Origin of the sequence: Azospirillum baldaniorum (genome assembly GCF_003119195.2) — a bacterium.
GTDB lineage: Bacteria > Pseudomonadota > Alphaproteobacteria > Azospirillales > Azospirillaceae > Azospirillum > Azospirillum baldaniorum.
In genome coordinates this window covers 82,501-311,166 of the sequence record NZ_CP022262.1, presented here as the reverse complement: position 1 = coordinate 311,166, position 228,666 = coordinate 82,501, and the positions used below count along the sequence as shown (strand labels likewise).

The following is a 228,666-nucleotide window of genomic DNA, read 5'->3' as shown; positions in this document are numbered from 1 at the left end:
GGCCGGGGCGAAGGGCGCCCAGCGCCCGCCGGGGAAGCCGTCGTGGTTCGGCCGGTGGTCGGAGGCCGCAGCCAGCGCCTCCTGGAAGCGGGCCTTGTGTCCGGCGGCCAGCGCCTCGGCCTCTTCGGGGCCAACCAGCCCGTCAGCGGCCAGCCGCTGCGCGTAGAGCGCGCGGGCCGGCGGGTGGGCGTCGATCGCCTTGTAGTCGAGCGGCTGGGTGAAGCGCGGCTCGTCGATCTCGTTGTGGCCGTTGCGGCGATAGCCGACGAGGTCGATCACCGCGTCGCGCCCGTGCGCCTGCCGGAAGGCCACGGCGAGGTCGGCGGCGCGCAGGGCGGCGTCGGGATCGTCGGCGTTGACGTGCAGGATGGGGCTGTCCACCGCCTTCCATAGGCCGGTGCAGTGGAGCGAGGTCCGCGCCTCCTCGCGCTCGGTGGTGAAGCCGATCTGGTTGTTGACGATGACGTGGATGGTGCCGGCGACGGTGAAGCCGGGGACGCCGGACAGTTGCAGCGCCTCCGTCACGCTGCCCTGGCCGATCACGCTGGCGTCGGTGTGCAGCAGCACGCAGAGCACCCGCTTGGCCTCACCGCCCTGGTCACGCTCCAGGTCCTGGCGCGCCCGCGCGCGGCCCAGCGTGACCGGGTTGATCGCCTCCAGATGCGACGGGTTGGGCGACAGGGTCAGGGCCAGCGACCGTTCGCCGAAGGAGAGGTTGCTCTCCACGCCCATGTGGTAGGGCACGTCGGCGGGAACCGGCGGATCGGCCAGGAAGGGGTGCATGCCCTTGATCCCGGCGAACAACTCGACCAGCGGCTTGCCCAGCGCGTTCGCCATCAGGCTGAGCCGGCCGCGGTGCATGGTCCCGACCTGCACCTCGGTGACGCCCGCCGCCGCCGCCGCCGCGAGGATGCGGTCGAGCAACGGGATCAGCGTCTCCATGCCCTCCGCCCCGAACCGCTTCTTGGTCGGGTAGCGGACGCCGAGCAGCCGTTCGAACTCCTCCGCCGCGGTCAGCAGCGCCAGGGCGCGGCGGCGCGCCTCGGCCGGCGGAACGGTCTCCGCCCCCTCATAGGCGTCGCGCAGCCAGGAGCGTAGCGCCGGATCGTCGATGTGCGCGGTCTCCAGCGTCAGCGTGCCCTGATAGAGCCGGCGCAGGCGCGCGGTCTGGGCGTCCTCGGACTCGGAGGATGCGGGAGGCGCGGCGCGGCCCAGCGGGTCGAGGGCGGCGGCGGCGTGGCCGCGCTGGCGGATCGCCTCCTGCCGCAGCGGAACCGTCGGATCGCCGGCCGGACCACCCACCGGTGCCCCGGCGGGAACGGCGCCCAGCTCGTCCAGGATCTGGAAGACGGCGCGCCAGCTCACGTCCACCGACGCGGGGTCCTCGCGGAAACGTTCCTGCAACGCTTCGAGATAGGCGGCTCCGGCGGCGTTGAGCGGAGAGGACGGCCTAGACATGGCGCACACCGTTCATGCGATTGAACATCCGTCGGTTTGATGGCGGTCGGAGACCAGTGGCCCCCAGCTTATCGACCCATCGCGCGGTGCGGAGCGCATGGCGTGCCTGTAACAGATATTCATTGCGGGCATAGCAAACCGTCCGCGCCCGCACCGTTTGCGGTGGGACCGCGCGGGTTTCGAGCGAAACCGTCCGTACTACTGATGGCTTGCCGCGCTTATGGCTGATATGCCGGCGAAACGCATTCCGCTGTGCGGCCGCCTGATCCACTGTCAGGGTCACCACACCCTCCCCGGCCACCCACCGGGGACCAAGCGCCTCGGACCGGCATCGCCTCGTCCGGGCAACAAAAATCTCGGCCATAAAAATCTCGGGAGGAAGATCCACATGAAGCGCCGTCAATTCTTCAAGGGTGCCGCCGTCGTTGCCGGCGCCTCCACCCTCGCCGCCCCGGCCATCGCCCAGTCGGAGCCGACGATCCGCTGGCGCTGCGTGTCCAGCTTCCCGAAGAACATTGAGGTGCTCTACGGCAGCGCCGAGGTGCTGGCGAAGAACATCGCCGAGGCCACGGACGGCAAGTTCCAGATCCAGGTCTTCGCCGCCGGCGAACTGGTCCCGGCGCTGCAGGCGCTCGACGCCGCCAGCAACGACACGGTGGAGATGGCCCACACCGCGTCCTACTATTACGTCGGCAAGGACCCGAGCTTCGCCTTCGGCTGCTGCCTGCCCTTCGGCCTGAACACCCGCCAGCAGAACGCTTGGTTCTACCATGGCGAGGGCGGCAAGCTGCTGGAGGAGTTCTACGCCGGCCACAACCTGAAGGCGCTCGCCGGCGGCAACACCGGCTCCCAGATGGGCGGCTGGTTCCGCAAGGAAATCAAGAATGCGGAAGACCTCAAGGGGCTGAAGTTCCGCATCTCCGGCCTCGGCGGCCAAATCCTGTCCAAGCTGGGCGTCGTGCCGCAGCAGGTCAGCGGCGGCGACATCTACCCGGCGCTGGAGCGCGGCACCATCGACGCCGCCGAGTTCAACGGCCCCTACGACGACGAGAAGCTCGGCCTCTACAAGATTGCGCCGAACTACTATTACCCGGGCTGGTGGGACGGCACCTCGCTCCAGCATTTCTTCATCAACACGAACCGCTGGAACAGCCTGCCCAAGCATTACCAAGCGGCGCTGACCTCGGCGGCGGCGCTCGCCAACGTCGACAGCGTGGCGCGCTACGACGTGCTGAACCCGGCGGCGCTGAAGCGCGTGGTGGAGAAGGGCGCCAAGCTGCGCGCCTTCCCCCAGGACGTGCTGCAGGCCAGCCACAAGGCGGCCATGGAGCTTTACGACGAGCTGTCGGACAAGAACCCGACCTTCAAGAAGTTCTACGAGAGCTACCGCCGCTTCCAGACGGACTCGAACCTGTGGAACCAGGCGTCGGAATACGCCTACGACAGCGCCGTCCTCCGCCTCGCCCGGCGCTGAGCCGGCACGTCCTCAACCATGACCGGGGAGCGGGGCCGCCGCTCCCCGGCCGTGGCATCGTCGCGTTCCGCGCGACCGGCTTTTTCGGGAGGGCCTGCCCACCATGCCGAGCCCCAACGCTTCCTCTTTCATGACGGCCCTGGTCGGGGCCTGCCGGCTGGTCGACGCGGTCACCGCGCGGCTGGGCAAGGCGATATCCTGGCTGATCGTGCTGGCGATCCTGGTGTCGGCCGTCAACGCGGTCGTCCGCAAGATGTTCGACATCAGCTCGAATTCGTGGCTCGAACTGCAATGGGTGCTGTTCGCCGCGGTGTTCCTGCTCTGCTCCCCCTGGACGCTGAAGGAGGACGAGCACATCCGCATCGACATCGTGAACGCGCAGCTCGGCAAGCGCGCCCGCGACACCATCGACCTGTTCGGCCATCTGACCTTCCTGCTGCCCTTCAGCTTCGTGATGCTGGTCACCTCCTGGCCCTTCGCCATCGCCTCCTACGCCATCGAGGAGCAGTCGATGAACGCCGGCGGCCTGCCGCAATGGCCGGCGAAAATGCTGATTCCGCTGGGCTTCACCGTGCTGTTCATCCAGGGCCTGTCCGAGCTGGCCAAGCGCGCCGCGATCATGTCCGGCCATCTGGAGGACGACAACCACCGGGCCGGCGGCCATCAGGCGGCGGCCGAGGCCGAGGCGGAACGGCTGCTGGCGGCCGAACGCGAGCGCACCACCCACCCCGACACCCTTCCCAGCCGGTGACCGCGCGATGAGCACGACCTCTACCTCCCCTTCGCCGCGCGCCGTCCGGCTGTCCGTCATCTCCCTGGTGCTGCTGGCGGTGGTCGCCGTGGCGCTCTACGTGCTGCCGGTGCCCGGTGCCGCGGCGCTCGCCGAACAGGACGGCTGGCGCGGCTGGTTCGGCCACAACATGGCGCCGATCATGTTCGCCACGCTGGTCGGCATGCTGCTGCTCGGCTATCCGGTGGCCTTCGCGCTGGCCGCCAACGGGCTGCTGTTCGGCCTGATCGGCATCGAGATCGGGCTGTTCCGCCCCGACCTGTTCCAGGCGCTGCCCGAGCGCGTCTACGGCACGATGAACAACGACGTGCTGCTGGCCGTGCCCTTCTTCACCTTCATGGGTCTGGTGCTGGAGCGGTCCGGCATGGCCGAGGACCTGCTCGACACCATCGGTCAGCTGTTCGGCTCGATCCGCGGCGGTCTGGCCTACGCGGTGATCTTCGTCGGCGCGCTGCTCGCCGCGACGACCGGCGTGGTGGCCGCCTCGGTGATCTCGATGGGCCTGATCTCGCTGCCGATCATGCTGCGCTACGGCTACGACCGCCGTCTGGCGTCGGGCGTCATCGCGGCGTCGGGCACGCTGGCCCAGATCATCCCGCCGTCGCTGGTGCTGATCGTCATGGCCGACCAGCTCGGCCGCTCGGTCGGCGACATGTACGAGGCCGCCTTCATCCCCGGCCTGCTGCTGGCCGGCCTCTACGCCCTCTACGTCTTCGTCGTCTCGATGATCTGGCCCAAGGCCGCCCCCGGCCTGCCGCCGGAGGCCATCGCCCACCGCGAGCCGAACGGCGCGCGCGGCGTCTGGCAGCTCGGCCTGCTGGCCCTGTTCTCGGGCGCGGTCGCCACCTGGGTGATGGGCCGCACCGACGTCAAGTCCGGCGCCGACTACGTCGTGCTGCTGCTCTCGGTGGCGGTGCTGGTCGCCTTCCTGGCGGCCGCCTTCAACCGCGGCTTCGGCGCGCAGCGCCTCGTTCTGCAGACCGTCGCCACGGCGGCGCTGACCGCGGCGGCGGCGTGGCTGACGGTCAACGAATGGACCACCCTGGCCCTGATCGGCGATTCCATCGCGGCGGGCGCGCTCTACGCCTTGGCGGTGGCGGTGGTGGAGCGGGCGACCGGCCGGCGCCTGATCTCCCGCATGGCCGAGCAGGCGACCTTCGTCATGGTGCCGCCGCTGGCGCTGATCTTCCTGGTGCTGGGCACCATCTTCATCGGCCTCGCCACCCCGACCGAGGGCGGCGCCATGGGCGCCGTCGGCGCGCTGGCGCTGGCGGCCATGAAGAAGCGCCTGAACTTCGACATGGTGCGGCAGGCCACTTACTCGACGGCCAAGCTGGCGGCTTTCGTGCTGTTCATCCTGATCGGCGCGCGGGTGTTCTCGCTGACCTTCTACGGCGTCAACGGCCACATCTGGGTCGAAGAGCTGATGGTCTCCCTGCCCGGCGGGCAGATGGGTTTCCTGATCGCGGTCAGCGTGATGGTCTTCCTGCTGGCCTTCTTCCTCGACTTCTTCGAGCTGGCCTTCATCGTCATCCCGCTGCTGGCCCCGGCGGCGGATCGTCTGGGCATCGATCTGGTATGGTTCGGCGTCATCCTGGCGGTGAACATGCAGACCAGCTTCATGCACCCGCCCTTCGGCTTCTCTCTGTTCTTCCTGCGCTCGGTGGCGCCCAAGCTGCCCTACATCGACCGCATCACCAAGAAGGAGACGGCCCCCGTCCTGACCAGCCAGATCTACTGGGGCGCGGTGCCCTTCGTGGTCATCCAGCTCGTCATGGTCGCCCTGGTGATCGCCTTCCCGCAGATGGTCATGCACTACAAGTCGACCGCCACCAAGCTCGACGACAAGCAGATCGAAGAGCAGTTCAAGGGCCTCGGCGGCGACCTGAACGACGACCTGCCGCCGCTGGAATTCAAGTGATCGAGACCGAGAGAGGGAGAGCGACATGCGCATCGCCGTCGTAGGAGCCGGGGCCGTGGGCGGCGCGCTGGCCGGGTACCTCGCCGCCACGGGCCGGCACGAGCTGTCGCTGCTGGCCCGCGGCGCCCATCTCGCGGCGATCCGCGAGGGCGGGCTGACCGTGCAGACGCCGAAGGGGACGCTGACCAGCCGGCCGCGGGCCAGCGACTCCGCCGCCGACCTCGGCCCGCAGGACGTGGTGATCGTCACGGTGAAGGGACACGGGCTGCCGGCCCTGGCCGCGTCCTTCCCGGCGCTGTGCGGGCCGGACACGCTGGTTGTGGCGGCGCAGAACGGCATTCCCTGGTGGTACCTGTACGGCGCCGGCGACGGCGTGGCGCCGGAGCCGCTGGAGGTGGTCGATCCCGGCGGCGCCATCTGGTCGGCCATCGGGCCGGAGCGGGTCGCCGCCTGCGTGATGGAGGTGCTGCCCGCCCGCATCGTCGAGCCGGGCGTCGTCGCCCACACCGCCCTGCCCGTGCTGGCCTTCGGCGCTCCCCGGCCCGGCGACCACGCGGAGAAGCTGGCGGCCCTGGCCGACTCCTTCAACGCGGCGGGCGCCACCGCCCGCCTTCCCGCTGACATCCGCGTGCCGCTGTGGAGCAAGCTGATGCTCAACATGGCGGTCGGCCCGACCAGCGTGCTGACCGGCGCCACCATGGGCGCCATGGAGCAGGCCCCCGGCATGGCCGCCGTCCAGGGCCGGCTGATGCGCGAATGCCTGAACGTCGCCCATGCCTGGGGCGTCGCCCTGCCCGACGACATCGACGAGCGGCTGAGCCGGGGCAGCGGCGTGCCCGGCCACAAGCCGTCGATGCTCCAGGATTTCGAGGCGGGGCGCAGCATGGAGATCGACCCCATCGTGACCACCGTCCTGGAGCTGGCCCGCCGCCGCCGCGTGCCGGTGCCGACCATCGAAACATTGTGGGCGCTGACCGCCCTGAAGGAGCGGGTGGCGCGCGCCGACTGAGCGCACTTGCCCCCACCCTGACCCTCCCCCGCTCACGCAGGGGAGGGAACTGCCGCCGCCTCGCGATAATCCCCCTCCCCTGCGCAGCGGGGGAGGGCCGGGGTGGGGGCAAGGACCAGCGCCACCAAAAAAACGTCCCCGGAGAAAAAACGACATGTCCCCCGCTTCCGATCGCATCACCAATTTCATCGCCGGCTCCTGGCGTCCGGGCCGTGAGCGGCTCGACATCGTCAACCCGTCGAACCTCGACGAACTGGCCGGCTCCTACTCGCTCGCCGGCGCCGACGACGTGGCGGAGGCCGTCGCCGCGGCGCGCGCCGCCCAGCCGCAATGGCGCGCCGCCACGGTGGAGCAGCGCTCGCTGGTGCTCGATGCCATCTCCCGCGCGCTGTTCGACCGCAAGGACGAGCTGGCCCGCATCGCCGCGACCGAGGGCGGCAAGACCATCCCCGACGCACTGGGCGAGATCACCCGCGCCGCCCACCTCGCCCGCTTCTTCGCCGCCGAGGCGCTGCGCGCGCCCGGCGAGACGCTGGGCTCGGTGCGGCCGGGGGTCGAGGTCGACGTGACGCGCGAGCCCGTCGGCGTCATCGGCCTCGTCACGCCATGGAATTTCCCGGTCGCCACGCCGATGTGGAAGATCGCCCCGGCGCTGGCCTTCGGCAACGCGGTGATCTGGAAGCCGTCGGAGAAGACCCCGGGCATCTCCATCGCCGTCACCCGCCTCATCGCGGAGGCGCTGGAGGCCCACGGCATGCCCGCCGCGCTGTTCAATCTGGTGATCGGCGCCGGCCCGAACATCGGCGCCGCCGTGGTCGACGCGGTGGACGCCGTATCCTTCACCGGCTCGGTCAACACCGGGCGGCGCATCGCCGTGCGTTGCGCGGAGCGGATGATCCGCGTCCAGCTCGAACTGGGCGGCCAGAACCCGCTGGTCGTGCTGGGCGACGCCGACCCGGAGCGCGCCGCCGAGATCGGCGTCAACAGCGCCTATTTCCACGCCGGCCAGCGCTGCACGGCCACCGGCCGCTTCATCGTCGAGGACTCGATCCACGACGCCTTCGTCGCCGCGATGACGGAGCGGATGGCGGCGCTGCGCGTCGGCCACGCCCTGCTGCCGGAGACGCAGATCGGCCCGGTCATCGACGAGTTCCAGCTCACCAAGAACCTGCACTACATCGACACCGGCCTGAAGGAAGGCGCGCAGCTGGCCTCCGGCGGCGGGCGGCTGGACCGGCCGACGCGCGGCTGGTTCCTCGCCCCGACGCTGTTCACCGAGACCAGCAACGCCATGACCATCAACCGGGAAGAGGTCTTCGGCCCGGTCGCCAGCGTCATCCGCGTCAAGGATTACGAAGAGGCCCTGCATGTGGCCAACGACACCGACTACGGCCTGTCGTCGGGCATCATCACCAACTCGATGAAGCACGCCCGCCACTTCCAGGCCAACATCCAGGCCGGCATGACCATGCTGAACCTGCCGACGGCCGGCGTCGACTACCACGTCCCCTTCGGCGGCAGGAAGATGTCGAGCTACGGCCCGCGCGAGCAGGGACGCTCCGCCATCGAGTTCTACACCATCATCAAGACGGCCTATCGCGCGCTGTGACGCCGAACCGAAGCCCAGGGAGAGTCTCCTTGTCCAAAGACATTTCGGGGTCCAACCACACCCCGACCGCCGGGCGGCCGGACTTCGCGACGGCCGTGCTTGCCCCTATCCGCGCCATCGTCGGCGACCGCGGGCTGATCACCGATCCCGACACCATGCAGCCCTTCATGGAATCCTGGCGCGACGGCTGGGTCGGCCGCTCGCCCGCCGTGGTTCTGCCCGACAGCACCGAGGCGCTGGCCGCGGTGGTGCGCATCTGCGCCGAGACGCGCACCCCCATCGTGCCCCAGGGCGGAAACACCGGCCTGACCGGGGCCAGCCAGCCGCACGCCGACGGGACGGAGATCGTCCTCTCGACCAACCGGCTGAACCGCATCCGCGAGATCGACATCGACAACGACACGATGACGGTGGAGGCGGGCTGCATCCTCGCCAACATCCAGAACGCGGCGCGCGACATCGGCCGGCTGTTCCCGATGAGCCTCGCCGCCGAAGGCTCGTGCCAGATCGGCGGCAACATTGCCACCAACGCCGGCGGCGTCCAGGTCGTGCGCTACGGCAACATGCGCAACCTCGTCGCCGGGCTGGAGGTGGTGCTGCCCGACGGGCGGATCTGGGACGGGCTGCGCGGGCTGCGCAAGGACAACGCCGGCTACGACATGAAGCAGATCTTCATCGGGTCGGAAGGCACGCTCGGCATCGTCACCGCCGCGGTGCTGAAGCTGTCGCCGCTGCCGCGTGCCACCGCCACGGCGCTGGTCGCGGTGTCGGCGCCCAGCGACGCCGTCGATCTGCTGACCCGCGCCAAGGGCGTGGCCGGCGACCGCATCATCACCTTCGAGCTGATCCAGCGCGACTGCATCGACGTCGCCCGCCGTCACGTGCCGGACGTGCCCGACCCGCTGCGGGACCGCTATCCGTGGTACGTGCTGGTCGAGCTGGCCGACCAGGACGGCGGCAACCGCCTGATGGAGATGCTGGAAGGCATTCTGGAGGCCGGAATGGAGGCCGGGGAGGTGCTGGACGGCGTCGTCGCCGCCTCCAAGGCCCAGGCCGATTCGCTGTGGCGCATCCGCGAAGGCATTCCGGAGGGCCAGAAGCGCGAGGGCGTGTCCTTCAAGCACGACGTGTCGGTGCCGATCTCCCGGGTGGCGCGCTTCCTCGACCGCGCCAACGCGGCGCTGGAGCGGGAATGCCCGGGAATCCGCCCCTTCGCCTTCGGCCATCTCGGCGACGGCAACATCCATTTCAACCCGATCCAGGCGGAGGGCGGCGACCCGGCCGAATGGAAGGCGAAGCTGGCGACGGTCAACGCCATCGTCCACGACATCGTCGTCGAGCTGGGCGGTTCCATTTCCGCCGAGCACGGCATCGGGCGGCTGCGCATCGACGAGATGCCGCGCTACAAGTCGGCGGTCGAGCTGGACATGATGGCGACGCTGAAGCGCGCCTTCGATCCGCACAACATCATGAATCCCGGCAAGATCCTGCGCGCCTGAGCGCCGCCCGGCCATATAAGGACCGTTTCCGATGAAGATCCTCGTCCCGGTCAAGCGGGTGGTCGATTACAACGTCAAGATCCGCGTCAAGGCGGACGGTTCCGGCGTTGAGACCGCCAACGTGAAGATGAGCATGAACCCCTTCGACGAGATCGCCGTCGAAGAGGCCGTCCGCCTCAAGGAAGCCGGCAAGGCGACCGAGGTCATCGTGGTCACCGTCGGCCCGACGGCCGCGCAGGAGACGCTGCGCACCGGCCTCGCCATGGGCGCCGACCGCGGCATCCTGGTCCAGACCGACGCCGAGACGCAGCCGCTGGCCGTCGCCAAGGTGCTCAAGGCGCTGGTCGACAAGGAAGGCCCGACTCTGGTCATCCTGGGCAAGCAGGCGATCGACGACGACTGCAACCAGACCGGCCAGATGCTCGCCGCCCTCCTGGGCTGGCCGCAGGGCACCTTCGCCTCCAAGGTCGCGCCGGGCGAGGGCTCGGTCACCGTGACCCGCGAGATCGACGGCGGCCTGGAGACGGTGCAGCTGACCCTGCCGGCGGTCGTCACCGCCGACCTGCGCCTCAACGAGCCGCGCTACGCCTCGCTGCCCAACATCATGAAGGCCAAGAAGAAGCCCATCGAGACGCTGGCCCCCGACGCGCTGGGTGTCGACGTGGCGCCGCGCCTGACCACGCTCAAGGTCGCCGAGCCGGCCAAGCGCAAGGCCGGCGTCAAGGTCGCCGACGTCGCCGCCCTGGTCGACAAGCTGAAGAACGAAGCCCGCGCGATCTGAGGGGCCAGTGCGCCTTGAAGGGAAAGTGATCTGACATGTCCATTCTCGTCATTGCCGAACACGACAACGCCGCGCTGAAGGCGGCCACGCTGAACGCGGTCAGCGCCGCCGCCAAGATTGGTGGCGACATCCACGTGCTGGTCGCCGGCCAGGGGGCCCAGGCCGTCGCCGAGGCCGCCGCCACGGTGGCCGGTGTGGCCAAGGTGCTGCTGGCCGACGACGCGGCCTACGCCCACCCGCTGCCGGAGAACGTCGCGCCGCTGGTCGTCAACCTCGCCAAGGGCTACGGCCATGTGCTGGCCGCCGCCTCGTCGGAGGGCAAGAACCTGCTGCCGCGCGTCGCCGCCCTGCTCGACGTCGCGGCGATCTCCGACATCACCGGGGTGGTCTCCGCCGACACCTTCGAGCGGCCGATCTACGCCGGCAACGCCATCGCCACGGTGAAGTCCGCCGACCCGATCAAGGTCGTCACGGTGCGCACCACCGCCTTCGAGGCGGCCGCCGCCACGGGCGGCTCGGCGACGGTCGAGAGCATCGCCGGGACGGGCGACGCCGGTTCGGCCAGGTTCGTCGGCCAGGAGCTGACCAAGTCGGAGCGTCCGGAGCTGACCCAGGCCAAGATCGTGGTGTCGGGCGGCCGCGGCATGCAGTCGGGCGAGAACTTCAAGCTTCTGGAGGCGCTGGCCGACAAGCTGGGCGCCGCGGTCGGCGCCAGCCGGGCTGCGGTCGACGCCGGCTTCGTGCCGAACGACTATCAGGTCGGCCAGACCGGCAAGATCGTGGCGCCCGAGCTGTACATCGCCGTCGGCATCTCCGGTGCCATCCAGCACCTCGCCGGCATGAAGGACAGCAAGGTCATCGTCGCGATCAACAAGGACGAGGAGGCGCCGATCTTCCAGGTCGCCGACTACGGCCTCGTCGCCGACCTCTTCAAGGCGGTGCCGGAGCTGGAGCAGGCGCTGTGACGCCATAGGCGTCGCCGGCTCCCCGGACGTCAGGCGCGACGGTCGGGGGCGTCCGGGAAACCAGCGCGGCTCCGCGCATCCACCGCGGCCACCGCCTCGGCGTGGCAGGAGGGCGGATGCCAGGCGAGACCGCGCCCGACGATCCCGTCCTCCCCCGCCGCGTGCAGGGCGGCCAGACAGACCGGGGGCACCGGGCCGCCCAGCAGCACGGCGCGGGCGTCCAGCCCGACGCGCCGCCCGTGGGCAGGATGGTCGGCGCAGAGCAGCCGGTCCGCCGCCGCGATGGCCGTCTCGGCCGCCGCCCCCAGTTCCGCCCGCAGCAGCGGCGCAGCGTCGAGGGCCAGCGCGCCGAAGCCCAGCGCGTCGATGACGGCGCTGTCCCCGATCGCCGGCAGGCGCGGGCGGGGGGCTCCGATGTCCGGCCCCTGCGGGGCGGCCACCGGCGCGCTCGCCCAGCCCTCGCCCATCATGCCCGACAGGCGCAACCCGAAGCGCACCCCGTTGCCGCCCGCCGCCGTCACCAGCGCCGCCCCCGGCACGCCATCGCCGGCCAGCATCACCGCCTTGCAGGCGGCCATCCACGGGTTGAGGAAGAACTGCCCGGCCTCCTTCAGGAAGGCGCAGACTGCGCCGGTCCCGCCCAAACGCGACACCAGCGTCTCGGTCAGCAGCGCCGAGGCCACCCCGACGCGCCCGTGCAGCTCGTCCCCCTGCTCCATCGCCTCGCATGCGATGCCACGCAGCTCCACCGGCCCGATCCCGGCCAGCGCCGGACCGACCGCGCCGTGCAGCAGGCGCAGCCGCTCCACCACCGCCCCGCTGACGATGCCGAAGCGCAGAGCGGGACCGCCGCCCTCGTTGAGCGGGCTGTAGGCGCGGGCGCCGGAGCCGCCGGCATCCACCACCACATGCAGCCACATCGACCGCGACACGACGGCGGCGAGCGGGGTGACCACGCCGAAATCCTGCGCCGGACGCAGGGTCACGGCGCCGCTGCGCACCATGGCGCGGGCCTCCTCCACGCTGTCGGCCATGCCTTCGAACAGCAGCGTCGCGGCGGCGGCGTTGAGGATCGGCGGACAGATCTCCGCCGGATCGGCAAAGGGCGGCCCGGCGTGCAGCAGCGTGTGGCGGTCCAGCCCGATCCGCTCCCCGGCGGTTCCGGTCTCCGTCCACATCGGATCGGCGGCCAGCATCCGCTCCACGGCCCGCGCGGTGGCGTCGTTCATCGCGTGTGTCCTTTGCGTGCGACCCCTCTCCCGTCCCGGGAGAGGGTGCCCGCGAGAGCGGGCGGGTGAGGGTCGTGCGAGGATCAAGGCACCGGCCCTTGGCGGCACCCTCACCCTCCCACGCTGACGCGTGGGTCCCTCCCTCTCCCGGGGCGGGAGAGGGGATGGTTCACCTCATGGCAGATGCAGGGGGGCGCGGCCGTAGCCGTTGCTGGCGTCCACCAGATGCAGCAGGTAGCGCAGGAAAACCGCCCGGTCCTCCTTCGGCAGTGGCGCGATGGTGCGGTCGTGGGCGCGCTGGGCCTTCTTGTCCATGCGACGCAGCAGCTTCCGCCCCTCCGCGGTGATGGCGGCCAGCTTCATGCGCTTGTCCACCGGGCTGGCCCGGCGCTGGATCAGCCCGCGCTCGGCCAGCCGCGCCAGCACCCCGGCGGTGGTCGTGCGGTCGATGCCGATCTGGGCGCCCAGCGTCACCTGATCCAGGTCGGGCCGGTCCACCAGAGCGGTCAGCACGCTGTACTGGACGGGGGTGATGCTGAACTCCGCGCACTCCTCCATGAACATGGCGACGTGGATCTGGTGCAGGCGGCGGATGAGGAATCCGGGACGCTCCGCCAGGACGCGGTACGCCTCTTCGATCAGGGGGTCGTCTAAGGTCATCGCGGGCGGTCCGTCGGAGCGGGTTTGGGAAAGCGGCGAACAGAGAGAGGATGGCGGCGGGCCGGAGAATCGGCAACCGGGCGGTACGTCCGTGACCTCTAGCCCATCAGCGACACATGCGCGGCAACGATCCGCCAGCCCTCCGGCATGCGGACCCAGGTGTGGCTCTGCCGCCCGACGCGCTCGGTGGAGGGGCGCGTGAACTCGGTGTTGGCGGTCGCCATGTCGCGGCCGTAGGTGGTGATGACGGTGTTGCGCAGGCTCCTGTCCAGCCCCGCCGCCGGGCGGCCCTGGCGGAAGGCGGCGATGGCGTCATAGCCGTACAGATTTTCGCCCACGCCGTAGCGCAGGGTCGCCGGGTGGTTCCAGAACAGCTCGTCCAGGACCGTCACGTCGTTGCCGGTCAGCGCGCGCTCGTAGCGCTCGAACGCGGCGGTGACCTCGGCCACCACCTCGGGGATGTTGATCTCAAGCGTCATGCGAACAGATCCTCGGCAATGGCCAGAAGCGCGGAATCGCTGCCGCGTGGGCCGATCAGCGACAGGCCGAGCGGGCAGCCCTGGAGCCGCGCCGCGGGAATGGAGAGTTGCGGCAGACCGGCCAGACCGGCGGGGCAGAGGATCGCCAGCGCCCGCCCGCGCTCCGCGTCCACCGCCGCCCCCGACGAGCCGCGCAGCGGCGCGATGCCCGGCGCGCTGGGCAGGACGATCAGCCCGTCCATGCCCAGGAGGTCGTCCATCCGCCGCCGGATGCCCTCCCGCGTCTGCGCCGCGGCGCGGGCGAGGGCGGGGTCGAGTGTGGCCGCCGCGGCGAAGCGGTCGCGCACCCCCGGCCCGAAGGTCGGTTTCGTCGCCATGATCCAGGCGCCGTGCGCCGCCCAGGCTTCGGCGGCCTGAAGCGTCTGGAAGACCGGACGCCATTGCTCCAGCCCCTCCGGGGCCAGCGTCACGCCGTCCGCCGACCCGAACCGCTCGCGCAGCCGCTCCACGGCCGTGGCGAGGGCGGCGCGGACCGCCTCCCCCGCGATGGCGAAGGCGTCCTCGGCGACCAGCAGGCGGCGGAAGGCCAGATCGGGCCCCAGGGTGGACGACGGAGGCAGCAGCACCGCCCCGACGCGGCGGAGCAGCGCCGCCTCCCACGCGAACCAGCCCACCGTGTCGAAGCTCGGCGCCAAGGGAACGGAGCCGTCCAACGGAACCGCCCCGTGGGTGGGTCGCATGCCGTAGAGGCCGCAGTAGCTCGCCGGCAGGCGGACCGACCCGCCGGTGTCCGTCCCGATGGCGAAGTCCACCGCCCCGCCCGCCACCGCGGAGGCCGACCCGCTGGAGGAACCGCCGGGAATGCGGCCGGGCGCCTTCGGGTTCTCCGGGGTGCCGTAATGGGCGTTCTCGCCGGCCAGGCTCCAGGCCAGCTCGTCGGTCAGCGTCTTGCCGGCGACGCGCCCCCCGGCGTCGAGCAGCCGCCGCACGGCGGGCGCGGTCTCCCGTGGAACCTCGTGGGTGCGCAGCCAGTCCGGGTTGCCGGCGCCGGTGGGCAGGCCGGCGATGTGGAACAGGTCCTTCACCGCGAAGCGCAGCCCGGCCAGCAGGCCGCTTACGGCTCCGGCGACCTCGGTCCGGCCGTAGGGGACGAAGGCGTTCAGGGGGTCGTTCGGCATGATGGGATGGTCAATCTTAACGTAGGTTCGAATCCCCTCTCCCCTCTGGGGAGAGGGTCAGGGTGAGGGGGTTGCGCTTTTGCCGGACGCACCGCCACGCGCATCCCCCTCACCGGCCCTTCGGGCCACCCTCTCCCCAGAGGGGAGAGGGTTGGAGAAGAGCTTGCGCAGCCAATCCTTCACCATGCTCCACAGCAGATTGCCAGCGTTCAATTCCTTGGCGGGCTCGGGGGCGGGCTTGGAGGCAGGCTCCGGGGCCGGAGCGGCCACCGCATCCGAGGACGCAGCCACCTCCGCCACCGGTGCCGTCGCGGCGAGCTTGGCTTCCAGGTTGCGGGCGAACTCGGCGGTCAGGCGGTTGGCGATCTCCTGCACGATGGCGCCGCGGCTGAACTGGGCCAGAACGCCGGTCAGCGTGAAATCGACGGTCAGGTCGATGCGCGTCCCCGACCCCTCCTCCACCACGGCGAAGGTCACGTCGGCCTTGGCTCGGGAGTTGTTCTTGGGATCCGTGCCCTGGCCGTGGATGACGCCGGTGTGGGTCGCCTCGTCCATCGTCAGCGTGCCCTCCCCCGCGAAAGCGGCGGCGATGGGGCCGAGCTTCACGCGCATCTGCCCGAAGATCCGGTCGCCCTCGCGCGGCTTGGTCAGAGAGGCGCCGGGCATGCAGGACATCACCTGCTCCACGTCGCCGAGCAGCGGCCAGACGCGGGCGCGCGGGAAGTTGACGGCAAGGGTCTGGGTCATGGTCGGCATGGGCTTACCCCGCGTTCGTGTTGCGCGCGTCGATGACGCGGCGGATGGCGTTGACGATCCCGACATAGCCGGTGCAGCGGCACAGGTTGCCGCTCATCGCCGTGCGGATCGCCGGGTTGTCGGCGTCCGGGCGGCGCAGCACCACGTCGCGCGCCGCCACCAGCATCCCCGGCGTGCAGAAGCCGCACTGGAGCCCGTGCTCGGCGGAGAAGGCCTCGCGCAGCTCCGTGGCGACGGGGTCGTCGTCCAGCCCCTCCACCGTGGTGACGGACCGCCCGTCGCAGGCCACCGCGAAGGTGATGCAGGAGCGCGCCGGCTCGCCGTCGATCAGGATGGTGCAGGCGCCGCAAACGCCGTGCTCGCAGCCCAGATGGGTGCCGGTCAGCAGCTCCCGCTCGCGCAGGAAGTCGCCCAGATGCTGGCGCGGCGGCACGCTGGCCTCGACGCGCGTGCCGTTGACGGTCAGGGAAATGGTTTTGGCGTGGGCGCTCATGACATCACCTGCGCGATGGCGCGCTTCAGCGCGACGGTGTGGGTCCGAAGGGCGATGGGGTCGTCCGCGGCGGGGCTGCCGGCGAGGTGCGCGGCCAGCGCCGCTTCCGTGCAGCCATCCGTGAACAGGGCCGGGCCGTCGATCACCACCGGCTTGCCGGAGGTCGCCCCGGCGACGCAGCGCTGGACGCCGCGGGCCGGGTCGATCAGCACCGCGCCGGTGGCGTGGGAGAACTCGCCGGTCTTGCGGCAGACCTTGTAGTAGCCCCAGCGCGCCCGCTCGGAGAGGGCGGGCACATGGATCTCCGCGACGATCTCGCCCGGCTGCAGGGCCGTCTCGAACACGCCCAGGATGAAGTCGGTCATCGGCACGCTGCGCCGCCCGCCCTGGCCAACGATCACCACGTCGGCGCCGAGCGCGGTCAGGACATTCACCCAGTCCGCCGCCGGGTCGGCGTGGGCGAGGCTGCCGCCGATGGTGCCGCGGTTGCGCACCGCGCGGTAGGCGATCACCGCCGCCACGCTGGGAAGCACACCGCGAGTCACGTCCGGGTAGTCGCCGTCCTCCAGCCGCGCGTGGGTGACGCAGGCCCCGATGACCAGCCGGTCGCCCTCCCGGCGGATCGTCCGAAGCTCGGCGATGCGGGTGATGTCCACCAGCAGCTCCGGCTGGGCCAGCCGCAGGTTCAGCATGGGGCCGAGCGACTGGGAGCCGGCCACCGGCCGCACCATCACGTCCTCGCGGGACAGAAGCTCCAGCGCCGCGTCGAGCGTCGCCGGCTGCGCGTAGTCGAAATCGACCGCCTTCATGCCGCACCCCGCTCACCCGCGATGGCCGTGAGGATCACCTCCGGCGTCATCGGCGCGTTCGTCACGATGACTCCCAGCGGCTTCAGCGCGTCGTTGATGGCGTTGCAAATCGCCGCCGGCGGGGCGATGGCGCCGCCCTCGCCGATGCCCTTCACGCCGAACTCGGTGTAGGGCGAGGGCGTCAGCATGTGGATGATCCTCACGTGGGGGACCTCGGTGAATCCGGGAATCAGGTAATCCGCGAAGGTGGAGGCGAGCGGCTGGCCCTCCGCGTCGTAGGGCATCCGCTCGTAGAGCGCGGTGCCGACGCCCTGGGCGACGCCCCCGTAGATCTGGCCGTCGACGACCATCGGGTTGACCATGGTCCCGGCGTCCTCGACCACCACGTAGTCGAGGATTTCGACCTGTCCGATCTCCGGGTCCACCGCCACCGCCACGGCGTGGGTGGCGTAGGAGAAGGTGCCGTGGTCGCTGCCCGGCTTATAGCCGGCGGTGACCTCCAGCCCGCCGCGGTCCACGTCGGCGGGAAGAAGCTGCGGCGCGCGGTACCAGGTGTGGGCGATCTCGCGGATGGTCACCGCGGCGGGTCCGGCCGTTACGGCTCCGTCCTTCAGAACCACGCCGTCCGGACCAGCCTGCATCAGGTGCGCGCCGATCTTGCGCAGCCGCTCGGCCAGCGTGCGGCAGGCGGTGGCGACGGCGCCGCCGGCCATGACCATGCTGCGCGATCCCCAGGTGCCCGTCGAATAGGGCGTCAGGCCGGTGTCGCCGTGCACCAGCTTAATCTTCTCCAGCGGGATGCCCAGCACCTCGTGGGCGACCTGGGCGAAGGTGGTCTCCATGCTCTGGCCGTGCGACTGCACGCCGACGCGCAGCTCCAGCCCGCCGTCCGGGGTGATGCGGGCCTGCGCCTGCTCGTGCCCCGGCACCATGGGGATGCCCCAGCCGTGATAGACGGCGGTGCCGTGGGCCGACTGCTCGCAATAGGTGGCGAAGCCGACGCCGATCAGACGCCCATCCGCCTCCCCGGCCTTCTGGCGGGCGCGCCAGCCCTCAAGCTCGATGGCGGCGACCGCGCGGCGGACGGATTCCGGATAGTCGCCGCTGTCGAAATGCTTCTTCGTCACGTTGTCGAAGGGCATCTTCTCCGGCGGGACGAGGTTTTCCAGCCGCACCTGCCACGGCTCCCGCCCCACGGCGTCGGCCACGGCGTCGATCATCTGCTCCATGGCGAAGCACACGCCGGTGCGCGCCACGCCGCGGTAGGGGACGATCGGCGGCTTGTTGGTGCAGACGGAGAAGGTGCGGCAGCGGTAATGCGCGAAGTCGTAGGGGCCGGGCAGGATGCTGCCGACCTGCGCGGCCTCCAGGCAGGCGGAGAAGGGATAGACGGAATAGGCGCCGGCATCGACCCAGGCGTCGGCCTCGATCCCCAGCAGCCGTCCGCGCGCGTCGGCGTAGGCGGTGATCTCGTAATGGTGCTCGCGGGCGTTCGCGGCGGCGACCAGATGCTCCCGCCGGTCCTCGGTCCAGCGGACGGGGCGGTCGAGCCGCATGGCGATCCAGGCGGCCACGATCTCCTCGGGCTGGAGCAGGCCCTTCCAGCCGAAGCCGCCGCCGACGTCCGGCGCCACCACGCGGATCAGCCCCTGGTCGAGGTCTAGGCATTCCGACAGGCCGGCGCGCACGATGTGCGGCATCTGGGTCGAGGTGGTCAGGACAAGCTGTTCGACGTGGCGGTCCCAATGGGCGACCACGCCCTTGCCTTCCAGCGGCACCATGCACTGCCGCGCCGTCCGGATGGTCCGCGACACCTTCACCGGGGCGGTGGCGGCGATCTCCGCGATGTTCCCGCCGACGTTGGTCTCTAGAAAGACGTTGTCCGGCCAGTGGTCGTGCACCTTCGGCGCTCCGGGCGCCACCGCCTCCAGCATGTCGGAGTTCACCGGCAGCTCGGCGTAATCGACGAAGACGGAGGCGGCGATGTCCTCGGCCTCGGCGCGGGTGGCGGCGACGCAGACGGCCACCGGCTCGCCGACGAAGCGCACCTTGCCGTCGGCCAGCGCCGGCTGCTCCGACACCTTGAAGCCGGGCAGGCCCGAGACGGCGCGGATCGGCTTGACGCCGCCCGCCGCCAGGTCCGCCCAGGTGAAGACGGCGCCGCGGTGCTCCTCCGGAATCTCGATGCCGGTGATGGTGGCGTGGGCGACCGGGCTGCGCACGAAGGCCAATTCCTTCATGCCGACCAGGGCGATGTCGCCGACGAAGCGGCCCCGCCCGCGCAGCAGCCGGTCGTCCTCCTTGCGGCGGACCCTGGCGCCGACGCCCGAGCCGGCGCCCGATCCAGCGGTGCTAACCTCTCCCATTCCCTGACCCTCTCTTTTTTCTTAACCGCCCAGATAGGCGCGCTGGATGTGGTCGTTGGCGAGCATGGCCTGCCCGGTGCCCTGCTCCATCACCTGCCCGCTCTCCAGCAAGTAGGCGCGGTCGCACATGTCGAGCGCGGCGTAGGCGTTCTGCTCGACCATCAGCACGGTGGTCCCTTCCCGGCGGATGTCCGACACGATCTCGAAGGTGCGCTCCACGAGGTTGGGGGCGAGGCCAAGCGACGGCTCGTCGAACAGCACGATCTTCGGGCGCGACATCAGCGCCCTTGCGATGGCCAGCATCTGCTGCTCGCCGCCCGACATGGTGCCGGCGGGCTGGTTCAGACGCTCCTTCAGGCGGGGGAAGCGGTGGAACAGCCGCTCCATGTCCTGGGCCACCGCCTGATGGTCGCGGCGCAGATAGGCGCCCATCTCCAGATTCTCGCGCACGGTCAGGTGGGGGAAGACGCGCCGCCCCTCCGGGCAGTGCGCAACACCCAGCGCCAGCACCGTGCGGGGAGCGGCGTTGCCGATCTCCCGCCCCTCGAAGGTGATGCGGCCCGAGGCCAGCGGCAGCAGGCCGCTGATGGCGCGCAGCGTGGTGGTCTTGCCGGCGCCGTTGGCGCCGATCAGGGTGACCAGCTCCCCCTCCTCCACCGTCAGCGAGACGTTGCGGAGCGCCGGGATCTGGCCGTAGCAGACGGTGATCCCCTCAACCTTTAGCATGCTTCACCCCCTGGCCCAGGTAAGCCTGGATCACGTCCGGGTTGGCGCGGATGACCTCCGGCGGGCCTTCGGCGATGATGCGCCCGTGGTTCAACACCACCACGCGGTCGGAGATGGTCATGACCATGCGCATGTCATGCTCGACCAGCAGGATGGTCACGCCGCGGTCGCGGATGCGCTGGACGACGCCCATGAAGGCCTCCGTCTCCGACGGATTCAGACCGGCGGCTGGTTCGTCCAGCAGCAGCAGCTTCGGGTCGGCGGCCAGCGCGATGGCGATGCCGAGCAGCCGCTGCTCGCCGTAGGCGAGGTTGCCGGCCAGTTCGTCGGCGCGGTGCGACAGCCCGACAAAGGCCAGGATCTCCGCCACCGCCGCCCGCATCCGCTCCGTCTCCGCCCGCACCGAGGCGAGCCGCAGCAAGGCGCCCCAGGTCTCCGCCCGGCCCTGCCGGTGCATCCCGGTCAGCACGTTGTCGAAGACGGTGCAGCCGGCGAAGATGCTGGTGCGCTGAAAGGTGCGCACGACGCCCAGACCGGCGATGCGGTTGGAGGAGAGGCGCGTCAGGTCGGTGCCGCGGAACAGCACCTTGCCGCCGGTCGGCTTCAGGAAGCCGGTGATGACGTTGAAGGCCGTCGTCTTGCCCGCCCCGTTGGGGCCGATCAGGCTGACGATCTCCCCCTCCGGCACGGCGAAGCTCATCGAGGCGATGGCGATCAGGCCGCTGAAGTGAACCGCGACCTCGCGCACCTCAAGGACTGGCCCGGCCAGGATCGGCGCGGCGGATTCGTCGAGGGCGAGGCTCATGCCGAGGTCTCCTTGCGCAGGCCCAGCGCCGTCCCGGCGACGCGCTTGCGGCGGCCGGCGAACCAGTTCTTCACCGCCGGGACGATGCCCTGCGGCAGGAAGAAGACGACCACGATCATGGCGACGCCGTAGATGATCCACTGCACCTCGGGCCGCGCCACCTCGCGCAGCACCTCGGGCAGGATGCCGAAGGCGAGGCCGCCGACGATCGGCCCGGCCAGCGTGCCCTTGCCGCCCGTCACCACCATGATGACCATGGTCACCGTGTAGATGAACATGAAGACGTCCGGGTCGACGATGCGGATGTAGTGGGTGTAGAGCCCGCCCGCGGCCCCGGCCATGCCCGCCGCGATCACCGTGGCGACGACCAGATAGCGCGTCACGTCGATCCCGACCGAGCGCGCCAGCGACTCGTTCTCGCGCAGCGCCACCAGCGCCCGGCCCACTCGCGACTGCACCAGCCGCTGGATCACCAGGAAGCAGACCACCGCGACCGCCAGAACCAGAAGGTAGTTGTATTCCTTCTTGTAGAGCGGGAGCACGCCATCCCACGGCAGCCAGACCGACAGCGGCGGGATGTTGTTCAGCGCCATCGGCCCCTCGGTCAGGTCCACCCAGTTCAGCGCGACCATGCGCATGACCTGGGCGAAGCTGATGGTGACGATGACGAAGTAGGCCCCGCGCACCCGGAAGGCGAGCTTGCCGATCAGGAAGCCGAACAGCGCCGCCACCAGGATGCCGCCGAGGAAGGCCACCCACACCGGCTGCGGCCCCAGCACGAAGGGTTCCGCACCACCCAGATCGAGGTCGAAGCCCAGCGACAGCAGCGCGCTGGTGTAGGCCCCGATGCCGAAGAAGGCGATGTGGCCGAGGCTGAGCTGCCCAGTGTAGCCGAGCAGCAGGTTCAGGCTCATCGCCCCGATGATGAAGATGCCGGTCGAGGTCAGGACGTAGAGGATGTACTGATCGCCCAGCCACAGCGGCCCGACCGCCATGAACAGGACGAACAGCCAGGGGAGGAGACGCGTCGTCATCCGATCCGCTCCTTCATGGCGAAGAGACCCTGGGGCCGTACGATCAGCACGGCGATGATCAGCAGGAAGCCCATGGCGTCGCGGTAGCCCGACGACAGGTACCCGGCGCCGAACTCCTCGGCGAGCGCCAGGACGAAGCCGCCGATGGTGGCGCCGGGGATGTTGCCCAGCCCGCCCAGGATGACGATGGCGAAGGCCTTCAGCGCCACCAGATCGCCCATGGTCGGCGTGACCACGAAGATCGGGCCGAGCAGCGCCCCCGCCGTGGCGGCGAGGCCGGAGCCGAGCGCGAAGGTCAGCGTGTACATCAGCCCGCGGTTGACGCCCATCAGCGCCGCCGTGTCCGGGTCCTGGAAGGTGGCGCGCATGGCGACACCCAGCTTGGTCCGGTTGATGAGCAGGTAGAAGCCGCCCAGCAGCAGCAGCGCCACGCCCAGGACGAACAGCCGGTTCATGCCCACCGACACCGACCCCAGCACCACCGGCTCGGTCGGGAAGGGGCTGGGCACGGACTTCGCGACACCGCCCCAGACCAGTTGCTCGCCGGCCTGCATGGCGATGCCGGCGCCGATCATCACCAGCATGGTGGTGTCGATGTCGGCGCCCTTCAGCGGGCGCAGCAGCGTGAATTCGATCAGCGCGCCCAGCGCCATGCCCAGCACAGCGGCCATCGCCAGGGACATGAAGAAGTTCAGCCCCATCATCCCGGCCAACATGTAGGCCATGTAGGCGCCGAAGGTGTAAAGCTCGCCATGGGTGAAGTTGACCACGCGCATGATGCCGAAGATCAGCGTCAGGCCGATTCCCAGCAGCGCGTAGGTCCCCCCCAGGACCACGGCGTTCAAAAGATGCTGCAGATGCGCTTCCACCGCGTGTCTCCATCCCTCGGTTTCCCCTCTCCCCTCTGGGGAGAGGGTCAGGGTGAGGGGGTTGCGCTTGTGCCGGACGCGCCGCCACGGACATCCCCCTCACCCTCCCCGCGCCAGCGGCGCGGGTCCCCTCCCTCTCCCCAGAGGGGAGAGGGCGGTGAAGCCGGTTACGGCATCGTCACCTTGCCGTCCTTCACCTGGACGACGTAGACGTTGGCCTCGTTCTGGCCGCTCTCCTTGCCCTCCGGGCCGTCCTTCTTGAAGGCGATGTCGCCGTTCACGCCGTCCAGCTTGACGGTCCACAGCGCGTCGCGGATGGCCTGCGGCTCGGCCTTGCCGGCTTTCTTGATGGCTTCCACGATGGTCATGATGCCGTCATAGCCGCGGTAGCCCTCGGTCAGGCCGGCGAAGTCGTAGCCCTTCTTGTTCCAGCCATCGACGAAGGTCTTGGCGACCGTCGGGTGGACGGCCTTCTCCGGGAACCAGGGGGCGAAGAACAGCGTGAAATAGCCGCCGTCCGCCGCGGCACCCGCCTGCGCGATGAGCTGGTCGGGGGAGGAGGAACCGCCGTTGGTGATGACCCGGTGCGGCAGGCGCAACTCGGCCGCCTGCTTCAGGATCAGGGTGATCTGCTCGACGCCGGTGGTGACGAACAGCGTGTCGCCGCCCGACTGCTTGATGCTGGAGAGCTGGGCCGACAGGTCGGTGGCCTCCGGCGCCATCGTCTCGGTGACGCCGATCTTGACGCCCTTGGCCTGGAGCATCTTGCGGAACTCGTCGGCCGAGCCGCGGCCGAAGTCGTTGTTCACTGCCAGGAAATCAGCCTTCTGGATGGCCGGCTGGAAGTGGTCCAGCTTCTCCGCGAAGGACTTGGCCTCCATGGCGGAGGTCGGGGCGATGCGGAAGACCCACGGGTTGCCCGAGGTGGTGATCTTGGTCGAGGAGGAGGTCTCCACCACCATCGGCACGCCGTACTCCACCAGCTTCGGCATCACCGCCAGGGTGAAGGTGGAGCTCCAGGCGCCCATCAGCACCGGGACCTTGTCGCGCACGATCAGCTTCTCGGCGGAGGCGACGGCCTCCTTCGGGTTGCTCTTGTTGTCCTCGATGATCAGCTGGATCTTCTTGCCGAGAACGCCGCCGTTGGCGTTCACGACCTCCTCCGCCACCCGCGCGCCGTTGGCGACGTAGTTGCCTGACGCGGCGACCGCGCCGGTCAGCGGCTGGGTCACGCCGATCTTGATCGTCTCCTGCGCAAAGGCCACGCCCGGCGCCAGCAGCGCGGCGCTCAGCAGCAACGCCGTGGTCTTCATCGTCCGCATGTCGTCTAGCCCCCTCTTTTTGATTTGAACCGTCAGTTGGCGGTGGTCACCCGGTGGCACTCACCAGGCGGCGACCGCGCCGTCGCTGCGGGGATCGGTCGCCCCCTCCAGCGTTCCGTCGGCATGGCGGACGATGGCGCCCGCATGCCCCATGGTGCTCGTGTACGGATCGAGCAGCTCGACCTCGTGCCCGGCGTCGCGCAGGGCGGCGACCAGGGCGGGGTCGAAGCGGCTTTCCAGCTTCAGCGTCACGCTGTCCTCGCCCCAGGTGCGGCCGAGCAGCCAACGCGGCGCCGTGACGGCGGCCTGCAGGCCCTGCCCGAACATCGCGTAGCGGGAGAAGACGGCGGCCTGCGTCTGCGGCTGCCCCTCCCCGCCCATGGTGCCGTAGACCATGCTGCGCCCGTCGTCGAAGCGGGCCATCGCCGGGTTCAGCGTGTGGAAGGGCTTGCGCCCCGGCGCCAGCGCGTTCCAGCCATCCTCCGCCAGACGGAAGGAGGCGCCGCGGTTCTGCCAGGTGATGCCGGTCTCCGGCAGGACGAGGCCGGAGCCGAATTCGAAATAGACGCTCTGGATCATGCTGACGGCGCGGCCCTGCCCGTCGATCACGCCCAGCCACACCGTGTCGCCGGGCTTGGCGACATGCGGCCAGGGCAGCGCGCGGGCGCGGTCGATGTTCGCCGCCAGCCCGTCCAGCACCGCGTCGTCGAGGAAGCTCTGCGCCTCACGTCCCATGTAGGCCGGGTCGCCGACCTCGCGGTCGCGGACCAGGAAGGCCTGCTTGGTCGCCTCGATCAGACCGTGGATGTGGTCGAACCCTTCGCCCTCCGTCACCCCCAGCCGGTCGAACAAAGCGAGGATCATCAGCGAGGCCAGACCCTGCGTCGGCGGCGGGTGGTTGAACAGCCGCGCCCCGCGCACGCCGACCGACAGGGCCGGGCGGCAGTGCGCCGCGTGGGCCGCGAGATCCGCCGCGTCCACCGGCGCGCCGGCGCGCTGCAGATCCGCCGCGATGGAGGCGGCGAGCGGCCCGCGGTAGAAGCTGTCCAGCCCCTCCGCCGCCAGCCGGCGCAGCGTGGCGGCGAGCGCCGGCTGCTTCAGCGTCGAGCCTTCGAGCGGCACGGCGCCGCCCGGCAGGAAGGTGTCCTTGAAGCCAGGGACATCCTTCAGCTCGTGCAGCTTCTGGCGGGTCAGCCCTTCCTGGCTGACGGTGACCGGGATGCCCTGCTCGGCATGGGCGATCGCCTCCTCCAGGATGCGGGCGAGCGGCAGCGGCTCGGCCCAGCCGGCGCTGACCGCCAGCGCCTCGCGCCAGCCGTCGATGGTGCCGGCGACCGTGTTGGCCGCCAGCGGCCCACGCCAGGGCACGGTGGCGTGGCCGTGGCGCCGGTAGAGGTCGAGCGAGACGGCCTTGCCCGCCCCGCCACAGGCGTCGATGGCGACGGGGTCGCGCCCCGGCTCGGCGATCAGCCAGAAGCCGTCGCCGCCGATGCCGGTCATGTGCGGGTAGACGACGGCCAGCGCCGCGGCGACCGCAACCGCCGCCTCGACGGCGGTGCCGCCGTCGCGCAGGATCTGGAGGCCGGCCTGGCTGGCGAGATGATGCGGGGAGGTGACCATTCCCCGGCGGCTGCGCGGCGTGTTCAGCATGGGAACCTCAGGGAAGAAGGCCGTGGATCATCCGCACCGCGGTCAGCCCGAGGAACAGGGCGAAGACGCGGCGCAGGACGCGGGTGTCGAGGCTGTGGGCGAGCCGCGCGCCGAGCGGCGCCATCGCCATGGAGGCCGGCAGGATCAGCGCAAGCCCCAGCAGGTTGACGTAGCCCAGGCTGAAATCCGGGCGGCCCGGCACGTTCCAGCCGGTCAGCACGAAGCCCACCGTTCCCGGCACACCAATGATGAAGCCCAGCGCCGCCGCCGTGCCGACCGCGCGGTGGATCGGGTAGCCGAACAGGGTCAGGATGGGGACGCTGAGCGTGCCGCCGCCGATGCCCATCATCGCCGACATCATGCCGATGCCGCCGGCCAGCCCCTGGCGCGGCGCGCCGCTCGGCAGCCCGTCGGCGATGCGCCACTCGGGCTTGCCGAACAGCATGTGCAGCGTGACCAGGACCGCCATCCCGGCGAACACCGCCGTCAGCACCGGGCCGCGCACCACGCCGGCCACCGCCGTTCCCGCCAGCACGCCGAGGAAGATCGCCGGCCCCCAGGCGCGCAGCAGGTCGCCGTCCACGGCGCCGCGCCGCCGATGGGCGCGCAGGGAGGTGAGCGAGGTGGCGATGATGGTGGCCAGCGAGGTGCCGACCGCGACGTGCATGCGCACGGCCTCGTCCACGCCCAGCACGGTGAACAGGTGATAGAGCACCGGCACGATCACGATGCCGCCGCCCACCCCCATCATGCCGGCCGCCAGCCCGGCGAAACCGCCGGCCAGCAGCAGCCCGCCGCCGAGGATGGGAAGCTGCGGCACCGACGCGATCCCCAGCCCGGTCACGGGATGCCCCGCCACATCTGCAGAAACCCTCTCATTTTTATGGATATCCGACTTTTTCCGTTGGTTTCCCATCCCTTTGCGAACGCCGTGCCAACCGGCAGAACACTGCGCATTTCGGTTTGGCGGGAGGACGGGCGCGGCGTGGCGCCAGGGCTGAAAACCGCCCTAATGTTGGGCAAGCGGATGGATGGAGGGGCCACGCGGCTGCCGGAAAACGGTCGCCATCCTCTTGAGAAACAACAAACAATCGTGACTTCCAAGCGGGCCGGCCTTCCGCTTCATTCCTGCGCAACCTCTGCCTGCTGCGCGGGCATTCATCAGTATACTGACGATATGAGAATGCTCGTGAAGAGCCCGTGCATGCCCCGGCGCGGCGACGGAGGACCGACCCCGGAGCCCCTGGAAACCCCTGATTTCCGCCTCGGCTTCTGTGTTCGTGCACAAATTGGTGGCAGGGTGCCACGCCGTGCCGCCGCGCCGTGAATCATCAGCATACTGCGGAAAATCGGGCACCGACGGGCGGCGGGCGCATGCCGTGGTATGCCGTATTGTGCGTATTTTGACCACCAAATGCCCAACGGACGGTCATTCGTCAGTATGCTGAAGTTTTGTGCGCCCCGGCGACTCCGACCCGCCCTGGCATGATGCTTGCTGAAAGGACGGGCAGATAAAAATCAGCGCAAGAAGGTGGGTTATGTCAGAGACGCACACGTTCGACCTCGTGCTCCGCGGCGGACGGATTCTCGATCCGGCCAACGGGCTGGATCTGGTCGGCGATCTGGCGGTCGCGAAGGGCCGCATCGCGGCGGTGGCGGAACGGCTGCCCGACGATGCCGCCGACACCATCCTTGATGTCTCCGGAAAGCTCGTGACGCCGGGCCTGATCGACACCCACGCGCACGTCTTCGAAAAGGTCACCGGGCGCTTCGGGCTGAACCCGGACATGGTGGGTGTGCGGTCCGGCGTGTCGACGCTGGTCGATCAAGGCGGGCCGAGCCTGATGACCTTGCCGGCCTTCCGCCGCTTCATCGCCGAGCCGGCGCGCTCGCGCACGCTGTGCTTCCTGTCGGCCTATCTGGTCGGCGGGCTGGAGGGCCACTATTACCCGCAGCTCTACCGCCCGGATTGCGTCGATGTGGACGCCACCATCCGCGTCGGGCGCGAGAACCGCGACATCGTGAAGGGCATCAAGGCCCACGCGGAGGTCGGCGGCGCCTCGCGCTGGGGCCTCGACGTCATCAAGCAGGCCAAGCGCATCGCCGACGGCATCGGCGTGCCGCTCTACGTCCATCTCGGCCAGCTCTGGCCGGAGGTCGAGGGCGGCGAAGCCGTCGATCCCGACATGCTGGTGGAGGAGCTGGTCCCGCTGCTGGATTCGCGCGACATCCTGGCCCATCCCTTCACCCGCCACCCCGGCGGCTTCATCTCCACCCGCACCGGCGAGGTGCACCCGGTCATTTACAAGGCGCTGGAGCGCGGCCTGACCGTGGACGTCGGCCACGGCTCTCACTTCAGCTTCGAGATGGCGCGGCGGACGCTGGCGGCGGGCATCCTGCCTTACACGCTGGGCGCCGACCTGCACGGCTACAACGTGAAGGCTCCGACGGCGGGCGCCGGCGGCGACCGCGAGGCCAACCCCTTCTACGGCGTCGCCCCCTTCAGCCTGACCCACGCGATGACCGAGCTGCTGACTCTCGGCATGGCGCTGGGCGACGTCCTGAAGACGGTGACCAGCAACCCCGCCGCCATGCTGGGCATGGCCGACGAGATCGGTGCGCTGACACCGGGCATGGCCGCCGACGTGGCGGTGCTGGAGGTCAAGGCGGGCCGCTGGCAGCTCAGCGACAACAGCGGCGAGCGGGTGACCGCGCCGGAGATGATCGTCCCGGCCTTCTCGCTGCGCGACGGCGTGGTGCAGGAGGTGGACAGCCCGCTGCTGCCGAAGCCGATTCCGGTGGCGGCGTAAAGGAAACGGTGCCCCCACCCTAACCCTCCCCCGCTCTCGCAGGGGAGGGGACTGCCGCCGCTTCGCAGAAATCTCCCTCCCCTGCGAAGCGGGGGAGGGCCGGGGTGGGGGCACCGTCGGCACCCGAACACCTCTCCACCCCACGAGGACTCCGCCCATGTCCGAAGCCGCGCTCGCCTTCTGGATGTTCGAGGTTCCGGCCCGCTGCCGCGACGCCGAGGGGCGGCGGCTGGGCAAGGCCCGCGCCCTGCTGCTGTCGCACCCGCGGCGCCAGCAGCAAATGATGCTGGAACTGGCGCACGACACCCCGCTCGCCACGGGAAGCCGCGTCGTCACACGGCGCGCGGCCTTCGTGGTCGAGCGGTGCGAGGGCGAGTCCGGCTTCGGCTTCCGGCGCTACGCCGTGCGCTGCGTCGGAACGCGGCCGTCCCCGTGACAAAAGCTGGGCGCGGCTGATCCACATCAAGGCGCCGGGCACTCCGATGGCGAATATTAATCGAACGATTAATAACCCGCTTCGGAGACTCCCATGACCACCCCCGCCCCCGCGCCGCATGAGGGCCTGTGCGCGAAACTCCTGCGCGGCTGGCGCGGCGCGCGGTCCCTGGACGCGCTCCAGGCACTGGCGCCGCACGACCGCGACCGCGTGCTGGCCGACGCCGGCCTGACCGACCTGACCGCCCCGGCCGTGCTGCGCGCCGGCCATGTCACCGCACTTCTCCCCGCCGCGATGGCTCTGCACGGCGTCAACGGCGCGGTGGTGGAACAGGACCGCCCCGACCTGTTGAACGACCTGCAGCGCGTCTGCGCGCTCTGCCGCAGCGCCCGCACCTGCCGCCATCTGTTGGCCGAGGGCTGCACGCAGCCGGAGCACGCGCTGCTCTGCCCCAACGCCGACACGCTCGACGCGCTCCGCTGAGGAGCGCGCCGAACACGGCGCCAAAGCACAGCCGGAAAAATCCCCAACCGTCTTCGTCGGAAAAGCGATTGACAGCGCCGCGACGCGACCGTTAGCATCCCTGGATAATTAATTGGCCGTATAATAAAACACGGGAACGGTTGCCGCATCGGACGGCACGCGTTCCCGCAACGGGCCGACGCGCCCACGCCGAGAGCGGCGGGGCGCCGACAGGGAATCGTCATTCGCCGTCATCGCGACATCACCGTCGAACGCGGAGGGAGAGATGAGAAACGTGGTACTGGGCGGCCTGCTGTTGACCGGCATCGCCGCGTCGGTTCCGGCGCAGGCGCAGGACACGGTCAGGATCGGGCTGGTCCAGCCGCTGACCGGATCGGTCGCCTACAACGGCAAGTCCGTGGTGGAAGGCGCCCGGCTCGCCGTCGAGGAGATGAACGCCGCGGGGGGCGTCCTCGGCAAGAAGATCGAACTGATCGTCGAGGACGGCCAGTGCACCCCGGCCAACTCGGTCAACGCCGTCGAAAAGCTGGTGCAGAAGGACAAGGTCGTCACGCTGGTCGGCGCCTTCTGCAGCTCCGCCACCGCGGCGATCATGCCAGTGGCCCAGAAGTACAAGCTGCCGCTGATCACCGGCGTGTCGTCGAAGGCCAGCCTGACGGAACAGGGCAACCCCTATTTCTTCCGCGCCGCCGAGACGGACGCGCTGATGGCGGAAGCCTTCGCCAAGATCCTCGCCAACGACCTGAAGCTGACCAAGGTCGCCTACATCGGCGTCAACGACGACTGGGGCCGCGGCGGGGTTGAGGAATTCTCCCGCGACCTGACGGCGCTGGGCGTCAAGACGGTGCTGACCGAGTATTTCGACCACGGCGCCACCGACTTCTTCACGCTGCTGACCAAGCTGCGCGCCGCCAAGCCGGACGGCGTGTTCGTCGCCGCGGAGACGCAGGACGGTTCCATCCTGGTCAAGCAGATCCGCGAGATGGGGCTGGACACCAAGGTGTTCGGCGTCGGCTCCTGGGCCACCGCCGACTTCATCAACCTGACCGGCGAGGCCGCGGAAGGCATCCACGCCGCCGTCCCCTACGCCTCCAGCATGGACACCCCGCGCAACCAGACCTTCGTCCAGAAATATCAGGCGAAGTACGGCATCAAGCCCGGCAAGTACGGCGCCGCCGGCTACAACGCGCTGAACATCGCCGGGCAGGCCATCGCGCGAGCCGGCGGCACCGACGCCGAGGCCATCCGGGCAGCGCTCGCCAAGACCAGCTACGAGGCGCCGAACGGCGTCTACAAGTTCACCGACAAGGGCCAGGCCTACGGCTTCGACGCGGTGCTGGTGCGGATCGAGAAGGGCGAACCGAAGGTGATCGCCTCCACCCCGGTGGACGCGCCGCACTGACCGGCGGACGCGCCGCGGGGCTGCCGTGACGGCACCGTCCCCGCGGCGCGCACCGATCCAACGCACCGTTTGTGCGGGCCTGCTTTTGTGAGAACGTCATGGATCTCTTTCCGCAGTTCCTGGCCAACGGGCTGGTGATGGGCGTGTTCTACGCGCTCTCCGCCCTCGGTCTGACGCTGATCTTCGGCCTGATGCGCGTGGTCAACTTCGCCCATGGCGAGTTCTACATGCTGGGCGGGGTCAGCGGCTGGTTCGTCACCAATTACCTGGGTCTCGATTTCTTCAGCGGCCTGATCGTGGTCGCCGCCTTCATGGCCGCCGTCGGCTGGCTGGTCGACCGTTTCCTGATCGAGCGGGTGCGCGGCCAGGGTGAGGAGCCGGGCATCCTGCTGACCATCGGCCTGTCGATCTTCCTGGTCAACGGCACGCTCCTGCTGGTCGGCCCGGCGCCCATGAAGGTGGCCGGCGCGGTGGCCGAAGGGCCGCTGTTCTTCGGCCCGATCGCGGTGACCAAGCTGCGCCTGCTGGCCGTGGCGGTGGGCATCGCGCTGATCGTCGGCGCCCATCTGCTGATCCGCCGGACCCGGCTGGGGGCGGCGATGCGCGCCACCTTCCAGGACCCGATGGCGGCCAGCCTGGCCGGCATCCGCACCGGCCACGTCTATGCCGCCACCTTCGCGCTGGGCTGCACGCTGGCCGCCCTGTCGGGGATGCTGCTGGCCTCCATCTACTCCGCCCAGGCGTCGGTCGGCGGGCTCATCAGCCTGAAGAGCTTCGTCGTGGTGATCCTCGGCGGGATGGGCAGCTTCGCGGGTGCCATCGCCGGGGGCCTGCTGCTGGGCGTCGCCGAGGCGATGTGGGGCGGCTACGTCTCCATGGGCATGGTGGACGTGATCGGCTTCGTCCTGGTCATCCTGATCCTGCTGTTCCGGCCCCAGGGCCTGTTCTCGATCCGCACGGAAAGGGCCTGACATGACCCTGGAACGCAACATCCTGCTGGCCCTTCTGGCCGGGGCGGCGCTTCTGCCCTTCGCGGTGACGGACCAGTACATCCTGCACCTCGCTATCATGGCGCTGTTCTACGCGGTGCTGGCGAGCAGCCTCAATCTGGTGGTCGGCTATGTCGGCGAATTCTCGCTGGGCCACACCGCCTTCCTCGGCACCGGCGCCTACACGGCGGCGCTGCTGTCCACCCAGGCGGGGATGCCGATGTGGATGACGATCCCGCTGGCCGGCCTGGTGTCCGCCGTCTTCGGCTTCGCCATCGGGGCGATCACGCTGCGGCTGCAAGGCCCTTACTTCGTCATCGTCACCCTGTCCTTCGCCGAGGTGCTGCGCATCGTCGCCAACAACTGGATCGCGGTGACCAACGGCCCGATGGGTTTGGCGGGCGTCGGCCAGACTCTCTTCGGAAACGTGGCCGTCACCGACAAGGCCGGCTTTTTCCTGATCGTGCTGGGCATCGCGGCGGTGGCGCTCTACCTCTCCTACCGCTTCGTCTATTCCAACGCCGGGCGGGCGGCGGTGGCGGTGCGCGAGAACCGCTACGTCGCGCAGTCCATCGGCGTCGATCCCTTCGGCACGGCCATGCAGGCCTTCGTCCTGGGCGCCTTCCTGGCCGGCTTGGCCGGGGGCTTCTACGCCCACTACATCTCCTTCGTCGGGCCGGAGGTGTTCCGCTTCGCCTTCATGGCGACGATGATCATCATGGTGCTGCTGGGCGGCAAGGGCACGCTGATCGGCCCGCTGGCCGGTGCTGTGATCGTGACGGTGCTGGAGGAATACCTGCGCGAGGTGCAGGAACTCCGCCTCACCCTGTTCGGGCTGATCGTCATGGCCATCGTCCTGTTCCTGCCCAACGGCCTGATGGGCTTCATCGCCCTGCGCCGCGAGCAGCAGGCCGCCAAGCCGACCCTCAACGCCGCGAAGGAGCGCACCGTATGACGGCGACCACCGAGCCGACCGCCGAACCGGCCATTGACCGGCAGCCGCTGCTGCGCGCCGACGACCTGACCATGACCTTCGGCGGCATCACCGCGGTGAAGGACTTCAGCTTCCACATCGAGCCCGGCGAGATCGTCGGCCTGATCGGCCCCAACGGCGCCGGCAAGACGACCTGCTTCAACATGCTGACCGGCTTCTACGCGCCGAGCAACGGGCGGGTGCGCTTCAAGGGGCAGGACATCACCAACCGCAAGCCCCACGCCATCGCCCGGCTCGGCCTCGTCCGCAGCTTCCAGAAGACCAACGTCATGAAGCGGCTGACGGTCTTCGAGAACGTGCTGACCGGCCATTACATGGCGAGCCGGCAATCCCTTCTCGCCACCTTCTTTCCCGGCGAGGCGGTGCGCCGCGCCGAGCGCGAGGCGCGGGAGAGCGCCGCGGCCATCGTCGAGACGATGGGTTTGGCCCAGCGCATGAACGCCCCGGCGCATCTGCTGTCCTGCGGCGAGCTGCGCCTGCTGGAGGTCGCGGTGGCGCTGGCCGCCAAGCCCAGCCTGCTGATGCTCGACGAGCCCGCCGCCGGGCTGAACAGCCACGAGGCCGGGACCTTCGGCGCCGTGCTGAAGACGCTGATCGGGCGCAGCATCGACGCGCTGCTGATCGTGGAGCACAACATGGATCTGGTCATGTCGGTGTCCGACCGGATCGTCGTCCTCAACTTCGGCCGCAAGCTGGCCGAGGGCCGGCCGGCCGAGATCATTGAAAACCGGCAGGTCGCCGAAGCCTATCTCGGAAAGGCCGCCGCATGACGCTGCTCTCCGAATCCCCCTCCCCCTCCGCCATCGCGCAGGCCGCCGACGCGCCGGTCCTCGCCGTGGAAGGCTTGCACGTCGCCTACGGCTCCACCGCCGCGCTGCACGGCGTGTCACTGGACGTGCGGGCCGGCGAGACGGTGGCCCTGATCGGCGCCAACGGTGCGGGCAAGAGCACCATCCTGCGGGCCATTTCCGGCCTGCTGAAGGCGCGCTCCGGCACCATCGTCTGGAACGGCAAGTCGATCGCGAACCTGCCCGCCGACCGCATCGTCGCCGCCGGCATCGCCCACTGCCCGGAGGAACGGCACGTCTGGCCGAACATGACGGTGCAGGAGAACATCGCGCTCGGCGCCTATCTCTGCCGCTCGCGCGAGGAGGTGCAGCGGCGCATCGGCATGGCCTTCCACCGCTTCCCCCGCCTGCGCGAGCGGTCGCGCCAGATGGCCGGCACGCTCAGCGGCGGCGAGCAGCAGATGCTCGCCATCGCCCGCGCGCTGATGTCGGAGCCGCGGCTGCTGATGCTGGACGAGCCCAGCCTCGGCCTCAGCCCGAAGATGGCCGACGAGGTGTTCGACGTGGTGCGCTCCGTCAACGCCCACGGCGTCACCGTGCTGCTGGTCGAGCAGAACATCCACAACGCGCTGGGCGCCGCCAGCCGGGCCTATGTGGTCAAGACCGGCCGCATCACCGCCAGCCGCCCCTCGGCGGAGCTGCGCGGCGACCCCGACCTGCTGCGCGCCTATCTGGGCGGCTGACGGCCGCAAGCGACGGCGAAAGGCCGTGTCACAAATAATTAAACGAACGACCGAACAATTCTCGGTCGCCGTCCTTCAGGAGGCAAGAGTGCGAACCAACATGCGAATTGGCATCGTCGGCGGCGGCATCGGCGGCGTCGCGCTGGCCGGCAGCCTGCTCCAGCGCGGCTTCGAGGTCCGCCTGTTCGAGCGGGCGCCGGGCTTCGGCGAGATCGGCGCCGGCATCCAGATGACGCCGAACGCGGTGAAGGTCATCAAGTCGCTGGGGCTTCTGGACAAGATGCTGGCCGCCGGCTTCCTGCCGCAGTCGCTGGTCGGGCGCAACTGGCGCAGCGGGCGGGAGAGCTTCCGCACGCCGCTGATCGAGACCTGCCCGGTGCTCTACGACGCGCCCTTCATCCACATCCACCGGGCCGACCTGCACGCCATCCTGGCCTCGCTGGTCCCGGAGAGCGTCGCCAATTTCGGGGTTGGCTGCACCGGCGTGCGCCAGGACAAGACCACGGCGGTCGCCAGCTTCAGCGACGGCAGCGAGTTCGAGGCCGACCTGATCGTCGGCGCCGACGGCGTGCGCTCCGTCGTGCGCTCCGCCCTGTTCGGGCCGGAGGCGCCGCGCTTCACCGGCCACATGTGCTACCGCGCCGTGGTGCCGACCGGCGGGGTGGTGGACTACGTCAGCCCCGACGCTTCCTTCTGGTTCGGGCCGCACAGCCACGTCGTGACCTACTACGTGCGCGGCGGCAAGGCCGTGAACATCGTGGCGGTCGCCGAAACCAAGGAGTGGGTGGAGGAGTCCTGGAACGCTCCCAGCAGCAAGGAGGAGATGCTCGGCGCTTTCCGCGGCTGGCACCGCAACGTGGAGACACTCTTCAGCAAGGTGGATCAGGTCTACAAATGGGGCCTGTTCGACCGCGACCCGATGACGAGCTGGTCGAAGGGCCGCATTACGCTGATGGGCGACGCAGCACACCCCATGCTGCCCTTCCTCTCGCAGGGGGCGGCCATGGCGATCGAGGACGCCTATGTGCTGGCCGAATCCCTGAAGGGGCACGGCAGCGACGTGGCCTCGGCGCTGCGCGATTACGAGGCGGAGCGGCTTCCCCGCACCAGCCGCGTCCAGCTGGAGGCGCGGGAGCGTGGGCGGACCTACCACCTGCCCTCCCCGCTGGCCCAGGCGAAGCGCGACTTCATGTACTGGCTGCGCGGCCTGTTCAACCCGCAGGCCACCGGCATCCAGGCCAACTGGGTCTACCAGTACGACGCCCGCGCCTTCCGCCCGAACCTCTCCGACAAGCCGCGCCTCGTGGCGTGAGCGGACGTCGCTGGCCCCCACCCTAACCCTCCCCCGCTAACGCAGGGGAGGGGACAAAACTCCCTCCCCTGCGAAGCGGGGGAGGGCCGGGGTGGGGGCCAGCCGCCAGAAGACTTCCTCAAGGACCGACCATGACCAACAAGACCTATCGCATCGGCCAGATCGTCCCCAGCTCCAACACGACCATGGAGACGGAAATCCCGGCGATGCTGACCGCCCACGCGCTGGCGCACGGCACCCGCTTCACCTTCCATTCCAGCCGCATGCGCATGAAGACGGTCAAGAAGGAAGAACTCGCCGCCATGGACGCCGAGTCCGACCGCTGCGCGCTGGAGCTGTCGGACGCCCGCGTCGACGTGCTGGGCTACGCCTGCCTCGTCGCCATCATGAGCATGGGCAAGGGCTACCACCGCGTCTCGCAGGAGCGGCTGCACGGGCGGACCGCGGAGAATGGCGGGACGGCCCCGGTCATCACCAGCGCCGGCGCGCTCGTCGACGCGCTGCATGTGGTGGGCGCCAAGAAGATCGCGCTGGTCGCCCCCTACATGAAGCCGCTGGCCCAGCTCGTCGTCGATTACATCGAGCATGAGGGCGTGCAGGTCGCCGACTGGCGCGCGCTGGAGATCCCCGACAATCTGGAGGTCGGGCGCCACGACCCGTCCCGTCTGCCGGCGATCGTCGCAAGCATGGACACCGCCGGTGTGGACGCCGTGGTGCTGTCGGCCTGCGTCCAGATGCCGTCGCTGCCTGCCATCGCGCAAGTCGAGGCGATGACCGGCAAGCCGGTGCTGAGCGCCGCCGTCGCCACCACCTACGCCAAGCTGAAGGCGCTGGGCCTGCCGACGCGCGTTCCGGGGGCCGGCGCCCTGCTCTCCGGCGCCTACTGAGTGGGGGTTATGCCATGACCAGCAGCACCCACCGCTACGGCGCGAACGTCCGCGGCAACGGAATCCGCCAGCATTACCTGCGCTACGGCGGCGAGGGGCGTCCCGTCGTCATCGTTCCGGGCATCACCAGCCCCGCCGTCACCTGGGGCTTCGTGGCGGAGCGCTTCGGGCGCAACTTCGACACCTACGTGCTCGACGTGCGCGGGCGCGGCCTGTCGGAGGCGTCGGACGCGCTCGACTACGGGCTGGACGCCATGGCCGCCGACGTGACGGCCTTCGCCGAAGCACTGGGCCTGCGCGACTATGCGCTGGTCGGCCATTCCATGGGCGCGCGCATCGGCCTGCGCGCGGTCAGCCGCCATGGCGCCGCCCCGGCGCGGCTGGTCATGGTCGATCCGCCGGTCTCCGGGCCGGGCCGCCGCCCCTACCCGGCGCAGCTGCCCTGGTACGTGGACTCCATCCGCCTGATGCGCGAGGGCGCGGACCTGGAGGCGATGCGGCCCTTCTGCCCGACCTGGACCGACGCGCAGCTCCGCCTGCGCGCCGAATGGCTGCACACCTGCGACGAGCGGGCCATCGTCACCGCCTTCAACGACTTCCAGACCGACGACATCCACGCGGATTTCCCGCGCATCCCCTGCCCGGCCCTGCTGATCGCCGCCGGGCGCGGCGACGTGATCCGGCCGGAGGAGGAGGCGGAAATCCGCCGGCTCCAGCCCGAGCTGGCCGTCACCCGCGTCGAGGGGGCCGGCCACATGATCCCCTGGGACGACGAAGAGGGCTTCTACCGTGCCTTCGGCACCTTCCTCGGCACCGCCGTCTGACCGCCCATCCGGAAAGGGACACGCATCATGCCCGTCAGTGACGCCGATATGGTCCGCGCCTGGACCCATGTTCTGACCCTGTCGAAGCTGAAGCCGCAGGAGGTGGTCACCGTCCTGACCAGCGACGGCACCCACCCGCAGACCCTGCGCACCGCCCTGATCGCCGCCTCGAACCTGGGCGCGCGGGTCAACCGGCTGGACCTGCCGCCGGTGAACGCGGAGCACGCCCACAGCCGCGACAGCCTCGCCTATCTCGGCACCACCCCGCTGACCGGAAACCGCGCCGCCATGGCCGCGCTGAAGGAAAGCGATCTGGTGCTGGACCTGATGACCCTCCTCTTCTCGCCGGAACAGATGGAGATTCTGGAAAGCGGCACCAAGATCCTGCTTGCCGTCGAACCGCCGGAGGTGCTCGTCCGCCTGCTGCCCAGCTTGGAGGACAAGGCGACCGTCGGCGAGGCGACCGCGCTGCTGAAGGCGGCGAAGGAGATGCATGTCACCTCGCGGGCCGGCACCGACCTGCGCCTGCCCATCGGCGAGTTTCCCACGGTGCAGGAATACGGCTTCGTCGACGAGCCGGGGCGATGGGACCACTGGCCGAGCGGCTTCGGTTTCACCTTCCCCAACGAGGGGCAGGCGAGCGGGCGGATCGTGCTCGACAAGGGCGACATCCTCCTGCCGATGAAGTCCTACCTGACCTCGCCGATCGAGATGACGGTGGAGAAGGGCTACGTCACCGCCATCACCGGCGGTTTGGACGCCGACCTGCTGAACGACTACATGGACGCCTTCGCCGACCCGGAGGCCTACGCCATCTCCCACATCGGCTGGGGCACGCAGAAGCGGGCGCGCTGGTCGACGCTCGGCCTCTACGACCGCGAGCAGACGCTGGGCATGGACGCGCGGGCCTTCGCCGGGAACTTCCTCTTCTCGCTCGGCCCCAACAACGAGGCGGGCGGGTCGCGCACCACCGCCTGCCACATCGACATCCCCATGCGGAACTGCACCGTCAGCCTGGACGGGCGCGCGGTCGTCCGTGAGGGCAAGCTGCTGGCCGGAAAGGAACTGGCATGAGTGTTTCGGAACAGGCCGTCTACGAGCGGCAGGGCTTCGGCCAAGCGCTGGGCATCCAGGGCCGGATCGGTCTGCTGATCGTCGATTTTGTCAACGGCTTCGCCGACCCGGCGGTGTTCGGCGGCGGCAACATCGCGCCAGCCATCGCCCGCACGGCGCAGGTGCTGGAGAAGGCCCGGCAGCGCGGCTGGTTCGTCGCCCACAGCCGGATCGTCTACGCCGACGACGGATCGGACGGGAACGTCTTCTCCATCAAGGTGCCGGGCATGCAGACCCTGACCGAGCACGCCGCCATCAGCGCCATCGTGCCGGAGCTGACTCCGGTGCCGGGGGAGCTGGTGGTGCGCAAGACGGTTCCGTCGGCCTTTTTCGGGACCGGGCTGGCGCCGTGGTTGACACAGCGCGGCGTCGAGACTCTTTTGATCGCCGGAGCGACGACGAGCGGCTGCGTGCGGGCCAGCGTGGTGGACGCCATGTGCCACGGCTTCCGCCCGGTCGTCATGGCCGATTGCGTGGGCGACCGCGCCCTGGCGCCGCACGAGGCCAACCTGTTCGACATCGGCCAGAAATACGGCGACGTGGTTCCGGCGGAGCGCATTCTCGCCTTGTGAGACGCGGTCGGGGTTGAAAAGAGGATCAGGCGTTGCACCATGTTAGACTTTCCATCCGAAGAGTGCCGCCGGGAGTGAAATGAGCCGACCGATGAGCAAAGTCCAGGACAGCGCGCCCGTCGCCGACACCGCGCCGGAGAGCAGCACCGCGCGGGGCCGGCCCGCGCGCGGCCGCCGCGCCGGGCCGGGCCGTCCGGAGGGCACCAGCAACGTGCGCGACCAGATCCTGGACGCGGCGGAGCTGGAGTTCGCCAACCTCGGCTACGCCGGCACCAGCCTGCGCAACGTCGCCGACCGGGCCGAGGTGACCCAGGCCCTCATCAGCTACTATTTCGGGTCCAAGCACGGGCTGTTCGAGGAGGTCTTCCTGCGCCGCGGCCGGAAGATCGCCGACGAGCGTATGGAACGGCTGGAGGCGCTGCGCCGCGGCCCCGCGCCGCCGCCGGTGCGCGACATCGTCTACGCCTTCCTGATGCCGGCGCTCGCCATGCGCGAGACGGAGGGGGGCCGCACCTTCATGCGGCTTCAGGCCCGGCTGCACACCGAGCCGCCGGAGATTTCCTACAAGCTGCGCAACGAGGCCTACGACGCCTCGACCCGCATCTTCGCCGCCGCGCTGAAGGAGGCGCTGCCGCATCTGTCGGAGCGGGACGTCTACTGGCGGATGACGCTGATGATCGGCGCCTATCTCTACGCCTTCTCCGACACCCACCGGCTGGAAGAGCTGGCGCCGGGCATCTGCAACCCCGGTGACCCGGACGAGATCATCACGGAGATCAGCAGCTTCGTCAGCGCCGGGATGCTGGCCCCGGTGCCGGAACCGGCGCGGGCGCCGGGGCGGAGGAAGCGGGGGTAAAAGCGGTCGGGGTAAGTGGTTTCATCGAACCCCCACCCAACCCTCCCCCGCTTTGCAGGGGAGGGCTTTTTCTCCTCCCCCTGCGGAGCGGGGGGAGGTCGGGAGGGGGGGCACCGCCGCAACCACTCCCACCTCACCCCACCTCACCCGTCGACCCCCGCGCCACGCAGGTCCCCGACAGCACCACCTTGCGCGTCGCCCGCTCCGGGTCGTCGAGCCGCTCGAACAGCAGAGTCATCGCCGCGCGCCCGATCTCATGGACCGGCTGTTCGATCACCGTCAGGCCGGGGCCGACCAGCTCCGTCCAGGCCTCGTTGTCGAAGCCGGCCACCGCCAGATCGCCGGGGATCGCCAGCCCCAGCGTCCGCGTCGCCTTGACCACCCCCATCAGCAGCAGGCTGTTGCTGACCATCACCGCGTCCGGCATGGCGCCGGAGCGCCAGGCCTCCGCCAGCCAGCGGGCGATCTCCGTCTCCGCCGCCTCGGCGGTCGGCGGGACGAAGCGGGCCTCCGCGTGCAGGCCGTGGGCGGCCAGCGCCGCCTGATAACCGGCGTGGCGCTCCACCGCCGTGGTGCTGGTGTTGCCGAACAGGCCGGCGATGCGGCGGTAGCCCTGTCCATGCAGATGATCGACCAGAAGGGCGGCGGCCTGCGGGTTGTCCAGCACCACCGAATCGAACCGCCCGGCGGGCGCGCTGCGGTCGATCAGCACCACCGGGAAATCGAGGTCGGCCCGGTCGAGCTGGGCCAGCGTCGCGCGGGTCGGCGCGAAGATCAGGCCGGTCACCCGCTCCTCCTGCATCAGCCGCAGGTACATGGCCTCCCGCTCCGGGTTCTCGTCGGTGTTGCACAGGATCACCCGCATGCCGGCCTGGAAGGCGGCGTCCTCCACCGCGCGGCTGACCGCGGTGAAGAAGGGGTTGCGGATGTCCGAGACGATCAGCCCGATGGTCTGTGAATGCTGCGAGCGCAGCCGCCGCGCCGACAGGTTCGGGCGGTAGCCGGTGGTCCGCACCGCGTCCTCCACCCGCGCGCGCAGCGCGTCGCTGACCGGGCCGTTGCTCAGCACCCGCGACACCGTGGCGACCGAGACGCCGGCCTCGCGCGCGACGTCCTTGATACCGATGGCCTTGATGCTGATGGCTTTGACGCTGTCGCTCATGATGATGCGGCCACCGATCCGGCTTGAAACTGTTTTTGAAATCGTTTCCATCCCTTAGGGCCGTTTAACCGCCCCATACGGCACAGTGTGCCCGAAGGAGTCCGCGGATTCAATGCAAACTCCGTTGACAGAGCCCGATGTAATCGTTTTCAATAACAGCGCTGCAAGGACGACACTCAAGAACGCCCGGCGCCACACCGAACGGAGGAGACGGACCCGCCATGGCCCCCGACGCCAACACCGCCATCATGCCCACCGATCTGCTGCGGCCCGAGCTGCTGCGGCTGAGCGCCAGTCCCGCCGGCAAGGAGGAGGCGATCCGCGAGGCCGCCCAGCTCCTGATCGCCGCCGGCTGCATCGATTCGGCCTACGCCGCCAGCATGCTGCGCCGGGAAGCCGTGGCGAACACCTTCCTCGGCCATGGCGTCGCCATCCCCCACGGCATGGTGGAGGATCGCGGCATGGTCCGCCGCAGCGGCATCGCCGTCCTCCAGGTGCCGGGCGGCATCGCATGGAATCCCGGCCAGACGGCCCATCTGGTGGTCGCCATCGCCGCCCAGTCCGACGCCCACATCGCCGTGCTGCGTCGGCTGACCCGGCTGATGCAGGACGAGGCGCGGCTGACCGCCCTGTTCACCGTCACCGACCCCGCCGCCCTCGCCGCCGCCCTCGGCGAGGATGCGCCCGTTGCCGCCCCGGCCACGCCGGGCGGCGATCTGGCGGAGCGGTTCGACTGGGTGGTCGACTACCCCACCGGCCTGCACGCCCGCCCGGCCACCGCCTGGGTGGAGACGGCGCGCGCGTCGGCCGCCCGCATCCAGGTCCGCCACGGCGATCTGGTGGCCGACGCCAAGGCGCTGGTGGCGCTGCTCCAGCTCGGCCTGCGCGCCGGCGACAGCGTGGTCGTCTCGGCGGAGGGCGACGACGCCGTGGCGGCGCTGGCCCGCATGAAGGCGACCATCACCCGCCTGACCGCGCGCGAGAAGGCGGACGCCGCCGCTGCGGCGCAGAAGGCCCGCGCCCCCGTGCGCGGCTGGACGCCGCCGAACCCGTTGCCCGCCGTGCCGGGAATCGCCGCCAGCCCCGGCCTCGCCATCGGGCCGGTGCATGTGCTGCCGCGCGCCGCGGTGTCGGTGCCCGACGAGCCGGTCCCGCTGATCGAGGGCGGCGACCGCCTGCACGAGGCGCTGAGCCTGACCCGCCAAAATCTGAAGGCGCTGGCCGACGACACCGCCCGGCGGCTCGGGCCATCGGAGGCGGCGATCTTCGCCGCCCAGGCGGAGATCCTGAACGACACCGACCTCGTGACGCTGGCCTGCCAGCTCATGGTCGAGGGGCACGGCGTCGCCTGGTCCTGGCATCAGGCGGTGGAGCGCACCGCCGCCGGGCTGGCCGCCCTCGACAACCCGGTGCTGGCGGCCCGCGCCGCCGACCTGCGCGACGTCGGCCAGCGCGTGCTGGCGCGGATCGACCCGGCGCTGCGCACCGGCGGCGCGCCGGACCTGCCGGACACCCCCTGCATCCTGATCGCCGAGGATCTGTCGCCCTCCGACACGGCGGCTCTGGACATGGCGCGGGTGATCGGGCTGGCGACGGCGCAGGGCGGCCCGACCTCCCACACCGCGATCCTGGCGCGCACTCTGGGCCTGCCGGCCATGGTGGCGGGCGGCGCGGCGCTGATGGAACTGGCGAACGGCACACCGGCCATCCTCGATGGGCAGAGCGGGCGCCTGCATCTGTCCCCCGCCGCGGCCGACATTGCCGACGCCCGCGCCTGGATCGCGCGGGAGGAGGCCCGCAAGGCCGAGGAGGAGGCCCGGCGCGGCCTGCCTGCCCGCACCCGCGACGGCCACGAGGTGGAGATCGGCGCCAACGTCAACCGCCCCGATCAGGTGGCGGTCGCTCTGTCGCAGGGGGCGGAGAGCGTCGGGCTGATGCGCACCGAGTTCCTGTTCCTGGAGCGCGGCGACGCCCCCGGCGAGGACGAGCAGTACGAGACCTACCGCGGCATGCTGACCGCCCTGGAGGGCCGCCCGCTGATCGTCCGCGCGTTGGACATCGGCGGCGACAAGCAGGTGCCGCACCTCCAGCTTCCCCATGAGGAGAATCCCTTCCTCGGCGTGCGCGGCGCCCGCCTGCTGCTGCGCAGGCCCGAGCTTCTGGAGACGCAGCTCCGCGCCCTCTACCGCGCCGCCAAGGACGGCGGGGCCAAGGACGGCGGGGCCCTGTCGATCATGTTCCCGATGATCACGGCGCTGGGCGAGGTGCAGGCCCTGCGCGCCGCCTGCGAGCGCATCCGGGCGGAGCTGGACGCCCCCGCCGTGCCGCTGGGCATCATGGTCGAGGTGCCGGCGGCGGCCATCCAGGCCGACGTCCTGGCCCGCCATGTCGATTTCTTCTCCATCGGCACCAACGACCTGACGCAGTACGCGCTGGCCATCGACCGCCAGCACCCCGAACTGGCGGCGGAGGCCGACAGCCTGCACCCCGCCGTCCTGCGGCTGATCCGCCTGACGGTGGAGGGGGCGGAGCGGCACGGCCGCTGGGTCGGCGTCTGCGGCGGCATCGCCGGCGATCCCTTCGGCGCCGCCCTGCTGACCGGGCTCGGCGTGCGCGAGCTGTCGATGACGCCGCGTGACATTCCCGCGGTGAAGGACCGGCTGCGCGGCAGCGACCTGTCCGCCCTGAAGGACGCCGCGCAACGGGCGCTGGACTGCGAGACCGCCGACGCGGTGCGCGCGCTCGACGGAGGTGCTGCATGAGCACGCGCGAAGAGGACATCCGGCCCGTGGTCACGGTCACGCTGAACCCGGCCATCGACCAGACCATCACGGTGGAGACGCTGCGCCCCGGCCATGTCCACCGGGCCAGCGCCGTGCGGCGCAACGCCGGGGGCAAGGGCGTGAACGTGGCGAGCTGCCTCGCCGACTGGGGCACGCCCGTCGTCGCCACCGGCCTGCTGGGCAGCGGCAACGCCGCCGCCTTCGAGGCGCTGTTCGCCGCCAAGGGCATCGCCGACCGCTTCGTCCGGCTGCCCGGCGAGACGCGCGTCAACGTCAAGATCGCCGACCTCGCCGCCGCCGACACCACCGACCTCAACCTGCCCGGCCTGACCGCCGACGCCGACGCGCTCGATCGCGTCCGCCGCACCCTGCGCGAGCTGGTCCTGCCCGGCACGCCGGTCCTGCTGGCCGGAAGCCTGCCGGACGGACTGCCGGCGGACAGCTACGCGACGCTGACGGCGGACCTGCGCGCCCAGGGCGCCCGCGTGGTGCTGGACAGCAGCGGCCCGCCGCTGGCGGCGGCGCTGGCCGCCCCGGACCTGCCCTTCTGCATCAAGCCGAACCGGCACGAGCTGGAAGCCTGGGCCGGCGCCCCCCTGCCCGCCACCGCCGACCTGCTGGAGGCGGCGCGCGGCCTTCACCGGAACGGCGTGGCGGTCGTGGTGGTCTCTCTGGGGGCGGACGGCGCGCTGTTCGTGGCCGACGGCCCGGCGCTGCACGCCCGGCTGCCGGCGGTCAACGCGCTGAGCACGGTGGGGGCCGGCGACGCCATGGTGGCGGGGCTGATCGCCGCCTTCGGCGCGGACGCGCCGCTGGAGGGCGTCGCCCGCCTGTCCGTGGCCTTCGCCACGGCGAAGCTCGGCTGCTTCGGACCCAACCTGCCCGGGGCGGACGCGGTCCGCGCGCTGGCCGGACAGGTCGAGATATCAACGCTTTAATGAACGGGGAGCGGGCGACCGCTCGGGAGGAAACCATGGCGAACATGCTGGCCGTGATCGCGGCGGGCGATCTCAGCACCCAGGCCGTCCTGGCCGCCGAAGCGCTGCGCAAGGCCGCGGCGGCGCTCGGCCACACCATCCAGGTGGAGGTGCGCTCCAGCCTCGGCGTCCGCAACACGCTGCCCACCGGGGCGGCGCAGGGCGCGCAGGGGGTCATTCTCGTCGGCTCCGGCGATCTGGGCGAGGAGCGCTTCGCCGGGCTGAAGCGCAGCGCCGCGGCGCTCGACGCCGTGCTGCGCGACGCGCGGGCCGTGCTGGAACAGGCGTTGGCGACCGCCCCGGCCCAAGCTCCGGCGCAAACGGGCACGAAGAAGATCGTCGCCATCACCTCCTGCCCCACCGGCATCGCCCATACCTTCATGGCGGCGGAGGGCATCCAGCAGGCCGCCCAGGCGCTGGGCCACGCCGTGCGGGTCGAGACCCAGGGCTCGGTCGGCGCCCGCGACACGCTGACCGAGCAGGAAATCCGCGAGGCCGACGTGGTGCTGATCGCCGCCGACACGCAGGTCGACCTCGCCCGCTTCGCCGGCAAGCGCGTCTTCAAGAGCGGCACCAAGCCCGCCATCAACGACGGCCGCGCCCTGGTCGAACGCGCCCTGGCAGAGGCGCAGCCCCACGGCACCGCCCCGGCGCTGGCCGACGGCGTGGCGGCGGGCAAGGCCGCCAAGGCGGAGCACGCGGCGGCGCAGCGCAGCGGCCCCTACAAGCATCTGATGACCGGCGTGTCCTTCATGTTGCCCTTCGTGGTGACCGGCGGCCTGCTGATCGCCATCGCCTTTGCGCTCGGCGGCATTTACGTGTTCGAAGACAGCCAGCAGGGCACGCTGGGCAACGCGCTGTTCCAGATCGGGGCCAAGGGCGCCTTCGCGCTGATGGTTCCGGCGCTGGCCGGCTACATCGCCTTCTCCATCGCCGACCGTCCGGGCATCACGCCGGGCATGGTCGGCGGCATCCTGGCCGCCAACCTCGGCGCCGGCTTCCTCGGCGGCATCGTCGCGGGCTTCATCGCCGGCTACGCCACCAGCTTCCTCAACCGCAACATCCGGCTGCACAAGAATCTGGAGGGGCTGAAGCCGGTGCTGATCCTGCCGCTGCTCGGCTCGCTGGTCACCGGCCTCGCCATGATCTACGTGGTCGGCGCCCCGGTGGCGGAGGCCCTGGCAACGCTGAGCGCCTGGCTCAAGGGCATGCAGGGCAGCAGCGCCATCCTGCTCGGCCTGCTGATCGGCGCGATGATGGCCTTCGACATGGGCGGTCCGGTCAACAAGGCCGCCTACGCCTTCTCCACTGGCCTGATCGCCTCCCAGGTCTACACCCCGATGGCCGCCGCCATGGCCGCCGGCATGGTGCCGCCGCTGGGCTTGGCGCTCGCCACCAAGCTGTTCGCGGACCGCTTCACCCGGGAGGAGCGGGAGGCCGGCAACGCCGCGGGCATCCTGGGCATCGCCTTCATCACCGAGGGCGCCATCCCCTTCGCCGCCCGCGACCCGCTGCGCGTCATCCCGGCGCTGGTGCTGGGCGCGGCGCTGACCGGCGCCATCTCCATGGGCATCGGGGCCGAGCTGAAGGTTCCGCACGGCGGCATCTTCGTCCTGCCCATCCCCAACGCCGTAACCCATCTGGCGGGCTACGTCGTGGCTCTGGTCGCCGGGACGGTCACCACCGCGGTCGCATTGCGGTTCCTGAAGCGTCCGGTCAGTAGCGTGGTGACCGCGTAACAGCGCTGCGAAAGCGTCGCTGAGATGAAAACGTTTACATAACCCCTGGACAGAACGCCTCGTCAGCCCTATCTTTCTTTTGCTGCCTCGGCAGCACGCTCTATAGGGCGTTTCCTCCCTAGACTCAGGCCACGTGCGGTTCCCGTGCGTGGCTTTTTTTTGTCCGGCGCGTTTCGTTTGTTCGGCGTGCGGAACTGGTCCCAAATCTCTCCCTTGCCCGGATCGGGCGAACCTGAGAAGCCGGAGGCGAAAAGCACGAGGACCCGAATGCCCCGCAACAGACCGATGATCCTTGCAGCGCTGGTGGCCACCGCGGCCCTGGCCGCCGGATGCACCGATGTGAAGGAAAGCCTTCCGTCCCGGACCGCCACCGAACAGCTCCTGATCTCCAGCGCCGCGGACAACGCCGCCAACCGGCTGCGGCTGGAACTGCCGGCGGACAAGCGCGCCTTCCTCGACACCGGCAATTTCGACGGCACCGACGCCAAATACGCCGCCAGCGCGATCAAGGAATCGCTGCTGCGCCAGGGCATCCGCCTCGTCCCCGACCGGGCCGCCGCCGACACGATCATCGAGATCCGGCTGGGCGCGCTGTCGGTGAACCAGAGCAAGACGGTGCTGGGCATTCCCCCGATCACCCTGCCCGGCACGATCACCCTGCCGGAGGCGTCGGTCTACAGCTCCACCGAGAACCAGGCGGTCGCGAAATTCTCCGCCTTCGCCTACGACAACCGGAGCGGCGCCCTGGTCGCCTCGACGGAGCCGGCGTATGGCCTGTCGGGGGAGCAGAGCTACCGGGCGATGACGCTGTTCTCCTGGCGCACCTCGCCTCCCTACCCCGAAGACACCAACTGACGACACCGACCGACGCGGACATTCCTGCACGAATTTTGCGTTCAACCAAAGCCATAGCCGCATTCTCTGGCGCGGCTGGGGGTGGACGCGTACCATGCCGTGGCCCCGCGGGGTGCGGCATCAAGCGCAAAGGCGACGGCACAGTGGACGATCATGGGGCGGAGCGGGACAGCGGCGGCGTCCGACGATCGGAACGGCTGCTGCTCGCCCAGAAGACCGCCCTGGAGCGGGCGATCGGCGGCGCCGGGCTGGACGAGGTGCTGGCCCTGCTGGTCCGGGCGGGCGCCGAACAGCTCGGCGCGCGGGCGGCCATCTTCCTGGTGAACGAGGACGGCCTCACCCTGCGCTTCGGCGTGGCCGCGGGCCTGTCGGACTCCTGCGCGCGGGCAATAGACGGATCGGCGATCGGCCCGCAAGCCCCCTCCTGCGGTCAGGCCGCCCACAGCGGAAAACGGGTGGTGGTCGAGAACGTCGCGCTGGACCCGCACTGGGCGCCCCACCACGCGCTGGCACGCGAGCATGGCATCGCCGCCTGCTGGTCCACCCCGATCCGCGCGGTCGGCGGCGCGATCCTGGGCACCTTCACCATCTTCCACGCCGTCCCCTGCGTCCCCGGCCCGCCGGACCTGGAAACGGTGGATCTGCTGACGCACACCGCCGCCCTGCTGATCGAGCGGGACCGGACGGAGCGCGAGCGCCAGTCCAGCGAAGCGCTGCTGTCCTCGGTTCTGGAGCATCTGCCGGTCGGCGTCGCCGTCTACGACACGCAGGGCCGCACCACCCGCAACAATCGGCTGATGCGCGACTACACCAACGGCTCCCTGCCCTCCGCCGACGACCGGGAGGCGCCGCGTTGGCGCGCCTTCCACCCCGACGGGCGGCCGGTCGAACGCAAGGATTTCTCGGGCGCGCGCGCCCTGCGGGGCGAGATCGTGGTGCCCGGCATGGATTTCCTGCACCGCGCCGCTGACGGGACGGAGCATTGGACGCGCGTGTCGGCGGCCCCGCTGCGCGACGGCGACGGCCGGATCAACGGCGTGGTCGCCGTGGTCAGCGACATCGACGCGGAAAAGCGGGCGGCGCAAGGCTTGGCCGCGGCGCTGGACGAGGCCCGGCGCAGCGAGCTGGTGGCCCATGAGATGAGCCACCGCATCATGAACAGCTTCCAGCTTCTGCACGGGCTGGTGTCGATGCAGACCGCCACGGTCACCGACCCGGCGGCGCGCAAGGCGGTGGAGCAGGCCTTCTCACGAATCCAGGCGATGGCCCTGGTGCAGCGCCGCCTGTTCGAGGCGACGCGCAACGACCTCGCCACGCTCGACGCGGCCGACTATCTGCAACGGCTGGGGGAAAGCCTGACCGGCGCCTTCATCGATTCGGGCCGCTGCACCCTGGTCATCGACGCCGCGCACGGAATCCCGATGCCCGCCGCGCAGGCCTCGTCCATGGGGCTGATCGTGACGGAGCTGGTGCTGAACGCCCTGAAGCACGCCTTCGGCGCGCAGCAACAGGGAACGGTGACCGTGCGGTTCGAAGCCTGCGGAGACGACCGCCGGCTGACGGTGACCGACGACGGGGCCGGTCTGCCGGACGGGGCGGGCACGGTGAAGCCCGCCGGATCGGGGCAGGGCATGGGCATGACGCTGGTGCACGGTCTGGTGCGCCAGCTCGGCGGAAAGCTGGAGATCGACCGCCCCAATCAGGGCGGCCGCCCCGGAACCCGCTTCGTTCTGACTTTTCCAGCCTGACCTTTCCAACGGTTGGGCGTCGAAGCCACGGGGTTCCGGGATGGCGCGGCGTCCTGATCCTTAGGCGACGGCTTCCATCGGCTTTTCGACCTTGCCGCCGAACCCGTTCTCCAGCGCCCAGATGGCCGCCTGGGTGCGGTTGGAGGCGTTGATCTTGCGCAGCAGGCTCTTCAGGTGAACCTTCACCGTCGCTTCGGTGATGTTCAGATGATTGGCGATCATCTTGTTGCTGTCACCCTGCAGCAGGCGCTCCAGGATCTGCGTCTCACGCTGCGACAGGCCCTTGGCCGCGGTCGGGCCGTTGGCGCTGGTGTTGGCGCCGGCCTTGCCGGTGATGAGGAGGGCGGCGAGATGGGTCGGGAAGACCTTTTCGCCAATCATCACCAGACGCAGCGACTGCGCCAGCGCGGCGGGGGAGATGTCCTTCATCAGGAAGGCGTCGGCGCCGGCCTGGATGGCGTTGGCCATTTCCTGGGCGTCGAGGTGGCTGGCCAGAAGGACGAGCCGCGCGGTCGGATACTGCTCCCGCAGGACGGTGACGGCCTGGACCGTGCCGTTGGCGGAAGCCGGGTCCATCATGATCAGCTCGGGCGTGTCGCCCTCCATCATGCCCGGCGGCGGTACGTCGCTGAAACTGGCGGCCTCTTTCGTGATGCGGAACTCCCCTTCCGAGAAGAGGGCCTTCATGCCTTCGCGGAAAAGTTTGTTGGCGTCGATCAGAAAGATGGAGACCGATTGCATCGTCCAGTCACTCTCGAAGGTGATTGAGATGAGCAACCCTACCCTATCGTTGGCGGGCCGGCTACCCGTCCGTTAGTAGAATATTAACCAATGAAGTCCGAGGCCCGTCCTCCCATCGGGCATATGCCCTCCCCGGAAAGCCGGTCCAGGACGCTCCCGGATGCCTGGAAACTCCGAAAAACCACGCCTGAACAGGCCACTACCCATTTTGCGCGGGAATCGGACGCCGTCTCGTTAATATCACGGCAACCATAATCGGCCATTGGTACAGTCATCGTAATTCATCGCTTGGATGGGTGCCCGACATGCCGATGGTGTCCATGTGGAAGAAGATCAGTCCCTGTCACTTCGTGATGCAGGACTGTCACCGCCGGATCGAAATCCGTTACCACGCCACCGGCTCGCAGAGCGGTTGGGGCGTCTACGCCGACGGAACTCTGGTGCAGCAGCGCGCCGCCTTCACCGAAGCGCGCGGCATTGCCATGGGGCTGGCGACCGGTTCCTGAAACGAGCCTTGCCCGCCTGATGTCACAGCGCGGACATTGGGCGGTTAACCGGCTCTTGAGACTGTTCCGCGCAGGATGGCCTTCGTCGCAGGAGGCCGTCATGACGTTCCGCCCACTTCCCCTTGTTTGGCGCCGACTCGCGCTCTGCGCCCTTCTCGGCCTCATGGGGATCGCCTTCTGGGCCGCGCTGCAACCGCAGTTGGCGCCCAGCGGCCTTTACGGCTTCGACAAGCTGGTGCACGCCGGGGCCTTCGGGCTCCTCACCCTGCTCGGCATCCTGGCCAGCGCCAGCCGGCGCGCCGCCGTCCTGGCGGTTCTGGCGGTCTTCGCGCTCGGCGCCGCCATCGAGGTGGCGCAATCCTTCGTTCCGGGACGCGAGGCCAGCCTGTCCGATCTGGCCGGGGACGCCGTGGGAATCGCCCTGGGAATCATGACCATCCGGCTGGGACATCGCGCCATCCAACGCGCGCGCCGCGCGCGCCATGGAATAGTCACGCAGCCCGCGGCGTTTGCGTCCTTACCGGAGTGAGGGGACGCAGCGTCCGGATCGACAATCCCGAGCAGCCTCCTCCGTTTTTGGTTTTGTTCGTCTACCGAACTATGCTATGCCGAAAGGCAGGACATCTGGAGTAACGCTTATGGACTGGCATAACGAAAAGGCTAAGACCGGCGCTCGCGCCCTGGAATCCGCGTTCGGCGTGATGCTGACGGTCTGCGAGGCCACCGACGGCTGGTGGAATTGGCACGCGGAGCATGAGGGGCTGAACTGGACCCCCGACGCCCGCTGGTTCGCCACCCGCCGCGAGGCGCAGGACGCGGCGGAGGAGTGGGCCTCCACCCTGGCGCCGCAGCATCTGGGCTTCCTGCACCGCGCGGCCTGACGCCGCAAGCTTAGGCGATCGGGGCCAACGCGATCGGGGCGGTGCCGTTGACCCGCCCCGCGTCCGCTTCCACAATGGCCATTGTGCCAAGGCGACGGGAAGCGGCTGCGATCATCCCTTGGGACTGTCAATCAGGCCAAGGACGGTGACGAGATGCAGCACGAGACGCTTCTCCTTTCCGGTCTTTCGCTTCAGAAAGCCTTCCTGCCACCCGAAGCCATTCTGGTGGCGGTCGGAACAGGTGCCGGGCGTTGGACCGACGCCGCCGCGTCCGGCCGGAGATGCTTTACCCTGCCGTCCTCCCCGCCGGGACTCGACGCGTGGTGTGGTCCGGTCGGGCCGCGCCAGATCGACTGGCTGATTCTGGACGGCTGCGGCGACGCCCTGGCGGTGCTGGACGGTGCCGCCGATCTGTTGCGCCTGCGCCGCATCGACTTCCTTCAGTTCGAGGAGGCCGAGGCCGGTGGGCAACTGGCCGCGCTGTACGCGCGCCTGCAGGCCAACGGCTATTCGCTGTTCCGCTTCGCCGACCGCAATCTGGAATTCCGCGGCACGCCGCCGGAGGACGGGCGCGGCGGCACGCACATGGCGGTCGCCCCGCGGCACTGGAACCGGCTGTTCGCGCGCAGCCAGGGCATGTTCCGCTACAAGGACCTGTTTCCCCACCACGGCGTCGCGCCGCGCGGCATCATCCATGTCGGCGCCCATGAGGGGGAGGAATACGCCAACTACCGGGAGGCCGGCGCCGACCGCGTCCTGTTCGTCGAGGCGGACCCGGCGACCTTCGCCACGCTCCAGGCCCGTTTCGCCGGCCACGGCGACGTCGTCTGCCTGAACGCCGCGGTGTCCGACCGGGCCGGGCGGGCGCGCTTTTCCCGCATGTCGAGCCGCCAGTCCAGTTCCCTGCTGGAGCCGACCGGCCATTTGGCCGTCTATCCCCACATCACCGTCGACGAGGTCATCGAGGTGGAAACCCGGACCCTGCCGGACCTGCTGGCGTCCCACGGCCTCGCGCCCGAGGGGTTCAACGTGCTGGCGATCGACGCGCAGGGGTCGGAGTGCCGGATTCTCACCGGCTGCGGCGATCTGCTGGCCGGTTTCGACGCGGTGGTGACGGAGGTGAGCTACGCGGAGCTGTATGAGGGCTCGGGCCTCGCCGCCGATGTGGACGACATTCTGTTCGCCCACGGCTTCGACCGCGTCGCCGAGACCAGCCCCTATCATCACAGCTGGGGTGACGCGCTCTACGTCCGCCGTCCCCGCTGACGCCGGTCAGGGAAGCAGGACCGGGCCGTTCCAGGGATCGAAGGGCACCAGCCGGGCCCGTTCGCGGTCGGGGCGCAGGGCGGCGCGCAGCGCCGGGTTCAGCATCGCCGCCGTCACCGAGAAAGAGCTGTTGGACACGGCGACGTGGTCGGCCCGCGACAGAATCCAATGGTCGGTGAAGAACTCCGCCCCCGGCAGCGGCGCCCCCAGATCGCCGGCGAGGACGGGGTGGTAGCGGGCGAAGCGGTCCGCCAGTTCCGGCGCGTCGGTGGCGAGATAGAGCACCGGCCGGTCCAACGTCGCCCACAGATCGGCCAGCCAGTCGAGATACCAGCCCTCCGGGGCGATCCAAAAGCGGTCGTTCCGGCCGAAATCGCCGCGGCGCAGATGGATCGCCACCAGGGTCCGCCCGCGCGCCCGCAACCCGTTCAGCGCCACCGCGGCCCGCTCCGCCACCGCGCCGACCGGCGTGAAAAGGGCGCGGAACCGCGCGCGGTGCGGCGCCAGCGGCGCGGTGTCGCCACAGAAATAGCCGACCACGTCGTGACCGTCCGCGCCCGCCAGCGCCCGCCCGTCCAGCAGCGCCGGAACGCCGCAATCCTCCTCGTGCAGGCTGGGCAGCGGCGGGCCGGGGAGCGGGTCGTCCAGGCCGTAGAGATGGCGGCCGATCCACTCCGGCGTTTCCAGTTCCATCCCGTTCCGTTCCGCGCAGACGCGCAAATACCCGTATTGAAGGAGTTGGTTGCCGAACCGCCCGGCATGGCCGAGCGTGGACACCGACAGGCGCCGCTTGCCCGACGCGCGGCGCGGCGGCGGAGCATCGCCCACGGCCCGGCGCAGCAGCAGCATCGCCCGGCGGGAGAAGCCCGTGCCAAGGCCCGGTGCGGCGGCGATCGCCCGGTCGTAGAGGGCCAGCGCCTCGCGGTCGGCCCCTTGCGTCTCGCGGACCGCGCCGGCCAGCAGCAGGCCAGTGGGCAGGCCGGGGACGAGCCGCAACGCCCAACACGCGCAGCGGCCGGCCCACGCCGCATCACCCCGCCGCAGCGCGGCACGGCCGAGCGCCACCCAGGAGTCCCCGTCGTCCGGGCGCGCGGCCAGCGCCCGTTGCAGGAGCGCCGCCGCCCGTTCCACCAAGCCGGCGCGCTCGCACAGCCGGCCATGTTCGGCCAGCGCCGCCGCGTCGCCGGGACGCAGCCGGCCGGCGCGCTCCAGCGCCCGCCCGGCCGCCTCCAGGGCGTGCACCGCGTCGAGCGCGGCGCCGAGGGCGAGCTGCAGTTCCGCCGAGGCAGGGTCGAGCGACAGGCCGCGCCGCGCCGCCGCCAGCGCCGGGCGCGGCTTCTCGGCGATCTGCTGGGCGGCGGCGAGCCGGACCAGCAACCCGGTATCGGCGGGTGCGGCCAGCGCCGCGCGCCGGCCCGCCGTGACCGCCGCGCCGCGCTGCCCCAGTTCGTTGCGCAGCAGGCAGAGGCTGGCCCAACAACCGCCCTGCGCGGGGTCCAGGGCCACCGCCGGACGAAGCGCCGCGATGGCCCGTTCCGTCTGGCCGAGCGCCTGCCGTGCCTCCGCCTCGGCCATGCGGGCGCGCACCAGCGCCGGGTCGAGCCGGGCCGCGAGCCCGGCCAGCCGGGCGGCCTCCTGCAACCGTCCAAGCCCCTTGGCGGCCATCGCCGCGTCGAAGGCAGCGGACAGATTTTGCGGATCGAGGGCCAGCACCCGTTCGTAAAGCGCCGCGGCGGAGGCCAGGGCGCCGGAATCGAACGCGGTCTCGGCCAACAGGCGGAGCGCCGGGGCCAGCCGCTCCGCCGCTTCCCCATGATCCGGCTGCAGACGCAGCGTGGCGAGCCAGCTCGCCGCCGCGTCCACGGTCCGTCCGAGCGCGTCCTGAACCTTGCCGCGGTTGAGATGGTGGGTCGGCGATGCCGGATCGCCGGCCACGGCGGCGTCGAGATGGGACAGCGCCGCCGCGACCCGCCCGGTTTGGGCGAGCAGCAGTCCCATCAGATGGCTGGCGTCGGGATGGCCGGGGACCGCCTCCAGGATCCGGCCATAGAGGGTTTCCGCCTCCGCCACCCGCCCGGCGATGTGATGGTCGAGCGCGATGGACAAAGCTTCGGAGACGGTGGCCATGGGCCGGGACAATCCGCGTGGGGCCGCTTCGGGATGGCGCCACAGTGGCCGGGCCACCCCGGACTGTCAACCGCCGGAGGTTTTGTCCAAGGCCATCGCCTGCTCTATCCCCTCTCCCCAGAGGGGAGAAGGATTTTCGCCCAACCCTCAGTCCATGCGGTCCAGCCGGCGCAGATGCAGCATGTAGAGCCGGGAGAAGCGCATCACCAGATCGTGGAACGGCAGCGGCTTCACCGGGGTGAAGGGCAAGGCCAGCTCCGGCGCGCCCGTCCCCGTGGCGTGGCGCGCCAGTTCGCGGCCCACGGCGGTGCCCAACGCCATGCCGCGCCCGTTGTAGCCGACCGCCCCGGTCACGCCGGGCGCCAGCTCGTGGAAGTGGGGGCGGAAATCGGCGGTCATCGCCAGATGGCCGCTCCAGCTCCGCGCGATGGCCGGGTTGCCGATCTGGGGGAAGACGCGGCGGATGCGCTCGCGCGTGCGCTCCCGCGCCCGCCGCTCGGCGTCCGCCGACCGCACCAGCGTGCAGCCGGAGACCAGCCGGTTGTCGGCGGTCCAGCGGAAGAAATGCAGGTCGCCGCGGGTGTCGCTGCACGCCATGTCGGAGGGCAGCACGCTGGCGCGCAGGGCGGCGGGCAGCGGCTCCGTCACCATCTGGAAGTTCAGCACCGGCACGACGGAGCGGCGCAGCCCCGGCCACAGATCGTCGGTGTAGGCGTTGGTCGCCAGGACGACGCGGTCGGCGGTCACGCTGCCCCGCGGCGTGGTCAGCGTCCAGCCGGTGCCGGCGCGTCCGATGGACACCACCGGCGTGTCACTGTGGATCGCGACGCCCAGCCCGAGGGCGGCCCGCGCCATCTCGCGGGCCAGCGACAGCGGATTCACATGCCCACCGGTCAGCGCGACCATGGCGCCGTGCCAGAAGCGCGTACCGAGCGCCCGTTCCGTCTGCGCCGCGTCGAGCAGCGCGACCTCGGCCCCCAGCGCCCGCCATTGCGCGACCCGCTGCTCGGCCGCCTTCATGCGGCCGGGCCGGTGGGCCGGCTGGATCCAGCCCTTCTGCACGCCGTCGCAGCGCATCTGGTAGCGCTCGATCAGGTCGAAGACCAGCGCCGCCGAGCCGCCGACCATGCGGGCCAGCGCCGCTCCCTTGGCCTCGCCGTAGGCCGCCGTCAGGTTGGCGGGGTCGAGACGCGACAACGTCGGGATGATCTGGCCGTTGTTGCGGCCCGAGCCGCCGAAGCCGGGCTCGCGCGCCTCCAGCACCACCACGCGCACGCCCTGCTCGGCCAGATGGATCGCCGTGGACAGGCCGGTGACGCCCGCCCCGACCACCGCCACATCGACCCGGACCGCCCCGTCCAGCGGACCGGTCTCCGGACCGGCGACGGCGCTCGCCGCCCAATGGGAGTCCGGCAGCGGCGCGTCCAGCAGCGGTTTGAGAAGCGCGCTCATCGCGTCCCCTCCTCCACCAGCAGCGTCTTGGCCAGCGCCACCCAGTAGCTGGCGCCGATGGCCAGGTTGGCGTCGTTGAAGTCGTAGCCGGGGTTGTGCAGCAGGCAGCCGCCGTCCGTGGGGCCGTTGCCCAGCCAGACATAGCAGCCCGGCCGCTCCTTCAGCATGAAGGCGAAATCCTCCGCGCCCATGGAGGGCATCGGGTCGTGGTCGATGTTCTCCTCCCCGACCAGCGTGGCGGCGACGCGGGCGCACAGCGCGGTCTCGGCGGCGCTGTTGACCGTTGCCGGGTAGCGCCGCTCGTAGCGCACGCTGGCGGTGCAGCCGAAGGCGGCGGCGGTGTGCTCGGCCAAGGCGCGCAGCCGCGCCTCGACCACGTCCTGCACCCCCTCCTTGAAGGCGCGGACGGTGCCGCGCAGCGTCACTTCCGCCGGGATGACGTTCCAGGTGTCGCCGCCGGTGATCCAGGTGGTGGAGACCACGGCGCTGTCCAGCGGGTGCAGGCTGCGGCCCGGAATGGTCTGCAGGGTGGTCAGCAGATGGCCGGCGGCGGTCATCGGGTCGTGGCCGAGATGCGGCATGGCGGCGTGGCTGCCCTTGCCGTGGACCGTCACCTCGAAGATGTCGTAGCTGCCCATCATCGGCCCCGGCCGCAGCGCGATCTGGCCCAGCGGCAGGCCCGGCCAGTTGTGCATGCCGTAGACGCCGTCCACCGGGAACCGCTCGAACAGCCCCTCGGCGACCATCTCGCGGGCGCCGCCCTCGTTCTCCTCGGCCGGCTGGAAGATGACGTGCAGCGTCCCGGCGAAGTCGGGATCGTCGGCCAGGACCTTGGTGGCCCCAAGCAGCATGGTGGTGTGGCCGTCGTGGCCGCAGGCGTGCATCCGGCCGGGATTGACCGAGCGGTGGGCGAAGTCGTTGGTCTCGTGGATGTGCAGCGCATCCATGTCGGCGCGCAGCGCGATGGCCCGGCCGCCGGGGCGGCGGCCCTTCAGCGTGCCGACCAAGCCGGTGCGCCCGAGCCCCGTCGCCACCTCCAGCCCGAAGGCGCGCAGCTTGTCCGCGACGAAGGCGGCGGTCTCATGCTCCTCGAAGGCGGTTTCGGGATGGGCGTGCAGATGGTGCCGCCATTGCCGCATCTCCGGGGCCAGGGCCTCGGCGGCGGGGTGCAGGCGGACGTTCGTGGGGATGGTCATTCCGGGGACTCCTGGGGTCCGCCCGCCGGCAGGCTGTAGCGGAAGTCGCAGTGGCTGGCGCCCTGCATGATGGTCTGGGTGCGGGTGAAGCGGACGTCGGGGCGGTAGCCGCACATGAACTCGCCGTCCCGGTTGCAGGACAGGATGTCGCCGATCTCCTCCACGCCCATGGCGCGGTAGCTTTCGGCGTAGCGGCAGCGCGTGACGTTGAAGCCCAGCCGGTCGGGCGCGCTCTCGATCACCTCCAGCCGCAGGGCGTCCCCGGCGGTCCACAGGGCCAGCCGCTCGTGGAAGGTGGCGAGGTCGGCGGTGCCGCGGGTGGCGCGGTCCTCCGCCGCCATGGCGGCGCCGGCCTCGCGGGCCATCACCTCGATGGCGCGGGCGAGCACGGCGCGCGCCCGCTCCCGCCCGATCTCGGGCAGGAGCTGGTCGTAGAGCGCCTTGGCGAAGGCCGCCTCGATGCGCCGCCGCTCCAGGATGGGCAGGGAGGCGGCGGGCGTGGCGGCGGGGGTGTCGTTTCCGGTGGTCATCGCTGCGGTCCTTTCTCCGTCAACCGCCGAGATAGGCCGCCCGCACGCGCGGGTCGGCGGCCAGATCGGCGGCGCTGCCCGAGAGTGTCACCCTTCCCGCCTCCATGACATAGGCGTGATCGGCGACGCGCAGCGCGGCGCGGGCGTTCTGCTCGACCAGCAGGATCGAGGTGCCCTCGCCGCGGATCTGGACCAGCAGGTCGAAGATCTGCTTCACCACCATCGGCGCGAGGCCGAGCGAGGGCTCGTCGAGCAGCAGCAGGCGGGGCTTCGACATCAGGGCGCGGGCGATGCACAGCATCTGCTGCTCGCCGCCCGACAGCGACCCCGCCTTCTGGATCAGCCGCTCGCGCAGGCGGGGGAACAGCTCCAGCATCCGCTCCATGCGGGCGGCGCGGTCGTGGCGCAGCGTCCGCCCGCCCAGCAGCAGGTTCTCCCGCACCGTCATGGTGCCGAAGATCTGCCGCCCCTCCGGCGCCTGGGCGAGGCCGCGGCGCACCACCTCGTGGCTGGGGCTGTCGGTCATGTCCTCGCCGTCGAAGACAGTGGCGCCGCCGCTGGTGCGGTAGATGCCCGACAGAGCGCGCATCAGCGTGGTCTTGCCGACGCCGTTGGCGCCCAGCACGGCGACGATGGCCCCCTCGGCCACGTCGAGCGAGACGCCGCGCAGGATCTCCTGCGGCCCCATGCGCACCGTCAGGTCGCGGACCTCCAGGATGCGACGGGTGGCGACGGCGTGTGCGGCGTCAAGCGGCATCGTCTTCCACTCCCAGATAGGCTTCGAGGACGGCGGGGTCGCGCTGCACCGCCTCCGGCGTGCCGTCGGCGATCTTGCGGCCGGACGCCAGGACGATGACGCGGCTGCAGCTTCCCATCACCAGCCCCATGTCGTGCTCCACCAGCAGAACGGTGACGCCGCCGGCGTGCAGGCGGCGGATGAAGTCGGCCAGCTCCGCCGTCTCGGTGTCGTTCAGGCCGGCCGCTGGCTCGTCGAGGATCAGCAGGCGGGGCGCCGTCGCCAGGGCGCGGGCGATCTCCAGATACTTGCGCTTGCCGTAGGACAGGTTGGCGGCGATGTCCCCGGCCTGGGCGGTCAGGCCGACGCGCTCCAGCGCCTCCCAGCTCCGCTCGCTGACCGCACGGCTGTGGGCGCCGCCGTTGATCAGCGCCCGCCAGGGCGACTGGCCGAAGGCACCGACCGCACCCACCGACACGTTGTCGAACACCGTCATGTTGGGGAAGACGCGCAGGTTCTGGAAGGTGCGGCCCATGCCCATGCGGGCGATCTGCCAGGGCTTGCGCCCCGTGACGTCCTGCCCGTCGAAGGTCACCGTGCCGTCCGACGGCGGGGTGAAGCCGGTGATCAGGTTGAACAGGGTGGTCTTGCCGGCGCCGTTGGGGCCGATCAGCCCGACCAACTCGCCCTTGGCGATGGTGGCGCTGACGTCGCTGACCGCCAGCAGGCCGCCGAAGCGCCGGGTCAGCCCCTGGATGGAGAGAAGCGTGTTGCTCATGATCCGCCTCACTTCCAGCCGACGGGCGTGCCGCCGGCGATGGTGGCCCAGCCGCGGGAGAAGGAGCGGCGGACGAAGCCCAGCGCGGTGCCTTCGGCCAGCATGCCCTTGGGCAGCAGCAGGATGGACAGGAACATGGTCGCCCCGACGGCGATCATGCGGTAATCGCCGATGTCGCGCAGCGCCTCCGGCAGGACGATCATGAACAGGGCGCCGACGACCGCGCCGGGAAGGCTGCCCAGCCCGCCGACCACTACCATCGCCAGGATCAGGATCGATTCCATGAAGCGGAAGTTGTCCGGCGCGATGTAGGCGGAGGTGTGGGCGAGCAGCGCCCCGGCGATGCCGGCGAAGAAGGTGGCGACGACGAAGGACTCGATCTTCAGCCGCTCCACGTTGATGCCCATGCTGTCGGCGCACTGGTCGTCCTCGCGGAGCGCCCGCAGCGCGTTGCCGTAGTAGGAGTGGGTCAGCCGGTGCAGCACCCAGACGCAGGCGACGGCGATGACCGCGACCGCCAGATAGCGGGTGAGTAGCGTGTCGGCCTGCCAGCCGAACAGCTCGATCGGCGGGATGCCGCGGATGCCCATCGGGCCGCGCGTCACGTCCACCCAGTTCAGCAGGACCACGTAGATCATCTCGCCGATGCCGAGCGTGGCGACGGCGAAGTAGATGCTGACCAGCCGCATGGTCGGCAGCGCCACCAGGAAGCCGAACAGCGCGGCGATCAGCCCCGCCGCCGGCAGCGTGACGATGAAGGGCAGGCCGAGCTTCGTGGACAGCAGAGCCGCGGCGTAGGCGCCGATGCCGTAGAAGGCGGCGTGGCCGATCGACAGCAGCCCGGCGGTGCCCGTCACATGGTTCAGGCTGGCCGACAGGATCACGAAGATCATCGTCGTGATGGCGATCTGGGCGAGGTAGCTGGACCCGGTGCCGACGATCGCGGCGGGCACGGCGCCGAAGGCGACCGCCAGCAGGAGAAGGGTCCAGGCGAACCGCCGGCCTCGCCCGGAAAACGCGGCGGGCGGCGCGAGGGTGGCCGGCATCAGCCGGGCGTCAGGCACGTTCACGTCCATGTCCGAACAATCCTTGCGGGAAGAAGACCAGCGTGATGACCAGAAGGCTGTAGGTGATCAGGTCCTTCCAGCCGCTCGACAGGAACTCGGTCGCGATGCTCTCCGACACGCCGAGCAGCAGGGCGCAGGCGACCGCCCCCGGGATGCTCGACAGGCCGCCCATCACCATGGCGACGAAGGCCTTGACGCCCGGCGCGAAGCCCATGTGCGGCGAGATGGCGCCGTCGTAGAGGCCGACCAGGATTCCCGCCGTGGCGCCCAGCATCGAGCCGACCGCGAAGGTGGTGACGATGGTGCGGTCGGTGTTGATGCCGACGTAGCGGGCGCCGAGCTGGTTGTTGGACACCGCACGGATGCCGAGGCCGGTCTGGGTGCGGTAGAGCAGGAACTGCAGCGCGCCCAGCATGACCGCGGAGGTGGCGAAAATGACCAGGCTGCCGCTGGCCACCATGATCGGCCCGATGGCAACCGGCTGCTGCAGCAGGTAACCGGACGGGATGCCCTGCATGTCGCCGCCGAAGATGTGCATCATGATCTCGCGCGTCATGATCGACACGGCGAGCGAGGAGAGCAGCGTCGCCTCGCGCATGGCGCGGGACTTCTGGCTGGCCTCGTCGGTGAAGCGGCGGAAGGGGCGGAAGGCGATGCGCTCCAGCCCGACGCCGGACACCGCGCCCACCGCCAGAACCAGCGGCACCACCGCCAGCAGCGGCGGGGCCATCGCGGTGATGACCATCAGCCCGACGAAGGCGCCGATGGTGTAGACCTCGCCGTGGGCGAAGTTGACGACGTTCAGGACGCCGAAGATCAGCGTGAAGCCGATCGCCATCAGGGCGTAGACGCACCCGATGGACAGGCCGTTGATGACCTGCTGAAGGAAGAAGACATCGAAGACCATGGCGTGCTCCAGGCTTCGGGGAACGCGCCCGCCGGTCCCGGCGGAGCGCGCACCACGGCGTGTGTCCCGAAAAGCGGATCGTGTGGAAAGCCCTGGGGCGTCCTTAGACGGTACCGGTCAGGGGCCGGTCACGACCTGGAAGCGGCCGTCCTTCACCATCATCTTCGCCAGCGCCTTCGCCGGCTCGCGGGTGACGGGGTCGAAGCTGGTGGCGCCGGTCACGCCGGGATAGTTGGTGGTGGCGGCCAGCGCGTCGCGCAGGCTCTCGCGCGTCACCGACGGTCCGGCCTTGGCGACGGCGTCCAGCATGATGCCGACCGCGTCGTAGGCTTGGGCGGCGAACATGCCGGGCTCCGACTTGAAGCGCGCGGCGTATTCCTTGACGAAGGTCTGCACCGCCGGGTCGGGGTTGTCGGGCGTGAAGGTGGTGGCGAGATGCAGCCCCTCCACCGATTCACGCCCCAGCTCGATCAGCTTGGGCGAGTAGAGGGAGCTGGTGCCGTAGAGCGGGATCTTGATGCCGAGCTGCTCGCGCTGCTGGGCGAAGGCGGCCCCCTCCTCGTAGAACATGGCGAGGTAGATCACGTCGGGCTTTTGCCGGGCGACCTTGGTCAGGATGGAGCGAAAATCACGGTTGCCGGGGTTGAACGCCTCGGTGGCGGTGATCTTGCCGCCCTTGGCCTTGAAGCCGCTGACGAAGCCGTCGAGCGCCGAGATGCCCCAGTCGTTCTGGATGTAGATCACCGCCGCCGTCTTCTTGCCGGCCGCGATGATCCAGTCGGCGTTGTACGGGCCTTCGAAGGCCTGGGTGGTGATGTTGCGGAATTGCCAGGGGCTGAGCTTGGTGAAATCCGGGTGCGAGGCGGTCTGGGAGAGCTGCGGCATCTTCTCCGCCGCGTAGATCTCGCCCGCCGCCATCGACACGGTGGAGGAGAAGTCGCCGATCACCCCGACGATCTTGGTATTGTCGAGGAACTTGTGCGCGATGTTGCGCGCCTCCTTGGGATCGTCCTTGCTGTCCTCGAAGGTGATGGCGACCTTGGCGCCGGCCAGCTTGCCCGAGGCGTTGAACTCCTCCAGCTTGATCTGGGCGGCGTTGCGGAACATCTCGCCATACTGGCTGCGGTCGCCGCTGAGCGGCGCCTGATAGCCGATGACGATCTCGCGGTCGGCGGCCTGGGCAACGGTGGCGCCGGCGGTGGTGGCCAGCATGGCGCCCAGAACGGCGCCGAGAATGGCGTTCTTCCTCATGGTTCGGTTCCCCTGTCGGCGAGGCTTGACGGTCAATTCGCGGCGGCCGGCGCGGCGGCGCCCGGCGTGATCGTCAGGTGGCAGCAGGTGCTGCGGCCCGGCTTCCAGGTGTCGACCTCGATCTCGAAGCCGGCGGTCTCGAAGGTGCCCTTGTCGACCGCGCCGGCGAGTTCGCAGAGCGTCTCCACCGTCTCCGCCGGCAGGTTGGCTTCGAGCCAAGCTTCCTTCAGCGGACAGGTGTGGAAGCGGATCTCCAGCACCTCGTCGGTGCAGCGCACGACCTCCGGACCGAACTGGACCTCGGCGTCGGGGATGAACTTCAGGAAGGAGTCGCGCAGGCCGGCCAGATCGGCCGGGGCGTGCGGCGCGAAATTGTGGGCGATGGCCGCACCCCGGCGATAGATGGTGCGCGCCATGATCTCCCGGGCCTTCTCCTCGCCGATCTCCTTGCGCATCTCGTCGAAGGCCGCCTCATAGACCATCGCGCGGCTCTTCATCGCGTTGCGCAGAAGTGTGCGAAACTCGTCCATCGGTGAATGCTCCTGTTTTTCTGCCAAGTGTCTTGCGGTGGCGATTTTTGTTTTTTGAAAGCGCTTGTTCTTGCGTCAGAGGGACGGGCCGCCCTGAAGGAAGGCCTCGATCCGCGCCTCGTCGGCGGCGGTGTCGAAACCGGCCCGCGCCATCCAGGCGTCGTCGTGGTAGGTGTTGCGGTAGCGCTCGCCGGAATCGCAGATCAGCGTCACCAGCGAGCCGGCCCGCCCGGCGTCGCGCATCCGTCCGGCGATCCAGCACAGCCCGAAGAAGTTGGTCCCGGTGGACCCGCCGACCATCCGGCCGAGCCGCCGCGACAGCACCCGCATCGCCGCCAGCGAGGCCACGTCGGGCACCTTGATCATCTGGTCGACGACCTCGGGGATGAAGGACGGTTCGACGCGGGGGCGCCCGATGCCCTCGATGCGCGACCCGCGCTCGCAGGTCAGCGCGGCGTCGCGGTTGACGAAGCTCTCGTAGAAGACCGAATGCTCGGCGTCGGGAACGCACAGCCGGGTCGGCAGATGGCGGTAGCGGATGTGGCGCCCGATGGTGGCGGCGGTGCCGCCGGTGCCGGCGCTCATCACGATCCAGTCGGGCACCGGATGACGCTCGCTGCGCATCTGGCCGAAGATCGACTGGGCGATGTTGTCGGTGCGCCAGTCGGTCGCCCGCTCGGCGTAGGTGAACTGGTCGAGATAGACGCCGCCCAGCCGCACCGCCAGCGCCGCCGCCTCGGCGTAGATCGCCTTGGAGGATTCGACGAAGTGGCAGCGCCCGCCGTGCAGTTCGATGGCGGCGACCTTCTCGTCCGACGTGCCGCGCGGCATCACCGCGTGGAAGGGCAGGCCGAGCAGCCGGGCGAAATAGGCTTCCGACACCGCGGTGGAGCCCGACGACGCCTCGATCACCGGCGTGCCCTCGCCGATCCGCCCGTTGCAGATGGCGAACAGCAGCAGCGACCGGGCGACGCGGTGCTTCAGGCTGCCGGTGGGGTGGGTCGATTCGTCCTTCAGGTAGACGTCGATCCCGGACAGCTCCGGAACGTCGAGCTTCAGCAGCGGCGTGTCGGGCGACCGCGCCGCCTCGGTCTCCAGCAGCTCGATCGCGCGCCGGGTCCAGTCGCGGCAGGCAACCTCGGGCAGCGGGGTGTAGTCGAGGCGGAACGGCTGACGGATCGAACCGGCACCGGGAGAAAACGGCACGGTCTGCGCGGAAGCGGTCATGTCACCCTCAAAGCGCGATGACGGCGTCGATCTCGACTGACGCGCCGAGCGGCAGCGCCGACACCTCGACAGTCGAGCGGGCGGGGAACGGCGCCTGGAAGAAGCCGGCATAGACCTCATTCACCGCCTTGAACTGGGTGAGGTCGGTCACGTAGACGGTCATCTTCACCGCCTTCGCCAGGCTGGTGCCGGCGGCCTCGGCGATCGCCGCGATGTTGGTCAGGCTGCGCGCCGCCTGGGTGGGCGCGTCCGGGCCGGCGAAGGCCCCGGTGGCCGGGTCGATCGGCAGCTGGCCGGAGACGAACAGCAGCCCCCCGGCGACGCGGGCCTGGGCGTAGGGGCCGATGGCGGCCGGGGCTTTGTCCGTGGCGATGGTGTCGGTCATCATCCTGATCTTTCCTGTTCTGGCCCTGTGGTGGCGGCCGCCTGCTCAAAGGCTGGCCTGCTCAAAGGCCGGGCGGTCTGCCCGCGATGGCGGCATGCGGGTGCATGCAAAATCCTCAAAACGAAAAAGCTTTTCTCCTGACGGGCCAAACGAGCAAAATCATCCGTCCCAACCGCGAAGGCTCCGAGCAACCCCGATGACCATCGACGCCACCGACCGGAAGATCCTGGCCGCCCTTCAGGCCGACGCGACCCTGTCGCTCGCCGACCTCGGCAAGCAGGTCGGCCTGTCCGCCACCCCCTGCTGGCGCCGCGTGCAACGCCTTGAACAGGAAGGTTATGTCCGCCGCCGCGTGGCGTTGCTGGACCGGGCCAAGCTGAACGTCGACGTGACCGTCTTCGTGGCCGTCCGAACCAGCAAACACTCGGCGGAATGGCTCGAGGAGTTCCGCCGCGTGGTGGCCGACATACCGGAGGTTGTCGATCTCTACCGTCTGAGCGGCGAAATCGACTATCTTCTGCGGGTGGTCATTCCGGACATCAAGGCCTACGACGCCTTCTACCGAAAGCTCATCGAGCGCATCGAGCTTCAGGATGTCTCGTCAATGTTCGCCATGGAGGAAATGAAGTCGACAACGGAAGTCCCTCTTTCTTACGTAAAAACCCAGAACAGCTAGGATTTTACTTGTTGGTTTTCTTTTTAGACTCTCGCTTCGGCAATTTTCGCGAAGCCCCTGTAGTGATTCTCAATATCGCATGGTTCGTATGAGAATTTTTTACTTTTTTGGCTGTACCTACGCCATAGCGTAGAAAATTTTTCTATGTATGATATTTTCTAGACAAAATTCTTTCTGAGATTGGCGACGATCCGGTTGGGTCGGGTGTTTGTAAGCTCCGTCACGGCCTGCCCTTCCACACAGTGATCGCGCTTGGCATCAACTCCCTCTCCCCCCCCGGGAGAGGGTGCCCGCGCAGCGGGCGGGTGAGGGTGGAACCGAGGATCAAGGCGCTGATTCTCGGCAGTACCCTCGCCCTTCCCACGCTTCGCGCGGGCCCCTTCCCTCTCCCGGGACGGGAGAGGGGATATCACATGCGATTGTCTCGCCCCCCTCCGAGCCAGCGCTCAGCCCCCGTTGCTTATTGCCTGCGCAAAGCGGCCGGTCTATATGCGTCACGTCTCACTCAATGAGACGATGAAACCGCCAGGGCAGGCGAACCTTGAAAACACGCAGCACGCCGACTCCCGACGCCGCCACCGCCACCGCCACCGCCAACGTCCCCGACGACGCGGCCAAGCCGAAGGCCGCCGCCACCGACCGGACCTTCGCGATCCTGGAACTGGTCGCGTCGGCCTCCGGCCCGCTGGCCGTCAAGACCATCGGGACGACGCTTGGCCTGCCCAAACCGACCGCCCACCGCCTCGTCAACAGCCTGATCGAAAAGGGGCTTCTGGCGCGGGATCTGGAAACGCGCGACGTCATCATCGGCGTCGAGGCGGCTCGGCTGGCGGTCGGCATCCTGCGGGCCTCGCTGTCCCGCGCACCGGTCCGATCCGTTCTGCGCGCGGTCAGCGCCGAGTTGGGGGAAACCTGCAACGTCGGCGTCCTCGATGGCGGTGACGTCGTCTATCTCGACCGCGTGGAGGTCGAGCACTGGCCCCTGCGGCTCCAGTTCGGCGTCGGATCGCGGGTACCGATGCACTGCACGGCCATGGGCAAGCTGTTCCTCGCCACCCTGCCGGACGGCATGCGGAGCCGCCTGCTGGCTTCCGGCCCCTTCTCCGCGCAGACCGCCCACACCCTCACCGATCCGGACGCGCTGGCCGCCGAGCTGGAGCGCATCGCCGCGCGCGGCTACTCGCTCGACGACGAAGAGTATGTGGTGGGCGTGTTCTGCGTGGCGGTGCCGATCCTGTCCTCCACGGGCCGAACGGTGGCGGCCATCGCCGTGCAGGCCCCCAAGGTCCGGCTGTCGCACGACCGCGTCGAACAGGTCCTGCCCATCCTCCGCCGCGGCGCCGAGGCCCTGTCCGCGCAGTTCGGATAGCCTCCCTACCCCCATCGTTCTTCAAAACCTGACGTTTCATTGCCCAAGCCGCGGAATGCCGGCGGGGCATGCCCCCGTATGCATGGATAATTGGGTACACGAACTTTTGGGGCTTGCGCGACCCAGGGTCCTGTGAGTTAATGATACAAATCGTATCGCTGAATGAGACCAAGAGGCCGCGCGATACGCTTCCAGTCACGGGGAGGAACGATGACGCGGAAGATCGCCGTGGGCTCCGGTCCGTTGCGGGAGCCCCCCGAACCAACCATTGACGATGCCGCCGACACCGGCGCGGCCGACAACAACTCTGCCGACCGCCGTCCCCTCACCGACCGCGTCCTGGCGTTGCTGGACGCAGTGGCCGGGGCGGGGCAGCCGATGGCCGTCAAGGACATCGCCGAGAAGCTGGCCCTGCCGAAGCCAACCGCGCACCGGCTGATCGCCATGCTGGAGGAACGCGGCTTCCTCGCCCGCCCGATCGACGGCCGGCTGGTGACCGTCGGCCCGAAGCTGCGCACCCTGGCGCTCAACACGCTGCGCAGCTCCCTGGCCCAGGCGCCGTCGCACGCCCGGCTGCGGGCGCTCAGCCTGGAGCTGGGGGAGACCTGCAACATCGGCGTGCTGGAGGGCGGCGACGTCGTCTATCTCGACCGCGTCGAGGTGGAAAACTGGCCCCTGCGGCTGGAATTCGGCGTCGGCTCACGGGTGCCGCTTCACTGCACGGCGATGGGCAAGCTGTTCCTCGCCTTCCTGCCGGACCTGCCGCGGCGGCGCCTGCTGGAGTGCCTGCCGCTGCCCCGGATGGCGGCGGCGACGCTGTGCGACCCGGCGCTGTTCCGCGCGGAATTGGACAGCATCGCCGCCTGCGGCCATTCCTTCGACGACGAGGAATACATGCCGGGCGTCTTCTGCGCGGCGGTGCCGATCCGCGACGGCGCGGGACGGATGGTCGCCGCCCTGGCGGTGCAGGCGCCGAAGGTCCGGCTGTCGCGGGAATCGGTGGCCGACCGGCTGCCGGTCCTGCACCGCGCCGCAAGCGACATGGCCCACGCGCTGGGCATCGACGCCGCCCCGGCCGAGCCGGCCCTCTCACCCTAAGGACGACGGACGCCATGGCAAGGACGCTTGAAACGACCGCCGCCGGATGCCCGGCCCGGCTGATGGCGCGCAGCGCCGCCCTGGAGCCGGTTCCCACCGCGGTGGTCGCCGCGGGATCGCCGGTCGCGCTGGAAAGCGCGCGGCGCGCCACCGCCCTCGGCCTTATCGAGCCGGTCCTCGTCGGCGATCCCACGGCCATCGCCGACAGCGCCCGCCGGATCGGCTGGACGCTCCACGGAGCCTGCGTGGTTCCGGCCCGCGACGACGCGGCGGCGGCGCGGATCGCGGTGGCGCTCGCCCGCTCCGGCGACGTCGGCGCGCTGATGAAAGGGCACATCCACACCGACACGCTGATGCTCGCGGCCCTGCACCCGAAAAACGGGCTGCGCACCGGCCGCCGCTTCACCCACGCCTTCCATATGACGCTTCCCGGTTCGGGGCGCGAGTTGGTCATCACCGACGCGGCGATCAATGTGGCGCCGTCGCTGAACACCCGGCTGGACATCATCCGCAACGCCGTGGAACTGTGGCGGCTGGTCGGCGGCAGCGACCCGCGCGTGGCCCTGCTCTCCTGCACCGAGGAGGTGACCGAACGGGTGCCCTCCAGCATGGACGCCGACCGGCTGACCCGCCTGTGCCAACAGGAGGTGCCGGGCGCGACGGTGTTCGGGCCGCTGGCGCTCGACCTCGCGGTCTCCGCCGAGGCGGCGCGGATCAAGAACCTGACCCACCCCTGCGCCGGGGCCGCCGACATCCTGGTGGTGCCGAACATCGAGACCGGCAACGCCCTGTTCAAGGCGCTGGTGCATTTCCTGGACGCGGTCGCCGCGGGCGTCGTGCTGGGTGCGGCGGTGCCGATCGTCCTCACATCGCGCGCCGACCCGCCGGCGGCCCGCATCGCCGCCGCCGCCATCGCCCAGATCGTCGCCGGGCGCCGCCGCTCCGCCACGCCGGGCGCGCCCTACCCCACCACCGCAGCCAAGGGAGGCGCCGCACCCGGCCTGCACGCCTGACAGTCCAAAAAAAACAAACCCCGCCAAAAATAAACCCTGGGAGGGAATGCAAATGCTCCGCAACGCCTTGACGCTCACCGCGGCGGTGGCCGCGCTGCTGACACCCGTCCTGTCATCCGACCCGGCGCGCGCCGACGACTACCCGTCGCGCCCCATCGAGGTCATCGCAACCTTCGGGGCCGGCGGCGGCGCCGACCTGATGGCGCGCCAGTTCGCCCGCCTCGCCGAACCCCATCTCCGCGTCGCCATGCCCGTCGTGAACGTGTCCGGCGCGTCGGGCAACGCGGGCCTGACGCGGGTCCTGACCAACCCGGCCGACGGCTACACGGTCGGCACGCTGATCGCGCTGTCCGTCTCCTCCTGGGCGTCGGGCCTGGGCACGGCGAAGCCGGACAATTTCGTCTATGTGGCGATGATGCAGAACTCGCCATCGATGCTCTACGTCTCAAAGAACAGCCCCTTCAAGACCTACGAGGAGTTCGCCGCCCACGCCAAGGCCAACCCCGGCAAGCTGCGCGTCGCCACCTCCGGCTACGGCACGCAGGACGACATCACGCTGAAGTATCTGGGAAGCCAGGGCGTGCCAGTGACCAACGTCCCCTTCGCCCGCCCGTCGGAGCGCTACGCCTCGCCCATCGGCGGCCACACCGACGCGATCTACGAGGAGCCGGGTGACGTCGCCCAGTTCCTGAAATCCGGCGACCTGCGCCCGATCGTCGTCTTCGACAAGCAGCGCCACCCCTCCTTCCCCGACGTGCCGGCCTCGGCGGAGCTGGGGTTGGACATCGGCGACCTGCCCAACTTCCGCACGCTGGCGGTGCCCGCCAGCACGCCGCCGGAGCGCGTGCAGAAACTGCACGAGGCCGCCGCGAAGGTGCTGGCGAGCCCGGAGTGGAAGACCTTCTGCGCCGACACCTTCACCTGCGTCGACACGCTGGTGTCGCCGGACCAGGCCAAGGAGGAGGTCAAGGCCTTTTATGAAACCGTGAAGGGCTATCTGGACCGCTTCGCGACCAAGACCGTCGGCCAGACACCGGGCTGAGTCCGGTTCCAAATCCGCCCCACCCGTTTCATCGCTCCTCAGGGAGGGAACCGTGACTCCCCTGTCCCACGGTCTTCGCCGGCTGGCGACACCCGCGGCCCTGCTCTTCGGGTCGCTTCTTCTCTCGCAACACATCGTGCGCGACAGCACCATGATCGCCAGCCTGCCGGACCCGGTGGGACCGACGGGATGGCCCCGGCTGATGCTGGGCGCGGTCGGGCTGTGCGCCCTGATCTGGATCGCCAGGGAACTCCTGGCGCTGCGCCGCGCGGCCCAGCGGCACACGCCGATCGATGAGGAATACGAAGGCTACGCCTATGGCCGGGCCATGATCGGGCTGGGGCTGGTCGTCCTGTACGGCATCGCCCTGCCGCAGCTCGGCTTTCCCATCGCCACCGCGGCCTTCGTCGCCCTGTGGTGCCTGATCGGGGGCATCCGGCGCCCGCTGACGCTGGCGCTGGTCACCGGCATCGGCTGCGTGGCGCTCCTCTACATCTTCGTCCTGCTCGCCCAGATGCCGCTGAACCGCGGCCAAGGCGTCTTCGACGGCTTCACCGTCGCGCTCTACCGCCTGCTCGGCATCTACTGAGCCGGCCACCGGAGGGATCGTCCCATGGATATCCTCGCCAATCTGGCCGGTGGCTTCGCCGGCGCGCTCGATCCGTACAATTTCGTCTTCCTCGTCTCGGGCCTGATGCTCGGGGTGGTGGCCGGCGCTTTGCCGGGCATCTCCTTCGTGAACGCCATGGCCATCGCCCTGCCCTTCACCTACCTGCTGCCGCCGGTCACGGCGATGTCCTTCCTCGGCGGCATCTATGTGGGTGGCGTGTTCGGCGGCTCGATCTCCTCGATCCTCATCAACATCCCCGGCACGCCGGCCTCGCTGCCGAGTTGCTGGGACGGCTACCCGATGACGCGCAAGGGCCTGTCCTCGCGGGCCTTGAGCATCGCCATCACCGCGTCGGCCTTCGGCGGGCTGGTCAGCGCGCTGCTGCTGACCTTCGGCGCCCCGCCCTTCGCCAGCTTCGCGCTGAAGTTCGACCAGCCGGAATTCTTCGCCGCCACCATCCTGGGCCTCGTCAGCGTCATCGCCATCGCCAAGGACGCCCCGCTGATGAGCGCGCTCTCGATGTTCCTCGGCCTGCTCATCGGGACGGTCGGCGTCGATCCGATGTACGGCATGCCCCGGCTGACGCTGGGCGTCCCCGACCTGGAGAGCGGCATCAACTTCACCGTCGTGATGATTGGCCTCTTCGCCATCGGCGAAGTGGTTGACCTGATCTGCAAGCGGGCCGGCGGCGCCCGCTCCGTCGCCACAAAGCCCGGCAAGCAGGTCGGTCTGTCCGACCTGTGGCGGGTGAAGTCCTCCGTGCTGCGCGGCACCGGCGTCGGCTGCACCATCGGCGTCATCCCCGGCGCCGGGGCCACGGTGGGGGCGGTCATCGCCTACAGCGTGGAGAAGCAGGCCTGCGGCAAGGGCGACCGCTTCGGCACCGGCATGGAGGAAGGGCTGGCGGCCCCGGAGGCGGCCAAGAACGCCACCACCGGCACCGCCATGATCCCGTTGCTGACGCTGGGCATCCCCGGCAGCGCCGCCACGGCGATCATGCTGGCCGCCATGCTGATCCACGGGCTGAACCCCGGCCCGCTCCTCTTCACCTCGAACACCACGCTGGTCTACACGATCTTCGCCAGCATGCTGATCGCCAATCTGCTGATGATCGTCGCGGCGATGGGCGTGGCGCGGGTCTTCTCGACGCTGATGCGCGTGCCGCCGGCCATCCTCGGCGCCTTCATCATCGTGCTCAGCGTCGTCGGCGCCTACGGCGTGCGCAACAACCTCTTCGACGTCTATGTCTGCCTCGCCTTCGGCGTCGTCGGCTACTTCATGAAGCGCACCAACTTCCCGCCGGCCCCGTTGGTGGTGGGCGTGATCCTGGGGCCGCTGTGCGAGCGCTACTTCCTCACCTCGCTCGCCAACTACGAAGGCAACATGGCGGTGTTCTTCACCCGCCCGATCAGCGGCACGATCCTGGCGCTGTCCGCGATCTTCCTCGCCTGGTCGATGTGGCCGGTGGTGAAGCCCCTGCTCCGCCGTCCTCCCAACGATCCCACCCACGGCGATCCGGCCCCGAAGGAGCCTCCGCACCGGGTGCTCAAAGCCTGACCGTCCGAACCAACGAACGAACCTTCAGGGAGAGAGACAAGCAAATGGACAACATCATGCTCGACCGAACGCCGGCCAGCGCCGACCAGGAGGCCATCGCCGCCCTCGTCGCCCGCGCCCGCACCGCCCAGCGCGCCTTCGCCGACGCGACGCAGGAGCGGGTGGACGACGCCGTCGCCGCCCTCGCCTGGGCCATCTACGAGCCGGGCCGCGCCCGCGCCCTGGCGGAACTGGCGGTGGCCGACACCGGCCTCGGCAACGTCGCGGACAAGATCGTCAAGAACCAGCGCAAGACCTTCGGCACGCTGCGCGACCTGATGCGGGTGCGCACCGTCGGCGTGATCGAGGAGGACACCGCCAAGGGCATCGTCAAGATCGCCAAGCCGCTGGGCGTCGTCGGCGCCGTCACCCCCTCCACCAACCCGGCGGCCACCCCGGTCAACAAGGCGATGATGGCCGTCAAGGGCCGCAACGCCATCATCATCGCCCCCTCCCCCATGGGCTCCGCCGCCACCGGCCGCACGGTCGAGCTGATGCGGGCCGAACTGGCGCGCATCGGCGCGCCGGAGGATCTGGTGCAGATGATCCCCACCCCCATCACCAAGGGCCTGACCCAGGCGCTGATGGAGGCGGTCGACCTCGTCGTCGTCACCGGCTCGCAGGACAACGTGCGCCGCGCCTATTCCAGCGGCACCCCGGCCATCGGCGTCGGGGCCGGCAACGTCCCGGTCATCGTGGACGAGAGCGCCGATCTGGCCGAGGCGGCGCGCAAGATCGGCGCCTCCAAGACCTTCGACAATTCCACCTCCTGCTCGTCGGAAAACGCGCTCGTCGTCCTCGACTCCGTCTACGACGCGACCATCGCGGCGCTGGAGGAGGCCGGCGCCCACCTCTGTACCCCTGAGGAGCGGGAGCGCGTGCAGTCCCGCCTGTGGGAGAACGGCAAGCTGAACCGCAAGCTGATCGCCAAGGACCCCGCCATCCTGGCCGAGGCGTTCGAGCTGGCGCCCAAGGCGCGGGAGGCCCGCTTCTTCCTGGTCGAGGAGACGGGCGTCGGCAAGGCGCATCCCTTCTCCGGCGAGAAGCTGTCGCTGGTGCTGGCGGTCTACCGGGTGCCGGACTTCGACGCGGCGGTCGATCAGGTGCGCAAGATCCTCGACCACCAGGGGCGCGGCCATTCCTGCGGCATCCACACGCGGGACGAGGCGCACGCCAAGCGGCTGGCCGACGAGCTGGACGTGGTGCGCGTGCTGGTCAACTTCGCCCACACCTTCGGCAACGGCGGCGGCTTCGACAGCGGGCTGAACTTCACCCTCTCCATGGGCTGCGGGAGCTGGCAGAAGAACTCCATCTCCGAGAACCTGAGCTGGAAGCACTTCGTCAACATCACCCACCTCGTCCGCCCGATCCCGGAGGACAAGCCGAGCGAAGAGGCCCTGTTCGGCCCCTTCTGGTCCCGCCACGGACGCTGACGGAGGCGACGATGAACTTCGAGGAACAGGCTGGAAAATCCGTTCTCGCCCGCGCCGGGGTGAGCGTTCCGCAGGGCCGCCTCTGCGCCAGCGCGCAGGAGGCCGAAGCGGCCGCCCGCGCCATCGGGCCGGTGGTGGTCAAGGCGCAGGTGCCCACGGGCAAGCGCGGCAAGTCGGGCGGCGTCAAGCTGGCCGCCACGCCGGAGGAGGCCGCGGCATCCGCGCAGGCCATCCTGGGCATGGAGATCGGCGGCTTCCCGGTCGCCCGCGTCCTGGTCGAGGAGCAGGCGGCCATCGCCCGCGAATTCTACGCCGCGGTGCTGAACGACCCGGCCAGCCGCAGCCCGCTCGTGCTGTTCTCCACCGAGGGCGGCATGGACATCGAGGAGGTCGCGGCGACCCGCCCCGAATCCCTGCGCCGCATGGCGGTGGACATCCGCAAGGGCTTCGGCCCGGCGGACGCGCGCCGCCTGCTGCTGGGGCTGGACCTCGGCGAGGCCGCGGTGCCGGTGGCGGCGATGCTGGTCGATCTCTACCGCGTCTATCGCCAGCACGACGCCGAGCTGCTGGAGATCAACCCGCTCGCCCTGCTCGCCGACGGCCGCGTCGTGCCGCTGGACTGCAAGCTGACGGTGGACGATGCCGCCCTCTACCGGCAGGCCGACATCGCCGAACTGGGCGCCAAGGAGCCGCTGTCGGCGCTGGAGGAGCGCGGGCGGGCGCTCGACCTCAAATACATCGAGCTGGAGGGCAACGTCGGCGTCCTGGCGAACGGCGCCGGGCTGACCATGACGACCATGGACGTGGTCAGCCACGCCGGCGGTCGCCCCGCCAACTTCCTGGAGATCGGCGGCGAGGCCTACACCAAGGGGACGGAGGCGCTGGACCTCGTGCTGTCCAACCCCGGCGTCAAAAGCCTCGTCGTCAATTTCTGCGGCGCCTTCGCCCGCACCGACGTGATGGCCGGTGGCGTGATCCAGGCCTGGAAGACGCTGAACCCCACCGTCCCCGTCTTCTTCTCCATCCACGGCACCGGCGAGGACGAGGCCGTGCGCATGGTGCGGGAAGAATTGGGGATCGAACCCTACGACCGGATGGAAGACGCCATCTCGGCAGCCGTGGAGGCCGCGCGATGATCGTACGCAAGAGCGACCGGGTCCTGGTGCAGGGCATCACCGGCAAGCAGGGCACCTTCTGGACCGAGCAGATGCAGGCCTACGGCACCACCGTGGTCGGCGGCGTGAACCCGAAGAAGGCCGGGCAGAGCCATTGCGGCGTGCCCATCTTCGCCACCGCGAAGGAGGCGATGGCGAGCGGCGGCTTCGACGTGTCGGTGATGTTCATCCCGCCCGCCGCCGCCAAGGCCGCCGCCATCGACGCCATCGAGGCGGGCGCCAAGACCGTCGTCTGCCTGACCGAACACATCCCGTCGCACGACGTGATGGAGATGCACGCCGCGGCGGCGGAGCACGGCACCCGCATCATCGGGCCGAACACCGCCGGCATCGTGACGCCGGGCGAGGGCTTCGTCGGCATCATGCCGGCCTTCAACCCGCGCGTCTTCCAGCCGGGCCGGGTCGGCGTCATCTCGCGCAGCGGCAGCCTGGGCACGCTGGTCTGCCTGAACCTTGTGCGCGGCGGCCATGGGCAGTCGGCCTTCCTCGGCATCGGCGGCGACCCGATGATCGGCACGACGACCAAGGACGCGCTGGCCGCCCTGATCGACGATCCGGGCACCGACGCCATCGCGCTCGTCGGCGAGATCGGCGGCAGCATGGAGGAGGAAGCGGCGGAGCTGGTGGCGAAGACGGACAAGCCCGTCGTCTCCTTCATCGCCGGCCGCGCCTCCCCGCCGGGCAAGAAGATGGGCCACGCCGGCGCCATCGTGACCGGCGACCGCGGCAGCTATGCCTCCAAGCGCGGCGCGCTGGAACGGGCCGGGGCTGTCGTGGTGGACGTGCCCGGCGACCTGCCGGCGGCCCTCGACGCGCTGATGGCCGAGGCCGCGAAACGGTCGGGCGCGCAGCGGCTCGCGGACTGACCGCTCAGCCGCCTTTTTGAAGAACGGTACGGCAGCACTGCCCCCTTTCCCGGCCCCCTCTCCCGGCCCCCGCCGGGAGGGAACGGGGGAGGCATACCGGAAGGAACGGATCAGGATGGCGAAGATCGACGACGTCGGCGGCCAGCGTGCGCGCGGGTTCGCCTTCACCCAGGGCTTCCAGCGAAGGAGCGGGCCGGCGGCGCCCGAGGACGCGCGCGGCTGGCTCGACCGCTACCAGTCGCCGCGCGAGGAGCTGAACCCCTCGCCGACCGTCTCCGACACGGTCAAATACACCACCTGCTACATGTGCGCCTGCCGCTGCGGCATCAAAGTGCACATCAAGGACGGCCAGCTCCGCTTCATCGAGGGGAACAAGGACCATCCGGTGAATCACGGCGTGATCTGCGCCAAGGGCTCCGCCGGCATCATGACCCAGAACTCCCCGGCCAAGCTGCGCAAGCCCCTGCTGCGCACCGGGGAGCGCGGCACCGGCGAGTTCCGCGAGATCGAGTGGGACGAGGCGCTGACCATCCTGACCGAGCGCCTGTCCAAAATCCGCAACAGCGACCCCAGCAAGCTCGCCTTTTTCACCGGGCGCGACCAGAGCCAGTCGCTGACCGGCTTCTGGGCGGCGCAGTTCGGCACGCCCAATTTCGCGGCGCACGGCGGCTTCTGCTCCGTCAACATGGCGGCGGCGGGCATGTACACGCTGGGCGGCAGCTTCTGGGAGTTCGGGGAGCCGGACTGGGACCACACCCGCTATCTGCTGCTGTTCGGCGTCGCCGAGGACCATGACAGCAACCCGATCAAGATCGGCCTGTCGAAGATGAAGGCGCGCGGCGCCAAGATCGTCTCCGTCAACCCGATCAAGACCGGCTATTCCGCCATCGCCGACGAGTGGGTCGGCATCCGTCCGGGCAGCGACGGGCTGTTCGTTTTCGCCCTGATCCACGAGCTGCTGCGCGCCGACCGCATCGACGCCGAGTATCTGGTCCGCTACACCAACGCCCCCTGGCTGGTCATCCAGGACCCTGGCGCGCCGGACGACGGCCTGTTCGCCCGCGACGCCGACGGCGTCCCGCTGGCTTGGGACGCGGTGGAGCGGCGCGCCGTTCCGGCCACCGCCGCCGATATCCGCCCGGCGCTGGTCGGCGCCGTCACCCTGCCGGACGGGCGGCGGGCCGTGCCCTCCTTCCATCTGCTGGCCGAACGCTACCTCGACCCGCAGCACGCGCCGGAGGCGGTGGCCGAGCGCTGCGGCGTCCCCGCCGACACCATCCGCCGCATCGCCGCCGAGATGGCCCACCTCGCCTTCCAGGAGACGCTGACCATCGAGCAGCCCTGGACCGACTGGGCGGGGCGGCGCCACGAACGGATGGTCGGGCGGCCCATCGCCATGCACGCCATGCGCGGAATCTCCGCCCATTCCAACGGCTTCCACACCTGCCGGGCCATCCACATCCTGCAGGTCCTGCTGGGCACCATCGACGTGCCGGGGGGCTGGCGCTACAAGTCGCCCTACCCCCGCCCCGCCCCGCCGGGTCCCAAGCCCGCCGGCAAGCGCGGCGAGACCGGCCCCGGCAAAGCCGTCGCCGGGATGCCGCTCGGCTACCCCATGGGGCCGGAGGATTTGCTGGTCGGCGAGGACGGGCAGCCGCTGCGCATCGACAAGGCCTTCAGCTGGGACGCGCCGTTGTCGGTGCACGGGCTGATGCACATGGTGGTCGCCAACGCCTGGGAGGGTGATCCGTACCGCGTCGACACGCTGTTCATGTACATGGCCAACATGGCCTGGAACTCGTCGATGAACACGTCCGAGACGATGCGGATGCTGTCCGACAAGGACCCCGACAGCGGCGAGTACCGCATCCCCTTCATCGTCTATTGCGACGCCTACGCCTCGGAGATGGTGGCCTACGCCGACCTCGTGCTGGCCGACACCACCTATCTGGAGCGGTGGGACTGCATCTCGCTGCTCGACCGCCCGATCGGCAGCGCGCACGGTCCCGGCGATTCCATCCGCCAGCCGGTGCTGATCCCCGACCGCGACGTGCGGCCCTTCCAGGACGTGCTGATCGAGCTGGGCGCCCGTCTCGGCCTGCCCGCCTTCGTCCGGGAGGACGGCAGCCCGCGCTACCCCGGCGGCTATCCCGACTACATGACCAACCACCAGCGCAAGCCCGGCATCGGCCCGCTGGCCGGCTGGCGCGGCGCCGACGGCACGGCGGCCGGCAAGGGTACGCCCAACCCGGACCAGCTCGACCGCTACGTCCGCAACGGCTGCTTCTGGCATTTCGAGCTGCCGCCGGAGCAGCACTATTTCAAGCACGCCAACCAGGCCTATCTGGAGACCGCCACCCGCATGGGCTTCCTCGACAAGCCGGAGCCGGTGATCCTCCAGCTCTACGTCGAGCCGCTCCAGAAATTCCGCCTCGCCGCGCGCGGGCACGGCGCGGTGGTGCCGCCACCCGACAAGCGGCAGCGGGTGGAGACCTACTTCGACCCCCTGCCCTTCTGGTACCCGCCGCTGGAGGAGGAGGGGCTGGACGAGGGCGCCTTCCCGCTGCACGCCGTTACCCAGCGCCCGATGCCCATGTACCATTCCTGGGGATCGCAGAACGCCTGGCTGCGGCAGATCCTGGCGCGCAACAGCCTCTACATCGCCCGCCAGACAGCCGAGGCGCTCGGCCTCGCCGACGGCGACTGGGCCTGGGTGACCAGCCCGACCGGGCGCATCCGGGTGCCGGTCCGGCTGATGGACGGGGTGGAGGCCGGAACGGTGTGGACCTGGAACGCCATCGGCAAGCGCTCCGGCGCCTGGAACCTGTCCACCGACGCGCCGGAGGGGACGAAGGGCTTCCTGCTCAATCACCTGATCTCGGAACTGCTGCCGGAGCGCAACGGCTACCGCCACGCCAACGCCGACCCGGTGACCGGGCAGGCCGCTTGGTACGACCTGCGCGTCCGCGTCGAGAAGGCCCCGCCGAAGGAACGGGCCGAGACGATGCCGCGCTTCCCCGCCCAGGCCATGCCGCCGGGCGTCGAGCCGCCGCCCGCCATCCTGCGCACCGGCGCCGCCTTCCGGTCCGCGTCTCGGGGAGTCCGGTCATGACGAGCCTTCCCAACCGCGAGCCCGGCGCCCCTCGGCTGGGGCTGGTCATCGACCTCGACACCTGCGTCGGCTGCCACGCCTGCGCGGTGGCCTGCAAGCAGTGGAACGCCGGCGGCCACATGGCGCCGCTGACCGATTACGACGCCTACGGTTCCGGTCCGGACGGGGTGTGGTTCAACCGCATCCACAGCTTCGAGGCCGGAACCGGGGAGAGCGGCTGCGAGTCGCGCACCACCAACTTCCCGCGCTCCTGCCTGCATTGCGAACAGCCGGCCTGCGTGACCGTCTGCCCGACCGGCGCCTCCTACAAACGGGCCGAGGACGGCATCGTGCTGGTCAACGAGGATCTGTGCATCGGCTGCAAGCTGTGCTCCTGGGCGTGCCCCTACGGCGCGCGGGAGTTCGACCAGGACGTCGGCGTGATGAAGAAATGCACCCTGTGCATCGACCGCATCCACAACGAGACCTTGGATGAGGCGGAGCGGGTGCCGGCCTGCGTCATGGTCTGCCCGACCTCCGCCCGGCATTTCGGCGACCTTGCCGATCCCACGTCCGCCGTCTCGAAGCTGGTGGCGGAGCGCGGCGGCTACGACCTCATGCCGGAGCTTGGCTACGAGCCGACCAACAAGTACCTGCCGCCCCGGCCCCGCCCCACCCTGGCGCTCGACGAGCGCGTCACCAGGGACAGCGCCAACGACGACCTGCCACTCCACGGCCTGCTGAAATGGGCCGACCGCATCCTGGCGCGCTAAGGGAGGGTTCTTATGCATCCGGCCTTCTCCATCATCTTCTTCACGAGCGCAGCGGGCGCCGGCTACGGCCTGCTCGCCCTGCTCGGCCTGCTGGCGCCGTTCGGCCTGCTGCCGGCGAGCCCGCTGTTCGGCCTCACCGCCCTCGCCCTCGCCTTGGGTCTGGTGGTGGCCGGGCTGCTGTCCTCGCTGGCCCATCTCGGCCGGCCGGAGCGGGCGTGGCGGGCGCTGTCGCAATGGCGCAGTTCCTGGCTGTCGCGCGAAGGGGTGGCGGCGGTCGCCACCTTCCTGCCGGCGGGCGTCTTCGCCATCGCCTGGATCGTCCTGGCGACCGGCACTGACGGCGGCGGGAGCGGCGTGGCGGGCATCGCCGGCTGGATCACCGCGGCGATGGCGGCGGTCACCGTCTACTGCACGGCAATGATCTACGCTTCGCTGAAGCCGATCCGCCAGTGGGCCAACCCCTGGGTGCCGCGCACGTACTTGGCGCTGTCGCTGATGACCGGGGCGCTGCTGCTGAACGCGCTGCTCGGCGTGGCGGGGCAGGCGGCGGGCTGGTCCTCCCTGCTGGCGCTGGCGTCGGTGGCGCTGGCCTGGGCAGCGAAGGAGGGGCATTGGCGCCACTGCGCCACCGCCCGCCCCGTCAGCACGGCGGAAGCTGCCACCGGGCTGGGTCACATCGGGCGGGTCCGCCTGCTCGACGCCCCGCACAGCGAGGACAACTACCTGCTCAAGGAAATGGGCTTCCGCGTCGGGCGCCGCCACGCCGCCCGCCTGCGCTTCATCACCCGCCTCGCCGCCTTCGCCCTGCCGGCGGCGCTGAGCCTCGGCGCGCTGGTCGCCGGCCCCGGCGCCCTCTCCGGCACGCTGGCGCTGCTGGCCGCCGCCGCCGCCGCGCTGGGGGTGGTCGCCGAGCGCTGGCTCTTCTTCGCCGAGGCGAAGCACACCGTGACCCTCTTCTACGGCGCCGGGGAAGCCTGAGCCCGCCTCTTCACCCACCCACCACAGGAAAGGAACAGAGATGCCGCATGGCCATACCGATCACGGCTCCGCCCTGGCCTTCCTGATGACCCGCGCCAAGGCGATGGATGCCCGGAGCCTCTACATCTGCGGCTCGCCCTCCTGCCCCCGCGTGGGCTTCCGCTCCGGCTCCGGCATCGTCTACGAGCCGCTGTCCGCCGGCCTCGCGGGTCGCCTGATCGACCGCTTCGCGGTGGACGGCCACGGCCTCAGCCGAGGGCTGCTCGTCTGGAGCGGGCGCCATTACCGCTGGTTCAGCATGCCGATGCCGGAGGGGGACGACGGCTACGCCCCCCTGATCGCCGTGCACCGGCCCGCCATTTGTCCCGGCCCCGGCGAGCGGGCCATGCCGCGCGTGATCGCCGGCTGACCACCCCGCCCTTCCCCATCATCCCATCCATGAAACGAGGATGCGCACCATGAAAATGACCACCGAGGAAGCGTTCGTGAAGGTCCTTCAGATGCACGGCATCCGGCACGCCTTCGGGATCATCGGATCGGCCATGATGCCGGTCTCCGACCTTTTCCCCAAGGCCGGCATCCGGTTCTGGGACTGCGCGCACGAGACCAACGCCGCCCTGATCTGCGACGGCTACAGCCGCGTCACCGGCGAGATGGCCATGGCCATCGCCCAGAACGGACCCGGCGTGACCGGCTTCGTCACCTCGATCAAGACCGCTTACTGGAATCACACGCCGATGCTGCTGGTGACGCCGCAGGCCGCCAACAAGACCATCGGCCAGGGCGGTTTCCAGGAGGTCGAGCAGATGGCCATGTTCCGGGAGATGGTCTGCTACCAGGAGGAGGTACGCGACCCCAGCCGCATGGCCGAGGTGCTGAACCGCGTCATCGAGAAGGCGTGGCGCGGCTGCGCCCCGGCGCAGATCAACGTGCCGCGCGATTTCTGGACCCAGGTCATCGACGTCGAGCTGCCGCAGATCGTCCGGCTGGAGCGCCCGGCGGGCGGGCGGCAGGCCATTGCCGAGGCGGCCCGCCTGCTGTCGGAGGCGAAATTCCCGGTCATCCTCAACGGCGCCGGGGTGGTGATCGGCGGAGCCATTCCGGACAGCATGGCGCTGGCGGAGCGGCTGGACGCGCCGGTCTGCTGCGGCTATCAGCACAACGACGCCTTCCCCGGCAGCCACCCGCTGTCGGTCGGGCCGCTCGGCTACAACGGCTCCAAGGCGGCGATGGAGTTGATCGCCAAGGCCGACGTCGTGCTGGCGCTCGGCACCCGGCTCAACCCCTTCTCCACCTTGCCCGGCTACGGCATCGACTATTGGCCGAAGGGCGCGCGGATCATTCAGGTGGACATCAACCCCGACCGCATCGGCCTGACCAAGAAGGTATCGGTCGGCATCTGCGGCGACGCTAGGCAGGTTGCCCAGCAGATCCTGGCGCAACTCGCCCCCGGCGCCGGGGATGCGGGCCGGCTGGAGCGCCGCGCGCTGATCCACCAGACCAAGTCGGCGTGGCTTCAGCTGCTGTCCTCGCTCGACCATGAGGAGGACGATCCCGGAACGAGCTGGAACGCCGAGGCGCGCGAGCGCGAGTCCGACCGCATGTCGCCCCGTCAGGCGTGGCGGGCCATCCAGGCCGCCTTGCCGGCGGACGCCATCCTCTCCACCGACATCGGCAACAACTGCGCCATCGGCAACGCCTACCCCACCTTCGAGGAGGGGCGGAAGTATCTGGCGCCGGGCATGTTCGGCCCCTGCGGCTACGGCTTCCCGTCGATCGTCGGCGCGAAGATCGGCTGCCCCAGCACGCCGGTGGTCGGCTTCGCCGGTGACGGCGCCTTCGGCATCTCGATGAACGAGATGTCCTCCATCGGGCGCGAGGGATGGCCGGCGGTCACCATGGTGATCTTCCGGAACTTCCAGTGGGGGGCGGAGAAGCGCAACACGACGCTGTGGTTCGACAACAACTTCGTCGGCACGGAGCTGAACCCCAAGCTCAGCTACGCCAAGGTGGCCGAGGGTTGCGGCCTGAAGGGCGTCACCGCGCGCACCCAGGATGAGGTGACCGCCGCCCTGCGCCAGGCCATCGAGGACCAGGGGCGCGGCATCACCACCTTCGTCGAGGTGATCCTGAACCAGGAGCTGGGCGAGCCGTTCCGCCGCGACGCCATGAAGAAGCCGGTCGCGGTCGCCGGCATCGACCCGTCGGACATGCGCCCGCAACAGGCCGTGTAAGGCGAAGCGCCACGCCGTTCACGCGGTGCTTCTTTGAGATGAGTTGCAGGGGCCTTGCCCCCACCCTGACCCTCCCCCGCTCACGCAGGGGAGGGAACTTTTTTGCCCCCTCCCCTGCGCAGCGGGGGAGGGTTGGGGTGGGGGCAAGTCTGTCCAAAACCGACGCTTTGGGGTGTTCCGCGTTTCGACTTCGAAAGCACTCAAAGGTTGCAAGATTTTTTAATTTTCGCAATCTAAAGGCGCTTTCGATTTCGAAACCCTTCACTCCCCCAGCAGATCGTCGATGCGCATCCGCAGGTCCCGCAACAGCTCCCGGTGCTCCTTCTGCATCGCGTTGCTGACCGCGTCGATGGCCTTCAGCTCCTTCTCGATGCGGTTGATCGAGCGGCCCAGCACGCGCATCGGCTCCACCGAGCCCGGCGCCTTGGACGCCCGCGCCGCGCGCACCGACTGCACCGTCAGCCCGCCGGTGCGCGCCGACTGCCACAGCCGCCGCACCTCCTCTTCATCGCCGACGAAGGCCAGCTCGACCAGGGCCGAGCGGGACACCGCGTCGGGGTTCTCCCGGTACTCGCGGAGGATGTCGGTCGGCAGGTCCAGCACCTTAAGCCGCTTCGACACCTCGGCCTCCGAGCAGCCGAGCACCGCGGCGACCTCCGCCTGGGCGTAGCCATGGCTGTCGATGAGCTGGGTCAGGCCGCGGGCCAGATCGATGGCGTCCAGGTCCACGCGCTGGACGTTCTCGATCAGCGCGATCTCCTCCGCCTTGCCCTTGGTGATGATGGCGGCGATGGTCGGGCGGCCAAGCATCTGGTGGGCGCGCAGGCGGCGCTCACCGGCCACGAGGCGGTAGACGCCCTTCTCCGCCGTCTCCTGCACCAGCACCGGCTGCTGAAGCCCGTGCCGCTCGATGGAGGCGGCGAGCGAGGCGAGCGCCGTCTCGTCGAAGACGGTGCGCGGCTGGTTGGGGTCGGTGCGGATGGCGGCGACGTCGGCCTCGATCAGCCGGGGCAGGGCGCCGGTCAACCCGAACAGCCGGTTGGTCTCCAGGGCTGGGGCGGTGTTCTTGGCTTGCAGAACCGTGGCGGCGGTCTGGCGGGTCAGCTTCTTAGGCGGCATCGGACGACTCCCGGATGCGTCCGGTGGCCTTCAGAAGGGCACCGGCGATGGCGGCGTAGCTTTCCACGCCCGGCGCGCCGATGTCGGCGTCCAGCGTGATGACGTTGGCTCCGGCGGCCTGCGCGTAGATGGTCGCGCGCGGCACCGGCGGGAAGACCCGGTAATCCTCGCCCCACAGCCGGCCGATGTCGTCCAGCGAGGAGCGGTCCTGGGTCTGACGCGGGTTCAGCATGGTCGGCAGCACGCCCAGCACCCGCAGGTTCGGGTTCAGCCGCCGCTGGATCTTCGTCACGGTGTCCAGGAAGGCGTTCACGCCCAGGATGGCGTGCGGCTCCGCTTGGCAGGGGATCAGCACATAGTCCGCCGCGGTCAGCGCGTTGATGGTGACCGCCCCCAGGTTCGGCGCGCAGTCGATCAGGATGAAATCGTAATCGCCCCGCACCGCGTCCAGCATCTCCGCCATGGCGGTCTGGGCGTTGGTCAGGTTGCCGGGCAGTTCGGTGTCGGCGCTGGCGAGCGCGATGCTCGACGGCACGACGTCCAGCCCTTCCACGCTGGTCGGGCGGATGACCTCGGACAGCTTCGCCTTGCCCATCAGCGCGTGGTAGAGCACCCTGCCCTGCTCCGTCAGCGCCACCACGTCGGTCTGCGGCACGCCGACATGGACCGTGGCGTTGCCCTGCGGATCGGCGTCCACCAGCAGCACGCGGTTGCCCGACCGGGCCAGCATGAAGGCGACGTTGATCGAGGTCGCCGTCTTGGCCGTGCCGCCCTTTTGCAGGCCGATGGCGATGGTCGTGCCGGCGCGCGGCGTTGCGGTCGCCGGCTGCTCCAGGGACAGCAGCAGCAGACGGCCCAGCACGTCGCGGGGCAGGGGTTCGCGTCCCGTCTCCCACTTGCTCAGCCGCTGCTTGTCGTAGCGGCGGCCGGTCAGTTCGTTCACGAACGCGGCCATCTGTGTCTGGGTGAGGCCGCGCCTCTCGCGCAGCAGCTTCAAATCGTCGCCGGTCATTGCCCCCTCGTCGCCCCATTGTGCCGGAGTCGTCTGGGAAGCTATCAAGTCGTCCCAACCCCCGCAATGGGTGTCTACCCGCGGTGCGGAACAGCCGGCACTGGCGGAACATGGCCTCTCCGGTGCATAACTGAGGCATGCGGGGCCGGAGGCGGCGCCGGGGCTGTGGGGTTGCGCGAATGGCGGCGAACTGGTCGGTGCGGCAACTGGTGTGTCAGGCGCATGGCTGCGAATTGGCCGTGTCGTGGCGGACCGATGGGCGCTGGACCTGGACCGTCTCGGTGGCCGGGGAGCGCATCGCCGTCGGGATCGCCCAATCGCAGGAAGGCGCCCAGGACGCCGCCGCCAACGCGGCGGAACGCCACGCCCGCGCCGACGGCATCATCCAATTGACGATGTTCTGAACGCCGAAGCATGGATTCGCACTCAATCGGCGTCGAATTGGGCGTATTGCGCCGCAACATAACCGTCGATACGGGCGTAGCCCATACAATCCCCAGAAAAAGCGCTTAGCCACAGAGAATAATCCAGTGGGATTTTGCGCGAACCCATCAGGGTTTGTGTGATTTTCCCGTGCGTCTCCTATTGTTTGTGGACGATCGCAAAGACCGTAGGCCGCGCGTGAATTGTCTAAAACTTTCCGCGGAGCTTCGACCTTCGACGATGCGATGGCTCTGGCCTCCGGCCAGGGAAACGGGACGGGCGAGGTTCCACGTCCACCCCGATTGCGCCCATTCGACCAACCACGCGAGAGGCTCGACGTGACTTCGCTGGGGAAACGCCAGATTCACACCGACGCATTTGGGGGCGATTGCCTGGACGCTTCACCGGCTGTCGAAATCGACCGTATGGACCGCGGCGGCTGGTACACCGTCATGAACGGATTCGACGACGCCAACATCTTCCAGACCTGGGATTTCGGGCGCATCGCCCATCCCGGCCGCGACCTCAGCCACATCGTGCTGCGCCGGGACGGCCAGCCGGTGGCCGCGGCGCAGCTGCTGGTCCGCCGGGTGCCGGGCATCGGCGGCATCGCGCTGGTCATGTGGGGACCGTTGTGGCGCCCCAAGGGCCGTCCAGCCGATCCGGCCGACTTCCTGGCCATCATGGAAGCGATGAAGGCCGAGTACAGCGTCCGGCGCGGCCTGTTCCTGCGCGTCCTGCCGCGCGTCGAGGACGGGGCAGGGGAGGGCGCCCGCGCGCTGTCCGCCATGGAGGCGCTGGGGATGCGACACAGCGACGCCAAGGCCCCCTACCGCACTTTCATCATGGACCTGACCCGCGACGAGGCGACGATCCACAAGGACCTGTCCCGCCACTGGCGGCGCGGCCTCGCCAAAGCCGAGGGGGCAGGACTGGAGATCGTCGAGGGCTCCTCGCCGGAGATCCTCGACGCCATCGACGACCTGTTCATCCAGACGCAGCGCCGCAAGGGCTTCCGCGCCTTCGACAGCCGCACCCTGACCAAGGTCCACCGCGCCCTGCCCGACGGCATGAAGATGCACGCCGTCATGGCCTCCCACAACGGCGAGCCGGTGGCCGGCGTGGTGGTGTCGCTGCTCGGGGACACCGCGCTGATGCAGAATTCGGCCACCGCGGAGGCCGGACTGCCGCTGAACGCCGCCTTCCTCGTCCACTGGAAGGCGATGCAGTGGGTGAAGGCAAACGGCGGGAAGCGCTACGACCTGCACGGCGTCAACGCCCAGGCCAACCCCGGCGTGCATCTGTTCAAGCGCGGCTTCGCCGGCAAGGGGGAGGAGGAGCGGGTCTTCATCGGCACCTTCGAAGCGCCCGGCCCGATGCTCAGCCGGCTTCTCGTCGAAGGCGGCCAGACGGTGCGCACGCTGGCCGCGACCTGCACCGCGCAGGCGAGCCAGATGATGGCGATGGCGATGAACAAGGGACCGGCCGAGCGCGCCGACGCCACCACCCCGTCCAACCCGGTGTAAGTCCCAAAGATACGAAACGCCCGGTCCATGGTCTGGACCGGGCGTCGCGTTTGCGCGTCAACGGCCGAGCATTACTGCGGCTGAGCGTCACTGGGTGCGTGCGATCACCGGCACGCCGTCCAGATCCTTGGGAAGATCGTCGGGGATGCCCGACGCGAAATTGACCGCGATGGCGTAGTCGTCGGACAGCTTCGTGACTTCGGCGCGGGTCATACCGGGAAACCCGCTGAGGATCGCCAGATAACGGTCACGGGCGGCTTCGGCAGCCTCTTTCGGCACGGGCATACGGACCTCCCTTTCGTCATAGGATGCCATAATCATTTATGGATTGTTGGCCCCATAAACAATACCCCAATGCGACCGTTTCCCGCAAATCCCCCGCTCAGAGTCGTTGGGCGAGCCCGTGCAGGTCACCGACCACCGTCACGTCGGGCGGGAAGGGGTTCGGCAGCCCTTCCGATACCACGCCCACGAAGCCCATGCCGGCCTTGCGGGCGGCCTCCAGCTCGGTCAGGGAGTCGCCGATGGCGAGCGACCGCGCCGGGTCGTGCCCGCCCGCCGCGACGATGCGCGCGAAGACCTCCGCCTTCACATTGGGGGAGCCGGTGATGCTGCGGAAATGCCGCTCCAGCCCCTTGGCGCGCACCGTGCCCATCAGCACCTCGTGCGGCGTGCCCGAGACGAGGTGGCAGGGCGTGCCGTCCAGCCGGTCCAGCACCGTCTCAGCGCCGGCGATCAGCGCGCAGTCGGGAACGCGCGGATCGACGATCTCGGCGTAGCGGCGGGCCAGATCGTCGATCTCCGCCGGGCCGGGGTCGCGCCCGAACATCTCCCGCTCCAGGATCGCCAGCATCTTGAAACGGCTGAGGCCGCCGTTGCGCCAGATCGTCTGGCGCATCCGCTCCTCCGTCTCCGCATCGTCGATGCCGTAGAGGATGGCGAAGCCGCCGTTCTTGGTGGGCACGGAGTCGATGATGACGCCGTCGAAATCGAAGATCACGACCTCCGGGTCCAGCCGGTCGGGTGTCTGAAGCATTGCGCCGTCTCGCATCGTTGTGGTGGCCCCGCACGGAACAGGGGCGGGTGCCGGAAAAGGCGTCGGGGGATCGTACAGGAAATCCCCCGTGCCTCAACGGTTCGGGCCGAAGAAAGAGCCTTTCGGAAAAGCTGTCTCACAGTGTGGCGCAGGCCACAGCGGGGGAGGGCGGCAGGGCGTAGGGTCTGGTCATCGGACAGGCCGGGCCCCAACGCAGACGGAACCGGCAGCCAACTCCCCCAGACACCAACTCCCCAGACACCGGAAGGAAACCACACCATGCGCCGCACCACCCTGATCGCCGCCGCCGTCGCCGTCCTGTGCTCCGCCCCGGCCTTCGCCGGCGACCTGATGACCGGCGGCATCCCGCTCGGCAACGCCAGCAACCTGGGGGTCATCTCCAACACCGCCGCGGGCATCCAGAACAAGGCGCAGCAGCAGGTGATGGGCGTGCAGGCCGGCGGCGGGCTGGCCGGACCCTTCGGCACCGCCTCCAACCTGGGCAACGTCTCCAACCTTGCCGCCGGGGTCGGCAACAAGGCCAAGCAGCAGGTGGTTGGCGTGCAGGCCGGCGGGATGGGCGGTGGTGTGAAGACGCCCTTCGCTCTGGGCGGCTTCAACAGCAACGCCGGCACCGTCAGCAACAGCGCGGTCGGCATCGGCAACACCGCCCAGCAGCAGGTCAAGGCCATGCAGTTCGGCGCGCCGGGCGCCCTGTTCAACCAGAACCTCGGCACCGTCTCCAACCTCTCCGCCGGCATCGGCAACAAGGCGCAGCAGCAGGTCACCGGCATCCAGAAGTAAGGCTCCCCCGCTTCGCATCCCTCCCTCCCCGAACCTCGCGGCCGGCAGACCTCTGCCGGCCGTCTTTTTGCGGGACGCAGGAAACGGGTGGCCCTCCTTGTCGCCATCCGCGACGATCCCGGCAGCAGAACCGGGAGGGCATCATGGACGAGGAGGCGATGTGGAGCGCGGTGGCGCACCGGGACCGGGACGGTGACGGGCGCTTCGTCTACGCGGTGCGCACCACCAGCGTCTATTGCCGGCCGTCCTGCCCATCGCGACGGGCCAAGCGGGAAAACGTCGCGTTCCACCCCGATGCCGCGGCGGCGGAGGCGGCGGGCTTCCGCCCCTGCAAGCGCTGCCGCCCCAACGCGCCGCCATCCACGCTCACATGATTCCCAGCAGCCGGATCAGACCCAGCCCGCTGGCACCGAGCGCCGCCAGCGACAGCACCACCGCCGCGGTGACGCGCAGGCCCGCCCGCGACAGCATCCGCACATCCACCCCAAGCCCCAACGCGGCCATCGACAGCACCGTCAGGACGCCGGCCGCGGTCTGGCTGGCCGCCAGGGCGGCATCCGGGATGCCCCCCGCCGCCCGCAGTCCGGCCAGCGCCAAGAAGCCCAGGATGAACCAGGGCACCAGCCGGCGCAGCGGCACGCTTGCCTTAGCACCGTCTTCTCCCCCCTCCGGCTTCGCCATCAAGGCCAGCGCCACCACCACCGGCCCCAGCATCAGCACGCGCAGCAGCTTCACCAGCGTCCCGACCTGGACGCTCAGCGCACCGACCGGCGCCGTCGCCGCCAGGATCTGCGGCACCGCGTAAACGGTCAGCCCGGCGAACACGCCGTACTGCATGGGGGTGAGGCCGAGCAGCGGCACCAGCAAAGGCAGCCCCAGCACCACCAGAACACCCAGCACCGCCGTGAAGGCGATGGCCGCGGCCACGTCGTCGCCGTGCGCCCCGATCACCGGCGCCGTCGCCGCGATGGCCGAGTTGCCGCAGATCGAGTTGCCGCAGGCGACCAGCACCGCCATGCGCGGCGGCAATCCCAGCAGGCGCCCGATGCCGTAGCTGACCGCCAGGGCCAGGGCGACCACCCCGGCGATCCCCGCCACCAGCCCCGGTCCGGCGGCCAGGATCGTGTCCGGGTCGATGGAGGCGCCCAGCAGCAGCACCGCGACCTCCAGCAGCGTCTTGGCGCTGAAGTCCGTTCCCGCCTTCCAGCGCCGTCCCGGCGCCCAGACGCTGCGCAGGGCCACCCCGATCAGGATCGCCAGGACCAGCGCCTCCAGCCAGGCCTGCCCGAAGACCCGCACCTCCAGGCTTTGCAGGGCCAGCGCAGCGCCGCTCACGCCGGAGCAGAGCAGAATCCCCGGCAGCAGGGCGCCCAGGGTCCGGCGGGGCGATGGAAGAAGTTCGTTCGGCATGGCGTCCTCGAATTCCGATGCCGGGAAGCTGCGCCCTCTGGACCGTTCGTTCCAACGGATTATAGTGGACGAATCGTTCGGTAAAACCGAACGTTCGAAGGGGCAAGGGATCGGATGACTCTCGAACAGCTCCGCATCTTCGTGGCGGTCGCCACGCAGCAGCATGTGACGCGGGCTGCCGCCTCCCTGAATCTGACGCAGTCCGCGGTCAGCGCCGCCGTCTCCAGCCTGGAGGCCCGGCACGCCGTCCGCCTGTTCGACCGGGTGGGCCGCCGCATCGAGCTGACGGAGGCCGGGCGCCTGTTCCTGAACGAAGCCATCGCGGTGCTCGCCCGTGCCGAGGCGGCGGAGCGCATGCTGGCCGACCTGTCGGCGCTGAAGCGCGGGCGCATCGCCATCCACGCCAGCCAGACCATCACCGGCTACTGGCTGCCCGAACGGCTCGTGGCGTTCCACCGGCGCTATCCGGACGTCGACGTCGCGGTGAAGGCCGCCAACACCGCCCAGGTCGCCAAGGCCGTGCTGGACGGCGCCGCCGATCTGGGTCTGGTGGAAGGGGAGGTGGCCGACCCGCTGCTCGACCAGGACCTACTGGCCGGCGACCGTCTGCTGCTGCTGGTGGGGGACGGTCACCCCTGGCGCGGGCGGAGCGACCTGCCGATTGAGGAGCTGCACCGCTCCCCCTGGGTCCTGCGGGAAGCCGGGTCGGGCACCCGCTCCGAGTTCGAGGAGGCGCTGCGCGGGCAGGGGAGGGCGCCGGAGGATTTGCCGGTGACGCTGGAACTGCCCTCGAACGAAGCGGTGCTGTCGGCGGTCATGGCCGGGGCGGGGGCCACCGCCCTGTCGGATCTGGTGGCGCGCGGTGCGCTGGCGGCCGGGCATCTGCACCGCGTTCCCTTCCCGCTGCCCGAGCGCCCCTTCCGCCTGCTGCGCCACCGCGAGCGCGGGTTGAGCCACGCCGCCCGGACCTTCCGCGGCCGGTTGCTGGCGGAATAGGGCAGGGGAGGGGGGTCAGACCACCTCGTCGAACTCGACCCTGGGAATGTCGATCCAGCTCTCCGGCTCGCCGGCGTCCTTGCGCCAGAAGATCACCGGAAGGTCGGCGTTCAGCACGCGGGCGATGGAGGCGCCGCGCGCCGTCATCAGCTCCTTGTACTCCGCGGCCTCGACGATGCGCACGCCGTAGCCGGGGATGCGGTCGGCCTGGAGCACGGGGCCGAGCGCGTTTTTGAACTTGCGCAGGTCGTTGTCGGAGCCGACCCGCTTGCGCAGCGGCTCCAGCGCCATCCAGAAGGCGTTGCCATGGCCCAGATGGGCGCGGGCGATCTCGTAGAGCCGCTTCTCGATGGGCTTCAGAGCGAAGTAGTCTTCCGAATAGGTCAGCAGATTGTTGCCCAGCGCCGCGCGCACCACCCAGTTCGACAGGACCAGGGTCAGGCCGCGCACCTGCCGCTCGCCGTCCTTCTTGCCGCGGCGGTACAGCAGCTTGTAGTCGGAGATCCAGGAGAAGGCGCCACTCTCGCCCTCGCCCCCGGCCTCCAGGTTGGTCTTGATCTGGGTGCCCTGAAGCCGCTCCAGCGCCCCTTCGATCTTGTCGTAGGCGCTGCCCCCGGCGGTCTTGCCGACGATGCGCTGGAGATCGCTGGTGGTGAAGTGGAGCTTCCCCACCTCCGGCCCCATCTTGCCCTCGGCCATCTTCTCGCGCAGCAGCGAGACGGCGTAGATCAGCACCGACTTGTCCCAGATCGTCGCAACGCCGACGTCGCGCGGGGCGCGCACCTCGATCTTCACCTTGCCGTCGTCGTAGGTGGGAAGGCTTTCCACCTTGTCCTTCGACAAGCCGAACAGCGAATAGGCCATCAGGGCCCGGTCGTTGTTCACGTCGCCGCGCAGCGGCGAATCCAGCCGCAGCGCCAGCTGGACCGGGCGGTCCAGCAGTTCGGCGTTTTCCTTGTCGGTGTTGTGGTCGTCCATGCACCCAGTCTCCCCGGCCCCGCCGCTGGCGGTTACGGTATTGATTCCCGATACGCCCCGCATGTTCCACAGCGCAGGCGCAAACGTCGCCATTCTGCCGAAAGATTCCTCACCGGCCGGAAACGACGCTGTGACCGTGCGGACGAATGTCGCCGTTCTGCCAGTTCCCCCGGACGCTGTGCCCCGCTGGAGGGCTTCCCGGCCGAAAGCGTCCGCGTTCTGACGGTCCGGACTCCCGACAAGCCGCGAAATGGCGCTGAAAGGCTTGGATTCCCTGACTCTTTCCGGACTCCCCGGGGTCTGGAGGCCGCCGCGGAGGGAGCACATTGGCAGAACGGCGACACTCGGTTGCGCGAGTCGGAGTCCGATTCTCGGCCGATTCCCGGAGTCACCGAGGGGCCACAGCCCAGATTATTCGGCAGAACGGCGACATCCGGCGGACTCCGACGCTCCGCCGCTTCCCTCCGTGCGCCGGAATCTTTCGGCAGAACGGCGACGTTTTCCGCCCGGTTTCTCGGCAGAACGGCGACACCCAGACGTGGTCCGCCACCGCTCCTGGGGGCTCAACGCCTTGATTCCACTGACTCCAGCACCCCGCATCGACGCAACCGGAGCGATTCCGACGCACGCATTTGAATCGTGGACAGCCTGTTGGGGCCACGACAACATCTTGCGTAACGGGCTCACCAAAGCCCGAACCGATAGCTTTTGGACCAGGGTTTTAGGCCAGGGTTTTCAGCTGGCGGCTCCGAACAGCCGCGACACGCCGAAGGAGGCGACGATGACGTAGCGGAGGACACGACCTCCGGAAACACAAAGGGCACAGGTTTGGCGACCTGTGCCCTCGTGCACACCGAAGTGTCGAAAACCGATGGAAGACCGGGAGAACCGGACCCCGCATCAGCGGTTTGGCGACTTCATGATGCCAGGGTAGGTCCGGAAAACCAAGTGGAATCGCGGATTCCACTGACGCTCCCGCTTTGTCTTCCGCCGGGATTGAAGCGCTGGATCATGGGAAGACAATGACCCCGTACACGACCTTGTACCGGCGATGGATCGCTGCGCCCGGCGTGGGAGCCGCGGAGATCGCGGTGCTCTCCGGCCTTTACGCGCGGGCGGACGCCGCCGGTGTCTGCGCCGGCCTGGTCCAGGACGAGCTGGCCGCCGAACTCGGCAAGAGCCGTCCCTGGCTGTCCGCCGTGCTGACGAAGCTGCAAGCGCCGGACCTGTCCCTGGTGGAAGCCCGCCGCGAACGCGGCTTCCGCGGAATGGTCTATGCGCTGGTGGGGGCGCAGGACACCGACTCTTCCGGTCGGCCCGTCGACACCACCGGTCAGCCGGCTGACGGACTCCTAAGGACTGGGAATCCCCTGAATCCTGATTCTCAAAACTCCTCCTCCTTCCGGGCGGGGGGATCGGTTGGGTTTCCGGGCATCAAGAACCGGGATGCCCTGGCCGAGGACTGGCAGCCGGACGCCGCCGATCTGGCCTGGGCCGCGGAAACCCGGCCGGAGGTCGATCCCGCCACGGTGACCCGCAAATTCGTGTCCTGGTGCCGCAAGGCCAACGTCCGCAACGGCTACAGCCCGGCCGACCCGTCCGGCGCTTGGCGCAAATGGGTGGCCCGCGAACTGGTCGCCCCCACCGCGGCACCAGCCGGCGAAACGCCCGAAGGCACCGTCGTCCCCTTTGCAACCGCCTCCCGCCGCCCCTCCAACCGGAGCGACCAGAATGACCGCCAGCCTGCCGAGCTTTCCCGTGAGCCTTCCCGTCAGCGCCGCCCCGCAGACGCCGGACATGGCGTGGCTGCCCGCAACGCCGGCGTCCTCTCTGCCCTGCGCGATCGCCTCGCTCGCCCGGCTTGAGCGCGCCGACCTGCGCTTCGAGATCGCGGATCGCGCGCCGGAGGAGATCGGGGCGCTGGCCGAGCGGGTGGAAGCCGCTCTTGAGGGTGTCTGCCCGGCGATCGGTGTGGAGAATGTGCTGACCGGCATCGAGAAGCTGGCGGTGCGCTTCGGCCTGGAGCTTCCGGACGCCGATGTGCTGGAGGCCGACATTCTCGAAATGGCCGGCTGGCCCGCCGAGGAATGGATCGCCGGTTTCCGTGGCGTCTGGTCCTCCTTCCGCTCCGGCTACCGGCGCTTCCCCACGATCGGCGATTTTCGGGCCGCCGCCGGTCAGGCATCGGTGACCAGCGGAACGGCGGCCCTGCGCCGGCTGGCCATGGCCCTGCGCCAGGAACAGCAACTCCGTGCCCGCGAGATTGCTCATCGCCGCCATCAGAAGGAGAAGGAGGCGGAAACCGCCCGCCGTCAGCAGGCTGCCGCCCTGGCCGCCCCGGCGACGCCGACGGCAACGACGCGCCCGGCACCGGTTTCCCCTCCGGTCTCCGTCACTCCGGACGATGCGCAAGTGGTCCTGGCTTCCGCGCCGCCCCGGTCTCAGATGAGGCTGGTCGTTCCCAAGGTCTTGATAAGGGATCGTTCGGCCAATGATCCTCATACCACGGTATGTCAAGGATATGAGCACGTACCTTTCAATAAACGACCGCGTACGAAAAGTTCAGTCCGAGAAGCCAAGTATGCCAATGACTGTGGATCACGCCGAAGAGCTGGAGCTAAAGCTTGGCAGGCCCTTCATTATTCCAACAGGGTAACGCCTATATAAACAGTCTCATCCCATCGATTCAGATTCCGGTGGCGAAGCACGAAAGGGCGGAGCAAGATACGATAATCTGTTTGTGCCGCGAACCTTTCGGATTGTCCATCCATGCCGCTGAAGACGGTGTCCCGTCAGAAACCGATGACTCTGCGCGGGTACCTGCTGAGGCTTGTGCTCGTGACGTTGGTGCCGATGCTCCTGCTCGGCGGCATGCTCATCGGCTGGCTGGTGCAGCAGCAGCGGGACGCCGTCGAGAACAACATGTCCGACACGGCGGAGGCGTTGGCCCTGATCGTCGACCGGGAGTTGGAAGCGACCATCGAGGCATTGCGGGCGCTGTCCCGCACGGACGCTCTGGCGGCCGACGATCCCGCCGGCTTCTATGAGCGGGCGACGCTGGCGCTGACTCAGCACCCCTCCTGGACGAACATCGCGCTGATCGACCCGTCGGGGCGGCAGATCGTCAACACGGTGGTCCGGCTCGGCGTCCCGCTGCCGGATGTGCCACAGCGCGACGCGCTGCAACGGGTGACCGCGACCCGCCAGCCGGCGGTGTCCGATCTGGTCACCGCGACGGCGGCGGTGCGCCCGACAATCGCCGTCATGGTGCCGGTGCTGCGCGACGGCAGCCTGCGCTATGTCCTGTCGGCGGTGGTCGATCCGCAGACCTGGAGCGATCTGCTGGAGGGTTTCGAAACCCGGTCCGGCCTCATCGCCGCGATCATCGATGGCCAAGACCGGATCGCCGCCCGCTCGCGCGAGCATGCGGAGTATCTGGGGCGGGCGGTGCCCGACTGGTTCCTGGCGGCGCGTGGCACGGCGGAGACCGGCAACTACCGCGGCGCCACGCTGGACGGGGTGGAGATCATCGGCGCCTTCCACCGCTCGCAGCGCGCCGACTGGACCCTGGTCGCCGCGACGCCGACGGAGGCCGTGCTCAATCCCTTGAACCGCACAGTGTTGCTGGCCTTGGGGTTGGGACTGTTTCTGCTGGCCGTGTCTCTGGCGTCGGCGGGGATCTTCGCGCGGCGGCTCGCCCATCCCGTCCGCGAACTGGCCACCCACGGCGGCAGCCTGATGGAGGGGCGCGCCATCCGCTACGACGGCGGCGTGCCGGTGCGCGAGATCGACGAGTTGCACCGCGTCCTGGCCGAGGCCAGCGCCGCGCTGGTCGGCGCCAGCGAATCCGTGGCCCATGCGGAGGCCCGTTACCGCGCCATCGTCGACACGGCGGTCGACGCCATCGTGGTCATCGACCGGGCCGGCACCCTGCACAGCTTCAACCGCGCCGCCGAACGGATCTTCGGCTACGCCGCGGAGGAGGTGATCGGCCGCAACGTCAGCATGCTGATGCCCGATCCCGACCGCAGCGCCCATGACGGCTATCTGGAGCGCTACCACCGCACGGGGGAGCGGCGGATCATCGGCATCGGGCGCGAGGTGACGGGCCAGCGCAAGGACGGGTCGGTGTTCCCGTTGGAGTTGTCGGTCGCCGAATGGAAGGCCGACGGCGAGGTGCGCTTCACCGGCATTGTGCGCGACATCACCGCCCGCCGGACGGCGGCCGAGGCGTTGCTTGCCGCCAAGGAGGCGGCGGAGCAGGCGATGGAGCGCGCCCTGGCCGCGGCGGACGAGGCCCGGCGGGAGAAGACCCGCGCCGAGAAGGCGGAGCGGGCGAAGACCCAGTTCCTGGCGGCGGCCAGCCACGACCTGCGCCAGCCCGTGCAGTCGCTCTATTTCTTCGCGCAGGTGCTGGGCGACAAGCTGCACGGCCATCCCGGCCACGAGCTGGTGGCCAGCATGGGCCATTCGCTGGACGCGCTGAAGCTCCTGCTCGACGGACTTCTCGACGTGTCGCGGCTCGACGCCGGGGCTGTGGAGCCCAGCGTCACCGAATGCGCGGTCGGACCGCTGCTCGACCGGCTGGCCGCGGAATACGGTCCGCAGGCGGAAGGGCAGGGGCTGCGGCTGCGGGTCGTGCCGACCTCGCTGTGGGCGCGCACCGACCCGATGCTGCTGGAGCGTATCCTGCGCAACCTGATCGAGAACGCGCTGCGCTACACCGAGCGGGGCGGCGTCGTGGTCGGCTGCCGGCGCGGCAACGGCGTGCTGCGCATCGAGGTGGCCGACAGCGGCGTCGGCGTTCCGGAGGAGTTGCAGCAGGCCGTCTTCGAGGAGTTCTTCCAGATCGGCAACCAGGAGCGCGACCGGGCCAAGGGGCTGGGTCTCGGTCTCGCCATCGTGAAGCGGCTGGCCGGGCTGCTCGGCCACACGATCGCCCTGCGCTCGCGGCCCGGACGGGGCAGCGTCTTCTCGGTGGAACTTCCCTGCGTGCGCGCCCGCGCCATCCTGCGCCGCAACGGGCCGGACCGCGCCAACGACGACGGGCAGGGGCTGGTGGTGGTCATCGACGACGAGGCCATCGTGCTGCTCAGCCTGCGCACCCTGCTGGAGCAGTGGGGCTACGAGGTGGTGGCCGCCGTGTCGGCGGAGGAGGCGGTGGACGTCCTGCACGGGCTGGGTCGGCTGCCGGACCTCATCATCGCCGATTACCGCCTGCGCGAGGGGCGGACGGGGGTGGAGGCGATCCGCGACATCCACGGCGTCTGCGGCGTGCGCATCCCCGCCGTGGTGCTGACCGGCGACACGGCGCCCGAACGCATCACGGAAATCCGCGGCGCCGGCTTCCGCCTCGTCCACAAGCCGATCACCCCGCACATCCTGCGCGAATTGCTGAAGCCCGCGGCCTGATTCTAAAAGGTCTGGTTGCGAAAGGCCGGTTTTTGACCCTGGCTGCCCGCCGGCCGGGTCTTTAGTTTTTCCGGCTCCTTGGGGAAGAGCCTCCTTGGGCAAGAGGGAGACGGGACATGAACTGGAGCAAGGGCCTGTGGCGGGGCTGGCTGGCCGCCGCCCTGCTGTGGGGGGCGGTGATCGCCGCCTTTGCCGCCGCCGACCTGCAGGGGCGCCATCCTTTCGCCGGTCTCTACGCCTATTCGGACGCAAGGGACGCCTTTCTGCCGCAGCACTACGCCGCCGACGAGGGGGTGGTGGAGGATGGGGTGAGGCGGGGGGTCGTGGCGCGGACGGACTTCCCCGACGGCACCAGCCTCGCCGCCCCGCCGGGCCTCGGCGAGGAGCGCGTGCGGCGGATCGCCGAGCGTTTCTGGGCGGAGCGCTGGGCGCGCCGGGCGGAGGTTCTGTGGCCCTGGGGCCTGCGCGCCGCCGTCCCGCCGCTGCTTCTTCTGCTGTCCGGCGCGCTCGTCCTGTGGATCGCCCGCGGCTTCCGCAAGGTCGACATTCCCGCGGAGGCGGAAGCGCTGGAGACAACGGCAAGCGAGGACGCGCCGAAGGCGGCCTTCAACACGCGGTCCGCCGGCGGGCTGCCGCCCTTCATCCGTTCGCTGGGGCCGGACCCCAAGCGCCGCCGCGTGCTGGGGGCGGGCCGGTAAAGGTCGCGCCAGTCGAGCCCAGGCGTCGTTCGGGCCGCCGCCCAACATCGCGGTAACCCGCGGTGGCGCGCAAGCATCCCCGACGGTTGGCATTCCAAAGGCACAAAGGAACAGGAGCACCGGCATTGGGTTGATGGTGGCGGAGACGCGTCCTGCAGACGCGGATGTTCTCCGAGGCTGCGCGTTCGTCCGTCCGTCCAGGCGTTCGGGCCGTTCACCATCACGGCGGCGTGTGGCGCAAGGCGCAGCCAGCGGGCCAGACCAAGAGGAGACCTGGGTGTCGGAGCCGACCAAGACGGACAAGATCCTGACCGGAATTCCAGAATTCGACATGGTCCTGAGAGGGGGGCTGCCGCGCGCGCGGCTGCATCTTCTGGAGGGCGCGCCGGGAACCGGCAAGACGACCATCGCGCTTCAATTCCTGCTGAAGGGCCTGCGCGACGGCAAGCGGGGCCTGTATGTGACCCTATCGGAAACCGAGACGGAGTTGCGCGCCTCGGCCAAAAGCCACGGCTGGTCGCTGGACGGCATCGGCATTTTTGAACTGGTCCCGCTGGAGGCGCAGCTCGACCGCCAGCAGAGCGTGCTCTACCCGTCGGAAGTCGAGCTGGGCGAAACCATGCGCCTGATCACCGAGCGGATCGAGGCCGAGAAGCCGGACCTCGTGGTGATCGATTCCCTGTCGGAGCTGCGCCTGCTCGCCCAGGACCAGCTCCGCTACCGGCGGCAGATCCTGGCGTTGAAGCAGTTCCTGCAAGGGCGCCAGTGCACCACGCTGGCGCTGGACGACCTGACCAGCCAGACCGGTTCCATGGAGCTGCACAGTCTGATGCACGGCGTGGTCAGCCTGGAGCAGATCGAGCGTTCCTACGGCGCGGCGCGGCGGCGCCTGCGGATCGCCAAGATGCGCGGCTCCGAATACCAGAGCGGCTGGCACGATTTCGCCATCACGCCGGGCAACGTGCTGATCTTCCCGAGCCTGATCGCCGACGAGCACAAGGCGGAGTTCGAGCCGACCTCCGTGTCGAGCAGCCTGAGCGGACTGGACGAGCTGATGGGCGGCGGGTTGACGCGCGGCACGACGACCATGCTCGTCGGCCCGTCGGGCGTCGGCAAGTCGTCCATCGCCCTGCAATATGTCGCGGCGGCGGTGCGCCGTGGTGAGCACGCCGCCTATTTCTCCTTCGACGAATCCTTCGAAACGCTGTCGCTGCGCAGCACCGCGCTCGGCATCGACATCGAGGAGGCGGTGCGCAAGGGCGAACTGGGCTGGCAGCGCGCGAACCCGTCGCGCCTGTCGCCGGGCCAGTTCGTCTGGCAGGTCCGCCGCCAAGTGGAGGACCAGAAGGCGCGCGTCGTGGTGATCGACAGCCTCAATTCGTACCTCAGCACCATGCCGGAGGAAAAGGCGCTCATCCTGCAGATGCACGAGCTGCTGACCTATCTGAACAACCAGGGTGTCGTGACCATTCTGATCCTGGCCCAGCAGGGCATCGTCGGGGACATCCAGAATCCCGTGGACCTGTCCTTCATGAGCGACACCGTGGTCCTGCTGCGCTTCTTCGAGGCGGCGGGGCAGGTGCGCAAGGCGATTTCGGTGGTCAAGAAGCGCACCGGCGTCCATGAGCTGGCGATCCGCGAATTTCGGCTGTTTCCCGACGGCATGCAGATCGGCCCGCAGCTTCTGGAGTTCCAGGGGGTGCTCACCGGCGTGCCCAGCTATGACGGGTCGGCGGACCCGTTGTTGCGCGGGCGGAGCGAGACGGGCTGACCGCGGCGCATGGACGCCCCGATCCTTGTGCTCGCCCCGTATGGCCGGGACGCGGAAATTATCCGCCTCGTGCTGGACGAGGTCGGCATGACCACGCAGTTCTGCGCCGATCTGCCGGCCCTGTGCGACGGCCTGACGAGGGACGACGTCACCGCTCTGATCCTCTCTGAGGGCGCGTTGCTGGGGGCGGCGATGGAGCCTCTGGTTGCCTGTTTGGAGGCCCAGCCGCCCTGGTCGGACCTGCCAGTTCTGGTGCTCACGTCCCGCGGCAACCGGTCGGCCAGCAAGGCGCGCTGGGCACAGTTCCAGCGGCTCGGCAACGTCACGCTGCTGGACCCGCCCCTGCACGCCGAAGCGCTGCAAAGCGCTGCGCAGTCCGCGGCGCGGACCCGCCTGCGCCAATACCGCATGCGGACGCTTCTGGCCGACATCGAGCGGGCCAACGACGAGTTGGAAGGCCGGGTGGCGGAGCGCACCCGGTCCCTGCAGACCGAGATGCGGGAGCGCCGGAAGGCCGAGGAGGCGTTGCAGCAGGCCCAGAAGATGGAGGCGGTCGGCCAGCTCACCGGCGGGATCGCCCACGACTTCAACAACCTGCTGCAGGTCATGCTCGGCAACCTGCATCTGCTGCGGGGCGCGCTGTCCGCCGACGAACCGCTGCTGCGGCACGTCGCCATGTCCATCACGGCGGGCGACCGCGCCGCTGCGCTCACCCGGCACCTTTTGGCCTTCGCCCGGCGCCAGCCGCTGACGCCGCGCAGCCTGGACCTGAACGCCCTGGCCACCGCGATGAGCGGCCTGATCCAGCAATCCGTCGGCGAGTCGATCCGGGTGGAGACGGTGCTGTCCGACGGGCTCTGGCGGACCTGGGCGGACGCCAACCAGGTCGAAAGCGCCCTGCTCAACCTCGCCATCAACGCCCGCGACGCCATGCCGGACGGCGGGCTCCTGCGCGTCGAGACGAGCAACACCGTTCTGGACGAGACCATCTCGGACGCGCAGGGGGACATCCTTCCCGGCCGCTACGTCCTGCTCCGCATCACCGACACCGGAAGCGGCATGCCGCCGGACGTGCTGGAGCGGGCGTTCGAACCCTTCTTCACGACGAAGCCGATCGGCCAGGGCACCGGCCTCGGGCTGAGCCAGCTCTACGGCTTTGCGCGTCAATCGGGCGGGCACGCGGCCATCCGGTCGCAGCCCGGCCAGGGCACCACCGTCAGCCTGTACCTGCCGCAGCACGACGGTGTGGACGGCGCCGACAGCTCGGCCCCCGCTGTGGACGCGCCGTCGCAGGACCCGTCCCGCAACGATGAAACCATCCTGGTGGTCGAGGACGAGGCCCTCGTCCTGATGCTGTGGGTCGAGGCGCTGGAAGGGCAGGGATACCACGTCCTGCAGGCCGCCGAACCCGAGGCGGCGATCCGCATCCTGGAGTCGGACACGGCGATCGACCTTCTCATCACCGACGTCGGGCTGCCCGGAATGACCGGGCGGGATCTTGCGGATGTCGCGCGGGAGCTTCGCCCCGGGCTGAGGGTGCTGTTCGTGACCGGCTACGCCCATTACGCCGCCCTCGAAGCGGACAGCCTGGGAGCGGGCACGCGGATGCTCAGCAAGCCGGTCGGCGTGGACACGTTGCAGATCACCGTCCGTTGTCTGCTGGACGGGGATTCGGCCTGACGTTGCGGCGGCGGGCAAACCGGGGCGGGTGGACCGCGGCAACTCGACAAGCTCCATCCACATCGCCTACAACCGGTCATCCGTCCTGTGGGTGGAATGGAAACCGGTTTGAACGGGGCAACGTCAGCACGGCCGTCGGCCCCCCCTCTCCGTTTCGGGGAGCGGGACGGGGCGAGCGGGCATCGCGAGGAAGGCGGCGCCGCGCTTGCGGTGCGTCCGCGCCCGTCCCGCCGGCCTTCGTCCCGCTGGCGATCCCGGCTCGCCGCGACGCTGGCCGCCGTTCTTCTGCTGATCCTGGTCCAGGTCCCGGGGCAGGCGGTCGCCATGCTCTCCGCCGGTCTGGCGCAGTCCTTCTGGGCGGCGTCGATGTGCGGACCCGACGGGGCATCGGACCGGATGCCCGCCGCGCCCGGTCAGCCCAAGCACGATCTGGAGCATTGCCTGGGCTGCCAGCTCGGCTGCGCGCCTCCGGCGATGCTGACCCCGGCGGACGTTACCGTTCCGCCGCCGCGCCTGTACGGGGCGCTGCGCGCGCTTCCCCTCCGAACCCGCAAGCTCCGCCGCCGGAGCGTCCTCCGTCCGAACGCCCGTGCTCCGCCGATGATGTGTCCTGCCCTTTTCAACTGATCGTCCGATACGCCCTTTCTTGCAGGACTTCGTCATCATGAAGAAGCACGCCCTCCTTCTCGCCGCGCTGGTCGCCCTGACCGCCGTCCCCGTCCTGGCCCATGGTTTCAAGGCCGGGCCGGTCGACATCGAACATCCCTGGGCGCGCGCCACGGCGCCCTCGGCCCCGAACGGCTCGGCCTACATGGTGCTGAGCACCCACGGCCCAGACAGCGACCGCCTGCTGTCGGCCAGCACGCCCGTCGCCGACAAGGCGGAACTGCACACCCACCTGATGGACAACGGCGTCATGAAGATGCGCCAGGTCGACGCCATCGAGGTGTCGCCCGGCTCGCCGACCGCGCTACAGCCCGGCGGCCTGCACGTCATGCTGTTCGGCCTGAAGCAGCCGCTCGCTCCGGGGAAGGCGTTCCCGCTGACCCTGACCTTCGAGAAGGCCGGGCCGGTGACCGTCCAGGTGGACGTGCAGAGCGCCGGGTCCGCCGCCCCGTCCCATGGCGGTGCCGGCGGGCCGCAGGCCGGCGGCACGCAGCACAAGCACTGACGGATATGCGCCACGCCGGCCCCTTTCCAACGGCCGGCGTGGCCGCAACTGCAGGTCCGTACTGATATACCAGCATCGCATTTGACCGTCCGGCCCCAGGGGCGCAGGGTGTGGCGCGCCGGTTCGTGATGAGGACCGGCGCGCCACAGGAAGGACCGCCCGCCCATGAGCGCCGCCCGATGACCGCCACCGAAAAGGCCCTGTCCGCAGCCTCCTCCGGGCGGGCCGGCATCGCCTGGATGCTGCTGACCACGCTTCTGTTCGTGACGCAGGACGCGACCCTGCGCGTCCTGGTGCAGACCTATCCCTTCGCCGAGGTCGCCTGGGCGCGCTTCGCGGTGCATCTGGCCATCGCCTTCGCCGTGGTGGCGGTGCGTTCCCCCAGCCATTTGATCGCCAAGCGTCCGGGGATCCAGATCCTCCGCTCCGCCCTGCTGGCGGTGCTGACACTGCTGGTGGCGGTGTCCTACAAGACGCTGCCCTTCGTGGACGTGGCGGCCATCGCCAACGTGGCTCCGGTCCTGGTCACCGTCCTCTCCGTTCCGCTGCTCAAGGAGAAAGTGGGCTGGCGGCGCGGTCTGGGCGTGCTGGGCTGCTTCATCGGGGCGATGATCATCATCGGCCCGGCCAGCATCGTCTTCCAATGGGCGATCCTGCTGCCGTTGGCCGCCGCGCTGTGCAACGCGCTCTACCAGATCGTCACCCGGCTGCTGCGTGGCGGCGATTCCACCCTGACGACCTTCTTCTACACCAGCATGGCCGGTACGGTGCTCTGCGGGCTGCTGCTGCCCTTCGGCTGGGTGACGCCGGACCTGACGGGGGCGGCGCTGATGATCATGCTCGGCGTGCTGGGGGCGTGCAGCCATTACTGCCTGATCCGCGCCTATACGGTGGCGGACGCGGCGACGGTGGCGCCCTTCGGCTACACGACGCTGATCTGGGCGGTGCTCTATGGCCTGCTGGTCTTCGGGGAGTCGCCCAGCGCCTCGACCCTCGCCGGCGGTCTGGTGATCGTCGCCAGCGGCATCTACATCTTCCACCGCGAGCAGGTGCGCGCGCGCGAAGCGGCGGCCAAGGGGGCCTGAGGAGCCCTTTTTTCCCCTGAGTTCCCTATGCCGGAGGCACGTACACAGGACGTTCAGGTACCCGAAATATCACGGGCCGTACGCGTCGAACTGTAACATGCTCCGCGTACCGTACGCCGGTCGGTGAGGGCCGGCGTTTTTTCCCTTCCACAAGCAACGAGAACAGCAATGAACGGACTGCCCAAGCAGACGTGGCGCTGCCGCGTTGCCGAACTGTTGAACGATCCCGTGGTCCAGGCCGTGTTGCGCCGGGACCGCCTGACCCACGAGCAGGTTCTGGCACAGCTCACCCCCATTGCCGAGCACCTGCGCCGCAACACCTCCCCCGAACGACCCGCAAGGCGGCTTCCGCGCGAAGCCTTCTGACCTTTCCAAAGAGAAAAGGCCGCCCGGTGGAACGGGCGGCCTTCTTCTTTTACGCCGATGGGGCGGATCAGCCGGCGATCTCGAACTTGATCCCCTGGGCCAGCGGCAGAGCGCGCGAGTAGTTCACCGTCGCCGTCTGGCGGCGCATGTAGCCCTTCCAGGCGTCGGACCCGGACTCGCGCCCGCCGCCCGTCTCCTTCTCGCCGCCGAAGGCGCCGCCGATTTCCGCGCCCGACGGGCCGATGTTGACGTTGGCGATGCCGCAGTCGCTGCCCGCCGCCGACAGGAAGCTCTCGGCCTCGCGGATGTCGGTGGTGAAGATGCAGGAGGACAGGCCCTGCGGCACCGCGTTCTGCAGCGCGATGGCCTCCTCCAGCGTCTCGTAGGTCAGGACGTAGAGGATCGGGGCGAAGGTCTCGTGGCGGACGATGTCGGTCTGGCCCGGCATCTCGACGATGGCCGGCTGCACGTACCAGGCGTCCGGATACTGGTCAGCGAGCGCGCGGCCGCCGCCGGTCACGGTGCCGCCGTCGGCCTTGGCCTGCTCCAGCGCGCGCTGCATGCCGTCAAAGGCGCCCTTGTCGTTCAGCGGGCCGACCAGCACGCCGGACTCCAGCGGGTTGCCGATGGGAACGGAGGCGTAGGCGGCCTTGAGGCGCGGCAGCAGCGTGTCGCGCACGTCCTTGTGGACGATCAGGCGGCGCAGCGTGGTGCAGCGCTGGCCGCAGGTGCCCACCGCCGAGAAGACAATGGCGCGCACCGCCATGTCGAGGTCGGCCGACGGCGCCACGATCATGGCGTTGTTGCCGCCCAGCTCCAGGATCGGACGGGCGAAGCGCTCGGCCACCTTCAGCGCGACCTCGCGGCCCATGCGGGTCGAGCCGGTGGCCGACACGATGGGGACCAGCGGGCTGGCGACCAGAGCCTCGCCGACATCGCGCCCGCCGTTGACGACCTGCAGCAGGTCCGCCGGGGCGTCGCCGAAGCGGGCCACGGCGCGCTCGAAGATGCGCTGGCAGGCGAGCGCGGTCAGCGGGGTCTTCTCCGACGGCTTCCAGATCACCGGGTCGCCGCAGACCAGCGCCAGGGCGGCGTTCCAGGCCCAGACCGCGACCGGGAAGTTGAAGGCGGAGATCACCGCGCAGGGACCCATCGGGTGCCAGGTCTCGCGCATCGCGTGGCCCGGACGCTCCGACGCGATGGTCAGGCCGTAGAGCTGGCGGGACAGGCCGACCGCGAAGTCGCAGATGTCGATCATCTCCTGGACCTCGCCCAGGCCCTCCTGGAAGATCTTGCCCATCTCCAGCGTGACGAGACGGCCGAGATCCTCCTTGGCGTCGCGCAGCTCCTCGCCCAGCAGACGGACCAGTTCGCCGCGGCGCGGCGCCGGGACGGAGCGCCAGGCCTCGAAGGCGCGCTGGGCGCGGGCGGCCACCTCCGGAATCTCCGACGCCGGGGTGACCGGCGCCACGCCCAGCGCGGCGCCGTCGATGGGCGAGCGGACGGACAGGCCGGCCCCGTCGGCGGGAAGCTCAAGGCCGAGGCGGGAGAGAAGGTCGCGGTGCTGCATGGAAAAGGTCCTCGGTGTAAGGCAACCGGTGGAGGGTTAGCGCTGGCGCCCGGCGGCGCGGATGTCGGACAGGCTGCGGTTCGGCGTCAGGGCCTCGGGGTCGAGCCTGACATGCAGGATGGCCGGCCGGCCGGAGGCGCGGGCGCGCTCGAAGGCCGGGGCGAACTCCTCCGTCCGCTCCACCGTCTCGCCATGGCCGCCATAGGCGCGGGCAAGCGCGGCGAAGTCCGGATTGGTCAGGGCGGTGCCGGACACGCGGCCCGGATAGTCGCGCTCCTGGTGCATGCGGATGGTGCCGTACATGCCGTTGTCGATGACCAGCACGATGAGGTTGGCGCCCTCCTGCACGGCGGTGCCGAACTCCAGACCGGTCATCTGGAAGCAGCCGTCGCCGGCGAAGCAGACCACGTCCCGCTCCGGGTGGAGCAGCTTGGCCGCGACGGCGGCGGGCAGGCCGTAGCCCATCGAGCCGCAGACCGGTGCGGCTTGCGTGCCGAAGCGGCGGAAGCGCCAGAAGCGGTGAATCCAGGTGGCGTAATTGCCGGCGCCGTTGGTCAGGATGGCGTCGTCGGGCAGGGTGTCGCGCAGCCAGGACATGACGGCGCCCATCTGGACGGCGCCGGGGATGGTGGCCGGCGGCTCGCTCCAGGCGGTGTAGGCGGCGTGCGCGGCCTCGGCCCGACCGGCCCAGGCGGGGGAGGCCGGCGCCTCCAGCCCGGCCACGGCGTCGAGGAAGCCCCCCGGCGTGGCGTTGATGGCGAGGTCGGGGTTGTAGACGCGGCCCAGCTCCTCCGCCCCCGGATGGACGTGGATCAGGGTCTTGCCGGTCTCCGGGATGCCGAGCAGCCCGTAGCTCTGCGACGGCACCTCGGAGAAACGGCCGCCGAGCAGCAGGATCACGTCGGCGTCCTTCACCAGGGCGGTCAGCTTCGGGTTGATGCCCAGCCCGATGTCGCCCGCGTAGTTCGGGTGCGTGTGGTCGAACAGCATCTGGCGGCGGAAGGTGACGGCCACCGGCAGCGCGAAGGTCTCGGCGAAGACGTGCAGCGAGGCCACCGCGTCTTCGGTCCAGCGGGAGCCCCCGGCGATCACCAGCGGACGCTTCGCCCCGGCGAGCAGACGCCCGACCTCGGCGACCTGGGCGGGGGTGGGGGCGCTGTCCACCGGCTGGGCCGGGCGGGCGGCGGCGACGTCCGCCGTCTCCACCAGCATGTCCTCCGGCAGCACCAGGACGACCGGGCCGGGGCGGCCGGCGAGCGCGGTGTGGAAGGCGCGGCTGACCATCTCCGGCACGCGGTCGGCGCTGTCAATCTCCGCCACCCACTTGGCCATGCCGCCGAACATGAGCGTGTAGTCGACCTCCTGGAAGGCGTCGCGCCCGCGCATCCCGCGCTCGATCTGGCCGATGAACAGGATCATCGGGGTGGAGTCCTGCTGCGCCACATGGACGCCCGGCGCGGCGTTGGTGGCGCCGGGGCCGCGGGTGACGAAGCAGATGCCCGGCCGTCCGGTCAGCTTACCCTCGGCCTCCGCCATCATGGCGGCGCCGCTCTCGTGGCGGGCGTTGATCGTGCGGATCGAGGAATCGTGCAGCGCGTCAAGCACGGCGAGGTAGCTTTCGCCCGGCACGCAGAACACGCGCTCGACGCCCTGCGCCTCCAGCGCATCGACGATCAACTGGCCTCCGGTCTTCATGGCGCGCTCGTTCCTCGGCTGGGCGTTCAAATCCTCCTCAATCTGGCGGCAGGCCCGGCCCCGCGCAACCGACTTTCTTTCCCCGGGTCATGAGCTATAGTCATGACCCATGGGTCTGCAACGCCGCCTTCTCCCCTCCATGAGCGCGCTCTCCGCCTTCGAGGCGGCGGCGCGCACCGGCAGCTTCACCGCCGCGGCGCAGGAGCTGGCGCTGACCCAGGGCGCCGTCAGCCGGCAGATCAAGGCGCTGGAGGACCAGCTCGGCGTTCCGCTGTTTGTGCGCCGCGACCAGCGTGTGGCCCTGACCCCGGCCGGCGAGTCCTACGCGGCGGAGGTGCGGGAGGCGCTGCACCGGGTGGGGGCGGCGACGCTGCGGGTCATGACCGCGCCGCAGGGGGGCGTGCTGAAGCTGGCCGTTCTGCCGACCTTCGGCACGCGCTGGCTGGTGCCGCGCCTGCCCGCCTTCCAGGCGGCGCACCCGCAGGTCATCATCCATTTCATGACGAAGATGGAGCCCTTCGACTTCCGGTCGGAGGATCTGGACGCCGCCATCCATTTCGGCGCCGCCGACTGGCCGGGGGCGGTGTGCGAACGGCTGATGGAGGAGGAGGTTCTGCCGCTCTGCGCCCCGTCCTTCCTGGAGGCCCACCCGATCCGCACGGCGCCGGACCTCGTGGCGCTGCCGCTTCTGCACACCACCAGCCGTCCGGAGGCATGGCGGGACTGGTTCGCCGCCCAGGGCATCGAGCGGCACGAGGGCGCCGGCATGTTCTTCGAACAGTTCTCCACCACCGCCCAGGCGGCGATCACCGGGTTGGGGGTGGCGCTGCTGCCGACCCTGCTGGTGCAGGCCGAGATGCGGGACGGGGCGCTGGTCCCAGCGCTGGACCGGCCCTACCGGAATCCGGACCGCGCCTATCACCTCGTCCACCCCTCGTCACGGGCGCATCACCCGCCGCTGATGGCGTTCCGGGAGTGGTTGCTGGGGGCCTGCGCCTCGGCTTCCGCCGGTCGCGGCCGCTGAAGGCCCATTTCAGGATCGGCGGCTTGTCCGCCGGGCGGGTTCGTTCGGTGGTGCTCCCCCGATCCGATTCGCATCGTTGAGAGAAAATTGGGCGCTTCGGCGTGCCGGCCTCAATCTTGGTCATCATGGCGCAGGGGGAGGTCCCACTCTTGCCCGCGCGGACGTATTACAATTTGCGGTTGGCCAGGACGTAGGCGACTTTGGCTGTTATCGTGTTGTCGGCCAGCCATGTATTGAACATGCCGCCCAAGTTGTCGATCTTCGGCTTATAGGCGTTGGGGCCGTTGTTGCAGGAAGCATAGGTACCGCTGGGGCCGAGGCCGTAAGTGCCGCCACCCTCTGCTTTGATTTGACAGGGATGGTCAACAGACCACTGCTTGTAGAGCCATCCTTCGCTGTCCGTGCCAAATTCAAAAACGACACCGGGATCCGAGTTGGTGACATATTGCATCACGTAGGAAAATCGTGGGGCAATTCCAACGAAGGATTTCTCCGGCAACCCCAGTCTCGAGTAATTGCTGTTGATAAAGTCATTTGCCTGTTGGGTCGGCATGCCGCGGTACCAGAGTTTTGCCTTTTCGGCTTCAGCATCCGCGAAGGCTGCATAGTTTCTAACCAATTTCATGGCGTTGACGGTGGTGTTCTTACTGTCGAGAATCAGAATGCCTTTTTCATACATTGGGATGAGAACATCCATGTTGTTTCTTTTCAAGGTGTTGATGATATCGCTGGCGGTCATGGTGTCGGCTGCGGCGATGTTGGGCAGCAAAGCCAGGATGATGAAAAACAGGAACCTCTTCATGATTCGTCATTCCTTTCCGAAGTTGCATCGTGGGCTTCTCCGGACCCAGGCGCTTGATGCGGTGTCCGTAATGGTGTCCGTCATTCCCACAGGAAAGCAGGCGGCCTAAAGCGAACGAAAGCTTGCATTAGCGGTGGGTCCGCGGCTTTGCTGGGAGCACCCTAAGCATTGCCTTCAAAAAATGACGTCTGGATTGCGTTTTTGTGAATGGAGGCCTGCTTGTTTCTTCGCAGCAGGTCAACACACCGGCTCATTCGGAAAGCGCAGGCAATCGATCGATTTCTGGCGAGATGGTATCGATGGGCTTGGCCTACGCAAAAGGCTTGGCGTCCTTGTTGCGGGCGCGAATGAAGCGGGCAGTGGTGTCCTGTGCATCGGCAACGGATTGCAGGGTGCCGCGTGGGATGCGCCGCCCGCAGGGGCTCGCACTGCTGATCCAACCGCGCGGCGATTGTGCCAGAACAACGAAAATCGACATTATGGAGAGCGGAGATTTTAAAAGCTCGGCAGGCGAAGAATGATGTCCTTCGCCGCTGTGCCAAATCCAGAACGGACAGGTTGGCTTTGCCTGATCCGCCACCGATGGCTTGATCGGCGAAAAAAAATGGTGCCCAGGGACGGAGTCGAACCGCCGACACGGGGATTTTCAGTTGCAATCGAGCTAACTTAAGTACTTGTTTTTTATAGAATGCAACACAGCATGTGCTAAGGCTGTGCTAAGCAGCAAGTGTTATAGGACTATTTTCCTATACATCATATTGCGCGTTTGCTTGTCCCCTTATGGTGCCCCACGTTCTCAAACGGTGCAAGCGTAGTGCTTGAGCCAGAGCTATAGCTGCACCCTACAGCTCGATGATTTCCGCAAGCTGTGTATTTAGCGCTCGCGCCTTTCATCGCTCTGGCAGGCGCTTGTACCGCGGACAATGTGCCTCACTCTGAGTGAGGGCAGCGGTCTTACCACAGAGCAACCCTACACGGAATAATCCGGATGCTCATTGGCTTGCCAGTGAGCGGCGGCAAGCAGGGGTAAGAGCCACTACGTTTCCAGGACATATTGTGTTCTCGGTCAGTTCCCAAGCAGGCTCTAAGCCATAAGGCACAATCTCCCCGTCACCATGGCACAGGCTCATTATCCGCCTGATAAAATGGAATGTTGGGTATCGGAGGGATGGTTGCGGCGCAATGCGCAACGTGCATTCTCGTCCGATGTAGGGCATCAATGTATTCAGCGTCAAAACCGCTCTGCCGAAGCATATCATAATCATTTAGGAACGGAGAAATGCCATGTGGTGCGCCAATGTGGTGACGCTGCCGCATGATGTCGAATACGACATCATAAATAAATGGCTCCACGAAGCTATAAAATGTTAGTCCGCATGGCCACATTGCTATATCGTGTGCTTCCTTAAGTGCTATTGGTTTTGATACTACCCCACCAAGATCAATAACATCGGACACTGTATTCATAACGTATTCTGCTGCGTTTGCGACTTCCAAACGCCGCGCTTTAGCGCGCTCCCGCAACATGGTCTTGCGAGCAGCATCACTGACACCAATGATTTGGTCTGTAGGTGCAACAAGCAGCATATTTGCATAGACGTGTACGCCGGCTCTTAATTCCCTCAACGCAGCAGCAGTTCCTTGAGGAGTAGAGTAGAACTTTACCTGAGCTAACAGTGTTATGTACTCATTTGCAACGACAAGGTCGCTTGGGCCGTTTTTCTGAAACTCGAAATCATAGAAGCTCTCATGCCGATCAGTGCAAGCTTCTGCAATAGCGCCTTTCATTATTGCGTCTAGGTTGAAAGTCAGCGAGTGCATTTCCTCAGCGATGAAACCTGCTTTAACCGGAACGCTTTGAGAAGTCCTGGCAATCATCACAATGACGCGATGCGCGCGAGCAATCTCTTCAACAAGCTTTCGCAGCCGGTCCTCAGAATAAGCCAGCCAATTCGACCCCTCGCTATAGTTCATAAGCAAGCCCTTCTGCGCGCTTCTGGATGGCTGCCACCGCAGACGTGAGTGGCGATATCGAGTGCGAAAGCCATCAACGTATTGCCAGCGATCTTCCATTACTAACAAGAATATTCGGCCATGCTCAAGCGTGGCAATGTATGTATCGGCTAGAATGTTTAAAAATCGTGGATAGAGCTCTCCAATATGCTTTGAGCGGCGAGCGTAAAAATATGGGTCGCTTGGGCACCACAAATGAGCGAGTACAACCTCGTCAAAAGTAGTATCGTAGCCATAAAATTGAACTTCATCACATTCCAGATGATTAGAACCCGATAAGCTGTTCTTGCGCTGCCATGCTGCTGCTTAAGATGATCTGTCGCACATATCAGCGCGCATCTTGCTGACTGACGAACAGGCACTGTGTGAAGACTTTGAGCATCATTCACAAGTCGGCAGCCAAGTGGGGCAGCTTATTCAAGCCAAGGCAAAATTTGTAGAGATTGTAACAGCCAAAGGCCCTTATCATATCTACTGCTATCAATGTGCATCTTATGACCGGGACGGTACACAGCCGATGTGCCTATAGCACGCGCAGCGTTCATTGCGCTGTTAGAGTGCGTAACAAAACCGGCGTGGAGCGGTTGGGAGGGGTATGGCAGCCCCTCTTGTTTGCGACGCCCTATGGGCGATCATCGAGCCTCTGATCCCGCCGGAGCCGCCCAAGCCGAAAGGCGGCAGGCCACGCCTGGACGACCGCGCGGCGCTGACCGGCATCCTGTTTGTGCTGCGCACAGGCATTCCTTGGGAACTGCTGCCGGTGGAGATGGGGTGCGGCTCGGGCATGACCTGCTGGCGGCGGCTGCACGAGTGGCATCAGGCCGGCGTCTGGGAGCGGTTGCACCGTGTGCTGCTCGACCGGCTTGGCTACGCCAACGCCATCAACTGGGATCGCGCGGCAGTGGACAGCGCCAGCGTCCCGGCAAAAAGGGGGGCGAGGAGACCGGCCCGAACCCGACGGATCGCGGCAAGCCGGGCTCCAAGCGCCACATCCTTGTCGATGCCAACGGCATCCCCCTCGCCCTGAGGATCTCGCCGGCCAACCGGCACGACAGCAAACTCTTGGAGGCGCTGGTCGATGCCGTGCCGGCGATCCGCCAATGTGCGGGCCGGCCACGGCGCCGCCCGGCCAAGCTACACGCCGACAAGGGCTACGACTTCGCCCACTGTCGGCAGGCGCTGCGCCGGCGGGCGATCATCCCGCGCATCGCCCGGCGTGGCATCGAGAGCAGTGAGCGCCTCGGCCGACACCGATGGGTGGTCGAGCGTACGCTCGCCTGGTTCGCTCGCTTCCGTCGCCTCGCCCTACGCTACGAACGGCGCGCCGACATCTTCACAGCCTTCCACAACATCGCCGCCAGCCTCATCTGCTGGCGCTTCGTCCAGAGATGGTTCTGTTAGGCACTCTTAGCGCGATCCGCTGGATTAGCTGCTGCCGCCTTGCTGATATGGTTCCTGTCGCGAAACCTGCTGTCCAGTCCGGCCAGTTCGTTCTTCCTTCTCATCCTGCCCATAGCGGTTGCCGGGTTCCTATGGGGCTTTGGCGCTTCAACGCTAACCGCTTCTCTGGTCAATCTTGGGCTTGTCCTGCTTGTGCGTGGAGTTTTGGACACCCGCGATGTGGTCGATCTTCAGGTGTTCATGCTGGCCGCAGGAGCGACAGGCTTGCTTTTGGGGGCCTTAGGCAGCACACGCATGGAACTGCTCGGCAGGAATGCCAACTTGGTCCGCGCCATAGAGGAAGCGCCGTTGGGCATTGCCCTGCTGGAGCATCATTCTGACCGGCTGAGCGTCGCCTTCGCCAATCCGACCTTCCTTCGCTTCACCCCTGACGCCGTGCCTATTCTCCTGCGGCTTCAGCAAATCCCTGAGTTTGAGGGAGACGTGCCGTCGAGTGGACGGACGTTGCACTGGACGGTCAAGCCCGCATCAGCCTCACCACCGGGGGAGACGCTGATTGCCATTGTGCGGGACGTGACGGAGCAGCGTCGGAGGGAACACGCAGAGCAGCATCAGCGCCGCATGGTCGCCATCGGAGAAATTGCCGGCGGCATGGCGCATGAACTCAACAACCTGCTTCACCCCATCATCAATCTCAGCCAGCAAGCCCGCAAAGATGCCGTCACCAAACCAGAACGGCTCAGCAAGGCCCTCAGCATCATCGAGGACAGCGCCCGTGGGTCCGCCCGGCTGGTCCGTCAGGTACTGTCCTTTGCCCGCAATGAGGAAGAGATCGGAGGAGGCACAGAACTGGTCGCCGCTCTGCGCGACTCGATTGCGCTACTGACATCGACGCTCCCGCCCACCTTCGCAATCATGTTGACTCACGACGTGCCGGCAGCCTTGGTCAACCTGACACGGACGGAAGTCACCCAGATCGTCACGAACCTTGTGGTAAACGCGCTGGATGCGACCGACCAGAGAGGCCACGTCACCCTTCACGTCGGCCAGCCCGCAAACGGGTCCGTAACCGTGACTGTCAAGGACGATGGTCCCGGCATCTCCGCAGAGGACGCGGAGCGCATCATGGAGCCGTTCTTCACCACCAAGCCGCATGGACGCGGAACGGGCTTGGGGTTGGCGGTTGTGCGTGACCTCCTGTTGCGTCGTAATGGCTCCATCAAGCTCACCACTCAGGCTCCCCAAGGTGCATGCTTTGTGCTATCTATTCAGAGCACTGCTGAGTGAAGGCGCCATGAAGATTCTGATTGTCGATGATGCCGAGAACGTCCGCTATTCGCTACGCACCAGCCTGGAAGATGCCGGATACACTGTAGATGAAGCTGTTGATGGTGAAGAGGCGCTAAGAGCGCCTAACAGAACCATCTCTGGACGAAGCGCCAGCAGATGAGGCTGGCCGCGATATGGTGAAAGGCAGTGAAGATGTCGGCGCGCCGTTCGTAGCGGACGGCGATGCGGCGGAAGCGGGCAAACCAAGCGAGCGTACGCTCGACCACCCATCGATATCGGCCGAGACGCTCGCTGCTTTCGACGCCACGCCGGGCAATCCGCGGAATGATCGCTCGTTGGCGCAGCGCCCGCCGGCAGTGAGCGAAGTCGTAGCCCTTGTCGGCATGCAGCTTGGCCGGTCGCCGCCGGGGCCGGCCCGCACACTGGCGGATCGCCGGCACGGCATCGACCAGCGCCTCCAGCAGCTTGCTGTCGTGCCGGTTGGCTGGCGAGATCCTCAGGGCGAGCGGGATGCCGTTAGCATCGACGAGGATGTGGCGCTTGGAGCCCGGCTTGCCGCGATCCGTCGGGTTCGGGCCGGTCTCCTCACCCCCCTTTTTGCCGGGACGCTGGCGCTGTCCACCGCCGCACGATCCCAGTTGATGGCGTTGGCATAGCCGAGACGGTCGAGCAGCACACGATGCAGCCGTTCCCACACGCCAGCCCGATGCCACTCGTGCAGACGCCGCCAGCAGGTCATACCCGAGCCGCAGCCCATCTCCACCGGCAGAAGCTCCCAAGGAATACCCGTGCGCAGCACGAACAGGATGCCGGTCAGCGCAGCACGATCGCACAGCCGGGGCCGTCCGCCTTTCGGCTTGGGCGGCTCCGGCGGGATCAGAGGTTCGATGATCGCCCACAAGGCGTCGCAAACAAGAGGGGCTGCCATGCCCCTACCAACCGTTCCCAGCCGGTTTTGTTACGCACTCTAACACGGCTGCAATCTAGTGCACTGACTCATTCAGAAGGTGCAGGGAGCCGGGCGATCTTGGCGAGGATGGTGTCGGCGGGCTTGATCCAGACGAAGGGTTTGGATGCCTTGTTGTGCTCGCGGATGTAGCGGGCGATGGCGTCCTGGAGGTCGGCCACGGACTTGAAGACGCCGCGCCGAATGCGTCTGCGGGTGATGATCGAGAAGAAGCCCTCGACGGCATTGATCCAGGAGGCCGAGGTAGGCGTGAAGTGGAAGACCCAGCGCGGGTGATCAGCCAGCCATTCCAGGACCTTGGGATGCTTGTGGGTGGCGTAATTATCGACGATGGCATGGATCACCTTGCCCGCCGGGACGGCGCGCTCCACAGCGTTCAGGAACTTGATGAACTCCTTGTGGGTGTGCTTGGGCAGGCAGCGCCCGACCACCGTGCCGTCCAGCGTGTTCAGCGCGGCGAACAGCGTGGTGGTGCCGTTGCGCTTGTAGTCGTGCGTCATCGTCCCGCACTTGCCGGGCTTCAGCGGCAGGCCGGGCTGGGTGCGGTCGAGCGCCTGGATCTGGCTCTTCTCGTCGATGGACAGCACCACTGCGTGGCACGGCGGGTCCATGTAGAGCCCGACGATGTCCTCGACCTTGGCGGCAAAGGCCGGGTCGTTGGAGCGCTTGAAGGTGCGGATGCGATGGGGCTGAAGGCGATTGGCCTCCCAGATGCGCTGCACGGCGCGCAGGCTGATGCCGACCGCCTTGGCCACCGCCCGGCCGGTCCAATGCGTCACCGCGCCGGGTGGTTCCGAGCAGGTCAGCGCCAGCACCTTGGCTACCGTAGCGGTGGGCAGCGGCGCCCGCCCAGGTTTACGCGTCTTGTCGCGCAGCAGCCCGTCCACGCCCTGTTCGGCGTAGCGCACCTGCCAGCGCCAGACCGCCGGGCGGCTGACACCGGCGCGGCGCGCCACCTCCTGCACCGGTAGCCGCTCGGCCGAGAGCACGATGATGGTCGCCCGCTGCACATGCTTCTGAGGGCGGTTCCGGTCGCCGAGGATCGCGGCCAAGCGCGCGCGGTCCTCCGCTCCAACGATGATGCTGACGGTCTGGGCCATGCCGACAGAATCGCACGTCGGCCGGCCGCTGTGAATCCTATGTCTGCGTCAGTGCACTAGTGCCTTCGATCTGGTGATCGCAGACGTATGGATGCCGCGCCTGAACGGCATCGACCTTCTCCAGCGGATGCGCGCTATCCGCCCGAACACGCCCGTCTTTGTCATCACCGGGGGCGCTGCCCGCATCCCTATCGAAAGCACGGCGGCAATGGCGCGCACCTGGGGCGCTGACCATGTGTTCTATAAGCCGTTCGACAATGAAAACTTGATAGCGACTATTCGTCAGCACCGGATCGAATGACGGGCCATACCATATTTCCACTTTTCGGCTGTACGCTTCTCAGCAGAAATTGAATGTCTGCTGAGAAGCGGACGCAGAGCCTTAAGAACTGAGCTTCACAAGACCCGCATGATGCTTTGGGGCTAACGTTGCGATCATCTCCAAGAGATAGGCAGTGTTCTTTTGTGTCTCGGCGACCAATGCCGGATCAAACCCTTTGCCAGTCATATGTGAAAGATCATTAGCAAACTTGAAAATGGCAGCCTTTTTGAGAGGATCGAAGTCGATCGCGTCGAGTTTTTTGTAAAGATTGGCAGAAGAAGGCTCGTAGTATTCCAGAAATGTCTCCAAAACTTTTCGTGCGACATTGGGAATGTGATAGGCACTTTCAATTGTCCCGTCGGACTTATACGTGTAAAGCTTTTTGAAGAGGTACTGGTATTCAGAGGCATGATCCTGAAGCAGCTGATCGAGCTTGCATAGCCGTGCGTTGCGCCCGTTCTCGTTCTCCGTGCATACGACCATGTAGTATGACTTAAACCCAGCTTTCGTGGGGATTCCGTGAAACCAGTTCAGCACCAGCTTCAGGAAGTCGAAGTTGTGCGTGAGGATGATAACCTGTTTGGCATCCTTGACGGCATTCTTGAGGTAGGAGAATGCTTGGTAGATCGCTGATGAATCTAGGCTTGAGATAGGATCATCGATCACCACAACGCCTTCGGCGATATCGAAGGCCTGATCACCAAGTTGAACAAGGAAGTAGATAAAAGCGATTGCCATTTTCTCGCCTTCACTTAGGCGCTTGGCTGGCTTCCCTCTGCGGTAAACCAAGTATCCCTGGTCCGCTGAGGCAAATGAAAGCTCTGTACGCCCAAGAAAATTTTGTAACCTCCTGGTGATGTCTTCGCCAGCTTTGTGTGCATTCGCAACTTTAGCTCGCTTTTCAGTGATCGATTTTTCGAGATCTTCAAGAGTACGCGCCAAAAACGGCTCTAATGCACCGTCTTTGAGGTCCTCAATGACCTTCCTGGCTTTGGTGATCTCGTCGTCCAGTGCAATGACCTGGGGTGAAATCGATAACAGGTAGCTCATTTCAATGGCGTCGCGCGCCTTTGCCTTCTCGGCATCAAAAGCAAAGGTTTTCTGATTGTGGCGATCACACAGCGCCTCAGTTCTCGTAAGCGCTACCGATAGGCCTGAGAAATCTGTTGTCAGGCTCACCTCATAAGACCTCGTGCGCTGCGTAAGCTTTTGCATGAGCGCGGCATCAGCATCATCAACAAATTTCAGCGCGCTCGCCTTTGCGTTTTCGAGCGCGAGCGAAGTGGCTTCGGCTTCCTCCCGCAGCTCGGAATAGAATTGCGCCTTTGCTGGAATGACCAACTGATGAATGTAGTCTCGTACAACGTCGAGATGCTTCTGCTCAGCCTCGATATCGAATTTCAGGTTCTGATCTTCGTCACTGAAATGGCCTACCAACTGCTTCATGCGCGCGGTAGGCAACATCTGGTCGCAAAACTCACAACGCTCAGACTTGTGATCGCGATGGATAGCAATACCGCGCTCAACCCAATCATAGAGGTCGCCATTCTCTTCAAGGCGAGCAATCACAGCTGACTGGGCGGTGCGCGCGGTGAGAGCGCTTACATCGGAGGCAATAGCACTGAGGATCTCCAACAGATTTCGGCTGGCGCCGTCAACGCTGTTCTCAAGGGGGAGAGTCGCGCATTGAACGGCCTCAAGCTGCTCCTGATGTAAGGTCGTGCGATAGACTACAAGTTCGGCATCGGATGGCTTCTTAAAGTTTTTCAGCTTGCGGTAGGCTGCTTCGGCATCGGGCTTACGATAGCTCCGCAACGTTGCGCCGCTGGTCGCTTCGCCGATCGTCTTTGCAATAGCCGAAAATAGCTTTCCCCGATCGCTCTCCAATTTTGTGATGGCATCTGTTGCAGCCTTGATCCCCTTGAGCCGTTCTGTATAAGCGGCCTGTTCGTCAGCAACTTCCTGCGCGAGAGCCATATTATCTTCCCCAACGATTAGGATGTGAGGGATATGTCCCTCACACTGGCCGATATTTGCCTCGACATAGTCGGCGTTGAAGACCCGGACTTTCCTTGGATAGTTTTGTCCGTGCGTCAAAGCGCCCAACTGCGTAGTAATGGAGTATTTTAGATCGGGGTATTCAAGATGCCTGCCGGTCGGGAGAGTTGCGAACAGCCGCGACAGCGTCGTTTTACCCGAGCCGTTATCACCGTAAATTACGTTAAAGCGCTGAAACTCCGGCAGGTTGTTCGCGGCACTGTACTTGGAGAAAATCCCGAGATTCTCAATTACCTTGAGCGACGTCAGCATGGGTGGTCTCTATGCGAAATTATTGCATCAAAATTACCTATAAAACAAAGAATTGAGAATTGGAACCTCCACTTTAAGGGAGAGTAGCATCCATGATGAACGTCGAAGTGGCACTACAGGGACAGAAGGGGCGCAAAAAGGTTCTGGATTGCAGTATCGTCGAAGGTTTCGTTCTCCCGCTTTCCACGGCCAACTTCAGGTGCTTCAGCGATTGTGGCTTCTTCCTCAATGGCCTCGATCCGCTCTTTCACAGCCTTTTCGGCCCGTTCCACGATGGATTTCGGGATCCCTACTCGGAGAGCAAGAGCGCCCAAATAGCCCATGTAATCGTTCAGCGTGGACTCTGAATCCAGCTCTACAACGCGGTCCGATATTTCCTCAAATTCGCGAACGATGGCATGCTCCATTGCCTTCATGATGTGTGAAGAGACGCTTGTGCTGTTCTCCTCAATCGCATCGGAGATTTTCTTAAGGTCGTCCATTCCCATGTGGCCGTTGAGCATGTCGATGAGGCCGGCCTCTAGATGCCCAACCATTACCTCAACAAAAGGAGCGTCTTCGAAATTGAAGGGATCGAGCAGCTCGCACAGGAGTTCGACCATCTCCGCTCCATCCCGCCAAGGGCTAAATCCGTCTGGAGGAGTTGCCGCCAGTTCAAGCGCAAGAACCGCGAACCTGGCTTCTCCGCTAGCCGTCCACCAATCCAGAAGCAGCTTGAGCCTATCAGTGATCCCTATATCCGACACGATGTATGAACCGGGCTCGTCCAGGCTTGGGGACCATACCCTGATGATCGGAAAATTTTCAGCCACATACTGGAATGCAAGTGCTAGACTTCGCCGCTCAAGCGTGTTGAGCCTGTCTTTACTCCCAAAATCCCAGACCGCTTTGGCATAGTTGGCTTTTTGTGCAGAACGAGCGAGATCTTCCAACAGCGTGAAGTCATTTAAATACTCTGCCATATAGTCACGAATCGAAGGATTGATATAGCTGATCAACTTGCCGCTGATTTTGATGAAACTGCCTTCCAGTATTCGTATCGCCTCCTCGAAATCTTTTGGATTATGCGCAACGCCGTAGCGTGCGCACAGGGCCGTATGCAACGGATCATAGGCTTGGCGGAGCGTATCGCGTTCCACGCCGTACTCGGAGCAGAAAAACATCGCGAAAACAAGGTGGCGACACTTGTCATCGATATGGGTTCGAAACGCGTGGTCCCACAGCTGCGAAGGATTCTTAGAGTGCCTAAGAGCGCCTAACAGAACCATCTTTGGACGAAGCGCCAGCAGATGAGGCTGGCGGCGATGTGGTGAAAGGCGGTGAAGATGTCGGCGCGCCGTTCGTATCGGACGGCGATGCGGCGGAAGCGGGCGAACCATGCGAGCGTCCGCTCGACCACCCATCGGTGTCGGCCAAGACGCTCGCTGCTCTCGACGCCACGCCGGGCGATCCGCGGAATGATCGCTCGTTGGCGCAGCGCCCGCCGGCAGTGTGCAAAGTCGTAGCCCTTGTCGGCGTGCAACTTGGCCGGGCGGCGCCGTGGCCGGCCCGCACACTGGCGGATCGCCGGCACGGCATCGACCAGCGTCTCCAGCAGCTTGCTATCGTGCCGGTTGGCCGGCGAAATCTTCAGGGCGAGTGGGATGCCATTGGCATCGACGAGGATGTGACGCTTGGAGCCCGGCTTGCCGCGATCCGTCGGGTTCGGGCCAGTCTCCTCGCCCCCCTTTTTGCTGGAACGCTGGCGCTGTCCACCGCCGCCCGATCCCAGTTGATGGCGTTGGCATAGCCGAGCCGGTCGAGCAGCACGCGATGCAGTCGCTCCCATACCCCGGCCCGATGCCACTCGTGCAGACGCCGCCAGCAGGTCATCCCCGAGCCGCAGCCCATCTCCACCGGCAGAAGCTCCCAAGGGATGCCCGTGCGCAGCACGAACAGGATGCCGGTCAGCGCCGCACGATCGTCCAACCGGGGCCGTCCGCCTTTTGGCTTGGGCGGCTCCGGCGGGATCAGCGGTTCGATGATCGCCCACAAGGCGTCGGAAACAAGAGGGGCTGCCATGCCCCTACCAACCGTTCCTGGCCGGTTTTGTTACGCACTCTAACAGAACCATCTCTGGACGAAGCGCCAGCAGATGAGGCTGGCGGCGATGTTGTGGAAGGCTGTGAAGATGTCGGCGCGCCGTTCGTAGCGTAGGGCGAGGCGACGGAAGCGAGCGAACCAGGCGAGCGTACGCTCGACCACCCATCGGTGTCGGCCGAGGCGCTCACTGCTCTCGATGCCACGCCGGGCGATGCGCGGGATGATCGCCCGCCGGCGCAGCGCCTGCCGACAGTGGGCGAAGTCGTAGCCCTTGTCGGCGTGTAGCTTGGCCGGGCGGCGCCGTGGCCGGCCCGCACATTGGCGGATCGCCGGCACGGCATCGACCAGCGCCTCCAAGAGTTTGCTGTCGTGCCGGTTGGCCGGCGAGATCCTCAGGGCGAGGGGGATGCCGTTGGCATCGACAAGGATGTGGCGCTTGGAGCCCGGCTTGCCGCGATCCGTCGGGTTCGGGCCGGTCTCCTCGCCCCCCTTTTTGCCGGGACGCTGGCGCTGTCCACTGCCGCGCGATCCCAGTTGATGGCGTTGGCGTAGCCAAGCCGGTCGAGCAGCACACGGTGCAACCGCTCCCAGACGCCGGCCTGATGCCACTCGTGCAGCCGCCGCCAGCAGGTCATGCCCGAGCCGCACCCCATCTCCACCGGCAGCAGTTCCCAAGGAATGCCTGTGCGCAGCACAAACAGGATGCCGGTCAGCGCCGCGCGGTCGTCCAGGCGTGGCCTGCCGCCTTTCGGCTTGGGCGGCTCCGGCGGGATCAGAGGCTCGATGATCGCCCATAGGGCGTCGCAAACAAGAGGGGCTGCCATACCCCTCCCAACCGCTCCACGTCGGTTTTGTTACGCACTCTAAGGTCAAGGCTGTCAGCGGAAACCACGTGGTTGATTTCCAAGCGGGTTGGTCATTGACGAGATGAAATAGTGCGAGAAAGACGGGAGTGCATAGCAACACCCCTGACATATCCCCCAGCCAATAGGCGAAGTTGATGTTGTCCGTAATGGAAATGTGGCGGGCGGTGATGATCTGTATAGTCGCCGCCGAAATGACGAACAGCGCAGATACGGAAATTAAAGCTGTAGTTATAAATGTTCCAATGCCTCTCGACGTGCTGAAAAGTTCGGGTGAGAGCCAACGTCGAAAGAAAAGCCCGGTTACGCCCACAATGACGGCTTGCGGGATGATGAGCAGGCTGAAGCTGTTGACCGTGCCATAGGTGAGCAGATCAGATGGAATGAATAGGAACGGGATTGCTGCCCAACCACTGTGAATGGTGAATGCCAACATCAACCCGATGGGCGGATACCAGGCACTGGCATTAGGGGCGACATCGAACAAGCCTGCGACCCTGTAGAGCAGTGCTTTCAGCGCCAGATATACAAGGGCAGCCAGCAGCAACGAGAGCAGGCGTGAACGAGTGATCGGCACAACAGGCTCCTATTTACTGGATTGCGAATCCATTTCGGAAATATATATCTAAAGTGTTAACCTTCCGCATGCGGCATGTATGCCAGCACCTGAACAGGCGTTTCACTTTAATGGAGGGTGAATTATGCAGTTCATGGAAGTCATGAAAGAGGTTGTGAACAAGGAGAGCCATTGGGGTGATGAGGTGGCCGTCTATGGACCGCCGTTGATTATCACGGTAATATTTGGAGTGTTTGTAAAGGAACCGCAAAACGAATTTGCGTGGTATTTGCTTTGTGGCGCTGTGCTTCTCACTATGTTTCCGGCAGGCATTTGGCGGGCTCTACGTAGCAGCCATGCCCTTGCACCCATTACCAATAGCCTTCTTGGAGGGGCGGTTGGGTTTGTAACCAGTCAATCAATTGCTACGGTCTGGGCTGTCTACGGCACACCAAGCCCGAACTTCCACGGTCAGTTACTCGTTATCGGTGTCCAGATGTATGGCGCTCCAGCTATCGTAGCGCATACAATTCGGATGTGGATAAGTGCCGATTGGTTGCCCAAGGACCAAATTTTGCGGCGATCAGCAATCATGGTATTGGTTATTGCTTCTGCTTCCGTGCTTTTCCCCATGCTGGCTCTTTTGAGAGGGTAGCTTGGGCGAGTTCGATTATCCAACTCCCATAGCACGCATAGGGTCGTGGCCAGTGTCTGGGCGCGCTTTGACGCTGAGGGAGCTACTGGCATAGCAGGCGGGCGTTCAACGAGACAGGCAACGCGCTGTGGCGCGGCAGGGCATTACAAAAATGCGCGTGCTGCGCTGCCGAACCTGCTTGCCTTTATCTCGGACCACATTCGCACAATCTTCCATGCGGCACGCCTATATGTACTTGGGGTTGATGTGGCATACATACTGATTAAGTGAGCTTTCAACAAAAATTGATTGGTGAAGTCCTGTTGTGCAAGCAGCAAGCGGAGTGGCACACGGAGCTTGTGCGAAGCACAACACTTGGTCCGCAAGGACCAAGTCCTTTTTGGTAGGAAAATAGGTTGATGGGAGTGGCTGAATTTAGCCAGAGCTATCATCAAAATAACACCCGATAGCTTAGCCTTATCTATTGCATGTTGTGGAGCAGTGCGCGTTGCGCACCTGCTGTAGCACTGCGTATCCGCTCCGTTTCACTCCGCTGCACTTGTGCTACGCACTTTACTTGCTCTTATGTAATTTGCTCATTCATCTCCAATCCCCCCTATTAGAATGCGCGTTAACGCAGCAAGCGGACCTGCTTGACGCAGTTGCAATGCATGCTTTGCCTGATTGGCGTGTTGCGGTTACGTGGTACAACACAAAAGCATTTTCCGAGGCCGTAGCGGAACCTGCTGTATAAACATTGCAAACTATGCAGCAAGCTGGTGGTTGCTGGTACAGAGCCACCCCTTTTAGTGATAATAAACTTTTCACATTTTCAAGTTGCTTCCCTCTCGCTATGTTTTTGTACCGCTATGGTGCCACAGGGTTTGTGCAACCGTGTCCTATTTGTCAGGCGCGGTTTCCCTTGCCTTATACCGCCGACCGCCCTTTGGACAGAGCCAGGTTCTCTGGGTGCATCCTTTAAGGGGTTACTTTGCGGTGCCCTTCTGGTGGGCCGGCCTACACTACACTCGGCCTTCACGTGTTCCTAATGGCGAACCAGTCCTTCCACGTAGCAGATACTTCACTGCCGTTCAGTCCAGATATATGAAAATGGGCCAGGAGGTTTTCGCACTCCTCCTGGCCCCACCCGTCGCGTGTTACGCGCAACATCAAAATCTCATGTATCACTGCATCTGACGGGTAATGAAGCATCCGGTGCGAACGGCTTGCGCTTCAACTTTATTTATACAACCCGTCGAGAACTGGGGTCTATAAATTTGACCTTTTTCGTCTTTTCCCATGCTTCATAGCCCAAGCAATAAATAGATCTGCTAACCGCACAGTAGGAGGGTGAAATGCGCTGGAAGGATATAGTTGACGACTTTTTTTACGAGAACGCAGGCACGCAGATCAAGATAGCCGATATGGCAGTGAAGCGCGCACAAGCTCAAAAGAAACAGGCCGAAATAAACGATTTGAAGGATAGGCTTTCCCGAAAACAGCGCCAGTTTGTTCAGGCGAAAATGGCGGGAGGAAAGTAAGGTGAGGAATATACGCGAATTATACAGCGAGCTGAGAAGCATTGATATTATACAAAGTCAGTATGCCTCCTACGCTCTGTCTGTACGCCTTGAAATGATCGCCGACCATTTACGCGCCAGCAGAGATATTAAGTGGGCAGAACGCTTTGACGATTTGGCAAATGTCGTTGAAGGGAATGCGCGTGAAATCGCAATGAGTTCAACGCCCTATAATAGAAAAATTTGTGATATTAGTTGAAGGCGAAGCGCGATCGAATCGTAAAATCTCCTATTATCGCATCATATAAAGAGATTGATCTTAAGGGTGTGCTCGGCTCCCGTGTATAGGAAAATTATATTTCTTAATCCTATGTATAAGGCGTTGATATGGGTATTTAAGTGGAGAAAGGTTGAGTTGTTGTGTCATTTATAGTGAAGCCGTCCTTCAAATTTAGAACTGATAGCTGCCAATCCGTGCCGATAGTCTCGCTGTAGGGTTGTCCCTCCAGACGAATCTGTTCCATTTCTTGTTCAATAGCTTTTAATGCGGCGGTCCCGATTAGAAATGCCCCAGTGGGCTTAATTGCCGCAGGCCATTGACCGAATAATTCTTGACCCATCGAACGCATCATCCGTGGGAACGGAGCGCCTGCACCTGGGCGCGTATCCATAATCATAAAGGTAGCATCGCCTTCAATCTTTAATTTGGCAGCAAGTTCCTCCTTCTCATGCCCCTCAAGGATCTTGATATTGCCTTTACGGGAATATAGCTCCTGCATATTAAGTATAGCCGCTTCTGTGAGCCGTTTCCTTATTTCTCGGGTCGCGCCAATTGCCACATGATCGACTTTCCCAAAGTTGTGACCTAAATAAGAGGCGCCATCTTTGTAAGAAAAATGGTAATCAGATAAATTAAATATTTGAGAACTACGTTTATGTCGCACGCTCCCGTAGATAATTTGAGCATTATGTTCAGAAGTCCTGAATTCACTGTCTTTCAGTAAGTTCAAGTATCTTTTCGGGAGTTCATTCTGAACAGATTGATACCACCCACGGTCGGGCATTGATGTAAAAAGGTCTGATATTCCGCTGAGAAGCGCTGATAATAAAGTTTTGCTTCCGGCCATAGCGAAGAAACACTGGCGGTTCGGATTCCATACCTTTTGTACCTTATCCGCTCCGATCTCCCAATCACCATATGCGGTACGCCAAGTTACTCGGGTATCTGAAATTATCCCGATTCCATCACCGGGAGCTATGAAAGCAAAACAGAACGTCATGGGCACTCTCACTCATGGGACCGCGCTTAATGCAATCGAGCATTTAATCATACTGGGGATTTGCTCTTATACAATGCCGTATTGTTCTTAGTCTGTCCAAATAAACCATTTTTTATAAGGCTGCACCGCTACAGATGATAGTCGAGTTCGATTATCCGACTCCCACCATATCCCGATCAAATCGATAGACATATGGTCTGCCCGTGTTAGACGTTGATCAGCAACGCAAACAAATGGTGAACAACATGGGCGCGCTGGATACTTTGAAGCTGGTGAACGTGGCTCGGAAGCGGGAAGTTACCGCCGAAGGACGGATGCGTGAAAAGGTCGTTGCGTCCCTCCATCAGCAGGCGGAAATGGTCCGTGCCGAGCTGGAGGGGCGGCAGCACACCGTAATGGTCCGCCATTACGAGGAGCAGGATGGGCAGCGGGTGCTGGTTCAGCGCACCAAGCGGCCCCGGAAATGGTTCTGGAAGGGCGCCAACGGCGCCTACCTTTTCCAGATGAGCTACTGCAACACGCCCGTCGTGATCGCCAACGGTCAAAAGGTCGTGGAGGTCGGAACGTTGGATGCGCTCCCCGCCGTGATCGACACGCTGGTGCAGGCCGTGACCGCCGGCGAACTGGACGCCGCGCTGAAGGCCAACCAGAAGAACAAGCCGACCAAGAAGCCGCGCGCTGCGGTGAAGAAGTGACGGTAGGTGCAGAGCGGGCAGGGGTGGATACCTTGCCCGCCGCTGTGCGTCATACTGAAGCGTGGAGCTTCTGCCACTCCGGGCGCAAGTGGTCCTTCATCAACTCCAGCTTCACGTCCGGGAGTGTCCGGAATTTCGTGCTCGGCGGGGTTATCCTGAAGCGAAAGGAGCCCCTGCATGGCACGACGCAAAGAGCCGGTCATCCCGGACGCAATCCTCGACCAGCTGTTGGCCGGTGCTGACGCCAAGACGGCGTTCGATCCGAACGGCCTGCTCGACCAATTGAAGAAGGCGCTGACGGAGCGGGCGCTGAAGGCGGAGTTGGATCATCACCTGGCCGGTGACGAGAGTGGCAACCGGCGCAACGGCTACGGCCGCAAGACGGTGCTGACCGAGCGTGGGTCGATGGACCTGTCCATTCCACGCGACCGGACGGGCACGTTCGACCCGGCGCTGATCGCCAAGTACCAACGGCGCTTCCCCGGCTTCGACGAGAAGATCATCTCGATGTACGCGCGAGGCATGTCGACGCGGGAGATCACCGGGCATCTGCGGGAACTCTATGGCATCGAGGTCTCGGCCGACCTGATCTCCACGGTGACGGACGCGGTGATCGAGGAGGTGACGACGTGGCAGAACCGGCCCCTGGAGGCGATCTACCCGCTGGTGTTCCTGGATGCCATCCGGGTCAAGATCCGGGACGAAGGCCTGGTGCGCAACAAGGCCATCCATGTGGCCATCGGCGTGCGCGCCGACGGCGCCAAGGAGGTGCTGGGCCTGTGGATCGAGCAGAACGAAGGCGCCAAGTTCTGGCTGCGCGTGCTGAACGAGCTGAGGAACCGGGGCGTCGAGGACATCCTGCTGGCCGTGGTCGACGGGCTGAAGGGCTTTCCCGAGGCGATCGCCGCCGCCTATCCCGAAACCATCGTCCAGACCTGCATCGTCCACCTGTTGCGCCACAGCATGGAGTTCGCGTCCTGGAAGGAGCGCAAGACCATCGCCGCCGCGCTGAAGACGGTCTACGACGCCGTCGACGACAAGGCCGCCGAGGCGGCCCTGACCGCCTTCGAGGACGGACCCTGGGGTGAAAAGTACGCGGCCATCGGCAAGGCGTGGCGACGGGCGTGGCAGGAGGTCATTCCCTTCTTCGCCTTCCCCCGCGAGGTCCGGCGCATCCTCTACACCACCAATGCCATCGAGGCTTTGAACTCGAAGCTGCGCCGGGCGGTGCGCGCCAGGGGCCACTTCCCCAATGACGAGGCGGCCCTGAAGCTCCTGTTTCTCGTCTTGAACCGCGCCGAGAAAGACTGGAAGATGCCGCCGCGCGAATGGACGGCCGCCAAGGCGCAGATGGCCGTCATCTTCGGCGAGCGGTTCGCAAAGGCGATGAACGCCTGATACTCAACCCGCCCCGCCGAGCACGAAATTCCGGACACTCCCTCACGTCCGCATAGAAACGGTGGATCATGTCGCTGCTCGTGCCCGTGTTTTGCGCGAGGATGAAAACGTCCACGCCCGCCATCAACTGCTGGCTGATGTAGAAGTGGCGGAAGGAGTAGGAGGTGCGGCGGACGCCGCGGTGGTCGGTTAGCAGGTCGCATGCACTCAGCAGCTCACTGAGGCTTCTTTTCACGCTGTCCAGCCGCTTCCCCTGTGTGGTTACAAAGACGGGGTCACTGTCAATCGGCTCCCGTCCCAGGGCGTTCTTAGCAAACGTCCACAGCAGGTCGAAGGAGGGTAGCGCCGCCTCCAGTGGAATGAAGGTGCGAAACTTGCCCTTGCCACGCACACGGATGCGGATGTCGCGTTCAGCAAAGGACTTCTCACGCCCGTCACGGTAGCCCAACACGTCTCCCCAGTTCAGCCCCTTCATTTCCGTCGGGCGGCAGCCTGTGAAGGCTGCAATCATCATGTAGGCGTGCAGAATGGCACGGTCGCGTCGGACGCGGTCGTTGGACGTTTCGGAAATGCGCGCCAGGGACGTTTCCGTCAGCTTGCCGAATTCATTAGCTGTAAAGCTGGGGCGGGGCACGTCGGGCGCCTTCGTCACCTCGATCTCCGGCATTGCCGCCTGCTTGATGTAGCCTTGCTTGGCAGCGAATCGCAGCAACTGCCGCAGCAGGACGCTTTCATTCCGCTGGCGGGACAGGCTGGGGACTTCGCGCTTGGTGACGGGGCGACGGATTTGCCTGCCAGCCCGCATGTAGGGGATGAACGCGATGTCCTTGCCCGGACCTGTCGTCCAGTAGTCCTTGCGCCACTCGATGTAGGCGCTCACGTCGCGGTCGGTGATGCCGTCCACTGGGCGGTCGCCGAAATAGCCCACGAAGTAGCGCCGGATGGTGGCGGGAGCCTTCTGCCCCTGTGCCACGTTCCGTTCGCCGCGTTTCACCTCACGTTCGATCTTGGCGATGAACTCCTCCGCCACCGTGGCGAACTTGACGACGGTCGCTGTCAGCCCGTTCTCAGCCCGGTAGGAGGCTTCGTAAAACGCCTTGCGTGCCCGCTGGTGCGCTTCGTTCTGGTCGGTGGTGTCCAGGGACTTTCGGATTTGCCCTTGGCCCTTGATGCTGAAACGCACCCACCATTTGCTGCTGCCTGCACGCTGGAACAGTTGGAACGACTCGGTCATGGAGGCTCCCACGCTCTCATCACTTAAAGTAGCAGTTTACTGAGGGCTAAACTACCTGTGGAGGGGCGGCGCAGCAGCGGGGGAGACAGGCATGTGCGCGCTTTGAAGGGCGTGCTGAAAGCGTCGCCCATAGGCAATCACACCGCTCGGAGGGCTGTGCTTACGCTGTGCTATTACGCAATAACGTATAGCGCGCGGAGCGAGCAAAAACAGCAGCTTAGCAGGCGTAGGAATTTATTCTTGTGTCGCTGTGCTAGCACTGTGCTAAGCACAGTAAGCAATTAGCGCACCACTAACCCTTTGAAACAGAAGGGAGAATGGTGCCCAGGGACGGAGTCGAACCGCCGACACGGGGATTTTCAGTCCCCTGCTCTACCAACTGAGCTACCTGGGCGCCGCTGCGTGCGGGGGCGTCTTATAGGAAGAACGGGAGCGCTTGTCCAGCGCAATTTGTCACCCGTTCGAAAGAGGGTTTTCCGATTCGGCCGGGTGGGGCACGCCTGCGGATCAGGGCTGGCGCTACCCCGAAAGTGGTCATACCAGTTTTGACCTGGGTCATGGTCCCTCACCCCGCGGTGGGGGGATAGTTTCCCTGCCGCGCGGACCAGAAAGAAGCGCCGCCCGGCCATGACCGATTTTCCGTGCGTGCCCCGGATGCTGTTCCACAAGGGCTTCGACCCGTCCGTCCGCATCCGGTCTCCTTGCCCGGCCCGAAGGGGCCGGCGGCGCGCCAACCGCAGAGGCGACACGATATGCCCGTCACCACGCTTGCAGACCTCAACGACCTCGTCCTTCGCGTCCGGGAGGCGCAGAAAGTCTACGCCGGCTTCCCGCAGGAGACCGTGGACCGCATCTTCCGCAGCGCCGCCCTGGCCGCGGCCAACGCGCGCATCCCGCTGGCGAAGCTGGCGGTTGCCGAGACGCGCATGGGCGTGATGGAGGACAAGGTCGTCAAGAACCACTTCGCCTCCGAATACATCTACAACAAGTACAAGGATGAGAAGACCTGCGGCATCCTCGAGGAGGACCCGGAATACGGCATCATGACGATCGCCGAGCCGGTGGGCCTGATCTGCGCCATCGTGCCGACGACCAACCCGACCTCGACCGCCATCTTCAAGGCGCTGATCAGCCTGAAGACGCGCAACGGCATCGTCTTCTCGCCGCACCCCCGCGCCCGCAAGGCGACCTGCGAGGCCGCGCGGATCGTGCTCCAGGCCGCGGTGGAGGCCGGCGCCCCCGCGGACATCATCGGCTGGATCGACGAGCCCTCGGTGGATCTATCGAACGCGGTGATGCACCACCCCGACATCAACCTGATCCTGGCGACCGGCGGGCCGGGCATGGTCAAGGCGGCCTATTCCTCGGGCAAGCCGGCCATCGGCGTCGGCGCCGGCAACACCCCGGCGGTGATCGACGAGTTCGCCGACATCAAGCGGGCCGTCGCCTCGATCCTGATGTCCAAGACCTTCGACAACGGCGTGGTCTGCGCGTCGGAGCAGTCGGCCATCGTCGTGGACGCCGTCTATGACGCGGTGCGCGACCGCTTTGCCCACCATGGCGGCCACATCCTGTCAGGGACGGACGCCGATGCGGTGCGCAAGGTGCTGCTGAAGAACGGCGCGCTGAACGCCGACATCGTCGGCCAGTCGGCCGGCGCCATCGCCGCCATGGCCGGGGTGAGCGTTCCCGCAAACACCAAGGTGCTGATCGCCGAGGTCGAGGCGGTGACCGAGGACGAGCCCTTCGCCCACGAGAAGCTGTCGCCGACCCTGGCGCTCTACCGCGCCCGCGACTTCATGGACGCCTGCGACAAGGCGGCGGCGCTGGTCGCGCTGGGCGGCATCGGCCACACCTCCGCCCTCTACACCGACCAGGACCAGCAGCCGGAGCGCATCCGCCACTTCGGGCAGGCGATGAAGACGGCGCGCATCCTGATCAACACGCCGTCGTCGCAGGGCGGCATCGGCGACCTCTACAATTTCCGGCTGGCGCCGTCGCTGACGCTCGGCTGCGGTTCCTGGGGCGGCAACTCGATCTCCGAGAATGTCGGGCCGCAGCACCTCATCAACCGCAAGACCGTGGCGAAGCGGGCCGAGAACATGCTGTGGCACAAGCTGCCGAAATCCATCTACTTCCGCCGCGGCTGCCTGCCCTTCGCGCTGGAGGAGCTGCGCGGCAAGAAGCGCTGCCTGATCGTCACCGACCGCTTCCTGTTCGAGAACGGCCACGTCGACGAGACCGTGCGCATCCTCAAGGGTCTGGGCCTCGCGGTGGAGACCTTCTTCGAGGTCGCCGCCGACCCCACTCTGGCGGTGGTGCGGCGCGGGCTGGCGCTCGCCAACGCCTTCCAGCCGGACGTCATCCTGGCGCTGGGCGGCGGCTCGCCGATGGACGCGGCGAAGATCATGTGGGTGATGTACGAGGCGCCGGACGTCGCCTTCGAGGATCTGGCCCTGCGCTTCATGGACATCCGCAAGCGCATCTACACCTTCCCGAAACTGGGCGTGAAGGCGCAGTTCGTCGCCGTCCCGACCACGTCCGGCACCGGGTCTGAGGTGACGCCCTTCGCCGTGGTGACCGACGAGCGCACCGGCATCAAGTACCCGATCGCGGACTATGAACTGACGCCGAACATGGCGATCATCGACGCCAATCTGGTGATGGACATGCCGAAGGGCCTGACCGCCGCCGGGGGCATCGACGCGGTGACCCACGCGCTGGAGGCCTACGTCTCCGTCCTGGCGAACGAGTACACCGACGGGCAGGCGCTGCAGGCGCTGAAGCTGCTGAAGGAGCATCTGCCCTCCGCCTACGCCAACGGCGGCAAGGACCCCAAGGCACGGGAGCAGGTGCACAGCGCCGCCACGCTGGCCGGCATCGCCTTCGCCAACGCCTTCCTCGGCGTCTGCCATTCGATGGCACACAAGCTGGGGGCGGAGTTCCACCTGCCGCACGGCGTCGCCAACGCGCTGCTGATCGCCAACGTCATCCGCTACAACGCCGCCGACATCCCGACCAAGCAGACCGCCTTCAGCCAGTACGACCGGCCCAAGGGCGTCGCCCGCTACGCCGAGATCGCCCGACACCTTGGCCTCGGCGGCAGCCGCGACCATGAGCGGGTGGAGACGCTGGTGGCCTGGGTGGAGGAGTTGAAGCGGACGCTGGACATCCCGGCCTCGATCCAGGCCGCCGGGGTTCCGGAGGCGGAGTTCCTGGCCCGGTTGGACGCCATCGCCGAGGCCGCCTTCGACGATCAGTGCACCGGCGCCAACCCGCGCTTCCCGCTGGTCGCGGAAATCCGGCAGCTCCTGCTCGACAGCTACTACGGCCGCGCCTACGCCGAGGGGGCGGAGCGTGAGCCGGACGCCAAGGCCGAGCGCAAGCCGGTGGCGCTGGTCCGTTCGCGGTGATGCCTTCACGTTGATTGAGGCCTGACGGGCCGCCCGGCGCCGGGACACCGGACGCCGGGCGGCCCATTTGTTTGTCCGGAAAAAAAGCCGGTCTGCCGAAGACTTCACGCCCTGACGCCATGAAGCGTCGATTGGCTGTGAACCCATTGTCTGAAACGGCGGCAGGTGATTCCGGTCATGATTCGATCTTATCAATCCGATTACCGCCATCGCGGCTCCGCGATGCATGCATTCGTCTTCACGGTCCGGCGCGCGCGGAAGATGCTGCACGGCTTTATCAAGGAGGCGGTGCGATGACTGTGTCGGTCTGTGGCACGCTGGACGAGATCCTGCATCCGGCCTCGGCCGATTTTCGCAGTCTGCCGGACCTGATCGGCGGGCTGATGGGCCGGCTGGCCGACCGCGCGCCGCTGCGCGGCGGTGCGCTTTGGCTTCAGGACATGGGCACGCTGGTGCTCGCCCAGGACCGCGCGGGCGGGCGCCTTCGCTGGACGGAGGACGGCGACCCCAACGACGCCGCGGCCGACCCGGAGGCGGTGGTGGTGCCCATCACCTACGCCGACACGCCGGTCGGCGAGATGCGGCTGGTTCTCGACCAGGCGCCGGACGGCGTCGCGCCCGAAGCGCCCATTCTGCAGGACGTCGCCCGCCAGTGCGGCTATCTGGCCAAGCGCTACGAGGTGCGGCGCTGGGCGGAGCGGCGGTTCGGCCGGCCCCTGATGATGGTCGGCATGAGCCCGGCGCTGCGCGAGCTGGACGCTTTCCTGGAGCAGGCCGCCCACAGCGCGCTGCCCGTCCTGCTGACCGGGGAGTTCGGAACGGAGAAGGCGCCGCTCGCCGCGGCGATCCATGGTTGCGGACCGCGGCGCGACGGCCCCTTCGTCCAGATCAACGGGGCGGACCCGGCGGGGACTCCCGCCGACTGGTTCGCGCGGGCCGCCGGGGGCACCCTGTTCCTCAGCGGTGTGGACGAGATGACGCCGGCCCTGCAGGGGCAGATCGTCCAGCACATGCCGTCCCAACTCGGTCAATGGCTCGACGCGCCGGGCGGCTGGACGCACTCCGGCAATGGGGCGGGCAACGGGATGGCCAACGGAATGGGGAGCCCGCGGGTCATCGCCTCGACGACCGCCGACCTGCGGCGGCTGGCGGAGGAGGGGCGGTTCTCCCGTTCGCTGCTGGCCGAGCTGGATTTCCTGTGCGCCACCGTGCCGCCGCTGCGCGACCGGCCGGGGGACATCGAGCCGCTGGTCCTCGCCGCCCTCGACCGCCACGGCGGACGCGCCGACGAGACGCGGACCGACGAACTGATCGCCCTGTGCAAGGCCCACAGCTGGCCGGAGAACCTGTTCGAACTGGAGCGGGTGATCGCCCGGCTGGCGGTGATGACCGGGGGCCGGCCGATCCGCCATGGCGACGTGCGCCGCCACGCCCCCTGGATGGTCGGCGGCGCCATGCCGGCCCACGCGGAGTCCACCACCCAACCGGCTGAGCAATCGGTTGGCCCGTCGGGAGCCGCGCCGGTTCCTCCGCCGGCCCCGGCGCCCGCCGACCACTGGGTGCACTGCGCGCTGACCCGGGACCCGGCGGCGCTGGCCCGGCTGCACGGCGGCTTGCGCAAGGCGCTGGTGTTCCTGGGCGAGCGCTTCGCCGATCCGATCACGCTGGACGAGCTGTCCCGGCAAGCCCATGTCAGCCCGTCCCACCTCAGCTACCTGTTCCGGACGGAGCTTCGGACCTCCTTCAAGGGTCTGCTCGGCCGCATCCGCATCCACAAGGCGCAGGAACTCCTGGCCGCGGACCGCCGCCTCCCCATCACCGAAGTGGCGATGAACGTCGGCTACGGCGACCTCAGCCATTTCGAGAAAAGCTTCCGCCGCATCGTCGGACAGAGCCCTCGGGAATACCGGCGCAACCTTCCGGGAACCGCCGCGCGCGGCTGATCGGGGGAATCGTGGAAAAGAGAGGCCCGCCGGGTTTTCCCCCGGCGGGCCTGTTTGATTCATGCGTCGGTTGGCGGGACCGCGGCGGTGAGCGGATCGTGTGCCGGGTGTTGGAAGGAGCCGACGGGCTTCAGGCGCGTTGTCGGGCGGCCAGCCGTCAGATCCGCATCAGATTGGCCAAGCGCGCCACCAGACCGGGCGTGATGTCCGTGTTGGCCTCGATCACGGCCATCAGCATCCTCACGTCATCGGGGTGGTCCAGAACGATGCCAATGGCATCGACCTTGGTCCTGTTCAGCGATTCCGGTTGGACGCCGACGAGCTGTTTGATCGCGCCTCCGAAGTCCGTTTCCTTCAAATTCAACTCTGTCAGGGCATGGTCGACTTGGCCGTCGAAGGCGATCTCGACCCCGGCATTGAAAATCAAACGTTCGTAGATCGGGAAATGCCCGTTCTCGATCGCCTCGGACAGGGAATAATTGCCGGTCGCCAGCGTGAGCGGCTTGGCCTGCCTTTGCAGCGCGTTCATGACCGGGGCCGGCACGCTGTCCGAGATGATGACCGTGGAGCTGGATTTGACTTTGGCCGTCAACGTCGTCAATTGACCGGTCTTCCCTTCGGAATTGGGAATGCGGTCATTGACGAAGAGCGCGTCGCTTCGGTCCATCTGGAACGGCTTGGCGATCTTGGTCGCGCCATAGAGCCCGATGATCAGCGCCGGGCCGCCGGTCCTGGCCACATGCGCGCTGACCGCGGTGACCCAGCCCTGAACGCTGGGCACCGTGTTGGCGTAACCGATGTAGATGGCGGGGTTGCCGTCGATGAGCCGGAGAATTTCAGAGGTGGTCCGGCTGGTCTCGGCGAACGTCTTCAGCACGGCGGGCAGATCGACCGGACCGGACCGGCTTCTCGAATTGTAGAAGGCGCCGATTTCACCATGCCCCATGCCCATGAAGGCGTGATGCGGATTGTTGGCGAAGTTGACCACGTTCATCTTTGAAGCCGGCGTTGTCCCATTCTGCCTTTCCGATTGCACCAATTGGCCTCCCCGGTAATCGAGGGTGCCGTATTCATAGAGCCGCAGATTGCGGACCTCTTCCAACTTGAGATTGGTTTTGCGCATCACATCCACCTGCGTGGGCAGTGATGTGCCTTTGAGCATGACCGGATCGGACAACGGCCCCTCGATCACGAAATCCCCGGGCTTGATCTTCTCCAGCATGGTTTCCGAAGTCATGAACCGGTTGGCGTTGAAGGAGGTGCCGGGGGAGAAGGCGCTGTTTTCCTCCTTCACTCCAGTCGCTTTCAAACCGAGTCCCTGGAGCAGACCGACCGTACGCACGATGAAGGCGGTATCGCCCTGACCCATGGCGCTGAAACCCATCACGTAGAACGTCATGCCCGTGTCGGAGCGCAGAAGCGCCAGATTTTCCTCGTAGGATGAGTCATGCGCGAGACGCTCGTTCAGAGCCTGCGCCGCTTCCTTCGCCTCGGTCGTTTTGGTCGGCGGACGGTTCGGCAACAGCGCCGGCGGGCGGAACCTGCCCGGTTTGATCGCCTGGCGGCGTTTCGCCTCCAGCTTGGAGAATCCAAATTCCTCCTGGGCCTGGGTGGTGCTGTGCATGAACCCCTCCCACGCGCGGCCCGAGCCGGGGTGCTGGCCGAGGTTCTCGACCCACCGAAGCGTCGCGTTGCCCGGACCGGACCGCAGTTCCGTCAGGGCTTCGGTGGTTTGCCGGTCGGCGGACGGCGCCGCGCGTCGGAGCATCCCTTCCAACTTGCCGTCGAAGGTTTCGAAGGCGGCGTCGAGGCAAAGCTCGCCGGTTCGGGCGCTGTAGAGCGCGATCCGGGACGGGCAGCGCGACAGGCCGGGGTCGAGGGCGAGCAGATGGGCCCAGCGGCGGTCGAGCCGGCTCCACAGATCATCCGCTTCCGATCCGGACATTCTCGATCTGAACAGGGGCAGGTCGGCCAGAACCTTCGGGTCCAGGCCGATGCCCCAGACGGGATCAATGAGAACCTCCATCACCCGGCTGCGCAGCCGGGCGCGCAGCTGCTCCAGGTCGTCCGTCGTCATCGCCCCGACCTCCGTCGGGAAATCCTTCAGAACGGCCTTGTCCGCGTCGGCGAAGTCGCTCCAGGGAAGGGGCGTGCTCCGCAGAGTCCGCAGCATGGTCTCGATGCGGTCGAGCGGCGCGTCGGGACTGCCGAGCGTCTCGCCGAGCGGCTTGAGGCAGCGCAGGAGCGACACCGCGTCCCGCCCGTCGGGATCACCGGTCAGATAGGTGTTGATCTCCGCGTCCGTGGCGGTGAGGAAGCTCTTCAGATGGACTTGGCCCGTCATGCCCGTGGTCAGCGACCCGATCCGTCTCTCGATGGCCTCGTCAATAACCGTGTCGGCGGCCTTCGCGTCGTTGTCGGCGAGCGCCGGGCGGACCGACTCCCACAGGCCGCGGTCCATGACGGGTTCGGTGCCGCCGTAGATGGTGCCGATGATCCGGCCGGCTGGGGCGCACAGCGGTGCGAAGGCCGGCATCGCCGCCAACGACATCGGATAGTCCAGAATGATGGTCCGGGCATCCAGCTCCGACTGCGTCAGCGGCTTCACGATGCTGCGGACCATTTCCTCCGTCGTCCACGGCCCCGGCGACAGGCGGTCGCCGCCGCCGCTTCCCTGGTTGACGACCAGCAGCCTGAGGGTCCGGCCGGCGGACCCCTTGGCGAGGTCGGAAAGCTGGAGCGCGACCTCCGCCGGATTGGCGCCCAGCGTGATCCTTGCGGCGTCGTCGGGATAGTAGCTCCGCGGGTAATCGGCGTCGGCGCCCTGCGCCAGCTCCGCGCTGCTCAGCATTAGATGGCGGCATCGGCCCTGGCGCAGAGCCTCCAGCGACGGATCGGTGTCTTCCGGCGTTCCGGTGCGCAGGCTTGCGTCGATCAAGGCGTTCAGCGTGCCGGCCAGCCGGTTGTGCACGGCGACATCGTCCGTCAGCACCACGCTTTCGCAGACCGACCGGATCGTGTCGGACAGGGCGGTGACGGGCACTCCGGCGAGCAGCGAGAGGGGTGGCCCGCCTTCCGCGGCAGCCGTCACGGAGAGCGTGGCCCCGACCGGGGCGTAGCGGAAGGGGCCGAGATCCACCTCGGCGTTCCAGACGATGACCAGCCGCCCGCCGTCGCGCTTCAGCGCGAGGTTGCCGCCTTGGGTGACCAGCCAATCCTCGATCAGCGGGGCGGTGGCGATGAGCAGTTCGTCCGGTTGGCGCCCGGTCCCGCTGTCTTGGAGCAGGATGGCGAGGGGGGCCGCCGTCGTGGCCTTTTCTCGCCGCGGCCCGGAATGCTCCAGATGCAGAACCGCCGCCCAGGGACCTTCGATCACCGGTTGGACCCCCAGGCTTTTCAGCGCCGCGGCCAGGGTGGGCAGCGTGTCGGGGTCGTCGAAGCGGGCGCGCAGGAAGGACGCGCGTCTCTCGATATGGTCCTCCATGACCGTTGACACCCACAGGCCGAAGCCCACGGCGTTCGCGGTGGCCGCGGTCCCATCGTTCCAGGCCCCTTCGCTCTTGGCCGCCCTGATCGCCTCCGAGACCGTCTCAGGCAGGGTGGCCAGCTCCGCGTAATCGGGAAGCCGGGCGGCGAACCAGCCGTCGAAGGCCGCCGCCAGCGCCTTGTCCGTGGCAAGACCGTAGCCCTGGCAGGCCTGTTCCAGCATCACGACGAGCAGCCGCTGGACCGTGGCATCGTCGAGTCCGTCGATGGCCTTCAGCGACAGCGGGACGATGCCCTCGCGGATGCGGGCGCGGATCGCCGCGATGCCGTCCGCCGTCGTCCGATCCTGGCTGGCCAGCAGGCCGTGAAGCCGCGTGATCAGCGCCGGAGCGGCGTTCCCCGGCGGGAGCGAGGATTGGCACAGCGCATTGATCGCCTGCAGGGCCGAGGTGATCCGGTAGGCCTCTCCGGGGCGGGGCAGGCCGTCCTCAAGCCGCACGTCTCCGGTGAAGCGCCGCCACTGCTGCTGAACAGCCAGCGTGCCGTGACGCGGGATGGTCACATCGACCAGAACGGCGGCGCAGCCGTTGCGCCCGTAGTCCGAGGCACCCCGGCTTCCGATGCCCGTCACCCCGTCCTCCGTCACCCCGCTGCCTGCGTCGTCCGTTGGGAGTTCCGCGGGCGTCGCGCCGGCAAGCCGGTGCAGCAGCCCGTACAACTCCAGCTTGAGCGAGAACAGCGCCATGACAAGGATGTTGTGCAGACGCTGGAACAGGGCGAACCAGGACGGTGCCGGCAGGCTGGGGTTGATGAGCAACTGGACGGTCCAGCCGTTCGCGCCTTCGCTGCCGTCCTCCAGGACGATGAACCGGCTGTTCCCGGATGGATCGATTTCCGCCATCCGCTGCGCCAACGTCCGCAAGTGGCTGCGCAGCCACCCCGCCAGTTGCGGATAGCCGCCGTTGAGGAGGCGGGTCAGCTTGCGGTCGGCGACGGCCAGCCGGTCCGCGGGCAGCGGAAGGTCATGCCGGACCTTGAACCGGATGGCGAGCCGGAGGCGGCAGGCGGCTTCGGCGGCGTAGGACAGATGCACGCCTCCGGCGGCCTGCGTCGCGTCGCCCAGGGCATCGGTGATCCGGGCGAGGCCTGCCACGATGGCCGTCACCGCGTCCCAGCTTTGCGCCGCCGCGATGTCCTGGTCGAGGCCGAGCAGCTGTCGCCGCTCCTCCGCAAAGGGGGCGGTGCCGCCAGCCTCCTCCGGTCCGGCGAACGCGTCGATCAGCGGCATCAGGACGTCGCGGGCGTCGCGCAGCCGCCGCGAAATGGCGTCGGCCCCGATGGGCTTGCCGTCCTTCGCCTCTCCGACGACGCGCAGCGCCTGCTTCAACAGATCGAGGGCGGCGTTCAGCCGGTCATCGGGCAGGGGAAAGCACGCGCCTTCATAAACCGCTCCCGGCGCCACTCCCAGCAGCGCCGCGTTTCCATCGTCCGCCACGAACAGCCGGCCCATGGCGGCGGTCTGGACGGCGGCGGTCTGGATGGCGGCTCGCTCGCCGGGCGCCGCGATCCCCAGGACGGAATTCCGCACCATCCGCAGCCAGGCGGTCTGCAATGGCTGGAGCGGGTGGACGGCGGCGGCGGTCCAGCCATGCAGGACGTCGCGCTGGGACGCCGGCGCCACCGGCAGGCCCAGCGCCGTCGCGGCGGCGGCCACCGCGTCCATGCTCGCTTCCACTGGAATGGAGGGCGGGGTGGAGGACGGGGATTCGGACGCGACAACGATCAATCTCCGGCGCGTGCGGGACGGCATGCGGGATGTCCTTCGGCTCGGTTGGGGAGGTGTTCGGGAGTGGGCGGAAACGCGCCCGCCCCGCGCGCTCCGGCGGGACCGCGCGGTGTCGCGGTCCCGCCGGAGCGGCGGATCGTCCGGGGCCTTACAGGGCCGGGTCGCCCTTGCTGTTCATCGCCCGCGCGATCTGGGCGCTGGCCGCGGCCATGGCCTGCTGCGCCGCCTCGGTGGCCGCGGCGACGGCCTTCTGCTGCTGCTCGCTGGCCTGCTGCATCGCCTGACCGCCGGCGCCGCTGCTGGCCTGGAGGGCCTGGGACATCGCCTCCTGCGCCTGCGACATGGCGCCCTGCTCGTCTGCATGGCCGCCGGGGTGCGCGGTCAGGCCGGGGATCGCCTCCACGGCGTGGCCGGCGAGCTGGATGGCCTGCTCGACCGCGGACAGGGCCTGTTCGGCGGCGGCGTTCACGCTCTTCACCGCATGGTCGAGCAGCGCGCTGGCGATTTCGGCGGGCGTCTTGGTGCCCGTTTCGAACGGCGACGTATCGGGCGCCGTGTCGACCGCAGAATTGGCCGCAGAATTGGCCGCAGAATTGGCCGCCGCATCGGTCACCGGTGTCGTCGATGACGTCGGCGATGGCGATGGCGGCGATGGCGATGGCGGCGGTGGCGGAGCGGCGGGAGGCGGCGTGTCCGGCGGCGCCGGAGCGGCCGGCGGTTCAGGGTTCGGGCTGCTGGGGGGCTGGGAAACGCCCATCCTTCGATCTCCTTCGTCCGGTTCGGTTTTGCGGGGCGCTGGGCGGCGGGGCCGTCGGCGTCTCCGTCGGCGCCGGCGTCTCCGCCGCCGATGCGGTCGGCGTGGATGGCACAGAGGCTGGCGCAGAAGGCGGTGCACAGGGCGGTGCAGAAGGCGCCGCCCCGGTCACGGCCGGCAGGGGCGAGTCAGGCGGCGGTGGCGGTGGTGGCTGCCGTGGTGGTGGCGGGGGGATCGGGGCGAAAGCAGCGCAGGGAGATCACCCCCGCGGCCCCCATCTGGATTTCCGCCTGAATGCCCTTGCCGAAGACGGGGAAGAGACAGGACGCGCCGTCCTGGCCCATGATGCCGCGTTGCGGCGGCGTCGCCGACAGCAGGGCCTGCGCCCCGGCGAGATAGCCGGCCACCAGCACCCGCACCGCGTCGCCGGTCTCGTCCCGGAAGGCCGTGTCGCGGACGATCTGCAGCGCCCCGTCCGACAGGCGGGCAAAGCCGACCGGCCGGCCGCCCTTCTGCCAGTTGGAAACGGCCCGCGCCACGTCCGCCGGTGCGGCCAGCGGGGGGACCTGTGGGCATTCCAGAAAGCCGAACAACTGTGGGAGGATGGTTTCCAGCGCGCCGCCGGCCCGTTTCTTCCGGTCGTCCGGCGTCGCGGTCAGGGAGCCCAGCCGGTTCACGTAGATCAGATAGAACTGATAATAGTCCGCGAACTCCTGCACGGTGCGCGCCTGGTCCACCGCGAAGGCGGCCGCCTCCTTCTGCAGCTCGGGGTTCGCCGTCCCCTGGCTTTCCTTGCGGTAGAGCAGCTCCTGCACCGCCAGCTGCTCATCGAAGCCCATGAACTGGAAGACCGGAGCCCCGGAAACTCCCAGGCCGGCGAGGAAGGACGCGCTGGCGGCGAAGTCGTCCTGGGTCAGGAGATTGTGGTCGGCGAGGATGCGCTTGACCTGGGCCGACACCGTGGCGCTGGCGTCGCCGGATTCGGCGTCGGCCAGCGTGCGCAGGCTGTCCACCCCCAGCGTCATCAGCTTCACCGGGCTGACCATCAGCTTCATGGTGGGCAGAAGGGCCAGCCGCGTCGCGTGAAGACCCTGCTGGACCTGCTCCACGAGCGTGCTCTCGTCCGGGAAATCATAGCGCGGACCGGCGTTGCTGATGGCCCAGTCGAGCCACTCCGACCCGCCATCGATGAAGGCGAGCGCAAGCCGCCCCAGGTCGGTGAGCCCGGCGCGGTTCTGGATCATCTTGTTGGCGACAGAGACGGTCATGGTGGGGACACCTGCGTAAGGGTCAGCTCGACGGGAAGCTATTCAGGACCGTGGAGGCCGCGGTACCGATGCTGGTGAAGTCGTTGGCGGCGCTCGTCATCATTCCCTGGGCCTGGGTCAGGGCGGTGACGTATTTCGGGTCGCCCGTCGCCAGGAGCTGCGCCATCGCGACACCGATCGCCGTGGTGGCGATGGTCGAGACGTTGCGCAGCGTGTCCGTCGCGTCCTGCACGGCCATGGCCGTGGACTGGGCGACCGCCTGATAGGCTTTCCCCGCGCCACTGGTGGTAACGACCTGCTGGCTCATGGTCGCCGTCTGCGTCTGGTTTATGACGTCAATGATCTGCGCATTGACCTTCGTGGGCTCCGACATGAAGGCTCCTTGCTCGTTGTGGCCTGGACGGCCGGCCGCTGGGGGATGGGCGCGGGGTCAATCACGACCCGCCGCTGACGGTGCTGTTTCCGGTTCCGCCGGCGACGGTGCCGTTCCCGGTTCCACCGCTGACGGTGCTGTTCCCGGTGCCACCGGCGACGGTGCTGTTTCCGGTTCCGCCAGCGACGGTGCTGTTTCCAGAGCCGCCGACGACCGTGGAGGGCAGGGTGGTGAGCGAGGTCGTCAGCAGCGGAGTCAGCGGCTGCAGGGGAGACGCGTTGCCCCCGGAGGTGGACGAGCCCGAGGGCGGCGGCGGGGGCGTGGTGGGGAAGGGCACGGACAGCATCTTGGCGCAGGCGGCGGTGACCGCGGCGGAGTTGACCATGCCGGCGTTCTGCTGGCGGTGCACGGCGTTGTGCATCGCCATGCCGAGCGTCTCGACCATCACGGCGTCGAGCATGGCGAACGACTGCGCGGGGGACTGTCCCGTCAGAAGCGTGACGATGTCCGACGTCGCGTCGATCACCTGGGTGTTCACGGTGCCTTCGTCGCTCATGATTTTGCGGTTCCCTTGGTGATGATCAGCGTGAGGACCTGGGCGAGCGCGGCTTCGGTGATGACCTGGGCGCGCTGCTGGTTGGCGACGGCGTTCTGCATGGCCAGGCCGAGGCTGTCGGCCATGGCGACGTAGGTCATGTCCATCGCCAGGGATGGGGTCAGGCCAAGCGGTATCGCCGTGTTCGCCGCGACCGATCCGGCAAGACTGGAGGAGCCTCCATCCGGCATTCACGCACTCCTGCCTTCAGGCTCCTGCCACTGGCTTCTGCGGACACGGGCTTATGCGCGACCGGGCGCTTCAACCTGCGGCGGAGGCCGCCCCCGGTGCTCCGAGGGCGGCCCGCCGGCTCTCCTTAGGAGAGGCCCAGGATCTGGGTGGTGACGACGCCGGTCGAGGCCGTGTCGACGGAGTACAGGGTCGACAGGCCCTGCGTGGTGGCCGCCTGCATCACCACGTAGGACTGCTGCTGGTTGTTCGTGGCGTTGTGGGCCGCGTTCGACAGCGCCTGGCTGGTGGCGACGAACAGGTTGCCCATCGCGACGGCCGGGGCGTCGCCCAGGACCTTGGTGTTGACCTGGGAGACCGAGTCCGTGATCTGGTTGTTCAGGGCGGTCGGGAAAGCCATCGTGTTTGCTCCTTACATCAGATGTTGCGTTGGTTCGAGGCCAAAGCGCCGGCGGCGGTGCGGCGGACGGCGGCGGGTGCCGCGTCCGCCGACCGGTCAGCCGAGGAGCTTCGACGTGGCGGCGCCGGTGGTCGCGGTGTCGATGGAGTAGAGCATCGCGACGCCCGTCGTCGTGGCGGCCTGCGCCGTGACGTACATCTGCTGCTGCGCCAGGGTCGCGTTGTGGGCCGCGTTGGCCAGCGCCTGGGCGGTGGCCTGGTACAGGTTGCCCATGGCGATCGCCGGCGAGCTGCCAACGACCTGGACGTTGCTCTGGGCTACGGAATCGGTGATCTGGCTGTTGACTGCCGTCGGGAAAGCCATCTGACGTTATTCCTTGGCGAATGGTTCGGGATGGATGGCCGGCGGCCCGTTCCGGATGCCCGCGGGCGCCCGGTCCTGGCCGGTCGGCTCATCAGCTCCCCAGGATCGACTTGGTGGCGACGCCGGTGGAGGCGGTGTCGATCGAGTAGAGCGTCGCGACGCCCATGGTCGTGGCGGCCTGCATGGTCACGTAGGACTGCTGCTGGTTGTTGGTGGCGTTGTGGGCCGCGTTGGCCAGCGCCTGGGCCGTGGCCTGGAACAGGTTGCCCATGGCGATCGCCGGAGCGTCGCCCAGGACCTTGGTGTTGGCCTGGGTGACGGAATCGGTGATCTGGTCGTTCACGGCGGTCGGGAAAGCCATTTGTTCGTCCTCTTCGGTTGTCTGCCGCCCGCCCGCGATCCCTCATGGAAGGCGGGGTGGCGCAGGTGGTTTGAAACGTCGATGGCGGCGCGGGTCCGGCTTACGAGCCGAGGCCCTTGACGCCGGTGCTGAGGATGCTCTTCGTCGCCACGCCGGTGGAGGCGGTGTCGATCGAGTAGAGCGTGGCCACGCCCTGGGTGGTGGCGGCCTGCGCGGTCACGTAGGACTGCTGCTGGGCGTTGGTGGCGTTGTGGGCCGCGTTGGCCAGCGCCTGAGCCGTGGCCTGGAACAGGTTGCCCATGGCGATCGCCGGAGCGTCGCCCAGGACCTTGGTGTTGGCCTGGGTGACGGAATCGGTGATCTGGTCGTTCACGGCGGTCGGAAATGCCATTGTCTTTCCTCACTGGTGGGGCCGGTTTCAAAGGCGGCCGCTGGTGGCGTCGATCATTCGCGCAGCCCCATGCGACCATGGGGTGCGTGAACAGCGGACGGTGCGACTGTAGCGAGGCGGCTTGCCGCGCGATTGGTCTATCCGGCGAAAGAATCCGGCGGACCGCGTGAGTTTTGTGTGCCTGGGTTGCGCTTTGGCGATCAATGCGGGGAAAGCGTGCGGTGTTGGCGCGACCGATTCTTGCGCGGTGGGCGCAACGATGGACGCAAGGCCGTGCAATTCCGCGTCCCACCGCCCGCGCCCCCGCGCGGAAAACCCGCGCCATCCGGAGGAATCGACGGCGAGGGGAGGGGCGACGGGAACGCGAAGCGGCGTCGTACCACGGATTGCGGGGACGGCGAACGAACTTACGCCGCTCTATTCTTGGTCTGGTCTTTGATGATACTGTCGATGTGAAACGAAGTCTGGAAGGTGCCGAGCGTGCTCAAGAAAAGTGCAGTATCTATGGCCCCAAACACTGCCCTTGCAACAAATGAAACCAAACGGGCGGCGCACAGCGCATTTGATAATGCGCAGGGGCAGTTGTTCGGCATCATCATGACCGCGTTCGGGATTTCCATACTGCATGCCGCCGGATTGATCACCGGGCAGGCGGCGGGGCTGTCCTTCGTCATCGCCTACGCCACGGGGCTGGATTTCGGCCCGGTGTTCTTCGTGGTGAACCTGCCCTTCTACGCGCTGGCGCTGGCGCGCATCGGCTGGCGCTTCACCGCGAAGTCGCTTCTGGCGGTCACCAGCATCTCGGTGCTGACCACTCTGGCGCCCCACGCGATCCGCTACGACGCGCTGCATCCCTATGTGGCGGCGGTTCTGGCGGGCTTCTGCATCGGCATCGGGGTGATCGGCCTGTTCCGCCACGGCTCCAGCGGCGGCGGGGTGGGCATTCTCGCCTTCTACATCCAGGAGAAGACGGGCTTCCGCGCCGGCTGGCTCCAGGCCATGTTCGACGTGGTGATCTTCTCCATGGCGGTCTTCGTGATCGACGGGAAGGCGGTGCTGGCCTCGATGCTGGGGGCGGCGGTGTTGAACGCCTTCGTCGCCTTCAACCACCGGACGGACTGGTACGTGGCCCGCTGAAGGCCGTGCATCGGATAGGAGAGGTGCGGCCCCGCACCTCCCGGCACCTTCATCACCGTTTTGTCGGGTGCACTTGCCGCTCCTGGCGCCTCATCCGGTCAGGGAAAGCCACGGTCAAAGCACGGCCGCATCCAGCGCTTCGCGCCAATGCTGAACGCGTTTCTTCAAAGCCGCTCTCTGGGCATAAACCAGCGTTTCCTCCTCCAGACGCTCAAGGATCTCGAAACTCAGGCTGTCCGCTCCATGCTCGTTCCAGATGGCCTGGAGGTCACGGCTGGGGCTGGAGTTCTGTTTGAGCTGAAACCACAAGCGGTTCTGGATGGTGCTCAGATCGGGCGCAGCACCCACCCAGACCTTGCCGGCTGCCACGCACCGCAGCGCGTAGACACCGGCGGACACCTTCCGCTCCTTGTAGGCGGTCACGGCCGCCTTTCTGTCCTGACCAGTTGTCATTGTTCCGCTCACTCCGGCTGCGCGGTCTGAACCTCAACGTCCTGGCTTTGTCATTTACACCCGGGTAATATTGCCTTCAAGCTTTTTATCCGGGTATAAATTGCGCGCGCTTGCCCACACACATGTTATCGGAGAGCCACCGTGAACGATGCCCCGACCGAGGGACCGTCCTGCACCGCCTTCATCGGTGACGGGCTGTTTGCTGCCGGAACACCGAAGGATGTGGCGCTTGCCATCAAGCGGGCCGCCACGTCCGGCAACGATGCCGTCATCCTTGTCTTCGACGACCAGACCGGGCGCCAAATCGACTTCGATCTGAGCGGAAGTGAGGAAGAGGTCGCCGAACGTCTTCGCACCACGAAGGACGACGTGTCGCCGCAAAGGCAGAGCATGGGTGCGCCGACGCGCGGCCGGCCCAAGCTCGGTGTCGTCGCGCGGGAGGTGACCTTGCTCCCGCGCCACTGGGAGTGGCTCGCCGCGCAACCGGAGGGCGCGTCAGCGGTGATCCGCCGGTTGATCGACGCCGCCCGCAACCAAAGAAGCGGTGTCGAGCGCGCGCGTCAGGCCCAAGCTGCAGCGGACCGTTTCATGATGTCCATGCTGGGCGATCAGCAGGGGTGGGAGGAAGCCTCACGGTCACTTTATGCCGGCGATGGGAAACGCTTCCAGGAGCTGACGGAATCCTGGCCTGTGGACCTGCGAAACCATGCACGCCGATTGGCGGCGCCGGCCTTTATGACAAGTGTTGAGAATGTGCGGGATTCCGGCACCTGACATTCCGCATCGGAACAGGGCCCCCTCGGGGAAGAGGGAACGTCAAAGGTGACAGTCTCGGCCGACGCGGCCTGTTGCAATTCTCCGCGGGCTTGGTACCCTGTTCCGCATCGCCAGCCACGCTGGCCGTAAGCGTTCAACGTCAACCAACGCACTCAACGATCCTCGCCGATCGGAGTGCGTTCGCGTGTTCGGACGGACGGCCATCGGCGGGGACCAGTGTGGAGCACACCATGGGTCCCCACCAAAGGCCGGATCAAAGGCCGGCGGCGGCGCGCGATCCGGCGCAGGGCCGCCTGATCGTCCTGACCGCCGTCCTCTTCATCTCCTATCTCTGTGTCGCCCTGTCCCTTCCCGTCGTGCCGCTGTTCGTGGCCGGGGATCTCGGGATGGGCAATGTCTGGGCCGGGCTGGGCGTGGGAAGCGCCTTCCTCGCCACCATTCTCAGCCGCGGCTTTGCCGGAACCTTTTCCGACCGACGCGGCGCCAAGCGCGCGGTCGGGCGGGGGCTGGCCTTCTATGTGGCCGGCGGGCTGGTCTCGATGGCCGCCGGTCCTCTATCGTTCTCGCCATGGGCGGCCTTTTCCGTGCTGGTGGCGGGCCGCCTGCTCATCGGCGTCGGCGAAAGCCTCGTCGGGGTCGGGGTGGTCGCCTGGGGGATCGGCATCGTCGGTCCACAGCGCTCGGGCCGTGTGCTGGCGCTGATCGGGGCGGCGCTCTACGGCGCCTTCGCGGCGGGCGGACCGCTGGGGCTGGCGCTGCTCGACCGCTTCGGCTTTTCCGGCGTCATGGCGGTCAGCGCGCTGCTGCCCGCCGTCGGGCTTCTGGCGATCCGGCGCATGGAAGGGACCCCGGCCCACCCCGACGCCGAGCGCCCGCCCTTCCGCAGCGTGCTGGGGCGGATCTGGCGGCAGGGCGCCGTCGTCAGCCTCCAGGGCATCGGCTTCGCCGCCATCGGCGCCTTCTTCTCGCTGCACTTCGTCCGCGAGGGCTGGCCCCACGCCGGGCTCGGCCTGACCGCCTTCGGGCTCGGCTTCGTGCTCGTCCGCTTCGCGCTCGGCCATCTGCCCGACCGCTTCGGCGGCCTGCGCGTGGCGATGGGGTCGCTGGCGGTGGAGGCGGTCGGGCAGGCGCTGCTGTGGACCGCGGGCGACCCCGTCACGGCGCTGGCCGGCGCCTTCCTGACGGGGCTCGGCTGCTCGCTGGTCTTTCCCGCCATGGGGCGGGAGGTCGTCCATCTCGTCGAGCCGCAACTCCGCGGCACCGCGCTCGGCGCCTTCGCGGCGTTCCAGGACGTCGCCTACGGCCTGACCGGCCCGCTGGCCGGTCTGCTCGCCGACCGGGTGGGCTACGGCGGCGTCTTCCTGCTGGGGAGCGCCGCCGCCGTGCTGGGCTTCCTGACCACCGTCCAACTGCTCCGCGCGCGGCCGGTGGTGAAGACGAGCCCGACCTGAGGGGCTTCCTTATTCCCCCGCCGCGGCCTTCAGGAGGGTGATGCTGATCCGCCGGTTCTGCGGGGCCAGCGGGTTGGCGGCGTCGAGATGGTCGAGGTCGGCGCGGCCCTCCACCCGGACGATCCGCCGGGCCGGCACGCCGGCGGCGATCAGCTCGCGGCGGGCGGCGTTGGCGCGGTCGCTGGACAGTTCCCAGTTGCCGTACTTCGCCCCGTCCGCATAGCCCAGCGCGTCGGTGTGGCCGGTGATGCTGAGGCGGTTGGGCGACGACGCGACGGCGCCGGCGACCAGCCGCATCAGGCGGCGCCCCTGCTCGTTCATCTGGGCGGAGCCGACGTTGTACATCGACACCTTGGCCTGATCGGTGAGCTGCACGCGCAGGCCGACGGACGTCTGCTCAATGACGACGCTGCCGGCGAGCGCCCCCAGTTCCGGCATCGTTTCCAGCGCCGTGCGCAGGTCGCGTTCGGCCTTTTCCAACCCCTGCTGTTCGCTCAGCGCCGCGGTCTGGCGGTCGAGCAGGGCTTCCAGCTCCGCCCGCGCGTCGCGGTCCGGCTGGCTTTTGCCGCCGGGCGGGTTGGGCATGGGGTCCTTGCGGCCGGCGGGCTCGCGGTCGCTCTCGCCCAGCGAGGCGACGACGGGCGGCGCGGCCACCGGCACGCTGTGCTCCCCCGGCGCGTTGGGGGTGGACAACGCCCCCGTCTTGTCCACCGCCCGCCCGGCGAGCATGCCGTCGGCGCCCGAGTTGGACTGCGACAGGGCCACCGGGTTGAAATAGTCGGCGATGCCCTTGCGCTGCTCCACCGTGGTGATGTTCATCAGCCACATGATGAGGAAGAAGGTCATCATCGCCGTCACGAAGTCGGCGTAGGCCAGCTTCCAGGCGCTGTTGTGCTCCTCCTCCTCCTCGCCGTAGCGGCGCTTGATGATGATCGTCGGCTCGATGCGCTTGCGGGGCATGGCGGGGCCTCAGGCGGGCTGGCTCGCCTCGCGGGCCTTCGCCTGCGAGGAGAGGGTGGTGGCGACCTCGACCTCGGCAAGGCTCGGCTGCGTGTCGGCGAACAGCACCTTGCGGGCGAACTCCGCGCAGACCTGCGGGGGGCTGCCGCGCAGATAGGCGCCCAGCCCCGCGCGCACGCAGATGAACAGCGTCAGCTCCGCCTCGCGGCGATGGCGGGCGGCGGCGGCGATCGGGCCGACCAGACCGTAGGACAGCAGCACGCCGAGGAAGGTGCCGGTCAGCGCCCCGCCGATCATGTGGCCCAGCACTTCCGGCGGCTCGCTGATCGCGCTCATGGCGTTGATGACGCCCAGCACGGCGGCGACGATGCCCAGCGCCGGCAGCGCGTCGGCCAAATTCTGCAGCGCCTTCGGCACCTGGTTCAGCTCGCGCCCGATGGTCTCGATCTCCTCGTTCATCAGGGCTTCCAGGTCGTGCGGGTTGTCCTGGCCCAGCGCGATCAGGCGCATGTAGTCGCACAGGAAGGTGACGCAGCGCGGCTGGCGGAAGACCGAGGGGTACTGGGCGAAGATCGGGCTGTCGTCCGGCTTGTCGATGTCGCTCTCGATGTTCGACACGCCCTTGGACTTCGCCTGCCGCAGCAGGGCGTAGAGCAGCGAGATCAGGTCGAGATACTCGTCCTTGCTGGTGTGCCGTCCGCGCGCCACCGCGCCGATGGTGCGCACGGTGGCGCGCAACACCGCCATGGAGTTCGCGATGACATAGCCGCCGATGCCGGCGCCGACGATGATGACGATCTCCACGGGCTGCCACAGCACGCCCATCCGCCCGCCCATGGCGGCGAAGCCGCCGAGCACGCTCAGGAAGACCGCGACGATTCCGAACAGCAAACGCATGATGTGTGTCCTCCGGCTCGGCCGAAAAGAGGGATCGGGCTCAGGGAGCCGTCGTGTGGGGCGGGAGCGTTCAGGGCGTTTTCCACCGGCGCAGCATGCCGGCCAGCGCATCGGCGGCGGCCAACTGGCCGCTGACCGTGGCGCTGGACAGCGGCTTGCCCGGCGGGTCGGGCGGGACGGCCAGGGCGTCGAGCAGGCCGGCCCAGCGGGTCCCGGCCAGCGCCTTGCCGTGGCGCTCCGTGGCGGCGGTGACCGCCGCGTCGTCGCCCGCCCGGAAGGCGGCCAGCGCGTGGAAGGCGATGTCGTCCGGCAGGGGAGCATCCTGCCCGCCCAGCAGCTCAGCGTAGGCGGCGCGGGCCGCCGGCCACTCGCCGGCCCGGAACAGGCTGTCCGCCCGGATGCGCGCCGCTTCGGGGCCGGTCAGGCCACGCAGCGCGTCGAAGGCGCGCATCGCCTCGCCCTCGGTGGCGAAGGCCTCGGCGCGCAGCAGGGCGCGGCGTTCAGCCGCCTGTGCGTCCGGCGCGGGGCCGGCGGTGTGGTCCAGCACGGCCAGCGCCTCCGACCCGCGCCCGGCGTCCAGCAGCACGCGGGCCAGTTCCAGCCCGACCGCCGCGCGCTGGGCGCCGCGCGTGGCCTCGGCGACGGTGTGGAGCAGACGCGCGGCCTCCAGCGTGAAGCCGCCGCGGGCCAGCAGCCGGGCGAGACGGCGCTGCTGCGTTCCGGCATCGTCGTCGGTCAGCGCCACCGTGCGGCCGTAGCGCACCTGGAGGGACAACGCGTCGAGCGCGCTGCCCGGAGTCGTCTCCAGATGGCCGATCACCGCGTCGAGAAGCCCCCGCCCGGTGGTCAGCGCCGCGCGCCCGCGCGCCGTCGCGCCGAAGCGGCGACCCAGCAGGCCGAAGATGTCGAGCGCCGCGTCGATCCGCCCGGCGCGGGTGTAGGCGGCGCCCAGCGCGGCCAATGCGTCCGTCTCGACGTCGCCGCCGCGCCAGGCGTAGCGCAGGCTTTCCAGCTCCGCGATGGCGCCGGGATCGTCCAAAGCGCCGCTGGCCAGCCGCAGCTCGATGGAGCGGACCTGGGCGCGGTGGCCGTAGAGGTTGGGCAGGGCGGAGGCGCGCTTGTAGTGGGTCAGCGCCTCGGCCGTCTCGTTGTGCAGCTCCGCCAGACGGCCTCGGAAGAAGTCGAGCCGCCCGTCGGTGGAGCCGATGCCGTCCAGCGTGATCATCTCCAGCACGATCAGGTTCAGCGACGGGCCGTCCGCCGCCTCGCCCGCCGATTCGGCGAGCAGGGTGAGCAGGCGGCCGCGCAGGTCGGCGGGGTAGGACAGCAGCCGCTTCAGCGCGATGGGCAGGCTCGATTTGGCCGCGGTCCAGCGGCTGGGGGCCAGGGTGGCGCTGCGCCAGACATGGTGGTCGGCGGCGGCGGGGGTGGGCTGGGCGCGGACGAACTGGCTGTCGTCGGGATCGGCGGTGCCGTCCAGCGCGCGGAAGGCGTCGCGCAGCAGGCGCAGTTCGTAGCGCTGGTCCGGCCCCGGCGTCAGGCTCTCCGCGGCGTCCAGCGCGGCGCGGCCCTCCTCCGGCAGGGCGCGGGCCAGCGTGAAGCGGGCCATGGCGAGCAGCGCGTCCACCCGCGCACGGCCCTGGCTCTCGGCGATGCGCTGTTCCAGATGCTGCTTGCGCGCGGGGTAATCGTCGCCGGCCCAGGCGTCCAGGTCGAAGGCGCGGATCGGCGGGTCGGTCTGGACGGTGGGGGTGGGGGCCACGACCGGCGGCATGGCTGACGGCGGCACGGCGGCCACCGTCCGGACGGGCTCCGGCTTCGGCGGCGGGCCCTTGGCGACCGGTTGCGGCTGAACCGGTGGCGGTGCCTGGACCACGGGTTGCGCCTGGACGATCGGCTGCGCCTGGGCGCTGGCGACCGGGCTCAGCCGTTCGGCGAGGCTGACAGGCGCCGCTTGGGCGGACGCTGTTGGGGCGGGCACCGGTTCGGGAGTTGGCGGCGGCGCGATCATTGGAAACACCGACGCGCCGGGCGCCTCGGCCAGCAGGACGCCTTCGGACGCCGGGACCGGGGCGCCTGGCTTGCGCGCCGGGCGCGGCGGGTCGGCCACGTCGATGAAGGTGATCCGCCGCTCCCGGCGCACAGTGACGCGGGCGCCGCAGGGCCAGTCCATCGTCAGGCTGCGTCCCTCCTCCCCGGTCTGGAAGCCGGTCAGCCGCCGCGAGTAGGTGCCGTTCAGCGCCTCCAGCGGCCAGGGGACCGCCTGCGAAAAGGCGACGCGCCCGCCGCAGCTTCCCACATCGACCGCCGGGGCGCCCTGCGCGTTGACCAGCGCCAGACGCGAGAAGTCGGCGTGGTCGCCCGTCTGCACGGTGATGGGGGCGGGGATGGAGTCCGCGGCGCTCGCGGGCGCGGTGAGGGCGGTGGTGACCGACAGCAGGGCCAGGGAGATGGACAGGGTCCGGCAGGGATGCATCGCGACTGCCCCAAATTTTATCTAAATCGGAATCAAATCCCCCAAGACACCGGTCAGTTCCCGTCGCGGCGCCTCAGGTTGAAACCCGGCTTTAAACTGCATCACCTAGGTTAAGGCGGCGTTCAAACCGAAGGTGTCCGGCGATGGAGAATCCCCTTTACATTGGATTGTCGCGGCAAGTGGCCTTGCGCCGGCAGCTCGATGTCGTGGCGAACAACATCGCCAACATGAACACTGCGGGATTCCGCGGTGAACGCATGCTGTTCGAAGCGGCGATGGAGCGCGGCGGCATGAAGCCGTCCGACAAGATCGCCTTCACCATCGACCGCGCCACCTACACCGACTTCACCGCCGGCAGCCTGAAGCCGACCGACAACCCCTACGACGTGGCGCTGGACGGCGACGGCTGGCTCCAGGTGCAGACGCCGGACGGCCCGCGCTACACCCGCGACGGGCGGATGCGGCGCGACGTCGACGGGCAGCTCGTGAACGCCGGCGGCTTCCCCTATCTGGACGACAATCAGCAGCCCATCGTCATCCCGGCCGACCGCAGCCGGATGGAGATCGGCACCGACGGGCTGGTCTCCGCCGACAACGAGATGATCGCCCGGCTGCGCGTCGTCCGCTTCGAGAGCCCGCAGGCGCTGGCCCAGACTGGCGACGTGCTGTTCGACGCCGTGGACGCCCAGCCCCTGCCGGCCCCCGACACCCGGATCATCCAGGGCAAGGTGGAGCAGTCCAACGTCCAGTCCATCGCCGAGATGTCGCGGATGATGGAGCTGACGCGCGACTACCAGTCGGTCACCCGCATGATGGACGACGGGCAGGACCTGCTGCGCTCCGCCATCAACCGCCTCGGCAAATCCGCTTAAAACCAGGAGATTGCGTCCATGCGCGTGCTCAGCATCGCTTCGACCGGCATGATGGCCCAGCAGTTGAACGTCGAGGTCATCTCCAACAACATCGCCAACATCAACACCACCGCCTTCAAGCGCGGGCGCGCCGAGTTCCAGGACCTGATGTACCAGTCGGAACGGCGCCAGGGCAGCCAGTCCACCGACGCCGGCACCATCATCCCGACCGGCATCGAGGTCGGCCTCGGCGTGCGTCCGGGGGCGGTCAACCGCATCAACACGACCGGCAACCTGACCTCCACCGGGAACGAGCTGGACCTCGCCATCGAGGGGCGCGGCTACTTCAACATCCGCATGCCGGCGGGCGAGACCGCCTACACCCGCGCCGGCGGGTTCAAGCTGTCGCCGGAGGGCACCATCGTGACCAGCGACGGCCACCCGGTGCTGCCGGAGGTCACCGTGCCGCAGGGCACGCGGGAAATCGCGGTGAACAGCTCCGGCGAGGTGCAGGCCTTCGTCGACGGGCAGACCCGCCCGCGCGTGCTGGGCCAGCTCGTGATGACCGTGTTCGTCAACGAATCCGGTCTGGAGGCGATGGGCGACAACCTCTTCCGCGCCACCCCCGCCTCGGGCGAGCCGCAGGACGGCACCGGCGGGCAGGCGGGCTTCGGCACCATCCGGCAGAAGTATCTGGAATCCTCCAACGTCAACGTCGTCCAGGAGATCACCGAACTCATCTCCGCCCAGCGCGCCTACGAGATGAACGCGAAGGTGGTCGAGGCCGGCGACCAGATGGCCTCCACCCTGTCGAACATGCGGTGACCGCCATGCGGCGTTCCGTTCTTCATCTGGCCGGAGTCGCGGTCGCCCTGCATCTGCTCGGCGCGCCGGTTCAGGCGGCCTATCTCTCCGATGGCGAGGGAGCCGTCGAGGCGCTGCTGGCGCAGGAGCTGGCGGCCTCGCTCGGTCCGGCGGTGCCGCCGGACGCGCGGGTCTCGCTGGTGCTGACCGCGCCCTTCGCCGGCCCGGTGGAGGCGGTGCGCGACCTGTCCTACGACCCGCGCGGCGGGCTGGTCCGCGCGCTGGTCAGCAGCAACGGGCGCATCGTCGAGGTGAAGGCCAAGGCCGACATCATGGTCGAGGTGCCGGTGCCGACGCGCCGCATCCTTCCCGGCGAGGTGATCGCCGACAGCGACCTGACCACCATCCCGATGCCGCTGGAGCGGCTGAACGGCGCCGTCATCACCTCCCGCGACAGCCTCGCCGGGCTGGCCAGCCGCCGCCAGCTCTCCGCCGGGCGGCTGATCCAGACCTCGGCGGTCGGCGCCCCGCTGGTGGTCCAGCGCAACAAGCCGGTCAGCCTCGTCTACGAGGACGGGCCGCTGCAGCTGATGGCGCGCGGCCGTGCTTTGCAGGACGGCGGGGTGGGGGAGCTGGTGCGGGTGATGAACATCGCCAGCAACATCGTCGTCACCGGAACCATCACCGGCCCGCAGACCGTCACCGTCGCCGGGCCTCCGGACGCCATGCCGCCCAACGCGGCTTCCGCGAAATTCTGAGTCCAGTCACCCGAGTCCAATTTAAGGACACCACCGCCATGCGCACGCTTCCGCACCGCCGCGTCCTGCTTCCCTTCCTCGCCCTGACGGTGGCGCTCGCCGGCTGCGGGCGGCTGGCCGACGTGGGGCAGGCGCCGCGCCTGTCGGAAATCTCCAACCCCGCCATGGCGCCGGAGGCGCGGGTCATCTCCATGCCGATGCCGCGCCCCAACACCAACGAGCAGGTGCCGAGTTCGCTGTGGCGCACCGGGTCCCGCGACTTCTTCCGCGACCCGCGGGCCAAGCAGGTGGGCGATCTGCTGACCGTCATCATCAACATCGCCGATCAGGCGCAGCTGCAGAACCAGACGCAGCGCCAGCGCTCGAACGCCGAGTCGGCGGGCGTGCCGAACTTCTTCGGGCTGGAGTCGCGGCTGCCCGCGGTGCTGCCCGACGCGGTGAACCCGTCCAGCCTCGTCGATATGGACAGCTCCTCCTCCTCCTCCGGCACCGGGACGATCCAGCGCAACGAGCGCATCGCCATGCGCGCCGCGGCGGTGGTGACCGAGGTGCTGCCCAACGGCAACTTCGTGATCGCCGGCCGGCAGGAGGTGCGGGTGAACTACGAGCTGCGCGAGATGCGCATCGCCGGGGTCATCCGGCCGGAGGACATCACCAACGTGAACACCATCGACTACGACAAGATCGCCGAGGCGCGGATCACCTACGGCGGGCGCGGCCAGATCACCGACGTCCAACAGCCGCGCTACGGCCAGCAGGTCTTCGACATCATCATGCCCTTCTGAGCGGCGGGGAAACGCGACCATGGCGGACCGTCCCGGACCCAGCCGTTATTCGGTGTTCGTGCTCTGCGCCGCGCTGGCGGCCGCGGTGGGTTACGGCATCGGACGCCTGCAGCTGACGCTCGGCGCCGAGGAAAAGGCCGCGGCGGAGCAGCAGGCCGGCGCCGGCCCGGATCTGCCCACCGACGGTCCCGGCCCCTTCTATGTGGAGGTCGGGCAACTGATGGTGCCGGTGCTGGTGGAGGGCCGCACCAACGCCTTCATCCTGACCCAGATCACCCTGCAGACGGGCAGCGTCGAGCAATCCAACCTGCTGCGCCGCCATCTGCCCCACGCGCGCAACGCCCTGCTCCAGGCCCTGTTCGGCATGGCGGGGGCGGGTGCCTTCGACGGCCCGTCGGTCGATCCCGCCACCGTCGCCAAATCCCTGAAGCAGGCCGCCGCCGAGCAGCTCGGCCCCGACCTCGTGCGCGGCGTGCTGATCGACCGCCTGATGCGCCAGGAAAACACCCGGCTGTAACACGCCCAATCCCGGTTCGCTCCGTCAGCCCCTCCCTCGCGCTCAGCGGGGGAGGGGTTTTGCGTTGGCGTGCGGCAAAACGTCCAAGCAACGAAAGTACCGGTACTTAAGGACTGAGTCAGTGCCGGCACTTGACCTCGGTCAAGCCACTCATGATGCGAAAGGATGAAGCTCCGCGGCGATACCGTTCGATCAATCCATGGGATCGCCATGAACGCGCCGCCCGCCCGCACCGCTGACACCGCTGCCCCGACCCGCCGCTTCGAGGGGCTGGTCTTCTTCGCTCTCTCCATCCTGATCTGGCCGTTCCTGGCGATCGGGCTGGTCGGGGCCTACGGCTTCTCCGTCTGGATGTACCAGATCCTGTCCCTCTTCAGCGGGATGTGAGGCGGCCATGCCCGAACTGCACATTTCCAGCCTCGTCATCCAGCACGCGCCCGACCGCACCGCCGCCCTGAAGGAGGTGGTCTTGGCGCTCGACGGCGCCGACTGGCACGCGTCGGAGAACGGCAAGACCATCGTCACGCTGGAAACCGCGACGGAAGCCGAGGTCCTGGACCGCATCGCCGACATCAACGCCATGGCGGGCGTCCACACCACCACGCTGGTCTACCACCACTACGAGGATGCCGAGCGCTGCGCGGAGCCGATGCCCGCCGACACCGCTCTCGTCCCCCACGCCCATTGACGTCCGTCCAAGAAAAGACGACCCGCCCCAGGAGGCACCCCCCTATGTCCCTGACCCGCCGTGATTATCTGAAGGTCCAAGCCGCCGTGACAGCGGCGGCGGCGGCCGGTGTGAGCCTGCCGTCCGTCATCCAGCCCGCCGAGGCCGGCACCCTGACGGCCGGCGCCGACGCCAAGCTCACCTGGTCGAAGGCCCCCTGCCGCTTCTGCGGCACCGGCTGCGGCGTCATGGTCGGTGTGAAGGAGGGGCGCATCGTCGCCACCCACGGCGACGTGAAGGCCGAGGTCAACCGCGGCCTGAACTGCGTGAAGGGCTATTTCCTGTCCAAGATCATGTACGGCGAGGACCGGCTGACCCAGCCGCTGCTGCGCATGAAGGACGGCCAGTTCCACAAGGAAGGCGAATTCACCCCGATCAGTTGGGACCAGGCCTTCGACATCATGGCCACCAAGTGGAAGGAGACCCTGAAGAAGAAGGGTCCGACCGCGGTGGGCATGTTCGGCTCCGGCCAGTGGACGATCATGGAAGGCTACGCCGCCTCCAAGTTCATGAAGGCGGGCCTGCGCTCCAACAATCTGGACCCCAACGCCCGCCACTGCATGGCGTCGGCGGTGGTCGGCTTCATGCGCACCTTCGGCATGGACGAGCCAATGGGCTGCTACGACGACATGGAGCAGGCCGACGCCTTCGTGCTGTGGGGCTCCAACATGGCGGAGATGCACCCCATCCTGTGGACCCGCGTCACCGACCGCCGGCTGACCCATGAGGGCTGCAAGGTCGCCGTCCTGTCCACCTACGAGCACCGCAGCTTCGACCTCGCCGACATCGGCCTGGTCTTCACGCCGCAGTCCGATCTGGCGATCCTCAACTACATCGCCAACCACATCATCAAGACGGGCCGGGTGAACCAGGAGTTCATCGCCAAGCACGTCAACTTCAAGCGCGGCCGCGACGACATCGGCTACGGCCTGCGGCCCGAGCATCCGCTGGAGCAGAAGGCGAAGAACGTCGCCAAGGCCAACGAGTCCGACCCGATCTCCTTCGAGGAGTTCGCGAAGTTCGTCGAGCCCTACACGCTGGAGAAGGCGCACGAGCTGTCGGGCGTTCCGAAGAACCGGCTGGAGGCGCTGGCCGAGCTGTACGCCGACCCGAAGGTGAAGGTCATGTCCTTCTGGACCATGGGCTTCAACCAGCACACCCGCGGCGTCTGGGCCAACAATCTCGTCTACAACATCCATCTGCTGACCGGGAAGATCAGCCAGCCGGGCTGCGGTCCCTTCTCGCTGACCGGCCAGCCGTCGGCCTGCGGCACGGCGCGCGAGGTCGGCACCTTCTCGCACCGGTTGCCCGCCGACATGGTGGTCACCAACCCGGAACACCGCAAGCACGCCGAGGAGATCTGGAAGCTGCCCGAAGGCACGATCCCGGACAAGGTCGGCTACCACGCCGTCCAGCAGGACCGCATGCTGAAGGACGGCAAGCTCAACGCCTACTGGGTCCAGTGCAACAACAACATGCAGACGGCGCCGAACACGGCGAACGAGACCTATCTGGGCTATCGGAACCCGGAGAACTTCATCGTCGTGTCGGACGCCTATCCGACGGTGACGGCGCTGGCCGCCGACCTGATCCTGCCGACCGCCATGTGGGTGGAGAAGGAAGGCGGCTACGGCAACGCCGAACGCCGCACCCAGGTCTGGCACCAGCTCGTCGGTGCGCCCGGCGAGGCGCGTTCCGACCTCTGGCAGATCATCGAATTCTCCAAGCGCTTCGCGATTGAGGAGGTGTGGCCGGAGGAGCTGATCGCCAAGAAGCCGGAGGTCCGCGGCAAGACGCTCTACGACGTGCTGTACTGCAACGGTCAGGTCAACGCCTTCCCGCTGTCCGACTGCGACCCGGCCTATGAGAACCGGGAATCGCAGGCCTTCGGCTTCTACGTCCATAAGGGTCTGTTCGAGGAATACGCGACCTTCGGGCGCGGCCATGGCCACGACCTCGCCCCCTACGACATGTACCACCAGGAGCGCGGCCTGCGCTGGCCGGTGGTGAACGGCAAGGAGACGAAGTGGCGCTACCGCGAGGGCTTCGACCCCTACGTTCCGGCGGGCGAGGGCGTGCGCTTCTACGGCAACAAGGACGGCAAGGCGAACATCTTCGCGCTGCCCTATGAGCCGGCGGCGGAATCGCCGGACAAGGACTACCCGTTCTGGCTCTGCACCGGCCGCGTGGTCGAGCATTGGCACTCCGGCTCCATGACGCTGCGCGTCCCGGAGCTGCGCAAGGCCTTCCCCAGCGCCGTCGTCTTCATCCATCCCGACGACGCCAAGGATCTGAACCTGCGGCGCGGGCAGGAGGTGCGCATCGCCTCCCGCCGCGGCGAGGTGCGGGTGCGGGTCGAGACGCGGGGCCGCAACAAGCCGCCGCGGGGCCTCGTCTTCGTGCCCTTCTTCGACCACACGGTGCTCATCAACAAGGTGACGCTGGACGCCACCGACCCGCTGAGCAAGCAGACCGACTTCAAGAAATGCGCGGTCAAGATCATTCCTGTCGCGTGAGGAGCCCGTCCATGAAGACCCGCATCATCTTTGCCGCCCTCGCGCTGGCCGCGGCCATGCCGCTCCTGGTGTCCGGCGTGTTCGCCGCGGACGGGGCCGCCCCCGCGAAGGTTCCCTCCGGCCCGCACCCGATCACCCAGGAGATCCCCGCCGACCCGATGGCGAAGGAGATCACCGACGATCACAAGCGGGCGCGGAACTACGCCGACCAGCCGCCGCTGATCCCGCACGCGATCCGCGACTACCAGATCGACCTGAACATCAACAAATGCATGACCTGCCATGACCGCAAGAACACCGAGGGCTCGCAGGCCCCGATGATCTCGGTCACCCACTTCCAGGACCGCGACGGCCAGACGCTGGGCGCGGTCAGCCCGCGGCGCTACTTCTGCACCCAGTGCCATGTGCCGCAGACCGACGCCCAGCCGATCACCGGCAACCGCTTCCGCGACATCGACAGCATCCTGGCGGGCGGAAAGGAAGGCGCCAAATGAAGGGCCTTCTGAGCTTCGCCGGACGCTTCTGGCGCGTCTTCTCGCGGCCCAGCGTGCATTTCAGCCTGGGCTTCCTGACGCTGGGCGGCTTCCTGGCCGGCGTGATGTTCTGGGGCGGCTTCAACACCGCCCTGGAGGTCACCAACAAGGAGGCCTTCTGCATCTCCTGCCACGAGATGAAGAACAACCCCTACGAGGAGCTGAAGCAGACCATCCACTTCACCAACCGCTCCGGCGTGCGCGCCACCTGCCCGGACTGCCACGTCCCGCACGACTGGACGCACAAGATCGGGCGCAAGATGCAGGCATCGAAGGAGGTCTGGGGCAAGATCTTCGGCACCATCGACACCCGCGAGAAGTTCCTGGACAAGCGGCTGGAGTTGGCCACCCACGAATGGGACCGGCTGAAATCCAACAACTCTTTGGAATGCCGCAACTGCCACAGCGCGGAGTCCATGGACATCACCCGCCAGAACCCGCGGGCGGCCAAGATGCACGAGACCTACCTGTTCACCGGCGAGCGGACCTGCATCGACTGCCACAAGGGCATTGCCCACCGGCTTCCCGACATGAAGGGTGTCGAGCCCGGCTGGACCGGAACAGTGTCGGCGAAGTAAACCACCAAAGGTTGATTTTTGGCTCCGGCCTCCCCGTCTCGCGGCGGGGAGGCCGCAGTTGTTTCGGAGATTATCTATTCTGATAACATATCCGGCAACGCCATTTTCGATCCAAGATGCAATCCAACATTCTTATGTGCTCTCTAAGTTGTTTATCTGTCGTGATGATTTCCTATAAGAAGAAGGCCCATGGCCCGTGTGGAGGAACCTTCCTCATGGCATTGCGCCACTATCTCTAAGGTCTTGTTTTTGCGGGCATTCGCATGCGGCATGTTGTCGCGCAAGATGTTTTACTGGGATTAAATGTAGTCCCTGGTTTTGGGTGGTGCATGTCGTGTTTCTTTTTCGCTCGCGTTTTGGCATAGATGATGTTTAAAAAGTGAATATAATTACACTTTTTTAATTTTGAGATGATTTGCAAATCACTGAATGAACTAGAAGTTGATATGACATTCGCACAAAGGTAGGAGGAAAGTAGAAGAAATTTCTTTCGAACGGGGTATTCGATGTCCGAGCTGACTGGCACTTCGGGAAGCGACACGCTGACGGGCGGTAACGGCGACGACACGCTGGACGGTTACGGCGGCTACGACGTCCTGACCGGCGGTGCGGGCAACGATACCTTCCGCTTCTCCAGCTTGAGCGACATCAGCAACGACTGGATCACCGATTTCGCCCCAGGCGACCGCATCGACCTGTCAGCGTTGAACGCGACCTTCATCGGCGATGGGTTCTTCACCGGCTCCCCGCAGAACAAGGGGCCGGCGCAGATTCGCACGCGCGCCGACTTCACCGGTCCGGTTTTGGAGATCGACAGCGACGGCGACGGCCTTCCCAATCGTTCCATCTACGTCACCGGCTCCGTCGTCCTTCGGCAGGTCGATGGCTTGCCCGGCGTGCTGGAGGCCACGCCCGGCCAGTCGCTCACGGGCACCGCCGCGGCGGACACGTTGGAAGGCGCTGGCGGTCCGGACACCATCAGCGGTGGCGACGGCAACGACCTGCTGCGCGGTTTCGCCGGCAAGGACAGCCTGAGCGGCGGTGACGGCGACGACACGCTGGACGGCGGCACCGGAAACGACACGCTGACGGGTGGCCTGGGAAACGACACCTTCGTGATCTCCAAGCCCGCCACCATGGGCTACAACGAGGTGCGGATCACCGACCTCGCGCCGGGGGAACGCATCGATCTGTCGGCCTGGAACGCCACCTTCATCGGCGAGGGGGCCTTCACCGGGACGAACGCCGCCCATGGTCCGGCGCAGGTGCGCGTGCGCACCGACATGGCCAACACCACGCTGGAGATCGACAGCAACGGTGACGGCTTCAACGATTACTCCATCTACATCGCCGGTTCGCCCGGCTTGCAGGCGGTGGCCGGTTCCCCCGGCCTGTTCGAGCGGGTCCCGGACCAGTCGCTCACCGGAACCGCGGCGGGCGAGACGCTGGAGGGTGGCACCGGACGCGACACCATCGACGGTGGGGCCGGCAACGACCTGCTGCGTGGCAATGACGGCAACGACAGCCTGATGGGCGGTCTGGGCGAGGACACGCTGGACGGTGGCTCCGGCAGCGATACGCTGACCGGCGGGGCGGGTAACGACATCTTCCTCATCACTCCAGTCCCCATCGGCGGAAGCTATCAGTACACCCGTATCACCGACCTCACGCACGACGACCGCATCGATCTGCGGCCCCTGGGCGCCGCCTTCATCGGCACCGGTCCCTTCACCGGAACCTCCGCGAACAAAGGGCCGGCGCAGGTCCGCCTGAACACAACCTCCGGCAACGCTCTAGAGGTGGACAGCAACGGCGACGGTTATGCCGACCGGACCATCACCATCGATGGCTCGCCCCTGCTGCGGGAAGTGGCGTCCACCCCAGGTCTGTTGGAGCGGGTGCCGGACATGCTCATCACCGGCACGGACATGGACGACGTGCTGGAAGGCGACGGCGGCGCCGATACCATCAACGGCGGGGCCGGCAACGACCGGCTGCGCGGTCTGGGCGGCAACGACGTCCTGAATGGCGGAGCGGGCGATGACACGCTGGACGGCGGGAGCGGGTCCGACACGCTGACCGGCGGCCTGGGCAACGACACCTTCCTCTTCTCCGGAACGTCCGATTACGGCTACGTCAACATCACCGACTTTGCGCAGGGCGACCGCCTCGACCTGAGAGCGCTCGGTGCCACCTTCATCGGCGAAGCCGCCTTCACCGGCACCTACCCGAACAAGGGGCCGGCGCAGATCCGCCTGAGCACCGATCCCTACAGCACGGTCCTGCTCATCGACAGCGACGGTGATGGCAACATCGACCGCAGAATCACGCTGAACGGCGGGCCGGCGTTGCGGGAGGTGGCCAATTCGCCCGGCCTGTTCGAGCAGGTGCCGGGCCAGGCGCTCCTCGGCACGGCGGCGGGCGAGACGCTGACCGGCGACGCCGGGCGCGACACCATCGACGGCGGGGCCGGCAACGACCGGCTGCGCGGCCTTGGCGGCAACGATAGCCTGACGGGCGGCGACGGCGACGACACGCTGGAGGGCGGCGCCGGGACCGACACCCTGAAGGGCGGGCTTGGCAACGACACCTTCGTCTTCACCAGCCTGGGTGACGCCAACGGTGACGTCATCGAAGATTTCGCGGTTGGCGACCGACTCGACCTGACGGCGCTGGGAGCCACCTTCATCGGGGATGCGGCCTTCACCGGCACCCCGCAGAACAAAGGACCGGCGCAGATCCGTGTCCGCATGTACAGCAGCCAGACGGCGCTGGAGATCGACGAAGATGGCAACGGCTCCACCGACCGCATCATTTTCCTGAACGGCGCCCCTCCCCTCCAGCAGGTGGATGGCTTGCCCGGCGTGTTCGAGCGGGCGGCGGACCAGACGTTCACCGGAACGGATGCCGGGGAGACACTGAGCGGTGGGGCCGGGCGCGACACCATCAGCGGCGGGGCCGGCAACGATCTGCTGCGCGGCTTGTCCGGCAACGACAGTCTGGTGGGCGGTGAGGGCGACGACACGCTGGAAGGCGGCGCCGGGGCCGATGTGTTGACCGGTGGCCTGGGCAACGACACCTTCCGTTTCGCCATCACCGACATCGACGGCGACATCATCACCGACTTCGTTCCCGGCGACCGGTTGGAAATCACCGGATTGACCGCCGCTTTCATTGGCGAATCCGCCTTTACCGGCAGCTATGGAAGCAACGGGCCGGCGCAGATCCGCGTCCGCTACGAAGGCAGCGCGACGCTTCTGGAGATCGACACCAACGGCGACGGCCAGTCCGATCGTATCCTGTCCTTGTCCGGAGGGCCGGCGTTGCAGCCGGTGGCCGGGTCGCCGGGCGTCTTTGAGCATGTTCCCCAGCAGGTTCTGGAAGGAACGGATGCCAGCGAGACGCTGACCGGCGGCATCGGACGCGACACCATCAACGGCGGCAACGGCGACGACCTTCTGCTCGGCATGGCCGGCAACGACAGCCTGTCCGGCGGGTTCGGCGACGACACGCTGGACGGCGGGGCCGGCGGCGACAGCCTGACCGGCGGGGCCGGCAACGACGTCTTCCGCTTCTCCAGCCTGACCGACGCCGCGGGCGACATCATCACCGACTTCGCGAGCGGTGACCGCATCGACCTGACCGGTCTGGGTGCGAACTTCATCGGCGACGCCGCCTTCACCGGCACCAACGGCAACAAGGGCCCGGCGCAGGTGCGGTTCCGTCAGGACTTTAGCGTCACCGTCCTGGAAATCGACAGCAACGGTGACGGGTTCTACGACCGCACCATCACGCTGAACGGCCTGCACGGATTGCAGGCGGTGGATGGTTCGCCCGGCGTCCTTGAGCGGGCGCCCGACCGTTCCCTGACCGGAACGGCGAACGCCGACACGCTGAGCGGCGGCGCCGGGCGCGACACCATCGCCGGCGGTGCCGGCAACGACCTGCTGCTCGGCTTGGCCGGCAACGACAGCCTGTCCGGCGGCGACGGCGACGACACTCTGGACGGCGGCTCGGGCAGCGACACGTTGACCGGCGGGGCGGGCAACGACACCTTCCGTTTCGTGTCGGAGCAGGGGCCCAACAGCTACACCACCTTCAGCTCCGACATCATCACCGACTTCGCGGTGGGCGACCGCATCGACCTGACCGGGCTGAACGCCATCTACATCGGTACGGGGGCCTTCACCGGAGTTGGATCGAACCGGGGTCCGGCCCAGGTGCGCCTGCGCCAGGACAACATATCCACCACGCTGGAAATCGACTCCAACGGTGACGGCTACGCCGACCGCTACATCAACCTGTCCACCGGGGTGGCCCTGGAGCAGTTGGCGGATTCGCCGAACATCCTGGTGCGTGTGCCCGACCGGACCCTGACCGGCACGGCGGGTGACGATGCGCTGGACGGCGGTGCGGGCCGCGACACGCTGTCCGGCGGCGCCGGCAACGACACGCTGCGCGGTCTCGCCGGCAACGACAGCCTGTCCGGCGGGGCGGGCGACGATCTGCTGGAAGATGGAAACGGCTTCGACACGCTGTCCGGCGGCGCCGGCAACGACACCTTCCGCATCGTCGCCATACCGGTGGGCACCGGCGTCGTCAGCACGGTGGCGTCCAACACCACGATCACCGACTTCGCCCAGGGCGACCGCATCGACCTGACGGCGCTGAACGCCGTTTTCGTCGGCGAGGACGGCATTCCGGGGAACGGCACTGCGGCGGTCCGCCTGCGCACCGATCTCAACGGCAGCACAGTGCTGGAGATCGACAGCAACGGCGACGGCCTGTCCGACCGCACCGTCACCCTGACCGGCATCCATGCCCTGGAGGAACTGGCGAATGCGCCGGGCATCCTGGTGCGCGTGCCCGACCGGACGCTCAGCGGCACGGCGGGCGACGACGAGGTGAACGGCGGCGCCGGGCTCGACACCATCAGCGGCGGGGCAGGCAACGATCTGCTGCGCGGCATGGGCGGCGCTGACAGCCTGAACGGCGGCGACGGCGACGACACGCTGGACGGCGGCACCGGGCGCGACATCCTGACCGGCGGGGCGGGCAACGACGTCTTCCGGTTCGACGGAATCGGTGACGTCGGCAACGACGTCATCACCGACTTCGGTCCGGGCGACCAGATCGACCTGTCCGAGATGGGCGTCCGGTTCATCGGCGACCGGGCCTTCACCGGCGGCTATCCCAACTATGGCCCGGCGCAGGTGCGCTATCGGACCGACGTCGGCAGCACGGTGCTGGAGTTCGACAGCAACGGCGACGGCGTCGCCGACCACTCGATCACCCTGACCGGCGCCCACGCGCTGGAGGAGCTTGCGAACGCGCCGGGCGTGCTGGTGCGGGTCGCCGACCGTTCCCTCGTCGGGACCGAGGGGGCGGACGTGCTGACCGGCGGTCCGGGCTACGACAGCCTATGGGGCGGCGGCGGCAACGACCTGCTGAACGGGCTGGGCAGCGGCGATGTGCTGGACGGCGGGGCCGGCGACGACACGCTGGTCGGCGGCGACGGTGCCGATCTGCTGATCGGCGGCGAGGGCAACGACACCTTCCGCTTCACCGAGGCCAGCCAGCTTGCCGGCGACCGCATCACGGACTTCTCCGCCGGCGACCGCATCGACCTGTCCGCCTTGAACGTCACCTACATCGGCGAACAGCTTTTCACCGGCAATTTCCAGCAGAAGGGAGCGCCGCAGGTCCGCCTGACCATGTCGGGCGACGACACGCAGCTCGACTTCGACCTGACCGGTGACGGCATCACCGACGGCCGTATTGTCCTGTCGGGCGCGCACGCCCTGATCGTCGATCCGGGCACGCCGGGCGTGCTGATCCGGGCGCCGGAGACAATCCGGACCGGGACCGGCGGCAACGACACGCTGGAAGGCGGGGCGGGCAGCGACACGCTGTCCGGCGGGGCCGGCGACGACACGCTGGACGGCCTTGGCGGCGCCGACAGCCTGGACGGCGGGACCGGAAACGACCTGCTCCTCGGCGGGGCGGGGGCGGACCTGCTGCGCGGCGGTGCGGGCGACGACACGCTGGACGGCGGGGCCGGGTCCGACCAGCTTTTCGGCGGCGAGGGCAACGACACCTTCCGCTTCACCAACGGCAACGACCTCTACGGCGACCGTATCGCCGATTTCACGGATGGCGACCGCATTGACCTTTCGGCGCTGAACCCACTTTACATCGGTTCCGCGGAGTTCACCCCGTATCCCAACGGCGGCGGCCCGGTCCAGGTGCGCTCGGTCATCTCCGGCGGCGTGACCCGTGTCGAGGTGTCCTACAGCGGCTTCGGGTGGATCAACACCTACTTCACGATCGTCGGCGAGCATGATCTCAAGGTCGATCCAAACGCGCCGGGCGTGCTCGTCCGCATTCCGACCCAGGCGCTGACCGGCACCGACGGCAACGACAGCCTGACGGGCGGTCCCAGCCGCGACACGCTGTCGGGGGGGGCCGGCAACGACACGCTGGTGGGCCTGGGCAGCAACGACCTGCTCCAGGGCGGCACCGGCGACGACGCGCTGATCGGCGGCGATGGGGCCGACACGCTGGAAGGCGGCACGGGCAACGACCGCTTCGTCGTCGGTTCCGCGTCGGAAATGAATTACGACCGCATCCTCGACTTCGGCCCCGGCGACCAACTCGACCTGTCGGCGCTGAACGCACGCTTCCTCGGCGAGGGCGCGTTCACCGGCAGCGTGTCCAATCCGGGCGGCGCCGAACTGCGCGTCTATTACAGCGCGGACACCACGACGGTCGTCCTCGACTCCAACGGCGACGGCATCGCCGATGTGGGCATGTGGCTCAACGGCGTGGTGCCTCTGGTCGAGCTGGCGGGAACGCCAGGCGTTCTCATCACGGAATACGGCAAGGCCCTGACCGGCACGCCCGACGACGACAGCCTGACCGGCGCCTCCGGTCCGGACACGCTGATCGGCGGGGACGGCAACGACACGCTGAGCGGCGATTACGGCAACGACCTGATCATCGGCGGGGCCGGCAACGATACCCTCATCGGCGGCGACGGCATCGACACGCTGGAGGGTGGCGACGGCGACGACACGCTGAACGGCGGGCCGGGCGGCGACCTGATGACCGGCGGGGCCGGGCGGGACAGCTTCCGCTTCAACCGGGCCGGCCACATCGACGGCGACCGCATCACCGATTTCGGTCCCAACGACCGCATCGACCTGCGTGACATGAACGTCACCTTCATCGGCACCGCCGCCTTCACCGGCAGCGTCGCACAGCCCGGCCCGGCCCAGGTGAACGCCGTCATCGTCGGCAGCGGCCCGCTGGCCGAAACCCGGCTGGTCTTCGACATGAACGGCGACGGCATCGGCGAGCGGATGATCATCCTCTCCGGCACCCACACGCTGATGGCGAGGCCCGACAACGCCGCCATCCTGATCCGCGTGGACGATCTCGTCCTGACGGGCACGGACGCGGGTGAGACGCTGGAGGGCGGCGCCGGGCGCGACAGCCTGTCCGGCGGCGGCGGCAACGACAGCCTGACCGGCGGTGTCGGCAACGACACGCTGTCCGGCGGCGACGGCGACGACACGCTGGTCGGCGGTGCGGGCACCGATCGTCTGACGGGCGGTGCCGGCAACGACACCTTCGTTTTCACCGCGGACGACATTGCGGGCGACCGGATCACCGACTTCTCTGACGGCGACCGCATCGACCTGTCGGCGCTCATCAACCCGAACGGTTTTGCGATCACCTTCTCCGCGGTGGGCGAGCCGGGTTTCCGGAACACGCTGCTGGAAATCGACTTGAACGCGGACGGTGTGACCGACCGCATCATCGAGATCGCCGGAGAACATGTGTTCCAGGGCGACCCGGAGGCGCCGGGCGTCCTGGTGCGCGCCGCCAGCCAGCGCTTGGAGGGCACGGCCGCCGCTGACACGCTGATTGGCGGGCGTGGTGACGACACGCTGACCGGCGGGGCCGGCAATGACAGCCTAAATGGCGAGGAAGGTCGCGACCGGCTCGACGGCGGCGACGGCGACGACACGCTGCTGGGCGGCGACGGGGCCGACACGCTGACCGGCGGTGCCGGCAACGACACCTTCCGCGTGCTGACCGTGGGCGACGCCGCGGGTGACCGCATCACCGACTTCGCGGACGGCGACCGTCTCGACCTGTCGGCGCTCAACGCCACCTTCATCGGCGGCAACGCCTTCACCGGCTCGTCCGTCAATCTCGGCCCGGCCCAGATCCGCGTCGCGGTGACCGGTGCAGAAGGCCAGCAGCGCACCCGCGTGGAGATCGACGGCGACGGCGACGGCATCGCGGACTCCGTGATCGAACTGGCCGGCGCCCATGCCCTGCGGGAGGACGGCACGGGCGTCCTGGTCCGCGTCTCCAACAGGACCCTGACGGGCACGGCCGCCGCCGAGACGCTGACCGGTGGCGACGGCGCCGACAGCCTGTCCGGCCTGGGCGGCGACGACCGGCTGGAAGGGCTTGGCGGCGACGACCGGCTGGACGGTGGCGACGGCAACGACACGCTGGATGGTGGCGAGGGCAGCGACACGTTGACCGGCGGTGCCGGCAGCGACAGCCTGACCGGCGGTGCTGGCGGCGACACGCTGTCCGGCGGCGACGGCGACGACACGCTGGTTGGGTCGGAAGGCCGTGACGAGCTGACCGGCGGCGCCGGCAACGACACCTTCGTCTTCGCCCGCGCCACCGACATCAACGGCGATCTGATCACCGACTTCGCCACCGGCGACCGCATCGACATTTCCGGCCTGTCGGCCAGCTTCCTCGGCACCACACCGCTCTCCCAGCGCTTCGGTTCCGGCGTGGCGGTGAACTACGTCAACTCCGGCACGGGCGCCTTCGCGACCACCGATCTCCAGTTCGACATCGACGGCGACGGGGTGGCGGACCGCGTCATCCATCTGGCCGGCACCCACGCGCTGGCCGCCGATCCGTCGAACAGCGGCGTCCTGGTCCGCGTGACCGCCATCTCCTCCACCGGCGGCGACGGCGCGGACACGCTGACCGGCGGCGCGGCGTCCGACACGCTGACCGGCGGGGCCGGCGACGACCGCCTCGACGGCCTCGGCGGCGCCGACTTCCTCTATGGCGGTGCCGGTGACGACACGCTGGCCGGCGGGGCCGGCGAGGACGTGCTGAGCGGCGGCGAGGGCAACGACACCTTCCGCTACGCCAGCGTGGCGGAGGCGAACGGCGACCGCATCACCGACTTCGCGGCGGGCGACCGCATCGACCTGTCCGGTATTCCCTTCACCTTCGTCGGCAGCGGACCCTTCACCGGCACCGTGGCCCAGCCGGGCGGTGCCCAGGTCGGTTTCCGCTTCGTCACCTCCGGCGGCGCCACCACCCAGCTGCTGTTCGACGCGAACGGCGACGGCGTGGCCGACGCTACCCTGACGCTGGCCGGTTTCCACGAACTGCAGGAGGCCGAGGGCAGCGCCGGCGTCCTCGTGCGGTCCAACGGCCTCGACCTGACCGGCACCGCCGACGCCGACACGCTGAGCGGCGGCGACACGCCGGACCGGCTGATGGGTCAGGCCGGTGATGACCGGCTGTCCGGCAACGGCGGCAACGACAGCCTGTCCGGCGGTCTGGGCAACGACAGCCTGGACGGCGGTCAGGGCAACGACCTGCTGTCCGGCGACGCCGGCGACGACACGCTGAACGGCGGGGCCGGCGACGACACGCTGAACGGCGGTGACGGCAACGACCTGTTCCAGGCCAGCGGCGGCACCGACGACATCAACGGCGGCGCCGGACTCGACGCGGTGGTCTTTACCGACGCGAAGGCGAACTATGACATCGTCAACAACGGCGGCACGATCACCGTCACCCACGCCCGCGGCACCAAGGCGGACGGCGTCGCCCGCATCACCGCGGTGGAGGAATTGCGCTTCACCGACCAAACGGTCGACCTGACGCCGGCCTCCGCCATCGGGGCGCGGCTGATCGGCGGCCTGGGCGGCACCGCCGGCTTCGGCGAGAACGAGCTGGACCGCAGCAACGACGGGTCGAGCGCCTTCATCGACATCCGGTCGGTCTTTGCCGACGGCATCAACGTCTTCGGCAAGGTCTACACCGGCTTCTACATCAACACGAACGGCAGCATCTCCTTCGACGCGCCGCTGGCCGCCGGTCCGTCGGCCGGCGCGCTGTCGGCGACGGCCCCGGCGATGATCGCGCCCTTCCTGTCCGACGTGGACACGCGAGGCGGCACCGGCGCGGCGACTCCGGGGGGCACTTCCCAGGGCACCAACCGGGTCTATTACGACCTCGACCCGGTCACCGGGACCATCGTCATCACCTGGGACGACGTGGCGGCCAACGGCGGCACGGACGGGGGGCGCAACGCCTTCCAGCTCGTCCTGACCAACGCCGCCGACGCCACCGGGCGCAAAGCCGGGGACTTCGACGCAGAGTTCCGCTACGAGTCCGTCAACTGGGCGCAGACCGCTGGAAACACGGTCGCGCGGGCCGGCTACACCGCCGGCAACGGCGACACGGCGGGCCTGTTCATCCTGCCTCAGTCGGGCAGCGAGGCAGGAATGCTCGCCCTCGACACCACGGCGGGCAACACGGGCGTGAACGGCCTGTGGCGCTTCGAGATGACCGGCGGCACGGCGTCGAACGTCCTGCCGGCGGTCGTCGCCATCGAGCCGGGCCAGCTGTCGAAGGCGGAGGGCAACAGCGGAACCACCCGCTTCACCTTCACGGTCACCCGCTCCGGCGACACGACCAGCGCGGTGTCGGTCGGCTACACGGTGGCCGGCACAGGCAGCAACCCGGTGGGCGCCGGCGATCTGGCGGGCGGCTTCCTGCCCTATGACGGCACGGTCACCTTCGCGGCGGGCGAGACCAGCAAGACCATCTCGGTGGATGTGCTGGGCGACACCGTGGCGGAGGCGAACGAGACCTTCGCGGTGACGCTGGCCAACCCGGCGGACGGCTCCAACATCAAGCTGGGCAACCGCCAGGCGACCGGCACCGTCCTCAACGACGACAACCAGGCGCCGCCGCTGCCGCCGGGCTTCCGTCCGGGCGCCAACTGGGGAGACCCGCATCTGGTGACCTTCGACGGCTTCTATTACAGCTTCCAGGCGGTCGGCGAGTTCACCTACGTCAACGCGAAGTCGGGTGACGAGCGGATCGTGCAGCTCCGCACCGCGGCGCTGGGCGACGCGGTGTCGATCAACACGGCGGTGGCGACGAAGATCGGCGCGGCGCGGGTGTCCATCAATGCGAAGGACTCCGCCCACCCGCTGCGCATCGACGGGGTGGCGACCGACATTCCGGACGCCACCGGGTCGCTCGCCGTCGGCGACGGGCACATCTTCCGCTCCGGCAACGTCTACACCATCGTCTATTCGAACCAGGAGCAGCTCATCGTCACGGTCGAGGCCGACCGCGTCGACCTTCAGCTCTACCTGTCGCCGAGCCGTGCGGCGGGGTCGATCGAGGGCCTGATGGGCAACCTCGACGGCGACGCCTCCAACGATCTGGCGCTGGCCGACGGAACGGTGCTGTCGCAGCCCATCGACTATGCGGTGCTGTACGGCAGCTACGCCGACGGCTGGCGGGTGACGCAGCAAACCTCGCTCTTCGACTATGGCCAGGGCGAGACGACGGCGACCTACACCGACCGCAGCTTCCCGCGGCAGGTGCTGTCGGTGGACGCCCTGCCCGAGGCGCTGCGCCAGCGGGCGGAGGCCCTGCTGGACGCCGCCGGCATCACCGATCCGGCGTTGCGGCAGGCGGCCCTGCTCGACGTGGCGCTGACCGGCGACGCCAGCTTCCTGAAGGGGGCCACGCAGACCAACGCTCCGACGCAGCAGTCTAACACGTCGAACGCGCCGCCCGCCGCCCCGGTCATCACCATCGCGGCCCGCACCGCCACGGTGACGGAGCGCAACAGCGGCAGCACGAACGTCGTCTTCGACGTCTACCGCACGGGCGACCCCAGCGCCGATCTGGTGCTCGACTTCGCCGTGACGGGCTTCGGCACCTGGGCGGCGGACGCCGCGGACTTCGGTGGTCAGCTCCCCAGCGGGACGGTGACCCTGGCCGCCGGGCAGACCTCCGCGACGATCACCGTCGCGGTGGCCGGCGACGCGGTGGCGGAGACCGATGAGACCTTCGCCGTCACCCTGTCGCAACAGGCCGGAGCCGCCACCCAGGCGGTGATCGCGGCGCCGCGGGCGACCGTGACGATCGAGAACGACGACGGCGCGCTCACTCCCCGCCTGGACATCGCGGCGGCCTCGGCCATCGTGCAGGAAGGGGCGAACGCCAAGGCGACCTTCACCATCACCCGCAGCGACAACGCCCTCGACCCGGTCAGCGTCACCTACACGGTGGCCGGCAGCGGGCCGAACGCGGCGTCCGCGGCGGATTTCCTGGGCAACGCCTTCCCGACCGGCACCGTTAGCCTCGCGGCCGGCGAGACGACGAAGACCGTCGAGATCGCCATCGCGACGGATGCGTTGAACGAGGGGGACGAGACCTTCACGGTCACGCTCTCCAACCCGAACGGCGCCACCCTCGGCACCGCGGTGGCGACGGGGGTCATCAAGAACACGGCACCGCCGCCGCCGTCGCTGTCCATCGCGGCGGAGAACGGCAGCGCCTTGGAAGGCAACGACGGAACGACTGCGTTGATCTTCCTGGTCACCCGCACGGGCGATACCTCCGGTTTGACCACCGCGTATTACGTGGTGGCGGGCAGCGGCGGCGCCCCGACGTCCGCTAGTGATTTCGCCGGTTCCACCCTGCCGTACGGCACGGTCACCTTCGCGGCGGGCGAGCAGACCGCCCGGATCACCGTCAACGTCCAGGGCGACCGGGATGTGGAGTCCGACGAGACCTTCACGGTTACGCTGTCAAACGCCAGCGGCGGCACGATCGGGACGGCCTCGGCGACTGGCACCATCCGCAACGACGATGTGGCGACGGGTGGCAGCAACGGCAACCCAACCGGCACCCAGCCGATCGGCAGGGAAACGGTGGGACTCCTTTGGGTCGAAACGACACCGAGCGCCCCTCCCTCCGGCCTGGGCGTCGCGTTTGTCCAGACCCAGCCGTACTCAATGCTGGCGGGTGAGTTCGGAAGGGCGACCTTCACGCTCATGCAGGGAGCGGGAAGTGGCCCGCTGTTGCAGGCCCAGGTCGTGGACGGCAGCAGCGTGAATGCCTATGGCCCGCAGTCCACCGTGGAGAGTAGCCAGACGGCCGGAGTTTTCGCCGGTATGCTCGCCATGGTGCTGCCGGAAAGCCGAAGCGCCGCGATCCGGACAGAACTGGCCGGCTTTGTGGCCGGAACGTCCGAGCAGGTGATCTTGCGCACGCTGACCCCGACGGGCCCGGGACCGGTCACCATCACCGGCACCGCCACCGCCGGTGCGCCGCGTGAAGCACTCATCATCAACATGGGCAGCAACCCCGGCGGTTCGGTCGTCCTCAACCAAGTGGACTTCGCGGTGCTGGTCGGCCAGGGCACCTTCACCGGCGGGGAGGGCAACAGCCTGACCATCGGTGACGACAGCGCCCAGGTGATCAACCTCGGTCCGGGCGACGACACCACCCGCGGCGGCGGCGGCAACGACGTGGTGGCCAGCACCACCGGGCGCGACCTGCTGGCCGGCGACGCGGGCAACGACACCCTCCACGGTGGCGACGACGACGACACGCTTCTGGGCGGCGACGACGACGACGTGGTCGGCGGCGGCAACGGCAACGACCTGCTCAGCGGCGACGCCGGCAACGACTGGCTGATGGGCGAGGATGGCAACGACACCGCCATCGGCGGCGAGGGCAACGACGTTGTGTTTGGCATGAACGGCGACGACCTGCTGACCGGCGACGCGGGCAACGACACCATCGTGGGCGGGGACGGCAACGACTCCATCCTCGGCGGCATGGGCAACGACCTGATCGGCGGCGGTGCGGGCAACGACCTGATCGACGGTGGCGACGGCAACGACGCCCTGGTCGGCGAGGATGGCAACGACACGCTGTTCGGCGGAGCCGGTGACGACGTGCTCTGGGGCTTCGGCGGTGACGACTGGCTGATCGGCGGTGCGGGGAAGGACATCTTCGCCTTCACGCTCGGCGGCGGGAACGACTATGTGTTCGAGTTCAACCCGGACGAGGACATCCTGGGCTTCGCGATCGCCGGCATCAGCATCGCGGACATCAAGGCGAGCGCCCAGACCGTCGGCAAGAACACCGTCTTCACCCTGTCCGACAAGAGCACCATCACCGTGGTCGGCCTGACCGGCGTCACCGACTCCTGGTTCTCGTAAAAAGGCCGCGGGCCGGCGGGGAAACAGTCCTCCCCTGCCGGCCCGCGCGTCGCTTCCAGCGTTGCGGCCATCAGGATGCGGACAGGATGTCCGTGCCTTTCACCGTGGCGCCGCCCTTCAGAACGAACTGCGTCTCGCCGTTGACGCTGCGCACCTCCTTCACCGTGTCGGTCGTCACGGTTGCGGTGGTCAGCGACGCGCCGGTCTTGTCCTTCGCCGTCACGCGCACGAGGTAGGTGCCGTCCGCGGCGGTGGCGCCGTCGCTGCGCTTGCCGTCCCAGGTGAAGGTCTGACGGCCCGTCTTCGGGCTGCCCGGGGCGCTGTAGATCACCTGCCCGGCGTCGTTCACCACCTCGATCTTCACCGATGCGGCGGCCCCGTCGATGGCGTAGGCCATTTCCGCCTTGCCCTCCGACAGGCTGATGCGGTCCGATGCGGCTTCCACCTTGCGGCCCAGATAGGCCATATCCAGCCGCATGCCGCTGTTCTTCAGCGTGTCCAGAACCTGCCCCAGCGTCTCGTTCGTCCGCACGCCCTGCTCCACGGTGGAGAGTTGGGCGAGCTGAGTCATGAACTGGGTGGCGTCCATGGGTGACAGCGGGTCCTGGTTGCGCAGCTGCGCGGTCAGCAGCTTCAGGAACGCCTCGTAATCCACCGTCTGCTTTTTCGCGGCGGCGGAGGGGGGTGTGGTGGCCGTGTTGGTGGCCGCGGTCGTGGTCATGGCGGGTCCTTGCGGCTAGACGGAGATGTCGACGAGGCCGTCGATGGGGCGGGCGGCGCGTTCGGGCGGCAGGGCACCGGAGGAATCGGCGAGGCGGATCGCCCGTCCGGGGCCATCCTGGCGCCCTCCCGCCCCGTCGCCCTGGCCGGAGAAGGCGAAGCCGCGCGGCTCGCCGTCGCCCCGCAGCGAGAAGTTCAGGGTGCCGCCGTCCAGCTCGAACCCGGCGTCGGACAGGGCGCGCTCCAGGTGATGGATGTCCCGGCGCAGCAGGGCCAGCGTCTCCGGGCTTTCGGCCTGGACATGCAGGGCGACGCGGGCGCCGCTCAGCTCGGCGACGACGCGGACGGGGCCAAGCTCCTCCGGCTTCAGGTCGATGTGGAATTCGCCGCCGCCCGCCTCGACGACGCGCACCAACTGGCCGGCCACCTGGGCGGCGGGCAGCCGCGCCGCTGCGTTCTCGCCGGGATGCGCCGCGTAATGGGCCGCCGCGTGGGCCGCCGGCGGGGCGAGGGTGGAGGGAAATGGTGCCGTGCCGACGGGGTCCGCCGGGGAGGACAGCGCCGACAAGGCTTCCGGTCCGGTCAGATTGCCGCGGCCTTGCCCCTGTCCTTGCCCTGAATTCTGGCCGGTGCCGCCGTTGGACGCGGCGTTGCCGCCCGCCTGGGCCGCCTGCTGAAGCTGGGGGGAGGGAGCCTGCGTCGCGTCGCCCTTGGTAGGCGTCGCGGGGTCCTTGGCTTGGAACAGCGGGGCCGAGTCCAGTTTGGCGCCGGAAGCCGGCAGGGCAACGGACGGGGTGGCGGGTGCCGCGGAGTCGGTCGCGGCCTGCGGTGGCGTCCCGTCCGGTTTGGCGTCCGGGGTTGCCGCGGTGGTGGGCGCTACGGACAGCGACGCGGCTGGCGGCGGCGGAGCGGGTTGGGCCGGAGCCGGCGGCTGGGGCGTCGCGGCGGTTTCCGCCGGGGGAGCCGTGACGGGTGGCACCACCGGCAGGCCGCCGGTCGAAGGCACGAACTCCGGCAAGTCGCCGGCCGCCGCGATGCCGGGCGCCGTAGCGGGCGGCGGTGGGGACAGCAGCGGCAGGAGCGCCGCCAGGGCGGCGTCGGCGCCGGCCGGCGCGCCACCGGTCTGGGCGCCACCGGTCTGGGCGGAGGAGTCCGCTTGGTCCACGTCCGCCTCGGCGCCGCCGCGTTCCGCCGCGTCGTCCAGCAGGTCGGCGAAGGGCGTGCCGGACGCCTCGCGCTCGCCCGGCGCGCCGGAGGACGGCGCTGCCGTCGCCTCCGCGGAGCGGGCGGGGCGGGGCGGCGGGGCGGCAATGACGTCGGGAAGGCTGGGCATGATGTCTCTTGGTGAGAGAACCGCGTGTCTGGCAGCCGGGGCCGGGTTCAGTTCGTCGGCGTCTGCATCAGGCGGACGGGCAGCGGGGCGGGCGGCGGCGGGCGGTCGCCGGGCAGGGCGCGGCGTTGCAGGACGAGGCGGGTGACCTCGCGCGCCTTGCCGTCCTCCAACTCCGCGATGATCGGGGCGGAGCGGCGCTCGGCCATGCGGTCCAGCACGTCGATGATGATGTCGGTTTCCAGGTCGTTGAAGATGCGCGCGGCGTCGCGCGGCTTCATCGTCTCGTAGATCGTCACCATGCGCTTCAGATCCTCCTGCTGGAGGTTGGAGCGCTGCTGCATCAGCGCCTCCACGTCGCGCTTGATGGCGCTCAGCTTCTGGATCTGGGCGGTGGCGCGGGTCTCGGCGGCGGCCAGCACCGCTTCCGCCTCGCCGAGATGGCGGGTGCGGGCGCTCACGTCGGCCTTCTGCTCCGCTATGGCGGCGCGCAGAGCCGGGTCGGTGCAACTCGCCGCGGGCAGGGCGGCGTCCACGGGCGGGGCGGCCGGGGTCATCGGCAGCGCCGCCATTGCCGGGCCTGCCGGTGCGGGCGTCGGTGCGGCCGAGGTTTCCCCGGAGGAGGACTCCGCTCCGCCCTTCAGGTCCTTGGCCCAGGGGCGCTCATGCTTGCCGAACTCGCGGTCGAACTGCTGGGCGACCACCGGGAGCCCTTCCATCAGCGAGCCGAGCTTGAGCGGCAGCACCATCAGGATCGCCACCAGCGTGATGGGAAGTACGCGCAGCATGGCTCAGCGCTCCGGTCCGATGGCCCGCAGCCGGGCGTAGAAGGCGTTGGCGGCCTGCTGCCGCGCGCCGCCGGTGTCCACGGTGGCTTCGGCGGTCTCGATGGCGGCCTCCGGGACGGGCGACGGTTCCTCCGCCGGGCGTGCGGCGGCCCCGGCCAGCGCGGCGACGCGCATCGGGCGGAAACCGTCCTCGTCCTCCACCGCGTCGCTATCCAGTGCGGAAGCGGCGTTCGCGGGGGCCGGCACCGGTTCCATGACGGAGGCGGGGACAGTGGCGGGCGGCGGGACCGGGCGAGGCCGCGGGCGCGGCGCCGGGCCGTCCTCCAGCCGGCGGACCAGGGCGCGGGCCTCCTGCACGGACGCCTCGATGCGCTTGGACGCCCGCTCGCAGGAGCCGAGAACCAGCGCCGCCTCCTCGGTCACGCCCTTGGCGCGGTCGAGCCCGTCGGACAGCTTGGCCGAGGCCTCGGTCGCAGCGGCGACCAGCCGCTGCACCGAGGCCTCCGTCTCGTCGATGGTCTTGGAGAAGGTGCCGATCAGCGCGCCGATCTCGGCCTGGCTGGAGCGCATCACCTTCAGCCGCTTGTTGACGATCACCAGGAACACCGTGGCGGTGACGAGCATGACCGCCAGAACGGCGTCAATGAGGAATGAGACCATCGATCAGCTCCTGCTTGGTCTCCAGGTCGGTGTCGATCTTGACGGAGATGTTGCCGTTGCGCTGGCCCATGTGGCCGGCGAAGAGGGGGGTGGTCTTGCTTTGCAGCACCACCGGCGCGTCGGGGTCGATGCGCAGCTTCAGCGAGGTGCCCTTTTCCCAGTTCAGCACCTCGCCCAGCGAGACCTGCGTCTGCTGCAGCACCGCAACGAGGTCCAGCTTGGCGCGCATCAGTTCGGCCTTCAGATGGTTTTCCCACACCGTGTCGTGGCCGAACTTTTCGCCCATGAAGGTCTGCACCAGCTTGCCGCGCACCGGCTCCAGCGTGGCGTAGGGGATGACCACCTCGGCGTGGCCGACGCGGCGCTCCACCTCCACGGCGATGCGCACGCGGATCACCGCGTTGGTGGCGCGGGTGATGGTGGCGAATTGCGGGTTCGTCTCCAGCCGGTCGAAGGTGAAGTCGATGGGCGTGATCGGGTCGAAGGACTGGCTGAGATCCTGGAGGATGACCCGGATGAGCCGCTCGGTGATCTTGCGCTCGATGGAGGTGTAGGTGCGCCCGTCGATGCGCCGGGCGCGGCTGCGCCGTCCGCCCAGCAGCACGTCCATCATGCAGTAGATCAGCGCGCTGTCGACCGACACGACGATGTGGTTGTCCCACTGCTCCGCCCGCGCGACGCCGACCAGGGCCGGAAGCTCGATGGTGTCGAGGAACTCGTTGTAGCGCAGCCAGTCGATGCGCAGCAGGCTGGCCTCCACGCTGGTCGAGGAGAACTGGCGCAGCGACGTGTTCAGCAGCCGGACCATGCGGTCGAAGACCACGTCCAGCATCGGCAGGCGGTCCTTGTTGACCGTCGTCGTGCTGATCAGCCGCTCGATGGCGCGGGTCTGCCCGGCGGATTCCGTCTGCGGCCCAACGGCGAAGTTCAGCAGGCGGTCGATCTCCTCCTGGCTCAGCTCCTTGGTGTCGGCCATCAGGGCGGCGGCCTCGGACTCACCGGAGCCGGCGTCCAGGCCCCAGTCGAGATCGTCTCCGGTGCCGCCGTCATGGTCGCCGCCGCCGTCGTCCGTGTCGATGGGAGTGCTCATCCGTTCCTCTGGGTCGGCTATTGGGTGAGAAGGCTGCGCAGCAGGACGTCGGACACCGTGTCCGGGCCGAGGATCAGGTTGAAGCGGCGGCGCAATTCCTCGCGCAGCCGCAGCAGACCGGCGGAACCGCGCAGGTCGTGCTGGTCGATGTTGCGCAGGAACTCCTGCTGGGCGTTGACGAGGTGGGGCATCGCCTGCTCCACCCGGCCGCGGTCCTTGGGCGCCAAGGCCAGCGTCACCCCGATCTTCATGAAGCGCGACGGCGTGTCGGGGCGCAAGTTCACCAGCAGCTCCGGCATGTCGAGCGTCGCCTGGGCCGGCTCGGCGATGGGCGTGCCCTCGAACAGCCGCGCCACCCCGTCCGGCCCGACGGCCATCCAGTAGCCGCCGAATCCGGCCGCGGCGACGCCGCACAGGGCGGCCGCGCCCAGGGCCAGCCGGGCCAGCGGCAGCACGATGACGTACATCCGCTGCCGGCCCGGCGTTCCCGTCCTTGCCTTTCCAGCATCTGTATTCATCGCGGCCGGCGCCTCCAAAATACCGAAAATTTGAGATACTGTTTTAAACGATCAAGTTTTAGCGACTTCCTTCCGGTCGATCTTCGCGGCTTTTACTCCGCTTAAAAGTCATCCCGGTAGGTTGTGAAGGCTCACGGGGTGAACATTACGGTCCCCGCTTTTCGGAAACTTTAAAGGTGCGGGTGTCGTGACGGGACTGATCGACAATCTGCGGACGCTTGGGCGCACGCGCCTTCTGGTGCTGGCCGGCACGGGTGTCGGCATCGTCCTGGCGGTCGCCACCATGGCGGTGCTGCTGTCGCGGCCGCACATGACGCCGCTCTACACCGGGCTGGAACCGGCGGAGGCCGGGCGCATCGTCAAGGCGGTGGAGGCCATGGGCGTGCCGGTGTCGGCCGCCTTCGACGGCACCGCCGTCCAGGTGCCGGAGGCCGAGGTGCCGCGGCTGCGCATGCTGCTGGCTGAGAAGGGCCTGCCGTCGCGCGGCGGCATCGGCTACGAGCTGTTCGACACCGACAAGCCGCTGGGCATCACCAGCTTCATGCAGCGGATGAACCGGCTGCGCGCCATGGAAGGCGAGCTGGCCCGCACCATCGAGACGCTGTCGGGCATCGAGGCGGCGCGTGTCCACATCGTGCTGCCCGATCGCGAGGAGTTCTCGCGCGCCGCCCCGACCCCGACCGCCTCCATCGTGGTGCGCATGCGAGGCCGGGCGCCGCTGGAGCGGCGGCAGGCGCTGTCGATCCGCCACCTCGTCTCCGCCGCCGTGCCCAACCTGAAGCCGAGCGCCGTCACCGTGCTCGACGCCTCCGGCGAGGTGCTGCTGACCGAGGAGGACGGCGACGCCCGCTCCTCGGCGAAGGTGGACGGGCTGCGCGCCGGGCACGAGACGCGTATCTCCCGCGCCATCGAACAGATGCTGGTGGCGCGGCTGGGGCAGGGGAATGTTCGCGTTCAGGTTGCTGTCGACGTCGAAACCAAGCGGGAGGTCGTGCGCAGCCAGAGCTTCGACCCGAACAGCCAAGTGGTCCGCTCCACCCAGACGGTGCAGGAGCAGGACCGCAGCCTGGACAGCACGGGCGAGCCGCCGGTCACCGCCGAGCAGAACCTGCCGCAGCGCGAAGTCCGCGCTCAGGCCCAGAACAACCGCTCCTCCTCCGACTCCAAGCGCCAGGAGGAGACGGTCAATTACGAGATTTCCAATATCGCCCGCGAAACGGTGATCGAGCCGGGCGACATCCGCCGGGTCAGCGTCGCCGTGCTGGTCAACGGCACCTGGGCGACCGCGCAGGACGGCACCCGCAGCTACGAGGCCCGCTCGCCCGAGGAACTGCAGCGCATCACCGAGCTGGTGCGCTCCGCCATGGGCTTCAGCGAGGCGCGCGGCGACCGGGTCACCGTCGACAACCTGGAGTTCGTCAACCTCGCCCCCGAACTGGGCGCCCGCGAGCCGATGGCGGAGATCGTCGACACGCTCAGCCGCAACGTGATGACGCTGATCCAGTGGGTGATCCTGCTGGTGCTCTGCGGGCTGCTGATCGTGCTGGGGCTGCGCCCGCTGATCCGCCGTGTCTTCCCGGCGCCGGAGCCCGTGGCGGCCGAAGCCGCCGCCCCGGCGCTGGCCGCGGGAGCGGCGATGCCGCAGCTCACCGGTCCGGCCATGGGCGGCGATCCCGCCATGCAGGCGGCGCAGCTCACCGACGCGGGCGATCCGGCAACCGCGGCCCTGCCGGGCATCGAGGAGACGATGGACCAGCTCATCGAGCTGCGCACGGTGGAGGGCCGGGTGCGCGCCTCCTCCATCCGCCGGCTGGGCGACATCGTCGACCAGTACCCGGATGAGGCGATCGACATCCTGCGCTCCTGGCTCTACGAGGAGGCGGTCTGATGGGCTACCCGCGCTACCGCTTCGACCAGCGCTTCGACAGCACGGCCCAGGCTGCAGCGCAGGCGGCCGCGGAGTTCGGCGCCCCTCCCGAGCCGGACCCCGTCGATCCGCTCGACGCGATCGTCCATTCCGAACGCCATCTCCAGGCCGCCGTCTACGGCGCCGAAGTCCGCGCCTTCGCCGAGGGGGTGGAGCAGGGTCGGCGCGAGGGCGCGGCGGAGGCCGTGGCCCGCACCGACGCCGCGCTGGCGCAGGCGCTTTCCCACCTCGACGAGCAGCTTGCCGCCCTGGACGGTCGCTTCGCCGACGCCCTGCGCGGGGTCGAGGCGCAGGGGTCGGCGGTGATGCTGGCGCTCGTCCGCCGTCTCGCCCCGGCGCTGCTGGAGCGGATCGGGGCGGCGGAGACCGAACGGCTCGCCACGGATGCCCTGCGGCTGGCCGGCGGGTCGCCGCGGCTGCGGCTGCGTGTCCATCCCGATCTGGCGGAGCCCGTCCGCGCCCGGCTGGCCGACCCGGAGTCCCTTGGCTTCAAGGGCGCGCTGGAGGTCGTCGCCGACCCGTCCCTGCCGCCCGGCGGGCTCGACGCCGCTTGGGAAGCCGGGGGACTGCGCTACGACCCCGCCGCGGTGGAGCGCGCCGTCGACGGCCTGTGCGACCGCGCGCTGGCCGCCCTGTCCACCGAACATGACCTCTTCATCGACACGGAAAGCACCGCATCATGGCCCCACTGAACCTCGACGTTCTGGAAGACGACGCCAAGCCAGCCGAGAAGGACGCCGCCGGCATCCCCGCCGCGGCGATCGCCGGCGGCTCGATGAACGCCATCTACAACGTCCCGGTGGACGTCCAGGTCGTGCTCGGCCGCACCAGTATGCTGGTGGCGCAGCTCCTGAAGCTCGGCCGCGGCGCCGTGGTGGAGCTGGAGCGCAAGGTGGACGAGCCGGTGGAGGTTCTGGTGAACCACCGTCTGGTCGCCCGCGGCGAGGTGGTGATCGTCGAGGACCAGCGGCTGGGCGTGACGCTGACCGAGATCGTGCGCACCGATCTGGCGATCGATTGACCCCCCTTGTGCCGCATCCACGGGGCTCCGCCATGATCCGACGCCTGCTTCCGCCCGCCCTTGCCCTCGTTCTCGCCGTTCTGCTTCCCGCGGCGGCCTGGGCGCAGAGCAGCGGGCTGGACCTGTCCTCCATCGGCAGCGCGCTCGGCAGCGCCACGGGGGAGAGCGGGTCGCTGTCCGGGCGTGTGATCCAGGGCATCGTCCTGCTGACGGTGCTCAGCGTGGCGCCGGGCCTGCTGGTCATGGCGACCTCCTTCACCCGGATCATCGTCGTGCTGTCGCTGCTGCGCTCGGCGCTCGGGCTTCAGCAGTCGCCGCCGAACATGGTGCTGATCAGCCTCGCCATGTTCCTGACCTTCCACATCATGGGGCCGGTCTTCGACGCGGCGTGGCAGGACGGGCTGCGCCCCATGCTGAACGAGCAGGTGACCCAGGAGCAGGGGCTGGAGCGGATGGTCGAGCCCTTCCGCAACTTCATGGTCTCCCAGGTGCGGGACAAGGACCTGTCGGCCTTCGCCGGCTTCACCGGCAAGCCGGAGGCGGAGCAGCCGAAGACGGCGGCCACCGCCGACCTGCGCGTGCTGGTCCCGGCCTTCCTGCTGTCGGAGCTGCGCCGCGCCTTCGAGATCGGCTTCCTGATCTTCCTGCCCTTCCTGGTGATCGACATGGTGGTGGCGGCGGTGCTGATGGCGATGGGCATGATGATGCTGCCGCCGGTGATGATCGCGCTTCCCTTCAAGATCATCTTCTTCGTGCTGACCGACGGCTGGTTCCTGATCGCCAACAGCCTGATCCGCTCCTATGGGGGAACCTGACGCGATGACCGAGCCCCGGCTGCTGCCCGCCGTTCCCTCCGCCGGCCTGTCGGCGCCCCCCGCCGCGCCCCCCACCGGGGCGTCGGGGATGGCCGACAGCGTGACCGCCTTCGCCCGACGGCGGGGCGTCACGGTGGACGACGAGACGGCCGTCGTCACCCTCCTGAACGCGCTCGACCCCAACCCGCTGGTGCCGCACCGCATGGTGCTGGTCGCCGGCAGCGTCCTGGCGAACGCCTTCCGTCACGACCGCCTGCAGGGCGACCGCCCGCTGGAGCGGGATGACGACTCCGACCACTCCACCCTGACCGCCGACCGCTTCTTCTGAGGTGCCAGCATGGGCATGCCGATCAAGATCCGAGACAATTTCAAGAGCCTGAGCGGGTCGGAGAGGACCGCGGTGATCTTCCTGGCGCTGGGCGAGGAGCGCGGCTCCCGCCTGATGGAGAAGCTCGACGACGACGAGATCCGCATGGTCAGCCGCGCCATGGCCAGCCTGGGCAACGTCACCTCCAACCTCGTCGAGGCGCTGCTGCGCAGCTTCACGGAGCGCTTCGCCAACACCGGCTCCGTCGTCGGCTCCTACGACAGCACGGAGCGCATGCTCTCCCGCTTCCTGCCCGACGACCGCGTGTCGGAGATCATGGGCGAGATCCGCGGCCCGGCCGGCCGCACCATGTGGGAGAAGATGTCCAACGTGAACGAGGCCGTGCTCGCCACCTATCTGGCGGGCGAGTACCCGCAGACGGCGGCGGTCATCCTGTCGCGCATGCGCAGCGACCACGCCGCCAAGGTGCTGCCGCTGCTGGCTCCGGCGCTGCGGCTGGAGGTGATCGAGCGGATGATCCAGATCGAATCCGTGCAGCGCGAGGTGCTGCTGGACATCGAATCCATCCTGCACAACGAGTTCATGGCGAATTACGCCCGCACCCACGGCGCCGACACGCACGAGCGGATGGCCGACATCTTCAACCGCATCGACCGCGACACCATGGCGGACATCTTCACCGACCTGGACGCGGTGATGCCGGATTCGACCCACCGCATCCGCCAGCTCATGTTCACCTTCGAGGATCTGCTGCGGCTCGACCGCGTGTCGCTCCAGGCGGTGATCCGGCGCTGCGACACCGGCCAACTGGCCATCGCGCTGAAGGGGGCGGAGGCGCTGCAGCGCGACCATTTCCTGTCGGTCCTATCCGAGCGTGCCCGCATGATCCTCCAGGACGAGATCGAAAACATGGGGCCGGTGCGCATGCGCGACGTCAACGAGGCGCAGGCGGAGATCGTGCAGGTCGCCAAGGCGATGGCGGACGACGGGGCAATCGTCCTTCCGCAATCGGACGAAGCGGACGCCGTCGTCTATTGATGGTCGTTGTCCACTGATGGGTGTGCTGATGCCGGACGCGGTCGCCGAGGTTGGCCATCTGCTGGCGGTGGTGGAGGCGCTGGACCCGCGGGCGGCGCAGGAGCTGCGCGGCGGGCTGCCGCGCTGCGATTCCACCTTCGGCCTCGGGCTGGCCTTCTTCCTGGCGGCGACCGCCAACGGCGCGCGGGCGTGGCTGGGGCCGAAGCGCTGCCGGTTGCTGGAGCAGCTCGACGGCGGCGCCTTGCTGGACGATCTCGACTTGGCGCTGGCGCCGCGCCACCGCCGCACCGCCGACGGGCGGGAGTGGCGGGTGATGAGCATCCCGGTGATGGACGGCACGGCGTCGGGCGGCTGCTGCGGCCTGCTCTGCGCCATTTCCGACGGGGCGGACCTTCAGACAGGAAGCGCGCTGGTCCTGCAGATGCGGCTGCCGGCGCTGGGGGCGGTGCAACTCGTCGCGGCGGGGGAGGGGCGGCGGTTCGATGTGACGCTGCAGACCGGCGGCGGCCTGTCCTCCGCCGCGCTGGCCGACATGCAGGACGGGTTCGCCGGAGCCATGGGCGACGCGGGCCTGGGTGGCGACCTGACGGTGGGGCCGCTGGCCGGGGCCTGGCTGGATTTGGAAGAGGAGGCTCTCAGCGCGGACTGGTCGGGCTGAGCGTCCGTCGAAACCCGGAAGGGACGGGCTGAAGCCGTTGATCCGGCTCAGTTCAGCTCGATTTTGATCCGTACTTCGCGACAGTGCTCGTCCAGGTGCCGCACCTTGTCCGGATTTCTGGTGATGTAGATCGCGACAATTTTTCCCTGCTCGATGTGCAAGGCGGTGGTCTGCACGATCCGGCCGCCCTCGACGGAGATGAAGCCGGGAAGCCCGTCGATCATGGCATAGCGTATAAGAAGGGACGGCGACTGGTTGAACTCTTGCGCAAGCTGGACGTGCCGCGCCATCACCTCATCGATTCCGATCAATGGACGTTGCGAAGCCGGCACCCTGCCACCGCCGTCCGCGCTGGCAATGACATCATCGGCGAGAAGCAAACGCAGCCGGTCCATGTCACCGTCGCGCGACGCGGCGAAGAACGCCGCAGCGATCTCCAGCCCATGCGCTTCCGTCACGAGGAAGCGTGGGCGAGCCGCCTGGATATGCTCACGCGCCCGGCTGGCCAGTTTGCGGCATGCTGCCGCTTCACGGCCTATGGTGTTGGCGACCTCATCGAACCCCATGCCGAAAACATCGTGCAGCAGAAAGGCGGCCCGCTCCAACGGCGACAGACGCTCCAGCGCGATCATCAACGGGAGCGTGATATCGTCGATGGAATCCAATTCCCCCGCGTCAACGATGGGTTCCGGCAGCCACGGCCCGATGTAGGTCTCGCGCCTGCGCCGCGCGGATTTCAGTTCGTTCAGACAAAGGCGCGTGACGATGGTGTGCAACAAGGCCGCCGGCTGCCGGATCGTCTCGCGATCGGTCGCCAGCCAGCGGAGATAGGCATCCTGGACGACGTCCTCGGCATCCGCCACCGATCCGAGCATCCGGTATGCGAGGCGGATGAGGCGGGGGCGAATTTCAGAGAATGATGGGTCGGTGGTGATGTCGTCCATGGTCCTGCCGCCTTGCCATTCCTTCGTTATTCAGCGTGAACGGCTTCGACCGTGTAGAGGCTCGGGGTGACCGACGTCGCGAGGCCCGCGAACTGTTTGAGTTGCTCTTGCGTCTCGGGCTTCTTCATGAAGCCCTCGAAGTGCTCCTTGGATGCCCATTGGGCGTAGTTCACGATTTTCTTCCCGTCGAGGCTGCTATGGATGCAGACCGACATGAAGCCGGGCTGATGGCGAATGGTGTTTTCGGTCGATTCCGAAAGGGCCTTCGCCAAGGCGGCCTGCTTCTCCGGCTCGACCTCGTAAACGTTTATCAGCGTCAGACATGGGGACCGAGGGTCAATCGTTGCGATGTCCTTGGCCATCGTCGCCTCCTTCGAAAGTGCAGCCACGAAGGGGATGACAACGCCTGCCCGCGAAAAGTGACATGCCGGACGAAAAAGGGAAACGCGCGGCACTCAGATCGTGTCCGCCCTCACCCCGCCAGCCGCGCCTCGCCACCCCCACGCCCAAACGCCGCGTAGCCTGGCAACACCCGGCGTGCCGGCCGGGCCGGGGCAGGGTCCTCATGCTCGGGCGGGGCCTCGAACTTGTAGCCGCGGCCGTAGACGGTCTCGATGTAGCGGGCGCCGCCGGTGGCCTCGGCGATCTTCTTGCGCAGCTTGCAGATGTAGACGTCGATGACCTTGTCCAGCGGGTCGGCGCCGGACAGGCCGTAGACCTCGTCGTAGATGTGCTCCTTGGAGACGACGCGGCGGTGGTGGGCGGCCAGCACGCCGAGGATGGCGTGCTCGCGCTGGCTCAGCCGCAGCCGCTCGCCGGCGACCTCCGGGTCGCGCCCGTCGAGGAACACCGTCAGTTGCCCGACCCGCACCGCGTTGCTCAGCAAGCCGCGCGAGCGCCGCCGCGCCACCTCGATGCGCGCCCGCACCTCGGCGCTGACCACCGGCTTGACCAGCACGTCGTCGGCCCCGGCGTGCAGCAGCTCCACCGTCGTCGCCACGCAGCGCCGGTCGAGCAGGCAGAGGATCGCCGCCCCGACCTGATGCGCCCGCAGCGCCGCCACGCAGCGCGCCGGATCGTCGACGCTGCCCAGGACGATGGCGTCGTAGCCAAGTCCTTCCGCCCCCTGCTGTTGCAGAAGCTCCTCCAGCCCGGCCCAGTCCTGGCGGTCGTAGCGGATCTTCCCCATGCCGAGCTGACGGCCGAGCGCGTCGGCGATCAGGGGGTTCGGTTCAACCAGAACAGCACGCATGGGGTTCTCCGCAGCATCGGATCGACCAGGGCGATTGTTTTGCTTTTTAGGAAAAGTCTTTTTCGCGCCTGCAAACATCATTCAAAAAACCAATCGAAATCCGTACTGTCAATCGTTGGTGTTAATACCTTGGCGAGAGGCAGGAGTCGGCGTTAAGGCGGTTTTAAAACCTGTTAACAGACCTGATTTTGGAAAATTTGCCGACGAAATCCGTGAAAATGCGAGATGAATTCTCGGCAGTCTATGTGCCGGACCGTCTCCCGGCCCCGGCCTATGGAAAAAAGGTTCCTGTGCGCAGGGCGCGGGACGCGCTACTGTGGCGATGCAGGCCCGACTGTCAGGATAAGCCGCGATGACCGAGATGATGCCGCTCTCCAACGCCGAGGATACGACGCCTCCGCCCGCGGCGTCAGCCAAGCGGACCACCCGTCAGCGCGCGGCGAAGGCGCCATCGGAGGAAACCACGCAACTCCTGCGCGTCTATGGGGATCAGGTCGCCACGCTGGGCGAACAGATCGCCAAGGCGGAGGCTGCGGCGGACAGCGAACGGGCGGAGCGGCTGCGGGTGATCGCCGAGCACGCCTCCGAACGCGAACGCTGGCGCGAGGCCATTGGGCAGGTGGAGCGGGCGCGTTCCGGGGAGGTCGGGACCCTCCAGGGCGACCGCGAGGCCGAGCGCGACCGCATCAACCAGCTCGTCGAGACGCTGATCGCGGAGACCTCGGCGCGCGAGCAGGGCATGGCCCGCGCGCTTCAGGACGCGGAGGACCGTCTGTCCGCGGTGAACGCGGAGATCGCCGCCCTGCGCCTGTCCCACACGGTGGCGCTGGACCGCCTCCAGGCCGACCGCGAGGCCGAGCGCAAGCGCATCGGTGACCTCGTGGAACGGCTGATCGCCGACACGGAGGCGCGGGAGCGCGGCTTCCGCCAGCGCATCGAGTCGGCGGAGCGCCGCAGCGAGGAGGCGCAGGCGGCGCTGGAGCAGGAACGACGGACCGGCGCGGAGCTGGAGAAGCGGCTGGAGCGGCTGACCGGCACGCTGGACGGCCTGCGCCGCGACCGCGAGGCCGAGGTCGCCGCTTACGAGGCGATGCGCGACCAGTGCCGTATTCTGGTGACCGAGTTGGCGCGGCGGCAGAGCCCCTGGTGGCGCCGCCTGTTCCGGCGTTGAGCGTCCGGCGCTGAGCGTTATTCGTCCTTTTTCTCGTCGCTGCCACGGAAGGGCGCGGTCGCCACATGGGCCGTGGCCGACACCACGTCGCCCGCGACGCTGACCGCGGACCCGGCGACGCTGGCCGCCGTGTCCACGGTGGCGACCACCACGCCGCAACCGGTCAGAAGCAAGGCCGCCGGGAAGAGCAGGACGGCGGCGGACAAGCCGGAGCGGGGCAAGCCGGAGCGGGACAGGACAAGGCGGGGCATGGTCTTCGACCTTCGAAAGGGTGACGCCGCTCCACTATGCCCCGGACGCGCGATGGCGCGCCTGTGACCAAACGGCGGCGCTCATGCTGGCACGCCGCCGTATCGCCACCAAGTGGTCCGTGCTTATGGCAGCCTCTTGAAGACCATGCGCCGCATCGGCTGGTCGAAGGCGGTCATCCCCTCCGCGTCGGTCCGCCCGTTGGCGGCGAAGCGGCGGCGGACCTCGGCCTCCACCGGAGGCAGGCGCTCGCGCCGCGCCGGGTCCACGGCGGTGACGTGGCTCAGGTAATGATCGGCGTCGCGGTAGCGGACCACCGTGCCGTAGACCGTCTCGTCCACCGCCTGCAGCGGCAGCGGCGGGTGCTTCAGCGTGTCGTAGGCGGCGGCGCGCACCTCCGTCTCGTCCTCGATGGGCAGGATGACCTCGAAATAGGCGCCCTCGGCGATGGGCTCGACCACCACCAGCGTGCCGCCGGGCTTCAGCACCCGCGCCGCCTCGGCCATCGCGTCGGCCATGACCGGCAGCGGCAGGTGGTGGAAGCTGTTGGAGTAGACGATGGCGTCCACCGACGCGTCCTCCAGCGGCAGCGCCTCGCCCTTGCCGACGCGGTAGTCGGCGCCGGTTACCGGCTCCGCCTTGCGGGCGCGGGCGAGCTGCCCCTCGCTGATCTCGATGCCGATGGCCCGGGCGCCGAGGCCCGCGAAATGGCGGGTCAGCGATCCGTCGCCGCAGCCGACATCCACCACGGTCCGGTCCCGTGGGTCCAGAACCTCGGCCAGGGCGTCTTTCAAGGTCATCGTCGTCATGGTGCGTTTCCGTTTTTCTTGATGGTTGGCGGGTGTTGGGCGGCGTTCCGGCCCCGGTAAGTCAGGGCACGGCGTTCAGCGTCCGCCGGAAATAGTCGAGGACCTCGTCGTTCAGCCGCGCGTGGAAGGCGGCGCGGTCGAAGCCCGGCGGGTCCTGCACCGTCGCGCCGAAGCGGGCGGCGGCGCTGGCCGGGACCGGTGTCAGGAAGGCGTAGTGGCCGGCACTGGGAACGAGGTCGTATTCCGGCGGTCGGGGCAACAGGCCGCGCACCCGCGCCACCTGGAGGGCGCCGCTCTCGTCTCCCTTCTCCGCCTCGTACAGCCGGACCGGGACGGTGACGCGGGACAGCGCGCCGTCCGCGAACAGGGCGCCGACCGGGTCCATCAGCAGCAGCGAGCGGATGCGCGGATCGCTGGCGGCCTCCAGCCGCTTCGGCGAGACCGCGGCGGCGGTCTTGGCGCCCGCCGGACAGAGGGTCCGGTCGTCGGGGTGGGTGGCGCAGATCTGGGCCAGCCGTCCCGGATCGGCGACCCCGCCCGCCGCCGCCAGCGCCGCATGGCCCCCGGCCGCGTAGCCGAGCACGCCGATGCGCTGCCGGTCCACCCGAAAGCCCATGGGCGAGGAGTCCAGCACGGCGTCCAGCGCCGCGCGGAGCTGCAGCGGCAATTCCGGCCACAGCGGCACGGTGCCGACCCGGTCGCCCTTGCCGGCCCTGGGGTCCGCGTCCGGTTCCATGCCGCCGAGATGGGTCACGATGGCGGTCATCATCCCGCGGCGCGCCAGGAACAGGCCGACACTGACCATCGCCAGCCCGTTGCGCGCCGGCCCCTGGGTCATCATCACCAGGGGCAGGGAATCCAGCGCCGGCCCGCCTTCCGGGGCGACGTTCAGGTGATAGGGTCCCCGCCGGATCGGCTGGACATGGTCGCGCGTCGGGTAGAGCAGCAGGATCGGCACCGTCTTGCCCGTGCCCGGATCGGCGTAGGCGATCTGCGACACCGCCGCCCGGAACTGGGCCGGTGTTTCCGCCCGCGCGGGCAGGGCGGCCGGAAGCAGCCCGGTCATCAGAAGAGCCAGAACCCACCGCCGTGTTCGCCGACCCATTGCAACTCCTCCGGCATCACGTCACGAAGCCTTCCCCGCTGGGGGAGTGTGGCCGTCTTGCCGGTCGAACGGCAAGCACGGCGTTTCCTGCCTGAACAATGGGGGCCGCAAATCATGGCGCCTTGCCAAGGACTGGGCCGGCCTGTACCACGGCGGTGCGCCCCGCCAACCGCCAAGGCACAGGTCGGCCCGTCCCATGTTCGACAGCTTCCTTCTCGCCTTCACGGCGCTGTTCTCGATCGTCAACCCCATTGCCATGGCGCTGATCTTCAGCCAGGTGACGGCGGAGCGCAGCCCGAAGGAGCGGGTGCAACTCGCCGCGCGGGTCGCCGTCTATTCGGCCATCGTCATGCTGGCCGCCCTGTGGGCGGGGTCTTACGTGCTGAACTTCTTCGGCATCTCGCTGGCGGCGCTGCGGATCGCCGGCGGCTTCGTCGTGGCGGAGCGCGCCTGGGCGTTGCTGAGCGCGCCGGAGGCGCATGAGGCGCGCAAGCAGAAACAGGCCGCCCCGGCGGAGGAGGCCGGGGACTCCGATGTCGGGGAATCGGCCTTCTTCCCCCTTACCATCCCCTTCACCACCGGCCCGGGCACCATCTCCGTCGCCATCGCGCTCGGCGCCACCCGCCCCCGGGGCACCGAGGGGCTCACCGAATTCTTCATCGGGGTGTCGGCGGCGGCGCTGGCCATCGCGCTGTTGATCTGGCTGTCCTACCGGTCCGCCGACCGGCTGGTGGCGCTGCTCGGCCACACCCGCGCCCGCGTGCTGACGCGGCTGTTCGCCTTCCTGCTGTTCTGCGTCGGCGTCCAGATCCTGCTGACCGGCCTCCTGGACGCCTTCCCTGTGCTGGCCTCGGGGCGTTGAGCTGATTCAGCGGGCGCGCCCCACACGCTGGCGGGCCATGCGGTCGGCGACGGCGGCGGTCGGTTTGCGCTCCATGTCGGCGCGAGCGAAGATCTCCGTCAGCGTGTCGGCGATCCGCTCGATGTGGGTCATCACGCGGCCATGATCGTAACCGGCGCGCTCGTGGTAGACGTCGATCACCCCGCCGGCATTGATGACGTAGTCGGGGGCGTAGAGGATGCCGCGGTCGGCCAGCGTCTGCCCGTGCCGGGCCTCGGCGAGCTGGTTGTTGGCAGCACCCGCGACGACCGGACAGGTCAGCCGCGGGATCGTGCCGTCGTTGAGGACGGCGCCCAGCGCGCAGGGGGCGAAGACGTCCACCTCCAGATCGAAGATGGCGTCGGCGGACACCGGCGTGGCGCCGACGCGGTCGGCCACGCGGCGGGCCTGCGCCTCGTCGATGTCGGCCACCCACAGCTGCGCCCCGGCCTCGGCCAGATAGCGGGCGAGATGCCCGCCGACGCTGCCCACGCCCTGGATGGCGACGGTCAACCCCTCCAGGTCGGTGCGGTCCAGGCGGTGGAGCACCGCCGCGCGAAGCCCGACGAAGACGCCGTAGGCGGTTGAGGGGGAAGGGTCGCCGCTGCGCGTGCCGCCGCTCGCGGTCGCCTTCTCGACCACGCCGGAGACATGGGTGGTCTCCTGTGCCATGGTCTTGATGTCGGGAACCCCCGTGCCGGAATCCTCGGCGACGATGTAGCGTCCGCCCAGCCGTTCGACGTGGCGCCCCATGGCGCGCAGCAGCGCCTCGCTCTTGTCCGTGCGCGGGTTGCCGATGATGACCGACTTGCCGCCGCCCAGCGGCAGGCCGGCCAGGGCCGACTTGTAGGTCATGCCGCGCGACAGGCGCAGCGCATCGCGCAGGGCCTCCTCGTCGCTGGCGTAGGGCCACATGCGGCAGCCGCCCAGCGCCGGGCCGAGCGCGGTGTCGTGCACGGCGATGATGGCGCGCAGGCCGGACGCGGCATCGGAGCAGAAAACCACCTGCTCATGGTCGTCGAAATCGGGATGGTCGAACAGCGGCACGGCTTCCTCCTGATCTTTTTCTTTTTGAAAAAGCGGAAATCACCATGACGCAAAGCTCGGGCGTCGCGCGCGGCAGGGTTCCACGCGCCGTGCGATGGTTCGGTGTGTCCGCTTTTCCTTGCCCTGTGCTTCACCCCTTCTTGATCGGGCGGGGGAGCGACGGGGCGTTCTCTTGAAGGAAACTAGATGCGCATGAAATTGCTGGCAAGGCGGACGGTTGGCCGGCCTGCAAAAAGCAAGGAGATGAGCGCCGGGGCGGTCCGGAATCGGAAAAGTGTCGCGGACGGGACCACGAACGATAATTTCCGGTCCGCTCTCAAGACGGGGAGGGAGGCCGGGGACCGGCCGGGCGGTGGGGGGAGGCCGCCCGGCCGGTCCCCGCGGGGATCAGAATTCCTCGTCCCCGCCGAAACCGCCCCACGAATCCTCTTCGCTGGGGATCTCCTCGGCCACCTGATCGACGGCGCCCTGGGCCTCCTGGGCGATGGCTTCACCGCCGCCGGAGAAGGCGCTGGACAGCGCGCTGCCGATCAGCATGCCGCCGGCCACGCCCATGGCGGTCTGCATGGCGCCGGCCATGAAGCCGCCGCCGGCCCGCTGCGGCTGCTGGGCGTAGGCCGCGACGCGCGGGTCGCCATAGGCCGGGGCGGCGCCGGGCGCCTGACCCCAGGGGGAGCCGCCGGGGCGCTGCTGCGGGGCCGGGGCGGGCTTGGCGGCGGCGCCGCCACCGAACAGGCCGCCGAAGATGCCGCCGCCGCCGGCCGCCGCGGCCGGGCGCTCCTGAAGCTGGCGCTCCAGCTCCTGGTTCTGGTTCTGCGAGGCGGCGAGCGCCTGCTCCAGCATGACGATGGCCTGCGCCATCAGGTAGGGTGCGCCCGGCTGGCGGGCGATGGTGTCGCGGATGTGGGCTTCGGCCTGCGGGTCGCGCGGGCCGGACTGGGCCTCGGCCTGACGCAGCTTGGCGAAGAGGTCGTCAATGATCTGGCGTTCGGTCTGGTCCATGGCGGTGCTCGTGCTCTCGGTGGTTTGAGGGATGGTCCGGGCGTGCCCCGGCGCGTCGTCCATTGGGTGGGCGGCGGCGTCCGGAGGGGGCCGGAAGGCAGTAGGGAGTGTGGGAGAGGTCTGGGGATCGCGGGTCCATGGGAGCATTCAGTCCCTCCAAGTGCGGTCACGCCCGTCGGCGCAAGAGCAGGTGAAGAGATCCGACATCGCGACCACGTCTAAGTCGCCAGAGGGGCCCGGATCACAGGTCCCGGAGACGTGGGGAGGGCCGGGAAACCTGTCAAGAGAGGGGGGTGCCAGAAAAACAGCGGAAAAACAGCGCTGCGTTACTCCGGCCGGGTGCGCGCCTCGAAGCGGCGACGGTCGCTCTTGTCGCTGAGCACGAAGGCGAAGGGGCGCAGCGCGTCGATGTGGCTGAGCGCGATGGCGATCAGGACGGTCATCGGCACTGCCAGGACGGTCCCGGCGGCCCCCCACAGCCAGCTCCACAGCAGCAGCGAACTGACGATCACCAGGGGCGAGATGGCGAGCTGCTTGCCCTCCAGCCGCGGGCCGATGAAATTGCCCATCACCTGCTCGATCACCAGCAGCCCGCCCGCGACCATCAGGGCGGTGGACGATCCGCTCTGTGCCAGCGCCATCAGCACGGGCAGCGCGGCTGCTCCCACCGACCCGATCACCGGGATGTAGTTCAGCAGGAAGGCCAGGAAGCCCCACAGGAACAGGAAGTCGATCCCGAACAGCGACAGCCAGCCGATGTAGAGCGCCCCGGTGATCAGCCCCAGCGTCGTGCTGACCAGCAGGAAACGGCGGAACTGCTGGGCGATGGCAGTGACCGCGGTGACGGTGGTGGTGCAGCGCTCCGGCCCCAGCGTCTTGACGATCTTCTCCCGCCAGACCGGGGCCTCGACCAGCATCAGCAAGGCGAGGAACAGCACGATGACCAGCGTCGAGACGGCCTCCCGCGCCGCCGCCAGCACCGACGCGACGAGGCCGGACAGCGCCTCCGCTCCGCCGCCTCCGCCGTCGGAGTCGCCACCCGAATCGCCGAGAAACCGTTCGCGCAGCCCGTCGATCCAGCCGTTCGCCTCCCCCCAGAGCCGTTGCAGCTCCTCGGCGTGACGCGGCACCTCGCCGGCCACACGCTGGCCGATGAACCACAGGCCTCCGGCGAAGATGGCCAGCACCAGTAGCACCGTCAGCATGGCGGCAAACGGGCCGAGCAGGGCCAGCCGCGGCGGCACCCGGTCGCGCACCCAGCGCCCGACCGGAGCCACGGCGACCGCCACGAAGAAGGCGCCGGCCAGCGGGATGAGCACCGGCGAGGCGGCGCTGAGGCCCCACAGGACGGCCAAGGCGGCCAGCAGGCCGAGCAGCCAGAGGCCGAGCGTCATCCGGTCGATGGACCAGCGCCGATTCCCGTCCGCTTCCTCACGCTGTGCCAAGGCCGTCCGCTCCCCGCCCATGGTTTCGTTGCGCCGCGCTGCCGGTCGGGCAGCATGAGCTTGACGCGAAACCGGCCGCGAAGTTCCGCAACGCCCCAGTCCCGGCCGGAGCGCAGAATTGCCATCCGGGGGACGTTGCGGCGCAGCGGGGCTGCCACCAACTCACTGGGGCCGGCTCCGCCGGAGCGGGATTCAGCCTTGGGGACACACGCCATGGACCGCATCAACACGGCTTTCCTGTTCGACCTCGACGGCACGCTGATCGACAGCGTCTACCAGCATGTGCTGGCCTGGCAGGAGGCGCTGGACCATGAGGGGATCGAGCTGTCGGTCTGGCGCATCCACCGCAAGATCGGCATGAGCGGCGGCCTGTTCGCCAACATGCTGCTGCGCGAGACCGGCCTCGCCATCAGCCCGGAGCTTCTGGAGCGGCTGCGCCGCCGCCACGCCGAGGCGTTCCGCGGGCTGGCCGGGCGCGTCCGCCCGCTGCCCGGCGCGCAGGAGCTGCTGTCCCACCTGACGGCGGCGGGCATCCCCTGGGCCATTGCCACCAGCGGGCGGATCGAGACGGCGCGCTCCGGGCTGGAGGCTCTGGGCGTCGATCCGGACACGGTGCCGGTAGTGACGCGCGATCAGGTGAAATACGCCAAGCCCGACCCCGACCTGTTCCTGGCCGCGGCGGAGCGGCTCGGCGTCGCCATCGAAACGGCCATCGTGGTCGGCGACAGTGTGTGGGACATCCTGGCCGCGCGGCGCGCCCGCGCGCTCAGCATCGGGCTGCTGTCCGGCGGCTACGGGCAGGACGAGCTGGAGCGGGCGGGAGCCTTCCGCGTCTATGAGGACCCCGCCAGCCTGCTGGAGCATCTGGACGAGGTGGGAGGCCGACGCTGAGCGCCGACCGACGCCGCGCGCTGCTGATCGTCAACGGGAAGGCCCGCCAGGGGCAGCGCGCGCTCGACGACATCCGGGAGGAGGCCGCGAAGGCGGGCGTCACCCTGATCCGCGCCGAGTGCCGCGAGCGGGAGGACATCGCCGAGGCGATCCGCGACCATGCCGACTCGGTGGACATGGTCATCATCGGGGGCGGCGACGGCACGCTGAACGCCGCCGCCCCGGCGCTGGCCGACACCGGCCTGCCGCTCGCCATCCTGCCGATGGGCACGGCGAACGATCTGGCGCGCACGCTGGGAATCCCGCTGGACCTGCGGGAGGCGGCGAAGCTGGCGGTCAGCGGCCCGGTCCGCCGGATCGACTTGGGCGAGGTCAACGGCGTGGCCTTCTTCAACGTCGCCAGCATCGGGCTCAGCGTCGAGCTGGCCCGCGAACTGACGCGCGAGATGAAGCGGCGCTGGGGCGTGTTCGGCTACGCCGTGGCGGCCTTCCGCGTGGCGCGGCGCATGGCGCCCTTCCGCGCCGAGATCCGCATCAACGGGGCGCGGCACCGCGTCAAGTCGGTGCAGATCGGCGTCGGCAACGGGCGCCATTACGGCGGCGGCATGACCGTGCAGGAGAACGCCGCCCCCGATGACGGGCAGCTTGACGTCTACAGCATCGACCTGCGCGGCTGGTGGGAGTGGCCCCTGCTGTACCCGGACTTCCGGCGCGGGCGGCACGGGCATTGGAAAAATGTCCACGCCTGGTACGGGCAGGAGGTGGAGATCACCACCCGTCACCGCCGCCCGGTGAACACCGACGGCGACATCACCACCCACACCCCGGCGCGCTTCCGCGTGCGGCCCGGAGCCGTCGCGGTCATAGCACCGCCGCGGTGAGGTCTTGCCCCCTCCCTGACCCTCCCCCGCTATCGCAGGGGAGGGGACTGCCGCCGCTTCGCGATCATCTCCCTCCCCTGCGCAGCGGGGGAGGGCCGGGGTGGGGGCAAGCGCCGCGTCCTTCCCGCAACCCCTGCGCGACATTCTCCCTCACTCCCTGTGCGTTCGTGAAACAGTTCGCTGAGCGAACATAATCGCTTGCGGGCTAGTGGTATCTGGTATACCGTATCTCCAATCCAAGCCGCTTCCCTTCTCCGGGGCAACGAAACCGCGGCCCAAACCCCTTCAGCCGGGGGCCCTCCCACGCGAGGGGAAAGAAGAGTCAGGGACGGGAACAGCCATGCAGACGATGAGTTTCTCGGTCGCACCCCTGGATCAGGGGATGAGCTTCAAGGCCAAGGCCTACCAGGCGCTGCGCCAAGCCATCACCCAGATGGACATCTACGGCGGGCCGAGCGAGATCCGCCTCGACGAGCGCCAGCTCTGCGAGGCGCTGGGCGTCAGCCGCACCCCGGTGCGCGAGGCCATGGCGCTGCTGGAGCAGGAGGGCTTCATCCGCTCCATGCCCCGGCGCGGCATCTTCGTGGTGCGCAAGACCAAGGCGGAGATCATCGAGATGATCACCGTCTGCGCGGCGCTGGAGGGCATGGCCGCCCGCCTCTTCGTCGAGCGCGCCGACGAGCGCGGCATGGCCGACCTGCACGAGACCTTCGACCGCTTCGCCGAAGGCGAGCTGGCCGACCACGTGCTGGAGTATTCCGACGCCAACGTCGCCTTCCACCAGTCGATCATTCAGGCCTCGGGCTGCACGCTCATCGCCGACCTGACCGACCGCTTCTTCATCCACATGCGGGCCATCCGCCGCGTCACCATGCGCCGCGGCGGCCGGGCCGAGACGTCCATCGTCGAGCACCGCGACATCATCGACGCCCTGACCCGGCGCGACGCCGACCTGGCCGAGCGGCGGGTGCGCGAGCACACGCTGGGGCTGGCCCGCCATGTCGAACAGCACTGCGATTTTCTCGATTGACCGATCGTGAACCGAATAAGAGTCGGGGAGGAGTAACCCTTATGTCAGCCGTCACAGTCCTCAACAACCAAGCCACGGCCGCCACCGATGCGGAACCGGCGCTGACGGATGGTTTCCAGCTCGTCATCGATGCCCTCAAGCTCAACGGCATCGAGAACCTCTACGTCGTGCCGGGCATCCCGATTTCCGACCTGCTGCGCATGGCCCAGGGCGAGGGGCTGCGGGTCATCTCCTTCCGCCACGAGCAGAACGCCGGCAACGCCGCGGCGATCGCCGGCTTCCTCACCAAGAAGCCGGGCGTGTGCATGACCGTCTCGGCGCCGGGCTTCCTCAACGGCCTGACCGCGCTGGCCAACGCCACCACCAACTGCTTCCCGATGATCCTGATCTCCGGCTCGTCGGAGCGCGAGATCGTCGACCTCCAGCAGGGCGACTACGAGGAGATGGACCAGCTGGCCATCGCCAAGCCGCTGTGCAAGGCGGCCTTCCGCGTGCTGCACGCCCAGGACATCGGCATCGCCGTGGCCCGCGCGATCCGCGCCGCGGTGTCGGGCCGTCCGGGCGGCGTCTACCTCGACCTGCCGGCCAAGCTGTTCTCGCAGGTGATGGACGCCGCCGAGGGCGCCCGCTCGCTGGTCAAGGTGGTCGACGCCGCCCCGGCGCAGCTGCCCTCGCCGGACTCGGTGGCGCGCGCCCTGGAGGTGCTGAAGGGCGCCAAGCGGCCGCTGATCATCCTGGGCAAGGGCGCCGCTTATGCGCAGGCCGACGAGGCGGTGCGCGAGCTGGTCGAGAAGAGCGGCATCCCGTTCCTGCCGATGAGCATGGCCAAGGGCCTGCTGCCCGACACCCACCCGCAGTCGGCGGGGGCGGCGCGCTCGATGGTCCTGAAGGACGCCGACGTGGTGGTGCTGGTCGGCGCGCGTCTGAACTGGCTGCTGTCGCACGGCAAGGGCAAGACGTGGGGCGAGCCGGGGTCGAAGACCTTCATCCAGATCGACATCGAGCCGCGCGAGATGGACAGCAACGTGGCGATCGTGGCGCCGCTGGTCGGCGACATCGGGTCGTGCGTGTCGGCCCTGACGGCCGGGATGGCGAAGGGCTGGACGCCGCCGCCGGCGGAGTGGACGGGGGCGGTGTCGGCGCGCAAGGAGGCGAACATCGCCAAGATGGCGCCCAAGCTGATGAGCAACGCCTCGCCGATGAACTTCCACGGCGCGCTGGGCGCGCTGCGCCGGGTGGTGCAGGAACGTCCCGAGGCGCTGCTGGTGAACGAGGGGGCCAACACGCTGGACCTGGCGCGCGGGATCATCGACATGCACCAGCCGCGCAAGCGCCTGGACGTCGGGACCTGGGGCGTGATGGGCATCGGCATGGGCTTCGCGGTGGCGGCGGCTGTGGAGTCGGGCAAGCCGGTTCTGGCGGTGGAAGGCGACAGCGCCTTCGGCTTCTCGGGCATGGAGGTCGAGACGATCTGCCGCTACAACCTGCCGGTGTGCATCGTGGTGTTCAACAACAACGGCATCTACAAGGGGACGGACGTGAACCCGACGGGCGGGTCGGACCCGTCGCCGATGGTCTTCGTTCCGGACTCGCGCTACGACAAGATGATGGAGGCCTTCGGCGGCGCGGGCGTCAACGTGACGACGCCGGACGAGCTGTACCGCGCGGTCAGCGCGGCGATGGACAGCGGCCGGCCGACGCTGATCAACGCGGTGATCGACCCCAACGCCGGGTCGGAGAGCGGCAACATCGGCAGCCTCAACCCCACCAGCGCCGTTCGCAAGGGTCCCAAGACGTAACGCCTTCCTAAATTATAAAAACAAAGCCCCCCGGAAAAATCGGGGGGCGGTTCCAAACGACTGCACGACATCCCAACGTTACGAAGAATCAGCCTGAGACGAGAGGGGAGGGCGGACATGGACACGGCCATCGTCGCCAAAGACGACACGAAAAGGCGCTCCATCCATCCCGGTTCGGGGCGCCGGAACACCCGGCCCCAGCCGAAGGGCCGGCAGGTCGATCCGGCGGCCCTGGCGGAGGTGCAGGAACTTCTCGGTGACCGGTCCCGGCAGCGGGATCTGCTGATCGAGCATCTGCACCTGTTGCAGGACACCTATCACGGGCTGCACGCCCGCCATCTCGCGGCGCTCGCCCACGAGATGCGGCTGGCCCTGGTGGAGGTGTACGAGGTGGCGTCCTTCTACGCCCACTTCGACATCGTGATGGACGGGGAGGAAGCCCCTCCGCCCGTGACCGTCCGGGTCTGCGACAGCCTGTCCTGCTGCATGGCCGGCGGCGAGAAGCTGCTCGACGAGCTGAAGGCCGCCGACATGGGGCCGGACGTCCGGGTGGTGCGCGCGCCCTGCATGGGCGCCTGCCACAACGCCCCGGCGGTGGCCATCGGCCACGCCCTGCACGAGAACGCCACGGTCGAGAGCGTGGTCACCGCCGTGAAGAACGGCGAGACGCACCCGCAGCTCCCCACCTATGTCAGCCTGGAGCAGTACAAGGCGGAGGGCGGCTACCGCCTGCTCGCCGACTGTCTGACGGGCAACGTCCCGGTGGACGACATCCTCGGCAAGCTGGAAGGGGCCAACCTGCGCGGTCTCGGCGGCGCCGGCTTCCCGACCGGCCGCAAGTGGCGCTTCGTCCGCCACGAGCCCGGCCCCCGCCTGATGGCGGTGAACGGGGACGAGGGCGAGCCGGGCACCTTCAAGGACCGCTACTACCTGGAGAACGATCCGCACCGCTTCCTGGAAGGGATGCTGATCGGCGCCTGGGTGGTCGAGGCGACCGATGTCTACATCTACCTGCGCGACGAGTACCCGCACATCCGCGAGGTGCTGGAGCACGAGATCGCCGCCGTGGAGAAGGCGGGCCTCGCCGGGCACACCCGCATCCATCTGCGGCGCGGCGCCGGGGCCTACATCTGCGGCGAGGAGTCCGCGATGCTGGAGAGCATCGAGGGCAAGCGCGGCCTGCCGCGGCACAAGCCGCCCTTCCCGTCGGTGGTCGGCCTGTTCGGCCGCCCGACCCTCATCAACAACGTCGAGACGCTGTTCTGGATCAGGGACATCCTTGAGAAGGGCGCTGACTGGTGGGGCAGCCACGGGCGCAACGGCCGCAAGGGCCTGCGCAGCTACTCCGTCTCCGGTCATGTGAAGGACCCGGGCGTGAAGCTGGCCCCCGCCGGCGTCACCATCCGCGAGCTGATCGACGAGTATTGCGGCGGCATGGCCGACGGCCACACGCTCAAGGGCTACCTGCCCGGCGGCGCGTCGGGCGGCATCCTGCCCGCCAGCATGGACGACATCCCGCTGGACTTCGGCACGCTGGAGCAGCACGGCTGCTTCATCGGCTCCGCCGCGGTGGTCGTGCTGTCGGACCAGGACGACATGCGCAAGGTCGTGCGCAACCTGCTGGACTTCTTCGAGGACGAGAGCTGCGGCCAGTGCACGCCCTGCCGCGTCGGAACGGAGAAGGCGGTGGCGCTCATCAAGCAGCCGGTGTGGGACGAGCCGCTTCTGACGGAGCTCGCCCGGCTGATGGGCACGGCGTCGATCTGCGGCCTGGGTCAGGCCGCGATGAACCCACTCAAGAGTGCGCTGAAGCACTTCCGCGACGATCTGCGCGGGGAGGTCCGGTGATATGAGCGACCGCATCCTGTTCCACCTCGACGACGAGCTCGTCGAAGCCCACGCCGGCGAGACCATCTGGCAGGTCGCCAACCGCCTGGGCACCGAGATCCCGCATCTCTGCTACGCTGACGAGCCGGGCTACCGCGCGGATGGCAACTGCCGGGCCTGCATGGTCGAGATCGATGGCGAGCGCGCCATGTCGGCCTCCTGCGTGCGTCACCCGACGCCGGGCATGCGCGTCCGCTCGGCCAGCGAGAACGCCAAGTTCGCCCGCAAGATGGTCATCGAGATGCTGGTCGCCGACCAGCCGAAGCGGGAGGAGGCCCACGACCCGGACAGCAAGTTCTGGCGCTGGGCCGACCGCCTGGAGGTCTCGGACAGCCGCTTCCCCAGCCGGGAATGCGCGCCGAAGCCCGACTTCAGCCACCCGGCCATGGCGGTGCAGCTCGACGCCTGCATCCAGTGCAACCTGTGCGTCCGCGCCTGCCGCGAGGTCCAGGTCAACGACGTCATCGGCATGGCGCTGCGCGGCCACAAGGAGACGATCGTCTTCGACTTCGCCGACCCGATGGGCGACAGCACCTGCGTCGCCTGCGGCGAGTGCGTCCAGGCCTGCCCGACCGGCGCGCTGATGCCGAAGACCCAGGTGGACCTGAACAGCGGCGTCTTCGCCGCCGCCCCGGACCGCCAGGTCGACAGCGTCTGCCCCTATTGCGGCGTCGGCTGCCAGCTGACCTACAACATCAAGGACGAGAAGCTGCTGTCGGTGACGGGCCGCGACGGTCCCGCCAACAAGAACCGGCTGTGCGTCAAGGGCCGCTTCGGCTTCGACTACATCCACCACCCGCACCGCCTGACCAAGCCGCTGATCCGCAAGGAGGGCGTGTCCAAGCACGACGTGGACATCGACCCGCTCAACCCGCTGACCCACTTCCGCGAGGCAAGCTGGGAGGAGGCCCTTGAGGTCGCCACCGCCGGCCTGCGCAAGATCCGCGACGAGCGGGGCGGCTCGGCGCTCGCCGGTTTCGGTTCGGCCAAGGGCTCCAACGAGGAGGCCTACCTGTTCCAGAAGCTGGTGCGCGTCGGCTTCGGCACCAACAACGTCGACCATTGCACCCGCCTGTGCCACGCCTCCTCGGTGGCGGCGCTGATCGAGGGCATCGGGTCGGGCGCGGTGACGGCTCCCTTCATGGCGGCCAAGGACGCCGAGGTGATCGTCGTCATCGGCTCCAACCCGACGGAGAACCACCCGGTCGCCGCGACCTTCTTCAAGAACGCGGCCAAGCGGGGCGCCAAGCTGGTTATCATGGACCCGCGCGGCCAGGTGCTGAAGCGCCACGCCAGCCACATGCTCCAGTTCAAGCCGGGCCGCGACGTGCCCATGCTGAACGCCATGCTGAACGTCATCATCAGCGAGGGGCTGTACGACGCGCAGTACGTGGCCGAGCACACCCAGGACTTCGAGGAGCTGCGCGCCCACATCGCCAGCTTCACCCCGGAGGCCATGGAGCCGGTCTGCGGCATCCCGGCGGAGCAACTCCGCGAGGTCGCGCGCCTCTACGCCACCTCCAAGGGCTCGATCATCTTCTGGGGCATGGGCGTGTCGCAGCACACCCACGGGACCGACAACGTGCGCTGCCTGATCGCCCTGTCGCTGGTCACCGGCCAGATCGGGCGTCCCGGCACCGGCCTGCACCCGCTGCGCGGCCAGAACAACGTCCAGGGCGCCTCCGACGCCGGTCTGATCCCGATGATGTTCCCGGATTACCGTCCGGTGGACGATCCCGAGGTCCACGCCTTCTACGAGGATTTCTGGGACACCAAGCTCGACTCCAAGCGCGGCCTGACCGTCGTCGAGATCATGGACGCGATCCACGCCGGCTCGCTGAACGGCATGTACGTGATGGGCGAGAATCCGGCCATGTCCGACCCGGACGTGGAGCACGCCCGCGACGCGCTCGCCAAGCTCGACCATCTGGTGGTGCAGGACCTGTTCCTGACCGAGACGGCCAAGTACGCCGACGTGGTTCTGCCCGCCTCGGCCTGGCCGGAGAAGACCGGGACGGTGACCAACACCAACCGCCAGGTCCAGCTCGGCCGGCAGGCCCTGCCGCCTCCGGGCGAGGCCCGGCAGGATCTGTGGATCGTCAACGCCATGGCCCGCGGCCTGGGTCTGGACTGGAACTACGAGCATCCGCGCGATGTGTTCCGGGAGATGAAGGGGGCGATGCCGTCGCTCGACAACATCACCTGGGAGCGGCTGGAGCGCGAGCGCTCGGTGACCTACCCCAGCCTGTCCGCGGATGATCCGGGTCAGGAGATCGTGTTCGGCGACGGCTTCCCCACGGCCACCGGCCGCGGGCGTCTGGTCCCCGCCGACGTGATCCCGCCGGCCGAGGAGCCGGACGCCGAGTTCCCGATGGTCCTGACCACCGGGCGCCAGCTGGAGCATTGGCACACCGGGTCGATGACCCGGCGCGCCCAGGTTCTCGACGATCTGGAGCCGGAGGCGGTGGCCTACATGAGCCCGGCGGACCTGCGGCGGATGGGCGCCAAGGGCGGCGACCGCATGAAGGTCACCACCCGGCGCGGCACCATCGAGCTGAAGGCGCGGTCGGACTACAACGTCCCGTCCGGGCTGGTGTTCGTGCCCTTCTGCTACGCCGAGGCGGCGGCCAACGTGCTGACCAACCCGAAGCTGGACCCCTACGGGAAAATTCCCGAGTTCAAGTTCGCCGCGGCCCGCATCGAGCCGGCGGCATAGCCAACCGGCGGCCCCCGCTCCCCGCAAGGGAGAACCGGGGGCCGCCACACCCGAGGACGACAACGGCGCGATGCAACAGCGCCGGACGATTTCGAGAGGGATGGAGCGATGAAGACGCAAGCGCTGATGATGGCACCCCCGGCCCCGCGGGCCGAAGGCCGCGCGGAAACCGTGGACCGTGCGGCGAAGGGCAATCTCGTGCAGTCGCTGTCGCGGGCACTGAGCATCATGACCATCCTCGGCCAGTCGGACAGCCCGATGAGCCTGACCGCGGTGGCCGAAGCGGCGCATCTCTCGCCCTCCACGGCGCACCGTCTGCTGACCACCCTGCAGGAGGAGCGTTACGTGCGCTTCGACCAGGGAAAGCGCGGCTGGGCGGTCGGGGTGCAGGCCTACATGACCGGCACCGGCTTCCTGAAGACGCGCAGCCTGCTCGACGTCGCCCGCCCGCGGATGCGCCGGCTGATGGAGGAGACCAGCGAGGTCGTCAATCTGGCCGTCGAGGAGAACGGCGAGGCCATCTATCTGCACCGGGTCGGCGGCCCGCGCGTTGCCCAGGCGGCGCTGCCCGTCACCGACCGCACGCTGCTGCACTGTTCCGCGGTGGGCAAGGCGCTGCTCGCCGGCATGCCCGACACGCGGGTGCAGAGCATCGTGACCCAGCGCGGCATGCGCCAGTTCACCCGGACCACCGTGTCGTCGATCCCGGCCCTGCACCGGGAGCTGATCCTGACGCGCGACCGCGGCTACGCCGTGGACCAGGAGGAGCGGGTCAGCGGCTTGCACTGCGTCGCCGCGGCAATCTACGACGAGCAGGCCCGCGTCATCGGTGCCCTGTCGCTGTCCAGCACCAACCGGCGCCTGGACGACGCCCGCGTCGTGGCCTTCGGCGAGATGGTCAAGCGCACCGCCGCGGCGGTGACCGCCGAGATCGGCGGGCGTTTCCCCACCTGATCCTTGGGCCTGATCCGGGGGCCTGATCCGGAACACCCATACGGAATTCGAATTCGCGCCGGCCGGGAGGCGCGATCCGCCCCGATCCGCAAATCCTTCGGATTGGGTTGGGGCGGCTGTTACCCCGGTTTTCCTTCCTGTCACGTAGTGCTGCCCTGAAGAGACTGACCGCGCCCGCAACGGCGCGGTCTTTTTTTTGGCAAAACACTTTGTTTCCGCAATGTGGAAACTTAAGATTCCTTGTTGCGTCCAGACGAAGACTCGGGCATCATTCTTCTTACACAGGGTTCATCACCCTTTGTATCGGGCGGGTTGTTGCTCCGCATTATATGCGAGCCTCTCGGATACTGGCCGTGCTGGAAACAGCACGGCCTTTTTATTGCCGAGGCGGAGCCGGATGAGGAGGCCATGCTGCGGTGCGGCAAAACAGCGCGGATGTCACCGCGGATCGAGCAGGCGCGGGCCGGGCCCGTCCTCCGACAGCTCGTCCCAGGGATTGCGCAGCGGGCATTCGCCGAGCGACAGGCAGCCGCAGCCGATGCACCCCTCCAGCCCGTCGCGCAGCTTGGTGAGCACGGCGATGCGCTCGTCCAGGTCCGCTTTCCAGGCCGCGGACAAGCGTTTCCAGTCCTCTGCGGTGGGGGTGCGGCCGTCCGGCAGGGTCTTCAGCGCCTGCGCGATGGTGGCCAGCGGGACGCCCAGGCGCTGGGCCACCTTGATGACGGCGATGCGCCGGAGCACGTCGCGGGGGAAGCGGCGCTGGTTGCCGCTGCTCCGCCAGCTCGCGATCAGCCCCTTTGATTCGTAGAAGTGGATGGTGGACACTGCCACACCGGAGCGTTCCGCGACCTCGCCCACGGAAAGGTCCTTGTCCATGTCGGCGGGATCGAGAATCGCCATCGCCGGGCCTCCCCTGGGGTTCGGAACCTCTTGACCTCAAGTGAAGTTGAGGTCGTATCGAGAGAGAGTCAACAGCGCGCCGCATCGAGGGTAGCCGATGATTTCACCAACCTCCGTCGACTGGACTTCGCTCAACACCCTGCGCGCCACGCCGGGGCCGGAGGTGACGGCTCTGCCGGCCTCGTTCCTGACGATCACCAAGGCCGCGAACCTGAAGCCGGCCATCGTCCGCCCGGTGCTGGACGGGCTGCTGCGCCAGGGCTTCGTGCGCGAGTACGAGACCCAGTACGGCAAGGCCTACGCCCGCACGCCGGAGGGCAACCAGCGCATCCGCGAAGTGAGGGAGTGGCTGCGGTAAGGTTCGGGATTCTCGGGGGCAACGGCCCCAATCAGGGCCCAGGGTTTGTCGCAGGGGGCCGTAGCCTGACGAAGCGCTGCTCCAGAACCTCTCCCCCCCACTGCGAGCCGAGGTGCTCCTCGATGCAAGTGAAGCCGTGCGCCTCGTAGAGATGACGGGCGGCCGAGAGACCGCTGAAGGTCCACAGATGGGTTTCCGTGAAACCCTGTGCATCCACGAAGGCAAGAGCCTCCGACAGCAACCGACGCCCAACCCCGCCGCCGCGCACGCCGTCATCGATGATGAACCAGCGCAGATGTGCGATGCCCTCTCCCATATCCTCCCCGTCGATCGCGATGGAGCCGACTATGTTCCCTTCCCGGATGGCCGACCATATCGCGTTTCGTGGGTTCTCAAGGCGATCACAGAAGGCGGCCAATCCGGCGGCCACAACCGACTCGAACCGCTGCCCGAAGTTGGCGGTCCTTGCATAATAGCTTACGTGCATCTGGGTGATCCGCGCGACGATGCCCTGCCGATATCCGCAGACGATCCTGATCCCCGGGCGCACGCTGTGATCGACGCGGGAGGCCAGGGCGTCGGCATAGAGCCGCAGTCCTGTGGCAACCACTCGCCCCTCCCCGGGATCCAGGCGCTCCAACGCCTCTGACACCTGCTTGGTGGCGAAGGTGTGGATCGTGGCCACGCGCTGCCGCCCCGCTGCGCTCAGGGTCAGTCTCTTGCTGCGGCTGTCGTCCATATCCACCTGCTCCAGCACGTCTCCTGATTGGACGAGCTTCTGGAGCATGCGGCTGATGCTGGATTTTTCCAGACGGAGGACATCTCCGAGCCGACGCGCCGTGATGCCTGGACAGGCATCGATCTCGATCAAGGCGTGGACCGCCGATGGGGGCAGCTCCGTACTGGCGAAAGTGCCCCCCATGAACCCGAGTTCGCGGACAAGTCGACGGGAGGCCGAGCGGATCTGTTCGATGGTGGCAGACTGTGTGGTCACTTTAGGGCTCAACATAGTTGCATGGTACAACCATATCCGAGATGATCTCGGGCCGCTACACCTATTCGTGCGCGGCGCGTGCTTCCCGGTCAGTGATGGCTGGACACGCCAGGGAAAATCCGTGTCATCCGTGTTTGAATCCGTGCAATCCGTGAAGCCCCTGTTGCCCGGCAAAAATCCCGAACCCGCACAAAGAAAAAACGGCGCCCCTTTCGGAGCGCCGTCTTCGCGAGGTGTGCCGTCAGACTGTCGAAAAGCGATCAGACAACCTTGTTGGCGTGCAACTCGGCGATCTGCTGCGGGGTGTAGCCGAGGCTGGCCAGCACCTCGTCGGAGTGCTCGCCGAGCAGCGGCGATCCGGTCACTTCGACGGTCATGTCGGAGAACTTGATCGGGCTGCCGACGGTCAGGTACTTGCCGCGGGCCTTGTGGTCGACCTCGACGATCGTGCCGCTCTTGCGGAGCGACGGGCATTCGGCGATTTCCTTCATGGTCAGCACCGGGGCGCACGGGATGTCGAACTTGCGCAGGATGTCGACCGCCTCGTACTTCGTCTTGTCGGCCAGCCAGCCCTCGATGAAGGCAAAGATGTCGAAGATCTTGTCCTGACGGGCCTGGGCGGTGTTGTAAGCCGGATCGTCGATCCACTCCGGCTTGCCGAGAGCCTTACAAATCGGCGCCCAGGCGTGGCCCTGGATGGTGAAGTAGATGTAGGCGTTCGGATCGGTCTCGGCGCCCTTGCACTTCAGGACCCAGCCCGGCTGACCGCCGCCGCCGGCGTTGCCGCCACGCGGAACCACGTCGGAGAACTCGCCGTGCGGGTACTGCGGGTACTCTTCCAGGTAGCCGACGCGGTCGAGACGCTGCTGGTCGCGCAGCTTGACGCGGCAGAGGTTGATGACCGAGTCCTGCATCGACACGGCGACCTTCTGGCCCTTGCCGGTCTTCGAACGGCCCATGAGGGCGGTCAGGATGCCGATGGCGAGGTGCATGCCGGTGTTGCTGTCGCCGAGGGCGGCGGCGCTGACGGTCGGCGGGCCGTCCCAGAAACCGGTGGTCGACGCCGCACCGCCGGCGCACTGGGCGACGTTCTCGTAGACCTTCAGGTCCTCGTAATGGTGGCCGTCGCTGAAGCCCTTCACCGAGGCGACGATCATGCCCGGGTTCAGCTCGTTGATGCGCTCCCAGGTGAAGCCCATGCGGTCGAGCGCGCCCGGCCCGAAGTTCTCCACGAGGACGTCGGACTCCTTGATCAGCTTCTCAAGGATTTCCTTGCCCTGCGGGGTCTTGGTGTCCAGCGTCAGCGAGCGCTTGTTGCTGTTCAGCATCGTGAAGTAGAGCGCGTCCGCTTCGGGAATGTCACGGAGCTGGTTGCGGGTGACGTCGCCGGAACCCGGCCGCTCCACCTTGATGACGTCCGCGCCGTACCAGGCGAGGAGCTGCGTGCAGGCGGGGCCAGCCTGAACGTGGGTGAAGTCGATGATCTTGATTCCTTCGAGCGGCTTGCTCATGGCTCGTTTACTCCCTCTCACTTATTGCGATGCCGTTGTTGAGCACTGGACAACACGGACAAACTGGCGGGATGGGTTGTGGGTTACTGGCTTGCGGACTCCAACTCCGACAGGCGTCGGCGGAGCTTGCGCTCCTCGGCCCAGCGGCTGCTCTCGTCGCGGATGATGGCGACGATTCCGGTCACCGTGCCGTCCGGCGCGGTCAGCAGGGCGACCGTGAAGGCGATGGACAGGGCATGCCCGTCCTTGTGCAGGGCCGGGACGCGCAGCACATCGCTGCCGTAGCGCGTCTGGCCCGTGCGCATGGTGTTGGCGTAGCCGTCCCAATGGCGCTGGCGCTGGCGTTCCGGGATGATGATGTCGAGCGATTGCCCCAGCGCTTCGCCTTCCGCGAAGCCGAACATCCGCTCGGCCGCCGGATTCCACAGAGTGATGGCGCCCTGCGCGTCGGACACGACGATCGCGTCCCCGGCGGCCATGACCAGCTGTGCGAAATCGACTGTTGCGCTCATGAAAGCATTCGCTCCGACACCGGACCCGAAACCTTCCGGCACCGTCATGTTTTCTTCAAAACACGCCCGCGCCGTTGGTTTTGCACTTCGTTTCCGAAGCGCGATGGGATGTGAGATACCGTATACCAGATGCGAAATGCCTGGCAAGCTCTTTTGTGCGTTAGGCGAACTAATCGCGCTTCGGACCTTTCGCGGCAAATGCCGGAGAATGGGAGAGGGGGCGGCCCGATGCGCGCATCCCGGTCCGATCCGGCACCAGGGCTCCGCCATGAAGCCTCCGGTATAAAACCGGCACCCGCCTCGTCCTCGGCGGATGGGGGGGCCGGCGGGCGCTCGCCACCGTTGAGCCGGCGGATGATCCGTAGCCGGCAGATATGGCCGTTCGGTTTTCGGTGTGCCAAGATGGCCGACCGCCTCTGATCCGGGGCGGCGGCTCGAACAGGGTAGGGGCATGACGGGGCGTTTCAGAACCAAGATCATCATCGGCATGACCGCTGTCCTGGCCGTGGGAGCGGCGGCGGTCACCTCGGTTTCCCTGTTCCTGTCGCGCGACGCCGCGGAGCGGGCGGTCACGACCCTGGTGGCCGAAACCGCTGACCATCACGGCGCGCGGGTGGCCGCCGACATCTCCGCCGCCCTGGCTGACGCCCGCTCCGCCGCCGCGCTGGTGGAGGTGGAGCGCTCCACCGGCGCCCCGCGCCGGGAGACGGTCAACCGCTATCTCAACCGCCTGATGGCGGTCGGCCCGCTCTACGCCGGGGTGTGGGTGGACATGGCCGACGACGGGTTCGACGGGCGCGACCGCGAAGCCGCCGGGCTGGACCGCGCCGGCGAGATCCTGGGGCTGCCCGGCACCGGGCGGATGAGCCTGCTGTGGCTGCCCGGCCCGAAGGCCGACGACAGCGAGGGCTATCCCTTCTCCGATGTGAAGGAGAAGGAGTATTACCGGGCCGCCGCCGCGGCCGGGAAGCCGGTGCTGACCGAACCCTATCTGGACGATCTGACCAAGACGCTGATGACCAGCGCCGCAGCGCCGGTGAAGGACGGCGACCGGGTGATCGGCGTCGCCGGCGTCGACCTGACGCTGAGCGGACTGACCGATCTGGTCCGCCGGGTGAAGCCCTATGGCGACGGCCACGCGGCGGTGCTCACCGGCGCCGGGGTCTATGTGGCCCATCCCGACGCCAGCCGCCTGTCCCATCCCGCCGACGACCTGCCGGAGGAGGCGCGCCGCGCCATCGCCGAGGGGCGGGCCTATGACGGCGTCGTCACGCTCGGCGGTGCCCCCTATTACCTGCGCCTGTCGCCGGTGCGCTTCACCGGCGCCGACGGCGCGTGGTCGTTCCTGGTCGCCGCGCCGCAGGCCAGCGTGATGGCCGACGCCAACCGGCTGACCCTGCTGACCGTCCTGGTCGGGGTGGGCTGCATCCTTCTCGGCGGTCTGGTGGCGTGGCGGGTGGGCGACGGCATCGCCCGGCCGATCGCCGGGCTGACCGTCACCATGGACCGGCTGGCCGCCGGCGATCTGGCCGCCGCCATCCCCGGCGCCGACCGCAAGGACGAGGCGGGCGCCATGGCCCGCGCGGTCGGGGTGTTCAAGCAGGGGCTGGTGCAGGCCCGCGACCTGGGCCACCAGCAGGAGGCGGAATGGCGCGCCAGGGAGGCGCGGACCGCCACCCTGCTCGACCTGCAGCGCGGGTTCGAGGAGCGGGCGGGCGGCCTGACCGGGGCGCTGGCCTCGGCGGCGCAGCAGCTCGAATCCACCGCCCGCGCCCTCACCGGCATCGCCGAGCAGACCCATGGCCGGTCGGAGCGGATGACGCTCTCCGCCCATTCCGCCGCGGACAACGTGCAGACCGCCGCCGCCGCGACCGAGGAGCTGTCGGCCTCGGTGGAGGAGATCGGGCAGCAGGTGGGCGAGTCCGCCCGCATCGCCGAGGCGGCAGTGGCCGACGTGAAGCGCGCCGACTCGGCCGTCGTCGTGCTGGCCGACAGCGCGGAGCGGATCGGCGCCGTCGTCGGCCTGATCAACGACATCGCCGGCCAGACCAACCTGCTGGCGCTCAACGCCACCATCGAGGCGGCCCGTGCGGGCGAGGCCGGAAAGGGCTTCGCGGTGGTCGCCGGAGAGGTCAAGAGCCTGGCCAACCAGACCGCCCGCGCGACCGAGGACATCGTCGGCCAGATCAAGGGCATCCGCGACGCGACGGGCGAGGCGGTGGAGGCGGTGCGGGGCATCAGCCAGACCATCGCCCAGGTCAGCCGCATCGCGTCCGGCATCGCGGCGGCGGTGGACCAGCAGTCCGCCGCCACCCGCGACATCGCCCGCAGTGTCCTGCAGGCCGCCGACGGCGCCCGCGAGGTCAGCGGCGGCATGGGCGAGATCCGGGCCGGGGCGGGCGATACGGGCGCCGCCGCCGACCAGCTCCTCGCCGCCGCCGCCGGGGTGGCCGGTCAGTCCAAGGAACTGGCGCGCGAAATCGACCGCTTCATCGCCGGTGTCCACAAAGCATGATCCGCGGGGCGTGATCAGCAATCCCTCCCCCTTCTTGGATGGAAGGGGGAGGGATTGCTGGGCGTTACCGCGCCCGCGCGGTGGGCAGGGTGAAGGACACCGACTCCGGGCGGCCCGGCAGGGAAAGCTGGGCCTCCACCGGGGCGCAGCGGCTGACCACAGCGCCGCGGCGCAGGACGAACAGGCGGGTGGCGCGGGTGCGGATCGCCTCCACCGGGTCGGCGGCCTGGAGCACCACCAGATCGGCGTGGCAGCCCACCTCCAGCCCGTAGCCGTCGAGGTGCAGCAGCTTGGCCGGCGCCTCGGTCACCGCGCGGAAGCAGGCGAGCATCCCGTCATAGCCGGTCATCTGCCCGACATGCAGGCCCATGTGCGCGACCTCCAGCATGTCGCCGGAGCCGAGCGGGTACCAGGGGTCCATCACGCAGTCGTGACCCAGCGCCACGGTCAGGCCGGCGCCCATCAGCTCCGGCACCCGGGTCATGCCCCGGCGCTTGGGATAGGTGTCGTGGCGGCCCTGGAGCGTGATGTTGATGAGCGGGTTGGCGATGACGCCGAGGTTCGCCTCGACCATCAGCGGGATCAGCTTGGAAACGTAGTAGTTGTCCATGGAATGCATGGAGGTGAGGTGCGAGCCGGTCACCCGGCCCTGCATCCCCAGCCGCTGCGTCTCGTAGGCCAGCGTCTCGACATGGCGGGACAGCGGGTCGTCCGACTCGTCGCAATGCATGTCGACCAGCAGCCCGCGCTCCGCCGCGATCTCGCAGAGCAGCTTCACGGAGGCGGCGCCGTCGGCCATCGTCCGCTCGAAATGCGGGATGCCGCCGACCACGTCCACGCCCATGTCGAGTGCGCGCTTCAGCAGGTCCACCGCGCCGGGCGCGCGCAGGACGCCGTCCTGCGGGAAGGCGACCAGCTGCAGGTCGAGGTAGGGGGCGACCCGCCGCTTGACCTCCAGCAGCGATTCCACGGCCAGCAGGCGCGGGTCGCAGATGTCCACATGGCTGCGGATCGCCAGCAGGCCGCGCGCCACCGCCCAGTCGCAATAGGCCAGCGCCCGCTCGACGATGGCGTCCTGGACGAGCTGCGGCTTCAGCTCGCCCCACAGCGCGATGCCCTCCAGCAGCGTGCCGGAGCGGTTGACCCGCGGCAAGCCGTAGCTGAGCGTGGAATCCATGTGGAAGTGCGAATCGACAAAGGGCGGCGTGACCAGCCGGCCCGTCGCGTCGATCTCCTCCCCGGCGGGACCGGGCAGGTCCTTCTCCACCGCGGCGATGCGGCCGTCGCGGACGCCGATGTCCATGCCGGTGCGGCCGTCGGGCAGCGTGGCGCGGCGCAGGATCAGATCGAACATCAGCGTTCTCCTTTGCGGTACGGGATCATCAGCGCCCGCGGGTAGGAGGCGCGGCGCGCTACCAGCACCAGCGCCAGGATGCTCAACAGATAGGGCATCATCAGGAACAGCTGGTAGGGCAGGACGCCCCCCGCCACCTGCTGAAGCCGCAATTGCAGCGCGTCGAAGGCGGCGAACAGCACCGCGCCCAGAAGCGCCTTGCCGGGTCGCCAGGAGGCGAAGACGACCAGCGCGATGCAGATCCAGCCACGCCCGTTGACCATGTTGAAGAAGAAGGCGTTGAAGGCCGACAGGGTGAGGAAGGCCCCGGCCAGCGCCATCAGCGCGCTTCCCGCCACCACCGCGCCGATGCGCACCGCGGTGACGCTCAAGCCCTGGGCCTCCGCCGCCGCCGGATTCTCGCCGACCATGCGCACCGCCAGACCGACCGGCGTGCGGTAGAGGACGTAGGCGACCACGGCCACCAGCATCAGCGCCATGTAGGTCATCGGCGTCTGGGCCAGAGCGCCGGGCAGGTCCAGCGGCTGGAACGGCTCGATGGTCGGCGGGGTGCTCGCCTGCGGCAGGACGAGGCGGTAGACGAAGTAGGACAGGCTGGTGCCGAGCAGCGTCACGCCGATGCCCGCCACATGCTGCGACAGGCCCAGCGGCACCGTCAGGGTGGCGTGCAGCAGACCCATCAGCCCGCCGCAGAGTGCCGCCACCAGAACGCCGGTCCACAGGTCGGCCCCCTGGTAGACGGCCATCCAGCCGGCCATGGCGCCCATCGTCATGATGCCCTCGATGCCGAGGTTCAGCACGCCCGCCCGCTCGCACAGCAGCTCGCCCAGCGTGCCCAGGATGTAGGGGGTGGCGATGCGCAGCACCGCCGTCCAGAAGGCGGCGGAGACCAGGATGTCGAGGATCGTTTGGAACATCTCCATGGCGCTCACCCCCGCCGCAGCCGGTAGCGCGTCAGCAGCCCGGCGACCAGCATGCACAGCAGGCTGGTGGCGACGAGCACGTCGGCGATGTAGTTGGGCACCGGCATGGCGCGGCTCATGGCGTCGGCGCCGACGAAGATGCCGGCGATGAAGACCGCCGCCCCGACCACGCCCACCGGGTGAAGCTGCGCCAGCATGGCGACGACGATGCCGCTGTAGCCGAAGCCCGGCGACAGGTCGAGCGTCAGGTAGCCCTTGAGCCCGCAGACCTCGATCACCCCGGCCAGCCCAGCCAGCCCGCCGGACAGCAGGGCGGTGCGCAGCATGACGCGGGTCACCGGCATGCCGGCGAAGGCCGCGGCGCGCGGGTTGGCGCCGACCGCCCGGTTCTCGTAGCCCCAGATGGTCCGGGTATCGATCAGCCAGAGCAGGGCCGACAGGCCCAGCGCGACCAGCAGGCCGGTGTGCAGCCGCGTGCGCTCCACCAGCTTGGGCAGCTCCGCCGCCTCAACGACGGGGGCGGACTGCGGCCAGCCCATGCCCATGGGGTCCTTCAGCGCGCCCTCCAGCAGCATGGAGACGAGCAGCAGGACGATGAAGTTCAGCAGCAGCGTGGTCACCACCTCGTCCACGCCGAAGCGCACCTTCAGCACGGCGGGGCCGAGCAGCGTGGCGCCACCGGCGGCGGCCCCGGCGATCATCACCGTGGGCAGCAGCAGCCAGGCCGGCAGATCCAGCATCCCGCCGCCCAGCACGACGGCGGCGAGCGCGCCCATGTAGAGCTGCCCCTCCGCCCCGATGTTCCACAGCTTGGCGCGGAAGGCGACGGCGGCGGCGAGGCCGGTGAGGATCAGCGGGGTGGCGCGGGTCAGCGTCTCGGTTAGGGCGAAGCGGGAGCCGGCGGCTCCCTCCAGCAGCAGGCCGTAGGCGCGCAGCACCGGCGCGCCGGTCCAGGCGACCAGCAGCGCGCAGAGCGCCAGCGCCGCCACCACCGCCGCCACGGGCGCCAGCAGGCGGGCGGCCAGCGGGGTATGCTCTCGCGGTTCAAGCCGCATGGTTTTTTCCTTGTTCGTTTTCCCCGTGGAGGTGCTTGGGCGCTGACCTTGCCCCCACCCCGACCCTCCCCCGCTTGCGCAGGGGAGGGAGAATATGCGAAGCGGCGTCCGTCCCCTCCCCTGCGAAGCGGGGGAGGGTTAGGGAGGGGGCACCCAAAGAAAGGACTCCGTTCATGCGATGCCCTCCCCTACGATCTCCGGCAAAATCTCCCAGTGTCCGGCCATCAGCAGGCCGAGCTGGCGGACCGACACGCGGCCGTGGGGCAGAACGGGGGTGAGGCGCCCGTGATAGGCGACGGTGATGCCGTCGGCCAGCGCCAGGATCTCGTCCAGATCCTCGGAGATCACCAGCACCCCGGCCCCGGCGGCGCGGGCCTCCAGCAGCCGGCCATGGACGTAGGACACCGCGCCCACGTCGAGGCCGCGGGTCGGCTGGCTCGCCAGGATCAGGTCCGGCCCGTGGGCCAGCGTGCGGCCGAGGATCAGCTTCTGCATGTTGCCGCCGGACAGCAGCTGCGTGCGGGCGTCCGGCCCCGGACAGCGCACGTCGAACGCCGCGATCACCTCCTCGGCGTAGGCGCGGGCGGCCCCCCGGCGGATCAGGCCGAAGCGCTGGAAGGCGGGGTCGTGGTAGCGCTCGGCGATCAGGTTCTCCCACACCGCCATGGCGCCAACGAGGCCGGCGGCGTGGCGGTCCTCCGGGATGCGGGCGACGCCGCGCCGGACCATCTCCGCCGGTTCCGCGTTGCCAATGGCCTCGCCCTTCAGCGTCATGGTGCCGGAGTCGGGGTGGATCAGGCCGCTGATCAGCTCGGCCAGCGCGGTCTGCCCGTTGCCCGACACACCGGCGATGCCGACGATCTGGCGGCGGCGCACGGTCAGGTCCACGCCGTCGAGCAGCGGGCGCCCGTGGCCGGAGGCGACGGTGACGCCGGACAGCGTCAGCACCGGCTCGCCCGGCTCCAGCGGGGTCGGGGTGGGCGGCTTCAAAGCGCGGCCGACCATCAGCTCGGCCAGCTCCTCGCGGTCGGTCTCGGCGGTCTTGCGGGTGGCGACGAGGCGCCCGCCGCGCAGCACGGCGACGGTGTCGCTGGCCGCGAAGACCTCGTTCATCTTGTGGCTGATGAAGACCACCGCCAGACCGTCGGCGGTCAGGCGGCGCAGCGTGTCGAACAGGCTGGCGGATTCCTGCGGGGTCAGCACCGCGGTCGGCTCGTCCAGGATCAGGACGCGGGCGTCGCGGTAGAGCGCCTTCAGGATCTCGGCCCGCTGCCGCTCGCCCACCGACAGGTCGCCGACCAGCGCGTCGGGCCGCACCTCCAGACCGAAGCGGCGGGCGAGGTCGAGCAGCTTGGCCTTGGCGGCGGCGCGGTCGGAGCGCGGGCGCCACAGCGATTCCGTGCCCACGGCGATGTTGTCGAGCACCGACAGGTTGTCGGCGAGCGTGAAGTGCTGGTGGACCATGCCGATCCCGGCGGCCAGCGCCGCGCGGGGGGAACCGGGGGGAAGCGGCTGGCCGAACGCCTCAATGCTGCCCTCGTCGGCCACGTAATGGCCGAACAGGATGTTCATCAGAGTCGTCTTGCCGGCGCCGTTCTCGCCCAGCAGGGCCAGCACCTCGCCCTTGTGGAGCGTCAGCGAGATCGAGTCGTTGGCGACGAGCGGCCCGAACCGCTTCGTGATGCCGGAGAGGCGGAGGACGATGGGGGGTGATGTCATGGATGTCCGCGGGGTGCCGGGGAGGCAAGAAACATATTCCCTCTCCCCTCCGGGGAGAGGGTTAGGGTGAGGGGGTTGCGCGTCTCGGCACGTCCGGCAAAAGCGCAACCCCCTCACCGGCCCTTCGGGCCACCCTCTCCCCAGAGGGGAGAGGGTTCGATGGCCTCCCTCACAGGAGGGAGAAGGAAATGTGGATCACATCGTCGACTTGGGCTCGTTGTCGTTCACCTTCACGGTGAACTTGCCGTCGAGGATCTCCTGCTCGCGGGCCTTCACCTTGGCCACCACATCGGCGGGCACCTTGCCCTCGAAGGTGCCGAGCGGGGCGAGGCTGGAGCCCTTGTGGACCATCTGGCTGTAGGGGCCGTAATCCTCGGCCTTGTAGCTGCCGGCCTTCACCGCGGCGATGGCGCGGTCGACCGACGGCTCCATGTGCCACAGCGCGCTGGCGACCACGGTCTCCGGATACTGCGGCTGGGTGTTGATGACGTTGCCGATGGCCAGGACCTTGCGCTCCTTGGCGGCGTCGGACACGCCGAAGCGCTCGGCGTACATCACGTCGGCGCCGCGGTCGATCATCGCGAAGGCGGCTTCCTTGGCCTTCGGCGGGTCGAACCAGGAGCCGATGAAGCTGACCATGAACTTCACGTTCGGGTTCACCTCCTTGGCGCCCTCCATGAAGGCGTTCATCAGGCGGTTCACCTCCGGGATCGGGTAGCCGCCGACCATGCCGATGACGTTCGACTTGGACACCGCACCCGCGATCATGCCGGTCAGATAGGCCGGCTCCTGGATGTAGTTGTCGAAGACCGAGAAATTCGGCTCCTGCGGCTTGAAGCTGGAGCCCATGACGAAGGCGGTCTTGGGATAGTCCTTCGCGACGGCGCGGGCCGCGCGCTCGACGCCGAAGACCTCGCCGAAGACGAGCTGCTGGCCGCCCTCGGCGTACTGGCGCATCACGCGCTCATAATCGGTGTTGGCGACCGACTCGGCCCAGACATACTCGATCTCGCCACGGGCCTCGGCGGCCTTCAGGGCGGTGTGGATGCGGCTGACCCACTGCTGCTCGATCGGCACGGTGTAGATGCCGGCGACCTTGACCTTCGACTGGGCCCAGGCGGGCAGAGCCATCGCCGCTACGGCGACCGCCGCAGCACCGCACAGGACGGCGCGCCGCGCCACGCCCAACAGATTCCCCATTTTACAACCCCCTCCGTCTGCTTTGCTGTTTCGGCACAGATGTGCAGCAGAGGCGTTGCAACGGCAATGCCATTCCGTGCGCGTCAGCCCTGCTGCGGCTCTCACGGGTCGGCAGGGTGGCATGTGACCAAATGGGCGGCAACGATTCTCAGCGGGTGCCGTAAAGCCGGTCGCCCGCGTCGCCCAGGCCGGGCAGGATGTAGCCGTTCTCGTCCAGCCGCTCGTCCACCGCGGCGGTGAAGACCGGCACGTCGGGGTGCGCGTCGTGGAAGGTGCGCAGGCCCTCCGGGGCGGCCACTAGCACCGCCAGCTTGATGGCGGCGGCCCCCGCGTCCTTCAGCCGGTGCACCGCCGCGACCGCCGTGTGGCCGGTGGCGAGCATGGGATCGACCAGGATGACCATCCGCTCCTCGATGTCCTCCGGCACTTTGAAGAAATACTCGACGGGGGTCAGCGTCTCCTGGTCGCGGTAGAGGCCGATGTGCCCGATGCGGGCCGACGGCAGCAGCGTGCGCATGCCGTCGAGCAGCCCTTGCCCGGCCCGCAGGATGGAGACGAGGCACAGCTTCTTGCCGGTCAGCAGCGGCGCGTCGAAACTGGCCAGCGGCGTTTCCACCGGGCGGTCCTCCAGGGGAAGGTCGCGCGTCAGCTCATAGCCCATCAGCTGCGACACCTCCCGCATCACCTCGTGGAACCGGGCGGTGGGGGTCTCCCGCCGCCGCAGAAGGGTCAGCTTGTGCTGGACCAGAGGGTGGTCGATGACGGTGAGTGTCGGAATGGGCATGGGCGACCCTTCGGGTGGTTGGCGTCACATCAGAAGACGGTTCCGTCGCTGCGGATGCGGATCGGCGGGCCACCGCCGGGGCGGCGCTCGCGGGCGATCCGGCGTCCGGCGGTCCAGGTGCCGCCCTGGAGAACCTTGGCGAGCGGGAAGCTCTCCGCGGGCACGCCCAGACGGGCGCGCACCTCGTCGGCGAGGCGGTCGAGCAGGGCGACGGTCAGGGCGCGCCACTCCACCACCGCCTCGTCCCCCACCTCCAGCTCGTCGGTGAGAAGGCGCGGGTCCTTGGGCACCAGAACGCCGCTGTCCACCAGCAGCCCGCCATTGCGGTATTCCGGCAGGCCGGTCAGCCGGTCCAGCCCGGTGACGGCGATGCCGGCCCCCTCCAGCGGTTCGACCAGCGAGTAGCTGAGCCATTGCGACAGCTTGTGGAAGGGGACGAGGCCGACCGCCGAATGGCTCCAGCTGTCACCGAGATTGACACCGCCGCGCTCGATCCGGCCCGGCCAGATCGGCCCCAGCCCGCGCAGCACCGCGTCGAGGATGGCGGAGGCGGGAAGCGTCCCGTCCACGGCCTGCGCCTTCAGCGCGTCGTAGAGGGCGCCGACCCGCCCCGGCGTGCCGAACAGGTCAGGTGCGGCGGTCAGCGCGCTTCCCAGACGGCGCAGCAGGGCGGCGCGCCCCTCCAGCCCGACCAGCGGGTTGTCCGGCCCGGCCTGGAAGCCGCGGGCGAGCGCCGTCTCGGTCATGGCGGACAGGGCCGCCGCGTCGGCGCGCAGAGGGGCGTGGACCGGATCGTCGGCGAAGCCGCCGGAGCGGAACAGGTCGAAGCTGGCGATGGCCAACCCTTCGGAGCGGGCCAGTTCCACCCCCGCGGCGTCGTGGTAGCGCCAGCGGTCGCCCGCCCCGGCGTCGAGCAGAACGCTGGTCACCGCGAGGTCGAAGCGGATGCGCGCGATCTCGTCGGCGTCCGGCCTCAGCCCGGCGGCGAGCGTGGCCCAGCGGTCGTCGCCGTTCACCACGAAGTGCCGCCAGCGGCTGTGGTAGGGAACGTCGAGGTCCGGGTAGGACTCCCGCGTCACCGCGGCGACCAGGGCGGCGGCGTCACCCAGCCGGTCCGGGTGAAACGCGAAATGGGCGAGGTCGCCGCGCTCGGCCTTCGCCAGGATCGCGTGGGCGCGCTGGCGCACCGCGTCGGCGGAGAGCAGCCACCCCACGTCATCATCGCTGACGGCGCTCAATCGGTCAGCCCCCGGCCCTTGGCGACGGTCAGTTCCTCCGCGGTTGGCACGGCGGGGGTGAAGTAGCCGGCGGCCTTCTTGGCGTCCATCTCCACCTTGGCGTCGTCGGGGATCAGCTCCTCCGGGATCGGGATCTGCTCGACGATCTCAATGCCGGCGCGGCGGATGGCGTCGGACTTCATGTTGCTCATCGACACCATGCGGTCGATGCGGGTGACGCCCAGCCAGTGGAAGACGTCGGGCATCAGCTCCTGGAAGCGCATGTCCTGGACGCCGGCCACGCATTCCGTCCGCTCGAAATAGGCTTCCGCGCGGTCGCCACCGGGCTGGCGCTTGCGCGCGTTGTAGACCAGGAACTTGGTCACCTCGCCGAGCGCGCGCCCCTCCTTGCGGTTGTAGATGACCAGGCCGGCGCCGTTCTCCTGGGCGGTGCGGATGCACTCCTCGACGCCGTGGGTCAGGTAGGGGCGGCAGGTGCAGATGTCGGAGCCGAAGACGTCCGACCCGTTGCACTCGTCATGGACCCGGCAGGCGACCTTGCGCGCCGGGTCGGTCAGCGCCGCCACGTCGCCCAGGATGTAGACGGTCAGCCCGTTGATCGGCGGCAGGAAGACCTTCAGGTCGGGGCGGGTCACCAGCTCCGGGAACATGCTGCCGGTGTGCTCGAACAGGCCGCGGCGCAGCGCGCTCTCGGTGATGCCGAAGCGCTTGGCGATGCCGGGGAGGAACCACACCGGCTCGATGGCGACCTTGGTCACGCGGGCGTCGCCGCTGGGCAGCAGGATCTGGCCGTCCGCCGCCAGCCGCCCGGCCCGCATGGCGTCCACCAGCTCCGGCATCTTGATGCGCGCCTTGGTCACGGCGATGGTCGGGCGCACGTCGACGCCGCGCGCCAGATGATCGCCGAAGGCCTCGCTGACCATGTGGCCGAAGGGATCGATGGAGACGATCGTCTCCGGGTCGCCCCATTGCGGGTGCGGGCCGATGGGCTCCGCCGGGGCGGTGTTGGTCAGGTCCGGCACGTGATAGGCGCTGAGCTGCCCCGCCGCGACGGCGAGCGCCCGGTAGACCGCGTAGCTGCCGGCGTGGGCGCCAATGGCGTTGCGTTGCGCCGGATCGGAGAGGGAGGCGACGACCGGCCCGCGCTCCGCGGCGGTGGGGGCGCCCCAGTGGACCGGGGTGTAGCGCGGCTTGGCGCCGCCGGTCGGGTGCGAGGCGAGAACGATGTGACGTTGCGGCTGGTTGCGGCGGCTTTCCATACGGACGCTCCCGATGCCATTCACCATGCGACAGTGTGACACAGTTTCGGCGCCTGCGAACACCAAATCGAATGGCCGCAACCTCTGACGTTCGTTCGGTTTTCGACCCGTCATTTCCGCCGGGGGGCACCACCTTCGGGGAATAGGGGGTGCCCGAAATTTGTCCCAGGGCGGATGGTTGGAGCCAGAGCTTGGGCGCACGATCTGCTGTTAGGATCGGGGCAACCGATCGCAGAAAAAAGGATGCAGGGAATGTCCGTCCACTCAGGCGCGGGCCATTCAGGCGAAGGTGGCGTTGGCAAGCGTGGCTGGAGCGTGGTGCTGGGAAGCCTGGTGCTGACCGTCGCGATGGCCGCTCCGGCCATGGCCGACGATCACAAGCATTGGCGCAAGCACAAGCACAAGCATCACCACCGCGACCACGGCCCCGTGGTGATTTACGAACCGCCTCCGCCGGTCGTGGTGATGCGCCGTTCGCCGCCCGTCTATTACGCCCCGGCCCCGCGCGTGGTCTACGCACCGCCGCCGCCGGTCTATTACGCGCCCGCCCCGGGCCTCAGCGTCCAGATGAACATCCCGCTGCGCTGAGCGCCTTGTCCTGCGGAAGGCGGCCCGCGACCGGGCGCGCCTTTACCGCAGGACGCGGCAGGGGTCCACGATCAGCATGTCCACCGGCTCGTCCTCGCCCTTGGCGGGCATGTCTTCGTGCTTGGGGATCAGCAGGCAGCGCCCGTCCTGAAGCAGGACGGCCTTGACCCGGAACCACATCGTCTTCGGATTGCTGCCGAAGGTGATTTCAAACGAATCGCCCGCCGCGATGCGCGCCGGCACCGGCACGTTGCCGTACTCGCGGCAGGTGTGGGTGAAGACCCAGTTGCGGCACAGCTTGAAAGTGGCTGACCCGCTGGTGGTCACCAGCGACACGCTCTGCCCCATGGCGGGGACAGGAGACGCCTGAGCCGGCGCGCCGGCAAGCGCGGTTGCCAGGCCTGTCGCCAAAGCCGCCGTCCAAAGCGCCGCCACCATCCTCATGCCCGTCATCATCCACCATCCGTCGTGGCGCACAGTGTAGCACGCGCGGCTTCGCCCACGGGTTGACACTTCGGAAGGGCGGACTCCGCGCCGGCTCGCACCACGCTGTCCACACCGGGACGATGGGGGCATCCCGGATGTGAACCGGTTGGCCTCACGCCTGTGACCAGACTGGGGCACGGGTGCCGAACGGTCCTGCGCGAGGGCGGCGGCGGTGTCCCCGGCGCGTCCCCCGCAAACCCAGGGCTGGCCTGCTGTTGCGCCGCCGCATCAGGCAATGCCTGCGGCCAGCCGCTCCTATTTGCCACAAATGGTTAATTCATTTTAAAGGAATTGTTAGTATCTCATTAACCATCTGGAGCCACGGTCTAGCCATCGAAACCGCAATGGAATAGACAAATGGCGACGACCTCCACTGGTTTGACCAAGTCCAAAATCGTCGTGAATGCCTATGGCACCTCTTCGGACGCTGTGAATCCTCACTTTCGTCTGATGATCGACGGCAAGGATGTTGGTCAGGCGTCGGTGGGCTCGGCCGAGCCGAAAGCCTATACATTCGACGTTGACGTTTCCTCTGCTCAGGCACACAAAGTCCAGGTTGTTTATGACAACGACGATGTGAACGCCGGGTCGAACCGCGACCTGGGCATCAAGTCCATCGTCATCAACGGCCACACGCTGAGCCCGACCGACGCGAGCTACGAGCGGCACGACGATGCCGGCGGGACCATGGCCGGCCAGGAAGGCCTGTGGTGGAACGGGGCGCTGAGCTTCTCCACCCCGGCGTCGCTCTACGGTGCCACGCCCGATACGGCCACTTCCGGCAGCACCCCCGCCGCGCCGGAAGCCGACAGCGTAGCCACGGGCGGCAGCGACGCCTCCGCCGCCACCGGCTCCTCGACCATCACCATCAACGCCCGCGGCACCGCCGCGGCGGGCCAGAACGCGCACTTCACGGTGCTGGCGGACGGCAAGAAGATCGGCGAGGGCACGGCCGGCACCGAGTCCAAGGACTTCTCCTTCAAGACCGATCTGGCCGCCGATCAGGCGCACAAGGTCCAGGTCCAGTACGACAACGACGCCACGGTGAACGGCCAGGACCGCAACCTGCATGTCGGCAGTGTGACCATCAACGGCCACGAATACGCCCCGACCGACTCCGCGGTCAGCTACGACAAGGGCGCGCTCGACGGCAAGGACGTCATCAAGGGGCAGGCCGACCTGTGGTGGAACGGCACGCTGGTGGTGGAGGCGGACAAGGGCCTGTTCACCTCCGCCTCCGCTTCCGCGCCCTCCACGACCCCGAGCACGCCCCCGACCACGCCGACCGCCCCGGTGACCACCCCCTCCACCGACAGCGGCACCGGGTCCAGCGGCGGCTACCTGCACACCGAGGGCAGCCAGATCGTGGACAGCGCCGGCAACAACGTGAAGCTGACCGGCGTCAACTGGTTCGGCGCGGAGGGTTATGCCTTCGCCCCGCAGGGCTTGTGGCAGGACAGCTACAAGAACATCATGAACCAGATGCAGGACCAGGGGTTCAACACCATCCGCCTGCCCTGGTCGGACGCCATGCTGGACAGCGGCCGCATGCCGACCGGCATCGACTATTCGAAGAACCCGGAGCTTCAGGGCAAGACCAGCCTCGAGGTGTTCGACAAGATCATCGACTACGCCGATCAGACCGGCATGAAGATCATCCTCGACCACCACCGCTCCGGTGACGGCGCCTCGGCCAACGAGAACGGGCTCTGGTACACCAGCCAGTATCCGGAATCGAAGATGATCGAGAACTGGAAGATGCTGGCCCAGCGCTACGCCGACAACCCGTCGGTCGTCGCCGCCGATCTGCACAACGAGCCGCACGGCCAAGCCACCTGGGGCGACGGCAATCAGGCCACCGACTGGAAGGCCGCGGCGGAGCGCATCGGCAACGCCGTGCAGTCGGTCAACCCGAACTGGCTGCTGATCGTCGAGGGCGTCGAGAACTCGTCCGAGGGCACCTACTGGTGGGGCGGCAACCTGGACGGCGTGAAGACCGACCCGGTCGACTTCAACATCGACAACAAGCTGGTCTATTCCGTCCACGACTACCCGCCGTCGATGGCCGGCTTCGGCTGGTTCAACGACCCCAGCTATCCGAACAACATGAAGGACATCTGGACGGACGCCTGGGGCTGGATCGTCCAGAAGGACATCGCGCCGGTCCTGGTCGGCGAGTTCGGGACCAAGCTGGAGACCAGCCAGGACAAGCAGTGGCTTGACGCCATGGTCAAGTACATGGACGGCGACTACAACGGCGACGGCAAGTCCGATCTGGCGGCGGGCGACCAGGGCGTCAGCTTCACCTACTGGGCCTGGAGCCCCGGCTCGGGAGACACCGGCGGCATCATGACCGACGACTGGGCGGTGAACACGGCGAAGATGCACGCCATCGAGCCGGCCCTGTTCGACGGCACGATCGCCTGATCACGCGTGGTCCGTTGAGAAATCGCCCGGCATCGGAGAATCTCCGGCGCCGGGCTTCTCCCGTTTTCCAGCGCCGCCGTTACGCCGAGACCGCTCCGCGCGGGCGGAACAGCGCTTCCGCCTCGGCCCGCGGGTCGCGGAAGAGGCTGGCCGGCTGCCCCGGACGCCCGCCGCCGGCCAGGATGGCGACCGTCTCGGCCAGCCACAGATAGGGCCCGCTGCGCCCGGCTTCGGGAAGGCGCGACAGGTCGCGCAGGTAATTGCCGACCGCCTGGGTCAGCGCCTGCTCGCCCGTGGCGCCCTGCACCCGTCCGGCGGCGGCGGCGAAGCGGCGGCGCTCCTCCGCATCCGTCTTCACCCGTTCCTCCACGGCCTTCAGAAGCGCCGCCCGGGTGCGGGAACCGTTCAGCAGGTTCAGAGCCATCACGACCGGATCGACCGGCCTCGCGGGGCGCGAAGCGGAGTCCCCCACCGTACGCCGCGGCTCGGCCCCGCGGCGCGTCGAATGTCCGTTCTGCATGGAATGTCTGGCTTTCTTTCCCCGGAAGGGCCGAGCAGCCCTTCAGATGGTGTAGGTTCCCTCGAACAGGTCGCCGAGCGCGAGGCGCATCAGGGACCGGGTCCGGGTGACGCGCCGATGCTCGTCGCGCGCGGTGACCATATGACAACGCCGGCACAGCCACCGCCGTTCCATCGCCTTCTCGGCCATCGCCTTCTCGGCGGACCGTTCGATCGCCGCGGCGCGGCGGTATTGTCCGACGATGCTGCGCGAGGTCCGGACCCCGGCATACTCGACCACGTCCGGCCAGGGGGCCGGGTCGCCTTCGTCGCTGAACCAGATCCCGTCGGGCGACAGCCAGCGGCCGTCCGGCAGGCAGCGCAACGTATGGCCGTGCGGACGCCCGCAATGCTCGCACCGCGGAGCGGCAGGGCTGGGGGCGATGGAACGGTCCTGATGTTCGGCGGGACGGTCGATGAGGCGGGCCATTCTGACCAGGGATGGTGGCTGCGAACAAAACCAAAACCGAATCTAGCGCATCGCACCGTCCGTGGGAATCCCCAACGATGGCCCGCACGCGGTAATTCTTCGATCGCAGGTTATGACGAAAGCCGTGTGCATCGCCGCCTCGGCACCTTCCGCGGGACCCGGCCGCCGCTTTTGCAAGCGGACGAGCCCATGGGAGCATTTTGCCTCTGGTTCCTGTGCGCCACTGCCTATACGCTGTCAGACAAATCGGAGCTATAGGTCATGGAAAAGGTAACAGTGCCGCAGAATTCGGCTGCGTCCGTCCCCGACAATTCCACCGGCGGTGGTGTGAAACAGCGCGTGGACTTCGAACTGAATGGCGCCCGCATCGTCGCTTTCCTGGACAGCGACCAGCCCACCCAGCCCGGCGGCATCATGTGGCCGCAGGTTGCCGAATCCTACGCCGCTGAGCAGGGGATCGGCATGAGCGACGCCCGCTGGTACAGCGTGCAGCCCTACCGCTTCGCGAACGGGCGCCCCAACGTCAACGAATACCGTCCCAACGGCCAGACCTGGAAGTTCGAGACCAACCTGAACACGGCGGCGGAGATCGTCCGCCGCCTCGGCCTGGACCTCGACTCCCTGCCGCTCGACATCTGATCCCGCGTCCAGCTTGGTGATGCCGGGCGCTCACGCGCTTGTCATTGGAATACCGGGCGCTCACGCGCTTGTCATTGGAATACCGGGCGCTCACGCGCTTGTCATTGGAATACCGGGCGCTCACGCGCTTGTTATTGGAATACCGGGCGCTTACGCGCCCGGGGGCACCACGAAGCAAGCCATGCCCATGCCCGTCAGGCCGGCACAGCTCTGCGCCGCATCCTGTTGCGTCAGGCCGGTCAGCCGGGCGCGGTAGAGCGGCCCGTTCTGCGTGTCCACCGTCTGCACCACCCGCTCCGTGCGGCTCAGCGTGCCCGGCATGGAGCGGCGCGCCCGGTCGATGATGCGGGCGCTGTCGTCGGGCGACCGGAAGGCGCCGAGCTGGACGGTCCAGCCGCCCGCGGCGGCGACCTTCACCGGCAGCGGCGTGGCAGCGATGACCGGCGGGGGCAGGGGAGCGACCGGCGGAGCCGGCACCGGAGTCACCGGCACCACTGGGGCCGGAGCGGCGGAAATGGGCGGAGGCTGCGTGGCGGGCAGGCTGGCGACCTCCACCGTGCCGCCGGTGGCGCCACCCTCCAGGCGTGGCGACACCGACGCGATGTAGCGCCGCGTCTCGCCGGGCAGGCGGCGGTTGCCGGCCAGATAGTCGGCGTAGCAGCCCGGTCCGCAATTGTAGGCGCCGAGGAAGCCCGGCGACCCGAACAGGTCATACATCTCCCTGAGATAGGCGGTGCCCGCCAGGATGTTATCCCGTGGGTGGTAGGGGTCGGACCCCAGCCCGTGCTTGCGGCGCATCTCCGCATAGGTCACCGGCATCACCTGCATCAAGCCCATGGCGCCGGCATGGCTGGTGATGGGGCGCCCGTTCATCATGGTGCGCCCGCCGCTCTCCTGGCGGATGACCTCGCGAATCCACTGCTCCGGCATGCCGAAGCGGCGCGAAGCCTCCGATATATGGGCGTCGATGTTGGTGTCGCGGGAGGAGGATGACGGATCGCTGGCGCACGCCGCGAGAAGGCCGGACAGAAGGGCCGCCGTCAGGAGCGATTTTCTGAAACGCACAGTGCCGTCCACCTGTTGTGACGATCGATCGGATGACCGGTGGGTGACCGGGACGGCAAGATTGCACATTTCCCTCAAATCCTGAATGGCCCTGTCTGTGACCAATGGTTCATTGTGACGCTGGCGTTTCAGAAAAAATGCGGGTCGATGAAAAAAGGCCTTGCCGGGTTTGGCCGAGGCGCCTATAACCCGGCTCCCACG

The 228,666-nt window shown here is 68.4% G+C and carries 197 protein-coding genes, 1 tRNA gene and 3 pseudogenes (1 of these 201 only partly in view); 106 read left to right on the top strand and 95 right to left on the bottom strand.

Annotated features, from left to right (window positions below; translation table 11 throughout):
* Positions 1–1,458: the 5' portion of a 2-oxoglutarate dehydrogenase E1 component gene (locus Sp245p_RS32850; RefSeq protein ID WP_109139292.1), read on the bottom strand. It extends 1,212 nt beyond the left edge of the window; 1,458 of the gene's 2,670 nt are visible here — the first part of the coding sequence; its start codon is at positions 1,456–1,458; its stop codon lies off the left edge, out of view.
* A 388-nt stretch (positions 1,459–1,846) separates the two neighbouring features.
* Here Sp245p_RS32850 and Sp245p_RS32845 point away from each other — a divergent pair, with 388 nt between their 5' ends.
* From Sp245p_RS32845 to Sp245p_RS32805, 8 genes are all read left to right on the top strand, one after another.
* Positions 1,847–2,932 (top strand): TRAP transporter substrate-binding protein, encoded by a 1,086-nt coding sequence (locus Sp245p_RS32845; RefSeq protein WP_014199615.1) that lies wholly within the window; start codon positions 1,847–1,849, stop codon positions 2,930–2,932.
* Between the two features lie 130 nt (positions 2,933–3,062).
* Complete coding sequence (locus tag Sp245p_RS32840; RefSeq protein ID WP_014199614.1) at positions 3,063–3,683, top strand: TRAP transporter small permease subunit; 621 nt, start codon at positions 3,063–3,065, stop codon at positions 3,681–3,683.
* Between the two features lie 169 nt (positions 3,684–3,852).
* Positions 3,853–5,643: a TRAP transporter large permease gene (locus tag Sp245p_RS32835; protein ID WP_041814436.1), complete on the top strand. Its 1,791-nt coding sequence runs from the start codon at positions 3,853–3,855 to the stop codon at positions 5,641–5,643.
* 25 nt (positions 5,644–5,668) lie between these two features.
* Positions 5,669–6,652 (top strand): ketopantoate reductase family protein, encoded by a 984-nt coding sequence (locus Sp245p_RS32830; RefSeq protein WP_109139291.1) that lies wholly within the window; start codon positions 5,669–5,671, stop codon positions 6,650–6,652.
* Between the two features lie 154 nt (positions 6,653–6,806).
* Complete coding sequence (locus tag Sp245p_RS32820) at positions 6,807–8,261, top strand: aldehyde dehydrogenase family protein (protein ID WP_014199612.1); 1,455 nt, start codon at positions 6,807–6,809, stop codon at positions 8,259–8,261.
* Positions 8,262–8,290: 29 nt separating this feature from the next.
* Positions 8,291–9,760, top strand: a complete 1,470-nt coding sequence (locus Sp245p_RS32815; RefSeq protein ID WP_014199611.1) for an FAD-binding oxidoreductase — start codon at positions 8,291–8,293, stop codon at positions 9,758–9,760.
* A gap of 31 nt (positions 9,761–9,791) precedes the next feature.
* Entirely contained in the window at positions 9,792–10,541 is a 750-nt protein-coding gene (locus tag Sp245p_RS32810; RefSeq protein WP_014199610.1) for an electron transfer flavoprotein subunit beta/FixA family protein, read from the top strand.
* 35 nt (positions 10,542–10,576) lie between these two features.
* Positions 10,577–11,506: an electron transfer flavoprotein subunit alpha/FixB family protein gene (locus Sp245p_RS32805; RefSeq protein ID WP_014199609.1), complete on the top strand. Its 930-nt coding sequence runs from the start codon at positions 10,577–10,579 to the stop codon at positions 11,504–11,506.
* A 29-nt stretch (positions 11,507–11,535) separates the two neighbouring features.
* On the opposite strand, the gene Sp245p_RS32800 is transcribed toward Sp245p_RS32805, so the two are convergent.
* The 15 genes from Sp245p_RS32800 to Sp245p_RS32735 all read right to left on the bottom strand — a co-directional run bounded on the left by Sp245p_RS32800 (position 11,536) and on the right by Sp245p_RS32735 (position 26,741).
* On the bottom strand, positions 11,536–12,735 hold the full coding sequence (locus Sp245p_RS32800; protein ID WP_014199608.1) for a YlbE family protein: 1,200 nt from the start codon (positions 12,733–12,735) through the stop codon (positions 11,536–11,538).
* Positions 12,736–12,909: 174 nt separating this feature from the next.
* Positions 12,910–13,395: a MarR family winged helix-turn-helix transcriptional regulator gene (locus Sp245p_RS32795; protein WP_014199607.1), complete on the bottom strand. Its 486-nt coding sequence runs from the start codon at positions 13,393–13,395 to the stop codon at positions 12,910–12,912.
* Positions 13,396–13,493: 98 nt separating this feature from the next.
* Positions 13,494–13,874 (bottom strand): oxalurate catabolism protein HpxZ, encoded by a 381-nt coding sequence (hpxZ, locus tag Sp245p_RS32790; RefSeq protein ID WP_014199606.1) that lies wholly within the window; start codon positions 13,872–13,874, stop codon positions 13,494–13,496.
* Entirely contained in the window at positions 13,871–15,052 is a 1,182-nt protein-coding gene (locus tag Sp245p_RS32785) for an amidase (protein WP_109139290.1), read from the bottom strand. The genes hpxZ and Sp245p_RS32785 overlap by 4 nt, the downstream gene beginning before the upstream one ends.
* Positions 15,053–15,109: 57 nt before the next feature.
* A complete protein-coding gene (locus Sp245p_RS36150; protein WP_014199605.1) occupies positions 15,110–15,808 on the bottom strand; it encodes an SRPBCC family protein in 699 nt (232 codons plus the stop codon).
* A 4-nt stretch (positions 15,809–15,812) separates the two neighbouring features.
* Complete coding sequence (locus Sp245p_RS36145; protein WP_014199604.1) at positions 15,813–16,301, bottom strand: (2Fe-2S)-binding protein; 489 nt, start codon at positions 16,299–16,301, stop codon at positions 15,813–15,815.
* The gene (locus tag Sp245p_RS32775) at positions 16,298–17,110 is read right to left on the bottom strand and encodes an FAD binding domain-containing protein (protein ID WP_014199603.1); all 813 of its coding nucleotides are present in this window, start codon (positions 17,108–17,110) and stop codon (positions 16,298–16,300) included. Before Sp245p_RS32775 ends, Sp245p_RS36145 begins: the two co-directional genes overlap by 4 nt.
* A complete protein-coding gene (locus tag Sp245p_RS32770) occupies positions 17,107–19,476 on the bottom strand; it encodes a xanthine dehydrogenase family protein molybdopterin-binding subunit (protein ID WP_014199602.1) in 2,370 nt (789 codons plus the stop codon). The genes Sp245p_RS32775 and Sp245p_RS32770 overlap by 4 nt, the downstream gene beginning before the upstream one ends.
* Before the next feature lie 21 nt (positions 19,477–19,497).
* Positions 19,498–20,202: an ABC transporter ATP-binding protein gene (locus Sp245p_RS32765; RefSeq protein WP_014199601.1), complete on the bottom strand. Its 705-nt coding sequence runs from the start codon at positions 20,200–20,202 to the stop codon at positions 19,498–19,500.
* Complete coding sequence (locus Sp245p_RS32760) at positions 20,189–21,007, bottom strand: ABC transporter ATP-binding protein (RefSeq protein WP_014199600.1); 819 nt, start codon at positions 21,005–21,007, stop codon at positions 20,189–20,191. The genes Sp245p_RS32765 and Sp245p_RS32760 overlap by 14 nt, the downstream gene beginning before the upstream one ends.
* A complete protein-coding gene (locus tag Sp245p_RS32755) occupies positions 21,004–22,041 on the bottom strand; it encodes a branched-chain amino acid ABC transporter permease (protein ID WP_014199599.1) in 1,038 nt (345 codons plus the stop codon). Before Sp245p_RS32755 ends, Sp245p_RS32760 begins: the two co-directional genes overlap by 4 nt.
* Complete coding sequence (locus Sp245p_RS32750) at positions 22,038–22,910, bottom strand: branched-chain amino acid ABC transporter permease (protein ID WP_014199598.1); 873 nt, start codon at positions 22,908–22,910, stop codon at positions 22,038–22,040. The genes Sp245p_RS32755 and Sp245p_RS32750 overlap by 4 nt, the downstream gene beginning before the upstream one ends.
* 167 nt (positions 22,911–23,077) lie before the next feature.
* Entirely contained in the window at positions 23,078–24,232 is a 1,155-nt protein-coding gene (locus tag Sp245p_RS32745; RefSeq protein WP_014199597.1) for an ABC transporter substrate-binding protein, read from the bottom strand.
* 60 nt (positions 24,233–24,292) lie between these two features.
* Positions 24,293–25,882 (bottom strand): gamma-glutamyltransferase family protein, encoded by a 1,590-nt coding sequence (locus tag Sp245p_RS32740; protein ID WP_109139289.1) that lies wholly within the window; start codon positions 25,880–25,882, stop codon positions 24,293–24,295.
* A 7-nt stretch (positions 25,883–25,889) separates the two neighbouring features.
* Positions 25,890–26,741, bottom strand: a complete 852-nt coding sequence (locus tag Sp245p_RS32735) for a sulfite exporter TauE/SafE family protein (protein WP_244439563.1) — start codon at positions 26,739–26,741, stop codon at positions 25,890–25,892.
* 679 nt (positions 26,742–27,420) lie between these two features.
* Here Sp245p_RS32735 and Sp245p_RS32730 point away from each other — a divergent pair.
* The 14 genes from Sp245p_RS32730 to Sp245p_RS32665 all read left to right on the top strand — a co-directional run bounded on the left by Sp245p_RS32730 (position 27,421) and on the right by Sp245p_RS32665 (position 40,091).
* A complete protein-coding gene (locus Sp245p_RS32730; RefSeq protein ID WP_014199591.1) occupies positions 27,421–28,692 on the top strand; it encodes an amidohydrolase/deacetylase family metallohydrolase in 1,272 nt (423 codons plus the stop codon).
* A 157-nt stretch (positions 28,693–28,849) separates the two neighbouring features.
* A complete protein-coding gene (locus Sp245p_RS32725) occupies positions 28,850–29,128 on the top strand; it encodes a hypothetical protein (RefSeq protein ID WP_014200175.1) in 279 nt (92 codons plus the stop codon).
* A gap of 93 nt (positions 29,129–29,221) precedes the next feature.
* Complete coding sequence (locus Sp245p_RS32720) at positions 29,222–29,611, top strand: hypothetical protein (protein ID WP_014200176.1); 390 nt, start codon at positions 29,222–29,224, stop codon at positions 29,609–29,611.
* 265 nt (positions 29,612–29,876) lie between these two features.
* Complete coding sequence (locus tag Sp245p_RS32715; RefSeq protein WP_014200178.1) at positions 29,877–31,013, top strand: ABC transporter substrate-binding protein; 1,137 nt, start codon at positions 29,877–29,879, stop codon at positions 31,011–31,013.
* A 98-nt stretch (positions 31,014–31,111) separates the two neighbouring features.
* Entirely contained in the window at positions 31,112–31,984 is an 873-nt protein-coding gene (locus tag Sp245p_RS32710; RefSeq protein WP_014200179.1) for a branched-chain amino acid ABC transporter permease, read from the top strand.
* Between the two features lies 1 nt (position 31,985).
* Positions 31,986–32,957, top strand: coding sequence for a branched-chain amino acid ABC transporter permease (locus Sp245p_RS32705; protein WP_014200180.1), 972 nt, complete (start codon positions 31,986–31,988; stop codon positions 32,955–32,957).
* Positions 32,954–33,766, top strand: a complete 813-nt coding sequence (locus tag Sp245p_RS32700; RefSeq protein ID WP_186466860.1) for an ABC transporter ATP-binding protein — start codon at positions 32,954–32,956, stop codon at positions 33,764–33,766. The genes Sp245p_RS32705 and Sp245p_RS32700 overlap by 4 nt, the downstream gene beginning before the upstream one ends.
* Entirely contained in the window at positions 33,763–34,527 is a 765-nt protein-coding gene (locus Sp245p_RS32695) for an ABC transporter ATP-binding protein (protein ID WP_109139287.1), read from the top strand. Before Sp245p_RS32700 ends, Sp245p_RS32695 begins: the two co-directional genes overlap by 4 nt.
* Positions 34,528–34,627: 100 nt before the next feature.
* Complete coding sequence (locus Sp245p_RS32690; protein WP_014200182.1) at positions 34,628–35,839, top strand: FAD-dependent monooxygenase; 1,212 nt, start codon at positions 34,628–34,630, stop codon at positions 35,837–35,839.
* Between the two features lie 131 nt (positions 35,840–35,970).
* Positions 35,971–36,726, top strand: a complete 756-nt coding sequence (locus tag Sp245p_RS32685) for a maleate cis-trans isomerase family protein (RefSeq protein WP_014200183.1) — start codon at positions 35,971–35,973, stop codon at positions 36,724–36,726.
* A gap of 14 nt (positions 36,727–36,740) precedes the next feature.
* The gene (locus tag Sp245p_RS32680) at positions 36,741–37,550 is read left to right on the top strand and encodes an alpha/beta fold hydrolase (protein WP_014200184.1); all 810 of its coding nucleotides are present in this window, start codon (positions 36,741–36,743) and stop codon (positions 37,548–37,550) included.
* Between the two features lie 27 nt (positions 37,551–37,577).
* Entirely contained in the window at positions 37,578–38,624 is a 1,047-nt protein-coding gene (locus tag Sp245p_RS32675; RefSeq protein ID WP_014200185.1) for a 2,5-dihydroxypyridine 5,6-dioxygenase NicX family protein, read from the top strand.
* On the top strand, positions 38,621–39,235 hold the full coding sequence (locus Sp245p_RS32670) for an isochorismatase family protein (protein WP_014200186.1): 615 nt from the start codon (positions 38,621–38,623) through the stop codon (positions 39,233–39,235). The genes Sp245p_RS32675 and Sp245p_RS32670 overlap by 4 nt, the downstream gene beginning before the upstream one ends.
* A 91-nt stretch (positions 39,236–39,326) precedes the next feature.
* Positions 39,327–40,091, top strand: coding sequence for a TetR/AcrR family transcriptional regulator (locus Sp245p_RS32665; protein ID WP_014200187.1), 765 nt, complete (start codon positions 39,327–39,329; stop codon positions 40,089–40,091).
* Positions 40,092–40,224: 133 nt separating this feature from the next.
* Here Sp245p_RS32665 and Sp245p_RS32660 read toward each other — a convergent pair whose 3' ends face one another.
* Entirely contained in the window at positions 40,225–41,253 is a 1,029-nt protein-coding gene (locus Sp245p_RS32660; RefSeq protein WP_014200188.1) for a LacI family DNA-binding transcriptional regulator, read from the bottom strand.
* 221 nt (positions 41,254–41,474) lie between these two features.
* Between Sp245p_RS32660 and ptsP the strand changes: the two genes are divergently transcribed.
* From ptsP to Sp245p_RS32640, 5 genes are all read left to right on the top strand, one after another.
* Complete coding sequence (gene ptsP / locus Sp245p_RS32655) at positions 41,475–44,015, top strand: phosphoenolpyruvate--protein phosphotransferase (protein WP_014200189.1); 2,541 nt, start codon at positions 41,475–41,477, stop codon at positions 44,013–44,015.
* Positions 44,012–44,974, top strand: a complete 963-nt coding sequence (gene pfkB / locus Sp245p_RS32650) for a 1-phosphofructokinase (RefSeq protein ID WP_109139285.1) — start codon at positions 44,012–44,014, stop codon at positions 44,972–44,974. The genes ptsP and pfkB overlap by 4 nt, the downstream gene beginning before the upstream one ends.
* Before the next feature lie 35 nt (positions 44,975–45,009).
* Entirely contained in the window at positions 45,010–46,752 is a 1,743-nt protein-coding gene (locus Sp245p_RS32645; protein ID WP_014200190.1) for a fructose-specific PTS transporter subunit EIIC, read from the top strand.
* Between the two features lie 267 nt (positions 46,753–47,019).
* On the top strand, positions 47,020–47,607 hold the full coding sequence (locus Sp245p_RS35345; protein ID WP_014200191.1) for a DUF6655 family protein: 588 nt from the start codon (positions 47,020–47,022) through the stop codon (positions 47,605–47,607).
* A gap of 143 nt (positions 47,608–47,750) precedes the next feature.
* A complete protein-coding gene (locus tag Sp245p_RS32640) occupies positions 47,751–49,355 on the top strand; it encodes a sensor histidine kinase (RefSeq protein ID WP_014200192.1) in 1,605 nt (534 codons plus the stop codon).
* 60 nt (positions 49,356–49,415) lie between these two features.
* On the opposite strand, the gene Sp245p_RS32635 is transcribed toward Sp245p_RS32640, so the two are convergent.
* On the bottom strand, positions 49,416–50,096 hold the full coding sequence (locus tag Sp245p_RS32635; RefSeq protein ID WP_014200193.1) for a LuxR C-terminal-related transcriptional regulator: 681 nt from the start codon (positions 50,094–50,096) through the stop codon (positions 49,416–49,418).
* A 305-nt stretch (positions 50,097–50,401) separates the two neighbouring features.
* On the opposite strand from Sp245p_RS32635, the gene Sp245p_RS32630 reads away from it, so the two are divergent.
* The 4 genes from Sp245p_RS32630 to Sp245p_RS32615 all read left to right on the top strand — a co-directional run bounded on the left by Sp245p_RS32630 (position 50,402) and on the right by Sp245p_RS32615 (position 52,749).
* Positions 50,402–50,602, top strand: coding sequence for a hypothetical protein (locus tag Sp245p_RS32630; RefSeq protein WP_014200194.1), 201 nt, complete (start codon positions 50,402–50,404; stop codon positions 50,600–50,602).
* A gap of 100 nt (positions 50,603–50,702) precedes the next feature.
* Positions 50,703–51,131, top strand: coding sequence for a VanZ family protein (locus tag Sp245p_RS32625; RefSeq protein WP_014200195.1), 429 nt, complete (start codon positions 50,703–50,705; stop codon positions 51,129–51,131).
* A 109-nt stretch (positions 51,132–51,240) separates the two neighbouring features.
* Positions 51,241–51,483, top strand: coding sequence for a hypothetical protein (locus tag Sp245p_RS32620; protein WP_014200196.1), 243 nt, complete (start codon positions 51,241–51,243; stop codon positions 51,481–51,483).
* A 153-nt stretch (positions 51,484–51,636) separates the two neighbouring features.
* The gene (locus Sp245p_RS32615; protein WP_014200197.1) at positions 51,637–52,749 is read left to right on the top strand and encodes an FkbM family methyltransferase; all 1,113 of its coding nucleotides are present in this window, start codon (positions 51,637–51,639) and stop codon (positions 52,747–52,749) included.
* A 6-nt stretch (positions 52,750–52,755) separates the two neighbouring features.
* Here the strand turns inward: Sp245p_RS32615 and Sp245p_RS32610 are convergent, their stop codons facing one another.
* The 12 genes from Sp245p_RS32610 to Sp245p_RS32555 all read right to left on the bottom strand — a co-directional run bounded on the left by Sp245p_RS32610 (position 52,756) and on the right by Sp245p_RS32555 (position 64,935).
* Positions 52,756–54,876 (bottom strand): tetratricopeptide repeat protein, encoded by a 2,121-nt coding sequence (locus Sp245p_RS32610; protein ID WP_014200198.1) that lies wholly within the window; start codon positions 54,874–54,876, stop codon positions 52,756–52,758.
* Positions 54,877–55,023: 147 nt separating this feature from the next.
* The gene (locus tag Sp245p_RS32605) at positions 55,024–56,328 is read right to left on the bottom strand and encodes an NAD(P)/FAD-dependent oxidoreductase (RefSeq protein WP_014200199.1); all 1,305 of its coding nucleotides are present in this window, start codon (positions 56,326–56,328) and stop codon (positions 55,024–55,026) included.
* Positions 56,325–57,524, bottom strand: a complete 1,200-nt coding sequence (locus tag Sp245p_RS32600; protein ID WP_014200200.1) for a M20 aminoacylase family protein — start codon at positions 57,522–57,524, stop codon at positions 56,325–56,327. The genes Sp245p_RS32605 and Sp245p_RS32600 overlap by 4 nt, the downstream gene beginning before the upstream one ends.
* On the bottom strand, positions 57,521–58,054 hold the full coding sequence (locus tag Sp245p_RS32595; RefSeq protein ID WP_014200201.1) for an L-2-amino-thiazoline-4-carboxylic acid hydrolase: 534 nt from the start codon (positions 58,052–58,054) through the stop codon (positions 57,521–57,523). The genes Sp245p_RS32600 and Sp245p_RS32595 overlap by 4 nt, the downstream gene beginning before the upstream one ends.
* A gap of 19 nt (positions 58,055–58,073) precedes the next feature.
* Complete coding sequence (locus Sp245p_RS32590) at positions 58,074–58,811, bottom strand: ABC transporter ATP-binding protein (RefSeq protein WP_014200202.1); 738 nt, start codon at positions 58,809–58,811, stop codon at positions 58,074–58,076.
* Positions 58,801–59,568, bottom strand: a complete 768-nt coding sequence (locus Sp245p_RS32585; protein WP_014200203.1) for an ABC transporter ATP-binding protein — start codon at positions 59,566–59,568, stop codon at positions 58,801–58,803. Before Sp245p_RS32585 ends, Sp245p_RS32590 begins: the two co-directional genes overlap by 11 nt.
* An 8-nt stretch (positions 59,569–59,576) precedes the next feature.
* Positions 59,577–60,644, bottom strand: coding sequence for a branched-chain amino acid ABC transporter permease (locus Sp245p_RS32580; protein ID WP_014200204.1), 1,068 nt, complete (start codon positions 60,642–60,644; stop codon positions 59,577–59,579).
* Positions 60,625–61,542: a branched-chain amino acid ABC transporter permease gene (locus Sp245p_RS32575; protein ID WP_014200205.1), complete on the bottom strand. Its 918-nt coding sequence runs from the start codon at positions 61,540–61,542 to the stop codon at positions 60,625–60,627. The genes Sp245p_RS32580 and Sp245p_RS32575 overlap by 20 nt, the downstream gene beginning before the upstream one ends.
* A gap of 117 nt (positions 61,543–61,659) precedes the next feature.
* Entirely contained in the window at positions 61,660–62,793 is a 1,134-nt protein-coding gene (locus Sp245p_RS32570) for an ABC transporter substrate-binding protein (protein WP_014200206.1), read from the bottom strand.
* A 32-nt stretch (positions 62,794–62,825) separates the two neighbouring features.
* Entirely contained in the window at positions 62,826–63,323 is a 498-nt protein-coding gene (locus tag Sp245p_RS32565) for an L-2-amino-thiazoline-4-carboxylic acid hydrolase (RefSeq protein ID WP_014200207.1), read from the bottom strand.
* Positions 63,324–63,398: 75 nt separating this feature from the next.
* Positions 63,399–64,550, bottom strand: coding sequence for a PLP-dependent cysteine synthase family protein (locus Sp245p_RS32560; RefSeq protein WP_014200208.1), 1,152 nt, complete (start codon positions 64,548–64,550; stop codon positions 63,399–63,401).
* Between the two features lie 7 nt (positions 64,551–64,557).
* Positions 64,558–64,935, bottom strand: coding sequence for a Rid family detoxifying hydrolase (locus Sp245p_RS32555; protein WP_040138336.1), 378 nt, complete (start codon positions 64,933–64,935; stop codon positions 64,558–64,560).
* Between the two features lie 202 nt (positions 64,936–65,137).
* Between Sp245p_RS32555 and Sp245p_RS32550 the strand changes: the two genes are divergently transcribed.
* From Sp245p_RS32550 to xsc, 15 genes are all read left to right on the top strand, one after another.
* Entirely contained in the window at positions 65,138–65,611 is a 474-nt protein-coding gene (locus tag Sp245p_RS32550; protein ID WP_040138335.1) for an Lrp/AsnC family transcriptional regulator, read from the top strand.
* A gap of 541 nt (positions 65,612–66,152) precedes the next feature.
* A complete protein-coding gene (locus Sp245p_RS32545; protein WP_014200213.1) occupies positions 66,153–66,980 on the top strand; it encodes an IclR family transcriptional regulator in 828 nt (275 codons plus the stop codon).
* A 210-nt stretch (positions 66,981–67,190) separates the two neighbouring features.
* Positions 67,191–68,078: an IclR family transcriptional regulator gene (locus Sp245p_RS32540; RefSeq protein ID WP_014200214.1), complete on the top strand. Its 888-nt coding sequence runs from the start codon at positions 67,191–67,193 to the stop codon at positions 68,076–68,078.
* 14 nt (positions 68,079–68,092) lie between these two features.
* Entirely contained in the window at positions 68,093–69,091 is a 999-nt protein-coding gene (locus tag Sp245p_RS32535) for a bifunctional enoyl-CoA hydratase/phosphate acetyltransferase (protein WP_014200215.1), read from the top strand.
* Between the two features lie 52 nt (positions 69,092–69,143).
* Entirely contained in the window at positions 69,144–70,133 is a 990-nt protein-coding gene (locus Sp245p_RS32530) for a Bug family tripartite tricarboxylate transporter substrate binding protein (RefSeq protein ID WP_014200216.1), read from the top strand.
* A gap of 52 nt (positions 70,134–70,185) precedes the next feature.
* Positions 70,186–70,722, top strand: coding sequence for a tripartite tricarboxylate transporter TctB family protein (locus tag Sp245p_RS32525; protein WP_014200217.1), 537 nt, complete (start codon positions 70,186–70,188; stop codon positions 70,720–70,722).
* A gap of 24 nt (positions 70,723–70,746) precedes the next feature.
* Positions 70,747–72,300, top strand: a complete 1,554-nt coding sequence (locus tag Sp245p_RS32520) for a tripartite tricarboxylate transporter permease (protein ID WP_014200218.1) — start codon at positions 70,747–70,749, stop codon at positions 72,298–72,300.
* Between the two features lie 44 nt (positions 72,301–72,344).
* The gene (gene sauS / locus Sp245p_RS32515) at positions 72,345–73,772 is read left to right on the top strand and encodes an acylating sulfoacetaldehyde dehydrogenase (protein ID WP_014200219.1); all 1,428 of its coding nucleotides are present in this window, start codon (positions 72,345–72,347) and stop codon (positions 73,770–73,772) included.
* A gap of 11 nt (positions 73,773–73,783) precedes the next feature.
* Positions 73,784–74,908, top strand: coding sequence for an ADP-forming succinate--CoA ligase subunit beta (gene sucC, locus Sp245p_RS32510; RefSeq protein WP_014200220.1), 1,125 nt, complete (start codon positions 73,784–73,786; stop codon positions 74,906–74,908).
* Positions 74,905–75,813, top strand: coding sequence for a succinate--CoA ligase subunit alpha (locus Sp245p_RS32505; RefSeq protein ID WP_014200221.1), 909 nt, complete (start codon positions 74,905–74,907; stop codon positions 75,811–75,813). Before sucC ends, Sp245p_RS32505 begins: the two co-directional genes overlap by 4 nt.
* A 115-nt stretch (positions 75,814–75,928) precedes the next feature.
* The gene (locus Sp245p_RS32500; RefSeq protein WP_109139282.1) at positions 75,929–78,925 is read left to right on the top strand and encodes a molybdopterin oxidoreductase family protein; all 2,997 of its coding nucleotides are present in this window, start codon (positions 75,929–75,931) and stop codon (positions 78,923–78,925) included.
* On the top strand, positions 78,922–79,677 hold the full coding sequence (locus Sp245p_RS32495) for a 4Fe-4S dicluster domain-containing protein (RefSeq protein ID WP_014200224.1): 756 nt from the start codon (positions 78,922–78,924) through the stop codon (positions 79,675–79,677). The genes Sp245p_RS32500 and Sp245p_RS32495 overlap by 4 nt, the downstream gene beginning before the upstream one ends.
* Before the next feature lie 12 nt (positions 79,678–79,689).
* Positions 79,690–80,655: a dimethyl sulfoxide reductase anchor subunit family protein gene (locus Sp245p_RS32490; protein WP_014200225.1), complete on the top strand. Its 966-nt coding sequence runs from the start codon at positions 79,690–79,692 to the stop codon at positions 80,653–80,655.
* A 40-nt stretch (positions 80,656–80,695) separates the two neighbouring features.
* Positions 80,696–81,064, top strand: coding sequence for a hypothetical protein (locus Sp245p_RS32485; protein WP_014200226.1), 369 nt, complete (start codon positions 80,696–80,698; stop codon positions 81,062–81,064).
* A 49-nt stretch (positions 81,065–81,113) separates the two neighbouring features.
* The gene (xsc, locus tag Sp245p_RS32480; protein WP_014200227.1) at positions 81,114–82,889 is read left to right on the top strand and encodes a sulfoacetaldehyde acetyltransferase; all 1,776 of its coding nucleotides are present in this window, start codon (positions 81,114–81,116) and stop codon (positions 82,887–82,889) included.
* A gap of 261 nt (positions 82,890–83,150) precedes the next feature.
* On the opposite strand, the gene Sp245p_RS32475 is transcribed toward xsc, so the two are convergent.
* Together Sp245p_RS32475 and Sp245p_RS32470 are read right to left on the bottom strand one after the other, a co-directional pair.
* Positions 83,151–84,008 (bottom strand): ParB/RepB/Spo0J family partition protein, encoded by an 858-nt coding sequence (locus tag Sp245p_RS32475; RefSeq protein WP_014200228.1) that lies wholly within the window; start codon positions 84,006–84,008, stop codon positions 83,151–83,153.
* Positions 83,998–85,020: an AAA family ATPase gene (locus tag Sp245p_RS32470; RefSeq protein ID WP_014200229.1), complete on the bottom strand. Its 1,023-nt coding sequence runs from the start codon at positions 85,018–85,020 to the stop codon at positions 83,998–84,000. The genes Sp245p_RS32475 and Sp245p_RS32470 overlap by 11 nt, the downstream gene beginning before the upstream one ends.
* A gap of 179 nt (positions 85,021–85,199) precedes the next feature.
* On the opposite strand from Sp245p_RS32470, the gene Sp245p_RS32465 reads away from it, so the two are divergent.
* Positions 85,200–85,424, top strand: coding sequence for a hypothetical protein (locus Sp245p_RS32465; protein WP_014200230.1), 225 nt, complete (start codon positions 85,200–85,202; stop codon positions 85,422–85,424).
* Positions 85,425–85,868: 444 nt separating this feature from the next.
* A complete protein-coding gene (locus tag Sp245p_RS32460; RefSeq protein WP_041814402.1) occupies positions 85,869–86,969 on the top strand; it encodes a lipid II:glycine glycyltransferase FemX in 1,101 nt (366 codons plus the stop codon).
* 87 nt (positions 86,970–87,056) lie between these two features.
* On the opposite strand, the gene Sp245p_RS32455 is transcribed toward Sp245p_RS32460, so the two are convergent.
* Together Sp245p_RS32455 and Sp245p_RS32450 are read right to left on the bottom strand one after the other, a co-directional pair.
* Positions 87,057–87,254: a hypothetical protein gene (locus Sp245p_RS32455; RefSeq protein WP_014200232.1), complete on the bottom strand. Its 198-nt coding sequence runs from the start codon at positions 87,252–87,254 to the stop codon at positions 87,057–87,059.
* Positions 87,255–87,351: 97 nt separating this feature from the next.
* Complete coding sequence (locus tag Sp245p_RS32450; protein WP_014200234.1) at positions 87,352–88,005, bottom strand: HAD family hydrolase; 654 nt, start codon at positions 88,003–88,005, stop codon at positions 87,352–87,354.
* A 279-nt stretch (positions 88,006–88,284) separates the two neighbouring features.
* On the opposite strand from Sp245p_RS32450, the gene Sp245p_RS32445 reads away from it, so the two are divergent.
* Both Sp245p_RS32445 and Sp245p_RS32440 read left to right on the top strand, forming a co-directional pair.
* Positions 88,285–88,809 (top strand): hypothetical protein, encoded by a 525-nt coding sequence (locus Sp245p_RS32445; protein WP_014200235.1) that lies wholly within the window; start codon positions 88,285–88,287, stop codon positions 88,807–88,809.
* 143 nt (positions 88,810–88,952) lie between these two features.
* Positions 88,953–89,165, top strand: a pseudogene (locus Sp245p_RS32440) (Ada metal-binding domain-containing protein); the annotation flags it as partial.
* Positions 89,166–89,175: 10 nt separating this feature from the next.
* Here Sp245p_RS32440 and Sp245p_RS32435 read toward each other — a convergent pair.
* Positions 89,176–90,219 (bottom strand): YeiH family protein, encoded by a 1,044-nt coding sequence (locus tag Sp245p_RS32435; RefSeq protein WP_014200237.1) that lies wholly within the window; start codon positions 90,217–90,219, stop codon positions 89,176–89,178.
* A gap of 114 nt (positions 90,220–90,333) precedes the next feature.
* On the opposite strand from Sp245p_RS32435, the gene Sp245p_RS32430 reads away from it, so the two are divergent.
* On the top strand, positions 90,334–91,215 hold the full coding sequence (locus Sp245p_RS32430) for a LysR family transcriptional regulator (RefSeq protein WP_014200238.1): 882 nt from the start codon (positions 90,334–90,336) through the stop codon (positions 91,213–91,215).
* A 15-nt stretch (positions 91,216–91,230) separates the two neighbouring features.
* Here the strand turns inward: Sp245p_RS32430 and Sp245p_RS32425 are convergent, their stop codons facing one another.
* Entirely contained in the window at positions 91,231–92,193 is a 963-nt protein-coding gene (locus Sp245p_RS32425; protein WP_014200239.1) for a replication initiator protein A, read from the bottom strand.
* Positions 92,194–93,215: 1,022 nt separating this feature from the next.
* Here Sp245p_RS32425 and Sp245p_RS36630 point away from each other — a divergent pair.
* From Sp245p_RS36630 to Sp245p_RS32375, 10 genes are all read left to right on the top strand, one after another.
* Positions 93,216–94,058 (top strand): hypothetical protein, encoded by an 843-nt coding sequence (locus Sp245p_RS36630; RefSeq protein WP_014200242.1) that lies wholly within the window; start codon positions 93,216–93,218, stop codon positions 94,056–94,058.
* Positions 93,952–94,860 (top strand): hypothetical protein, encoded by a 909-nt coding sequence (locus Sp245p_RS32415; protein ID WP_420867256.1) that lies wholly within the window; start codon positions 93,952–93,954, stop codon positions 94,858–94,860. The genes Sp245p_RS36630 and Sp245p_RS32415 overlap by 107 nt, the downstream gene beginning before the upstream one ends.
* Positions 94,861–94,962: 102 nt before the next feature.
* Positions 94,963–97,605, top strand: coding sequence for a PAS domain S-box protein (locus tag Sp245p_RS32410; RefSeq protein ID WP_014200245.1), 2,643 nt, complete (start codon positions 94,963–94,965; stop codon positions 97,603–97,605).
* Between the two features lie 116 nt (positions 97,606–97,721).
* Positions 97,722–98,303: a hypothetical protein gene (locus Sp245p_RS32405; protein WP_014200246.1), complete on the top strand. Its 582-nt coding sequence runs from the start codon at positions 97,722–97,724 to the stop codon at positions 98,301–98,303.
* A gap of 277 nt (positions 98,304–98,580) precedes the next feature.
* A complete protein-coding gene (locus tag Sp245p_RS32400; RefSeq protein WP_014200247.1) occupies positions 98,581–100,074 on the top strand; it encodes an ATPase domain-containing protein in 1,494 nt (497 codons plus the stop codon).
* A 9-nt stretch (positions 100,075–100,083) separates the two neighbouring features.
* Positions 100,084–101,754 carry an ATP-binding protein gene (locus tag Sp245p_RS32395; RefSeq protein ID WP_014200248.1) on the top strand — a complete coding sequence of 557 codons (1,671 nt, stop codon included), beginning with the start codon at positions 100,084–100,086 and terminating at the stop codon, positions 101,752–101,754.
* Positions 101,755–101,964: 210 nt separating this feature from the next.
* Positions 101,965–102,381: a DUF2946 family protein gene (locus Sp245p_RS32390; RefSeq protein WP_041814413.1), complete on the top strand. Its 417-nt coding sequence runs from the start codon at positions 101,965–101,967 to the stop codon at positions 102,379–102,381.
* A 37-nt stretch (positions 102,382–102,418) separates the two neighbouring features.
* Positions 102,419–102,925, top strand: a complete 507-nt coding sequence (locus tag Sp245p_RS32385; RefSeq protein WP_041814693.1) for a copper chaperone PCu(A)C — start codon at positions 102,419–102,421, stop codon at positions 102,923–102,925.
* A 179-nt stretch (positions 102,926–103,104) separates the two neighbouring features.
* Positions 103,105–104,010 carry a DMT family transporter gene (locus Sp245p_RS32380; RefSeq protein ID WP_014200252.1) on the top strand — a complete coding sequence of 302 codons (906 nt, stop codon included), beginning with the start codon at positions 103,105–103,107 and terminating at the stop codon, positions 104,008–104,010.
* A gap of 168 nt (positions 104,011–104,178) precedes the next feature.
* Positions 104,179–104,376, top strand: coding sequence for a hypothetical protein (locus tag Sp245p_RS32375; protein WP_014200253.1), 198 nt, complete (start codon positions 104,179–104,181; stop codon positions 104,374–104,376).
* 67 nt (positions 104,377–104,443) lie between these two features.
* Here Sp245p_RS32375 and amaB read toward each other — a convergent pair whose 3' ends face one another.
* Together amaB and Sp245p_RS32365 are read right to left on the bottom strand one after the other, a co-directional pair.
* Positions 104,444–105,946 carry an L-piperidine-6-carboxylate dehydrogenase gene (gene amaB, locus Sp245p_RS32370; RefSeq protein WP_014200254.1) on the bottom strand — a complete coding sequence of 501 codons (1,503 nt, stop codon included), beginning with the start codon at positions 105,944–105,946 and terminating at the stop codon, positions 104,444–104,446.
* Between the two features lie 36 nt (positions 105,947–105,982).
* Entirely contained in the window at positions 105,983–107,641 is a 1,659-nt protein-coding gene (locus tag Sp245p_RS32365) for a thiamine pyrophosphate-binding protein (protein WP_109139280.1), read from the bottom strand.
* A gap of 109 nt (positions 107,642–107,750) precedes the next feature.
* Between Sp245p_RS32365 and gcvA the strand changes: the two genes are divergently transcribed.
* Positions 107,751–108,665: a transcriptional regulator GcvA gene (gene gcvA, locus Sp245p_RS32360; RefSeq protein WP_014200255.1), complete on the top strand. Its 915-nt coding sequence runs from the start codon at positions 107,751–107,753 to the stop codon at positions 108,663–108,665.
* Between the two features lie 166 nt (positions 108,666–108,831).
* On the opposite strand, the gene Sp245p_RS32355 is transcribed toward gcvA, so the two are convergent.
* Together Sp245p_RS32355 and Sp245p_RS32350 are read right to left on the bottom strand one after the other, a co-directional pair.
* Positions 108,832–109,467 carry a hypothetical protein gene (locus Sp245p_RS32355; RefSeq protein WP_014200256.1) on the bottom strand — a complete coding sequence of 212 codons (636 nt, stop codon included), beginning with the start codon at positions 109,465–109,467 and terminating at the stop codon, positions 108,832–108,834.
* A gap of 1,110 nt (positions 109,468–110,577) precedes the next feature.
* Complete coding sequence (locus tag Sp245p_RS32350; protein ID WP_129557295.1) at positions 110,578–111,441, bottom strand: hypothetical protein; 864 nt, start codon at positions 111,439–111,441, stop codon at positions 110,578–110,580.
* A 634-nt stretch (positions 111,442–112,075) separates the two neighbouring features.
* On the opposite strand from Sp245p_RS32350, the gene Sp245p_RS32345 reads away from it, so the two are divergent.
* A protein-coding gene (locus tag Sp245p_RS32345; RefSeq protein WP_088123918.1) for an IS5 family transposase occupies positions 112,076–112,881 on the top strand; the annotation gives its coding sequence in 2 pieces (ribosomal slippage) (positions 112,076–112,403 and positions 112,403–112,881; 807 coding nt in all).
* Positions 112,882–112,920: 39 nt separating this feature from the next.
* The gene (locus Sp245p_RS32340) at positions 112,921–114,168 is read left to right on the top strand and encodes a sensor histidine kinase (protein WP_041814724.1); all 1,248 of its coding nucleotides are present in this window, start codon (positions 112,921–112,923) and stop codon (positions 114,166–114,168) included.
* Positions 114,169–114,293: 125 nt separating this feature from the next.
* Here the strand turns inward: Sp245p_RS32340 and Sp245p_RS32330 are convergent.
* Both Sp245p_RS32330 and Sp245p_RS32325 read right to left on the bottom strand, forming a co-directional pair.
* Positions 114,294–115,099, bottom strand: a protein-coding gene (locus tag Sp245p_RS32330) for an IS5 family transposase (protein ID WP_088123925.1) whose coding sequence is annotated in 2 segments (ribosomal slippage) — positions 114,294–114,772 and positions 114,772–115,099 — 807 coding nt in all. Because the reading frame shifts where the segments join, the coding sequence is not laid out codon by codon here.
* Between the two features lie 68 nt (positions 115,100–115,167).
* Complete coding sequence (locus tag Sp245p_RS32325) at positions 115,168–116,238, bottom strand: IS630-like element ISAzba6 family transposase (RefSeq protein ID WP_014198268.1); 1,071 nt, start codon at positions 116,236–116,238, stop codon at positions 115,168–115,170.
* Between the two features lie 34 nt (positions 116,239–116,272).
* Here Sp245p_RS32325 and Sp245p_RS32320 point away from each other — a divergent pair, with 34 nt between their 5' ends.
* A complete protein-coding gene (locus Sp245p_RS32320; protein WP_145644933.1) occupies positions 116,273–116,539 on the top strand; it encodes a response regulator in 267 nt (88 codons plus the stop codon).
* Positions 116,540–116,620: 81 nt separating this feature from the next.
* Here Sp245p_RS32320 and Sp245p_RS32315 read toward each other — a convergent pair whose 3' ends face one another.
* From Sp245p_RS32315 to Sp245p_RS32295, 5 genes and pseudogenes are all read right to left on the bottom strand, one after another.
* Entirely contained in the window at positions 116,621–118,870 is a 2,250-nt protein-coding gene (locus Sp245p_RS32315; RefSeq protein ID WP_014239145.1) for an AAA family ATPase, read from the bottom strand.
* A gap of 113 nt (positions 118,871–118,983) precedes the next feature.
* Positions 118,984–120,009: a hypothetical protein gene (locus tag Sp245p_RS32310; protein ID WP_129557294.1), complete on the bottom strand. Its 1,026-nt coding sequence runs from the start codon at positions 120,007–120,009 to the stop codon at positions 118,984–118,986.
* Positions 120,010–120,125: 116 nt separating this feature from the next.
* Positions 120,126–120,931, bottom strand: a protein-coding gene (locus Sp245p_RS32305; protein ID WP_088123915.1) for an IS5-like element ISAzba7 family transposase whose coding sequence is annotated in 2 segments (ribosomal slippage) — positions 120,126–120,604 and positions 120,604–120,931 — 807 coding nt in all. Because the reading frame shifts where the segments join, the coding sequence is not laid out codon by codon here.
* Positions 120,932–120,970: 39 nt separating this feature from the next.
* Positions 120,971–121,776 (bottom strand): IS5 family transposase gene (locus tag Sp245p_RS32300; protein ID WP_088123918.1). Its coding sequence is split into 2 segments (ribosomal slippage): positions 120,971–121,449 and positions 121,449–121,776, totalling 807 coding nucleotides; the frame shifts between segments, so codons are not numbered across the junction.
* A 58-nt stretch (positions 121,777–121,834) separates the two neighbouring features.
* Positions 121,835–122,392, bottom strand: a pseudogene (locus Sp245p_RS32295) (MASE1 domain-containing protein); the annotation flags it as partial.
* A 124-nt stretch (positions 122,393–122,516) separates the two neighbouring features.
* On the opposite strand from Sp245p_RS32295, the gene Sp245p_RS32290 reads away from it, so the two are divergent.
* Together Sp245p_RS32290 and Sp245p_RS32285 are read left to right on the top strand one after the other, a co-directional pair.
* The gene (locus tag Sp245p_RS32290) at positions 122,517–123,026 is read left to right on the top strand and encodes a hypothetical protein (RefSeq protein ID WP_129557293.1); all 510 of its coding nucleotides are present in this window, start codon (positions 122,517–122,519) and stop codon (positions 123,024–123,026) included.
* 1,334 nt (positions 123,027–124,360) lie between these two features.
* Positions 124,361–124,546 carry a hypothetical protein gene (locus Sp245p_RS32285; protein ID WP_041814726.1) on the top strand — a complete coding sequence of 62 codons (186 nt, stop codon included), beginning with the start codon at positions 124,361–124,363 and terminating at the stop codon, positions 124,544–124,546.
* Between the two features lie 374 nt (positions 124,547–124,920).
* Here Sp245p_RS32285 and Sp245p_RS32280 read toward each other — a convergent pair whose 3' ends face one another.
* A complete protein-coding gene (locus Sp245p_RS32280) occupies positions 124,921–125,805 on the bottom strand; it encodes a hypothetical protein (RefSeq protein ID WP_129557292.1) in 885 nt (294 codons plus the stop codon).
* A 314-nt stretch (positions 125,806–126,119) separates the two neighbouring features.
* On the opposite strand from Sp245p_RS32280, the gene Sp245p_RS32275 reads away from it, so the two are divergent.
* Positions 126,120–126,500, top strand: a complete 381-nt coding sequence (locus tag Sp245p_RS32275; RefSeq protein ID WP_246119837.1) for a hypothetical protein — start codon at positions 126,120–126,122, stop codon at positions 126,498–126,500.
* A gap of 177 nt (positions 126,501–126,677) precedes the next feature.
* On the top strand, positions 126,678–127,898 hold the full coding sequence (locus Sp245p_RS32270) for an IS256 family transposase (protein ID WP_109138360.1): 1,221 nt from the start codon (positions 126,678–126,680) through the stop codon (positions 127,896–127,898).
* Here the strand turns inward: Sp245p_RS32270 and Sp245p_RS32265 are convergent.
* Both Sp245p_RS32265 and Sp245p_RS32260 read right to left on the bottom strand, forming a co-directional pair.
* Positions 127,858–129,132, bottom strand: coding sequence for a tyrosine-type recombinase/integrase (locus tag Sp245p_RS32265; RefSeq protein ID WP_014200173.1), 1,275 nt, complete (start codon positions 129,130–129,132; stop codon positions 127,858–127,860). The two genes, Sp245p_RS32270 and Sp245p_RS32265, sit on opposite strands and share 41 nt — an antisense overlap.
* 318 nt (positions 129,133–129,450) lie before the next feature.
* Positions 129,451–129,526 (bottom strand) — tRNA-Phe (locus tag Sp245p_RS32260).
* 358 nt (positions 129,527–129,884) lie between these two features.
* Between Sp245p_RS32260 and adhE the strand changes: the two genes are divergently transcribed.
* The gene (gene adhE, locus Sp245p_RS32255) at positions 129,885–132,545 is read left to right on the top strand and encodes a bifunctional acetaldehyde-CoA/alcohol dehydrogenase (RefSeq protein ID WP_014200171.1); all 2,661 of its coding nucleotides are present in this window, start codon (positions 129,885–129,887) and stop codon (positions 132,543–132,545) included.
* Between the two features lie 293 nt (positions 132,546–132,838).
* Positions 132,839–134,488, top strand: a complete 1,650-nt coding sequence (locus Sp245p_RS32250) for an AraC family transcriptional regulator (RefSeq protein WP_165360030.1) — start codon at positions 132,839–132,841, stop codon at positions 134,486–134,488.
* Between the two features lie 157 nt (positions 134,489–134,645).
* On the opposite strand, the gene Sp245p_RS32245 is transcribed toward Sp245p_RS32250, so the two are convergent.
* The 10 genes and pseudogenes from Sp245p_RS32245 to Sp245p_RS32200 form a co-directional block, all read right to left on the bottom strand.
* Positions 134,646–139,697 carry a PI-PLC domain-containing protein gene (locus tag Sp245p_RS32245; RefSeq protein ID WP_014200168.1) on the bottom strand — a complete coding sequence of 1,684 codons (5,052 nt, stop codon included), beginning with the start codon at positions 139,695–139,697 and terminating at the stop codon, positions 134,646–134,648.
* Positions 139,698–139,908: 211 nt separating this feature from the next.
* Positions 139,909–140,373 (bottom strand): hypothetical protein, encoded by a 465-nt coding sequence (locus tag Sp245p_RS35340; RefSeq protein ID WP_014200167.1) that lies wholly within the window; start codon positions 140,371–140,373, stop codon positions 139,909–139,911.
* A 329-nt stretch (positions 140,374–140,702) separates the two neighbouring features.
* Positions 140,703–141,782: a hypothetical protein gene (locus tag Sp245p_RS32235; RefSeq protein ID WP_014200166.1), complete on the bottom strand. Its 1,080-nt coding sequence runs from the start codon at positions 141,780–141,782 to the stop codon at positions 140,703–140,705.
* Between the two features lie 22 nt (positions 141,783–141,804).
* Positions 141,805–142,155, bottom strand: coding sequence for a hypothetical protein (locus tag Sp245p_RS32230; protein ID WP_014200165.1), 351 nt, complete (start codon positions 142,153–142,155; stop codon positions 141,805–141,807).
* 267 nt (positions 142,156–142,422) lie between these two features.
* A pseudogene (locus Sp245p_RS36625) lies at positions 142,423–142,711 on the bottom strand (RebB family R body protein); the annotation flags it as partial.
* Positions 142,708–142,941, bottom strand: coding sequence for a RebB family R body protein (locus tag Sp245p_RS32220; protein ID WP_014200163.1), 234 nt, complete (start codon positions 142,939–142,941; stop codon positions 142,708–142,710). The pseudogene Sp245p_RS36625 and the gene Sp245p_RS32220, both read right to left, overlap by 4 nt.
* Positions 142,942–143,066: 125 nt before the next feature.
* Complete coding sequence (locus Sp245p_RS32215; protein WP_014200162.1) at positions 143,067–143,339, bottom strand: RebB family R body protein; 273 nt, start codon at positions 143,337–143,339, stop codon at positions 143,067–143,069.
* Between the two features lie 96 nt (positions 143,340–143,435).
* Positions 143,436–143,702 carry a RebB family R body protein gene (locus Sp245p_RS32210; protein WP_014200161.1) on the bottom strand — a complete coding sequence of 89 codons (267 nt, stop codon included), beginning with the start codon at positions 143,700–143,702 and terminating at the stop codon, positions 143,436–143,438.
* Positions 143,703–143,793: 91 nt separating this feature from the next.
* Positions 143,794–144,063, bottom strand: coding sequence for a RebB family R body protein (locus Sp245p_RS32205; protein WP_014200160.1), 270 nt, complete (start codon positions 144,061–144,063; stop codon positions 143,794–143,796).
* Positions 144,064–144,163: 100 nt separating this feature from the next.
* Positions 144,164–144,454 carry a RebB family R body protein gene (locus Sp245p_RS32200; protein ID WP_014200159.1) on the bottom strand — a complete coding sequence of 97 codons (291 nt, stop codon included), beginning with the start codon at positions 144,452–144,454 and terminating at the stop codon, positions 144,164–144,166.
* Between the two features lie 504 nt (positions 144,455–144,958).
* Between Sp245p_RS32200 and Sp245p_RS32195 the strand changes: the two genes are divergently transcribed.
* Entirely contained in the window at positions 144,959–145,591 is a 633-nt protein-coding gene (locus tag Sp245p_RS32195) for a YitT family protein (RefSeq protein WP_014200158.1), read from the top strand.
* Positions 145,592–145,705: 114 nt separating this feature from the next.
* Here Sp245p_RS32195 and Sp245p_RS32190 read toward each other — a convergent pair whose 3' ends face one another.
* Entirely contained in the window at positions 145,706–146,014 is a 309-nt protein-coding gene (locus Sp245p_RS32190; protein ID WP_244947807.1) for a GIY-YIG nuclease family protein, read from the bottom strand.
* A 171-nt stretch (positions 146,015–146,185) separates the two neighbouring features.
* Between Sp245p_RS32190 and Sp245p_RS32185 the strand changes: the two genes are divergently transcribed.
* On the top strand, positions 146,186–146,818 hold the full coding sequence (locus Sp245p_RS32185) for a DUF2239 family protein (protein WP_014200156.1): 633 nt from the start codon (positions 146,186–146,188) through the stop codon (positions 146,816–146,818).
* 233 nt (positions 146,819–147,051) lie between these two features.
* Positions 147,052–148,272 carry an arabinose transporter gene (locus Sp245p_RS32180; RefSeq protein ID WP_014200155.1) on the top strand — a complete coding sequence of 407 codons (1,221 nt, stop codon included), beginning with the start codon at positions 147,052–147,054 and terminating at the stop codon, positions 148,270–148,272.
* Positions 148,273–148,281: 9 nt separating this feature from the next.
* Here Sp245p_RS32180 and Sp245p_RS32175 read toward each other — a convergent pair whose 3' ends face one another.
* The 3 genes from Sp245p_RS32175 to Sp245p_RS32165 all read right to left on the bottom strand — a co-directional run bounded on the left by Sp245p_RS32175 (position 148,282) and on the right by Sp245p_RS32165 (position 152,605).
* Positions 148,282–149,232 carry a flagellar motor protein MotB gene (locus tag Sp245p_RS32175; protein ID WP_014200154.1) on the bottom strand — a complete coding sequence of 317 codons (951 nt, stop codon included), beginning with the start codon at positions 149,230–149,232 and terminating at the stop codon, positions 148,282–148,284.
* A 9-nt stretch (positions 149,233–149,241) separates the two neighbouring features.
* Positions 149,242–150,129 (bottom strand): flagellar motor stator protein MotA, encoded by an 888-nt coding sequence (gene motA / locus Sp245p_RS32170; protein WP_094305778.1) that lies wholly within the window; start codon positions 150,127–150,129, stop codon positions 149,242–149,244.
* Between the two features lie 70 nt (positions 150,130–150,199).
* A complete protein-coding gene (locus Sp245p_RS32165; RefSeq protein ID WP_109139277.1) occupies positions 150,200–152,605 on the bottom strand; it encodes a hypothetical protein in 2,406 nt (801 codons plus the stop codon).
* Positions 152,606–152,748: 143 nt separating this feature from the next.
* Here Sp245p_RS32165 and flgF point away from each other — a divergent pair, with 143 nt between their 5' ends.
* The 11 genes from flgF to Sp245p_RS36130 all read left to right on the top strand — a co-directional run bounded on the left by flgF (position 152,749) and on the right by Sp245p_RS36130 (position 174,995).
* Positions 152,749–153,477 (top strand): flagellar basal-body rod protein FlgF, encoded by a 729-nt coding sequence (flgF, locus tag Sp245p_RS32160; protein WP_014200151.1) that lies wholly within the window; start codon positions 152,749–152,751, stop codon positions 153,475–153,477.
* Between the two features lie 18 nt (positions 153,478–153,495).
* Positions 153,496–154,281 (top strand): flagellar basal-body rod protein FlgG, encoded by a 786-nt coding sequence (gene flgG / locus Sp245p_RS32155; protein WP_014200150.1) that lies wholly within the window; start codon positions 153,496–153,498, stop codon positions 154,279–154,281.
* A gap of 5 nt (positions 154,282–154,286) precedes the next feature.
* Positions 154,287–155,018, top strand: a complete 732-nt coding sequence (gene flgA, locus Sp245p_RS32150) for a flagellar basal body P-ring formation chaperone FlgA (protein WP_109139332.1) — start codon at positions 154,287–154,289, stop codon at positions 155,016–155,018.
* Positions 155,019–155,056: 38 nt separating this feature from the next.
* Entirely contained in the window at positions 155,057–155,803 is a 747-nt protein-coding gene (gene flgH, locus Sp245p_RS32145) for a flagellar basal body L-ring protein FlgH (protein ID WP_014200148.1), read from the top strand.
* Positions 155,804–155,822: 19 nt separating this feature from the next.
* On the top strand, positions 155,823–156,320 hold the full coding sequence (locus Sp245p_RS32140; protein ID WP_014200147.1) for a hypothetical protein: 498 nt from the start codon (positions 155,823–155,825) through the stop codon (positions 156,318–156,320).
* Positions 156,321–156,530: 210 nt separating this feature from the next.
* Positions 156,531–156,707, top strand: a complete 177-nt coding sequence (locus Sp245p_RS32135) for a periplasmic nitrate reductase, NapE protein (protein ID WP_014200146.1) — start codon at positions 156,531–156,533, stop codon at positions 156,705–156,707.
* Between the two features lie 7 nt (positions 156,708–156,714).
* The gene (locus Sp245p_RS32130; RefSeq protein ID WP_014200145.1) at positions 156,715–157,008 is read left to right on the top strand and encodes a chaperone NapD; all 294 of its coding nucleotides are present in this window, start codon (positions 156,715–156,717) and stop codon (positions 157,006–157,008) included.
* A gap of 44 nt (positions 157,009–157,052) precedes the next feature.
* Complete coding sequence (napA, locus tag Sp245p_RS32125) at positions 157,053–159,563, top strand: nitrate reductase catalytic subunit NapA (protein WP_014200144.1); 2,511 nt, start codon at positions 157,053–157,055, stop codon at positions 159,561–159,563.
* 11 nt (positions 159,564–159,574) lie between these two features.
* Positions 159,575–160,057: a nitrate reductase cytochrome c-type subunit gene (locus tag Sp245p_RS32120; RefSeq protein ID WP_014200143.1), complete on the top strand. Its 483-nt coding sequence runs from the start codon at positions 159,575–159,577 to the stop codon at positions 160,055–160,057.
* Positions 160,054–160,674 carry a NapC/NirT family cytochrome c gene (locus Sp245p_RS32115; protein WP_014200142.1) on the top strand — a complete coding sequence of 207 codons (621 nt, stop codon included), beginning with the start codon at positions 160,054–160,056 and terminating at the stop codon, positions 160,672–160,674. Before Sp245p_RS32120 ends, Sp245p_RS32115 begins: the two co-directional genes overlap by 4 nt.
* A 506-nt stretch (positions 160,675–161,180) precedes the next feature.
* Complete coding sequence (locus tag Sp245p_RS36130; protein WP_281291766.1) at positions 161,181–174,995, top strand: Calx-beta domain-containing protein; 13,815 nt, start codon at positions 161,181–161,183, stop codon at positions 174,993–174,995.
* Positions 174,996–175,065: 70 nt separating this feature from the next.
* On the opposite strand, the gene Sp245p_RS32020 is transcribed toward Sp245p_RS36130, so the two are convergent.
* Genes Sp245p_RS32020 through Sp245p_RS31995 form a run of 6 tightly spaced genes read right to left on the bottom strand, consistent with a single transcriptional unit; the run spans position 175,066 to position 180,101 of the window.
* Entirely contained in the window at positions 175,066–175,716 is a 651-nt protein-coding gene (locus tag Sp245p_RS32020) for a flagellar hook assembly protein FlgD (RefSeq protein WP_014200137.1), read from the bottom strand.
* 15 nt (positions 175,717–175,731) lie between these two features.
* Positions 175,732–177,048: a flagellar hook-length control protein FliK gene (locus Sp245p_RS32015; RefSeq protein WP_014200136.1), complete on the bottom strand. Its 1,317-nt coding sequence runs from the start codon at positions 177,046–177,048 to the stop codon at positions 175,732–175,734.
* Between the two features lie 47 nt (positions 177,049–177,095).
* Positions 177,096–177,833, bottom strand: a complete 738-nt coding sequence (locus tag Sp245p_RS32010; RefSeq protein ID WP_109139276.1) for a MotE family protein — start codon at positions 177,831–177,833, stop codon at positions 177,096–177,098.
* Positions 177,834–177,836: 3 nt separating this feature from the next.
* Positions 177,837–178,493, bottom strand: coding sequence for a DUF6468 domain-containing protein (locus tag Sp245p_RS32005; RefSeq protein WP_014200135.1), 657 nt, complete (start codon positions 178,491–178,493; stop codon positions 177,837–177,839).
* Positions 178,474–179,583: a flagellar motor switch protein FliM gene (gene fliM, locus Sp245p_RS32000; protein ID WP_014200134.1), complete on the bottom strand. Its 1,110-nt coding sequence runs from the start codon at positions 179,581–179,583 to the stop codon at positions 178,474–178,476. Before fliM ends, Sp245p_RS32005 begins: the two co-directional genes overlap by 20 nt.
* A 17-nt stretch (positions 179,584–179,600) precedes the next feature.
* Positions 179,601–180,101, bottom strand: a complete 501-nt coding sequence (locus Sp245p_RS31995; protein ID WP_109139275.1) for a flagellar basal body-associated FliL family protein — start codon at positions 180,099–180,101, stop codon at positions 179,601–179,603.
* 187 nt (positions 180,102–180,288) lie between these two features.
* Between Sp245p_RS31995 and fliF the strand changes: the two genes are divergently transcribed.
* Genes fliF through Sp245p_RS31960 form a run of 7 tightly spaced genes read left to right on the top strand, consistent with a single transcriptional unit; the run spans position 180,289 to position 185,888 of the window.
* On the top strand, positions 180,289–181,989 hold the full coding sequence (gene fliF, locus Sp245p_RS31990; protein WP_109139274.1) for a flagellar basal-body MS-ring/collar protein FliF: 1,701 nt from the start codon (positions 180,289–180,291) through the stop codon (positions 181,987–181,989).
* Complete coding sequence (locus Sp245p_RS31985; RefSeq protein WP_014200133.1) at positions 181,989–182,720, top strand: FliH/SctL family protein; 732 nt, start codon at positions 181,989–181,991, stop codon at positions 182,718–182,720. Before fliF ends, Sp245p_RS31985 begins: the two co-directional genes overlap by 1 nt.
* Positions 182,708–183,049: a flagellar motor switch protein FliN gene (fliN, locus tag Sp245p_RS31980; RefSeq protein ID WP_014200132.1), complete on the top strand. Its 342-nt coding sequence runs from the start codon at positions 182,708–182,710 to the stop codon at positions 183,047–183,049. Before Sp245p_RS31985 ends, fliN begins: the two co-directional genes overlap by 13 nt.
* A gap of 32 nt (positions 183,050–183,081) precedes the next feature.
* Positions 183,082–183,864, top strand: coding sequence for a flagellar type III secretion system pore protein FliP (gene fliP, locus Sp245p_RS31975; RefSeq protein WP_014200131.1), 783 nt, complete (start codon positions 183,082–183,084; stop codon positions 183,862–183,864).
* Between the two features lie 4 nt (positions 183,865–183,868).
* A complete protein-coding gene (locus Sp245p_RS31970) occupies positions 183,869–184,192 on the top strand; it encodes a hypothetical protein (protein ID WP_052584575.1) in 324 nt (107 codons plus the stop codon).
* A 9-nt stretch (positions 184,193–184,201) separates the two neighbouring features.
* Positions 184,202–185,230 (top strand): flagellar motor switch protein FliG, encoded by a 1,029-nt coding sequence (locus tag Sp245p_RS31965; protein ID WP_014200129.1) that lies wholly within the window; start codon positions 184,202–184,204, stop codon positions 185,228–185,230.
* Between the two features lie 28 nt (positions 185,231–185,258).
* Positions 185,259–185,888 carry a hypothetical protein gene (locus Sp245p_RS31960; protein ID WP_129557290.1) on the top strand — a complete coding sequence of 210 codons (630 nt, stop codon included), beginning with the start codon at positions 185,259–185,261 and terminating at the stop codon, positions 185,886–185,888.
* 47 nt (positions 185,889–185,935) lie between these two features.
* Here Sp245p_RS31960 and Sp245p_RS31955 read toward each other — a convergent pair whose 3' ends face one another.
* From Sp245p_RS31955 to Sp245p_RS31945, 3 genes are all read right to left on the bottom strand, one after another.
* Complete coding sequence (locus tag Sp245p_RS31955; protein WP_014200127.1) at positions 185,936–186,832, bottom strand: sigma-70 family RNA polymerase sigma factor; 897 nt, start codon at positions 186,830–186,832, stop codon at positions 185,936–185,938.
* 26 nt (positions 186,833–186,858) lie between these two features.
* Positions 186,859–187,194: an antibiotic biosynthesis monooxygenase family protein gene (locus tag Sp245p_RS31950; protein WP_014200126.1), complete on the bottom strand. Its 336-nt coding sequence runs from the start codon at positions 187,192–187,194 to the stop codon at positions 186,859–186,861.
* A gap of 110 nt (positions 187,195–187,304) precedes the next feature.
* Entirely contained in the window at positions 187,305–188,084 is a 780-nt protein-coding gene (locus Sp245p_RS31945) for a response regulator transcription factor (protein WP_109139273.1), read from the bottom strand.
* A gap of 352 nt (positions 188,085–188,436) precedes the next feature.
* On the opposite strand from Sp245p_RS31945, the gene Sp245p_RS31940 reads away from it, so the two are divergent.
* Positions 188,437–189,255, top strand: a complete 819-nt coding sequence (locus Sp245p_RS31940) for a coiled-coil domain-containing protein (RefSeq protein WP_014200123.1) — start codon at positions 188,437–188,439, stop codon at positions 189,253–189,255.
* A gap of 17 nt (positions 189,256–189,272) precedes the next feature.
* Here the strand turns inward: Sp245p_RS31940 and Sp245p_RS31935 are convergent, their stop codons facing one another.
* The 3 genes from Sp245p_RS31935 to Sp245p_RS31925 form a co-directional block, all read right to left on the bottom strand.
* Positions 189,273–189,506 (bottom strand): hypothetical protein, encoded by a 234-nt coding sequence (locus Sp245p_RS31935; RefSeq protein WP_014200122.1) that lies wholly within the window; start codon positions 189,504–189,506, stop codon positions 189,273–189,275.
* A 123-nt stretch (positions 189,507–189,629) separates the two neighbouring features.
* Entirely contained in the window at positions 189,630–190,313 is a 684-nt protein-coding gene (locus tag Sp245p_RS31930; RefSeq protein WP_014200120.1) for a class I SAM-dependent methyltransferase, read from the bottom strand.
* Positions 190,314–190,374: 61 nt separating this feature from the next.
* On the bottom strand, positions 190,375–191,379 hold the full coding sequence (locus Sp245p_RS31925) for an alpha/beta hydrolase family protein (RefSeq protein ID WP_041814387.1): 1,005 nt from the start codon (positions 191,377–191,379) through the stop codon (positions 190,375–190,377).
* Between the two features lie 235 nt (positions 191,380–191,614).
* Here Sp245p_RS31925 and Sp245p_RS31920 point away from each other — a divergent pair, with 235 nt between their 5' ends.
* Entirely contained in the window at positions 191,615–192,280 is a 666-nt protein-coding gene (locus Sp245p_RS31920; protein ID WP_014200118.1) for a MarC family protein, read from the top strand.
* A 6-nt stretch (positions 192,281–192,286) separates the two neighbouring features.
* On the opposite strand, the gene Sp245p_RS31915 is transcribed toward Sp245p_RS31920, so the two are convergent.
* From Sp245p_RS31915 to Sp245p_RS31905, 3 genes are all read right to left on the bottom strand, one after another.
* Complete coding sequence (locus Sp245p_RS31915; RefSeq protein ID WP_014200117.1) at positions 192,287–193,345, bottom strand: Glu/Leu/Phe/Val dehydrogenase dimerization domain-containing protein; 1,059 nt, start codon at positions 193,343–193,345, stop codon at positions 192,287–192,289.
* 387 nt (positions 193,346–193,732) lie between these two features.
* Entirely contained in the window at positions 193,733–194,347 is a 615-nt protein-coding gene (locus Sp245p_RS31910; RefSeq protein WP_041814659.1) for a DUF2076 domain-containing protein, read from the bottom strand.
* Positions 194,348–194,673: 326 nt separating this feature from the next.
* Positions 194,674–195,792, bottom strand: coding sequence for an AI-2E family transporter (locus Sp245p_RS31905; RefSeq protein WP_244439557.1), 1,119 nt, complete (start codon positions 195,790–195,792; stop codon positions 194,674–194,676).
* Positions 195,793–196,005: 213 nt separating this feature from the next.
* On the opposite strand from Sp245p_RS31905, the gene Sp245p_RS31900 reads away from it, so the two are divergent.
* From Sp245p_RS31900 to Sp245p_RS31865, 7 genes are all read left to right on the top strand, one after another.
* On the top strand, positions 196,006–196,683 hold the full coding sequence (locus Sp245p_RS31900; protein ID WP_014200114.1) for an HAD family hydrolase: 678 nt from the start codon (positions 196,006–196,008) through the stop codon (positions 196,681–196,683).
* A complete protein-coding gene (locus tag Sp245p_RS31895; RefSeq protein WP_041814385.1) occupies positions 196,680–197,564 on the top strand; it encodes a lipid kinase in 885 nt (294 codons plus the stop codon). The genes Sp245p_RS31900 and Sp245p_RS31895 overlap by 4 nt, the downstream gene beginning before the upstream one ends.
* Before the next feature lie 340 nt (positions 197,565–197,904).
* Positions 197,905–198,594, top strand: a complete 690-nt coding sequence (locus tag Sp245p_RS31885; protein ID WP_014200112.1) for a GntR family transcriptional regulator — start codon at positions 197,905–197,907, stop codon at positions 198,592–198,594.
* A 41-nt stretch (positions 198,595–198,635) separates the two neighbouring features.
* Positions 198,636–200,393, top strand: a complete 1,758-nt coding sequence (gene oxc / locus Sp245p_RS31880; RefSeq protein ID WP_014200111.1) for an oxalyl-CoA decarboxylase — start codon at positions 198,636–198,638, stop codon at positions 200,391–200,393.
* Positions 200,394–200,510: 117 nt separating this feature from the next.
* Complete coding sequence (locus Sp245p_RS31875) at positions 200,511–202,241, top strand: NAD(P)H-dependent oxidoreductase subunit E (protein ID WP_014200110.1); 1,731 nt, start codon at positions 200,511–200,513, stop codon at positions 202,239–202,241.
* 1 nt (position 202,242) lies between these two features.
* On the top strand, positions 202,243–204,996 hold the full coding sequence (gene fdhF / locus Sp245p_RS31870) for a formate dehydrogenase subunit alpha (protein ID WP_109139272.1): 2,754 nt from the start codon (positions 202,243–202,245) through the stop codon (positions 204,994–204,996).
* A gap of 108 nt (positions 204,997–205,104) precedes the next feature.
* A complete protein-coding gene (locus Sp245p_RS31865) occupies positions 205,105–205,950 on the top strand; it encodes an IclR family transcriptional regulator (protein WP_014200109.1) in 846 nt (281 codons plus the stop codon).
* A 438-nt stretch (positions 205,951–206,388) separates the two neighbouring features.
* Here Sp245p_RS31865 and soxR read toward each other — a convergent pair whose 3' ends face one another.
* Positions 206,389–206,850, bottom strand: coding sequence for a redox-sensitive transcriptional activator SoxR (gene soxR / locus Sp245p_RS31860; protein ID WP_014200107.1), 462 nt, complete (start codon positions 206,848–206,850; stop codon positions 206,389–206,391).
* A gap of 97 nt (positions 206,851–206,947) precedes the next feature.
* Here soxR and Sp245p_RS31855 point away from each other — a divergent pair, with 97 nt between their 5' ends.
* Positions 206,948–207,208 carry a hypothetical protein gene (locus tag Sp245p_RS31855; RefSeq protein WP_014200106.1) on the top strand — a complete coding sequence of 87 codons (261 nt, stop codon included), beginning with the start codon at positions 206,948–206,950 and terminating at the stop codon, positions 207,206–207,208.
* A gap of 31 nt (positions 207,209–207,239) precedes the next feature.
* On the opposite strand, the gene Sp245p_RS31850 is transcribed toward Sp245p_RS31855, so the two are convergent.
* From Sp245p_RS31850 to Sp245p_RS31840, 3 genes are all read right to left on the bottom strand, one after another.
* Complete coding sequence (locus tag Sp245p_RS31850) at positions 207,240–208,130, bottom strand: bifunctional helix-turn-helix transcriptional regulator/GNAT family N-acetyltransferase (protein ID WP_014200105.1); 891 nt, start codon at positions 208,128–208,130, stop codon at positions 207,240–207,242.
* 332 nt (positions 208,131–208,462) lie between these two features.
* Entirely contained in the window at positions 208,463–209,713 is a 1,251-nt protein-coding gene (gene frc, locus Sp245p_RS31845) for a formyl-CoA transferase (protein ID WP_014200103.1), read from the bottom strand.
* Positions 209,714–209,796: 83 nt separating this feature from the next.
* Positions 209,797–210,225 carry a PAS domain-containing protein gene (locus tag Sp245p_RS31840; protein ID WP_014200102.1) on the bottom strand — a complete coding sequence of 143 codons (429 nt, stop codon included), beginning with the start codon at positions 210,223–210,225 and terminating at the stop codon, positions 209,797–209,799.
* A gap of 451 nt (positions 210,226–210,676) precedes the next feature.
* Here Sp245p_RS31840 and Sp245p_RS31835 point away from each other — a divergent pair, with 451 nt between their 5' ends.
* The gene (locus Sp245p_RS31835; RefSeq protein ID WP_014200100.1) at positions 210,677–212,740 is read left to right on the top strand and encodes a methyl-accepting chemotaxis protein; all 2,064 of its coding nucleotides are present in this window, start codon (positions 210,677–210,679) and stop codon (positions 212,738–212,740) included.
* 64 nt (positions 212,741–212,804) lie between these two features.
* On the opposite strand, the gene Sp245p_RS31830 is transcribed toward Sp245p_RS31835, so the two are convergent.
* From Sp245p_RS31830 to Sp245p_RS31795, 8 genes are all read right to left on the bottom strand, one after another.
* A complete protein-coding gene (locus Sp245p_RS31830) occupies positions 212,805–214,094 on the bottom strand; it encodes an amidohydrolase family protein (protein ID WP_014200099.1) in 1,290 nt (429 codons plus the stop codon).
* Positions 214,094–215,017, bottom strand: coding sequence for an ABC transporter permease (locus Sp245p_RS31825; RefSeq protein ID WP_082188317.1), 924 nt, complete (start codon positions 215,015–215,017; stop codon positions 214,094–214,096). The genes Sp245p_RS31830 and Sp245p_RS31825 overlap by 1 nt, the downstream gene beginning before the upstream one ends.
* A 5-nt stretch (positions 215,018–215,022) precedes the next feature.
* A complete protein-coding gene (locus Sp245p_RS31820; RefSeq protein ID WP_014200097.1) occupies positions 215,023–216,072 on the bottom strand; it encodes an ABC transporter permease in 1,050 nt (349 codons plus the stop codon).
* A 171-nt stretch (positions 216,073–216,243) separates the two neighbouring features.
* Entirely contained in the window at positions 216,244–217,791 is a 1,548-nt protein-coding gene (locus Sp245p_RS31815; protein ID WP_014200096.1) for an ABC transporter ATP-binding protein, read from the bottom strand.
* A 195-nt stretch (positions 217,792–217,986) separates the two neighbouring features.
* Complete coding sequence (locus Sp245p_RS31810; protein WP_014200095.1) at positions 217,987–218,991, bottom strand: BMP family protein; 1,005 nt, start codon at positions 218,989–218,991, stop codon at positions 217,987–217,989.
* A gap of 148 nt (positions 218,992–219,139) precedes the next feature.
* Positions 219,140–219,775, bottom strand: coding sequence for a uracil phosphoribosyltransferase (upp, locus tag Sp245p_RS31805; RefSeq protein WP_109139271.1), 636 nt, complete (start codon positions 219,773–219,775; stop codon positions 219,140–219,142).
* Positions 219,776–219,804: 29 nt separating this feature from the next.
* The gene (locus Sp245p_RS31800) at positions 219,805–221,013 is read right to left on the bottom strand and encodes a URC4/urg3 family protein (protein WP_109139270.1); all 1,209 of its coding nucleotides are present in this window, start codon (positions 221,011–221,013) and stop codon (positions 219,805–219,807) included.
* Positions 221,010–222,272, bottom strand: a complete 1,263-nt coding sequence (locus Sp245p_RS31795) for a GTP cyclohydrolase II (protein WP_109139269.1) — start codon at positions 222,270–222,272, stop codon at positions 221,010–221,012. The genes Sp245p_RS31800 and Sp245p_RS31795 overlap by 4 nt, the downstream gene beginning before the upstream one ends.
* Positions 222,273–222,524: 252 nt before the next feature.
* Here Sp245p_RS31795 and Sp245p_RS31790 point away from each other — a divergent pair, with 252 nt between their 5' ends.
* A complete protein-coding gene (locus Sp245p_RS31790) occupies positions 222,525–222,860 on the top strand; it encodes a hypothetical protein (protein ID WP_014200089.1) in 336 nt (111 codons plus the stop codon).
* Between the two features lie 42 nt (positions 222,861–222,902).
* Here Sp245p_RS31790 and Sp245p_RS31785 read toward each other — a convergent pair whose 3' ends face one another.
* On the bottom strand, positions 222,903–223,271 hold the full coding sequence (locus tag Sp245p_RS31785; RefSeq protein ID WP_211114929.1) for a hypothetical protein: 369 nt from the start codon (positions 223,269–223,271) through the stop codon (positions 222,903–222,905).
* Between the two features lie 432 nt (positions 223,272–223,703).
* Here Sp245p_RS31785 and Sp245p_RS31780 point away from each other — a divergent pair, with 432 nt between their 5' ends.
* Positions 223,704–225,773: a cellulase family glycosylhydrolase gene (locus Sp245p_RS31780; protein WP_014200087.1), complete on the top strand. Its 2,070-nt coding sequence runs from the start codon at positions 223,704–223,706 to the stop codon at positions 225,771–225,773.
* 79 nt (positions 225,774–225,852) lie between these two features.
* Here the strand turns inward: Sp245p_RS31780 and Sp245p_RS31775 are convergent, their stop codons facing one another.
* A complete protein-coding gene (locus Sp245p_RS31775; RefSeq protein WP_145708423.1) occupies positions 225,853–226,197 on the bottom strand; it encodes a hypothetical protein in 345 nt (114 codons plus the stop codon).
* A 138-nt stretch (positions 226,198–226,335) separates the two neighbouring features.
* Complete coding sequence (locus Sp245p_RS31770; protein ID WP_014200085.1) at positions 226,336–226,761, bottom strand: hypothetical protein; 426 nt, start codon at positions 226,759–226,761, stop codon at positions 226,336–226,338.
* A 261-nt stretch (positions 226,762–227,022) separates the two neighbouring features.
* Between Sp245p_RS31770 and Sp245p_RS31765 the strand changes: the two genes are divergently transcribed.
* On the top strand, positions 227,023–227,400 hold the full coding sequence (locus Sp245p_RS31765; RefSeq protein WP_014200083.1) for a hypothetical protein: 378 nt from the start codon (positions 227,023–227,025) through the stop codon (positions 227,398–227,400).
* Between the two features lie 150 nt (positions 227,401–227,550).
* On the opposite strand, the gene Sp245p_RS31760 is transcribed toward Sp245p_RS31765, so the two are convergent.
* Positions 227,551–228,465, bottom strand: a complete 915-nt coding sequence (locus tag Sp245p_RS31760) for a lytic transglycosylase domain-containing protein (RefSeq protein ID WP_014200082.1) — start codon at positions 228,463–228,465, stop codon at positions 227,551–227,553.
* Positions 228,466–228,666 lie beyond the last annotated feature (201 nt).

Bases quoted from the DNA above. Each gene is read 5' to 3' on its own strand.
- Sp245p_RS32845 (WP_014199615.1), top strand. From the start codon at position 1,847: ATGAAGCGCCGTCAATTCTTCAAGGGTGCCGCCGTCGTTGCCGGCGCC.
- Sp245p_RS32840 (WP_014199614.1), top strand. From the start codon at position 3,063: ATGACGGCCCTGGTCGGGGCCTGCCGGCTGGTCGACGCGGTCACCGCG.
- Sp245p_RS32835 (WP_041814436.1), top strand. From the start codon at position 3,853: ATGGCGCCGATCATGTTCGCCACGCTGGTCGGCATGCTGCTGCTCGGC.
- Sp245p_RS32830 (WP_109139291.1), top strand. From the start codon at position 5,669: ATGCGCATCGCCGTCGTAGGAGCCGGGGCCGTGGGCGGCGCGCTGGCC.
- Sp245p_RS32820 (WP_014199612.1), top strand. From the start codon at position 6,807: ATGTCCCCCGCTTCCGATCGCATCACCAATTTCATCGCCGGCTCCTGG.
- Sp245p_RS32810 (WP_014199610.1), top strand. From the start codon at position 9,792: ATGAAGATCCTCGTCCCGGTCAAGCGGGTGGTCGATTACAACGTCAAG.
- Sp245p_RS32805 (WP_014199609.1), top strand. From the start codon at position 10,577: ATGTCCATTCTCGTCATTGCCGAACACGACAACGCCGCGCTGAAGGCG.
- Sp245p_RS32800 (WP_014199608.1), bottom strand. From the start codon at position 12,735: ATGAACGACGCCACCGCGCGGGCCGTGGAGCGGATGCTGGCCGCCGAT.
- Sp245p_RS32795 (WP_014199607.1), bottom strand. From the start codon at position 13,395: ATGACCTTAGACGACCCCCTGATCGAAGAGGCGTACCGCGTCCTGGCG.
- hpxZ (WP_014199606.1), bottom strand. From the start codon at position 13,874: ATGACGCTTGAGATCAACATCCCCGAGGTGGTGGCCGAGGTCACCGCC.
- Sp245p_RS32785 (WP_109139290.1), bottom strand. From the start codon at position 15,052: ATGCCGAACGACCCCCTGAACGCCTTCGTCCCCTACGGCCGGACCGAG.
- Sp245p_RS36150 (WP_014199605.1), bottom strand. From the start codon at position 15,808: ATGCCGACCATGACCCAGACCCTTGCCGTCAACTTCCCGCGCGCCCGC.
- Sp245p_RS36145 (WP_014199604.1), bottom strand. From the start codon at position 16,301: ATGAGCGCCCACGCCAAAACCATTTCCCTGACCGTCAACGGCACGCGC.
- Sp245p_RS32775 (WP_014199603.1), bottom strand. From the start codon at position 17,110: ATGAAGGCGGTCGATTTCGACTACGCGCAGCCGGCGACGCTCGACGCG.
- Sp245p_RS32770 (WP_014199602.1), bottom strand. From the start codon at position 19,476: ATGGGAGAGGTTAGCACCGCTGGATCGGGCGCCGGCTCGGGCGTCGGC.
- Sp245p_RS32765 (WP_014199601.1), bottom strand. From the start codon at position 20,202: ATGCTAAAGGTTGAGGGGATCACCGTCTGCTACGGCCAGATCCCGGCG.
- Sp245p_RS32760 (WP_014199600.1), bottom strand. From the start codon at position 21,007: ATGAGCCTCGCCCTCGACGAATCCGCCGCGCCGATCCTGGCCGGGCCA.
- Sp245p_RS32755 (WP_014199599.1), bottom strand. From the start codon at position 22,041: ATGACGACGCGTCTCCTCCCCTGGCTGTTCGTCCTGTTCATGGCGGTC.
- Sp245p_RS32745 (WP_014199597.1), bottom strand. From the start codon at position 24,232: ATGCGGACGATGAAGACCACGGCGTTGCTGCTGAGCGCCGCGCTGCTG.
- Sp245p_RS32740 (WP_109139289.1), bottom strand. From the start codon at position 25,882: ATGCTGAACACGCCGCGCAGCCGCCGGGGAATGGTCACCTCCCCGCAT.
- Sp245p_RS32730 (WP_014199591.1), top strand. From the start codon at position 27,421: ATGTCAGAGACGCACACGTTCGACCTCGTGCTCCGCGGCGGACGGATT.
- Sp245p_RS32725 (WP_014200175.1), top strand. From the start codon at position 28,850: ATGTCCGAAGCCGCGCTCGCCTTCTGGATGTTCGAGGTTCCGGCCCGC.
- Sp245p_RS32720 (WP_014200176.1), top strand. From the start codon at position 29,222: ATGACCACCCCCGCCCCCGCGCCGCATGAGGGCCTGTGCGCGAAACTC.
- Sp245p_RS32715 (WP_014200178.1), top strand. From the start codon at position 29,877: ATGAGAAACGTGGTACTGGGCGGCCTGCTGTTGACCGGCATCGCCGCG.
- Sp245p_RS32710 (WP_014200179.1), top strand. From the start codon at position 31,112: ATGGATCTCTTTCCGCAGTTCCTGGCCAACGGGCTGGTGATGGGCGTG.
- Sp245p_RS32705 (WP_014200180.1), top strand. From the start codon at position 31,986: ATGACCCTGGAACGCAACATCCTGCTGGCCCTTCTGGCCGGGGCGGCG.
- Sp245p_RS32700 (WP_186466860.1), top strand. From the start codon at position 32,954: ATGACGGCGACCACCGAGCCGACCGCCGAACCGGCCATTGACCGGCAG.
- Sp245p_RS32695 (WP_109139287.1), top strand. From the start codon at position 33,763: ATGACGCTGCTCTCCGAATCCCCCTCCCCCTCCGCCATCGCGCAGGCC.
- Sp245p_RS32690 (WP_014200182.1), top strand. From the start codon at position 34,628: ATGCGAATTGGCATCGTCGGCGGCGGCATCGGCGGCGTCGCGCTGGCC.
- Sp245p_RS32685 (WP_014200183.1), top strand. From the start codon at position 35,971: ATGACCAACAAGACCTATCGCATCGGCCAGATCGTCCCCAGCTCCAAC.
- Sp245p_RS32680 (WP_014200184.1), top strand. From the start codon at position 36,741: ATGACCAGCAGCACCCACCGCTACGGCGCGAACGTCCGCGGCAACGGA.
- Sp245p_RS32675 (WP_014200185.1), top strand. From the start codon at position 37,578: ATGCCCGTCAGTGACGCCGATATGGTCCGCGCCTGGACCCATGTTCTG.
- Sp245p_RS32670 (WP_014200186.1), top strand. From the start codon at position 38,621: ATGAGTGTTTCGGAACAGGCCGTCTACGAGCGGCAGGGCTTCGGCCAA.
- Sp245p_RS32665 (WP_014200187.1), top strand. From the start codon at position 39,327: ATGAGCAAAGTCCAGGACAGCGCGCCCGTCGCCGACACCGCGCCGGAG.
- Sp245p_RS32660 (WP_014200188.1), bottom strand. From the start codon at position 41,253: ATGAGCGACAGCGTCAAAGCCATCAGCATCAAGGCCATCGGTATCAAG.
- ptsP (WP_014200189.1), top strand. From the start codon at position 41,475: ATGGCCCCCGACGCCAACACCGCCATCATGCCCACCGATCTGCTGCGG.
- pfkB (WP_109139285.1), top strand. From the start codon at position 44,012: ATGAGCACGCGCGAAGAGGACATCCGGCCCGTGGTCACGGTCACGCTG.
- Sp245p_RS32645 (WP_014200190.1), top strand. From the start codon at position 45,010: ATGGCGAACATGCTGGCCGTGATCGCGGCGGGCGATCTCAGCACCCAG.
- Sp245p_RS35345 (WP_014200191.1), top strand. From the start codon at position 47,020: ATGCCCCGCAACAGACCGATGATCCTTGCAGCGCTGGTGGCCACCGCG.
- Sp245p_RS32635 (WP_014200193.1), bottom strand. From the start codon at position 50,096: ATGCAATCGGTCTCCATCTTTCTGATCGACGCCAACAAACTTTTCCGC.
- Sp245p_RS32630 (WP_014200194.1), top strand. From the start codon at position 50,402: ATGCCGATGGTGTCCATGTGGAAGAAGATCAGTCCCTGTCACTTCGTG.
- Sp245p_RS32625 (WP_014200195.1), top strand. From the start codon at position 50,703: ATGACGTTCCGCCCACTTCCCCTTGTTTGGCGCCGACTCGCGCTCTGC.
- Sp245p_RS32620 (WP_014200196.1), top strand. From the start codon at position 51,241: ATGGACTGGCATAACGAAAAGGCTAAGACCGGCGCTCGCGCCCTGGAA.
- Sp245p_RS32615 (WP_014200197.1), top strand. From the start codon at position 51,637: ATGCAGCACGAGACGCTTCTCCTTTCCGGTCTTTCGCTTCAGAAAGCC.
- Sp245p_RS32610 (WP_014200198.1), bottom strand. From the start codon at position 54,876: ATGGCCACCGTCTCCGAAGCTTTGTCCATCGCGCTCGACCATCACATC.
- Sp245p_RS32605 (WP_014200199.1), bottom strand. From the start codon at position 56,328: ATGAGCGCGCTTCTCAAACCGCTGCTGGACGCGCCGCTGCCGGACTCC.
- Sp245p_RS32600 (WP_014200200.1), bottom strand. From the start codon at position 57,524: ATGACCATCCCCACGAACGTCCGCCTGCACCCCGCCGCCGAGGCCCTG.
- Sp245p_RS32595 (WP_014200201.1), bottom strand. From the start codon at position 58,054: ATGACCACCGGAAACGACACCCCCGCCGCCACGCCCGCCGCCTCCCTG.
- Sp245p_RS32590 (WP_014200202.1), bottom strand. From the start codon at position 58,811: ATGCCGCTTGACGCCGCACACGCCGTCGCCACCCGTCGCATCCTGGAG.
- Sp245p_RS32585 (WP_014200203.1), bottom strand. From the start codon at position 59,568: ATGAGCAACACGCTTCTCTCCATCCAGGGGCTGACCCGGCGCTTCGGC.
- Sp245p_RS32580 (WP_014200204.1), bottom strand. From the start codon at position 60,644: ATGGACGTGAACGTGCCTGACGCCCGGCTGATGCCGGCCACCCTCGCG.
- Sp245p_RS32575 (WP_014200205.1), bottom strand. From the start codon at position 61,542: ATGGTCTTCGATGTCTTCTTCCTTCAGCAGGTCATCAACGGCCTGTCC.
- Sp245p_RS32570 (WP_014200206.1), bottom strand. From the start codon at position 62,793: ATGAGGAAGAACGCCATTCTCGGCGCCGTTCTGGGCGCCATGCTGGCC.
- Sp245p_RS32565 (WP_014200207.1), bottom strand. From the start codon at position 63,323: ATGGACGAGTTTCGCACACTTCTGCGCAACGCGATGAAGAGCCGCGCG.
- Sp245p_RS32560 (WP_014200208.1), bottom strand. From the start codon at position 64,550: ATGACCGCTTCCGCGCAGACCGTGCCGTTTTCTCCCGGTGCCGGTTCG.
- Sp245p_RS32555 (WP_040138336.1), bottom strand. From the start codon at position 64,935: ATGACCGACACCATCGCCACGGACAAAGCCCCGGCCGCCATCGGCCCC.
- Sp245p_RS32540 (WP_014200214.1), top strand. From the start codon at position 67,191: ATGACGCGGAAGATCGCCGTGGGCTCCGGTCCGTTGCGGGAGCCCCCC.
- Sp245p_RS32535 (WP_014200215.1), top strand. From the start codon at position 68,093: ATGGCAAGGACGCTTGAAACGACCGCCGCCGGATGCCCGGCCCGGCTG.
- Sp245p_RS32530 (WP_014200216.1), top strand. From the start codon at position 69,144: ATGCTCCGCAACGCCTTGACGCTCACCGCGGCGGTGGCCGCGCTGCTG.
- Sp245p_RS32520 (WP_014200218.1), top strand. From the start codon at position 70,747: ATGGATATCCTCGCCAATCTGGCCGGTGGCTTCGCCGGCGCGCTCGAT.
- sauS (WP_014200219.1), top strand. From the start codon at position 72,345: ATGGACAACATCATGCTCGACCGAACGCCGGCCAGCGCCGACCAGGAG.
- sucC (WP_014200220.1), top strand. From the start codon at position 73,784: ATGAACTTCGAGGAACAGGCTGGAAAATCCGTTCTCGCCCGCGCCGGG.
- Sp245p_RS32505 (WP_014200221.1), top strand. From the start codon at position 74,905: ATGATCGTACGCAAGAGCGACCGGGTCCTGGTGCAGGGCATCACCGGC.
- Sp245p_RS32500 (WP_109139282.1), top strand. From the start codon at position 75,929: ATGGCGAAGATCGACGACGTCGGCGGCCAGCGTGCGCGCGGGTTCGCC.
- Sp245p_RS32495 (WP_014200224.1), top strand. From the start codon at position 78,922: ATGACGAGCCTTCCCAACCGCGAGCCCGGCGCCCCTCGGCTGGGGCTG.
- Sp245p_RS32490 (WP_014200225.1), top strand. From the start codon at position 79,690: ATGCATCCGGCCTTCTCCATCATCTTCTTCACGAGCGCAGCGGGCGCC.
- Sp245p_RS32485 (WP_014200226.1), top strand. From the start codon at position 80,696: ATGCCGCATGGCCATACCGATCACGGCTCCGCCCTGGCCTTCCTGATG.
- xsc (WP_014200227.1), top strand. From the start codon at position 81,114: ATGAAAATGACCACCGAGGAAGCGTTCGTGAAGGTCCTTCAGATGCAC.
- Sp245p_RS32475 (WP_014200228.1), bottom strand. From the start codon at position 84,008: ATGCCGCCTAAGAAGCTGACCCGCCAGACCGCCGCCACGGTTCTGCAA.
- Sp245p_RS32470 (WP_014200229.1), bottom strand. From the start codon at position 85,020: ATGACCGGCGACGATTTGAAGCTGCTGCGCGAGAGGCGCGGCCTCACC.
- Sp245p_RS32465 (WP_014200230.1), top strand. From the start codon at position 85,200: ATGGCGGCGAACTGGTCGGTGCGGCAACTGGTGTGTCAGGCGCATGGC.
- Sp245p_RS32460 (WP_041814402.1), top strand. From the start codon at position 85,869: ATGGACCGCGGCGGCTGGTACACCGTCATGAACGGATTCGACGACGCC.
- Sp245p_RS32455 (WP_014200232.1), bottom strand. From the start codon at position 87,254: ATGCCCGTGCCGAAAGAGGCTGCCGAAGCCGCCCGTGACCGTTATCTG.
- Sp245p_RS32450 (WP_014200234.1), bottom strand. From the start codon at position 88,005: ATGCTTCAGACACCCGACCGGCTGGACCCGGAGGTCGTGATCTTCGAT.
- Sp245p_RS32445 (WP_014200235.1), top strand. From the start codon at position 88,285: ATGCGCCGCACCACCCTGATCGCCGCCGCCGTCGCCGTCCTGTGCTCC.
- Sp245p_RS32435 (WP_014200237.1), bottom strand. From the start codon at position 90,219: ATGCCGAACGAACTTCTTCCATCGCCCCGCCGGACCCTGGGCGCCCTG.
- Sp245p_RS32430 (WP_014200238.1), top strand. From the start codon at position 90,334: ATGACTCTCGAACAGCTCCGCATCTTCGTGGCGGTCGCCACGCAGCAG.
- Sp245p_RS32425 (WP_014200239.1), bottom strand. From the start codon at position 92,193: ATGGACGACCACAACACCGACAAGGAAAACGCCGAACTGCTGGACCGC.
- Sp245p_RS36630 (WP_014200242.1), top strand. From the start codon at position 93,216: ATGACCCCGTACACGACCTTGTACCGGCGATGGATCGCTGCGCCCGGC.
- Sp245p_RS32410 (WP_014200245.1), top strand. From the start codon at position 94,963: ATGCCGCTGAAGACGGTGTCCCGTCAGAAACCGATGACTCTGCGCGGG.
- Sp245p_RS32405 (WP_014200246.1), top strand. From the start codon at position 97,722: ATGAACTGGAGCAAGGGCCTGTGGCGGGGCTGGCTGGCCGCCGCCCTG.
- Sp245p_RS32395 (WP_014200248.1), top strand. From the start codon at position 100,084: ATGGACGCCCCGATCCTTGTGCTCGCCCCGTATGGCCGGGACGCGGAA.
- Sp245p_RS32385 (WP_041814693.1), top strand. From the start codon at position 102,419: ATGAAGAAGCACGCCCTCCTTCTCGCCGCGCTGGTCGCCCTGACCGCC.
- Sp245p_RS32380 (WP_014200252.1), top strand. From the start codon at position 103,105: ATGACCGCCACCGAAAAGGCCCTGTCCGCAGCCTCCTCCGGGCGGGCC.
- Sp245p_RS32375 (WP_014200253.1), top strand. From the start codon at position 104,179: ATGAACGGACTGCCCAAGCAGACGTGGCGCTGCCGCGTTGCCGAACTG.
- amaB (WP_014200254.1), bottom strand. From the start codon at position 105,946: ATGCAGCACCGCGACCTTCTCTCCCGCCTCGGCCTTGAGCTTCCCGCC.
- Sp245p_RS32365 (WP_109139280.1), bottom strand. From the start codon at position 107,641: ATGAAGACCGGAGGCCAGTTGATCGTCGATGCGCTGGAGGCGCAGGGC.
- gcvA (WP_014200255.1), top strand. From the start codon at position 107,751: ATGGGTCTGCAACGCCGCCTTCTCCCCTCCATGAGCGCGCTCTCCGCC.
- Sp245p_RS32355 (WP_014200256.1), bottom strand. From the start codon at position 109,467: ATGAAGAGGTTCCTGTTTTTCATCATCCTGGCTTTGCTGCCCAACATC.
- Sp245p_RS32350 (WP_129557295.1), bottom strand. From the start codon at position 111,441: ATGAACTATAGCGAGGGGTCGAATTGGCTGGCTTATTCTGAGGACCGG.
- Sp245p_RS32325 (WP_014198268.1), bottom strand. From the start codon at position 116,238: ATGGCCCAGACCGTCAGCATCATCGTTGGAGCGGAGGACCGCGCGCGC.
- Sp245p_RS32315 (WP_014239145.1), bottom strand. From the start codon at position 118,870: ATGCTGACGTCGCTCAAGGTAATTGAGAATCTCGGGATTTTCTCCAAG.
- Sp245p_RS32290 (WP_129557293.1), top strand. From the start codon at position 122,517: ATGCAGTTCATGGAAGTCATGAAAGAGGTTGTGAACAAGGAGAGCCAT.
- Sp245p_RS32285 (WP_041814726.1), top strand. From the start codon at position 124,361: ATGCGCTGGAAGGATATAGTTGACGACTTTTTTTACGAGAACGCAGGC.
- Sp245p_RS32280 (WP_129557292.1), bottom strand. From the start codon at position 125,805: ATGACGTTCTGTTTTGCTTTCATAGCTCCCGGTGATGGAATCGGGATA.
- Sp245p_RS32275 (WP_246119837.1), top strand. From the start codon at position 126,120: ATGCGTGAAAAGGTCGTTGCGTCCCTCCATCAGCAGGCGGAAATGGTC.
- Sp245p_RS32270 (WP_109138360.1), top strand. From the start codon at position 126,678: ATGGCACGACGCAAAGAGCCGGTCATCCCGGACGCAATCCTCGACCAG.
- Sp245p_RS32265 (WP_014200173.1), bottom strand. From the start codon at position 129,132: ATGACCGAGTCGTTCCAACTGTTCCAGCGTGCAGGCAGCAGCAAATGG.
- adhE (WP_014200171.1), top strand. From the start codon at position 129,885: ATGCCCGTCACCACGCTTGCAGACCTCAACGACCTCGTCCTTCGCGTC.
- Sp245p_RS32250 (WP_165360030.1), top strand. From the start codon at position 132,839: ATGACTGTGTCGGTCTGTGGCACGCTGGACGAGATCCTGCATCCGGCC.
- Sp245p_RS32245 (WP_014200168.1), bottom strand. From the start codon at position 139,697: ATGGACGCGGTGGCCGCCGCCGCGACGGCGCTGGGCCTGCCGGTGGCG.
- Sp245p_RS32235 (WP_014200166.1), bottom strand. From the start codon at position 141,782: ATGACCGTCTCTGTCGCCAACAAGATGATCCAGAACCGCGCCGGGCTC.
- Sp245p_RS32230 (WP_014200165.1), bottom strand. From the start codon at position 142,155: ATGTCGGAGCCCACGAAGGTCAATGCGCAGATCATTGACGTCATAAAC.
- Sp245p_RS32220 (WP_014200163.1), bottom strand. From the start codon at position 142,941: ATGCCGGATGGAGGCTCCTCCAGTCTTGCCGGATCGGTCGCGGCGAAC.
- Sp245p_RS32215 (WP_014200162.1), bottom strand. From the start codon at position 143,339: ATGGCTTTCCCGACCGCCCTGAACAACCAGATCACGGACTCGGTCTCC.
- Sp245p_RS32210 (WP_014200161.1), bottom strand. From the start codon at position 143,702: ATGGCTTTCCCGACGGCAGTCAACAGCCAGATCACCGATTCCGTAGCC.
- Sp245p_RS32205 (WP_014200160.1), bottom strand. From the start codon at position 144,063: ATGGCTTTCCCGACCGCCGTGAACGACCAGATCACCGATTCCGTCACC.
- Sp245p_RS32200 (WP_014200159.1), bottom strand. From the start codon at position 144,454: ATGGCATTTCCGACCGCCGTGAACGACCAGATCACCGATTCCGTCACC.
- Sp245p_RS32195 (WP_014200158.1), top strand. From the start codon at position 144,959: ATGGCCCCAAACACTGCCCTTGCAACAAATGAAACCAAACGGGCGGCG.
- Sp245p_RS32180 (WP_014200155.1), top strand. From the start codon at position 147,052: ATGGGTCCCCACCAAAGGCCGGATCAAAGGCCGGCGGCGGCGCGCGAT.
- Sp245p_RS32175 (WP_014200154.1), bottom strand. From the start codon at position 149,232: ATGCCCCGCAAGCGCATCGAGCCGACGATCATCATCAAGCGCCGCTAC.
- motA (WP_094305778.1), bottom strand. From the start codon at position 150,129: ATGCGTTTGCTGTTCGGAATCGTCGCGGTCTTCCTGAGCGTGCTCGGC.
- Sp245p_RS32165 (WP_109139277.1), bottom strand. From the start codon at position 152,605: ATGCATCCCTGCCGGACCCTGTCCATCTCCCTGGCCCTGCTGTCGGTC.
- flgF (WP_014200151.1), top strand. From the start codon at position 152,749: ATGGAGAATCCCCTTTACATTGGATTGTCGCGGCAAGTGGCCTTGCGC.
- flgG (WP_014200150.1), top strand. From the start codon at position 153,496: ATGCGCGTGCTCAGCATCGCTTCGACCGGCATGATGGCCCAGCAGTTG.
- flgA (WP_109139332.1), top strand. From the start codon at position 154,287: ATGCGGCGTTCCGTTCTTCATCTGGCCGGAGTCGCGGTCGCCCTGCAT.
- flgH (WP_014200148.1), top strand. From the start codon at position 155,057: ATGCGCACGCTTCCGCACCGCCGCGTCCTGCTTCCCTTCCTCGCCCTG.
- Sp245p_RS32140 (WP_014200147.1), top strand. From the start codon at position 155,823: ATGGCGGACCGTCCCGGACCCAGCCGTTATTCGGTGTTCGTGCTCTGC.
- Sp245p_RS32135 (WP_014200146.1), top strand. From the start codon at position 156,531: ATGAACGCGCCGCCCGCCCGCACCGCTGACACCGCTGCCCCGACCCGC.
- Sp245p_RS32130 (WP_014200145.1), top strand. From the start codon at position 156,715: ATGCCCGAACTGCACATTTCCAGCCTCGTCATCCAGCACGCGCCCGAC.
- napA (WP_014200144.1), top strand. From the start codon at position 157,053: ATGTCCCTGACCCGCCGTGATTATCTGAAGGTCCAAGCCGCCGTGACA.
- Sp245p_RS32120 (WP_014200143.1), top strand. From the start codon at position 159,575: ATGAAGACCCGCATCATCTTTGCCGCCCTCGCGCTGGCCGCGGCCATG.
- Sp245p_RS32115 (WP_014200142.1), top strand. From the start codon at position 160,054: ATGAAGGGCCTTCTGAGCTTCGCCGGACGCTTCTGGCGCGTCTTCTCG.
- Sp245p_RS36130 (WP_281291766.1), top strand. From the start codon at position 161,181: ATGTCCGAGCTGACTGGCACTTCGGGAAGCGACACGCTGACGGGCGGT.
- Sp245p_RS32020 (WP_014200137.1), bottom strand. From the start codon at position 175,716: ATGACCACGACCGCGGCCACCAACACGGCCACCACACCCCCCTCCGCC.
- Sp245p_RS32015 (WP_014200136.1), bottom strand. From the start codon at position 177,048: ATGCCCAGCCTTCCCGACGTCATTGCCGCCCCGCCGCCCCGCCCCGCC.
- Sp245p_RS32010 (WP_109139276.1), bottom strand. From the start codon at position 177,833: ATGCTGCGCGTACTTCCCATCACGCTGGTGGCGATCCTGATGGTGCTG.
- Sp245p_RS32005 (WP_014200135.1), bottom strand. From the start codon at position 178,493: ATGGTCTCATTCCTCATTGACGCCGTTCTGGCGGTCATGCTCGTCACC.
- fliM (WP_014200134.1), bottom strand. From the start codon at position 179,583: ATGAGCACTCCCATCGACACGGACGACGGCGGCGGCGACCATGACGGC.
- Sp245p_RS31995 (WP_109139275.1), bottom strand. From the start codon at position 180,101: ATGAATACAGATGCTGGAAAGGCAAGGACGGGAACGCCGGGCCGGCAG.
- Sp245p_RS31985 (WP_014200133.1), top strand. From the start codon at position 181,989: ATGGGCTACCCGCGCTACCGCTTCGACCAGCGCTTCGACAGCACGGCC.
- fliN (WP_014200132.1), top strand. From the start codon at position 182,708: ATGGCCCCACTGAACCTCGACGTTCTGGAAGACGACGCCAAGCCAGCC.
- fliP (WP_014200131.1), top strand. From the start codon at position 183,082: ATGATCCGACGCCTGCTTCCGCCCGCCCTTGCCCTCGTTCTCGCCGTT.
- Sp245p_RS31970 (WP_052584575.1), top strand. From the start codon at position 183,869: ATGACCGAGCCCCGGCTGCTGCCCGCCGTTCCCTCCGCCGGCCTGTCG.
- Sp245p_RS31965 (WP_014200129.1), top strand. From the start codon at position 184,202: ATGGGCATGCCGATCAAGATCCGAGACAATTTCAAGAGCCTGAGCGGG.
- Sp245p_RS31960 (WP_129557290.1), top strand. From the start codon at position 185,259: ATGCCGGACGCGGTCGCCGAGGTTGGCCATCTGCTGGCGGTGGTGGAG.
- Sp245p_RS31955 (WP_014200127.1), bottom strand. From the start codon at position 186,832: ATGGACGACATCACCACCGACCCATCATTCTCTGAAATTCGCCCCCGC.
- Sp245p_RS31950 (WP_014200126.1), bottom strand. From the start codon at position 187,194: ATGGCCAAGGACATCGCAACGATTGACCCTCGGTCCCCATGTCTGACG.
- Sp245p_RS31945 (WP_109139273.1), bottom strand. From the start codon at position 188,084: ATGCGTGCTGTTCTGGTTGAACCGAACCCCCTGATCGCCGACGCGCTC.
- Sp245p_RS31940 (WP_014200123.1), top strand. From the start codon at position 188,437: ATGACCGAGATGATGCCGCTCTCCAACGCCGAGGATACGACGCCTCCG.
- Sp245p_RS31935 (WP_014200122.1), bottom strand. From the start codon at position 189,506: ATGCCCCGCCTTGTCCTGTCCCGCTCCGGCTTGCCCCGCTCCGGCTTG.
- Sp245p_RS31930 (WP_014200120.1), bottom strand. From the start codon at position 190,313: ATGACGACGATGACCTTGAAAGACGCCCTGGCCGAGGTTCTGGACCCA.
- Sp245p_RS31925 (WP_041814387.1), bottom strand. From the start codon at position 191,379: ATGACCGGGCTGCTTCCGGCCGCCCTGCCCGCGCGGGCGGAAACACCG.
- Sp245p_RS31920 (WP_014200118.1), top strand. From the start codon at position 191,615: ATGTTCGACAGCTTCCTTCTCGCCTTCACGGCGCTGTTCTCGATCGTC.
- Sp245p_RS31910 (WP_041814659.1), bottom strand. From the start codon at position 194,347: ATGGACCAGACCGAACGCCAGATCATTGACGACCTCTTCGCCAAGCTG.
- Sp245p_RS31900 (WP_014200114.1), top strand. From the start codon at position 196,006: ATGGACCGCATCAACACGGCTTTCCTGTTCGACCTCGACGGCACGCTG.
- Sp245p_RS31885 (WP_014200112.1), top strand. From the start codon at position 197,905: ATGCAGACGATGAGTTTCTCGGTCGCACCCCTGGATCAGGGGATGAGC.
- oxc (WP_014200111.1), top strand. From the start codon at position 198,636: ATGTCAGCCGTCACAGTCCTCAACAACCAAGCCACGGCCGCCACCGAT.
- Sp245p_RS31875 (WP_014200110.1), top strand. From the start codon at position 200,511: ATGGACACGGCCATCGTCGCCAAAGACGACACGAAAAGGCGCTCCATC.
- fdhF (WP_109139272.1), top strand. From the start codon at position 202,243: ATGAGCGACCGCATCCTGTTCCACCTCGACGACGAGCTCGTCGAAGCC.
- Sp245p_RS31865 (WP_014200109.1), top strand. From the start codon at position 205,105: ATGAAGACGCAAGCGCTGATGATGGCACCCCCGGCCCCGCGGGCCGAA.
- soxR (WP_014200107.1), bottom strand. From the start codon at position 206,850: ATGGCGATTCTCGATCCCGCCGACATGGACAAGGACCTTTCCGTGGGC.
- Sp245p_RS31855 (WP_014200106.1), top strand. From the start codon at position 206,948: ATGATTTCACCAACCTCCGTCGACTGGACTTCGCTCAACACCCTGCGC.
- Sp245p_RS31850 (WP_014200105.1), bottom strand. From the start codon at position 208,130: ATGGGGGGCACTTTCGCCAGTACGGAGCTGCCCCCATCGGCGGTCCAC.
- frc (WP_014200103.1), bottom strand. From the start codon at position 209,713: ATGAGCAAGCCGCTCGAAGGAATCAAGATCATCGACTTCACCCACGTT.
- Sp245p_RS31840 (WP_014200102.1), bottom strand. From the start codon at position 210,225: ATGAGCGCAACAGTCGATTTCGCACAGCTGGTCATGGCCGCCGGGGAC.
- Sp245p_RS31835 (WP_014200100.1), top strand. From the start codon at position 210,677: ATGACGGGGCGTTTCAGAACCAAGATCATCATCGGCATGACCGCTGTC.
- Sp245p_RS31830 (WP_014200099.1), bottom strand. From the start codon at position 214,094: ATGTTCGATCTGATCCTGCGCCGCGCCACGCTGCCCGACGGCCGCACC.
- Sp245p_RS31825 (WP_082188317.1), bottom strand. From the start codon at position 215,017: ATGGAGATGTTCCAAACGATCCTCGACATCCTGGTCTCCGCCGCCTTC.
- Sp245p_RS31820 (WP_014200097.1), bottom strand. From the start codon at position 216,072: ATGCGGCTTGAACCGCGAGAGCATACCCCGCTGGCCGCCCGCCTGCTG.
- Sp245p_RS31815 (WP_014200096.1), bottom strand. From the start codon at position 217,791: ATGACATCACCCCCCATCGTCCTCCGCCTCTCCGGCATCACGAAGCGG.
- Sp245p_RS31810 (WP_014200095.1), bottom strand. From the start codon at position 218,991: ATGGGGAATCTGTTGGGCGTGGCGCGGCGCGCCGTCCTGTGCGGTGCT.
- upp (WP_109139271.1), bottom strand. From the start codon at position 219,775: ATGCCCATTCCGACACTCACCGTCATCGACCACCCTCTGGTCCAGCAC.
- Sp245p_RS31795 (WP_109139269.1), bottom strand. From the start codon at position 222,272: ATGGAAAGCCGCCGCAACCAGCCGCAACGTCACATCGTTCTCGCCTCG.
- Sp245p_RS31790 (WP_014200089.1), top strand. From the start codon at position 222,525: ATGTCCGTCCACTCAGGCGCGGGCCATTCAGGCGAAGGTGGCGTTGGC.
- Sp245p_RS31780 (WP_014200087.1), top strand. From the start codon at position 223,704: ATGGCGACGACCTCCACTGGTTTGACCAAGTCCAAAATCGTCGTGAAT.
- Sp245p_RS31775 (WP_145708423.1), bottom strand. From the start codon at position 226,197: ATGGCTCTGAACCTGCTGAACGGTTCCCGCACCCGGGCGGCGCTTCTG.
- Sp245p_RS31770 (WP_014200085.1), bottom strand. From the start codon at position 226,761: ATGGCCCGCCTCATCGACCGTCCCGCCGAACATCAGGACCGTTCCATC.
- Sp245p_RS31765 (WP_014200083.1), top strand. From the start codon at position 227,023: ATGGAAAAGGTAACAGTGCCGCAGAATTCGGCTGCGTCCGTCCCCGAC.